This window comes from Klebsiella sp. 7-CIP_Kleb., from assembly GCF_050378655.1.
Classification (GTDB): Bacteria; Pseudomonadota; Gammaproteobacteria; order Enterobacterales; family Enterobacteriaceae; genus Klebsiella; species Klebsiella quasipneumoniae.
This window is the reverse complement of the sequence record NZ_JBNRLJ010000005.1, coordinates 166,761-345,275: the sequence shown is the minus strand read 5'-3', so window position 1 is coordinate 345,275 and position 178,515 is coordinate 166,761. Positions and strand designations below refer to the sequence as shown.

Below are 178,515 nucleotides of genomic sequence, written 5' to 3'. Positions count from 1 at the left end.
GCGCGGTGGTCCCACCTGACCCCATGCCGAACTCAGAAGTGAAACGCCGTAGCGCCGATGGTAGTGTGGGGTCTCCCCATGTGAGAGTAGGGAACTGCCAGGCATCAAATTTAGCGTGCTGATATGGCTCAGTTGGTAGAGCGCACCCTTGGTAAGGGTGAGGTCCCCAGTTCGACTCTGGGTATCAGCACCACTTTTTAGGTTAAAGTTCGGCACGTTGTAAAGAATTTGCCTGGCGACAATAGCGCGGCGGTCCCACCTGACCCCATGCCGAACTCAGAAGTGAAACGTCGTAGCGCCGATGGTAGTGTGGGGTCTCCCCATGTGAGAGTAGGGAATCGCCAGGCATCAAATAAAGCAGAAGGCCCAGTCGAAAGACTGGGCCTTCTGCTTTTGTGTTATCTGTTATCTGTTGATAAACAGTCCTGCCACCAGGGGGAAACCCGTCAAAGTCGATTTGCTCGTAATGCAGCAAGGGACAGAGAGTTTATTTGCCCGGTTGTCATGTGGATGATGCGCAGAAGAACAGATACAGGTTCGACGCTAGCCCCAGTATCTGCTGGTCGGGGGTGAATTAGCGGGTCAGCGCGACGATCCCTAACGTGAGGCCGGCTACCGCGGCGGCTCCCCCGGCGATCGCGCCTGCCGTGTCCCAGTTGTCTTCTGTTGTGCCCTTCATACAGGTATTGGTGTGGACTAAGCGGCCTTGCGAGTCATAAACCGGCACGCAGGGAGAGTCATGGGCACAGCCTGCCAGCAGAGAGGCCAGCAGCGCCACGATTAAATACTTTTTCATGATATTACCTCTGGATAATCCGCAGGGTTGTACTGAGAGCCAGTGCAGAACGGAATGGCTTATTTTATCACCGCGGATTGTCCGGCCCGGATGCCGAAATCATCTCAATATATGAGCCACGTAAATATCGTGAAGATAAGCAGGGGAATATGCAGAAAAGATGGAGAGAAAGATCGTCTCCCCGCGCTGCCGCATGCGATAGAGGTTGTCAGATAGCGGGAAGCTGAGCGGGTTGCTAATATGCCAGGCGAAAAAAAAGCGCCCGCAGGGGGCGCCTTTAAAACCAGGCCGGGTTATTCAGCGTGCCGGGTAAAACGTCGTCTGACGACCACAAAGAAGACCGGAACAAAGAAGATCGCCAGCAGTGTCGCGGTTAGCATCCCGCCCATGACGCCGGTACCTACCGCATTCTGCGCCCCGCTGCCGGCACCATGGCTAATCACCAGCGGCATGACTCCGAGAATAAAAGCCAGAGAGGTCATCAGAATGGGTCGCAGGCGCATCCGCGATGCCTCCAGGGTTGCTTCAATGATCCCTTTCCCCTCTTTCTCCATCAGATCCTTGGCGAATTCGACGATCAGGATCGCGTTCTTCGCCGACAAACCGATCGTGGTCAGAAGGCCTACCTGAAAGTACACGTCATTATTCAGCCCACGCAGCGTGGCGGCTAACAGCGCGCCGATCACCCCCAGCGGAACCACTAACATGACTGAGAATGGAATCGACCAGCTCTCATACAGCGCCGCCAGGCACAGGAAGACGACAATCAGCGAGATGGCATAAAGCGCGGGAGCCTGGTTGCCGGAAAGGCGTTCCTGGTAAGACATCCCGGTCCAGTCGTAACCAATGCCGCTCGGCAGCTTACTGGCCAGCGCTTCCATCAGCGCCATGGCTTCCCCGGTACTTTTACCCGGCGAGGCTTCACCGAGGATTTCCATGGAGGGTAAACCGTTGTAGCGTTCCAGACGCGGCGAGCCATAAATCCAGCGCGAAGTGACGAAGGCGGAGAACGGGACCATTTCGCCATTGGCGCTACGAACATACATATTGTTAATGTCGCTCGGCAGCATACGGAAATGGGCATCAGCCTGGACGTACACTTTCTTGACGCGACCACGGTCAATAAAGTCATTGACGTAGTACCCGCCCAGCGCGGCTGATATCGTTTCATTGATATCGGAGAGCGATACGCCCAGCGCCTGCGCTTTTTCCTGGTCGACATCCAGTTTGAACTGCGGCGTATCTTCCAGCCCATTAGGCCGTACCCGCACCAGCTGATCCGGATGCTGTTTCACCATGCCCAGCAGTTGATTGCGCGCCTGCGTCAGGGCGGTATGACCTAGCCCGCCCTGGTCGATCAGCTCAAAGTCGAAGCCGGTGGCGGTACCCAGCTCAATAATGGCAGGCATGTTGAACGGGAAAACCATGGCGTCCTTGATCTGGCTGAAAGCCACAGTGGCTCGCTTGATGATGGACTCCACGCTGTTTTCATCACCGCTACGCGCCTCCCAGGGTTTCAGGCTGACAAACGCCATGCCGGAGTTTTGCCCCTGGCCGCTGAAGCTGAAGCCGTTCACGGTAAAGACGCTGTCGACGTTAGCCTTCTCGTTATGCAGATAGTAGTCGGTCACGGTATCCAGCACTTTCTGTGTCCGCTCCTGGGTGGCGCCGGAGGGCAGCTGGATCATGGTCAGGAAGACCCCCTGGTCTTCATCGGGTAGAAAGGATGTCGGGAGACGCATAAACAGCACGGCCATTCCCACGACGATCAGCAGATAGATCACCAGGTAACGGCCGGTTCCACGCAAAATACCGCTGACGCTGTTGGTGTAGTGGTTAACGCTCTGGTCAAAGCGGGCGTTAAACCAGCCGAAGAAGCCTTTTTTCTCATGGTGTTCGACCGAGGACGGCTTTAACAACGTGGCGCAGAGCGCTGGCGTCAGGACCAGGGCAACCAGCACGGAGAGCGCCATGGCGGAAACGATGGTGATCGAAAACTGGCGATAAATCGCGCCGGTGGAACCGCCGAAGAAGGCCATCGGCACGAATACCGCAGAGAGCACCATGGCGATACCCACCAGCGCCCCCTGGATCTGCGACATCGACTTTTCCGTCGCTTCTTTTGGCGAGAGTTTTTCCTCAACCATCACGCGCTCAACGTTTTCCACTACTACGATAGCGTCATCGACCAGCAGACCTATCGCCAGCACCATGCCAAACATCGTCAGGGTGTTGATGGAGTAGCCAAACATCGACAGTACGGCGAAGGTGCCCAACAGCACGACGGGCACGGCAATGGTCGGAATGAGCGTTGCGCGCATGTTCTGCAGGAACAGATACATGACAAGGAAGACGAGAATAATCGCTTCAAATAGCGTTTTGACCACTTCGTGAATAGAGATTTTAACGAAAGGGGTCGTATCGTACGGATAGACCACCTTCATTCCCTGGGGGAAGTAAGGCTGCAGTTCGGCCAGCTTCGCTTTAATCGCCGTGGCGGTATCCAGCGCGTTGGCGCCGGTCGCAAGCTTAATACCCAGACCAGAGGCGGGCTTACCGTTAATTCTGGCGACGACGTTGTAGTTCTCTCTGCCCAGCTCAATGCGGGCGACGTCTTTCAAATGGACGACAGAGCCATCGGCATTGACCCGCAGCGTGACCTTGCCAAACTCCTGCGGATCTTTAAGCCGCGTCTGGGCAATGATCGACGCATTGAGCTGCTGGCCTTTTAGCGCTGGCGTACCGCCCAGCTGGCCGGCGGCGATCTGATCGTTCTGAACCTGCAGCGCATTAATGACATCCACTGGCGTCAGGTTGTATTTGTTCAGCAGGTTGCCATCCAGCCAGATGCGCATGGCGTACTGTGCGCCAAACAGCTGGACATCGCCCACACCGTTGAGGCGGCTGATGGGATCTTTAACATTAGAGGCGACATAGTCGGAAATATCGTCCTGGGTAGTGACCGGGTTATCAGAGATAAAGCCGGCCACCAGCAGGAAGCTGCTGCTGGACTTTTCTACGCTAATTCCCTGCTGCTGGACTTCCTGAGGCAGCAGCGGGGTGGCCAGCTGCAGTTTGTTTTGCACCTGCACCTGGGCGATATCCGGATCGGTGCCGGACTTAAAGGTAAGCGTGATGGTTACTGAGCCGGCGGAATCGCTGGTCGACGACATATACATCAGGTTGTCGATACCGTTCATGTTCTGCTCAATAACCTGAGTGACCGTGTCCTGCACGGTCTGGGCATCCGCACCGGGATAGGTAGCGGAGATCGCCACCGCAGGGGGCGCTATCGTCGGATACTGCGCTATCGGCAACTGCAGAATGGCCAGACCTCCGGCAATCATCATGATGATGGCCAGCACCCAGGCAAAGACTGGTCGATGGATAAAAAACTTAGACATGGCTGGGTATCCTTATTGTGCGACCGGTGCCGCATGCTCCGCTTCTGCTTTCACGGTGACGCCTGGACGGACTTTCTGTAAGCCGCTGATAATCACCTTATCGCCCGGCTTCAGCCCGCTGGTGATAAGCCACTTATCGCCCACGGCCTGGGAAGCTACCACCTGACGGGTTTCAACCTGGTTTTTGTCATTCACCAGCATGACGGAGGCATCGCCCCGCGGCGTACGGGTCACCCCCTGCTGCGGCACCAGGATGGCCTGCGGATCGGTGCCTTCATCGATGCGGGCGCGAACGAACATTCCCGGCAGCAGGACATGCTGTGGGTTAGGGAAGATAGCGCGCAGGGTAATTGAGCCTGTACTTTCATCGACAGTCACGTCGGAGAACTGCAGCGAACCCTTAAGCGGATAGGCCTGACCGTTCTCCATCACCAGCTCAACGCTTTTGGTGTCGCCGCCGCGTTGCAGGCTTTCCTGCTTAAGGCGCATGAAGTCATTGCTGGATTCCGTCACGTCGACGTAGATCGGATCGAGCTGCTGGACGGTAGCCAGGGCATCCGACTGACCGTTGGTGACCAACGCTCCCTCGGTGACGCTCGATTTACCGATGCGTCCGCTAATGGGAGAAGTCACTTTGGTGTAGGCCAGGTTGATGCGGGCGCTTTCCACGGAGGCTTTGGTGGCGATGACGTCAGCGTCGGCCTGGCGGGCGGTGGCCACCGCCTGATCGTATTCCTGCTGACTGATATACTTGGTGCCCAGCAGCGGAACGTAGCGTTTCACCGTTAAGTGGGCGATGGCGGCTGCGGCTTCGGCTTTTGCCTCATCGCCCTTGGCGCTGTTCCACGCCGCCTGGTAGGTTGCCGGATCGATCTGATAGAGCGACTGGCCTGCTTCGACATCGCTTCCTTCAACAAAGTTACGCTTCAGGATGATACCGCTTACCTGAGGGCGGACTTCCGCCACGCGAAAAGCTGAAGTTCGGCCTGGCAGTTCGGTGGTGACCGACAGCGGCGCGCTGTTCACGACATGGACCGTCACCTGCGGCGCCTGGGCATGGGGTTGCGGGTTGTCCGAATTATCGCAGCCGGTAAGCAATAAGGCCGAGATAATTAAACCGGATAAAAGTGTCACTCTGGCGTGAGTTGTCATGGCGGTTCCTTATAGATTACGTGCCAAATTCGGCGGCGAATCTGTGAAAGAAAGAGGGAATTAAAAAGCAGTTTGCCATCCTACAAATAAACGCCGCTGGATGTAAGGGATACTTATTTTTGAGCAATCAGCAAGGCACGCAAAAACAAAAAAGCGCGCAGGATTTTTTTGCTATTTACCTCAATTGTAAAACTTAATAAATAGACATCAATTCAGTGAATGGGTTATTTATTAATATTCTTTTGGGTAATTTATTTGGCGACAGCTTCAGAATTAACTTGTCTGCATTTTTGCTAAAAAATATTCCATGACAAATGTTAGGTTAAGCGATCTTCAGAAAATCCTGAATAACCTGTCTGACGGGAAGGGGCTTGTATGGCTAGAAAAACGAAAGAAGAGGCGCTACGCACGCGGCAGCTCCTGATTGAGTCCGCGATCCAGCAGTTCGCCCTGCGGGGAGTGACCAACACAACCCTGACGGATATTGCTGATGCGGCGGGAGTGACCCGCGGCGCCGTATACTGGCATTTTGCCAGTAAGACTGAGCTGTTTAATGAAATGTGGCAGCAGCAGCCACCGCTCAGGGATTTGATTCAGCATAGCCTCGTAACAGAGAATGAACAGGAGCCGTTAAATGCATTGCGCGAGCGGTTTATTACCGGGCTCCGCTATATTGCTGCGAATCCTCGCCAGCGCGCGCTGATGCAAATTCTTTATCAGCGCTGCGAGTTTGCCAATGATATGCTTTCGGAAAACGAAATTCGCCAGCGCATTGGTTTTAATTATTCGCTGATTGGCGGCATGCTTCAGCGCTGTGTGCGTAACAATATATTGCCAGCCGAAACAAATATTGAAGTGATATTAATTGTTTTACACAGCGCCTTTTCCGGGCTGATTAAAAACTGGCTGCTCGATCCGCAACGCTTCGATCTTTATCAGCAGGCGCCTGCGCTGGTGGATAATGTTATGGCGGTAGTCTGTGCTGCTCATGTATCGGAGGCGCCGGTACTGCGGGCGGTGAATCAGTGATGTGTCCCGCTGTCGCAGGTAATAAAAAAGGCGCTTCCCCATGCCGAAGAGCGCCTTTTATATCAAGCAAGCAACTGACTAGTATCAGTTCATGCCGTATTTTTTCAGTTTTTTACGCAGCGTACCGCGGTTGATGCCCATCATCAGGGCAGCGCGGGTCTGGTTACCACGGGTGTATTGCATCACCATGTCCAACAGGGGCTGTTCAACTTCAGCCAGTACCAGCTCATACAGGTCATTCACATCCTGACCGTTCAGTTGAGCAAAATAGTTCTTCAGTGCCTGTTTAACCGAGTCACGCAGGGGCTTTTGAGTTACCTGATCCTGAGAGTTAACGGTAGAAACGGTCAGTACGTCAGAATTTACGCGTTGTTCGAACATAGTTCTGTCAGCTCTTTATTTCTATTACGCAAAATTTTCGAAGTATGCCTCCAACGCCTCCAGCTGTTCGCTGGCATCCTCAATGGCGTTGAATGTGCGCCGAAACTGGTCATCTGGAGCATGTTCCTGAAGATACCAGGAGACGTGTTTACGCGCGATTCGGTACCCTTTTGCCTGACCATAAAAGTCATGCAATTCCCGAACGTGCGCACAAAGCAAGCGCTTGACCTCTGCCAGCGGCAGCGGGGGCAGCAGCTCTCCAGTGTCCAGATAATGCTGGATTTCCCGAAAGATCCAGGGTCTTCCCTGAGCTGCACGGCCTATCATCAGGGCATCAGCCCCTGTATAGTCGAGCACAGCTCTGGCTTTAAGCGGGTCAGTAATGTCGCCATTCGCGATAATCGGAATGGAAACTTTCTGCTTAACTGCCCGAATACTGTCGTACTCAGCGTCTCCGTTAAACAAGCAGGCGCGGGTGCGTCCGTGAATAGTCAGAGCCTGAATGCCACACTCTTCGGCCAGTTGGGCAATCTCTACGCAGTTACGGTGTTCCGGTTCCCAACCGGTGCGAATCTTGAGAGTCACAGGAACGTCCACCGCATTCACGACCGCCGTCAGGATCGACTTCACCTGGTCGGGGTACTGCAAGAGGGCTGAACCTGCAAGCTTGCGATTCACCTTTTTCGCCGGGCATCCCATATTGATATCAATAATCTGGGCGCCGCTTTCCACGTTAATCCGCGCGGCGGCAGCCATCTCTTCCGGCACGCTACCGGCGATTTGCACGGTACGAATACCGGGCTCATCAATATGCACCATCCGTAAACGGGACTTGTCGCTCTCCCACACCTGTGGGTTAGAGGACATCATCTCGGAAACGGTTAAACCCGCTCCCATCTCGTAGCACAGCGTCCGGAATGGTCTGTCAGTAATGCCAGCCATGGGCGCTGCGATCAGGCGATTTCTGAGCTGGTGGTGTCCGATGCGCATGAGTTAAGAAATGACCATACTGTGACTGCAAGGCGGCGTATATTACGCATTTTTTGCACGAGATGAAAGGCCAAACTTTGAGCAATCCTCTGTTGCAGATCAATGAATCCGGGACTAACGTAAAAGGGATGAATAAATACTTATATTAATCATTGATTTAATGGCTGATGGATAATTTGTGTCCATTTATAAAATCATAAAACTTCTCGATTTTTCTTAGACAAACTCGCTACCAGGCGATATAAAACGCTGTTTTTATAGTCAAAAAAGTGCTCTGTAGTGCGATCTGCCTCTCATTTCCTGGCATTATTTGGTGGCTACTGGAAACAAAAATGCGGCCCACAGGCCGCATTGCACTTAGTTTTTCCGGCCGGTGATCCGGCACCACTCCTCTTTCTCGACCACCGGGTCAAGTGTGAAGATATCGGCGTAGGCTTCACAGACGCTCTCCGCCTGGCTGGCAAGGATGCCGGAAAGCCCCAGCAAACCGCCTGAAACAGGCAGGACGCTGATTAACGGCGCCAGCTCACGTAACGGGCCAGCCAGGATATTGGCGACCACGACGTCGGCTTTCATCGACTCGGGCTGGTCCTGAGGAAGATAGAGCTCCAGACGCTCAGAGACGCCGTTACGCTGTGCGTTATCGCGGCTGGCCTGAATAGCCTGCGGGTCGATATCAATGCCGATCGCTTTTGCGGCTCCCAGCTTCAGCGCGGCAATCGCCAGGATGCCGGAACCGCAGCCGAAATCAATGACCGTTTTTCCGTTGAGGTCGAGTCCATCGAGCCACTGCAGGCACAGGGATGTCGTCGGGTGCGTGCCGGTACCGAAGGCCAGACCCGGATCGAGCATCACGTTGACGGCATTTTCATCCGGAACGTCGCGCCAGCTCGGGCAGATCCACAGCCGCTCACCGAAGCGCATCGGATGGAAGTTATCCATCCATTCCCGCTCCCAGTCTTTATCTTCCAGCTGCTCGATCTTATGCGCGAATCCGGCGCCCAGCAGCGGGTGCTGCTCCAGTTGGGCAACGACCGCTTTCATATCGGTTTCGGCATCGAACAGGCCGATCACGTCGGTGTCGCCCCACAGCCGGGTTTCCCCGGGTAACGGCTCAAATACCGGCGTATCGTGCGTATCCTGGAAGGTGATCGAGACCGATCCGGCCTCCATCAGCGCATCGCTAAGATCTTCAGCGTTCGCGCCGGTGGTATTTAGTTTCAGTTGGATCCATGGCATAGCAAAACTCTTTATTTATCAGTAGTCAAAATAGGTGGCTGTGGTGCGGGACGGCCGAAACGATTCCCTGCCACAAACGCCAGTAAACTCAGCAGCAGCGCGGGAACGATCGGATGGAAGCCGAGAAACTGCACTTTCAGCGTGGCAAGTACGGCATACAGTACACCACCCACGATCATCGCGCTCAGCGCGCCAGCCGCGTTGGCACGTTCCCAATACAGGCCCAGCACCAGCGGCCACAGAAAGACGGCTTCCAGGCCGCCGAAGGCCAGCAGGTTCAGCCAGATAATCATCTCTGGCGGTCGCCAGGCCGCGAGCAGCAGCAGGACACCCAACAGGAGCGTAATGCCGGCGGACATGCGTTTTAGCCGCTTTTCGTTAGTCGCCTGATCCGGACGCCAATTCAGATACAGATCCTTGATGATCGTAGCGGAACTTTGCAGAAGTTGGGCATTGATCGTCGACATAATCGCCGCCATCGGCGCGGCCAGAAAGATCCCTGCCGCAAAGGGCGGGAGCACTTTGACCATCAGCGTCGGGATCACCAGATCCGGTACGGTGAGGTCAGGGATCACCGCCCGACCTAACGCGCCGGCCAGGTGCATGCCAAACATCAGGATCGCCACCACGATGGTGCCGATAATGATGCCGCGATGCACGGCTTTGCTGTCTTTGTAGGAGATACAGCGCACGGCGGTATGCGGGAGGCCTATCACGCCGAAGCAGACCAGCACCCAAAACGAGGCCATAAAGGTTGGCGAGAGGATATCTTCCGCCCCCTGAGGGGACACCAGCTTGACATCGATCGACTGCAGGGTCTCTACCGCATGGCCAATCCCGCCGGCGGCGTGGATCACCCCCACCAGCAGCACGATCGTGCCGATCAGCATCACCATGCCCTGCATGGTGTCGTTGAGCACGCTGGCGCGAAAGCCGCCATAAGCGGTATACAGCGCGATGCTGATGCCGAAGATCAGCAGACCGGTATCGTAGGGAATACCCGCAGCCGTCTCCAGCAGGCGGGCGCCGCCGATAAACTGGACGGTCATGGCGCCAACGAAGGCTACCAGCAGACTCAGGCTGGCCAGCCAGACCAGCAGACGACTCTGGTAGCGCGCAAACAGCATGTCATTGAGGGTGACGGCGTTGTAACGGCGCGCAAGAATGGCGAATTTTTTTCCCAGTACGCCCAGCGACAGCCAGATGGCGGGGAGCTGGATCATTGCCAGCAGCACCCAGCCCAGGCCGTATTTATAGGCGGCGCCGGGTCCGCCGATAAATGAGCTGGCGCTGATATAGGTGGCGGTTAGCGTCATGGCCAGCACGAAGCCGCCCATCGAGCGGCTGCCGAGAAAGTACTCATTCAGAAAGCTTCCTGAGGCGCGTTTTCGCATGGCGTAGAGGGATAAGCCGAACACCACCACCAGATAGGCGATCAGGGGAATAATGACCTCAAACTGCATCATCGTCCTCCAGAGGAATGTCGCGAAAAACCAGTTTGACCATCGCCCAGCACAGCAGAATAAACAGCAGCGGAACCAGCAGGCAGGCCATTTCAAACCAGTGGGGCAGGCCGGTAAAACCGATAGCCACCCCCGGCAGATAGGCGGCGGCCAGCCAGGCGGCAAGATAGAGAAGGGTCAGCCACAGCGCCCAGCGCGCTTCTTTGTGGGCCTGAACAAAGCGTTTGTCCATTTTTTGTCCCTTGAGGATGAAGAAAGCGGGGATTGTACCGCATGGTATAGATGAGGAGAGAGAAAAAGAAAAAAGGCCGGAAAATCCGGCCTTTTGCTGAGAGTGCAGAATTATTTTTCCTGCAAGCCGAGTTTTTTCTCCAGATAGTGGATGTTGGTGCCACCATGCTGGAAGTTCTCGTCGCTCATAATGCGCATCTGCAGATCGACGTTGGTCTTGATGCCATCGATGATCAGCTCCTGCAGCGCATTCTTCATGCGGGCAATCGCCACGTCACGGCTTTCGCCGTAGCAGATCAGTTTGCCGATCATGGAGTCATAGTACGGCGGTACGGTGTAACCGGCGTAAATATGGGACTCCCAGCGCACGCCAAAGCCGCCCGGCGCGTGGAAACGGGTAATTTTACCCGGGCTCGGCAGGAAGGTGTTCGGGTCTTCGGCGTTGATACGGCATTCCACCGCATGGCCGCGAACCACCACTTCATCCTGCTTGATGGACAGCGGCTGACCGGCTGCGATACGCAGCTGCTCTTTGATCAGGTCAACGCCGGTGATCATTTCAGTTACCGGATGCTCTACCTGGATACGGGTGTTCATTTCAATGAAGTAGAACTCGCCGTTTTCGAACAGGAACTCAAAGGTACCCGCCCCGCGGTAGCCGATATCGACACAGGCTTTCGCGCAACGCTCGCCGATGTAGCGACGCAGTTCCGGGGTGATGCCCGGCGCCGGCGCTTCTTCGACCACTTTCTGGTGACGGCGCTGCATGGAGCAATCACGTTCAGCCAGATAGATAGCGTTACCCTGACCGTCCGCCAGCACCTGAATTTCGATGTGACGCGGGTTTTCCAGGTATTTCTCCATGTAGACCATGTCGTTGTTGAAAGCCGCTTTGGCTTCCGCTTTGGTCATGGAGATGGACTGGGCCAGTTCAGCATCGCTGCGCACAACGCGCATACCGCGACCGCCGCCGCCGCCGGAGGCCTTGATGATCACCGGATAGCCGATGCGTTTGGCATGGGCGCGGTTAGCGTCCATGTCGTCGGTCAGCGGGCCGTCAGAACCGGGTACGGTCGGGACGCCGGCTTTTTTCATGGCGGTGATCGCGGACACTTTGTCGCCCATCAGGCGGATGGTGTCGGCTTTCGGGCCGATGAAGATAAAGCCGGAGCGCTCAACCTGCTCAGCAAAGTTGGCGTTCTCAGAGAGGAAGCCATACCCCGGGTGAATTGCTACCGCGCCGGTGATCTCAGCGGCGCTGATGATAGCCGGGATGTTCAGATAGCTTTTTACGGACGGAGCCGGACCGATGCAGACCGTCTCATCCGCTAACAATACGTGTTTTAGATCGCGATCCGCGGTGGAATGCACAGCAACGGTCTTGATGCCCAGTTCTTTACAGGCACGCAGGATGCGCAGTGCGATCTCGCCACGGTTAGCGATGACAATTTTATCCAGCATGTTCGCCTCGTTACTCGATAACTACCAGCGGCTCGTCGAATTCTACCGGTTGGCCGCTTTCGATCAGAATGGCTTTCACCACGCCGGCTTTGTCGGCTTCGATCTGGTTCATCATTTTCATCGCTTCGACGATGCACAGGGTGTCGCCCACGTTAACTTTCTGGCCAACTTCCACAAACGCTTTCGCGTCCGGGCTTGGCGTACGATAGAAAGTACCAACCATCGGGGAACGTACGATGTGACCACTGATTTCCGCTTTTGCCGGCGCTTCTGCTGCTGCAGCTGGCGCGGCAGCCGCGGCGGCAGGTGCCTGAGGCTGCATCATCGGCGCAGCATAAGCCTGCTGCATAACCGGATAGCTTGCGGCCGGTGCAGAGCGGCTGATGCGAACAGACTCTTCGCCTTCAGAAATTTCCAGTTCGGAGATACCTGATTCTTCAACCAGCTCGATCAGTTTTTTAATCTTACGAATATCCATGAGTGGGTTCCGTACTCTTTGTTTAGTGTGATTGTGACAGGCGTTTTACCGCCGTCTGTAAAGCGTATGAATAGCCGTCCGCCCCCAGTCCGCAGATAACGCCAGCGGCGATATCTGACAGATACGAATGCTGGCGGAAGGGTTCGCGTGCATGCACATTGCTCAGGTGAATCTCGATAAACGGGATGTTCACGGCAAGCAACGCGTCACGGATTGCTACGCTGGTATGCGTGAACGCGGCCGGATTAATCAGGATATAGTCCACGTTGTCTTTAGCCTGATGAATTCGGTCGATTAACGCATGCTCCGCGTTGGACTGCAGGTGATCCAGGCTCACATTCAGCGCCGCTGCTTCAGATGTTAAATGGTTAACAATCTCAGCCAGCGTGAGAGATCCATACTTCTCTGGCTCGCGGGTACCGAGCATGTTAATGTTTGGACCATTCAAAAGCAAAATGTGAAACTTGTCTGCCATCGTGTGGCCATCTCCTGCCATTTTCGGGTAAAAAACAACATATACCTTCAATGCGCCCTTGTCACCTTTTCAGGGTCAGAAAACCCTGTCAGGAAAGCCAAAGTCGCACATTATAACGATTTCGTAGCAATTGGCAGCTAAATACTGGTCTTATCAGGGAAGATTATCAACCGCTATCTTAAAAAGAGTCGCGGTTGATAAAGGATCTGCGGGAAACTGCACATTACCGGATTCAGCGCCACCACTGGCGAAACTTCTTGTAACGCCATGCCAGGAGCGCGACTGCCAGCAGGGCATAAATGATGGGCTGCGGTGAGAGGATCTTCACTGACCACAGGTAGTGAATCGGCGCGAGGATCGCCACCAGATAGACGAAGTTGTGTAAAAGTTGCCAACGGCGGCCCAGTTTTCGCTGCATCGCCTGCGTCGACGTCGCCGCCAGCGCCAGCAGGATCGCCCAACTGACCATGCCTAACGTCAGATAGGGGCGGTTGATAATCTCCGAGCCCAGCAGCGCCAGATTGTTAATGCCCAGCTCCAGCAGGGTATAGCTGGTCAGGTGCAGGGTCGCCCAGGCGAAACACCATAAACCTAACAGGCGGCGAACGCGAATCAATAATGGCTGTTTCGCGTAGCGCGCCAGCGGGGAGACCAGCAGCGTCGCCAGCAGAAACTTCAGCGCCATCCTGCCGGTAAAATGCTGGATATCCTTGGCCGGATCGGCGCTAAAGTAGCCCTGGTGCCCGGCCCAGAATAACCAGACCAGCGGCAAAAACCCCGCCAGATGAAGTAAAACCTTCAACCAGGCGATCTGTTTGACGGTGAAACGCACTAGAAGTTCTCCCGCAGATTCATGCCGCGATACAGCGACGCCACCTCGTCGGCATAGCCGTTAAACAGCAGCGTCGGTTGACGTTTCACATCGAGCACGCCGCCGGCACCGATAAACCGCTCGCTAGCCTGTGACCAGCGGGGGTGATCGACGTGCGGATTGACGTTGGCGAAGAAGCCGTATTCGTCCGGCGCCGCGAGGTTCCAGGTGGTCGGTGGCCGCTCGCGGGTCAGTTCAATGCTGACGATGGATTTAATGCCTTTGAAACCGTACTTCCACGGCACGGTAAGGCGGACCGGCGCGCCGTTTTGCGGCGGCAGCGCTTTGCCATACACCCCGACGGTGAGCAGCGTCAGCGGGTGCAGCGCTTCATCCAGCCGCAACCCCTCCACGTAAGGGTAAGCGAGCCCGCCGCCGATAAACCGATCTTTCTGCCCGGGCATTTGATCCGGGGCATAGAGGGTTTTGAAGGCCACATAGCGCGCGTTGCTGGTGGGCTCCACCAGCGCCAACAGCTTATGCAGCGGGAAGCCGACCCAGGGGACCACCATCGACCAGGCTTCCACGCAGCGCATACGGTAAATACGCTCTTCCAGCGGGAAGCGTTTGGTCAGATCGTCATGGTCAAGGGTCAGCGGCTTCGCCACCTCACCGCCGATGGTCAACGTCCAGGGATCGGTGCGCAGACTACCCGCGTTCGCCGCCGGATCGGCTTTATCGAGGCCGAATTCATAAAAGTTATTGTAGCCGGAGACTTTATCTTCCGGAGTAAGCGTCAGGTTAGCCTGCCATTCAGCGGGTTTAGCAAAGTCCAGGGCCTTGCCCGCCGGGGCTGGCGGACGGTCGTGGCCTTTAAACCAGTCCAGCAGGTCGGCCTGTGCGGCGGCGGGAAGCGAAAGGGCGGTCGCGCTGATGCCCAGCATTTTCAGCACCTGGCGCCGCTGGAGCATAAAAACGGATTCGGCCGTGACGTCGGCTTCCGTCAGTTTTTTTCTTTTCATGGTGTCCTCCGTCATGCGTTTCCCTAAGCATGACGGAGGCGGCGATGAATCGCGAATATGTCACGAAAAATTGCACATTAGGCGCATTCGCCACCGCCGAAGCTGGGGCGCGGTCGTCCAGGAATCATCGGAAAGTGGCGCAAGACGTTTCCTTTAACGCGCCTGACCCGGCATCTTTAGCAGGGGAAAAAAGCGGGCGGGAGGCTGGCAGGATGGAAAATTAGCAATAATGTGCGCCGCTGGCGCGGGTTTGCCATCCAGCGTCTAAAATTAAAGCGCTTCTGGCGCAGGCCGCAGGCGGGCGGCGTTTGGCAAATTTTTTCTGCCGACTATACTCGCTATCGGCATACTTTCGCCGATAATACGCATTCCATTGCCAGACTCGCCATCTTTGATAGTATGCGTCGCGCTTTAAAAGGTTAATGCTAGCGTCAAGGCGCGCGCCGGCACGGGAGCCTGATGGTTCATCGGGCAGTCATTCACTCGCGGAGTTAACACAGGGATGCGATTAACGACGAAGTTCTCAGCCTTTATCACGCTGCTAACTAGCCTGACCATCTTTGTCACGCTGATTGGCGCTTCGCTGAGTTTTTACAACGGCATTGAGAATAAGGTCGAAAACCGGGTTCAGGCGGTGGCGACCATGCTGGATAACCGGCTCATCACCACCTCTTTTGATAAGCTTGAGCCGCAGCTGGATGAGCTGATGACGCCGATAGAGATCGTGCATATCGATTTCATGCTTAACGGTAAACCGCTCTACAGCCACTCCCGAACCGACAGCTACCGCCCGCTGGGCAGTCATGAGCAATTCCGTGAGATCACGGTCCCGTCGTTGAAACATCCCGGTATCACCCTGCATCTGGTCTACGTTGACCCGATGGTGAACTATTTCCGTTCGCTGTCAATCACCGCCCCGCTGTCGATCTCCATCGGCTTCATGGTGGTGATTATTTTCTTCGCCGTCCGCTGGATACGCCGCCAGCTGGCAGGTCAGGAACTGCTTGAGCTTCGTTCCACGCGCATCCTGAGCGGCGAGCGCGGGCCGCAGGTGCGCGGGTCAGTCTATGAATGGCCTGCCAGCACCAGTAGCGCGCTGGATATGCTGCTGTCGGAGCTGCAATTCGCCAGCGATCAGCGCAGCCGGATGGATACGCTGATTCGCTCCTATGCGGCACAGGATTCCAAAACCGGGCTGAACAATCGCCTGTTTTTTGACAATCAGTTGGCCACGCTGCTCGAAGATCAGGAGAAGGTGGGGGCGTACGGCATCGTGATGATGATCCGTCTGCCGGAGTTTGATCTGCTGCGGGACAACTGGGGACGAGCGGCGGCCGAAGAACATTACTTCACGCTAATCAACCTGCTCTCTACCTTTATTATGCGTTACCCTGGCGCGCTGCTGGCCCGCTATCACCGTAGCGACTTCGCCGTGCTGCTGCCGCACCGCACGTTAAAAGAGGCGGATAGCATCGCTGGACTGTTGCTGAAGGCCATGGACGCGCTGCCTCCGACGCGCATTCTCGATCGTGACGATATGATGCATATCGGCATCTGTTCTTTCCGCAGTGGACAATCGGCGGCGCAAGTGATGGAACATGCTGAAGCAGCAACGCGCAACGCGGTGCTGCAGGGCAGCAACAGCTGGTCGGTCTATGACGATACCCTTCCGGAGAAAGGCCGCGGCAACGTTCGCTGGCGGACGCTGATCGAACAGATGCTGAGCCGCGGCGGGCCGCGGTTGTATCAGAAACCTGCCGTCACTCGCGATGGCCGGGTGCATCACCGTGAACTGATGTCGCGGATGTACGACGGTAAGGAAGAGGTGATCGCCGCCGAGTATATGCCGATGGTGCTGCAGTTTGGCCTGGCGGAGGAGTATGACCGCCTGCAGGTGACGCGCCTGCTGCCATTTTTAGGCTTCTGGCCCGAGGAGAATCTGGCGCTCCAGCTGTCGGTGGAGTCGCTGATCCGTCCGCGATTCCAGCGCTGGCTGCGTGATGCTCTGATGCAGTGCGAAAAATCGCAGCGTCAGCGGATTATTTTTGAACTTGCTGAGGCAGATGTTTGTCAATATATCGGCCGTCTACAGCCGGTTATGCGGTTGGTTAACGCGCTTGGCGTTCGGGTGGCGGTGGTTCAGGCAGGGTTAACCCTGGTGGGAACTAGCTGGATCAAGCAGCTGGATGCGGAGCTGATCAAACTGCATCCGGGGCTGGCGCGCAACATCGAAAAGCGCAGCGAGAACCAGCTGCTGGTGCAAAGCCTGGTGGAAGCCTGTAAAGGCATGCCTATGCAAGTTTTTGCGACGGGCGTACGCAGCCGCAGCGAGTGGCTGGTACTGTCCCAATGCGGTGTCACGGGCGGGCAGGGGGAATTTTTTGCCGCCTCACAGCCACTTGACACAAATGTGAAAAAATATTCGCAAAGATACTCGGTTTGATCTGCCGTTTAGCGTGATTTCACGTAGAATAACGCGCGCCATCGTGAAGGGGGTGTGCTTGTCTACCTGCCGGATCATCGCAATGTAAATGCCAGTGACCCTCCTTTGACAGGTTACAAATTCAGGCGTGGAGCGCTGCTGAAGATTTCAGCAATGAACGGAGTCGGAAAAATTTGTAACAAAGGAAATGAACTGCACTAATTTTCACCGCAGCAGGTGATTTTTGCGCCTTGTCGCTGCTGCGTGTGGTTGGTAAAGTAAGCGGATTTTGTTTTCCGCCCCAGCTTTCAGGATTATCCCTTAGTATGTTAAAAAAATTTCGTGGCATGTTTTCCAATGACCTGTCCATTGACCTGGGTACCGCGAATACCCTTATTTACGTAAAAGGACAAGGCATCGTATTGAATGAGCCTTCCGTGGTGGCCATTCGTCAGGATCGTGCCGGATCGCCGAAAAGCGTCGCCGCCGTGGGTCATGAAGCGAAGCAGATGCTCGGCCGTACCCCGGGTAATATCGCGGCGATTCGCCCGATGAAGGACGGCGTTATCGCTGACTTCTTCGTGACGGAAAAGATGCTGCAGCACTTTATCAAACAAGTGCACAGCAACAGCTTTATGCGCCCGAGCCCGCGCGTACTGGTCTGCGTGCCGGTTGGCGCCACCCAGGTTGAGCGTCGTGCTATCCGTGAATCCGCGCAGGGCGCAGGCGCTCGCGAAGTGTTCCTGATTGAAGAACCGATGGCGGCCGCGATCGGCGCTGGCCTGCCGGTTTCTGAAGCGACCGGTTCCATGGTGGTGGATATCGGCGGCGGTACCACCGAGGTGGCGGTTATCTCCCTGAACGGCGTGGTTTACTCTTCTTCCGTGCGTATCGGCGGCGACCGTTTCGACGAAGCCGTCATCAATTACGTGCGTCGTAACTACGGCTCCCTGATCGGTGAAGCGACCGCTGAGCGTATCAAACATGAAATCGGTTCGGCTTACCCGGGCGATGAAGTGCGTGAAATTGAAGTGCGCGGCCGTAACCTGGCGGAAGGCGTGCCACGCGGTTTCACCCTGAACTCAAACGAAATTCTTGAAGCGCTGCAGGAGCCGCTGACCGGCATCGTGAGCGCGGTCATGGTTGCCCTTGAGCAGTGCCCGCCGGAACTGGCGTCTGATATCTCCGAGCGCGGGATGGTTCTTACCGGCGGTGGTGCGCTGCTGCGCAACCTGGACCGTCTGTTAATGGAAGAAACCGGTATTCCAGTCGTGGTTGCTGAAGATCCGCTGACCTGCGTAGCGCGTGGCGGCGGCAAGGCGCTGGAAATGATCGACATGCACGGCGGCGACCTGTTTAGCGAAGAGTAGTCAGCCTGAAGGTCCGGGGTGGCTTACCCGCTGCCCCAGGTCTTTACTGACACGAGAATACGCATAGCCTATGAAGCCAATTTTTAGCCGTGGCCCCTCGCTACAGATTCGCCTTATTCTGGCGGTGCTGGTGGCGCTTGGCGTGATTATCGCCGACAGCCGCCTGGGTACGTTCAGTCAAATCAGAACGTACATGGATACAGCCGTCAGCCCTTTCTACTTTGTCTCTAATGGTCCCCGGGAACTGCTTGACAGCGTATCGCAGACGCTGGCTACCCGTGACCAGCTCGAACTGGAAAACCGCGCGCTGCGTCAGGAGCTGTTGTTGAAAAACAGCGATCTGCTGATGCTGGGCCAGTACAAGCAGGAGAACGCACGCCTGCGTGAACTGCTTGGCTCGCCGCTGCGCCAGGACGAGCAAAAAATGGTGACCCAGGTCATCTCAACGGTCAACGACCCCTACAGCGATCAGGTGGTTATCGATAAGGGCAGCGTCAACGGCGTCTACGAAGGCCAGCCGGTTATCAGCGATAAAGGCGTGGTGGGGCAGGTCGTGGCGGTAGCGAAAATGACCAGCCGGGTACTGCTGATCTGTGATGCCACCCATGCGTTGCCGATCCAGGTCCTGCGTAACGACATTCGCGTCATTGCCGCCGGTAACGGCTGCACCGACGACCTCCAGCTTGAGCATCTGCCGGCCAATACCGATATTCGCGTCGGCGATGTGCTGGTGACCTCCGGTCTTGGCGGCCGTTTCCCGGAAGGGTATCCGGTTGGGGTTGTCTCTTCAGTGAAACTTGACACCCAGCGCGCCTACACGGTGATCCAGGCGCGTCCGACGGCCGGTCTGCAGCGTTTGCGCTATCTGCTGCTGCTGTGGGGCGCCGATCGCAATGGCGCTAACCCGATGACTCCGGAAGAGGTTCATCGCGTGGCTAACGAACGCCTGATGCAGATGATGCCGCAGGTGTTGCCTGCGCCGGATGCGATGGGGCCGCAGATGCCGGCGCCCGCCACCGGGCTGACGCCGTCTCAGCCGTCGCAGCCTGTAGGGGGGCAATAGTGGCAAGTTACCGTAGCCAGGGACGCTGGGTTATCTGGCTCTCGTTTCTTATCGCGCTATTGCTGCAAATTATGCCCTGGCCGGCGGACATCAGCGTTTTCCGGCCCAACTGGGTATTATTGATCCTGCTGTACTGGATCCTCGCGCTGCCGCACCGGGTGAACGTGGGGACGGGCTTCGTGATGGGGGCTATTCTTGATCTCATCAGCGGCTCGACGCTGGGCGTTCGCGCGCTGTCCTTAAGCATCGTCGCCTATCTGGTGGCGCTGAAGTATCAGCTGTTCCGTAACCTGGCGCTGTGGCAACAGGCGCTGGTGGTCATGCTGTTATCCCTCGCCGTGGATATCATTGTTTTCTGGGCAGAGTTTTTAGTGATCAACGTCTCTTTCCGTCCGGAAGTATTCTGGAGTAGTGTAGTAAACGGTATCCTCTGGCCATGGCTCTTCCTGCTGATGCGTAAAGTGCGTCAGCAATTTGCAGTGCAATAAGGTTGATATGACAACTCTGTATCTTGCTTCTGGTTCCCCGCGTCGGCAGGAACTGCTGACTCAGCTTGGTCTCGCGTTCGAGCGTCTGGTTCCTGGTATCGAGGAGCAGCGCCAGCCGCAGGAGAGCGCACAGCACTATGTCGTCCGTCTGGCGCGTGAAAAGGCGCAGGCCGGAGTGGCGCTGGCATCGCGGGATTTGCCGGTGTTGGGAGCGGATACGATTGTTATTTTGAACGGCGAAGTGCTGGAAAAACCGCGCGACGCCGAACACGCTGCAGCGATGCTGCGCCTGCTTTCCGGCCAAACCCATCAGGTCATGACCGCGGTGGCGCTGGCGGATAAGCAGCAGACGTTGGATTGTCTGGTGGTCACGGAAGTGACCTTCCGAACGCTCAGCGAGCAGGATATCGCCGATTATGTGGCCAGCGGCGAGCCTTTAGATAAAGCAGGTGCATACGGTATTCAAGGGTTGGGTGGCTGCTTCGTCAGGAAGATTAATGGCAGCTATCACGCCGTAGTCGGCTTACCGCTGGTGGAAACGTATGAGTTGCTCAGTAACTTTAACTCACTGCGTAAAGAAAAGGGATAAAGATGACGGCTGAATTATTAGTGAACGTAACGCCATCCGAAACGCGCGTTGCGTATATTGATGGCGGTATTCTGCAGGAAATCCATATTGAGCGTGAAGCGCGACGCGGAATAGTAGGCAATATCTACAAAGGTCGTGTTAGCCGAGTGCTGCCGGGAATGCAGGCGGCTTTTGTAGATATTGGTCTGGATAAGGCGGCGTTCCTCCACGCCTCCGATATCATGCCGCATACCGAATGCGTTGCCGGTGAGGAGCAAAAGCAGTTTACCGTGCGCGATATTTCGGAACTGGTGCGTCAGGGCCAGGACCTGATGGTTCAGGTGGTTAAAGATCCGCTCGGTACCAAAGGCGCACGTCTGACCACCGATATCACCCTGCCTTCCCGCTATCTGGTCTTTATGCCGGGCGCCTCCCACGTGGGGGTCTCTCAGCGCATTGAAAGCGAAGCCGAGCGCGAGCGGCTGAAAAAGGTCGTGGCAGAGTACTGCGACGAGCAGGGCGGGTTTATCATTCGCACCGCCGCGGAAGGGGTCCATGAGCAAGAGATGGCCGCCGATGCCGCCTATCTTAAGCGCGTATGGACCAAAGTGATGGAGCGCAAAAAGCGCAACCAGACCCGCTATCAGCTGTACGGCGAGCTGGCCCTGGCTCAGCGCGTACTGCGTGATTTTGCCGACGCGCATCTCGACCGTATTCGCGTCGACTCGCGGCTGACCTACGAGGCGCTGCTCGAATTTACCGCCGAATATATCCCGGAAATGACCAGCAAGCTGGAACACTACAGCGGCCGTCAGCCGATATTCGATCTCTTTGACGTTGAGAACGAAATTCAGCGCGCGCTGGAGCGTAAAGTCGAGCTCAAGTCCGGGGGGTATCTGATCATCGACCAGACCGAGGCGATGACCACCATCGATATCAACACCGGGGCGTTTGTTGGACACCGCAATCTTGACGATACTATCTTCAATACCAATATCGAAGCCACCCAGGCGATAGCCCGCCAGCTGCGTTTGCGTAACCTCGGCGGCATTATCATCATTGATTTCATCGACATGAACAATGAAGACCATCGCCGGCGGGTGTTGCACTCCCTGGAGCAGGCCCTCAGCAAAGACCGGGTGAAGACCAGCATCAACGGTTTCTCCCAGCTGGGTCTGGTGGAGATGACGCGGAAACGCACCCGCGAAAGCGTGGAGCATGTGCTGTGCAACGAATGCCCGACCTGCCACGGACGCGGAACGGTAAAGTCCGTGGAAACGGTATGCTATGAGATTATGCGTGAGATCGTTCGCGTGCATCATGCTTATGATTCCGATCGCTTCCTGGTCTATGCTTCCCCTGCGGTGGCGGAAACCCTGAAAGGGGAAGAGTCGCATGCGCTGGCTGAAGTGGAGATCTTTGTCGGCAAGCAGGTGAAGGTACAAATTGAGCCGCTCTATAATCAAGAGCAGTTCGATGTGGTTATGATGTAAGACACCGCGTCATTGTGCGGCTGACAAGGAGAGAGGCGTGAGGCGACTGCCCGGGATTTTATTGCTCACCGTGGCAACATTGATTGTTATCGTCGCGCTGCTGGTGAGTGGCTTGCGTCTCGTGTTGCCGCAGCTCGACGCCTGGCGTCCGCAGCTGCTGGAGAAAATCTCCGCCCTCACCGGCACGCCGGTGGATGCCTCGCAGATCGCCGCCAGCTGGCAAACTTTTGGCCCAACATTAGATGTCCGCGATATTCATGTTGGGCTGAAGGATGGCGGGACAATGGCGGTCAAGCGCGTGACCCTGGCGCTGGACGTCTGGCAAAGTCTGCTGCATATGCGCTGGCAGTTTCGCGATCTCACCTTCTGGCAGCTGCAGGTCCATACCAATACCCCGATTCAGACCAATGACGGCGGCGAAAGTCTGAAAACCGACCGCATCAGCGATCTCTTTTTACGTCAGTTCGACCACTTTACTCTGCGCGACAGCCATCTGAGCTTCCTGACCATTTCTGGTCAGCGGGCGGAGCTGGCGGTCCCGCAGCTGACCTGGCTTAACGGCAGGAACCGTCACCGCGCCGAGGGGCAGCTCAGCCTTTCCAGTCTCACCGGCCAGCATGGCGTCATGCAGGTGCGGATGGATCTCCGCGATGAGGATGGCCTGCTGAATAAAGGCCGGGTCTGGCTGCAGGCTGACGATATTGACGTCAAACCCTGGCTAGGCCGCTGGATGCAGGACAATATCGCGCTGAAAAGCGCCCGCTTCAGCCTCGAAGGCTGGATGACTATTGAAAAAGGCGATGTAGCCAGCGGCGACGTATGGCTGAAAAAAGGGGGCGCCAGCTGGCAAGGGGATAGCGAGGTTCATCATCTGTCAGTGGATAACCTGACGGCGCATCTCTCTCACGACAAGCAGAGCTGGGGCTTCTATATTCCCGATACGCGGATCGCGATCGACGATAAACCGTGGCCAAGCGGCGCGCTGGCGATGGCGTGGATCCCGGGGCAGGATGTCGGTGGCGACGGTCATCAGCGTAGCGATGAATTACGTATTCGCGCCAGCAATTTAGCGCTCAGTGGCCTGAGCGGATTGCAGCCGTTTGCCGATAAGCTGGCGCCTTCTTTGGGCGAACTCTGGCGCACCACGCAGCCCAGCGGCAAAATCAATCTGCTGGCTCTCGATATTCCCCTGCAGGCGACGGAGAAAACGCGCTTTCAGGCGCAGTGGAGCGATCTGGCGTGGAAGCAGTGGAAACTCCTGCCGGGAGCGGAACACTTTTCCGGCAGCCTGAATGGCAGCGTGGAGCACGGGGAACTGCGCGCCCGCATGACGAAGGCGCAGATGCCGTATGCCGGAGTTTTCCGGGCCCCGCTGGAGATCGCCGCTGGCGAAGCCACCCTCAGCTGGGTGAAAAATGACAAAGGCTTTATGCTTGATGGCCGCGATATTGACGTGCAGGCGACGGGGGTACGCGCCCGCGGCGGCTTCCGCTATCTGCAACCGCAGGGGGACGATCCGTGGCTGGGCATTCTGGCGGGGATCAGCACCAACGATGGCGGCCAGGCGTGGCGTTACTTCCCGGAAAACCTGATGGGCAAAGCGCTGGTGGACTATCTTAGCGGCGCGATTAAAGCCGGGCAGGCCCGCGATGCGACGCTGGTGTATGGCGGTAACCCACATCTGTTCCCGTATCCGCACAATGAAGGCCAGTTCCAGGTTTACGTCCCGCTGAAGAATGCCACTTTCGCTTTTCAACCGGACTGGCCGGCGCTGACCGGGCTGAATATCGACCTCAATTTTATCAACAGCGGCCTGTGGATGCGGGCGGATAAAGCGATGCTCGGCAATGTGACCGCCAGCAATCTCGATGCCGTGATCCCGGATTATGCGCAGGAAAAACTGCTGATTGATGCTGACATCAAAGGCCCGGGCAAAGAGGTGGGCCCTTATTTCAACACCACGCCATTGAAAGCGTCGCTCGGGGCAGCGCTGGATTCCCTGCAGCTGGATGGGGATGTGAGCGCTCGCTTACATCTGAATATCCCCCTCGATGGCGAGATGACCACCGCGAAAGGCGATGTACGGCTGCAGAATAATAGCTTGTTTATCAAACCATTAGATACTACGTTGCAGAACCTAAGCGGTAATTTCAGCTTTGTGAATGGCGATCTCAATAGTCAAACGTTGAGCGCGACCTGGTTTAATCAGCCGCTGAACCTCAATTTTTCCACCCGCGAAGGCGAAAAAGCGTTTCTGGTGGATGTCGGGATGAACGCCAGCTGGCAGCCGTCGCGCACCGGACTGCTGCCGAAAGCGGTTAATGAGACGCTGAGCGGTAGCGTTCCGTGGGAGGGCAAGGTCGCTATCGAGCTGCCGTACCACGGCAATGCCAGCTATAAGGTTGATATCAATGGCGATCTGAAGAATGTGAGCAGTCACTTACCTTCACCGGTCAACAAGTCCGCTGGCGAACCCCTGCCGGTCAAAATTAACGTCGCCGGCGGTCTGAGCAGCTTCGACCTGACCGGATCCGTTGGCGCGAAGAATCATATTAACAGCCGCTGGTTGCTGAACCGTAAGCTGACGCTGGACAGAGCGATCCTCACGACGGATAGCAAAGGCCTCTCTCCGCTGCCCGACCAGCCCGGCGTTGAACTCAATCTGCCGCCGATGGATGGCGCGCAGTGGCTGGCGCTGTTCCAGAAGGGCGCGGCGAATGAAGTCAGCAGCAGCGTCCTCTTTCCACCGCGCATTGTGCTGCGTACGCCGTCGCTGGCGCTGGCCGGCCAGCAATGGAACAACGTCAGCCTGATGTCGCAGCCGGTCGCCGGCGGCTCGCAGGTTGAGGCGCAGGGGCGTGAGATCAACGCCACCCTGACGATGCGCGACAATGCCCCGTGGCTGGCAAATGTGCGTTATCTCTATTTCAACCCGGCCAGCGCCAGCGGCAAGGGCGGAACGGAGAACGTGACTTCTCAGGCGGAGACGCGGCTGGATTTCCACGGCTGGCCCGATCTGCAACTGCGCTGCGCGGAATGCTGGCTGTGGGGGCAAAAATATGGCCGCATCGACGGCGATGTGACGATCAAGGGCGATACCTTAACGCTCTCCAACGGCCTGGTGGATACCGGGTTTGGCCGGCTGACGACCGACGGCGTGTGGGTTAACGCCCCTTCCGGGGTGCGCACCTCGCTGAAAGGCAGACTGCATGGCAATAAAACGGATGAATTTGCGGATTTCTTTGGCGTTTCCACACCGGTGAAGGATTCGCCGTTTGATATCGACTACGATCTCCACTGGCGCGCGCCGCCCTGGTCACCCGATGTCGCCTCGCTCAATGGGATCATTAAAAGCCACCTCGGCAAGGGGCAGTTTACCGACCTGAGTACCGGGCATGCAGGCCAGCTGCTGCGTTTGCTGAGCGTCGATGCCCTACTGCGCAAACTGCGCTTCGACTTCAGCGATACCTTCAGCGAAGGTTTTTACTTTGACTCGATTAACAGTACGGCATGGATTAAGGATGGCGTACTGCATACCGATGATACGCTGGTGGATGGTCTGGAGGCGGACATTGCCATGAAAGGGTCGGTCGATCTGGTGCGTCGCCAGCTGGATCTGCAGGCGGTGGTCGCGCCGGAGATCTCCGCGACCGTCGGCGTGGCGGCGGCTTTTGCTGTCAACCCGATTGTCGGCGCGGCGGTGTTTGCCGCCAGCAAGGTGCTGGGGCCGCTGTGGAACAAAGTCTCGATACTGCGCTATCGCATCACCGGCCCGATTGACCAGCCGCAGATCAATGAAGTGCTGCGCCAGGCGCGCAGCAACAAAAAGCAATGATTTGACGATTGCCGGGAATTGCCGCAATCTCAATAGATAGCCTTCTGTATTTCCGCCTGTCAGGCGGCAACAAACGAGTAGCATAACGATGAGTCTGAACCTGGTAAGTGAACAATTACTGTCGGCAAATGGCCTGAATCATCAGGACCTGTTTGCCATTCTTGGTCAACTGACCGAGCGCCGCCTCGATTACGGCGATCTTTATTTTCAGTCGAGCTATCACGAATCCTGGGTTCTGGAAGACAGCATCATTAAAGATGGGTCGTACAATATCGACCAGGGCGTAGGCGTGCGCGCCGTCAGCGGCGAAAAAACGGGCTTTGCCTACGCTGACCAGATCAGCAAGCTGGCGCTGGAGCAGAGCGCCCAGGCGGCGCGGACCATTGTGCGCGAGACCGGCAATGGCAAAGTACAGACCCTCGGCGCCGTAGAGCACAGCGCCCTCTATACCAGCATCGACCCGCTGCAGAGTATGAGCCGGGAAGAGAAGCTGGATATTCTCCGCCGGGTCGACAAAGTCGCTCGCGCGGCGGATCAGCGTGTGCAGGAGGTTTCGGCCAGCCTGAGCGGCGTCTATGAACTGATTCTGGTGGCCGCCACCGACGGCACTCTGGCCGCGGACGTTCGTCCGCTGGTGCGCCTCTCGGTCAGCGTACTGGTGGAAGAGGACGGCAAACGCGAGCGCGGCAGCAGCGGCGGTGGCGGGCGTTTTGGCTATGACTATTTCCTCGCCTCTCAGGAGGGCGAAGTGCGGGCCGATGCCTGGGCGAAAGAAGCGGTGCGCATGGCGCTGGTTAACCTCTCGGCGGTCGCCGCCCCGGCGGGAATGCTGCCGGTGGTGCTCGGCGCCGGCTGGCCTGGCGTCCTGCTGCACGAAGCGGTCGGTCATGGCCTGGAAGGCGATTTCAACCGTCGCGGCACCTCGGTCTTCAGCGGCCATATGGGGGAATTAGTCGCGTCTGAACTGTGCACCGTCGTGGACGACGGCACCATCGTCGACCGTCGTGGCTCGGTGGCTATCGATGATGAAGGCACGCCGGGTCAATACAATGTGCTGATCGAAAACGGCATCCTGAAAGGCTACATGCAGGATAAACTCAATGCGCGTCTGATGGGCGTCGCGCCGACCGGCAACGGCCGCCGTGAATCCTATGCCCATCTGCCAATGCCGCGTATGACCAACACCTATATGCTGGCGGGCCAGTCCACGCCGCAGGAGATTATCGAGTCGGTGGACTATGGTATCTTCGCGCCTAACTTCGGCGGCGGGCAGGTGGATATTACCTCCGGTAAGTTTGTCTTCTCCACCTCCGAGGCCTATCTGATCGAAAAAGGCAAGGTCACGAAGGCGGTGAAAGGGGCGACCCTGATCGGCTCCGGGATTGAGACCATGCAGCAGATTTCGATGGTGGGTAACGATCTGCGTCTGGATAACGGCGTCGGCGTCTGTGGCAAAGAGGGCCAGAGCGTGCCGGTGGGCGTTGGCCAGCCGACCCTGAAGGTTGATAATCTTACCGTCGGCGGCACCGCCTGATCCTGACCGGGTTCCCGGCTTCTCCGGGAACCGCTTCAGCGGGCGATCCCTCTCCCGTGCATCCCCTGATAGATCTTCGCCACGTCGACAAAATATTCCGTCAGATAGTTGATACAGACCTGCACTTTCAGCGGCAGTTTATCCTTTTCGGTATACAAGGCGTAAACCGGCCGCGGATCGGACTGGTAGCTCGGCAGCAGGATCTCAAGCTCACCACGATTGATCTCTTCGATCGCCCACATCAACGGCACATAGGCGATACCCACCCCGGCGGTCAGCCAGCGCACCAGCGTCATGGGGTCGTTGGTCACAAAGCGCCCCTGCGGGGTCAGGCGGGTTGAGATCCCTTCCGGCGCGATAATGACAAACTCATTGTCCGGCCGCACGCTATATTCCAGCCAGGCATGCCCGGTAAGATCGGCCGGTTTCTCCGGATTGCCAGCCTGCGCCAGATAGCTTTTCGCGGCGCATAATACCATCGGCATTGATCCCAGGCGGCGGGAAAAAAGGCTGGAATCCTGCAGGGCACCCACGCGGATCACCACGTCAAGACCGTCGGCGATCAGGTCCGGCGCAGGTATGCCGGTGACCAGATTGACGGAGAGCCCGGGGTATTCTTTCAGCATTTTCGCCGTTATGCGCGCCAGAACATTCTGTGCCATAGTTGAAGAGCAGCCGATACGCAGCGTCCCGATGGGGGTGTTGTTAAATGCGTATAATTGCTCATGGACATCCTGCGCTTCAAACAGCATCCTACGGCAGCCCTGATAGTAAATTTTACCCGCTTCCGTTAAGCCAAGGCTGCGGGTGCTGCGGTTGAGCAGCTTCACCTGCAGTTCATCTTCCAGTTTGGCGACGGTCTGACTGATTGAGGAAACGCTCATCTGAAGCTGGCGGGCCGCTGCGGTGAAGGAACCTAATTCGACCACTTTGGCGAAAACGGACATGCGCTTTAATCGTTCCATTATTCACTCTGGCTTAAAAGTGATTTAGATCACACATTGTAGATAATGCGGCAATCGTTACGTTAATATATTGTTAGCTACATAATAAACGCATCTGCTCACTACCTGTACGCTTCTTATTCAAGGTCATCATGAGTCTGTTTCCTGTCATCGTGATTTTCGGCTTATCGTTTCCGCCGATCTTCTTCGAGTTGCTGTTGTCGCTGGCCATCTTCTGGCTGGTGCACCGATTGCTGGTTCCGACCGGCATTTACGATTTTGTCTGGCACCCTGCACTGTTTAATACGGCGCTATATTGCTGCCTTTTTTATTTGATATCGCGCTTGTTCGTTTGAGGTTGATGTGAAAACACTAACAAGAAATATCCTCCGTACTGCTATTACCGTGATACTGGTCATTTTGGCCTTCGTAGCGATTTTCCGCGCCTGGGTTTACTACACCGCCTCGCCGTGGACGCGGGATGCGCGCTTTAGCGCCGACATTGTGGCCATTGCCCCCGACGTCTCCGGGCTGATCTCCCAGGTAAACGTCAAGGATAACCAACTGGTTAAGAAAGACCAGGTATTGTTCGTTATTGACCAGCCTCGTTACCAAAAAGCGCTGGCGCAGGCGGAAGCCGATGTTGCCTACTACCAGACGTTAGCCCAGGAAAAACGTGTCGAAGCCGGTCGGCGTAATAAGCTTGGCGTCCAGGCGATGTCGCGGGAAGAGATTGACCAGGCGAACAATGTGCTGCAGACGGTTGAGCATCAGCTGGCGAAAGCGGTGGCCAGCCGCGACCTGGCCAGACTGGACCTGGAGCGCACGGAGATTCGTGCCCCTGCGGATGGTTGGGTAACCAACCTTAACGTCTATACCGGGGAATTTATCACCCGCGGCTCCACGGCGGTGGCGCTGGTGAAAGAGAATACATTTTACGTCATGGCCTATCTGGAAGAGACCAAACTGGAAGGCGTCCGTCCTGGCTATCGGGCGGAAATTACCCCGCTTGGCAGCAGCAAAACCATTAAAGGCACGGTGGACAGTATCGCTGCGGGGGTAACCAACGCCAGCAGCAGCAGCGACTCGAAAGGGATGGCCTCGGTGGATTCCAACCTTGAATGGGTGCGTCTGGCGCAGCGTGTGCCGGTACGTATTCGTCTTGACCACCAGCAGGGGAATCTGTGGCCATCGGGCACCACGGCGACGGTGGTGATCACCGGTAAAGAAGACCGTGATACCAGCCAGGCCAACTTCTTCCAGAAACTGGCTATGCGCCTGCGCGAATTCGGTTAATCGCTATGGGGACATATACTATTGCTCCCCAGCATCTCCGCTTTGCCATTAAGCTTGCATGCGCGGTGGTGCTGGCGCTGTTCGTCGGCTTCCATTTTCAGCTCGAAACGCCACGCTGGGCGGTGCTGACCGCGGCAATCGTCGCCGCTGGCCCGGCCTTTGCCGCCGGGGGAGAGCCGTACTCCGGCGCGATCCGCTATCGCGGCATGTTGCGTATTGCCGGGACCTTTATCGGCTGTATTGCGGCGCTGGTTATCATCATCCTGATGATCCGCGCCCCTCTGCTGATGATGCTGGTATGCTGCCTGTGGGCAGGGTTTTGTACCTGGGTTTCGTCGCTGGTCAAGGTCGAAAACTCCTATGCCTGGGGGCTGGCCGGCTACACCGCGCTGATTATCATTATTACCATCCACACCGATCCGATGCTGGCGCCGCAGTTTGCCGTTGAGCGCTGCAGCGAAATTGTCATCGGGATTGTCAGCGCCATCGTCGCCGATCTGCTGTTCTCCCCACGTTCGATTAAAAAAGAGATCGACCTTGAGCTGGATAACCTGCTGATTGCACAGTATAAGCTGATGCAGTTATGCGTTGCGCACGGCGAAAAAGAGGAAGTGGATCAGGCCTGGGGTGCGCTGGTGCGTCGCACCACCGCGCTGGAAGGCATGCGCAGTAACCTGATTATGGAATCCTCTCGCTGGGCTAAGGCGAATCAACGCCTGAAGGCGATCAATACCCTCTCGCTAACGCTTATCACCCAGGCTTGCGAAACCTACCTGATTCAGAACTCGCGACCGGAAATGGTGACGGACGACTACCGCGAGCTGTTTGCTGAGCCGGTTGAGACAGTGCAGGATGTTCACCAGCAGCTGAAGCGTATGCGTCGCTTCCTGACCTGGAAAGGCGAGCATAATACGCCGGTCACCATCTACAGCTGGGTAGGCGCAGCCACCCGTTACCTGCTGCTTAAGCGTGGCGTGGTGGGCAATACCAAAATCAGCCGCATCGAAGACGGTGTATTGCGCGGCGAAACGGTGGTTAAAGTGGAGTCCGCCGAGCGTCACCACGCGATGGTGAACTTCTGGCGCACCTCCGTCTCCTGTATCCTCGGGACGCTGTTCTGGCTGTGGACGGGCTGGACCTCAGGCAGCGGGGCGATGGTAATGATTGCCGTGGTTACCGCGCTGGCGATGCGTCTACCTAACCCGAGAATGGTGGCGATAGACTTCCTCTACGGTACTCTGGCGGCGTTACCGCTGGGTACCCTGTACTTTCTGGTGATCATGCCGGCGACGCAGCAGAGTATGCTGCTGCTCTGTATCAGCCTGGCGGCGATGGCGTTTTTTATCGGTATCGAAGTGCAGAAAAGGCGCCTCGGATCGCTGGGGGCGCTGGCGAGCACCATCAACATTTTGGTGCTGGATAACCCGATGCAATTCCAGTTCAGTCAGTTCCTCGACAGCGCGCTGGGGCAGATCGTCGGCTGTTTCCTCGCCCTGATGGTGATTCTGATTGTCAGGGATAACTCCCGGGCAAGAACCGGTCGGGTGCTGCTGAACCAGTTTGTCTCAGCGGCGGTCTCTTCGCTGACCACCAATTCGGCGCGTCGCAAAGAGAATCATCTGCCCGCGCTCTATCAGCAGCTGTTTTTGTTGCTCAACAAATTTCCCGGCGATGTCGCCCGTTTCCGTCTGGCGTTGACGTTAATCATTGCCCACCAGCGCCTGCGCGATGCGCCCGTGCCGGTGAACGAGGATTTGTCGGCGTTCCATCGCCAGCTGCGACGTACTGCGGATCATGTCATCTCCGCCGGGAGCGATGATAAGCGTCGGCGCTACTTTACCCGGCTGCTGGCGGAGCTTGATGTTTATCAGGAGAAGCTGCGGGTCTGGGAGGCTTCGCCGCAGGTGACCGAGCCGGTACGGCGACTGGTTGAGATGTTGCACAAGTACCAGCATGTGCTGACCAGCAGTTAACCCATAAACCGACGCCCAGGCGTCGGTTTTTTTATCGCTATACTTAACGGCGACAGGAAGAGAAGCGGGAGGGGCTGTCATGACCACCTATACGTTTGATTTTGACGAAATCGCCGAGCAACAGGATTTCTACCGGGAGTTCTCCCGGACCTTCGAGCTGGCTCAGGATAAGGTCAACAACCTTGATTCGCTATGGGACGCGGTGACCGGTGGGCTGCTGCCGCTGCCGCTGGACATTGAGTTCATCCATTTAAATGACAAGCAGCGTCGGCGCTTTGGGGCATTAATTTTATTATTTGATGAAGCAGAAGAAGAGCTGGAGGGGGAGTTACGTTTTAACGCCCGGCAGGCATAAAAAAGCCCCCGGCAGGCGGGGGCAAGTCGTCGAAATAAGACGACGAGGGTTTATTTGTACAGCTCAGCGGTGGCGTGCCAGCTATCGCCGGTACGTGCTTCAATAATACGGTAGCTGCTGGCGCCTTCTTTCTCAGCTTTAGCGGCCAGTTCCTGACGCATGTCCATTGGCGCACTACCTACCTGGGAAACCGAGATGGTGCCCATGGACTGCAGGTTTTGTGCTTGTTCAGCGTTCACTTGTTGAACGGCCGCACTTGCGCCGAAAGAGAGAAGGGAAGCCAGGCCAAGGGATGCGATGATCATTGCGCGTTTCATAATCTTTACTCCAGTCTTTGTTTCGCCGCGGCGGGCGATGAATGGGGCCGGGCCGCGGTAGAGAATTTTTGTCGGTTAATCGTTGACGATCTAAAACTTATTTATACAGCTCAGCAGTGGCATGCCAGTGGTCGCCAGTGCGGGCTTCGATAATGCGGTAAGAAGAAGCTCCTTCTTCCTGCGCTTTTTTGTTCAGCATTTCATGCATATCCATCGGGGATGATGCTACCGCGCCGACGGATACTGTGCCGATGGCCTCGCGGCCCTGGGCCTGCTCGCTGTTGATAACGTCAGCGGCGAAAGCGCCAAACGACATGACGGACAGGATGCTGAGAGCTGCTACAGTGGTTTTGATTTTCATGATGTTCACCTCGTCGAATCTTTTTGTTGAGGGTCTTTGTTTCGTGACCCTCATCACAAAAACAAGTATACACTAATCACCAAAAATATTAATACCATGCTAATTGTTTTGTGCGTTAATAGTTACAATGGATTGCGCTTTTTATAACCGATAAGAATTAAAAATGACAAGTCGTAGACGGAGATAAGTTTTATTTCTAATAAAATCATAAAGGTATATGATTTTGATCTTTTGTGCGTTTTAGGCGTTTGCCTTACGTAAAAGAACGTATAGACAGGCTAAATCACACAAAATGTTAAATTTTTGTTGAGTTGAAAGGGGGAAGAGAGAAGAGGAGGTAATCCACCCTCTGACGATTGCCAGAGGGGAATGCTCAGAGTTCCTGTTCGAACAGCACCAGGATAGCGTCGTGCAGATCTTTCACTGTGAAACCACGCGCTGGCGTGGTGAAGATGGTGTCATCCCCGGCGATGCTGCCAAGAATACCTTCCGCCTTGCCCAGCGAGTCGAGAAGACGGGCGATCAGCTGCGCTGCACCGGGGCTGGTATGGATCACCACGACGGCATCGTTATAGTCGATATCCAGCACCAGATTTTTCAGCGGGCTGGAGGTGGTCGGCACGCCAAGCTCGGCAGGCAGGCAATAGACCATTTCCATTTTGGCGTTACGGGTACGAACCGCGCCAAATTTGGTGAGCATGCGGGAAACCTTCGATTGGTTGATATTCTCGAAGCCCTCTTCCTGCAGCGCCTGAACGATCTCTCCCTGCGAGCTGAATTTCTCTTCTTTAAGCAGCGCTTTAAACGCTTTAACCAGTTCTTCTTGTTTTGCCGAACTTCGCATAAGTCACCCAGATTATGGTGGTAAAATCAACATCATTATGCATAACCGTGAATTTTTATGCAAATAATCCGCGAAGGGATAGGTCAATAATGTTATGAAGGGGGCATATTTTAGCAAAAAAACCGTATAAGGAACATGTTCTCATCACAACGCTTAAAGCCATGTAAAAGTAAATGAAATGTTATTGAGTTGGTGTTGTTTTGCGCAACTGGCTGGGTGTATTGTAACCAATAGTCGATCCGGTACTTCGCTTTGCTGGATGGTCAGTCAGGAAGCATAACGTGCGCCGCTGTTCTATTGCTACGCACAATCATGCATTCTTCAGCCATAATCATTGTAATTGTTCATCTTGTGAATTAAGGTCCAGGCGACGGAATAACGAAAGACTAAATTAACCATAATAAGGAGTTTAGGATGAAAGTTGCAGTCCTTGGCGCTGCCGGTGGTATCGGCCAGGCGCTTGCCCTACTACTTAAGACCCAACTGCCTTCAGGTTCAGAGCTCTCGTTGTACGACATCGCTCCGGTTACGCCGGGCGTGGCGGTAGATCTAAGTCATATCCCCACAGATGTAAAAATTAAAGGATTTTCCGGTGAAGATGCTACCCCGGCGCTGGAAGGCGCTGATGTGGTGCTGATCTCCGCGGGCGTAGCGCGTAAGCCCGGCATGGATCGTTCAGACCTGTTTAATGTGAATGCGGGTATCGTTAAGAACCTCGTGCAGCAGATTGCCAAAACCTGCCCGCAGGCCTGCATCGGCATTATCACCAACCCGGTGAATACCACCGTGGCTATCGCCGCCGAAGTGCTGAAAAAAGCTGGCGTGTACGATAAAAACAAACTGTTCGGCGTGACTACGCTGGACATCATCCGCTCCAATACCTTTGTGGCGGAGCTGAAAGGTAAATCGGCAACCGAGGTGGAAGTCCCGGTCATTGGCGGTCACTCCGGGGTCACCATTCTGCCTTTACTGTCGCAGATCCCGGGCGTCAGCTTTAGCGATCAGGAAGTGGCCGATCTGACTAAACGCATTCAAAACGCCGGTACCGAGGTCGTGGAAGCGAAAGCGGGCGGCGGGTCGGCGACTTTGTCGATGGGTCAGGCGGCTGCGCGCTTTGGTCTCTCTCTGGTTCGCGCCATGCAGGGAGAAAAAGGTGTAGTGGAGTGTGCCTACGTGGAAGGCGACGGCGAGTATGCGCGTTTCTTCTCCCAGCCGCTGCTGCTGGGGAAAAACGGCGTGGAAGAGCGTCAGTCTATCGGCAAACTCAGCGCCTTTGAGCAACAGGCGCTGGAAGGCATGCTGGACACCCTGAAGAAAGATATCGCGCTCGGCGAAGACTTCGTTAACAAGTAACCTCGCACGTGCAAAAAAGCCGGAACCGTTGTTCCGGCTTTTTATTGCCTTGCATTCATGGTGACCGGGTTTCTGGTCAGATTCCCGGCCGATCCGGCATCTAGCAAATAACGTAGCCCCCAGCCGGAGAGCCGCTTAGTTGGTGGCCGGGTATTCCTGGACGGCGATATGGAGCGTGATTTTCTTATCATCTCGCATGATGACCACCGGAATTTCCGATCCCGGACGGATCTCGGCCACCTGATCCATCGTTTCCAGTGCAGAGACCGCAGGTTTGTCATTCACGGAGATGATCACGTCGTTGGCGCGGATCCCCGCCTGTGCGGCCGGTCCGTCCGGCGCGACATCGTTAACCACGATCCCCTGGATCTGATCGATCCCGCCGCCCTGCGCGTGTAGCGGGGCGATCTCCCGGCCGCTAATGCCGATATAGCCGCGGATCACCCGGCCATCGCGGATCAGCTTATCCATAATTTTGGTCGCTAACTGGAACGGGATCGCAAAGCCAATGCCTTCCGGCGTTTCGCCGTCGTTGCTCTTATCAAAGGAGAGGGTGTTAATGCCCATCAGCTCGCCGAGGGAGTTCACTAGCGCCCCGCCGGAGTTACCGTGGTTGATCGACGCGTCAGTCTGCAGGAAATTCTGGCGCCCGGTGGGGTTGAGGCCAATGCGCCCTGTGGCGCTGATGATCCCCTGGGTGATGGTCTGTCCCAGGTTATAGGGGTTGCCAATCGCCAGCACCACATCGCCAATATGCGGGGTGCGTTTCGGGTTGATCGGGATCACCGGCAGCCCGCCGGTGGCGTTGATCTTCAGCACCGCGAGGTCGGTCAGGGAATCGGAGCCTACCAGCAGCGCTTCGAAGACCCGGCCGTCCTGCAGCGCGACGATAATCTGGTCGGCATCGTTAATCACATGCTTGTTGGTCAGGATATAGCCGCGCTGGTCCATGATCACCCCGGAGCCAAGCGTCAGCTGATTATGGCTGGTGCTGTTCAGGGCGCGGTTATAGACGTTCACTACGGCGGGCGCCGCGCGGCGTACGGCGGCGTTATAGCTCGCAGGGGAGTCGTCTGCCGTATCGTTCTGAGTGGTCGGCGCCAGCTGCCACTGGCGCAGCGAAGGCATCAAGGCCAACAGCAGGCCCCCGACAAGCAAACCGATGAGTACTGAACGTAATAACTTTCCAGGCATGATGCAGATATCGTTAATGAATGGTCAGGCGCAGCATAGCATGAGTTGTCCGGACATCGCACATGGCGGCGATGTCCGGGGAGACAATCAGCGCAGCAGCAGATAGATGCTTTCGTTGCCGCGGATCACGTTCAGGGCGATGACCGGCGGTTTGCCTTCGAGCACTTTGCGTAGTTCGGCAATCGAATGAATACGCTCCCGGTTAAGGCCAATGATAATGTCATCCTTATGCAGGCCGACCTGGGCGGCGGCGCTGCCTTTATCGACATTATCGATCACCACCCCTTTGGTACCATCTTTCATCTGACCGTCGCTAAACGAGGCACCCTGCAGAGCCGGGATAATCAGCTCAGCGCTGGCGGTGGAGGAGGTGCTCTTATCCAGCGTCACTTCGACATCGACCGGTTTTCCGTCGCGCAGCAGGCCCAGTTTGACTTTGGTCCCCGGCTCGGTAGTGGCAATGCGCGAGCGCAGCTCGGCAAAACTGTTCAGCGGTTTGCCGTTCAGGCTAACGATGACGTCGCCGGATTTGATCCCCGCTTTGGCGGAGCCGGAGTTTGGCAGCACTTCACTGACGAAGGCGCCGCGCTGAACGTTGAGGTTCATCGCCTTGGCGATATCGGCGCTCATTTCCATGCCTTTAATGCCCAGCAGGCCGCGCTTGATTTCGCCAAACTGAATGAGCTGGTCGGCGAGGGTTTTCGCCATGTTGCTCGGGATGGCGAAGCCGATGCCGATGCTGCCGCCGCCCGGCGCCAGGATCGCGGTGTTGATCCCGATAAGCTCGCCGTTGAGGTTCAACAGCGCGCCGCCGGAGTTGCCGCGGTTGATGGAGGCATCGGTCTGGATGAAATTCTCCAGCCCTTCAAGGTTCAGGCCGCTACGGCCAAGGGCAGAGATAATGCCGGAGGTGGCGGTCTGGCCAAGGCCGAACGGGTTGCCGACGGCGACGGCGAAGTCGCCGACGCGCAGTTTATCGGAGTCAGCAATGGCGATTTGCGTCAGGTTTGACGGCTTAATCAGCTGCAGTAGAGCAATATCGCTCTGTTCATCGCTGCCGACCAGTTTGGCATCAAATTCACGGCCATCGTTCAGCTGGACGCTAATCTTCTGCGCCTGATTGATGACGTGATTATTGGTCAGCACGTAGCCTTTCGCTGCGTCGATGATGACGCCGGACCCGAGCCCTTCGAAAGGCTGCGCCTGTTCTTGCGGGGCGTTATCGCCAAAATATTTCTTCAGCTCTTCCGGCATATTGAGCGTCGGCGAGGCAGTGCCTTCCACCTGCACGCTGACTACCGCCGGCAGGACCTTTTCCAGCATCGGCGCCAGGCTTGGTAACGCGCCCTGGCCGGGCACCTGAGTCGGTAAGGATGCTGCTGCCGGAGGCAGAACCGACAACGATAACCCAATGCTTAACGCTAACGCACTCAACAGCAAAGTCTGTTTCTTCATTAGATGCTGGCTCTCGTAACCTGAGGTGTATGGAAAAATGTCCTGAATAACCTGATGTTATTGAATTTTTGCGCAGGTAACAATGTGGGGACTGGTTTAAATTGTAGCCGGGAAGTGGGGGAAGGAGCGGGCGCGATGGGCGCGCCCGGAGAATATTTTAGCAGAGGCGATCGATTAATCTCGTTTTGCGTCACCGCGCAGTAAACCGGATGCGCCTTCGGAGTAGTCGCGCGGCATCTGGACCGGCGCCTGATCGTTGCTGGCTTCAGACTCTGCCAGGCGGTTGCGGAACGGGTTGGCGTCTGCCATGGAGTCCGGCAGCAGGTTGTTAGAGCTTTTCGCCATATGCTGATACAGCTGACGGTAGTCGTGCGCCATGTTATCCAGCAGCTCGGCGCTGCGCGCAAAATGGCTGACCAGCTCTTCACGGTACTCTTCAAGCTCGGCTTTATTCTTTTCCAGTTCGAACTGCAGCGCCTGCTGCTGGCGCAGTTTGCGGTTGCCGAAACGCATGGCGACGGCACCAATGATGATACCGACGACTAACCCAATTAGCGCGTATTCCCAGGTCATGAACATCTCCCGTTGTATTGTGGTTCCGTAGGGTGGCTCTTAGGCTCTCCGCCTGCGCCCGATAGTGCCACTATAACCGCTAATTCCACAGAAGTGGAATCCTGGCGTATCATCGCGTAGTGTAGAACGGCCTTTTTTTCGTCAATCGTGAGCTTCGACATCACGGTTTTCAAGGAATAACAATTAGATCATGCAAAGCCTGTCTCCAACATCGCGTTACCTTTCAGCCCTGAAAGAGGGCAGCCATCAACCCGACGACGTCCAACAAGAAGCGGTGAGCCGCCTTGATACCATTTACCAGGAGCTGCAGACTCAGCCCGCGCCCGTCGCGTCAGGCGGCGGTTTGCGCGCGAAATTCGGCAAACTGCTGGGTAAGCGCGAACCAGCAGCCGAGGCGACGCCTGTCCGCGGCCTGTATATGTGGGGCGGCGTGGGGCGAGGGAAAACCTGGCTGATGGACCTGTTTTACCAGAGCCTGCCGGGCGAGCGTAAGCAGCGCCTGCATTTCCATCGCTTTATGCTGCGGGTGCATGAAGAGCTGACCACCCTGCAGGGCCATAGCGACCCGCTGGAGATTGTCGCCGACCGCTTTAAAGCGGAAACTGACGTGCTCTGTTTCGACGAGTTTTTTGTCTCCGATATTACTGACGCCATGCTGTTGGGCGGTCTGATGAAAGCCCTGTTCGCCCGCGGCATCACGCTGGTGGCGACCTCCAATATTCCGCCGGATGAGCTCTATCGCAATGGTCTACAGCGCGCCCGTTTTCTGCCCGCTATCGACGCCATCAAGCAGCATTGCGATATTATGAACGTTGATGCCGGCATCGATTATCGCTTGCGTACCCTGACCCAAGCGCACCTGTGGTTGTCGCCGCTGAATAACGACACCCGCGAACAGATGGATAAACTGTGGCTGGCGCTGGCCGGCGCGCCGCGCGCTGCCGGGCCGACGCTGGAGATCAACCATCGCGAGCTGCCGACCCTCGGCGTGGAAAACCAGACGCTGGCGGCGTCGTTCGCCACGCTGTGCGTGGATGCCCGCAGCCAGCATGACTATATTGCGCTCTCCCGCCTGTTCCACACCGTGATGCTGTTCGACGTGCCGGTGATGACCGCGCAGCTGGAGAGCGAAGCCCGGCGCTTTATCGCCCTGGTGGATGAGTTCTATGAGCGCCACGTGAAGCTGGTGGTCAGCGCGGCGGTGCCGCTGTACGACATTTATCAGGGAGAGCGGCTGAAGTTTGAGTTCCAGCGCTGTCTGTCGCGCCTGCAGGAGATGCAGAGCGAAGAGTACCTCAAGCGCCCGCATATGCCCTGACAGGACACTTTTCCCGGCGAATTCAGGGCCGCAGGGCCGCCCCGGGAGCTGCCTGAAAAATCTCATAAAGGGGTCGATCTTTGACCCCGACTTCTCTATAATCTTGCGACCCCACGTTACGAGAAGGTTTTTTTCCCGAAACTTTCTATGTGCCGGCATAGGCTATTCGAAGGGGTAGGTTTGCTGGACAATGTCGTGTGAACCTCAACTGACTAAACGTTTGGGTGTTCACCAACGTGTAACTTATTATTTGGGTAAGCTTTTAATGAAAACTTTTACAGCTAAACCAGAAACCGTAAAACGCGACTGGTATGTTGTTGACGCGACCGGTAAAACTCTGGGCCGTCTGGCTACTGAACTGGCTCGTCGCCTGCGCGGTAAGCACAAAGCGGAATACACTCCGCACGTTGATACCGGTGATTACATCATCGTTCTGAACGCAGAAAAAGTTGCTGTTACCGGCAACAAGCGCGAAGACAAAATGTACTACCACCACACCGGCCACATCGGTGGTATCAAAGAAGCGACCTTTGAAGAGATGATTGCCCGCCGTCCTGAGCGTGTGATTGAAATCGCGGTTAAAGGCATGCTGCCAAAAGGCCCGCTGGGTCGTGCTATGTACCGTAAACTGAAAGTTTACGCGGGTAACGAGCACAACCACGCGGCACAGCAACCGCAAGTTCTTGACATCTAATCGGGATTATAGGCAATGGCTGAAAATCAATACTACGGCACTGGTCGCCGCAAAAGTTCCGCAGCTCGCGTTTTCATCAAACCGGGCAACGGCAAAATCGTTATCAACCAGCGTTCTCTGGAACAGTACTTCGGTCGTGAAACTGCCCGCATGGTAGTTCGTCAGCCGCTGGAACTGGTCGACATGGTTGAGAAACTGGATCTGTACATCACTGTTAAAGGTGGTGGTATCTCTGGTCAGGCTGGTGCGATCCGTCACGGTATCACCCGCGCTCTGATGGAGTACGACGAGTCCCTGCGTTCTGAACTGCGTAAAGCTGGCTTCGTCACTCGTGACGCTCGTCAGGTTGAACGTAAGAAAGTCGGTCTGCGTAAAGCACGTCGTCGTCCGCAGTTCTCCAAACGTTAATTGTTTTCTGCTCACGCAGAACAATTTGCGAAAAAACCCGCTTCGGCGGGTTTTTTTATGGATAAAACGACTGTTATCCACAAGCTTACCGCCGGTTCTCGCCACTTTTTCAGCATTTCCAGAATCCCCTCACCACAACGTCTTCAAAATCTGGTAAACTATCATCCAATTTTCTGCCCAAATGCTGGTGATTGTTCATTTTTTGTTTTATTCGTGAACGAAGGTGACATCGCGCTAATGGGGTTTTTACATCTGGCTGGCCATGAGTGGCTGGCAGCAGTACAAAATTCTGAATATACCTGGAGGTTTTCATGGCTGTCGCTGCCAACAAACGTTCGGTAATGACGCTGTTTTCTGGTCCTACTGACATCTATAGCCATCAGGTCCGCATTGTGCTGGCCGAGAAGGGTGTCAGTTTTGAGATAGAGCACGTGGAGAAGGACAACCCGCCTCAGGATCTGATTGACCTCAACCCGAATCAAAGCGTACCGACGCTGGTGGATCGTGAGCTCACTCTGTGGGAATCCCGCATCATTATGGAATACCTGGATGAGCGTTTCCCGCACCCGCCGTTAATGCCGGTTTATCCGGTGGCGCGTGGCGAAAGCCGTCTGTATATGCAACGTATCGAGAAGGACTGGTATTCGCTGATGAACACCATCCAGAGCGGTACCGCAGCGCAAGCTGATGCTGCGCGTAAGCAGCTGCGTGAAGAACTGCTGGCCATCGCGCCGGTCTTCACCCAGAAACCTTACTTCCTGAGCGATGAGTTCAGCCTGGTGGATTGCTACCTGGCGCCGCTGCTGTGGCGTTTGCCGGTTCTCGGTGTGGAGCTGGTTGGCGCAGGCGCGAAAGAGCTCAAAGGCTATATGACTCGCGTATTTGAGCGTGATTCCTTCCTCGCTTCTTTAACTGAAGCCGAGCGTGAAATGCGCCTCGGTCGGGGCTAAATAATGGATGTATCACAGCTGACGCCGCGTCGCCCGTATCTGCTGCGGGCGTTTTATGACTGGCTGCTGGATAACCAGCTGACGCCGCACCTGGTGGTGGATGTCACACTGCCGGGCGTGCTCGTGCCGATGGAGTACGCGCGCGACGGGCAAATCGTTCTCAATATTGCTCCGCGTGCGGTAGGTAATCTTGAGCTGGCGAACGACGAAGTGCGCTTCAACGCGCGCTTTGGCGGCGTGCCGCGCAACGTGTCTGTCCCGCTGGCTGCGGTACTCGCCATCTATGCCCGTGAGAACGGCGCTGGCACGATGTTTGAACCGGAAGCGGCCTATGACGAAGACGTCAGCAGCCTCAACGATGATGACGTCGCGCCTGAGAGTGAAAGCGAAACGGTGATGTCGGTGATTGATGGCGATAAGCCGGACAATCACGACGACGATCCTGACGACACGCCGCCGCCGCGCGGTGGCCGCCCGGCGCTGCGCGTCGTGAAATAATCCTTACCAGGCCCTTCGGGGCCTGTTTTATGCTCTCTGCAAAATTCTTGTGTTAAGATGGAACAGCCGTCACATGCTGTCACAAATCACGCAATGGTCCCTATGAGCGCATTTGATCCACAAGCCGAAGATACCCCGTCCTCCATTGGCAACAGCCTTGGCCGCCGTCCTCTGGCGCGCAAAAAACTGTCTGAAATGGTGGAAGAAGAGCTGGAGCAGATGATCCGGCGCCGGGAGTTTGCGGAGGGTGAACAGCTGCCGTCCGAACGTGAGCTAATGACCTTTTTTAACGTCGGACGTCCTTCGGTTCGTGAAGCGCTGGCGGCGCTGAAGCGTAAGGGACTGGTGCAGATCAGCAACGGCGAACGCGCTCGCGTTTCCCGGCCTTCAGCGGACACCATCATTGGCGAGCTTTCCGGCATGGCGAAAGACTTTTTGTCTCACCCTGGCGGTATCGCGCATTTTGAACAGCTGCGTCTGTTTTTTGAGTCCAGTCTGGTTCGCTATGCCGCAGAACACGCCAGCAATGAGCAGTTGGAAAAGCTGACGCAAGCGCTAAAGATCAACAGTCAATCGCTGGATGACAATGCGCTGTTTATCCGCTCTGACGTTGAATTTCACCGCGTGCTTGCGGAAATCCCCGGTAATCCAATCTTTATGGCTATCCATGTGGCCCTGCTGGACTGGCTAATCGCCGCCCGGCCAACGGTGCCCGAGCGCGAACTGCACGAACATAACAGCGTCAGCTATCAACAGCATATCGCTATTGTTGATGCTATTCGTCGTCGCGATCCTGACGAAGCCGATCGCGCCCTCCAGACCCACCTCAATAGCGTATCCGCCACCTGGCACGCCTTAGGTCAGAAAGCCTGATCTCATAGTTTACCCTCACGATCCTGAGGATCGTTTAGTGAAGTAGATCGCATTATAAGCGTTCTCTATTACTCTGCTGCTTATTTGATCTGGTATAACAGGTATAAAGGTACATAGTTAATCATCAAAAATTCACAAAGAGGTAGATATGGCGGTCAATTTACGTGGGGTTATGGCGGCGTTGCTTACGCCGTTCGATGGGCAGCAAAAACTGGATAAAGAGAGCCTGCGTCGACTGGTGCGATTTAATCTGCGTCAGGGTGTTGATGGACTCTATGTTGGAGGATCTACCGGTGAAGCCTTTGTCCAGAGCGGCACAGAGCGTCAGGAAGTGCTGGAGATCGTAGCGGAAGAGGCGAAAGGCAAAATGACTCTTATCGCCCATGTCGGCTGCGTGAGTACCCTCGAAAGCCAGCAACTGGCAAGGGCTGCGGTAGGTTATGGCTACGATGCTGTCTCCGCCGTCACGCCGTTCTATTATCCGTTTAGTTTCGAAGAACACTGCGCGCATTATCAGGCCATTATTGAGTCGGCTGATGGCTTGCCGATGGTGGTGTACAACATCCCGGCGCTAAGCGGCGTGAAGCTGACCCTCGATCAAATCAATACCCTGGTGACGCTGCCTGGCGTCGGTGCGCTAAAGCAGACTTCAGGCGATCTATTCCAGATGGAACAGATCCGACGGGCTCATCCGGATCTGGTGTTGTACAACGGTTACGATGAGATATTTGCCTCAGGCCTGTTGGCAGGAGCTGATGGCGGTATTGGGAGTACTTACAACATCATGGGCTGGCGTTACCAGGGAATGGTCGCGGCGCTGAAAGTGGGTGATGTTGCCAAAGCACAGCAGCTGCAATGTGAGTGCAATAAGGTAATCGACCTGTTGATTAAAACCGGCGTATTCCGTGGTTTGAAAACCGTATTGCACTATATGGATGTGGTCTCTGTGCCGCTGTGCCGTAAGCCGTTTGCACCGGTAGACGAAAAATTCTTGCCGGAGCTGAAAGCGCTGGCGCAGCAGCTAATGCAGGAACACGGCTGATCGGTAGCCGGGTGGCGACAGTGCTTTACGGCCTGCGGTTGCTCTTTCCTGGCCGGGCAAGCGAAGCCCCCTGGCGCGACAACAAACATCGTCGGGAGAGTAAAATGAGTACACTGCCCCAGAACATCCCGTGGTACCGCCATCTTAGCCGTCCCCAGTGGCGGGCTTTTTCCGCCGCCTGGCTCGGGTATTTGCTTGATGGTTTTGATTTTGTATTAATCGCCCTGGTGCTCACCGAAGTGCAGGGGGATTTTGGCCTGACGACCGTTCAGGCTGCAAGTCTCATCTCAGCGGCTTTCATTTCTCGCTGGTTTGGCGGTCTGATGCTTGGTGCGATGGGCGATCGCTATGGTCGACGCCTGGCGATGGTGACCAGCATTATTCTGTTCTCTCTCGGTACTCTGGCCTGCGGTTTTGCGCCGGGTTACACAACAATGTTTATCGCGCGTCTGGTTATCGGTATGGGAATGGCTGGAGAGTACGGCTCCAGCGCCACTTACGTTATCGAAAGCTGGCCAAGGCATTTACGCAATAAGGCCAGCGGTTTTCTGATTTCCGGGTTTTCCGTTGGCGCAGTTATCGCCGCACAGGTTTATAGCCTGGTGGTACCCGTCTGGGGCTGGCGCGCGCTTTTTTTCATCGGCATTGTTCCCATCGTATTTGCCCTCTGGCTGCGGAAAAATATTCCGGAAGCCGAAGACTGGAAAGAGAATCATGAAGGCAAAGAACCGGTACAGACTATGGTCGATCTGCTTTATCGCGGCAAGCATCGGGTTATTAACATCCTGATGACCATCGTGGCGGCGACTGCCCTATGGTTCTGTTTTGCCGGTGGCTTACAAAATGCAGGTATCGTTCTGCTGCTGGGCGTAATGTGCGCGGTGATATTTATCAGCTTTATGGTGCAGAGCAGCGGTAAACGCTGGCCTACGGGCGTGATGCTGATGGTGGTGGTACTTTTCGCCTTCCTTTATTCATGGCCAATTCAGGCGCTGCTGCCGACTTATCTGAAAACCGAGCTGGCCTATGACCCGACGACGGTGGCAAAGATTTTGTTTTTCAGCGGGTTTGGCGCGGCGGTTGGCTGCTGTGTGGGCGGATTTCTCGGGGACTGGCTGGGCACCCGCAAGGCCTATGTTTACAGCCTGCTGGCTTCACAGTTGTTGATTATTCCGGTCTTTGCAATTGGCGGCACAAACATCTGGGTTCTTGGCCTGCTTCTGTTTTTCCAGCAGATGTTAGGGCAGGGGATCTCCGGGATCTTGCCAAAACTGATTGGCGGCTATTTCGATACCGATCAGCGGGCGGCTGGACTTGGTTTTACCTACAACGTGGGGGCGCTGGGAGGCGCGATTGCGCCGGTGCTGGGTGCCTTAATTGCCCAGCGTTTGGATTTGGGTACCGCGTTGGGATCGCTCTCTTTTGGTCTGACCTTCGTTGTAATCCTGCTGATTGGGCTGGATATGCCGTCCCGCGTACAGCGCTGGATTCGGCCGGAAGCGATACGAACTCATGATGCGATCGATGGTAAACCTCTAATCGGAGCGGTGCCTTTTGGTGGTAACAAAAGCGGCTTAGTTAAGACCAGATAACAACAGCCCGGCTGCGGTGCCGGGTATTCATATTTATCAGGGAGCGAGTATGTCTTTGCTTAAAGAATTGGATTTACGCATTAGCGCTAACGGCGGTCTTATTGTTTCCTGTCAACCGGTACCCGGCAGCCCATTGGATAAGCCGGAGATCGTTGCCGCGATGGCGCTGGCGGCGGAGCAGGCCGGGGCGGTCGCGTTGCGCATTGAAGGCGTAGAGAATCTGCGCGCGGTACGCGCGCAGGTAAAGGTGCCGATTATCGGCATTATTAAACGCGATCTGGATGATTCGCCGGTAAGGATCACGCCCTATCTGGAAGATATCGATGCATTGATGCAGGCTGGCGCCGATATTATCGCCGTTGATGGCACAGAGCGAGCGCGCCCTGTTCCAGTGGCAACGCTACTGGCGCGTATCCACCAGCATAAGCTAGTGGCGATGGCCGACTGCTCCTCTCTTGAGGATGGCCTGGCCTGTCAGGCTCTTGGCGCGGAAATCATCGGCACTACGCTGTCGGGCTATACCATGGCGTATACCCCGGATGAACCAGATCTGGAGCTGGTGAAAGCGCTGGCGGAGGCCGGCTGCAGGGTGAATGCGGAAGGGCGCTACAACACACCGGCTCAGGCAGCGGAAGCCATACGCCACGGTGCGTGGGCGGTGACCGTTGGTTCTGCGATTACCCGCCTGGAACATATTTGCCAGTGGTATAACACGGCGTTAAAAGAGACGAAGTCATGACGACGCTGGCGATAGATATTGGCGGTACGAAGCTTGCTGCGGCGCTGGTAACGGATGACCTGCTGCTCTGCGATCGTCGCGAGCTACCCACTCCTGCCAGCAAAACAGCGGATGCTCTGAACACGGCGCTGGAGGCGCTTGTCAGGCCTCTGTGCATGCGGGCAAAGCGCGTCGCGATAGCCTCGACCGGGATTATTCGTGAAGGAAACCTGATTGCAATTAATCCACAGAATCTTGGCGGACTCATGCACTTCCCGCTGGTAAAAACGTTACGCGAAATAACCGGTCTGCCAACGCTGGCGATAAATGATGCTCAGGCGGCAGCCTGGGCGGAATACCAGGCGATGGCTGATAAGGTCAGCGATATGGCGTTTATTACCGTTTCTACCGGTGTTGGCGGCGGCGTGGTGAGCAACGGTACTTTACTTACCGGGGCCGGAGGCCTGGCCGGACACCTGGGGCACTCGTTAGCCGATCCTGACGGACCGCTTTGCGGCTGCGGTCGCGTCGGCTGCGTAGAGGCTATTGCTTCCGGACGGGGAATCGCCGCGGCGGCAACTGACGATCTCTGCGGACTGGATGCGAAATCTATTTTTACTTTTGCGGCGCAAGGCCACCCGCAGGCGCGTTTACTCATTCAGCACTCGGCACAAACTTTGGCGCGGATGATTGCCGATCTTAAAGCGTTGACCGATTGCCAGTGCGTGGTCGTTGGCGGCAGTATTGGCCTGGCGGATGGGTACTTACCGTTGGTGAAGGACTATCTGGCGCAAGAACCGGCTATTTACCAGGTTCCATTATGCGCAGCACACTATCGCCATGATGCTGGCCTGCTGGGAGCGGCGCTATGGGGCAATGAGAGAAGCCATGATAATCGGTGATGTAAACAACCCATTGTTGGCTGGCGTGTCGTCGGGACTACAACAGGCGATATCCCTCGCCCTGGATCATGATTTATCGAGTCTTTCTCCCGGAAGCGTTGAACTTCAAGGGGATAATGTCTTTATGAATGTGATGCAGTTTATGACGGAGTTACCGGCAGATAAAAAGGCTGAACTACATACGAAGTTTATCGATATCCAGATATTACTGGCGGGCGAAGAGCAGATTTTTTTCGGTGTAGCCGGCTCCGCAATGCAGTGCGAGGAGATGCACGTTGAGGAGGATTATCAGCTGTGCAACGCGATTGATGGCGAACAGTCGGTCATTCTGAGGCCAGGTATGTTCGCGATCTTTATGCCGGGTGAACCGCATAAGCCAGGATGCGTAATAACCGAGCCCGCAGAGATAAAAAAAGTGGTGATTAAAGTAAGCGCAAATTTGTTAAGCGCATAAATAAGCCCGATGGGATTAACCATCGGGCCTGAGTCCCATACCCGGATAAAACCGCTATCCGGGTATTCGCATTACACTTCCAGGTAGTTCAGGATCCCGTCCGCCGCTTTACGTCCTTCGGCAATCGCGGTGACCACCAGGTCGGAACCGCGCACGATATCGCCACCGGCGAAGATTTTCGGGTTGCTGGTCTGGAAGGCGTTCTCGCTGCCTTCCGGGGCAATGATGCGGCCCTGGGAGTCCAGCTCGACGCTGTGCTTCGCCAGCCACTCCATGCTGTGGGGACGGAAGCCAAACGCCATGACGACGGCGTCTGCCGGCACCACGTGCTCAGAGCCGGGAACGATCTCCGCGCGACGGCGGCCTTTGGCATCCGGCTGGCCCATCTCGGTGCGCGCCATCTTCACGCCGCACACTTTGCCGTTGGCATTCACTTCCACACCCAGCGGCTGGACGTTGAACTGGAACTCCACGCCTTCTTCACGCGCGTTTTTCACTTCGCGTTTTGAACCCGGCATGTTCTCTTCGTCACGACGATAGGCGCAGATCACGTGAGCCGCATTCTGACGGACGGAGGTGCGTACGCAGTCCATCGCGGTGTCGCCACCGCCGAGAACCACCACGCGTTTGCCTTCCATGCTGACGTAGGGCTCATCGGCGGTTTCGCCAAAGCCCATGATCTGCTTGGTATTGGCGATCAGGAACGGCAGCGCGTCGTAGACGCCCTGGGCGTCTTCGTTGTCCAGCCCGCCGCGCATTGACTGATAGGTGCCAACGCCGAGGAACACCGCATCGTACTCTTTCAGCAGGTCGTCAAGCTGCACGTCACGGCCCACTTCGGTATTGAGTTTGAACTCAATGCCCATGCCAGTGAAGATCTCCCGGCGGCGGGTCATCACCTCTTTTTCCAGCTTGAACGCCGGGATACCGAAGGTCAGCAGGCCGCCGATTTCCGGATGGCGGTCAAACACCACCGCCTTGACGCCGTTACGGGTCAGGACGTCGGCACAGGCGAGGCCCGCCGGGCCAGCGCCGATGATAGCGACGGTTTTACCGGTCGGTTTCACGCCGGAGAGATCCGGACGCCAGCCCATCTCGAATGCTTTATCGTTGATATAGCGTTCGATGTTGCCGATGGTCACCGCGCCGAACTCATCGTTCAGCGTACAGGAGCCTTCACACAGGCGGTCCTGCGGGCAAACGCGCCCGCAGACTTCCGGCAGGGTGTTGGTCTGGTGCGACAGCTCAGCCGCCTCAAAAATACGTCCCTCGTTGGCCAGCTTCAGCCAGTTCGGGATGTAGTTATGCACCGGGCACTTCCATTCGCAGTACGGGTTGCCGCAGGACAGGCAGCGATCTGCCTGCGCCTTGGCCTGGCCTTCTGAAAACGGCTCGTAAATTTCCACAAATTCAATTTTACGGATCTTCAGCGGTTTCTTTGGCGGATCAACGCGCTGCAGGTCGATAAATTGATAAACGTTCTGACTCATCTTAACCCCTTACTGCGCCTGCACCCGCAGCTCAGCTGCGGAACGACTACGGTGACCCAACAGTGCTTTAACATCGCTGGACTTCGGTTTAACCAGCGCAAACTTCGCGGAGAAGGCCGGCCAGTTGGCGAGGATCTCTTCGCCGCGTTGCGAACCGGTAAGCTGTACGTGCTCGGTGATTAAACCGCGCAGGTGCTCTTCATGGATGGCCAGAGAGTCAACGTCCAGCACTTCCACCAGCTCCGGATTCACGCGCTTGCGGAAGTCGCCATCTTCATCCAGGACATAGGCAAAGCCGCCGGTCATCCCTGCGCCAAAGTTGACGCCGGTTTTACCGAGCACGCAGACGATGCCGCCGGTCATATATTCACAGCCGTTGTCGCCGATGCCTTCCACCACGGTAATGGCGCCGGAGTTACGCACCGCGAAACGCTCACCTGCGCGGCCTGCGGCGTACAGACGACCACCGGTCGCGCCGTACAGGCAGGTGTTGCCGATAATGCTGGCTTCGTGACTGCGGAAAGCGGAGCCCACCGGAGGACGAATGGCCAGCAGACCGCCCGCCATGCCTTTGCCGACATAGTCGTTGGCGTCGCCCGTCAGATGCAGTTCCACGCCGCCGGCGTTCCACACGCCGAAGCTCTGGCCCGCGGTGCCGCTAAAGTGAGCGACGATCGGGTCGCCCGCCAGTCCCTGGTCGCCATGGGTCTGGGCGATATACCCGGACAGCGAGGCCCCCACGGAGCGGTCGGTATTGCGGATATCGAACCAGAACGTTTTGCTCTGCTTTTCATCAACGTACGGTTTCGCCTGCTGCAGCAGCTGGGCGTTGAGCACGCCGTTATCGAACGGCGGGTTATTTTCGGTGCAGTACAGCGCTTTGCCAGGATGCGGCTCTGCGGTCTCCAGCAGTTTACCCAGATCCAGTTTCTGCTGCTTGGCGGTGAACCCATCCAGCTCTTTGAGCAGATCGGTGCGGCCAATCAGATCCACCAGTCGCTTGACGCCCAGCTGGGCCATCAGCTCGCGGGTTTCACGGGCGATAAATTCAAAGTAGTTGGTCACTTTGAACGGCAGACCGTGATAGTGGTTCTTACGCAGTTTGTCATCCTGGGTCGCCACGCCGGTCGCGCAGTTGTTCAGGTGACAAATACGCAGGTATTTACAGCCCAGCGCCACCATCGGGCCGGTGCCGAAGCCGAAGCTTTCCGCGCCAAGGATCGCCGCTTTGATGATATCGAGGCCGGTTTTCAGGCCGCCATCCACCTGCAGACGGATCTTGTGACGCAGACCGTTAGCGACCAGCGCCTGCTGGGTTTCCACCAGACCAAGCTCCCACGGACAGCCGGCATATTTCACTGAAGTGAGCGGGCTTGCTCCGGTGCCGCCGTCGTAGCCGGCGATGGTGATCAGATCGGCATAAGCCTTGGCTACGCCGGTGGCGATGGTGCCCACGCCCGGTTCCGAAACCAGCTTGACCGAGATCATCGCTTTCGGGTTGACCTGCTTGAGGTCGAAAATCAGCTGCGCCAGATCCTCGATAGAGTAGATATCGTGGTGCGGCGGCGGGGAGATCAGCGTCACGCCCGGTACCGAATAGCGTAGTTTGGCGATGTACGGGGTGACTTTATCACCCGGCAGCTGACCGCCTTCACCCGGCTTCGCGCCCTGGGCGACTTTGATCTGGATAACGTCGGCATTGACCAGATAGGCTGGGGTGACGCCGAAGCGGCCGGATGCCACCTGCTTGATGCGCGACACTTTGTTGGTGCCGTAGCGCGCCGGGTCTTCACCGCCTTCACCGGAGTTGGAGAAGCCGCCGATGCTGTTCATCGCTTCCGCCAGCGATTCGTGCGCTTCCGGACTCAGGGCGCCGATCGACATCGCTGCGGTATCGAAGCGTTTAAACAGCTCCTTCGCCGGCTCCACGTCGTCGATGCTGATGGCATCTTCGCCCGGGTTGAGCGCCAGCAGATCGCGCAGCGTGGCCGCCGGGCGTTCGTTAACCAGCTTCGCGTATTGTTGATAATCGCTGTACTCACCGCTCTGCACAGCCTGCTGCAGGGTGCGCACCACGTCCGGGTTGTAGGCGTGATATTCGCCGCCGTGAACGTACTTCAGCAGACCGCCCTGAGCCAGCGGCTTGCGCGCCAGCCATGCGCGTTTCGACAGATTCAGCAGATCCTGCTGGAAATCGTCGAAGCCGGCGCCGCCGATGCGGCTGACCACGCCCTGGAAGCAGAGGTCGGAGACATCGCGATGCAGACCGACCGCTTCGAACAGCTTCGAGCAGCGGTAGGAGGCGATGGTCGAGATCCCCATCTTGGACATGATCTTATACAGACCTTTGTTGATACCGTTGCGATAGTTCAGCATCACCGCACGGTACGGTTTATCGATGGCTTTGCTGTCGACCAGCTTCGCCAGCGTTTCATAGGCGAGGTACGGATAGATAGCTGTCGCGCCGAAGCCCAGCAGCACGGCGAAGTGGTGCGGATCGCGGGCGCTGGCGGTTTCAACGATGATGTTGGCATCGCAGCGCAGACTTTTATCGACCAGACGGGTCTGGATCGCGCCAACGGCCATCGGCGCCGGCACCGGCAGGCGGTCTTTGGCGATGTTACGGTCGGAGAGGACCAGCAGCACGGTACCATCGCGTACCATCTGCTCCGCTTTGTCGCACAGGGCCTTCACCGTCTCGCTGAGGGAAGCCTCTGCCGGGTTGAAGGTGATGTCGAGGACGTCGGCACGATAGTGCTCTTCTTCCATCGTCGTCAGCTGTTTGAAATCGGAATACAGCAGGATCGGCGATTTGAAGCTCAGACGATGCGCCTGGCCTTCCGCTTCGCAGAAGACGTTCATTTCGCGACCGATACTGGTGGCCAGCGACATGACGTGCGCTTCACGCAGCGGATCGATAGGCGGGTTCGTCACCTGGGCGAACTGCTGACGGAAGTAATCGTAGATAATGCGCGGCTGGCTGGAAAGGACGGCAAACGGCGTGTCATCGCCCATAGAGCCGACCGCCTCCTGGCCATTTTCGCCGAGCACGCGCAGAACCGAGTCCAGCTCTTCCGCGCTGTAGTTAAACTGTTTCTGGTAGCTGGCCAGCAGATCGTCGTCCAGCTGGCGGCTGCCAACCTCTTCGTCCGGCAGATCTTCAAACGGCACCAGGCGACGAACGTTTTTCTCCATCCACTCTTTATACGGATGGCGGCTCTTCAGATCGTCATCGGTTTCCGCCGAGTGCAGAATGCGTCCGGCACGGGTATCGATAACCATCAGCTCGCCCGGGCCCACGCGGCCTTTTTCAACCACTTCGTCCGGCTGGTAGTCCCAGATGCCGACTTCAGAGGCGCAGGTGATGAGCTTATCTTTGGTAATGACGTAGCGCGCCGGGCGCAGGCCATTACGGTCGAGGTTACAGGCCGCGTAGCGACCGTCGGACATGACGATGCCCGCCGGGCCGTCCCATGGCTCCATATGCATGGAGTTAAAGTCGAAGAACGAACGCAGCTCCGGATCCATATCCGGGTTGTTCTGCCAGGCTGGCGGCACCAGCAGACGCATGGCGCGCACGATGTCCATCCCGCCGGCCAGCAGCAGCTCCAGCATGTTGTCCATTGAACTGGAGTCGGAGCCGGTTTCGTTAACGAACGGCGCAGCGTCGTGCAGGTCCGGGATCAGCGGGGTCTGGAACTTATAGGTACGGGCGCGAGCCCACTGGCGGTTGCCGGTGATGGTGTTGATTTCACCGTTGTGCGCCAGGTAGCGGAACGGCTGTGCCAGCGGCCAGCGTGGTACGGTGTTGGTGGAGAAGCGCTGGTGGAACAGGCAGATAGCCGACTCCAGGCGCAGGTCCGCGAGGTCCAGGTAGAAGCGCGGCAAATCCGCCGGCATACACAGACCTTTATAGATGTTGACCAGGTTGGACAAGCTACAAACGTAGAAATCTTTATCTTCCTGCAGGCGTTTTTCAATGCGACGACGCGCAATAAACAGACGGCGCTCCATATCGCGCGGGCGCCAGCCGGCCGGGGCGTTAACAAAGATTTGCTCAATACGGGGCAGCGAGGAGAGGGCGATTTCACCGAGCACGCCTTCGTTGGTCGGCACATCGCGCCAGCCGACGATCGACAGGGTCTCAAGCTGAAGTTCTTCTTCAACGATGCGGCGCGCCGCTTTCGCCAGTTCAGGATCTTTATTCAGGAACAGCATCCCAACGGCGTAGTTTTTGGCTAAACGCCAGCCGCGCTCTTCGGCAACGATGCGGAAGAAACGATCGGGTTTTTGCAGCAGCAGACCGCAACCGTCGCCGGTTTTACCATCGGCAAGGATTGCGCCACGGTGCTGCATGCGGGCCAGTGCGTGTATCGCGGTTCGCACTACCTTGTGGCTAGGTTCGCCTTCTATGTGGGCGATCAGGCCGAAACCACAGTTATCCCTCTCAAGGGATTTGTCGTACAACATATCAGTGAACCTCCCCAGGCTCTACGGACCCCCTCCGATACCGATTGCGCACAGGCACAGAAAGAGCATGGCGACGGGGTTTGCACCTCGCATTCGCCCTCTTTAAATCCTTTTCGCATCGGTACACAAGTTTGAGGACTTGCTGTTAAGAGGGAATCTCAATTACTGCATAAATATGATGAGCAGAGTGCTCATCCAGAAAGCTTCCAGCGGATTCCCAACTTATCGGGAATCCACACTTACGTCAAATGGCAATCTTATTAATACAAAAATGTGCTATGCAGGTATTAAGCTGTTGTTTTTAAAATAAATAATGCTATTTTTTATGCTTTGGATACGCCTGCAGAGGGTAAGGCTAGTGTGATCTGTCTCACTGTGCGCGCGGCTTTGCATTACCGATCTACGCTGAAATATATTTCATTATTAGCACATTTGACTGCTATAAATGTGTGTGATGGATATTAATACTGTTTTTTACCATAAAGCAGATTAGGGCCGCGCGATGATGAAATATAAGGAAAACTCATTACCCTGTGGGTGAATGAAATTGCAGTAATCATGATTGTTTATGCAATGGGATGATTCGCCGCGCTGACGATTGATCCAGGTCATCGCCGTCGGTGACGAAAAGTGGCAGGCTTGGCCCCCTTTGTTGAGGCCGGTCTATCAGATTATGCAGTTACAGAAATTAGTCAATATGTTTGGTGGGGATCTTCTGCGCCGCTATGGTGAAAAGGTCCATAAGCTAACGCTGCACGGCGGTTTTAGCTGCCCGAACCGCGACGGTACGCTGGGCCGTGGCGGTTGCACATTCTGTAACGTGGCCTCATTTGCGGATGAAGCGCAGCAGCATCGATCCATCGCCGAACAGCTCGCCCATCAGGCGCAGCTTGTTAACCGGGCAAAGCGTTATCTGGCCTACTTTCAGGCCTATACCAGCACCTTTGCTGAAGTGCAGGTGCTCCGCTCGATGTATCGTCAGGCCGTCAGCGAGGCGAATATCGTTGGCCTCTGCGTTGGCACCCGCCCGGACTGCGTGCCGGAGGCGGTTCTCGACCTGCTCAGTGAATACCACCAGCAGGGGTATGAGGTTTGGCTGGAGCTGGGGCTGCAGACCACCCATGATAAGACCCTGCATCGCATTAACCGCGGGCATGATTTCGCCTGTTACCAGCGCACTGCGCGTCTGGCGCGTGAGCGCGGACTGAAGGTATGCGCGCATCTGATCGTCGGCCTGCCCGGGGAGAGCCAGGAGCATGGCCTCGAGACGGTGGAGCGGGTCGTGACCACCGGCGTGGATGGCATAAAGCTGCATCCGCTGCATATTGTGAAAGGCAGCATTATGGCAAAAGCATGGCAGGCCGGTCGTCTCGATGGCATCGAACTGGAGGCGTATACCGTCACCGCCGGGGAGATGATCCGCCATACCCCGCCGGAGGTGATCTACCATCGCATATCGGCCAGCGCCCGTCGGCCGACGCTGCTCGCGCCGCTGTGGTGCGAAAATCGCTGGACCGGAATGGTTGAACTGGATCGTTATCTGAATGAGCAGGGCGCTCAGGGTTCGGCGCTGGGCCGCAGCTGGGTCGCGCCCCAGTCGGCGAAATAGTCTAAGAGGATGCCCGGCGTGATGGCTGCGCCGGGCATGGCTTTCCTGTCAACTAAGCCTGACTGGCTTTCATCGTCACACGCGGCGTTTTGATCACGAACAGCACCAGCAGGGCGCCGAGCGCGGCGATAGTGCCGGCGAGGACAAAGGCGCTGTCGAATTTATCGGTAGACTGTACGATATAGCCGGTGACAATCGGTCCCACGATGCCGGAGACGCTGCCGATAAGGTGGATAAAGCCGCTGGTGCCGCCAACGCGGGATTTATGCACCACGTCCTGGATAATCGCCCAGTAGATCGCTCCGGTGACATAGAGGAAAAAGATGGAGACCGACATCAGCAGAACGGCAGGAACGACGCTGCTGACGGTACCGGCAAGCCCCACACAGATGGCGGCCATCAGCAGACATACCACCAGCACAATTTTGCGTGACAGCAGCAGGCGTCCGGTGAGTTTAAAAATTTTATCGGAAATATAGCCCCCCAGCGCCAGACCGACAAAGCCGACTATCCATGGGATCATGGTGGTGAGGCTCATCTGTTTAATATCGAGATGGTGCTGCTGAACCAGATAGGACGGAAACCAGCTGAGAAAAAAAAAGAATATAGTTGTAGCAAAAGAAGGCAAAGGCCGTCACCAGTATAATAGGTTGTTTGAGATAATAACCCAGCGAGTGGGCGGTTTGATTTTCAGTTGATTCCAGCGCAGACTCCTCTTGCTTCATATTATTAATGAGCATGAGCTCTTCCCGGCTGACATGTTTATGTTTTTCCGGCGAGTTAGCGGCAATAAAAAACCACACTATCATCCACACAATGCCGATGGCGAAAATAATCATAAACGCCGGGCGCCAGCCGAATGCCAGGGCCAGATAACCGACGATGGGGCCGGCAACCGCGCCGCCCAGCGGAGAGCCGGCGCTGAGCAGCCCCACGGCGGTGGCCGCTTGCTTCTTGGGAAACCAGCCGTTGATCATCTTGTTCGCCGACGCGCAAATCGGGCCCTCAGCCATCCCGAAGAGGACTCGCAGCATCAGCATGGAATAAAAGCCGGTGGCAAAGGCAGTTAAGCCGCAAAACAGCGACCACATCCCCACCGCCAGCCCCAGGACCAGCGTTGCGCCAAACTTATCTACGGCCAGACCGCCAATAAAATTAAATACCGCATAGCCGAAGAAAAAACTGCCGAAAATAATACCAAATTGTTCAGCGTTTAGCGCCAGATCCTTTTCAATCATTGGTACCGTAATGGATAACGCCACCCGGTCCAGATAATTAATCATATATACTAAAAATAATAACAGGACGATAATCCAGCGGATATTTTTTCCCATGATGACACCATGATGATTATATTATTGAGCTCTGGCGCGACGGATATCAATATTCACGTCGCCCGTTATTTAGCATTTAACCCAGCTGCAGCAATACCTTGCAGCAAGTTTTCCGATCGTTGGCGAAAATCTCCATCGCCTCTTTTACCTGCTCCAGCGGCATGCAGTGGGTGATTAACGCCTCAGGCTGGATAAGGCCTTTCTCCATCCAGTCGATAACCAGCGGAAAACGCCCGCTGTTTAGCCGGGAGGAGAAAATGGAGATCTCTTTACTGGTGATGCTTTGCTGGGTCAGGGTGGACGGCTCGCCGGAGAAGCCGAGTATGCCGATGCGTGCGGCGGGAGAGGCGAGGAGAATGGCCTCCTGAAGGATCGCCGGATGGCAGGCGGCATCGATGATCAGCGTGGGGGCTATCTGCCGCTGCGCCAGCTGTTCCGCCAGCGGCTGGTGAGTGTTATCCAGCGTCAAATCGGCGCCGTTGTCCCGCGCCATCTGCAGACGTTCGGCAATGCGGTCCACTACGATCACCTGCTTAACGCCATACACCCCTTTCAGCGCCTGGATCGCCGTCAGACCCATCGGACCTGCGCCGTAGATCAGGGCGATATCCTGCGCCGTGGGCTGCAGCTGGGCGGTAATGTTTGCCGCAATGGTAAAAGGCTCAACCATCGTCGCCTGACGATCGCTGATGGCCTCCGGAATGCGCCAGGCGTTTTTCGCCGGCACGCAGGCGTAGTCGCTGAATCCGCCGTCGCGGTGAACCCCGATGACCTGGAGCTGCGCACAGACATTCGGCCGCCCCACCGAGCAGGGATAACAATGGCCGCAGCTGACGACAGGGTCGACCGCGACGCGCTCGCCGATGCGTGCCGAAGAGACCTGCTCGCCGACGGCATCAATGATGCCGAAGAATTCATGGCCGATAACGCGGGGATATTTCGCGAAGGGGTTATGGCCTTGATAGATATGCACATCGGACCCGCAGATCCCGGCAAAGGCGATTTTCACCCGGACTTCGTGGGCGCCCGGAGCGGGAACCGGACGGGATTCGATGTTCAGTTGGCCTGGCTCTTTGACAACGACGCTTCTCATTTCTGTTCCTTCCCTTGTCTGTTTTCTGAACAAATAGCGTTATTTTTATTACCATACAAGTATGCAATTGATCATAACTAGCTCTGGATCACATTTGGCGAAGGTCGTCAGAAAAAGCCCGGGAATGATTAATCTATTGAAATAAATTGAGAAAAATTATGAATGCCGCGAAAGCGACCTTACCGACGAGCCGGTCAGCAGGAATGTGATCGTCATCACGACAGTTAAGGCTCAATCAATTATGATTACTGGTATGGTAGTAGGGTGAAATTAAACTATGTTGAGCAGGTGATGACGATGCAGATGACAATGCGCTGGTTTGGACCAGAGGAAGATAAGGTTTCATTAGAGCATATACGCCAGGTGCCCGGCGTGGAGGGAGTGGTCGGCGCGCTCTATGACGTCGCGGTCGGCGAGGTATGGCCGGAGGATAAAATTGAGCGTCTGGTCAGCCAGGCCCATGCCGCAGGCCTGAAAATGGAGGTGATAGAGAGCGTCAACATCCATGACGACATCAAAATCGGCCTCCCTTCCCGTGACCGCTATATTGCCAACTATCAGCAGACCATTCGCCACCTTGCCCGCTTCGGCGTCAAAGTCATCTGCTATAACTTCATGCCGGTGTTTGACTGGATGAAGACGGATATGAACTACGTCCTGCCGGATGGCTCGTTAACGATGGCTTTTGAGAAGAAAGATATCGATAAGCGGCTGGAAGACGTGGTGAAGGAGGTCCTGGAGAATTCAAACGGCTTCGCGTTGCCGGGCTGGGAGCCGGAACGGCTGGCGGAGGTGCAGACCCTGTTTGCCAAATATAGCGCGGTGGATGACCACAAGCTGCGGGAGAACCTGGTCTATTTTCTGCAGGCGGTGATCCCGGTTTGCGAAGAGGTGGGCGTGAAAATGGCGATCCATCCTGACGATCCGCCGTACTCGATATTTGGCCTGCCGCGGGTGGTGAAAAACCGCGACGATCTGGACTGGATCTGCCGGGCTGTCGATTCACCCGCCAACGGCATTACCCTCTGCACCGGCTCGATTGCCGAAGATCCGGATAACGACGTATACGCTATTCTGGCTGAGTTTACCCGCCGCAAGCGGATCCATTTTGCCCACGTCCGCAATATTAAACTGATGCAGGATAAAGACTTTTACGAGTGCGCCCATCCGTCAGAATACGGCTCCCTGGATATGTACAAGGTGATGCAAGCGTTGCACGATAACGGCTTCGACGGCTATATACGCCCGGATCATGGCCGCTTTATCTGGGGAGAGACCGGACGCCCGGGCTATGGTTTATACGATCGCGCACTCGGGGTGACCTACCTCAAAGGTCTCTGGGAGGCGCTAAGCAAGCGCTAGCCTCCTCCTGACCATGCCTCTTTTTAGCGGCTGGTTCGCCTTGGCGGCCAGCCGTCATATCGGCTCCTTCCCGCATTTTTTGCACAACTTACAGCGCATTGCTCAGAATTGAGTATTATTGTGCGGAGTTGTCGTGAAGGAATCCCCTATGAAGCAAATTCGTATGCTGGCGCAGTATTATGTCGACCTGATGATGAAGCTGGGTCTGGTCCGCTTTTCAATGCTGTTGGCTCTTGCGCTGGTGGTGCTGGCCATCGTGGTACAGATGGCGGTCACCATGGTGCTGCATGGCCAGGTTGAAAGCATCGACGTTATCCGCTCTATCTTCTTCGGTCTGCTCATCACCCCTTGGGCGGTCTACTTTCTCTCGGTGGTGGTGGAGCAACTCGAAGAGTCCCGCCAGCGTCTTTCGCGGCTGGTGGAGAAGCTGGAGGAGATGCGCGAGCGCGATCTGAAGCTGAATGTGCAGCTGAAAGACAATATCGCGCAGTTGAATCAGGAGATTGGCGAACGTGAAAAGGCGGAAGCCGAGCGTGAGACCACCCTTGAGCAGCTGAAGATCGAGATGAAAGAGCGTGAAGAGACGCAGATCCAGCTCGAACAGCAATCCTCCTTTTTGCGCTCTTTCCTCGACGCCTCCCCGGACCTGGTCTTTTACCGCAATGAGGATAAAGAGTTTTCCGGCTGTAACCGGGCGATGGAGCTGCTGACCGGCAAAAGCGAGAAACAGCTGATCCACCTCAAACCACAGGACGTCTATAGCGAAGAAGCAGCGGAAAAGGTGCTGGAAACCGATGAGAAGGTGTTCCGCCACAATGTATCGCTGACCTATGAGCAGTGGCTGGACTATCCCGATGGCCGTAAAGCGTGCTTCGAAATCCGCAAGGTCCCGTACTACGATCGCGTCGGTAAGCGTCGCGGCCTGATGGGCTTCGGGCGCGATATCACCGAACGAAAACGCTATCAGGACGCACTCGAACGCGCCAGCCGGGATAAAACCACCTTCATCTCCACCATCAGCCATGAGCTGCGTACCCCGCTGAACGGGATCGTCGGGCTGAGCCGAATTTTGCTGGATACCGAACTGACCAGCGAGCAGGAAAAATACCTGAAAACCATCCATGTCTCGGCGGTGACGCTGGGGAATATCTTCAATGATATTATCGACATGGATAAAATGGAGCGCCGTAAGGTACAGCTCGATAACCAGCCGGTGGACTTCACCAGCTTCCTTGCCGACCTTGAAAACCTTTCCGGTCTGCAGGCGCAGCAGAAGGGACTGCGCTTTGAGCTGGAGCCGAGCCTGCCGCTGCCGCACAAGGTGATCACCGACGGCACCCGCCTGCGGCAGATCCTGTGGAATCTTATCAGCAACGCCGTGAAATTTACCCCACAGGGCGGTGGGGTGAACGTCCGCGTGCGCTATGACGAAGGCGATATCCTGCACTTCGAAGTGGAAGACTCCGGGATTGGTATTCCTGAAGCGGAACAGGACAAAATATTCGCCATGTATTACCAGGTCAAAGATAGTCACGGCGGCAAACCAGCCACCGGCACCGGGATTGGCCTCGCCGTATCGCGCCGCCTGGCGCGCAATATGGGCGGCGATATCAGCGTCACCAGCCAGCCGGGTAAAGGGGCGACCTTTACGCTCACCGTCCATGCGCCTGCCATTGCGGAAGAAGTGGAAGATACCCTGGCGGAAGACGACATGCCATTACCGGCGCTCAACGTGCTGCTGGTAGAAGATATTGAGCTCAACGTCATCGTGGCGCGCTCGGTGCTGGAAAAGCTGGGTAACAGCGTGGATGTCGCGATGACCGGTAAAGCCGCGCTGGAGATGTTTGAGCCTGGCGAGTACGACCTGGTGCTGCTGGATATCCAGCTGCCGGATATGACGGGTCTGGATATCTCTCGTCAGCTAAAACAGAATTTTGCCGCGGATGAGCTGCCGCCGCTGGTAGCCCTGACCGCCAACGTGCTGAAGAATAAGAAAGAGTATCTTGATGCCGGCATGGACGATGTGCTGAGCAAGCCGCTATCGGTGCCGGCGCTGACGGCCATGATCAAAAAATTCTGGGATGCGCCGGAAGAGGAGGCGCAGGAAGCGCCGGCGGCCGATCTGCATAAAGCCGACGCGGTGCTGGATACCGATATGCTGGAGCAATACATCGAACTGGTGGGACCGAAGCTTATCAACGATGGTCTCGCGGTGTTTGAGAAGATGATGCCGGGCTATATGTCCGTCCTTGAGTCTAATCTCACCGCCCGCGATCAAAAAGGGATCGTCGAAGAGGGGCATAAGATCAAAGGGGCTGCGGGTTCTATTGGCCTGCGCCACATCCAGCAGCTGGGTCAGCAGATCCAGACGCCGGACCTGCCTGCCTGGTCTGATAATGTCGCTGAATGGGTTGAAGAGATGAAATCCGAGTGGCAAAACGACGTGGCGATTCTGAAGGCATGGGTGGCGAAGGCCGGGAAAAAATGACCCCGGACAGACCGGGGTGCGCGAATACTGCGCCAACACCAGGGAACTGGTGGTTGAGCCAGTGTGATTTGAGTGATGTTTTTACGTGGCGCAACCTGAGAAGTGGATTGCTCGCTCATTAAGATAGCAAAGCTTAACTAATTTGTTACATGAATCAGTAAAATATGTGAAGCATAGCGAGTAAATCGACATTTTTGACTGGTTTCAGTGAGTTGCATGGAGGAGCGAAGGCGATGAAAAAAATTGGTGTGGTACTGAGCGGCTGCGGCGTGTACGACGGCAGTGAAATTCATGAGGCAGTGATTACCCTGCTGGCGATCGCGCGCAACGGCGCGCAGGCGGTCTGCTTTGCGCCCGATAAACCGCAGCGCGACGTCATCAACCATCTGACGGGTGAACCGTTGACGGAGCAGCGCAACGTGCTGGTGGAAGCGGCGCGCATCGCCCGCGGCGACATCCTGCCGCTGGCGCAAGCGCGTGAGGAGACGCTGGACGCGCTGATCGTCCCCGGCGGCTTCGGCGCGGCGAAAAACTTAAGCAGCTTCGCTGCCGAGGGCAGCAAATGCGAGGTGGACCACGATCTGCGGGCCCTGGCGCTGGCGATGCATCAGGCCGGCAAGCCGCTGGGCTTTATGTGCATCGCTCCGGCGCTGCTGCCGAAGATCTTTGCGTTTCCGCTGCGGATGACTATCGGGACCGATCTCGACACTGCCGATGTGGTGGAGGAGATGGGGGCGGAGCATGTGCCTTGCCCGGTCGACGACATCGTGGTGGATGAAGAGAATAAAGTGGTCACCACCCCGGCGTATATGCTGGCGGAGAATATTGTGCAAGCCGCCACTGGGATCGAAAAACTGGTCGCCCGCGTGCTGGCGCTGAGCGCATGAAGCTCCGCATTGCGCCCTTCGCGCTGCTCAAACGACTGGCGCTGCGTCTGCTGCTGATCGCCGCCGTCTTCTGGGGCGGGGGGATCGCGCTGTTTAGCGTGCTGCCGGTGCCCTTTTCGGCAGTCATGCTTGAGCGGCAGATAAGCGCCTGGCTGTCCGGCGATGTCCACTATCTGGCGCACTCCGACTGGGTCGCCATGGATAAGATCTCCCCGTGGATGGGGCTGGCGGTGATTGCCGCCGAAGATCAGAAGTTCCCAGAACACTGGGGGTTTGACGTCTCGGCAATCGAAAAGGCGCTGGCGCACAATGAGCGTCACGATACCCGCATCCGCGGCGCGTCAACGCTGTCGCAGCAGACGGCGAAAAACCTGTTTTTGTGGGATGGTCGTAGCTGGCTGCGCAAGGGGCTGGAGGCCGGATTGACCGTCGGCATGGAAACCGTGTGGAGTAAAAAGCGGATCCTGACCGTCTACCTGAATATTGCCGAATTTGGCGAGGGGATTTTTGGTGTGGAAGCGGCCGCCCAGCGCTATTTTCATAAGCCCGCCAGCCAGTTGACGCCGGGGGAAGCGGCTCTGCTGGCCGCGGTGCTGCCAAACCCGATCCGCTATCGCGCCGACGCGCCTTCGGGCTATGTGCGCAACCGCCAGGCCTGGATCTTACGCCAGATGCGACAGCTGGGTGGGGAAGGGTTCATGCGTGAGCATAAGCTCTATTAGCGGGTAAATCCGGCGCCGGGGCTGGTACCGTCGCCAGTCTCCGTCGCCGGGAAGCGTCACCTTTAGTCTTCGTCAAACCCGGCATTAAACAGGGCAATCACCGCGGCGAGGGCTTCCACTTCCTGCGGACCGCTGGCCTCCACCTCTATCTGCCGTCCTTTCGCCGAGTCCAGCATCAGCAGGGCAATGACGCTGTTGGCTTCCGCCTCCGTGCCTTCATCGTTGCGCAGCAACACCTCGGCATCGAAATTCTGCATCAGTTCGAACAGCTTCATCGCCGGGCGGGCGTGCATGCCCAGCTTATTGGTGATTTCAACGGTCTGCTTTACGGTCATGATTTACGTTTTTCCAGCGTCCGATGACGAGACTGCACGTTTTTGCCGCGCGAGCGGAAGTAGTCAGCCAGTTGTTCAGCAATATAAACCGAACGATGTTTACCGCCGGTGCAGCCAATGGCCACCGTCAGATAGCTGCGATTGTTGGTCTCCAGCATCGGTAACCATAGCTCAAGATAGCTCCGGGTCTGGTAAATAAAGTTGTGCACTTCGGTGTGCCGATCGAGGAAGGCGGCCACCGGCTTATCCAGACCGGTCATGGGACGCAGCTTCGGATCCCAGTGCGGGTTTGGCAGAAAGCGCACGTCAAAGACGTAATCGGCATCGATCGGGATACCGTGCTTAAAGCCGAAGGATTCGAAGACCATGGTCAGTTCGCGTTCTCGTTTACCCAGCAGCCGGGTGCGCAACATTTCCGCCAGCTCGTGAACCGACATCTCCGAGGTATCGACAATCAGATCGGCCCGCGAGCGCAGGGGCTCCAGCAGATCGCTCTCTTCATCGATGGCGCTTTCCAGCGACAAATTCTTGCTCGACAGCGGATGCAGGCGACGGGTGTCGCTGTATCGACGGATCAGCGTGTTGCGATCGGCATCGAGAAACAGCAGCTGCGGCGAAAAGCACTCCGGCAGGTTTTTCATCGCCTGCTCGAAGATCTCCGGTGATTCCGGCATGTTCCGCACGTCGATGCTGACGGCCGCCGAAATATTGCGGTCAGCCAGCGACCGTGCCAGATCGGGCAGCAGCACGACCGGCAGGTTATCCACGCAGTAAAAGCCCATATCTTCCAGCGCTCGCAGAGCGACGGATTTACCCGAGCCCGAGCGGCCGCTGACGATCATCAGTACCATGTACCGTTTCTCCTCAGTACGATAAAGGATAAGGTGCGACTGCCGTTATGCGTCATCGCTGCTTCCTGCTTCGGTGATGATCTCATACAACTCTTCATCGCTCTGCGCCGCGCGCAGGCGACGACAAATCGCTTTGTCGGCCAGCCGTTTGGCCACCAGGGAGAGCGTATGCAGGTGGGTTTTTGTCTGATCGGCCGGCACCAGCAGCGCGAACAGCAGGTCGACAGGCTGATTGTCGATCGCGTCGAAGGCGATGGGGGTTTCCAGCTGGACAAAAACGCCGACAGCACGCAGCGTATCCTCTTCCAGTTTTCCGTGGGGAATGGCGATACCATTGCCAATCCCGGTACTGCCCATTTTTTCGCGGGTGAGGATCGCTTCGAACACCACCTGCGGCGGCAAACTTAACTGTTTGGCGGCCAGTTCGCTAATGATTTCCAGAGCACGCTTCTTGCTCTGGCAGTGAACCTGGCTACGGGTACATTCCTGGTTCAGGACGTTGCTCAGTTGTAGAGCCGAATCGTTGTTCATCATAATTTCACCTGAGCGCCCCCGCGCCCGTCGCCGATGTTACCTGGCGGCTGACGCAGGGGGGCCCGGACAATTAGTGTTGTTTTAGTTTATCTTTATGCTTCGTTAACTGCCTTGCCAGCTTGTCGATAAGACCATCGACAGCTGCATACATATCCTGCCCTTCCGCACTGGCATGGATTTCGCCACCGTTGACATGCAGATTCGCGTCCGCAATTTGCGTCACTTTCTCTACTTTTAACACAATATAGACCTGATTGATCCGGTCGAAAAATTGTTCCAGCTTGCTGAACTTCGCCGTGACGAAGTCGCGCATCGCGGGAGTGATCTCGACGTTGTGTCCTGTAATGTTGAGCTGCATAGTGTCTTCCTTATCGGTTGTGTCAGACCAGTTGTTTACGCTGGTTTGACGGCGGGATGGATAAAGACTCTCTGTACTTCGCGACAGTGCGGCGCGCGACCATGATACCCTGCTCGGACAGCATGGAGGTGAGCTTACTGTCGCTCAACGGCTTCGCGGGATTTTCCGCGGCGATGAGTTTCTTCACCAGCGCGCGAATCGCCGTCGACGAGGCTTCGCCGCCGCCTTCGGTATTGACATGGCTGGAGAAGAAATACTTCAGTTCAAAAATACCGCGCGGACTGTGCAGATATTTTTGCGTGGTGACACGGGAAATCGTCGATTCATGCATCTCGACGGCCTGGGCGATATCGGCCAGCACCATCGGCTTCATATACTCTTCACCCTGTTCGAAAAAAGCCTGCTGTTGTTCTACGATGCAGCGGCTCACGCGCAGCAGGGTATCGTTGCGGCTTTCCAGACTTTTAATCAGCCAGCGGGCTTCCTGCAGATTGCTGCGAATGAACTGGCCGTCGGCGTCATTGCGGGCGCTGTTGCCCATTGCCGCATACTGCTGATTAATTTTCAGCCGTGGAATGCTGTCGGCGTTGAGCTCCACGGTCCAGCGGCCGCTGACCTTGCGCACCAGCACGTCGGGAATGACATATTCCGGTTCGCTGGTTTGAATGGACTGGCCTGGACGGGGATCCAGGGACTGGATCAGGTTCACCGCCTCTTTCAGCACCTCTTCTTTTAGCCGGGTCACCCGCATCAGGGTGCGGAAATCATGGTTGGCCAGAAGATCGAGATGATCGCTGATAATCAGCCGGGCCTCTTCCAGCCACGGCGTCTCTTTGGCGAATTGCGAGAGCTGGATCAGCAGACAGTCGCGCAGATCTTTCGCCGCGACGCCAACCGGATCAAAACGCTGGATGCGCTTCAGGACGGCTTCCACTTCTTCGAGGCCGATCTCCTCATCGCCGATGCTGTCGACGATATCTTCAATCTGAACGGTGAGGTAGCCCGTATCGTCGACGGCGTCGACAATGGAGGTGGCGATGGCGCGGTCGGTATCGGTGAAGGGCGTCAGCTCGACCTGCCACATCAGGTAATCCTGCAGCGTCTGGGTGGTCTCGCCTTGATAAACGGGGAGTTCGTCGTCCTGGTAATCCACGCCGTTGCCTGACGGCGTACCGGCGGTATAGATTTCATCCCAGCTGGCATCGAGAGGAAGCTCGTCGGGCATCTCTTTTTGCTCAAGTGCGTCGACGGTATCGAGAGACTCGCGGTCCTCCACCTCTTTCGCCTCTACCTCGTCGTGAAGATCGGTTTGCTCAAGCAACGGGTTACTTTCCAGCGCTTGCTGGAGCTCTTGCTGGAGTTCTAACGTGGACAACTGCAGCAAACGAATCGCCTGCTGCAGCTGCGGCGTCATGGCAAGCTGTTGGCTAAGCCTTAATTGCAAACCTTGCTTCATGTTCAGGGTAAATATCTCCGGCTAAAACGTCTGTAACCTCTACCCTATCAGAGTCTGAAGTCTTCCCCAAGATACACGCGCTTAACCTGCTCATCTTCGAGGATCTGCTGCGGTGTACCATGAGCGATAAGGTGTCCCTGACTGACAATATACGCGCGTTCGCAGACCGCGAGAGTCTCTCTGACGTTATGGTCGGTAATCAGTACGCCGAGGCCGCTGTCGCGCAAATGCTCAATGATGCGTTTGATGTCGATAACCGAGATCGGATCCACGCCGGCAAAGGGTTCATCCAGAAGTATAAATTTCGGGTTGGCCGCCAGCGCGCGGGCGATTTCGACGCGGCGGCGTTCACCACCGGAGAGCGCCTGACCGAGGCTGTCGCGCAGGTGCTCAATATGAAACTCTTCCATCAGCTCTTTGGCGCGATCTTCCCGCTGCTCGCTGCTCAAATCGTCACGAATCTGCAGGACCGCCATCAGGTTGTCATAAACGCTCAGGCGACGGAAAATCGAGGCTTCCTGCGGCAGATAGCCGATCCCCCGGCGCGCGCGCGCGTGCAGCGGCAGCAGGCTGATGTCTTCGTCATCAATGATAATATTGCCCGCGTCGCGCGGCACAATCCCGACCACCATGTAGAAGGTGGTGGTTTTACCGGCGCCGTTGGGGCCAAGCAAGCCGACAATCTCCCCCGAGTTAACGGTGAGACTGACATCTTCCACCACGCGGCGGCCTTTATACGCTTTAGCGAGATTCTTCGCAGTTAAGGTTGCCATAACGGATTAGTTACTCTTCTTTTGCTGGTTGCCGCTTTTGTCCTGCAGCTCGGACGGCACCAGAACGGTGGTGACGCGTCGACCTTTGTCGCTGAAGGCCTGCATTTTTTGCTCTTTCACCAGATAGGTGATCTTGTCGCCCTTGATGTTGCTGTCGAGCTGTTCAAGGTACGCGTTGCCGGTCAGCACGACGTAATCGTTCTGCAGCTCATAGCGCATTTTCGACGCCCGGCCTTTTACCGGTTTGCCGTTATCCTGCATCTGGTAGAAGGTGGCCGGGTTACCGAAACCTTCGATCACCTCTTTGCCTTTTTCATTGCCCGGACGGGTGACCACCACTTTATCAGCGTTAATTTTGATCGTCCCCTGAGTCACGACCACGTTACCGGTGAAGGTGACGACATTGCCCTGCATATCCAGCGACTGCTGATCGGATTCGATATGGATCGGCTGATCGGTATCGCCCGTCTTGGCGAGGGCCGGCAGGCTGGCGGCCAGTAACGCGCCGGCGAGCGCAATCTTAAGGCTGAGTTTGTTTGTTCTGAATTTCATAAGAGGTTCTCACCTTTTCAATCAGCTCGGCATTTTTGCTGCGAAGGTTTCCACGCATTTTCAGGCCGCTGGAATTAAATGTGGTGCCGTATAACGTCACCATGTCATCAGAGGTAACGTCCTGCGTTACCAGATTTATCTGGGCGTTATCCGTCGTAATTTTGCGCAGTTGAGAGTCAGGCGCGAGCGCATTCACCTCAACGTGCCCGTAAAGATAGAGCATCCGGTCATTTGTCAGCTTCGCTTTATCTGCTCTGACTGACCAGGTCGGCACCTTATTGGTATCAAAGGTGGTCATCACTGGTTTGGTAAACCAGGAGACCTCCTGATCGGAAAAATACTCCACATGCTCGGCAATCAGCCGATAGCTCAGGGCGCCTTCCGGACTGTACACCACGGTGTCAGTGTGTTCGCTTTTATACGTCGGGTCGTTGGGATTGACCTCCTGCTGGGCCGTGTCGTCCGTATTCGCCAAATTCAGGCCGATGAGGATCAGCGCGAGCAGCGACAGTAAAATGATAACCCAACGTCTGGTTTTACTCATATTGATTGCCCTTTGGCCTCATCCAGCTTGCCCTGCGCCAATAGTAACAAATCGCAGACTTCGCGTACCGCGCCGCGTCCGCCATTAATCCGGGTGATGTAATCGGCGCGCGGCAGCAGCAGCGGATGCGCATCCGCGACGGCGACGCTAAGCCCCACTTCGGCCATCACCGGCCAGTCAATCAGATCGTCGCCGATGTAGGCGACTTCCTCTGGCCGCACGCCCAGTTTGTCAGTGAGATCGCGGAACGCCAGCAGCTTGTCCGACTGCCCCTGATACAAATGCGTGATGCCCAGCGTCTGACAGCGATCTTCTACCAGTTTAGCTTTTCGTCCGGTAATAATCGCCACTTCAATGCCAGAGGTCAGCGCGCAGCGGATACCATAGCCATCGCGGACGTTGAACGCTTTCAGCTCCTCGCCGTGATTACCCATATAGATAAGCCCGTCGGATAATACACCGTCGACATCAAGGATCAGTAAACGGATCTTAGCCGCGCGATCGAGAAACGTCTGGCTTACCGGCCCATAGCAGGTCGCTAACTGAGCATCAGCATTATTCATTATTTTTTCCTTACTTACACTACGCCCGCGCGCAGGAGATCGTGCATATGTACCACACCCAGCAGATGGTCGCCATCGGCAACCAGCACGCAGGTGATATGACGGGATTGCATCAGGTTTAGCGCATCCACCGCCAGGGTGCCGGGACGGATACGGATCCCTCCCCGGGTCATGACGTCGGCAATGCTGGCATCGCGCATATCAATGCCGGTGTCGAAGACCCGCCGCAGGTCACCGTCGGTAAAGATACCGATGATGTTCATGTCGTCATCGCAGATAGCGGTCATACCTAAATTTTTACGGGTGATTTCCAGCAGCGCATCGCGCAGGGTGGCCTGCAGGCCGACGTGCGGGATCTCATCACCGGTATGCATAATATCATTGACGCGCAGCAACAGCTTACGACCGAGTGCGCCACCCGGATGCGAGAGGGCGAAATCCTCAGCGGTAAAGCCGCGGGCTTCCAGCAGGGCGACGGCGAGGGCATCGCCCATCACCAGCGCGGCGGTGGTGCTGGAGGTGGGCGCCAGCCCTAACGGACAGGCCTCCTTCGGCACTTTCACGCACAGATGGATATCCGCCGCGCGCGCCATGCTGCTTTCAGGCCGGCTGGTGATGCAGATAAGCTTCACCTGCTGACGTTTCAGTACCGGGATCAGCGCGAGGATTTCGTTCGATTCGCCGGAGTTCGACAACGCAATCACCACGTCCTGCGGCGTAACCATGCCCAAATCGCCGTGCGCGGCTTCGCCTGGGTGGACAAAAAATGCCGACGTGCCGGTACTGGCGAAGGTTGCCGCCATTTTGCGGCCGATATGGCCGGATTTGCCCATCCCCATCACCACGACCTTCCCGCCGCAGCGGAAAATCGTTTCGCAGGCGCGGGTGAAATCGTCATTTATATACTGATCGAGCTGGGCCAGACCTTCACGTTCAATTTCCAGCACCTGACGGCCTGCCTGTTGAAAGTCAAAATCCGTGGGCAAATCTATTTGCGACATGATGTTATCCCGAGTCATTCAACGAAGAGCGGCGCTGTCCAGAACAGCATCGCCAACCAAACCACAAAACCGCCGACCAGCAGCGCGCCAACCAGTCGTCCCGGCTGCTGCTGGCGGCGCCAGCACAGCACGGCGAAGATCAGGCTGACCAGCAACATCACGCCATAGTCGCGGGTAAAGGCTTCCGCCGCAAAGGCTCCCGGCGCGATCAGCGCCGGCAAACCCAGCACCAGCGCAATATTGAGGATATTTGCGCCGATGATATTGCCGATGGCAATGTCATCTTCCCCTTTGCGCGCCCCGGCGATGGCGGTGGCCAGCTCCGGCAGGCTGGTGCCTATCGCCACTACCGTCAGGCCGACGGTCAGTTCACTGATGGCAAAATAGTTTGCCAGCACCGTACTGTTATCTACCACCATGCGGGTGGCCATCGGCATGACGATCATCGCCACCCCTAACCACAGCAGAGCGACCGGCAGCGACCCTTCACGCGGCAGTTCGGCCAGCTGTTCGCGGGTCAGGCTATCGCTTCCCTGGCGTTCCGCCAGACGGGCGATTTTGATGGTGAACAGCAGCCATAGCAGCGCCAGCGCCAGTAAAAACAGGCCGTCGAGACGGGACAGTTGACCATCATAGAGCACCAGCCCTGCCAGTACGCTGACCAGCAACATTAGCGGTAATTCGCGGCGCAGAATATCAGAATGCACGGTAAATGGCCTGAGTAAGGCAGCCAGACCGAGGATCAGGAGAATATTAGTAATGTTGGAGCCGAGCGCGGTGCCCACCGCCAGATCGGTCTGTCCATGCAGCGAGGCCGCGGTGGAAACCATGATCTCTGGCAGGCAAGTGCCAATACTCACCACCGTCATACCGATGATCAGCGGCGGGATCCCCAACATGCGACAGAGGATGGAGGCGGCATAGACCAGACGATCGGCACTGTAGACAACCAGCAATAAACCAATAATTAACAGAGCCGTCGCTAAGAGCATCTAAAGTCCTTTCTTCAGGTATAATCGTCGCCTCGCTGGGTTATCCCTACGCAGCGTAACGAATTCTTAATTTTGACTTTATGCGTGCCAAAAGTAAAACAAATGCCAGCTTTCGCTAACCTGTGCAGGTAAGATTCTGTAAAAATGTTGTGATTGTGGCGTAAGAAAGGGCGATGCTTGCCCATCAGGTGCTTAGTAAGGATGATTTTATGAGCCAAACTCAGGCGAATTTAGTTGAAGTGCGCGGTATCCGCTTTTCTCGCGGCGATCGCGTGATCTTCGACGACATCTCGCTGTCGGTGCCGCGCGGTAAAATTACTGCGATTATGGGACCTTCGGGGATCGGCAAGACTACCCTGTTACGCCTGATCGGCGGACAGATCCCGCCGGACAGGGGAGAGATCCTGTTCGATGGCGAGAACGTGCCGCAGATGACCCGTTCGCGTCTGTACACGGTGCGTAAGCGGATGAGCATGCTGTTCCAGTCCGGGGCGCTGTTCACCGACCTCAATGTCTTTGACAACGTCGCCTACCCGCTGCGCGAACATACGCATCTGCCGCCTGCGCTGCTGCATACGACGGTGATGATGAAGCTGGAGGCGGTAGGGCTGCGCGGTGCGGCGAAGTTAATGCCCTCTGAGCTTTCCGGCGGCATGGCGCGCCGCGCCGCCCTGGCGAGGGCCATTGCCCTGGAGCCGGATCTCATTATGTTCGACGAACCGTTCGTCGGGCAGGATCCCATCACCATGGGCGTGCTGGTGAAGCTGATTTCTGAACTCAACAGCACGCTGGGTGTCACCTGCATCGTGGTTTCGCACGATGTGCCTGAGGTGCTGAGCATTGCGGACTATGCGTATATCGTGGCGGATAAAAAGATTGTCGCCCACGGCAGCGCCCAGTCGCTACGTGAGAATGCTGACCCTCGGGTTCGTCAGTTCATTGATGGTATTGCCGACGGCCCGGTGCCGTTCCGTTATCCGGCTGGCGACTATCACCATGATTTATTAGGCATAGGGAGTTGAGCGACTGATGTTGTTTAATGCGCTGGCCGCGCTAGGCCATCGCGGTATTAAAACCACCGCGACCTTTGGACGCGCCGGATTAATGCTGTTCAACGCCGTTGTCGGCAAGCCAGAGTTTCGCAAGCACGCGCCGCTGCTGGTTCGTCAGCTCTACAACGTCGGCGTTCTGTCGATGCTGATTATCATTGTATCGGGCCTGTTTATCGGTATGGTGCTCGGGCTGCAGGGGTATCTGGTCTTAACCACCTACAGCGCAGAGACCAGTCTTGGCATGCTGGTGGCGCTGTCGCTGCTGCGCGAGCTGGGGCCGGTGGTCGCCGCGCTGCTGTTTGCCGGTCGCGCCGGGTCGGCGCTGACCGCCGAGATTGGCCTGATGCGGGCCACGGAACAGCTCTCCAGTATGGAGATGATGGCGGTGGATCCGCTGCGCCGCGTCATTTCTCCCCGTTTCTGGGCCGGCGTCATTTCGCTGCCGCTGCTGACGATTATCTTCGTTGCGGTGGGGATCTGGGGTGGAGCGCTGGTGGGCGTGAGCTGGAAAGGCATTGATGGTGGTTTTTTCTGGACCGCGATGCAAAATGCCGTCGACTGGCGAATGGATCTGGTGAACTGCCTGATTAAGAGCCTGGTATTCGCCATTACGGTAACCTGGATTGCGTTATTCAATGGTTATGACGCTATCCCCACTTCCGCCGGGATTAGCCGTGCGACTACGCGCACCGTGGTGCATGCGTCGCTGGCGGTTCTGGGGCTGGATTTTGTGCTGACTGCGCTGATGTTTGGGAATTGAGTTCATGCAAACGAAAAAAAATGAAATCTGGGTAGGGGTGTTCTTACTGGTGGCGCTGCTGGCGGCGCTGTTTGTCTGCCTGAAGGCGGCGAACGTCACCTCGCTACGTACTGAGCCGACTTACCGTCTTTACGCGACCTTCGATAATATCGGCGGCCTGAAAGCACGCTCGCCGGTGCGCATCGGCGGTGTGGTTGTTGGCCGCGTGGCGGACATCACCCTCGACCCGAAAACCTATCTGCCGCGCGTGGAGCTCGATATCGATGAGCGCTACAACCATATCCCTGATACCAGTTCGCTGGCGATCCGCACCTCTGGCCTGCTGGGCGAGCAGTATCTGGCGCTGAACGTCGGTTTTGAAGACCCGGACCTCGGGACGACTATTCTTAAAGACGGCGGTACTATCCAGGACACCAAGTCCGCTATGGTGCTGGAAGATCTGATTGGTCAGTTCCTTTATAACAGTAAGGGCGGCGACAATCAGAATTCTGGCAATGATAAGGCCGAGGCAGAAGGTCATACTGACGCGACGCCGGCAGCCGGCACGACGCATTAATTTCAGGAGAAACACGATATGTTTAAACGCTTACTCATGGTCGCCATGCTGGTGATTGCCCCGCTGACCGCCGCCCAGGCGGCAGACCAGTCCAATCCGTATAAGCTGATGAATGAAGCGGCGCAGAAAACCTTCGATCGCCTGAAGAATGAACAGCCGAAGATCAAGGCCAACCCTAACTATCTGCGCGACATCGTCGACCAGGAGCTTCTGCCTTATGTGCAGGTGAAGTATGCCGGCGCGCTGGTGCTGGGCCGCTATTACAAAGAAGCTACCCCGGCGCAGCGTGAAGCTTATTTTGCCGCCTTCCGTGAATACCTGAAGCAGGCCTATGGCCAGGCGTTGGCAATGTACCATGGTCAGACCTACCAGATTGCCCCGGAACAGCCGCTGGGCAGCGCGACCATCATTCCGATCCGCGTCACTATCATCGACCCGAACGGCCGTCCGCCGGTACGTCTCGACTTCCAGTGGCGTAAAAATACCCAGACCGGCAACTGGCAGGCCTACGATATGATTGCGGAAGGGGTCAGCATGATCACCACCAAACAAAACGAGTGGAGCGACCTGCTGCGTACCAAGGGCGTTGATGGCCTGACCGCGCAGCTCAAAGCGATCTCCGCTCAGCCGATCACCCTGGAACAGAAAAAATAATGAGCGGGCAGCTGAGCTGGACTCGTGATGGCGAGACGCTGGCGCTGCACGGAGAGCTGGACCAGGATCTGCTGGTCCCGCTCTGGGAGGCACGCGCCCAGGCGACAGCCGGGACAGCGATCATCGATCTCAGTCAGACCACGCGCGTGGACACGGCGGGCCTGGCGCTGTTAGTACATTTTGTGGCGCTGATTCGCCGCCAGGGCCGGGAAGCGCGGCTGATCGGCAAGAGCGAAAATCTGCAAACGCTGGTCGGTCTTTACAACCTGCCTGTCGATATGATCCCATAATCTTTTCAGTGTCTTAGCGCTGAAGCTATTCCGAAAGCCCCGGCAATCTTTTCGCCGGGGCTTTTTGCTTGTTTAAGACCGCGCCACTTTCCTCTAAGATGTTGGGCTGTTTTCACTATCAGATAAATTTGAGCCCATGGAAAATCATGAAATTCAGACCGTGCTGATGAACGCACTCCCCCTCCAGGAAGTCCACGTCTCTGGCGATGGCAGCCACTTTCAGGTTATTGCTGTGGGTGAGATGTTCGATGGCATGAGTCGGGTTAAAAAGCAGCAGAGCGTCTACGCGCCGCTGATGGAATATATTGCTGACAACCGCATCCATGCGCTGTCGATCAAGGCCTTTACTCCGCAGGAGTGGGCGCGAGACCGCAAACTAAATGGCTTCTAAGCTGTGGGGGATCCCCTGCAGCGTATGTGAATTTTTAATAGAGAACAGAATCAATGGATAAATTCCGTGTTCAGGGGCCGACTCGCCTTCAGGGCGAAGTCACCATCTCCGGTGCAAAAAACGCCGCCCTGCCAATCCTTTTTTCCGCGCTGCTTGCCGAAGAGCCGGTAGAGATCCAGAACGTACCTAAGCTGAAAGACATCGATACCACCATGAAGCTGCTGAGTCAGCTGGGCGCGAAGGTAGAGCGCAATGGTTCGGTGTGGATTGACGCCGGCCCGGTCGATGTATTCTGTGCTCCGTACGATCTGGTGAAAACCATGCGCGCCTCTATCTGGGCGCTGGGGCCGCTGGTGGCGCGTTTCGGTCAGGGACAAGTCTCTCTGCCTGGCGGCTGCGCCATCGGCGCGCGTCCGGTCGATCTGCATATTAGCGGCCTGGAACAGCTGGGCGCCGAGATCAAACTGGAAGAAGGTTATGTAAAAGCTTCGGTCAATGGTCGTCTGAAAGGCGCGCATATCGTGATGGATAAAGTGAGCGTCGGCGCCACCGTCACTATCATGAGCGCAGCGACCCTCGCCGAGGGGACGACGATTATCGAAAACGCCGCTCGCGAGCCGGAGATCGTCGATACCGCGAACTTCCTTAACGCGCTGGGCGCAAAAATCAGCGGCCAGGGTACCGATCGCATCACCATCGAAGGCGTGCAGCGTCTGGGTGGCGGCGTTTACCGTGTGCTGCCGGACCGTATTGAAACCGGGACCTTCCTGGTGGCCGCAGCCATTTCCGGCGGCAAGATCCTCTGCCGTAACGCGCAACCAGATACCCTCGATGCCGTACTGGCGAAGCTGCGCGACGCCGGAGCGGACATCGAAACGGGCGAAGACTGGATCAGCCTTGATATGCATGGCAACCGTCCGAAAGCGGTTAACGTGCGTACCGCGCCGCATCCGGGCTTCCCGACCGATATGCAGGCCCAGTTCACGCTGCTCAACCTGGTCGCGGAAGGGACTGGCGTGATCACCGAAACGATCTTTGAAAACCGCTTTATGCACATTCCGGAACTGATCCGTATGGGTGCTCACGCGGAGATCGAGAGCAATACCGCGATCTGCCACGGCGTGAAGCAGCTTTCGGGCGCGCAGGTGATGGCGACCGATTTGCGTGCTTCGGCGAGCCTCGTGCTGGCAGGTTGTATCGCTGAGGGAACCACCATCGTCGATCGCATCTATCATATCGATCGTGGCTATGAGCGTATCGAAGATAAACTGCAGGCGCTGGGTGCCAATATTCAGCGCGTGAAAGGCGAGTAATCGCGTCCTGACAGGGCCCGGGCGTCTCTCCCGGGTCCTTGTCGCATAATCCCATCACTTGTCCATCTTCTTCTGACGCATCATCTGCGTTCTGTCGATAAACTCATGCGTTACCGGATCATGGTAGCGTGACGGCCAGATGACCCATGGCTGTGTATCCAGCGCCGTGGCGATGATTAATTCGCCTTTCGGCCAGGGGCGGGTCAGGGCGTTCGCCAGCGTTGAAGAACTCAGACCGTGCCGTCGCGATTCTGCCGCCAGCGATGTTCCCCGTTTACGTAATCCAGCAACAATATCTGCGGGATGCCAGTCGATGAACTTATCCATAAATTCTCCTGGTGATAAAGATCCTGAACGGCCCATATGGGCGACGGAGACACTATACCCGCGCACCAGGTAAGGTTCTAACAAGTTCTGTTAAAGCGTCGGAATATTCAGAATGTATCAAGATATCCGGAAATTTACGGTAGGGAATGGGTTTTTACTGGAACTTTCCCGCGCACTGCGCGGGAAGGAGAGGGGATTAATGATCGCGCTGAACCGCGATATGCGCCAGCCCGATCAAGGCTTCACGCCAGGGGGTGTCCGGGAGAATCTGCAGCGCGGCAATCGCTTTGTCAGCTTCTTCTTCAGCACGTTTCTGCGTCCACTCCAGCGAACCGCAGGCAGCCATCGTTTCCAGGACGGCATCCAGCAGATGGCGGCCGTTGCCCTGCTCGATAGCCCCGCGGATCATCGCCGATTGATCGGCGGTACCATGGTGCATGGCGTGCAGCAGCGGTAGCGTCGGTTTACCTTCGTTGAGGTCGTCACCGACGTTTTTACCGAGCCGCTCTCCGTCGGAGCTGTAATCGAGTAAATCGTCGATCAGCTGGAAAGCGGTGCCGAGATAGCGGCCATAATCCTGCAACGCGCGCTCTTCTTCCGCAGTGCAGTCGGCCAACAGTCCCGCACACTGCGAGGCTGCCTCAAACAGACGCGCCGTCTTGCTGTAGATGACGCGCATGTAGTTCTCTTCCGTGATATCCGGGTCATTGACGTTCATCAGCTGCAGCACTTCGCCTTCGGCAATGACGTTCACCGCTTCCGACATGACCTCGAGGATCTTCAGCGAGCCCAGCTGGGTCATCATCTGAAAGGCGCGGGTATAGATAAAATCGCCGACCAGCACGCTGGCGGCATTGCCAAACGCCGCATTTGCCGTGGCTTTGCCGCGACGCATATCAGACTCATCGACGACGTCGTCATGCAGCAGGGTGGCGGTATGAATAAATTCAATCAGCGCAGCAATGGTGACATGCGCGCTCCCCTGATAACCCACCGCGCGCGCGGCGAGCACAGCAATCATCGGGCGAATGCGTTTGCCGCCGCCGCTGACGATGTAATAGCCTAACTGATTGATAAGCTGAACATCGGAGTTGAGTTGCTCAAGAATCGTCGCATTGACACCCGCCATATCTTGCGCGGTTAACTCATTGATTTTTTCTAAATTCATCGCAAAAGCCGGGCCAAATGTCCTGTTACCATGAATCCAGGTGGGATCACAGAAGGATTAAGACAGAATTAAAAGAAGATATGATTGTACTGAAAAATTGCCGTAGATAAACGTTGTCGTGAAAGTTGTGTTTTTTTTCTGCATTGATCGCTAATCGCTCTTGTCAAAGGCTCGCGTTTTGCGTAATATTCGCGCCCTATTGTGAATATTTATAGCGCACTCTGAATCACACGAAGAGGTGCGCGGAAGCGGAGTTTTATATGTACGCGGTTTTCCAAAGTGGTGGTAAACAACACCGAGTAAGCGAAGGTCAGACCGTTCGCCTGGAAAAGCTGGACATCGCAACTGGCGAAGCTGTTGAGTTCGCTGAAGTGCTGATGATCGCAAACGGTGAAGAAATCAAGATCGGCGTTCCTTTCGTTGAGGGCGGCGTAATCAAAGCTGAAGTTGTTGCTCACGGTCGTGGCGAGAAAGTTAAAATCGTTAAGTTTCGTCGTCGTAAACACTATCGTAAGCAGCAGGGCCATCGTCAGTGGTTCACTGATGTGAAAATCACTGGCATCAGCGCCTAAGACCTGAGGAGTAGATTTAAATGGCACATAAAAAGGCTGGCGGCTCGACTCGTAACGGTCGCGATTCAGAAGCTAAACGTCTGGGCGTAAAACGTTTCGGCGGTGAAGCAGTTCTGGCAGGTAGCATCATCGTTCGTCAACGTGGTACCAAATTCCACGCTGGCACCAATGTTGGTTGCGGCCGTGACCACACTCTGTTCGCTTTGACTGACGGTAAAGTCAAGTTCGAAGTTAAAGGCCCGAAAAACCGTAAATTCATCAGCATCGTTGCTGAATAAGTTTTTCGCGTCCCGGTAACGGATGAAAGCCCCGCAACACGTTGCGGGGCTTTTTACATTCGTCTACCGGAAAATTTTTGCAGGGAAACAGGCATGAAGCAGCAGGCTGGGATTGGCATTATTCTGGCGCTTACCACCGCGATGTGTTGGGGAGCGTTGCCGATTGCAATGAAGCAGGTTCTTGAGGTGATGGCGCCGCCAACGGTGGTGTTTTATCGCTTCCTGATGGCCAGTATTGGCCTTGGCGCGATCCTCGCGATCAAAGGCAAACTGCCGCCGCTGCGGATTTTTCGCAAGCCGCGCTGGCTGGTCTTATTAGCGATTGCCACCGGCGGTCTGTTCGGTAACTTCATTCTGTTCAGTTCTTCCCTGCAGTATCTCAGCCCCACGGCTTCTCAGGTCATCGGCCAGCTATCGCCGGTGGGCATGATGGTGGCTAGCGTCGTGATTCTGAAAGAGCGCATGCGCGGCACCCAGGTGGTGGGCGCGTTGATGCTGCTCAGCGGGCTGGTGATGTTCTTCAACACCAGCCTGATTGAAATCTTTACCCGCCTGACGGACTACACGTGGGGGGTAATTTTCGGCGTTGCTGCCGCCACGGTGTGGGTAAGCTACGGCGTCGCGCAAAAGGTGTTATTGCGCCGTCTGGCATCGCAGCAGATACTATTTTTGCTGTACACTTTATGTACGATTGCATTACTGCCGCTCGCTGAGCCTGGGGTGATATCCCGGTTAAGCAGCTGGCAACTGGCATGCCTGATTTTTTGCGGGCTAAATACCCTGGTCGGCTACGGCGCGCTGGCGGAAGCCATGGCGCGCTGGCAGGCGGCGCAGGTCAGCGCGTTAATCACCTTGACGCCACTGTTTACGCTACTGTTTTCTGATTTATTATCAATGGCCTGGCCCGATGTTTTCGCCAGACCGATGTTAAACCTGATTGGTTATCTCGGTGCGTTTGTCGTGGTTGCGGGCGCGATGTATTCCGCCATCGGTCATCGTCTTTGGGGACGTTGGCGTAAGCGAGAGGCGGTAGTACCGCTGCCCCGCTCAGGCGAATGATTTACGGAGAGTAAAATGAAGTTTGTAGATGAAGCAACGATCCTGGTCGTAGCAGGTGACGGCGGCAATGGTTGCGTAAGCTTCCGCCGCGAAAAATATATTCCGAAAGGCGGCCCGGACGGCGGCGATGGCGGTGACGGCGGCGATGTCTGGCTGGAAGCGGACGAGAACCTGAATACCCTGATCGACTACCGTTTTGAAAAATCTTTCCGCGCCGAACGCGGGCAGAATGGCCAGAGCCGCGACTGTACCGGTAAGCGTGGTAAAGACGTGACGGTAAAAGTGCCGGTCGGGACCCGGGTTATCGACCAGGGCACCGGCGAGACCATGGGCGATATGACCAAACACGGTCAGCGTCTGATGGTGGCGAAGGGCGGCTGGCACGGTCTGGGCAACACCCGTTTTAAATCATCCGTTAACCGTACCCCGCGTCAGAAGACCATGGGTACGCCGGGTGATAAGCGCGACCTGCAGCTGGAGCTGATGCTGCTGGCGGACGTCGGAATGCTGGGGATGCCGAACGCCGGTAAATCCACCTTCATCCGTGCGGTCTCCGCCGCCAAGCCAAAAGTGGCTGACTATCCGTTTACCACCCTGGTACCAAGCCTGGGCGTGGTGCGTATGGACAACGAGAAGAGCTTTGTGGTCGCCGATATCCCGGGGCTGATTGAAGGCGCAGCGGAAGGCGCAGGCCTCGGTATCCGCTTCCTCAAGCACCTTGAGCGCTGCCGCGTATTGCTGCACTTGATCGACATCGAGCCTATCGACGGTTCCGATCCGGTTGAGAACGCGCGCATCATCATCGGCGAACTGGAGAAATACAGCGAGAAGCTGGCCTCCAAACCGCGCTGGTTAGTCTTTAACAAGATTGACCTGATGGACAAAGCGGAAGCCGAAGCTAAAGCGAAGGCGATTGCTGAAGCGCTTGGTTGGGAAGAGAAATTCTACCTGATCTCCGCCGCCAGCCAGCAGGGCGTGAAAGATCTGTGCTGGGACGTGATGACCTTCATCATCGAAAACCCCATCGTGCAGGCGGAAGAAGAGCAGAAGCCGGAGAAAGTCGAGTTTATGTGGGACGACTATCACCGTCAGCAGCTTGAAGAGGCCGAAGCCGAAGTGGAAGATGACGAAGACTGGGATGACGACTGGGACGAAGACGACGAAGAAGGCGTCGAATTCATCTACAAACGCTAATCCTGACTTCTCTGGATCAAAAAGGGCCGCATCTGATGCGGCCCTTTTGTTTTTAGTTGTTCTGGTACAGATCCTTATAAAGCCGGCTTTCAAAGCGCACCAACGGTATGCGGCGATTACGCTGATCGGCTGGCTCCACGGCGTAGCCGGAGAGGTATTGCACGAAGGCCACCTTTTGCCCGCTGGCGGTAGTGATGAAGCCCGCAAGGTTATAAACCCCCTGCAGTGACCCAGTTTTCGCCGAGACTTTGCCATCGACGCCCGCCTGATGGAGGCCGGCGCGATACTGCAGCGAGCCGTCATGGCCCGCCAGCGGCAGCATAGAGATGAAGTTGAGCTCGGTGTCGTGCTGGGCGATATACTGCAACACCTGCATCATGGTCGCCGGGGCGATCAGGTTGTGGCGCGACAGGCCAGAGCCGTCGGCGATGATGGTGTTGCCAAGATCAACACCAGCCTGTTGACGCAGGATCTGACGTACGGCATCGGATCCTGCCCGCCAGGTCCCTGGTACGCCGAACCGGGCATGACCGATGGTACGAAAAACGGTATCCGCAATCATGTTGTCGGATTTCTTCAGCATGATCCGCAGCAGATCGTGCAGCGGCGCCGACTGGGTGGTGGCTAATACCGTACCGGGCTCATTGGCCAGTGTCTGACGCAGCAGCGTGCCGCTATAGGCGATCCCCGCCTGCTTCAGCTCCGCTTTAAGGATCGCCCCGGCATAGCTGGCACCATCCTGTATCGCAAAGGCCAGCGGCAGCGGTTCGCTACGCTGCGGCAGGCAGCCGGTGAGGGTATAGCGGTTGAGGTCGCCCGGCACCACGTCCAGTTCGCAATACTGGGCTTCCGATGAGCCGCGCGCCAGGGTGCGAACCTGACTGAACATGGTGACCGGATAATAGGAGGCGACGCGAATGAAGGCGAGATCGCCCGGCTTCTGCGCGCTATACAGCGAGACCGAGAAGCAGTTGCGGTCGACAATCGCCGCCGCAGGCGGAGCGCTGAAGCATTGCGTCATGTCGTTCCACGGCCACCCCGGCGCTTTATCATGGCTGGCGAAGACCGAGGTATCGATAAGCACATTGCCGTCGATACGCTGCACGCCAGCTTTTTTTAGCGTCGCTACCATGTTGCGAATATCCTGCCGCTTCAGCGTTGGGTCGCCGCCGAAGCGGGCGATCAGATCGCCTTTCAGCACGCCGCCGTCCAGTGAGCCTTTGGTTTCCAGCGTGGTGGTGAAGCGAAAATCGGGCCCCAGTTGCAGCAGCGCCGCCAGCGCGGTGATGACCTTTTGCGTACTGGCTGGAAGTGCCATTTGCTGGCTGTGATAGTCGATTTCCGGCGTCGACGCGCCGACCTTTTGCGCCATAAAGGCAAGGTTCGCACCGGCGGGAAGCTGGGTGATGTACTCGTCAATATTCGCCGCCTGAGCGCTAAGCGCTATACCGGCAGTCAATCCGATGATAAATCTGGGAAATCGCATAATCTCGCGCTAACAACCTGAAGCCAGGCCGTCATACTACGGTGCAACGCCCAGTAAAGTAAACGATGACCCATAATGAACTTCGGGGTAAAATACCTATCAAATGAAAAATTGCTGCTGACCTGGGGAGTGTTTCCCGGGTCGGTTTCTTTTTGCTCGTGTCCTGCCCGTGTACAGGACAGGTGGCGGAGCGGGGCTATCCGTTCCCTGAAGGAATGATAAAGAGGTATAACTAATGCAAGCGATTCCGATGACCTTACGTGGCGCTGAAAAACTGCGCGAAGAACTGGATTATCTGAAGTCTGTGCGTCGTCCTGAAATCATTGCCGCTATTGCTGAGGCCCGTGAACACGGCGATCTGAAAGAGAATGCCGAGTATCACGCTGCGCGTGAACAGCAGGGCTTCTGCGAAGGGCGTATCAAGGACATCGAAGCGAAGCTGTCCAACGCGCAGGTTATCGATATCACCAAAATGCCGAACAATGGCCGGGTGATTTTTGGTTCAACCGTCAGTGTGCTGAACCTCGATACTGACGAGGAGCAGACCTACCGTATCGTGGGCGATGACGAAGCTGATTTTAAGCAGAATCTGATCTCCGTGAACTCGCCGATTGCCCGTGGTCTGATCGGTAAAGAGCAGGATGACGTCGTGACTATCCGTACACCGGGTGGGGAAGTGGAATACGAAATTACCAAGGTTGAATACCTGTAAGGCGTATTTCCCGCTACGATGTTTATAGATTGTAAAGAAAGGAAAAAGGCCGCATAGCGGCCTTTTATCAACGTCACGAGCATGGCATTTTGCTCGCCTGGCCACAGAAATCCCTCGTTTTACACAAAGTTGTGTCGGGATTGAGGATATTCTTAGCGTGGCAGCGAGATTTTACGCTCTGGCGTTGGGCGGTACAGAACCAGCGTTTTACCGATGACCTGTACGTTACAGGCGCCGGTTTCGCGCACGATGGCTTCCACGATCAAGGCTTTAGTTTCGCGATCTTCTGAGGCGATCTTCACCTTGATGAGTTCATGGTGCCCTAACGCTTGTTCGATCTCGGCCAGTACCCCTTCGGTCAAACCATTGTTGCCAAGCATAACTACCGGCTTGAGCGGATGTGCCAGACCTTTCAGGTGCTGTTTTTGTTTAGTACTCAGATTCATCGTATTTTTTTGCTTACGTTGGGATTGAAAACGGGTCATTCTACCGCCATCTCCCATATATCGCCAAACTACCGCGTCGATTTTTACGCAGTAAAGTACGATGAACCCGAACGGGAATGTTAAATGACAGGTAAAAAGCGTTCTGCCAGCTCAAGCCGCTGGCTTCAGGAACACTTTAGCGATAAATATGTTCAACAGGCACAGAAAAAGGGGTTACGTTCCCGTGCCTGGTTTAAACTTGATGAAATACAGCAAAGTGACAAAATTTTTAAGCCGGGGATGACGGTAGTCGACCTCGGTGCTGCTCCCGGTGGCTGGTCGCAGTATGCGGTCACGCAGATCGGCAACAGCGGCCGCATCATCGCTTGCGATCTTTTACCAATGGATCCAATTGTTGGTGTGGACTTCCTTCAGGGCGATTTTCGTGATGAATTAGTCCTGAAAGCGTTACTTGAGCGAGTGGGCGACAGTAAAGTACAAGTGGTCATGTCCGATATGGCGCCGAATATGTGCGGAACACCGGCGGTGGATATTCCCCGGGCTATGTATCTGGTAGAACTGGCGCTTGAAATGTCTCGTGATGTATTAGCGCCAGGTGGTAGTTTTGTAGTGAAGGTGTTCCAGGGCGAAGGCTTCGATGAGTATCTTCGAGAAATTCGCTCCCTGTTTACGAAGGTCAAAGTTCGTAAGCCGGACTCTTCCCGCGCTCGTTCGCGTGAAGTGTATATTGTAGCGACCGGGCGTAAACCATAACCGGCAGATTTCAAACGAAAGTTTGAAAGAAACTGGATATAGAGTATCCTGACGCTGTTTTTAACACAGTTGTAATAAGAGGTTAATCCCTTGAGTGACATGGCGAAAAACCTAATACTCTGGCTGGTCATTGCCGTTGTGCTGATGTCAGTATTCCAGAGCTTTGGGCCCAGCGAGTCGAATGGCCGCAAGGTGGATTATTCTACCTTCCTGCAAGAGGTCAATCAGGACCAGGTTCGCGAAGCGCGTATCAACGGACGTGAGATCAACGTTACCAAGAAAGATAGTAACCGTTACACGACTTACATTCCGGTTAACGATCCGAAGCTGCTCGATAACCTGTTGACTAAAAACGTCAAAGTGGTTGGTGAACCACCAGAAGAGCCAAGCCTGCTGGCTTCCATCTTCATCTCCTGGTTCCCTATGCTGCTGTTGATCGGCGTCTGGATCTTTTTTATGCGGCAAATGCAGGGCGGCGGCGGGAAGGGCGCGATGTCCTTCGGCAAAAGCAAAGCCCGTATGCTGACGGAAGATCAGATCAAAACCACTTTTGCTGACGTTGCCGGGTGTGACGAAGCGAAAGAGGAGGTCGGCGAACTGGTGGAATACCTGCGTGAGCCGAGCCGCTTCCAGAAGCTGGGCGGTAAGATCCCGAAAGGCGTCCTGATGGTCGGTCCTCCGGGTACCGGTAAAACGTTGCTGGCGAAAGCGATCGCTGGCGAAGCAAAAGTGCCGTTCTTTACTATTTCCGGTTCTGACTTCGTAGAAATGTTCGTCGGTGTTGGTGCATCTCGTGTGCGTGACATGTTCGAACAGGCTAAGAAAGCAGCGCCTTGCATCATCTTCATCGATGAAATCGACGCCGTCGGCCGCCAGCGTGGCGCCGGTCTTGGCGGTGGCCACGATGAACGTGAGCAGACCCTGAACCAGATGCTGGTTGAGATGGACGGCTTTGAAGGTAACGAAGGCATTATCGTTATCGCGGCGACTAACCGTCCGGACGTTCTTGACCCCGCGCTGTTGCGTCCGGGTCGTTTTGACCGCCAGGTGGTGGTTGGCCTGCCGGATGTTCGCGGTCGTGAGCAGATCCTGAAAGTGCATATGCGTCGCGTTCCGCTGGCGCCGGATATCGATGCGGCAATCATTGCTCGCGGTACCCCTGGCTTCTCCGGTGCCGACCTGGCCAACCTGGTCAACGAAGCGGCCCTGTTTGCTGCCCGCGGCAACAAACGCGTCGTCTCGATGGTTGAGTTCGAAAAAGCGAAAGACAAAATCATGATGGGTGCGGAACGCCGCTCCATGGTGATGACGGAAGCGCAGAAAGAGTCTACCGCTTACCACGAAGCGGGCCACGCGATTATCGGTCGCCTGGTGCCGGAGCACGATCCGGTACACAAAGTGACGATTATCCCGCGCGGTCGTGCGCTGGGTGTGACCTTCTTCCTGCCGGAAGGCGATGCGATCAGCGCCAGCCGTCAGAAACTGGAAAGTCAGATCTCCACCTTGTACGGCGGTCGTCTGGCGGAAGAGATTATCTACGGTCCGGAACATGTTTCTACCGGCGCGTCCAACGACATTAAAGTGGCGACGAACCTGGCGCGTAACATGGTGACCCAGTGGGGCTTCTCCGACAAACTCGGTCCGCTGCTGTATGCGGAAGAAGAGGGTGAAGTGTTCCTCGGCCGCAGCGTCGCGAAAGCGAAGCATATGTCCGATGAAACCGCGCGTATCATCGACCAGGAAGTGAAATCGCTGATTGAGCGTAACTATGGTCGTGCTCGCCAGTTGCTGAACGACAACATGGATATTCTGCACGCGATGAAAGATGCGCTCATGAAGTATGAGACCATCGATGCGCCGCAGATTGACGACCTGATGGCTCGTCGCGATGTTCGTCCGCCAGCGGGTTGGGAAGAACCAGGTTCTTCTAACAACTCTGACAACAATGGCACGCCTCGTGCGCCGCGTCCGGTTGATGAACCGCGTACGCCGAACCCGGGCAATACCATGTCAGAGCAGCTGGGCGACAAATAAGCTGCCGCTGTTGATGTCTTGTTTTAACCTTAAAACCCCGGGGCGCCCGCTCCGGGGTTTTTCTTTTTTAACCTCTTCTGTCTCAGGGATTTTGTGATGAAACTTGTAGCCCAGGGCTCAACCCTCGATCTCTCTCACCCCCACGTGATGGGTATTCTTAATGTGACGCCTGACTCCTTCTCTGATGGCGGCGCCCATAATTCGCTGATTGAGGCGGTGAAGCATGCCAATCTGATGATCAACGCCGGGGCGACCATCATTGATATCGGCGGTGAATCGACGCGGCCAGGGGCGGCTGAGGTTAGCGTGGAAGAGGAGCTTGCGCGGGTGATCCCGGTAGTGGAGGCTATCGCCCAGCGCTTTGAGGTGTGGATCTCAGTGGACACCTCCAAAGCGGAGGTTATCCGCGAATCGGCCCGAGCGGGGGCGCATATCATTAACGATATTCGTTCGCTGACCGAACCCGGCGCGCTGCAGGCTGCGGCGGAAACCGGGTTGCCGGTGTGTCTGATGCATATGCAGGGACAGCCGAAAACCATGCAGGAGGCGCCGAAGTATGAGGATGTCTTCGCCGATGTAGAGCGCTTTTTTAATGAACACATCGTGCGCTGCGAACAGGCGGGGATCGCAAAAGAAAAATTGCTGCTCGACCCGGGATTCGGTTTCGGTAAAAATCTCACCCACAATTATCAGTTGCTGGCCAGGCTGGGAGAGTTTCATCACTTTGGTCTGCCGCTGCTGGTCGGTATGTCGCGTAAGTCGATGGTAGGTCAGTTGCTGAACGTTGGGCCGTCGGAACGGCTGAACGGCAGCCTGGCGTGTGCCGTCATAGCAGCAATGCAGGGCGCGCAGATTATCCGCGTCCATGATGTCAAAGAAACGGTAGAAGCGCTGCGCGTGGTGGAAGCCACCCTCGCCGCTAAGGGAAAAAAACGTTATGAGTAACCGCAAGTATTTTGGCACCGATGGTATTCGTGGCCGCGTCGGCGATGCGCCGATCACTCCGGAATTTGTGCTTAAGCTCGGCTGGGCGGCGGGTAAAGTGTTAGCGCGCCACGGCTCGCGTAAAATTATCATCGGCAAGGATACCCGTATTTCGGGCTATATGCTGGAATCGGCGCTGGAAGCCGGGCTGGCGGCAGCGGGACTCTCTGCATCGTTCACCGGGCCAATGCCGACGCCGGCGATCGCCTACCTGACGCGCGCCTTTCGCGCCGAGGCGGGGATCGTCATCTCCGCTTCACATAACCCTTTCTACGACAACGGCATCAAGTTCTTCTCCATTGAGGGCACCAAGCTGCCTGATGATGTGGAAGAGGCGATTGAAGCCGAAATGGAGAAAGAACTCACCTGTGTGGACTCGGCTGAGCTGGGTAAAGCCAGCCGTATCGTCGATGCCGCGGGGCGCTACATTGAGTTTTGTAAAGGCACCTTTCCCAATGAACTGAGCCTCTCCACGCTGAAAGTGGTGGTGGACTGTGCGCATGGCGCAACCTACCACATCGCTCCCAATGTATTCCGCGAGCTGGGCGCCCAGGTTATCGCGATGGGCTGCGAGCCTGACGGCCTCAACATCAACGAAGAGGTCGGGGCTACCGACGTGCGGGCGCTGCAGGCGCGCGTGCTGGCGGAAAAAGCCGATCTGGGCATTGCCTACGACGGCGATGGCGATCGGGTGATCATGGTTGACCATGAAGGCAATAAAGTCGATGGTGACCAAATCCTCTACATCATCGCCCGGGAAGGGCTGCGTCAGGGACAGCTGCGCGGCGGCGCCGTCGGTACGCTGATGAGCAATATGGGCCTGGAGCTGGCGCTCAAGCAGCTAGGCATCCCGTTTGCCCGCGCGAAGGTGGGCGACCGCTATGTGCTGGAGATGCTGCAGGAAAAAGGCTGGCGCATCGGTGCGGAAAACTCCGGCCATGTGATCCTGCTGGATAAAACCACCACCGGCGATGGCATCGTCGCCAGTCTGCAGGTGGTCGCGGCGATGGTACGCAACCACATGAGCCTGCATGACCTGTGCAGCGGCATGAAGATGTTCCCTCAGCTGCTGGTGAATGTGCGCTTTACCGAGGGCAGCGGCAACCCTCTGGAGAATGAGCATGTCAAAGCGGTGACCGCAGAAGTGGAAGCGGCATTAGGTAAGCGTGGCCGCGTCCTGCTGCGTAAATCGGGTACGGAGCCGCTGATCCGCGTCATGGTGGAAGGCGAGCATGAAGATCAGGTGCACGAGTTTGCGCATCGCATCGCCGAAGCGGTAAAAAGCGTCTAAGCTTGCCGGCTAAGTGGTTAAAAAGGCGGCGCTTGCCGCCTTTTTTATGATCGAATACCGGCTTTTTGCTGTTTTTTTCTGCAGTTGATACAATGTGTCGAAATTGCCCTTGCGAAGGTCATTCGCTTTGGTTAGTATTCACACCCGCTTCAGTGGGAAACGTTAAAACGCCCCGCTTTATTGGTCGAAGCACTTGGTATGCGGCGAATCCGCAAGGAACAGGTTGATTATGTACGAAGCTCTTTTGGTTGTTTTCCTTATTGTAGCGATTGGCCTCGTAGGTCTGGTTATGCTGCAGCAAGGTAAAGGCGCTGATATGGGAGCCTCCTTCGGTGCAGGAGCTTCCGGCACACTGTTTGGGTCCAGCGGTTCTGGTAACTTCATGACCCGTATGACCGGCATCCTGGCTGCGCTGTTCTTCATCATCAGTCTGGCGCTGGGTAATATCAACAGCAACAAGACCAGTAAAGGAAGTGAGTGGGATAACCTGAGCGCGCCGAAAACAGAGCAAACTCAGCCAACTGCGCCGGCTCAGCCGACCAGCGATATCCCGCACTAAGTATTCTGTACCGAGGTGGTGGAATTGGTAGACACGCTACCTTGAGGTGGTAGTGCCCTAACGGGCTTGTGGGTTCGAGTCCCATCCTCGGTACCAATATTCCAGAAGAAAGACGCTGAAAAGCGTCTTTTTTTGTTTTTGTCCCCACCGACCATTTATTATTAAACATCTCTTCGCTGGTCCCCTCCTTTTGCTGTCGTTAAAGTCGCCTCGTCAAATTAACAGAGGTGAAGTGACACAATGAACAAGATCGGGTTGCTTATCGTCGCCGGCGTGCTCGGTTTAGCGGGATGCAGTTCAACATCGCCATCCAAAACGGTGGAGACGATTAATGCGCTAACCGTACCGGTATCATACAGTGAGCCTGGCGTTGCAGCGAATAATCCCCAGGCGGTGACGCGCTATTTCCAGGACAATACGGCACTGATTGGCCGCCTTAACCATTCATTGAAAAGCAATTATCTGCAGGATGTTGAGCGCCGCGATGTGTTCGACAGACACAGCGAGGCGTATCAGGTGTATGGCGCTCTGACCCGCCTGGAGCAGATGGCGTCCATGAATGAGGTTTACCGCAAAGAGAATAATGTTGCTGGCCTGCAGGAGATTAACCGCGTACTGAAAAGCGTGCCGCAGGCCAGTTAAGAATGAAGCAGGGACTGCCGGATGGCAATCCCTGTGCATGGATTAAAAGCGGAAGTTAACCCCGGCGTAGGCCCCGTCGGCGAGGGTGTTGTCGCGATGGCCGTCTTTCCCCGCCATATCGATATATCGATAGCCTGCTTCGATATTCAGCGACGGCAGCACGTTAAGGCGTACCCCGGCATTGGCCTCCACATAATCATCGACGCCGCTGGACATCGAGTCCGGCGAGTAATAGCCCTCACCGAAGAGCGTGAAGTACTGGCCGAGTGGGAGTTCTGCTCTGCCACCTGCGGCGATAGCGTAACCTTCATCACCGTCTTTAGGGTTCAAATAGACCCCTTTACCGCCCAGCGTCATCAGAAAGGGCCCGAGGTTAAAGTTGTAACCCATTCCCAGTCCTACGCTGTCCCCGTCATTGTCGCTGTGGGCCCACTGCGTGTTGAACGTCATGCCAGGTTCCCCGGCACCAAAGCTGGCGGACAGATTGGTAAACTCGGCGCCGGCTTCACCATGCAGGTTAACGGATGCGCAGGCAGCGCTGCTGGCCCCTAAAGCGATCATCACGGCAACCATTTTTGGAGCAATAGACTTCATTGTTGAATTCCTTCAGATAAAAAAAAGCCCGATACGGGCGTTCGGGCAAAATTAACGGGTTCTTGGATCTCATCGTTATGGTCGCTGCAGACGGCAAACAAGAGGGGTCAACTCCCGCTGCCGCTGCTCACGCCTGGCCGATTTCCGGTGGCATATCCTGAGCTGATGCAGGCCCGGCGGTTAACGCCGTGAGTGGCAGTCTGCTGGTTGAGCTCAGGGACATGTTGTCCACCGGTAAATTCAGGAACTCAGCATAAAATTTTTCTTTTTTTACCGTTAGCGTTTATTGATTTAAATTTAAACATTTTCAACAGTAAGGTGAATAACGACAAAAAGATGGTGACGGGCGCGGGTTAGAATTTTTCCGGAAGCGAGGCGATACTTTGCAAATAACCGCCGCGGGCAAAGGCAATATAACCACCTTTCTTTAAGGCTGATAAGACATTGAGAATACTGCTGCGCGACAGATGGGTCCGGTCCTGAATATATTCCAGAATAGACACGCGCTGCCGGGTCTCTTCGGTTAAGAGCATCATTTCCAGCAGATGGTTACGGATCACCGAATAGGTTCGCTGCTGCAGGACCAGATCGTCACGATATACCATATACGAGGTATGATAAGCCAGCAGGCTGGTGACTTCTTCCCACAGGTTGTGCTGACGGAATAGCGCCGACGCCAGGTCATAATCGATACGCAGCAGTTCGGAAGAGACCTCCGCCCGCAGACTATGGCTGCGGCTGGGCTGCAGCATTTCCGCCACGCCGAACAGATGCGGCTCATAGACGGTCACCATCAATAGCTTGTCGGAATTACGAATAATCGACAGCTCGCCTTTTTTAAAAATAAAGAGTTGGGTCTTACCTTTATATTCCCACGTTAGTCTTTTTCTGGCGATCGCGTTAACGGGCGTCGCGTGTGGCTCAAGCACATCGATCAGTCGGTCAATGGCCTTTTGCGGCCTGATCGGCGGTTTAATATTCATGATGTTTATCACCAGATATGAATTAATCAATTGAGGCTATTATAGTCAACAATTTTGCCGGCCGGGTGATAAGGAAAAAATGCCTCTTTTCGATTTTTCTGCTGCTGACTGGTAACAAAAAATAAAAAGCCGGCGGAGAGCCGCCGGCAGAGAGAGTAAACATCGTCAGGCGATTATTTGCCTTTGTTTTCCAGATTTTCAACCTGCGGTAAACCCGTCGCTGAGGAGGCGCTCAGCAGGCCAGACTGCGCGTAGCCGAACAGCTTCTCGCGGGTATCGGTGATATCCAGATTACGCATGGTCAACTGGCCGATACGGTCTTCAGCGGTAAACATGGAATCGCCTTTTTCCATGGTCAGGCGCTCTGCTTTATAGGTCAGGTTGTCTGATACCGTATTGAGGATCGAGTAGTCATTGCCGCGACGCAGCTCAAGGGTGACTTCGCCGGTGATCTGGCTGGCGACCCAGCGCTGCAGCGAATCACGCAGCATCAGCGCCTGGGAATCGAACCAGCGGCCCTGATACAGCAGACGGCCCAGCTGGCGACCGTGAGCGTGATACTGCTCGATAGTATCTTCGTTATGAATACCGGTCAGCAGACGCTCGTAGGCGATATGCAGCAGCGCCATCCCCGGGGCTTCATAAATGCCGCGGCTTTTCGCTTCGATAATGCGGTTTTCGATCTGGTCGCTCATGCCCAGGCCGTGACGACCGCCGATGCGGTTGGCTTCCAGCATCATTTCAACGTCATCGGCGAAGGCTTTGCCATTCAGCGCCACCGGGTGGCCTTGCTCAAAGCGTACGGTGACTTCTTCCGCAGGGATCTTCACGTTTTCGTCCCAGAACTTCACGCCCATAATCGGGTTGACGATCTTGACGCTGGAATTCAGAAACTCCAGATCTTTCGCTTCGTGGGTAGCGCCGAGCATGTTGGAGTCGGTGGAATAGGCTTTCTCGACCGACATCTTGTAGTCAAAGCCGCAGGCGATCATAAATTCGGACATTTCGTGACGGCCGCCGAGTTCATTGATGAAATCGCTGTCCAGCCACGGTTTGTAGATCTGCAGTTCAGCGTTGGTCAGCAGGCCGTAGCGATAGAAACGTTCGATATCGTTGCCTTTATAGGTGCTGCCATCGCCCCAGATGTTAACGCCGTCTTCTTTCATTGCCGCTACCAGCATGGTGCCGGTGACCGCGCGGCCCAGCGGCGTGGTGTTGAAATAGGTCAACCCGCCAGTGGTGTTATGGAAAGCGCCACACTGAATCGCGGCGATCCCTTCTGCGACCAGCTGTTTGCGGCAGTCGATCAGACGGGCACCTTCGGCGCCGTACTCTTTCGCGCGGCGCGGAATAGCATCGTAGTCGTCTTCGTCCGGTTGACCCAGGTTAGCGGTATATGCATAAGGCACGGCGCCTTTTTTGCGCATCCATAACAGCGCGGCGCTGGTATCCAGTCCACCAGAGAAAGCGATACCAATACGTTGACCAACCGGGAGATGCTTGAGAATCGTCGTCATAAAATAAAACCCTGCTCGATAGACTGTGGTGAGTTCGACCCAACAACCTTAACTGCATTTTTATGCATTAATTGTGAGTATTCATTTAACCATCTTTTACTGGCGACAGGAAGGGCTTCATCATCTTTTTGCTAAAAAAGCCTGAAATACCAGCACAAACGGCAATCGGGGGCGCTAAAATGCATGTTGACAAAATATACTAGTTGCCGTTACAATTCATCCCGATTTTATGTCCCGTCTTCGGTACCAAATCCCAGCAGTATTTGCGTCTTTTGCTCAAAAAGAGTAAAATATGCCACGTTTCAGGCGCGGGGTGGAGCAGCCTGGTAGCTCGTCGGGCTCATAACCCGAAGGTCGTCGGTTCAAATCCGGCCCCCGCAACCACTTTCCCATTAAGTACTTTTTCAAATATACTGTGAGGACTAGGTGTCCTTCGTAGCCGAATTTGAAAGAATTCTTGCGGAAGGTGTTCCAGATCGCCATGGCGATCTCAGGGTTCAGTTATCTAAAGCCCCGATTTATCGGGGTTTTTTGTTATCTGACTTCAGAATAACTGGGCTATACGCCCTTTTTTTATGTCTTGGGGGTGGGTTTGTCCACATTAGAGCAAAAATTGACAGAGATGCTCACTGCGCCGGTTGAAGCGCTTGGCTTTGAGCTGGTCGGCATCGAATTTATTCGCGGTCGCACATCCACACTGCGCATCTATATTGATAGTGAAGATGGCATCAACGTTGATGATTGTGCTGATGTGAGCCACCAGGTAAGCGCCGTCATGGATGTCGAAGACCCGATCACTGTCGCTTACAACCTGGAAGTCTCTTCGCCTGGTCTCGACCGTCCGATGTTCACCGCCGAACACTATCAACGTTTCACTGGCGAAGAAGTTGCGCTGGTGCTGCGCATGGCGGTTCAGAACCGTCGCAAATGGCAGGGCATTATCAAAGCGGTAGACGGTGAAATGATCACGGTAACCGTCGAAGGCAAAGATGAAGTGTTCGCGCTGAGTAACATCCAGAAGGCGAACCTGGTTCCCCACTTTTAACAGTCTGGATTGAGGTGAAAGGCCCCGATGAACAAAGAAATTTTGGCTGTTGTTGAAGCCGTTTCCAACGAAAAAGCGCTGCCGCGTGAGAAAATTTTCGAAGCGCTGGAAAGCGCGCTGGCAACGGCCACCAAGAAAAAATACGAACAAGAGATCGACGTTCGCGTTGAAATCGACCGTAAGAGCGGCGATTTCGACACTTTCCGTCGCTGGCTGGTTGTAGAAGAAGTGACCCAGCCGACGCGCGAGATCACGCTGGAAGCCGCGCGTTTCGAAGATGAAAGCATGAACGTCGGTGACTACGTCGAAGATCAGATTGAGTCTGTCACTTTCGACCGCATCACCACCCAGACCGCTAAACAGGTTATCGTGCAGAAAGTTCGCGAAGCCGAGCGCGCAATGGTGGTCGATCAGTTCCGCGAGCACGAAGGTGAGATCATCACCGGCGTGGTGAAAAAAGTGAACCGCGACAACATCACTCTGGATCTGGGCAACAACGCTGAAGCCGTGATCCTGCGTGAAGATATGCTGCCGCGTGAGAACTTCCGCCCGGGCGACCGCATTCGCGGCGTACTGTACGCAGTCCGTCCGGAAGCGCGTGGCGCCCAGCTGTTCGTGACCCGTTCCAAACCTGAGATGCTGATCGAACTGTTCCGCATCGAAGTGCCGGAAATCGGTGAAGAAGTGCTGGAAATCAAAGCGGCGGCTCGCGATCCGGGATCTCGTGCCAAAATCGCGGTGAAAACCAACGACAAGCGTATCGACCCGGTTGGCGCTTGCGTCGGTATGCGCGGCGCGCGCGTGCAGGCGGTTTCCACTGAGCTGGGCGGCGAGCGTATCGATATCGTCCTCTGGGATGATAACCCGGCGCAGTTCGTGATTAACGCTATGGCGCCGGCAGACGTCGCGTCCATCGTGGTGGATGAAGATAAACACACCATGGATATCGCGGTAGAAGCGGGCAACCTGGCGCAGGCGATTGGCCGTAACGGTCAGAACGTCCGCCTGGCCTCGCAGCTTAGCGGCTGGGAACTCAACGTGATGACCGTTGACGATCTGCAGGCTAAGCACCAGGCGGAAGCGCATGCCGCTATCGATACCTTCACCAAATATCTCGATATTGATGAAGATTTCGCGACAGTGCTGGTTGAAGAAGGCTTCTCCTCGCTGGAAGAGCTGGCCTATGTGCCGATGAAAGAACTGCTGGAAATCGACGGTCTGGATGAAGCCACCGTTGAAGCACTTCGTGAGCGTGCGAAAAACGCACTGACTACGCTGGCGCTGGCTCAGGAAGAAAGCCTGGGAGATAACAAACCTGCCGATGATCTGTTGAATCTCGAAGGTCTGGATCGTGCCCTGGCATTCAAACTGGCTGCCCGTGGTGTTTGTACGCTGGAAGATCTCGCTGAGCAGGGCGTTGATGACCTGGCTGATATCGAAGGGATGACCGACGAGAAAGCTGGCGAGCTCATCATGGCCGCTCGCAACATTTGTTGGTTCGGCGACGAAGCGTAATAAACTGTAGCAGGAAGGAACAGCATGACAGATGTGACTATTAAAGCGCTGGCCTCAGAGATTCAGACCTCTGTGGATCGCCTGATACAGCAATTTGCTGACGCAGGCATCCGCAAAACGGCTGATGATTCTGTGACCTCGCAAGAGAAACAAACTTTGTTGACGCACCTGAACCGTGAGCATGGTTCGGCGCCAGACAAGCTGACGTTACAGCGTAAGACGCGCAGTACGTTGAATATTCCAGGTACCGGTGGAAAGAGTAAATCGGTACAAATCGAAGTCCGCAAGAAACGCACCTTTGTGAAACGCGATCCGCAAGAGGCTGAACGCCTGGCCGCGGAAGAGCAGGCGCAGCGTGAAGCGGAAGAGCAGGCCCGTCGTGAAGCTGAAGAAGCAGCGAAACGCGAGGCGCAATTAAAAGCTGAACGTGAGGCCGCAGAACAAGCTAAACGTGAAGTCGCTGATAAAGCGAAACGTGAAGCTGCGGAAAAAGACAAAGTGAGCAATCAACATACCGACGAAATGACCAAAACCGCCCAGGCTGAAAAGATCCGTCGCGAGAACGAAGCCGCGGAACTGAAGCGCAAATCGGAAGAAGAAGCACGCCGCAAACTTGAAGAAGAAGCGCGCCGTGTAGCGGAAGAAGCACGCCGTATGGCAGAAGAAAACGAAAAAAATTGGTCTGAAACTTCAGACAGCCCGGAAGACACCAGCGACTATCACGTCACCACGTCACAGCATGCTCGTCAGGCTGAAGATGATAACGATCGTGAAGTCGAAGGCGGTCGCGGCCGCAGCCGCAGCAGCAAAGCGGCGCGTCCGGCGAAGAAAGGCAACAAACACGCTGAATCGAAAGCCGATCGTGAAGAAGCCCGTGCGGCCGTTCGCGGCGGTAAAGGCGGTAAGCACCGTAAGGGTTCTGCTCTGCAGCAGGGCTTCCAGAAGCCGGCGCAGGCCGTTAACCGTGACGTGGTGATCGGCGAAACCATCACCGTTGGCGAACTGGCTAACAAGATGGCGGTGAAAGGTTCTCAGGTCATCAAAGCGATGATGAAGCTGGGCGCCATGGCGACCATCAACCAGGTCATCGACCAGGAAACCGCACAGCTGGTTGCCGAAGAGATGGGCCACAAAGTTATCCTGCGTCGTGAAAACGAGCTGGAAGAAGCGGTAATGAGCGACCGTGACACCGGCGCGGCGGCTGAACCGCGCGCACCGGTTGTGACCATCATGGGTCACGTTGACCACGGTAAAACCTCGCTGCTGGACTATATTCGTTCTACTAAGGTTGCCTCCGGCGAAGCGGGTGGTATTACCCAGCACATCGGTGCTTACCATGTAGAAACCGACAACGGCATGATCACCTTCCTGGATACCCCGGGCCACGCCGCGTTTACCTCCATGCGTGCTCGTGGTGCGCAGGCGACGGATATCGTGGTTCTGGTGGTGGCGGCAGACGACGGCGTGATGCCGCAGACTATCGAAGCTATCCAGCACGCCAAAGCGGCGCAGGTGCCGGTGGTAGTTGCGGTGAACAAGATCGATAAGCCTGAAGCCGATCCGGACCGCGTGAAGAATGAACTGTCCCAGTACGGCATCCTGCCGGAAGAGTGGGGCGGCGAGAGCCAGTTCGTCCACGTCTCCGCGAAAGCCGGTACCGGTATCGACGACCTGCTGGACGCGATCCTGCTGCAGGCTGAAGTCCTCGAGCTGAAAGCGGTCCGTAACGGGATGGCGAGCGGCGCAGTGATCGAATCCTTCCTTGATAAAGGTCGTGGTCCGGTCGCTACCGTTCTGGTTCGCGAAGGTACTCTGCACAAGGGTGATATCGTTCTGTGCGGCTTCGAATACGGCCGTGTGCGTGCGATGCGTGACGAACTGGGTCGCGAAGTGCTGGAAGCGGGTCCGTCCATTCCGGTGGAAATCCTCGGCCTGTCCGGTGTGCCGGCTGCCGGTGACGAAGTGACCGTGGTTCGTGACGAGAAAAAAGCGCGTGAAGTGGCGCTGTATCGTCAGGGCAAATTCCGTGAAGTTAAGCTGGCGCGTCAGCAGAAATCTAAACTGGAAAACATGTTCGCTAACATGACCGAAGGCGAAGTTCACGAAGTGAACATCGTGCTGAAAGCGGACGTACAGGGTTCTGTCGAAGCGATTTCCGATTCCTTACTGAAACTGTCTACCGACGAAGTGAAAGTGAAGATCATCGGTTCCGGCGTAGGTGGTATCACCGAAACCGACGCCACCCTGGCTGCAGCATCCAACGCGATTCTGGTTGGCTTCAACGTTCGTGCCGATGCCTCTGCGCGTAAAGTTATCGAAGCGGAAAGCCTGGATCTGCGCTACTACTCCGTCATCTATAACCTGATCGACGAAGTGAAAGCGGCGATGAGCGGTATGCTGTCTCCGGAACTGAAACAGCAGATCATCGGTCTGGCTGAAGTGCGCGATGTCTTTAAATCGCCGAAATTCGGCGCCATCGCGGGCTGTATGGTTACCGAAGGGACCATCAAACGTCACAACCCAATCCGCGTGCTGCGTGACAACGTGGTTATCTATGAAGGCGAGCTGGAATCCCTGCGCCGCTTCAAAGATGACGTTAACGAAGTCCGTAACGGCATGGAATGTGGTATCGGTGTGAAGAACTACAACGACGTTCGCGTTGGCGATATGATCGAAGTGTTCGAAATCATCGAAATCCAGCGTAGCATCGATTAATCATCGGATGGCTAAGCCGCCGGGGAAGCGAAGCGCCACCCGGCAATCATTTTAAAAAGGGGCTTTAGGCCCCTTTTTTGTCTTTATTCTGGAGAATTTATTATGGCGAAAGAATTTGGTCGCCCGCAGCGCGTGGCCCAGGAGATGCAAAAAGAGATTGCGATTATCCTGCAGCGTGAAATCAAAGACCCGCGTCTGGGCATGATGACCACCGTTTCCGGTGTGGAAATGTCCCGTGACCTGGCCTATGCCAAGGTGTATGTCACCTTCCTCAACGACAAAGATGAAGCCGCGGTGAAAGCGGGCATCAAAGCGCTGCAGGAAGCCTCTGGCTTTATCCGCTCTCTGCTGGGAAAAGCGATGCGCCTGCGCATCGTGCCGGAGCTGACCTTCTTCTACGACAACTCACTGGTGGAAGGGATGCGCATGTCCAACCTGGTCACCAGCGTGGTGAAACACGACGATGAGCGTCGTGTGAACCCGGACGACAGCAAGGAGGACTGATGAGTCGTCCTCGTCGTCGCGGCCGCGACGTGCACGGCGTATTGCTGCTGGATAAGCCTCAGGGCGCCTCCAGCAACGATGTGCTGCAGAAAGTAAAGCGTATATATAACGCCAACCGCGCCGGACACACCGGCGCGCTGGATCCGCTGGCGACCGGCATGCTGCCGATCTGCCTTGGCGAAGCGACTAAGTTTTCCCAATACCTGCTGGATTCCGATAAGCGCTACCGCGTGATCGCCAAACTTGGCCAGCGCACCGATACCTCCGATGCCGACGGCCAGGTGGTGGAAGAGCGCCCGCTGACCTTTAGCGACGAACAGCTGGCGGCGGCGCTGGACAGCTTCCGCGGCGAAACGCAGCAGGTGCCGTCGATGTACTCGGCGCTGAAATATCAGGGCAAGAAGCTGTACGAGTATGCCCGTCAGGGGATTGACGTCCCGCGGGAATCCCGGCCGATTACCGTCTATGAGCTGCTGTTTATCCGCCACGAAGGCGATGAGCTGGAGCTGGAGATCCACTGCTCGAAAGGCACCTACATCCGGACGATTATCGATGATTTAGGTGAGAAGCTCGGCTGCGGCGCGCACGTGATTTTCCTGCGTCGCCTGGCGGTGAGCAAATACCCGGTTGAGCGGATGGTAACCCTCGAGCAGCTGCAGGCGCTGGTCGATCAGGCGGCGGCGCAGGATATTCCTGCCGCGCAGCTGCTCGATCCGCTGCTGATGCCCATGGACAGCCCGGCCTCGGACTATCCGCTGGTGACCATCCCGGAGACCTCCGCGGTCTATTTTAAAAACGGCAACCCGGTACGTCAGTCAGGCGCGCCGCTTAACGGGCTGGTGCGGGTGATGGAAAGCGAATCCGGCAAGTTTCTCGGCATGGGCGAAATTGACGATGAAGGCCGCGTGGCGCCGCGTCGTCTGGTGGTGGAATACCCGGCGTAAGCGCTTTTCTTGCGATAAAAGCCTGCTACGAGTAGAATATCGCCGCTTAACGTCCGCTAAAGTGTTTTAACATTTTCGGGCGTTGCATCAGGGGTCGCTGAATTAGAGATCGGCACCCTTTCTTTCTTTTAATTTCTGGAGTTCTAAAATGTCTCTAAGCGTTGAAGCTAAAGCAAAAATCGTTTCTGAGTTTGGTCGTGGCGAAAACGACAGCGGTTCTACCGAAGTTCAGGTTGCACTGCTGACTGCACAGATCAACCACCTGCAGGGCCACTTTGCAGAGCACAAAAAAGATCACCACAGCCGTCGTGGTCTGCTGCGCATGGTTTCTCAGCGTCGTAAACTGCTCGACTACCTGAAACGTAAAGATGTTGCACGTTACTCCGCGCTGATCGAGCGTCTGGGTCTGCGTCGCTAATTCTGCGAGTTTCAGAAAAAGGGGCCTGACGGCCCCTTTTTTCGACCGGGCGGCAGCAATTCATTCAAAACTCATGTATTGTTGCTAGTAATGATCTTCATGCAGAGGTTCGCGCGGCTAATGAGAGGCTTCATCCGCAGGGGCGGGTAAAGGTTGTCATTAGTCGCGAGGATGCAGAGGATCGGGTCAATAGACGCTATGTCGTGGATATGGCGTGATTTATAGATAAAAAGGATAGAATTTTGCTTAATCCGATCGTTCGTAAATTCCAGTACGGCCAGCATACCGTGACCCTGGAAACCGGCATGATGGCGCGCCAGGCAACGGCCGCTGTGATGGTTAGCATGGATGACACTGCGGTATTCGTGACCGTTGTGGGCCAGAAAAAAGCGAAGCCAGGCCAGGACTTTTTCCCGCTGACGGTTAACTACCAGGAGCGCACCTACGCTGCCGGTAAAATCCCGGGTGGTTTCTTCCGTCGTGAAGGCCGCCCAAGCGAAGGCGAAACCCTGATCGCGCGTCTGATTGACCGCCCGGTTCGCCCGCTGTTCCCGGAAGGCTTCGTTAACGAAGTACAGGTTATCGCCACCGTTGTTTCCGTTAACCCGCAGGTTAACCCGGATATCGTCGCGATGATCGGCGCTTCCGCAGCGCTGTCCCTGTCTGGTATTCCGTTCAATGGCCCAATCGGCGCCGCGCGCGTGGGTTACATCAACGACCAGTACGTACTGAACCCGACCCAGGAAGAGCTGAAGTCCAGCAAACTGGATCTGGTGGTGGCCGGTACCGAAGCGGCCGTACTGATGGTGGAATCCGAAGCGGAACTGCTGAGCGAAGACCAGATGCTGGGCGCGGTGGTCTTTGGCCACGAGCAGCAGCAGATTGTTATCCAGAACATCAACGACCTGGTGAAAGAAGCCGGTAAACCACGTTGGGACTGGCAGCCGGAAGCCGTCAACGAAGCGCTGAACGCGCGCGTTGCTGCGCTGGCTGAATCCCGCCTGAGCGATGCTTACCGTATCACCGACAAACAAGAGCGTTACGCTCAGGTTGATGTGATCAAATCTGAAACCATCGCTACGCTGGTTGCAGAAGATGAAACCCTGGACGCTAACGAACTGGGTGAAATCCTGCACGCTATCGAGAAAAACGTGGTTCGTAGCCGCGTGCTGGCCGGTGAGCCGCGTATCGATGGTCGCGAAAAAGATATGATCCGTGGTCTGGACGTTCGTACCGGCGTTCTGCCGCGTACTCACGGTTCCGCACTGTTCACCCGTGGCGAAACGCAGGCGCTGGTTACCGCGACGCTGGGTACCGCACGCGATGCGCAGAACATCGATGAACTGATGGGCGAGCGTACCGACTCCTTCCTGTTCCACTACAACTTCCCTCCGTACTCCGTAGGTGAAACTGGCATGGTGGGGTCTCCGAAGCGTCGTGAAATCGGTCACGGTCGTCTGGCTAAGCGCGGCGTTCTGGCCGTGATGCCGACTATCGAAGAATTCCCGTACACCGTACGCGTGGTGTCTGAAATCACCGAATCTAACGGCTCTTCTTCCATGGCTTCCGTCTGCGGTGCCTCTCTGGCGCTGATGGACGCTGGTGTGCCGGTGAAAGCCGCCGTGGCGGGTATCGCCATGGGCCTGGTGAAAGAAGGCGACAACTTCGTCGTGCTGTCTGACATCCTCGGTGACGAAGACCACCTTGGCGATATGGACTTCAAAGTAGCGGGCTCCCGCGACGGTATCTCTGCGCTGCAGATGGATATCAAAATTGAAGGTATCACCAAAGAAATCATGCAGGCTGCATTGAACCAGGCTAAAGGTGCGCGTCTGCACATCCTGGGCGTGATGGAGCAGGCGATTAACGCGCCGCGCGGCGATATCTCTGAATTCGCACCGCGTATCCATACCATCAAGATCAACCCGGACAAGATCAAAGACGTTATCGGTAAAGGCGGTTCTGTTATCCGTGCCCTGACCGAAGAGACCGGTACCACCATCGAAATCGAAGATGACGGTACTGTGAAGATCGCAGCGACTGACGGCGACAAAGCACAGCATGCTATCCGTCGTATCGAAGAGATCACCGCTGAGATCGAAGTTGGCCGTATCTACAATGGTAAAGTGACCCGTATCGTTGACTTTGGCGCGTTCGTTGCCATCGGCGGCGGTAAAGAAGGTCTGGTTCACATCTCGCAGATCGCTGACAAGCGCGTTGAGAAAGTGACTGACTACCTGCAGATGGGTCAGGAAGTGCCGGTTAAGGTTCTGGAAGTTGACCGCCAGGGCCGTGTCCGTCTGAGCATCAAAGAAGCAACTGAACAGACTCCGTCTGCCGCAGCGCCGGAAGTTCCGGCTGCCGAGCAGGGCGAGTAAGGTTGCCGTTAGCCCTCCGCTTTTGCGGAGGGCGTTTTACGGGCAGGACGCCTCGTTTGCAGCCGGGGAACAGGACGTTCATCCAATCGTTGTCTTCGGGAGTGGGAAATGAAGCCTTTTTTGCGCTGGTGTTTCGTGGCGACAGCTCTCACGCTGGCAGGATGCAGTAGCACCGCCTGGCGTAAGGACGCCGTCCTCGCAGTACCATTGCAACCGACTTTACAGCAAGAAGTGATTCTGGCACGTATGGAACAAATTCTTGCCAGTCGGGCTTTATCCGATGACGAACGCGCACAGCTTTTATATGAGCGCGGAGTGTTGTATGATAGTCTCGGTCTGAGGGCATTAGCGCGAAATGATTTTTCACAAGCGCTGGCAATCCGACCCGATATGCCTGAAGTATTCAATTACTTAGGTATTTACTTAACGCAGGCAGGCAATTTTGATGCTGCCTATGAAGCGTTTGATTCTGTACTTGAGCTTGATCCAACTTACAACTACGCGCACTTGAACCGCGGTATCGCCCTGTATTACGGCGGCCGGGCTAAGTTAGCGCAAGATGATCTGCTGGCGTTTTATCAAGACGATCCCAATGATCCTTTCCGTAGCCTGTGGCTTTATATCGCCGAGCGTAAACTCGACGAGAAGCGGGCGCTTGAAGCACTCAGAGAGCGCTTAGACAAGTCGGACAAAGAGCAATGGGGATGGAACATTGTCGAGTTCTACCTTGGCGACATTAGCGAAAAAGAGCTGATGACTCGTCTGAAGGCAGACGCAACGGATAACACCTCGCTCGCTGAGCATCTCAGTGAAACCAACTTCTATTTAGGTAAGTACTACCTAAGTCTGGGGGACAAGGACAGCGCTACGGCACTGTTCAAACTGGCGGTCGCCAACAACGTACATAACTACGTTGAGCACCGATACGCATTGTTGGAATTATCGCTCTTGGGCCAGGAGCAAGATGACCTGGCAGAATCGGACCAGCAATAGCTGACGAACACATCAGCCCATAGTTTTTTGCTTGCCATCACCTTCGCGGGTGAGGGCGTTGTTGTTCGTTAATACACCTACTTTGAGCCGGTTCACACTTTTCAATGAAAATTACCGTAAATTTTCACGATGAGTTATGTAGACTGGCCGCCATTAATTTTGAGGCACACGTACTACATGGCTGAATTCGAAACCACTTTTGCAGATCTGGGCCTGAAGGCTCCTATCCTTGAAGCGCTTAACGATCTGGGTTACGAAAAACCATCTCCGATCCAGGCTGAGTGCATTCCGCATCTGCTGGACGGCCGCGACGTTCTGGGTATGGCCCAGACCGGTAGCGGTAAAACCGCAGCGTTCTCTTTACCGCTGCTGAACAACATCGATCCTGAGCTGAGAGCACCACAGATCCTGGTGCTGGCGCCGACCCGCGAGCTGGCGGTACAGGTTGCTGAAGCAATGACGGAATTCTCTAAACATATGCGCGGCGTAAACGTGGTTGCCCTGTACGGCGGCCAGCGTTATGACGTGCAGCTGCGCGCCCTGCGTCAGGGTCCGCAGATCGTTGTCGGTACCCCGGGTCGTCTGCTGGACCACCTGAAGCGCGGCACCCTGGACCTCTCTAAACTGAGCGGTCTGGTACTGGATGAAGCAGATGAAATGCTGCGCATGGGCTTTATCGAAGACGTAGAAACCATTATGGCGCAGATCCCGGAAGGGCATCAGACCGCGCTGTTCTCCGCCACCATGCCGGAAGCGATCCGTCGCATTACCCGCCGCTTTATGAAAGAGCCGCAGGAAGTGCGTATTCAGTCCAGCGTGACCACTCGTCCGGACATCAGCCAGAGCTACTGGACTGCCTACGGTATGCGTAAAAACGAAGCGCTGGTGCGTTTCCTGGAAGCGGAAGATTTTGATGCGGCGATTATCTTCGTCCGTACCAAAAACGCGACCCTGGAAGTGGCTGAAGCGCTGGAGCGTAACGGCTACAACAGCGCGGCGCTGAACGGCGACATGAACCAGGCGCTGCGTGAGCAGACCCTGGAGCGTCTGAAAGACGGTCGTCTGGATATCCTGATTGCGACTGACGTGGCAGCCCGTGGTCTGGACGTTGAACGTATCAGCCTGGTGGTGAACTACGACATCCCGATGGATTCTGAATCCTACGTTCACCGTATCGGTCGTACCGGTCGTGCGGGCCGCGCGGGCCGCGCGTTGCTGTTCGTTGAGAACCGTGAACGTCGTCTGCTGCGCAACATCGAACGTACGATGAAGCTGACCATCCCGGAAGTGGAGCTGCCGAACGCAGAGCTGCTGAGCAAACGTCGTCTGGAAAAATTCGCCGCGAAAGTCCAGCAGCAGCTGGAAAGCAGCGATCTGGACCAGTACCGTGCGCTGCTGGCGAAAATCCAGCCGACGGCGGAAGGCGAAGAGCTGGACGTGGAAACGCTGGCTGCCGCGCTGCTGAAAATGGCCCAGGGCGAACGCTCGCTGATCGTGCCGCCGGATGCGCCGATGCGTCCGCGTCGTGAGTTCCGTGACCGTGACGATCGCTTCGAGCGTCGTGGCGACCGCAACGATCGCGCTCCGCGTGGCGATCGCGAAGATCGTCCGAAGCGTGAGCGTCGTGACGTAGGCGATATGGAACTGTATCGCATTGAAGTGGGTCGCGATGACGGTGTTGAAGTGCGTCATATCGTTGGCGCGATCGCTAATGAAGGCGATATCAGCAGCCGCTACATCGGTAACATCAAGCTGTTCGCTTCTCACTCCACCATCGAACTGCCGAAAGGGATGCCGGGCGAAGTGCTGCAGCACTTTACTCGTACCCGCATCCTGAACAAGCCGATGAACATGCAGCTGCTGGGCGATGCGCAGCCGCGCACCGAACGTCGTGGCGGTGGTGAACGTCGTGAAGGTGGTCGTAGCTTCGGCGGTGAGCGTCGTGAAGGCGGTCGTGGCTTCGGTGGCGAGCGTCGTGAAGGTGGTCGTGGTGATGGTCGTCGTTTCAGCGGCGAACGTCGTGAAGGCCGTGCGCCGCGTCGTGACGATGCATCCGCGCCGCGCCGCGATGACTCTGCCGGTCGCCGTCGCTTCGGTGGCGATGCATAATTAACGCAGCCCGCTAGCGTAAACTAAATAATACAGCCCCGATCGTCATGATTGGGGCTTTTTTTATTTCTTTTGTACTCGTGTACTGGTACAGTGCGTCACACCCATCGTGGGAAAGTATTTTTGACTGGAGATTTCGGTAAATGGCGACACTAACCACTACGGCAACCCGTCCGTCCCTGTTTGGCGGCGTGGTGATCATCGGCGGCACGATTATCGGCGCGGGTATGTTCTCGCTGCCGGTGGTGATGTCCGGCGCGTGGTTTTTCTGGTCGCTGGCGGCGCTGGTTTTCACCTGGTTCTGCATGCTGCACTCCGGTCTGATGATCCTCGAGGCCAACCTTAACTACCGGATCGGCTCCAGCTTCGACACCATTACCAAAGATCTGCTCGGCAAGGGCTGGAACCTGGTCAACGGCGTGTCGATCGCCTTTGTGCTGTATATCCTGACCTACGCCTATATTTCAGCCAGCGGCTCGATACTGCATCATACGTTTAGCGAGATGTCGCTGAAGGTGCCGGCGCGGGCGGCGGGTTTTGGCTTTGCGCTGCTGGTGGCATTTATCGTCTGGATGAGCACCAGGGCGGTGAGCCGCATGACGGCTGTTGTGCTCGGCGCCAAGGTGATCACTTTCTTCCTGACCTTCGGCAGTCTGCTGGGGCACGTCGAGCCGACGACGCTGTTTAACGTTGCGGAAAAGAACGCCTCCTATGCGCCATATCTGCTGATGACGCTGCCGTTCTGCCTGGCCTCGTTTGGCTACCACGGCAACGTGCCGAGCCTGATGAAATACTACGGCAAAGATCCACGCACCATTATCCGCTGCTTAACCTACGGTACGCTGCTGGCGCTGGGTCTGTACGTGGTCTGGCTGCTGGTGACGATGGGCAATATCCCGCGTCCGCAGTTTATCGACATCGCGCAGAAGGGCGGCAATATTGATGTGCTGGTGCAGGCCCTGAGCGGGGTGCTGAACAGCCGGAGCCTGGATCTGCTGCTGGTGGTATTCTCTAACTTTGCCGTCGCCAGCTCGTTCCTTGGCGTCACGCTGGGGCTGTTCGACTACCTGGCGGATCTGTTTGGTTTTGACGACAGCGCGCTGGGGCGCTTTAAAACTGCGCTGCTGACATTTATTCCGCCGATGATGGGCGGGCTGGTGAAACCCGATGGCTTCCTCTACGCCATCGGCTATGCCGGCCTGGCGGCGACGATCTGGGCGGCGATTGTACCGGCGCTGCTGGCTCGCGCCTCGCGTAAACGCTTCGGCAGCCCACAGTTCCGCGTATGGGGCGGAACACCGATGATTGTGCTGATCCTACTGTTTGGCCTTGGCAATGCGGTTGTACACATTCTGTCGAGCGTTAATCTGCTGCCGGTTTACCAGTAAGAGGCTTACCCGGTGGCGCGACGTCCACCGGGCCTGGATTTTGATTAACCCAACAATTCCTCTTTCACCTGCATCGCTAAATCGAAAGAATGCAGCCGCGCCTGGTGGTCGAAGATCTGGCCATTGACCATGATTTCGTCCGCCTCGGTTTCCCGCAAAATCGACTCTAAGCCGTGGCGGACTTTAGTTTTATCACCCACCAGCGACATGCGCAGCGCCTGCTGCACGCCATACTGCTCGGACGCTGACCACAGCTGATGCATATTTTCCACCGGCGGCGGCAGCTGTCCGGTTTCGCCGCGACGCAGCTTCACAAACGCCTGCTGCATGGAAGTGAAGAGAAACTCCGCATCGCGGTTGCTGTCGGCGGCGATGATATTGATGCACACCATGGCATACGGTTTTTCCAGCCGCGCGGAGGGCGTAAAGTTGCTGCGATACAGGTGCAGGGCCTGGAACAGCATATCCGGCGCGAAGTGCGAGGCGAACGCGAACGGCAAACCGAGCTGCGCCGCCAGCTGGGCGCTGTAGAGGCTTGAACCCAGCAGCCACACCGGAATGCGCTCCCCGTAGCCGGGAACCGGGCGCACGTGCGGGTTCGGATCGCGGGCGTCAAACCAGTCCACCAGTTCCGCCACGTCGCGCGGGAAGTTATCGACATCGCCGCTCATATGGCGACGCAGGGCGCGCATGGTGGGCTGATCGCTGCCCGGCGCGCGGCCAAGGCCGAGGTCGATACGCCCGGGATAGAGGGTGTTCAGGGTGCCGAACTGCTCGGCGATCACCAGCGGCGAATGGTTGGGCAACATCACGCCACCGGAACCCAGATGCAGGGTAGTGGTATTGGCGGCGAGATAGCCAATCAGCACCGAGGTCGCTGCGCTGGCAATGCCGACCATATTGTGGTGCTCCGCCAGCCAGTAGCGGTGATAACCGCGCGATTCGGCCAGCCGGGCGAGATCCAGAGAGTGGGTAAAGGCTTCTTTGGCAGAAGATCCTTGCGGGATCGGCGCCAGATCGAGCACCGAGAACGGAACAGGTTTGTCAGTCATAAAGGCTCACTTTGCTACAGCATCGTCATCAGATTGAAGGTCTTCTTCCAGCCTGGCGCATCCAGGACGCGCCAGCCAGAAAAGCTGCATCTTTAATAATGCATTAAAATCTGAGCACTGCTGTTAACAAAGTGAGCGGTTTATCAGGCCTGCAGCGCCAGCCCGGGCAGCCGTTTCCAGTAGCCGTTGCAATCGCTGTTGCCGGTGAGCGCCAACGGTGCAGCGCCGTTTTCATTGGCGCGGAAGGCGTCGAGCATGGCGAAGGTCTCGTTGCCCATCGGCGACAGGCGTACCATATCCACCAGGCCGTGCATGGACGTCAGCTCATTGCCCAGGTTGTAGACATAGCCGCTCATGGTCTGGATACCGTTGAGCACGAACACCTGCTGGTTCTCCTGGGACAGCATGCTGCGTCCGGTTGGGTATTTGATGCAGCAGGTCTCGCACTCATCCTTTGGCCTATCTTCCGAGCGGGCGGTAAAGCAGCGGGCGGAATAAGCCAGCGGCAGATGGCCGTAGCTCAGCACTTCGACTTCAAACTGATTGCGAATGCCCAGCTCTTCGCACTGGGTCAGTAAATTAGCCAGCCAGTCGCGGGAAAGCTCCACCGGCATGCACCAGCGCACCATGCCCTGTTTTAACAGCAGGCGCAGGGTAACGGCGTTGTAGCAGTTCAGCGCATGCCCGGCGACGAACGGCAGCTTGCGTTCGGCGCAGAGGTTAACCACGCCCAAATCGCTGGCCTCAATCAGGAACTCCCCGTTATCGACATAGCGCTTCAGCTCGCCCAGTTCGGAGGAGGCCTGCACCAGCGCGAGGGTAGACAGCACCACCTGTTTGCCGCTGCTCGCCAGCGCTTTCGCCATCTCAATCCAGTCGCCGACTTTGGTAGCGCGGCGTTTGCTGCACACCGCTTCGCCGAGATAAATGGTGTCGGCGCTGCAGTTGGCTGCCTGCTGGTAAAAATTTTCCAGCGTCTCTTTTGGCCAGTAGTAAAGCACTGGCCCTAATGAATATTTCATGTTTCTCACTGCCATTTACGGTGGTAGGCGCCAAGGGTGGTTTGTGTCCCTTCGGACATGGAGCCAAGGGTTTCCATCCATGCGGATTGCGGCACGAAATTCTGTGGATCGGCTTTGCAGCGATCGATCGCCTGGCGCCAGACTTTCGCTACCTGGGTGACGTAGGCCGGGCTGCGCTGACGGCCTTCGATTTTCACTGAGGCGATATTGGCGGCCATCAACTCCGGCAACAGTTCCAGGGTATTGAGGCTGGTGGGCTCCTCCAGCGCGTGATAGCGCTCGCCATCGACCAGGTAGCGGCCTTTACACAAGGTCGGATAACCGGCGTTTTCCCCATCCTGATAGCGGTCAATCAGCACTTCATTGAGACGCGATTCCAGCCCCTGTGGGGTTTGCTGCCAGCGCACGAAGCGCGCAGGCGAGCAGGCGCCGACGGTGTTGGGCGATTCGCCGGTCAGGTAGGAAGAGAGATAGCAGCGGCCTTCCGCCATGATGCACAGGCTGCCGAAGGCAAAGACTTCCAGCGGCACCGGCGTGGCGCGAGCCAACTGTTTCACCTGGTGAATAGATAACACCCGCGGCAGTACGACGCGCGCCACGTCGAAGTTGCGATGATAGAAGCGAATGGCCTCTTCATTGGTGGCGGAAGCCTGTACCGAGACATGGCGTTCTATATGCGGATAGCGCTCCGCGGCGTACTCCAGCATGGCGATATCGGCCAGAATGAGCGCATCGGCGCCCAGCTGAGCCGCCATATCCACCGCGCGCTGCCAGCGGGCGTAGCCGTCGGGGTGGGCGAAGGTGTTGATGGCGATATGCAGCTTACGACGGTGCTGATGCACAAAGCTGACGGCTTCCTGCAGTTTCTTTTCGGTGAAATTAAGGCCGGCAAAGTGGCGGGCGTTGGTGTCATCTTTCAGCCCGATATAGACGGCATCGGCGCCGTTTTCGATGGCCGCCTTAAGCGCCGGAAGGTTACCGGCTGGGCAGAGCAGCTCCATAATTTTTCCTGAAAAATGCGGCCCGTCAGGGACGCTGAATGGTTAACGAGCAGGGATTTTAGTTAACCTTCTGGTGACAATTTTTGATTTGAGGCAGTTAAAAGTGTATTGGCGGCGCCAATAACGGGCTGCCGTCATCGCGTTTTTGTTGATTTACGCCGCTATGTTGTTTATGTGATATGGCACAATAGCGGCACAATTGCATTCATGGAGTAAAGCTTGTGTTGGATAAACTGCGTTCCCGGCTGGTCCACTTTGGCCCGTCTTTAATGAGCGTGCCGGTTAAGCTGGCACCTTTTGCCCTCAAGCGCCAGGTGCTGGAGCAGGTGCTTAGTTGGCAGTTTCGCCAGGCGCTGGCGGAGGGAGAGCTGGAGTTTCTCGAGGGGCGCTGGTTAAGTATTCATGTGCGTGACATCGGTCTGCTGTGGTATACCTCGGTAGTCGATGGTCGCCTGGTGGTCAGCCAGCAGGCGGACGCCGACGTCAGCTTCAGCGCCGACGCCAGCGATCTGTTAATGATCGCCGCGCGCAAGCAGGATCCGGATACGCTATTCTTCCAGCGTCGTCTGGTTATTGAAGGCGATACGGAGCTGGGGCTGTATGTAAAAAATTTGATGGACGCCATTGAGCTCGAGCAGATGCCCAAAGCGCTGCGCGTGATGTTGCTGCAACTGGCGGATTTTGTCGAAGCTGGACTGAAGAGCCCGCAGAAACCTGAACAGACATCGGTAGGTGAGGCATGCTGATTCGAGTGGAAATTGGGATTGATGCACCGGGAATCGACGCGCTGCTGCGTCGTACCTTCGGCCGCGATGCCGAAGCGCAGCTGGTGCACGATCTGCGTGAAGATGGACTGATCACGCTGGGGGTAGTGGCGACGGATGATGAAGGCCAGGTGATCGGCTACGTTGCCTTCAGCCCGGTTGCGGTGGAAGGTGAAGAGCTACAGTGGGTCGGCCTGGCGCCGCTGGCGGTGGATGAACGCTACCGTGGACAGGGCATTGGCCGGCAGCTGGTCTATGAAGGGCTGGATTCGCTGAATGAGTTTGGCTATGCCGCGGTGGTGACGCTGGGCGACCCGGAGTTATACCGTCGCTTTGGTTTTGAACCGGCCGCGCGCTTCGATCTCCGCTGCCGCTGGCCGGACAGCGCGGAGGCGTTCCAGGTGCACCGCCTGGCGGATGACGCCCTCGAAGGTGTCCACGGCCAGGTCGAATACAGCGACCACTTTAATCGTTTTTGAGCCTTGCCAGCAGGGTTTCGACGGTATCTTCTCCGGCAACGAGGCGCTCTTTTTCGCGCTTCGTTAGCTGCTTAATGCGGTATTCCAGCCGCAAAGCAAGTGAGTGTTCACCAACTTCATGGCTAAAGGCCAGCTGCAGGTCGCCTTTGCCGCGCAACGCCTTCGCGCCTTTCCCTGCCTGATGCTGGCGAAAGCGGCGCGGCACATCGGTGGTGATGCCGGTATAGAGGCGATTATCCGCGGTTCGAATGAGATACAGAAACCAGCACACGGTTATAAAGTCACTATGGTAAGGTGTAGGCACCATAGCATAATGGAGAAGAAAGATGGATACGCTTGCCGCCATTGGCCGCTGGCTGAGTAAACAGCACGTCGTCACCTGGTGCGTCTCCCGCGACGACGAGCTGTGGTGTGCGAACGCCTTTTACGTCTATGACCCGGATAGCGTGGCCTTTTATCTGCTCAGCGATGAGCACACCCGCCACGGCCAGATGACCGGCGAGCGGGCGAAGGTGGCCGGCACGGTCAACGGCCAGCCAAAAACCGTGGCCCTGATCCGCGGCGTGCAGTTCCAGGGCGAGATCCGCCGACTGCGCGGCGACGAAGAGGCGCGTATGCGTCAGCGCTACGTCAAGCGCTTCCCGGTGGCCCGCATGCTGTCGGCGCCGGTTTGGGAGATTCGTCCGGACGAAATCAAGTTTACCGACAACACGCTGGGGTTCGGGAAAAAGCTACACTGGCGGCGCGATGCCGGCGCCGAGCAGGCGTAGCGCTTCGCGATTGAAGGCCGGCAGATCGTCCGGCGTTCTGCTGGTGACCAGCTGTTCGTTATCGACCACCACCTCCTGGTCGTAAAACTCGCCCCCGGCGTTTTTCACATCCACCACGATCGGTTTTACCGCCGTGAGCTTACGCCCGCGGATCACATCGGCGCTGATCAGCAGCTGCGGGCCGTGGCAGATGGCGAAGACCGGCTTCCCGCCGTTGACAAAATCGCGGGTAAAGGTGACAAAGCGTTCATCCCCGCGCAGCTGGTCAGGGGAATAGCCCCCGGGCAGCAACAAGGCATCAAATTCACCCGGTGTGACGTCATCAATGGCCCGATCGATGGCGACCTCTGCTTCTCCCTGTTTACCCTTCACCGTCTTGCCAGCCTGCTTTTCGATGGTCACGACCTGATGCCCGGCGAGCTTAAACGCCTCGGCGGGAGAGGTAAATTCAGAATCTTCAAAGTCGTCGGTAATGAGCACGGCTATCTTTTTACTCATGTTTCCTCCGCTATCTGGATGGTCAATGAGGTAATTCCATGATGATGGTGGATACTTACCTTGTAAGGTATTAAGCCTGGAACATGAGCCCGAAAGTGCAAGGCGGAGAATTCTGTAAAGGAGAATCAATGAGTCAGGTATTATTGACCGGCGCGACCGGGTTAGTTGGCGGTCACTTACTTCGGCTGCTGCAGAATGAGCCGAGCATCAGCGCCATCGCCGCCCCGACGCGTCGTCCACTGGCGCCGGCGGAAGGGGTTTTTAATCCGCACGATCCCCAGTTGACCGATGCCCTGGCGCAGGTGGTTGACCCGGTGGATATCGTTTTCTGCTGTCTGGGAACGACGCGCCGGGAGGCCGGGAGCAAAGAGGCCTTTGTCCATGCTGACTACACGCTGGTGGTTGATACCGCGCTGACCGGCAAACGGCTGGGTGCGCAACATATGCTGGTGGTCAGCGCGATGGGCGCCAACGCCCACTCGCCGTTTTTCTACAATCGGGTGAAGGGGGAAATGGAGGCGGCGCTGATCGAGCAGGGTTGGCCGCGGCTGACCATTGCCCGGCCGTCGATGCTCTCAGGCGAGCGGGAAAAAAAGCGGGCCAATGAGACCTTCCTCGAACCGCTGTTCCGACTCTTACCGGGGAACTGGAAATCCATTGCGGCCCGCGACGTGGCGATTGCCCTGCTGGCGGAGGCGCTGTCGCCTACTCACGAAGGGGTGCAAATTCTCTCATCGTCCGAGCTGCGGGAGCGTGCCGCGCGGCAGGCGGAATAGCGGTTTGCAAACGCAGGCTTCCGGCGTAGTATTCACGGCTTCAATTCATATCCACATTTCTTGCTGGGGAATGCTATGGCTGGTCAGTCTTCATCTCAGGCGGCGTCACCATTTCAATGGTGGAAGCCCGCGCTTTTCTTTCTCGTCGTGATTGTCGGCCTGTGGTTCGTCAAATGGCAGCCATACTACGGGAAAGCCTTCACCGCTGCGGAAACCCACAGTATCGGTAAATCCATTCTCGCCCAGGCCGACGCTAACCCGCTGAAGGCGGCGTGGGACTACGCGGTGGTTTACTTCCTTGCCGTCTGGAAAGCGGCGGTGCTCGGCGTGCTGCTCGGGTCGCTGATTCAGGTGCTGATCCCGCGCGACTGGCTGCTGCGCACCCTGGGACAATCGCGTTTTCAGGGGACGCTGCTGGGGACGATTTTCTCGCTGCCAGGCATGATGTGCACCTGCTGCGCCGCGCCGGTCGCGGCCGGGATGCGCAAACAGCAGGTGTCGATGGGCGGGGCGCTGGCGTTCTGGATGGGCAACCCGCTGCTCAACCCGGCGACGTTGGTGTTTATGGGCTTCGTGCTGGGCTGGCAGTTTGCGTTGGTTCGCCTGGTGGCGGGCCTGGCGACGGTGTTGATTGTCGCGACGCTGGTGCAGAAATGGGTAAAAGAGGCGGCGACGCAGCCTGCCGTGGTGCCTGAAGCGCAAGCGAAAGCGGCCCAGAGCGGCTTCTTTAGCCGCTGGCTGCGGGCGCTGTGGACGCTGTTCTGGAACACCATCCCGGTTTATATCCTCGCGGTACTGGTGCTGGGGGCGGCGCGCGTCTGGCTGTTCCCGCACGCCGATGGCGTGGTGGATAATACCTTGTTCTGGGTCATCGCGATGGCGATTGCCGGCTGTCTGTTTGTGATCCCTACCGCGGCGGAAATTCCGATTGTCCAGACGATGATGCTGGCGGGGATGGGCGTTGCGCCGGCGCTGGCGCTGCTGATTACGTTGCCGGCAGTGAGCGTGCCATCGTTGATTATGCTGCGCAAAGCCTTTCCGGCCAAAGCGCTGTGGCTGACTGGCGGGCTGGTGGCGCTGTGCGGGGCGATTGTCGGTGCGCTGGCGCTGGTGTAGTTTGCCGTAAACGTACGGATAGCCGGATGGAGTGTCGGGCGGCGGCTACGCCTTACCCGGCACACAACGGACAGGGGGCGGTAGCCCGGCTAAGCGTAGCGCCAGCCGGGAAATTGCAGCTTTATTTTATATAGGTAAAGGCGGTGGTCACCCGGGACACGCCGCTCACCCGGCTGGCGATATCCGCCGCCGCGCGGCCTTCACGGTCGGTCACCAGTCCCATCAGGAAGACTTCGCTGTTTTCCGTGGTCACCTTCACGTTCGAGGATTTGACCTGATCGGTGCTCAGCAGCTGCGAACGCACCTTGGTGGTAATCCAGGTATCAGAAGAGGCGGTGCCTAAACCAATCGGCTGGCCCTGGCGCACTTCGTTAAACACTTCCGTGGTTCCTTCCACACCCATGGCGATTTGCTTGGCGCGGGCAGAGAGATCTGGCGTCGGCGACTGACCGGTCAGCAGGACTTTGCCCTGATAAGCGGTAACGTTGATGCGGGCCTGTTTCTTAATCTGTTCATCTTTCGACAAGGCGCTATTAACGCGCAGTTCCAGGGTGCTGTCATCGACCTGGGTTCCCACCGTACGCGGGTCCGTTGCGGCTTTAGTGCCGACTGCTGCCGTTCCGACAACCGCGGCGGCAACGCAGCCCTGCAGCAGTAGTGCTGAAAGCAGGATGGCGAGGGGCGAGAGAGCCTTCATGTGTTCTCCTTAATCGTCCTGGTGTGGAAAAAGAGTGTTATCTATCAAATCGCACAGACAGTTGACGGTCAGCATATGCATCTCCTGGATACGCGCGCTGCGGTGTGAGGGGATGCGGATTTCGACATCCTGCTGACCTAACAGGCCCGCCAGCTCACCGCCGTCATAGCCGGTTAACGCGACGATGGTCATGTCGCGGGTCACGGCGGCTTCCACCGCCTTGACGATGTCCCGACTGTTACCGCGCGTGGAGATTGCCAGCAGCACATCGCCAGCGTGTCCCAGGGCGCGCACCTGCTTGGCGTAAATCTCGTCATGCAGGCGATCGTTAGCGATGGCAGTTAAGACCACATTATCGGTGTTTAGTGCAATGGCGGGTAAACCAGGGCGTTCCGTTTCAAAACGATTAATCATGCTGGCAGCAAAATGCTGTGCGTTGGCGGCGGAAGTGCCATTACCACAACAGAGGATTTTGTTGCCGTTGAGCAGGGACTGCACGAGCGTCATCGCCGCCCGGGAGATGGCGTCCGGGAGTGCTTCTGCTGCGGCAATTTGGGTTTGAATGCTTTCGGTAAAGCAGGCTTTGATTCTGTCGAGCACGGGATCCCTTACTTCTGGTATTACGCTATTCGCCAAAGGCGTTTTTTAGCCATTGGATGTCGTTTCCGGTGAAGGCTACCACATCGAAACGGCAATCCACAGTCTCAAAGCTCCCATTCTGTCGGCAGAGCCACAAACGGGCGGCTTTAAGCAGGCGTTGCTGTTTTTGCGGGGTGACGCTGGCCGCCGCGTCACCGTACAGAGCGCTGCGGCGGTAGCGCACCTCGACAAAGACGGTGACGGCGCCGTCGCGCATAATGAGGTCAATTTCGCCGCCACGCTCGCGAGCATTGGCGGCAATAAAACGCAGGCCCTGGCTTTCAAGCCAGCGGCGAGCACGGTTTTCCCATGCATCGCCGGTCTGTTTGCTTAGCTGGCCGGGACGATTTGTCCCTGCTGGTATTTGAGCCATGACAGTTTCCTGGTAATCACGCAGTCCTGAGTCGCCGTCAGATCGCCGGTATTCCCGTTCAACTCGAAGCCCGTTGTCTGGCGCATTTGCGTGAAGTGGTTTGCCAGCGACCAGGCGTCAGCGCCCATCGCATACAGACGCGCCAGCGAGTAGTCATTGCGCACCGCAGACAGCGCCTGCTGCATCAACGCCGGGTTGCTGCCAGCCAGCATCGGGATTTCGCTATACTGCAGGCCTTCCATCTCCAGACGGAAATCCGGACCTGCGGTGCCCTGTGCGCTGCGCGAGCTGGCGTACAGGGTGACATTGCTCTGGCTGCCGTTGCGCATCGCGATCATGGGTTTGATATAGCCAATCTGTTCCGGGGTGGCGAGGATATAGGCCGCGTCGACGCTGCCGCCGCTGCTAACCGGCATTTCATCCGCCGTGCCGAGGACGCTGTTCTGCGCTGATGGCAGGGTGGAGACCGGGGTGCCGCTCAGCGCAATGCCCCCTCCGCCGTTAACGCCGGCGCGCAGCTCCGCCGTGGAGCCAAAACGCTGCTGCAGGACGCTGGCGCCGCCCAGCTTCAGCCACTCGTCGGCAAACGCGTTGACCACACGATCGCCCAGCGCGCCGCGCGGAACCAGCAACAACGGCGTCTGTTTGCCCTGTTGATGGATGTGTCGGGCGGCGTCACGCGCTTCGTCTTCCGGTGACAGCGCGAAATAGCAGATATTAGCGCGGCCTTCGACCTTCTCCGGCTGGTTGAGCGCCAGCACGTTGAGCGGCGTATTGCTCTTGAGAACATCTTCGACATTCTCTTTTAGCAGCGGCCCGACGACCAGGGTGGCGCCGTCCTGCTGAGCCAGGGCAAGGAGCTGGCCGATCGGCTGGCTGGTGGTATCGTAAATTTTCAGTTCCGCAGAGGGATTGGCGGCGGTGGCGACCACTGGCTGCGGCTGTGCGGCCGGGGCGGTGACCGGCTGGGTGACCGGGGACGCGGTGGTCTGCGGCGTGGTGGTCGCTTCCGGCGCCTGAGCCGCCGGCTCCGCCGCTGGCGTTGCCTGAGTTTGCGCCGGGGCCTGCACCGGTTCAGCGCGACTTCCGGCAGCCGTCAGATCGCTAATTTCCGCCTGCGACGGGCTTACCACGTCATCGTTACCGGACGTGTTCGCCGCCTGAGCAACCTGAGCGGGAACCGCGCTGCCCGTCACCGACGGCGCGCCGTTTTTGGCGGCTTCGAAGCCCTGCTGGATGGTGCGGCCGAAGATCGAGGCCTGGCCGTTCAGCGGCAGGAAAAGCGCAATCTTGTTGATGGAGGCGGGCTTATAGTTTTGCATGTTCACCAGCGCCGTTGGCAGCATTTTGGCGCCAGGGTTTTGCGGGTAGCGCGTCTGCCAGTCTTTGACGCCGGCTTTCAGCAGCGTGGGATCGTTGCGGTTGTCAAACCACATCCGCTGCAGATCCAGCCAGCCCTGGAGGGTGTTTTCATCGGCATTGATCACCAGCTCATTGGCCTGATCCTGGGTCATCGCAGTCAGCGCTTGCCAGGTCGCGTCAATATTTTGCTGGCGCTGTTTGGCATCGCTCAGCAGCGGCTGCTGGGCGATTAAGGCGCGCAGCAGAGTCACCGAGGGTTTGCCCTGGCTGGCATCGATTTGCGCCTGCCAGTAGCGCGCCTGCTGAGGCTGCTCCAGGCTTGCCGGGTCAAGCTTAGCCAGCAGAATACGGGCCCCCTGATAGTCGTTCTGCGCCAGCTTTACTTCTATTGCCAGCAGTGACTGTTCACGGGCCTGGGTGCTGTCCAGGTTGGACGGCAGCTGGTTAAACAGGTCGATGGCCTGCTGCTGCTTTCCTTCCTGCAGCAGTGCACGAATGGCGAGTAATTGCCAGTTGGTCTTGCTATCATTCGTGCTTTGCTGCATCTGCTGCAAGTAGAAACTGGAGTTGGCCTGCGACGTACCCTGCATAAACGCCGTGCTTTGATCCTGCGTGTGGGTGCCGCAGCCAGCAAAAAGAAGAGTCGCCAGCAATACGGGCAGACAGCGCGCGGGCTTAGAGCGAAGAAATGTTGACGGTACCATAAGTGTCCAGTGATATTTTTTTGGCTCAATGCTCAATATTAAATCGGCAATACGGACGAGACAATGAAACAACACGAATCAGCGGATAATTCTCAGGGGCAGCTCTATATTGTGCCCACTCCGATAGGAAATCTGTCTGATATCACGCAGCGCGCACTGGAAGTGTTGCAAGCCGTTGATTTAATTGCTGCGGAGGATACCCGCCACACCGGTTTGCTGCTGCAACATTTTGCGATTAACGCCCGTTTATTTGCGCTTCACGACCATAACGAGCAGCAAAAGGCGGAAACACTTCTCGCTAAACTGAAAGAAGGGCAAAACATCGCGCTGGTCTCCGATGCGGGCACGCCGCTGATTAACGACCCAGGCTATCATCTGGTGCGTACCTGCCGCGAAGCCAATATCCGCGTCGTGCCGCTGCCGGGTCCTTGTGCGGCTATCGCCGCCCTGAGCGCCGCTGGCCTGCCTTCCGACCGTTTCTGTTATGAAGGCTTCCTGCCGGCGAAATCGAAAGGCCGTCGCGATACCCTTAAAGCGCTGGAAGAAGAGCCGCGCACCCTTATCTTCTATGAGTCGACCCACCGGCTGGTGGAGAGTCTGGAAGATATCTGCGCGGTACTGGGAGAATCTCGCTATGTGGTGCTGGCCCGCGAGCTGACCAAAACCTGGGAATCGATCCACGGCGCGCCGATTGGCGAGCTGGTGGCGTGGGTCAAGGAAGACGAAAACCGTCGCAAAGGCGAGATGGTGCTGATCGTCGAAGGCTTTAAGGCGCAGGAAGAGGCGCTGCCGGCGGCCGCGCTGCGGACTCTGGCGCTGCTGCAGGCGGAACTGCCGCTGAAGAAAGCCGCCGCGCTGGCCGCGGAAATCCACGGCGTGAAGAAAAATGCGTTGTATAAGTATGCCCTGGAGCAGCAGGGGGAGTGATCCTGTAGACCCAATTGAAGTCTGGCAAGCAGCCCTTCAGATAGTGAAGAGCTGCTTGAGCGTCCTCCTACATGTCGGAAGAAATGTCGGAAGAAAAGTGCAGATTCACTTGCGATACCAATGCTGAGTTTTCGCATCGCTAAGCGCAATCACACTATCTTCAGTTCCACCTTTTTGCTGCTTAACGCTGCACGGTCATTTTCGCTAATGCCGTCGTCGGTGATCACGCAGTCTATTTTTTCCATCGGCAGTACCTGGTTAAAGCCCCGGCGATTGAATTTGCTGGCGTCGAGCACGGCGATCACCTGATGCGCGGCGGCGGCCATCACGCTGCTGATGGAGTAACCTTCGTTAAAGGTGGTGATACCGTTGGTGGCGTCGATACCGTCGGCGCCGACAAACATCAAATCGGCGCAAATTCCCTGCAGCGAACGTTCGGCAATTGTGCCGTGCATCGAATGCGTTTTGTGCCGCACGGTACCGCCGCATACCACCAGGGTGATGTCTTTATTTTCCGCCAGGGTAAACGCGGCGGGCAGGCTGTTGGTGATCACGGTGATATTGGTCATCCGCACCAGCGCCTCGGCAATCAGCAGGGTTGTGCTGCCGCTATCGAGGATCACCGTCATACCTTCACGGATCATTGCCGCGGCGGCCTGGGCGATGCGCTTTTTGGGATCGCTGGCAAGCTGATAACGATCTTCCAGTACCACTTCCTGATTTTCGGCGTCGGTCAGGTCGCTGCCCGCACGGGCGGCGCCGCCGTGAAAACGGGTTAACAGCCCTTTCTCTTCCAGTAAGCGGAGATCGGCGCGAATCGTTACCTCAGAGATGCCAAAGAGATTCGAAAGGTCTAGAACCAATACGCTACCCTGCGTATTCACCATATCGACGATTTTGTTCCTTCGTTCAAATGAGTTCATCTTGATTTGCCTGATAATTAACTCATCTCAGTGTAATCGAAGGGTAACGAAAGTTGAACGATAATTTTCGAAAGGTTTGATGAGCCAGCGCCGAGGGCTGGCTCGGGCGGTCAGGAGAGTTTGAGCAGGATTTTGCCCTGCATCGGCGCGCCGTTGAGCGCCTGCACTTCACGCGCAAAGCTCTCCGCGTCACCGCGGTGGGCGATCAGCGGCGCCAGCTGCAGGCGTTTTTCTGTCAGCAGGCGGGTGACCGTTTGCCACTCTTCTCCTGGCCACGGGCCAGAGTAGTTCATCCAGCTACCGACAATATTCAACTCCTTGCGCAGGATCTGCCCGAAGGTGGCGGCCGGGAGGGTTAAATCGTAATGGAGCGTGCCGACCAGCGCCAGCTGCGCCCGCGGCCCGGCGGCTTCAATCGCTAATGCGACGGTCTGCGGCGTACCGGCGGTCTCGAGGACTAACTGGTCGAACTGAATGGCTTCCAGCGCCTGCTGAATCGCCTGGCCGCTCATCTCGCGGCTGTTGAACACACGGGTTGCGCCAAGGGTTTTGGCCAGTTCCAGTTTCTGCGGATTGATATCGATCGCCGTGACGCTGTTGGCGCCCAGTTCGCGGGCGCACTGCAGCGCCAGCAGGCCAATGGTGCCGGCACCGATAATAATCACGTTTTTACCTTCGCAGCCCTGCGCCAGATGGAAAGCGTGCAGGCCAACGGTTATCGGTTCGATAAACGCGCCGTCATCAATTGGCATCTGGTCCGGCAGGCGGAACAGGTTGGCGCGCTTTACCACCACATATTCGGCGTTGCCGCCTTCGCTGCGTGAGCCGACGAACTGATACTGTTTACATAAAGAGAAATACTCGCGCTGGCACTGCGGGCACTGGAAGCAGGGCAGCAGCGGCACGCAGGCGACGGCATCGCCGGGCTGCAGGTCGGTTACCGCCGCGCCGTAGGATTCCACATAGCCGCTGAATTCGTGTCCCAGCGTAATAGGGTAGTAATGCGCGCCTTTGGCGAAAATGCGCGGGATATCAGAGCCGCATAATCCGGAACTGACTACTTTGACCAGGACATCGTTTTCCGTTTGCAGCGTAGGGATAGGGCGTTCTTCAACGCAGACGTTCCCCTCAGCATGGATTACCACTGATTTCATAACATTCTCCAGCTATAAGATTGAGGGGAGCGAACGCTCCCCTTTTAGATCAAGACATGCCTGTACTTTGTTGCGGGGCAGCGCTTTTTTCTGCTTTTTCCGCCGCGATGAAGCCGCGAGCGCGACGCCAGGTTAGTAAAACGCCGGCCAGATAAATGATACCGATGACCGCGAAGCCAACCACATTTTGCCAGGTAAAGAGCTGGATCAGCAGCCAGGTAATCGGCGAACCACCCTGGTCCATTGAGGCCACCATGCCGCCGGCTTTCAGGGCCCCGGCGTTTGCCGCCAGCTGGGTGTGCAGGCCAATCGTCTGGGTGGCGATCCACAGGGTGATACCCATAATGATGACCCCGGAAATCAACGTGCGGAACAGGTTACCCTGATGTACCGCCACTGCCATTGCCACGAAGAAGCCGATGGTGGCCAGATCGCCAAACGGCAGAACCTGGTTGCCAGGAACCACGACGGCGATAAGAATGGTCAGCGGGATGAAGATCAGGCTGGCCGAGACCACCGAGGTATGGCCGAGCAGCAGCGCCGGGTCGAGACCAATCAGGAACTCCTGGCCGCCAAATTTGGCCTGCAGACGCTTACGCGCCTGTTTGGCTATCGGCGTAAGGCCATCCATAATCGGCTTGATCACCCGTGGCATCAGCAGCATCACCGCTGCGGTTTTCACCGCCAGCTGAAGAATGCCCTTCAGGTCGTAACCCGCCAGCGCGCCAATCACCAGCCCCATGACGAAGCCAACGGTAACCGGTTCACCGAAGGGACCGAAGCGTTTCTGAATGTCATCGGCGCTAAAGTGAATGCGGTTAAGGCCGGGGATCTTGTCGATGATGGTATCCACGAGGACAGCAACCGGCCCTAAATACGCCGAACTACCGTGGGGTATCGCAATACCCTCAAGGCCGAAGAAATCGCGGGTATCTTTGGCAAACCAGTCGCCCAGCTTATACACAAAGGCGGCATGCACCACCACGCCGAGAATACCTATCCAGTACGACCCGGTAGCGATGTGCAGCATCGCGCCGGTAAAGGTCATATGCCAGATGTTCCAGATATCGACGTTCACCACGCGGGTCATACGGGTAACCAGCATCACGATATTGACCACGATGGCCACCGGGATTGCCACCAGGGCGATTTGCGACGCCCAGGTCATCGGTGATGAACCCGGCCAACCGATATCGATCACATGAAGATTAATCTGGAAATGCTCCGCCATCGCCTTTGCCGCCGGGCCGATGGAGTCGAGCATCAGGCCAATGACCAGCCCGATACCGACGAAACCGATCCCGATATGCAGACCAGATTTAAAACAATCCCCGAGCTTCATCCCCAGTAATTTGGAGAAGATAATGATCACGATCGGCAGCATCACCGTCGGACCAAGATCGAGGATATAACGCATGATTTCGCTAAACATGGCGTTTACTCCGCGAGGATGCCGAGAATTTTCTGTTGTAAGGCTTCAATGCCGACGCCCGAAACGAACGGCATGCCGTGCACCACCGGAATGTCGCCGAAGGTTCGCTCCACGCGTGCGGTGGTGCAGATAAGATCCGCCCCGTCCATGTAGGTTTCGATTTCATTAACCCGGCACTGCACCAAATCCAGTTCAATATTGTGGTCTGCACATAGCTCTTTAATCTCTTCAGCCGCCATCGTGGAGGTGGCGACGGCACCGCCACAGGCGACGATAACTTTACGTTTCATAGGGTACCCCTTTTATTATCAGTATCTTATGAAGCCACGGCGTTAAGCTCGGGCTCAAGGATAAATTGCTGGAACCGCACCGGTAGCTGATCGTCGGAAGCGGCGAGCAGTGCCTCCAGTGTGTGCGGATTTTGTAGCTCACTAAATAACCGGCGCAGCAGCTTCAGCTGTGCCGCCGGGTTTTCAACAATCAGCGCGATGATGAGCGAAACATCGATTTCGCCGTCGTCGTCAGCGCGCTGAAAAGGGACCGGCATGTCCGGACGTATCAGGTAAATGGCCGGCGATTTCGCGTGAACCGCTTCGCAGTGCGGGATAGCGACAGCGTGTTGTTCCAGGGCGATGCCGGTGGGAAAAGTCGCTTCGCGTTCGAGCAGGGCGGCGGGATAGCTATCGTGTACGACGCCTCGCGCCAGCATCTCTGCGCCAATGTGTTCCAGTGCCTGTTGGCTGGAACTGAAATGAATGCCGGTACGAACAAACAGTTGACTCATATATCCTCTTAACTTCAGGCGGTTTCAGAAGAACAGCCGTAGCGATAGGCACGCAGGACATCCTGGATTTTGTCGAGGATCAGCGCGTGCGGCTCGGCGTTCAGTTCATTCAGCGACAGTCGTTCAAACTGCACCGGCATATACTGGCTGATAAGCCCCAGCGGCAGCTTAGCGTCGGTCAGATTAGCGATAAGTTTCTCAACGCTCTGGCGAATACGCGGATGCGGCCAGTAATAACGGATACGGTCGGAAAGGCTGAAGTGGATATCGACCATCGCCTGGCTCCAGGTGGGGCGATAGTATTTTTTCCAGTAGCCCGGCTCGTTAAGCATCACTTCGTCGATCACCTCCATTACGCGGCTGCGAGACTCCGGGGCGATCAGCTCATTTTCCATTTGGGCGAGGGCAAAGATGGCTTCACGCAGGGCAAAGGTGAGCGCCGGGCCGACTTTCAGAATGGCGAAGTGGTCGCGGACCAGCGCACGATAAGCCTGGCGGGTTTGGTAGTCGGTGGAGTGCGCTTCGTAGACCATCGGGGTGCTTTCGATCCAGGCGGAAAGCGCTTTCGCTTCCTGCGGCTGGTAATGAATGATTTGCGTATGGTCAAACTCCACGCCTGGCTGCACGACGATGGCGATCACGCGTTCCAGCGCGGCGTCGAGGCCCAGCTTGCGGAAGGCGGCTTCATGGGTTTCGAGCGTCGCGGCGGCATCCTGCGCCCGGGTGACATGTACGCTGCCGATGGTGCTGGCCTCACCGCCGGGAACCGGAACTTCGGTCCCGATGACGTAGGTCAGGTGGCGCTTTTGCTCAGCGCTGGCGTTCTCTTCGGCAGCCTGACACAGGCGGGCGGCGCGCTCAGCAACCACACCAGGATCCAACGGCACCGGATCGTCAGCACAGGACATTGACGCATCAAGATGGATTTTGCTAAAGCCGGCGGCGACGTAGGCCTTGATCAGGTCGATTGATTTTTCCATCGCCACGGCTGCTGGTTCATCTTGCCAGCAGTTCGGCCCGAGATGATCGCCGCCAAGAATAATGCGCTCAGCCGGGAAACCGACGGTACGCGCGATGTTGTAGACGAAGTCGCGGAAATCGGCCGGCTGCATGCCGGTGTAGCCACCAAACTGATTTACCTGGTTGGACGTCGCTTCGATCAGCACCTTGTTGTTGGTCGGCAGATCGAAACGTAACGCCGCTTCGATAACCAGCGGATGCGCTGAACACACTGAACAGATGCCGATATGTTCGCCGGACTTGTGGCGAGAGATAATTTCTTTCATTTACAACCTCCGTTTTCTTTCGAATATATTCGTTATGTTTTGTTTTGGTCGCAAATGGCTTTGTTTTGAATTGTGATCTGTATCGATAAATAGTGATGTAACGCAGTGAAAGGTGTCGTCTTTCGAGACAAAAACGCCCTGACCAGGAAGGCAGGGCGTTTTTAATTGATTGAAAATTAACTAAATAGTCGGGAGAGCCAGCTGCGTTTCGTTTTGACGGTTTCCTGAGAGACCTGCTGCGGCTGGGCGGCAATTTCGCCGAGACCGGCGTTAAAAGCGTCGCCAATGGCTTTTAACGCCTGCTGCGCATCGTTGCCGCTGGCCATAAAGTGCAGACGATGACCCTGTTTGGCACCCAGCGATACGACGCGCATCAGATTTTTGGCATCAACAATCGCGGAGCGCGTATCCAGGTTTTCGACCTGGATTTGCGATCGCCACTGCTTGACGGCTTTCACCAGCACCGCGCTGGGGCGGGCATGAAGACCGTGCGGATTGCGCAGGGTAAAGGTGGCCTCTTCGTCAAAATGCGGCGCGGGTTGCGGTTCTTCGCCTGCCGGCAGAGGGATATCGCCAGCGAGAATTTCCAGCACCGCCTGAGGGGTATCGGCGCGCGTCAGCGCCTCAGGCACCCGATCGTCGCCCAGGGCATGGGTGAGCTGGCGCAAAATATCGAGATGCTCATTGTCCTGAGCCGCAATACCGACAATCAGATAGGCGGTTTGCTCCTCACCCCAGTCAATCCCCTGCGGACAAGCCAGCACCTTAACGCCCGTTTTGAGCACTGCGTCGCGACTGTGCGGCGTACCGTGGGGAATGGCGATGCCGTTGCCCAGATAGGTGCTGATTTGCTCCTCGCGCTCGCGCATGCCTTGCAGATAGGCTGCTTGCGTATGTCCGGCCTGAGTCAGGGCTGCAACGACACGCTGTAGCGCCTCGTCTTTCGTTTTGACCTGACGATCGAAACAAATATCGGCAGAAGTCAGTTGCATAGCGTGCTCCTTATTTCATGGCGCCAGCAAGAGCTGTCGCTTTGTCAGTGCGTTTTTGCCACAGCCGCCAGCATCCCAGCATAAGTGCGCCGCAGGCGGAACCGGCGAGAATGCACAGCACCCACATCAACGGTTTGCTGACCAGCGGCAGGATTAAGAAGCCGCCGTGCGGTGCCGGAACCTGAATATGCAAGCTGTAGCTGAGTACCGCAGAAATTGAGGAGGCGATCATCATCATCGGGATCACCCGCAGTGGATCCTTGGCGGCGAAGGGAATTGCACCTTCGGTAATGTGCGTGCAGCCGAGGATATAGTTGACCATCCCGGCGGCGCGTTCTTCCTCGCTAAAGCCTTTCGGAAAGAACGTGGTCGCCAGGGCGATGACCAGCGGCGGCGTAATGCAGGCGGCAGACACACCGGCCATAAAGAAATAGTTACCTTGCCCCAGCAGCAGCGTACCGGTGACATAGGCCGCTTTGTTGACCGGCCCGCCGAAATCGAAGGAACACATTGCGCCGACCACGATCCCCAGCAGGATGGGGTTGGCTTCCTGCAGAGAACTGAGCCAGTTCATCATGCCATTGTTGATCGCTGCCACCGGCTGGCCGAGCAGGACCATCATCACGCCAATCACCAGGACGCCGATCAGCGGCATAATGAAGATCGACTTCAGCCCTTCGTACTGCCGCGGCAGACCGTCGAGCAGATGACGGATCAGCAGCATAAAATACCCAGCTGCAAAACCGGCGATGATCCCACCGAGGAACCCGGCGCCGGTGGCGTTCGCCAGCAGGCCGCCGACAAAACCGGCAACCATACCCGGGCGGCCAGATATCGACCAGGCAATGTAGGCGGTAAACACCGGCACCATGATCGAGAACGCCTGCTGACCGACTTTCATCAGGGTGGCGGCAATCACGTTATACTGCGGTGAATTCGGATCGGCGGAGTAGATGCCCCACAGGAAAGAAACGGCGATTAAGATCCCGCCGGCGACAACGAACGGCAGCATGTTGGAAACGCCGCTCATCAGATGTTTGTAAATCTGTCGGCCGAAGGATTCTCGCTCATATTTCTCGGCGGGATCCGTCGTCGCGGAGAGTCCCTGGCGACGCTGCGCCTGACCGTTAACGACTTTATTAATTAATTCCGCCGGATGGTGAATGGCTTCTTTAACCGGCACCTCGATAACGGGTAAGCCATTAAAACGTTCGGCATTAACATCTTTATCGGCAGCGATAATTACGCCATAAATATCCTTCAGGTCTTCCGGCGTAATGGCATTTTCTACGCCGGAAGCGCCATTGGTTTCGACTTTTATTTCAACGTTTAATTTTTTCGCTGCGGTTTTTAAGGCCTCTTCAGCCATAAATGTATGAGCAATACCTGTAGGGCAGCCGGTAACGGCAATAATTTTTTTCATAATCGGACCTTTATAATTGGACGATCTGAAGTTGTTGTAATAATTCTTGTGTACGGTTTAATTTGCCAAGCCCGGCGGAGGCGGCAACATCGGCGCCGGTGGCGCTGGCCAGCGCCAGCGCCTGGGGAATATCGTCTGTGTTAAGCCATTGGCTGAGGAACGCGCCCAGCGCGGCATCGCCAGCGCAGGCCGAGCTGACCAGCTCGATTTTCGGGGCCGAGCAGAACCACAGCTGCTCGCCATTCGAAAAGTAGAGTCCTTGCGCGCCAAGGGTCAGCAGCACGTTACGGGCCCCGAGCTGGTGGAGCGTTTGCATTGCTTCGCGTACCCGCCGTGGGTTGCTGACATCCAGACCAAAGATCTCTTTCAGCTCGTCGTCATTGGGCTTAATCAATAGCGGACGCCACTCTAACAGCTGGCGCAGCACCGGGTGGCTGATATCTAAGATGACTTCACACCCTTTTTGCTGACACAGCACTAGAATCTCGCTATAAAACCGGCTCTCTATTCCCGGTGGCAGACTGCCGCTGATAACTAAATAATCACCAGGCGCGACGCACTGTAAATGATGAAGAATTTGTTCTTTTCCTTCATCGTCAATCCGCGCGCCGGGATTTACCAGTTTGTATTCATCGCTGCCGTCGTTAATAAAGATATTAATACGGGTGGGTTCAGCGACCCATGCCGGCGTGACGTTAATATGCTGTTTGCGTAGTTCCTCAACGATATAGCGGCCGGTAAAACCGCCGAATATGCCCATAACATGGGTTGGCTGCTGGTAATGATGTAATACCAGCGAGACGTTAACCCCTTTACCATTCGGGCAATATTCCGTCTGCCGGGTGCGGTTGACTGCCGCCGGCTGGAGCGGATCGCAAAAGATATTCATATCAATCGCGGTATTCAGTGTCAGGGTGTGGATCACGACAAGGCTCCTTCGATTCGCTGATTACAGTTGTCCTTCGCAGCCACAAACGTGAATCACTTTGCGAACGACCTCTTTCATTGCCGCTTTCGCCGGTTTCATATAGTGGCGAGGATCGTTGGCGCCCGGATTTTCCAGGAAGTAGGCTTTCAGTGCATCCGAGAAAGCAATTTTTAGTTCGGTGGCGACGTTGACTTTGCAGACGCCCAGAGAAATGGCGCGGCGAATATCACTATCCGGCAGGCCGGAAGCGCCATGCAGGACCAGCGGAACGTCAACGCGGTCGCGAATAGCCGCCAGGCGCTCAAAATCAAGCTTCGGTTCGGCGGTGTAAAGGCCATGCGCGGTACCGATGGCAACGGCCAGCGAATCAATACCGGTACGAGCGACAAATTCGCGGGCCTGTTCGGGGTTGGTATAGAGCGCATCTTTTGCATCGACCACCAGATCGTCTTCTACCCCGCCCAGACGGCCCAGCTCGGCTTCTACGCTGGCATCATAGCGGTGGCTCAACTCCACTACGCTTTTTACCAGCGCCACGTTCTCTTCGAACGGCGAGTGAGAGCCATCGATCATGACCGAGCGGATCCCTGCCTGGACTTTGCGTGTGATATCAGCCAGATCCTCATGATGATCGAGGTGCAGAGCGAGCGGGAGATCCCACTTTTTCGCCAGATCGCGGGCGATCGCCACCACGTTGCCGGTGCCGGCATAGCTATAGGTACCGGGCGTGCCGGCAAGGATCAGGGGGGAGTGTAGCTCAGCTGCCGTTTCAACGACGACCTGCATAGTTTCGAGGTTATGGATATTGAAAGCCGGCACGGCATAACCCTGTCGTTGAGCTTTCAACAGCATGTTTTTACTGGAAATGATGTACATTTTAGTCCTCTATTTTCAAGTTGTAAGCTATTTGTCTCTAATAACCTTCAATTTGAAAGTAATGTACCGATCGTCTCGGCTTTTAGGTGTGATCAACCGCACACAATGATGAATTGATTTTTAAAATGAAAGTTAATAATATTTTTAATGTTTCTTTTTTAAAGTTTTCGCCGGGAAGGTGTGTTTTTGTAACTATATGATTATTATTGATTATTTTATTTGTGGCGGAGTGGGTATACAGCCGCGGTTTGACATTGCACCAGGGAAATTTAAAAATGAAAGTTATTCCAGGAGAAAATAATAAGGCATAAACCGTGGCAAAACCGTCAACCAGCCTGCTGAAAAGGCGCTTGGACATCGCAGAGATCGTTCGTAAGAACGGCGAGATCAAAGTCGACGATCTGGCCGAAATGCTGGCTGTTTCCGGGGTGACAATCCGTAACGATCTCAACTACCTCGAGCAGCAGGGCTACTTGAAACGCTCCTTCGGCGGGGCGATTTATACTGCCCAGGCTGGCGCGCCGGTTGCGGTGACCCGGGAAGCACCGGCCGTCAGGGATAAAGCGCTGGAGACGGAAATGGCTCGCCAGGTGGCGGCGCAGATAGAAGATGGCGAAACGCTGTTTTTAGGTCAGGGTTCTATTTTGCGCAAAGTGATCCCCTTTCTGGCCAACAGAGAAGAGCTTTGCCTGCTGTTAAACGATCTGGGCCATGTCGCGCTGGCGCAGGAGTTTTTAAATGGGGAAACCGTTCTGCTTGGCGGGGTGCTGTCAGGCCAGGGGCGGATTGTGGAGGGCGATCTGGCGCTGAAGGCGTTAGGCCATTACCGCCCTTCACGTGCCCTGATAGCGGTGGATCATATTGCCGAAGACGGCACGCTGAGCGTGCGTAACGAGGTCACAGCACATTTACTAAACGAGGCTGTCGCCCAGAGTAAACGAGTCATTGCGATTGTCGCGTCCCGACCAGTCTATGGCGAGAAACGTTATGCTGTGGGTGAATTGCAACAGATCAGCAGCGTCGTGACCCCGCAGGTGGTCGCGGCAGAGTACCATGCCTGCTTCCTCGCTGCGGGTTTGACCAACAGCTATACCAACAATGAATGCCTGACATGGCTCAACACGGCTTTGCATAAGACAAACCAGGAGCGGTGATGAACGTAACCATTTGCACCATCGGCGAGCTGCTGGTGGAGTTTCTCGCCAAGGAAGAGAATCAGGGTTTTTCCCGCCCCGGTGAATTTTGGGGGCCCTATCCGAGCGGGGCGCCGGCAATCTTTGCCGATCAGGTAGCTAAGCTGGGTTTTGGTTCCGTGCTGTTTAGCTGCGTGGGCAGCGACGCCTTTGGTGAGATGAACATTGCGCGGCTGGAGAAAGACGGCGTTAACGTCAACGGTATCGCCATGCTGCAGAAAGCGACCACCGGTAGCGCCTTCGTCAGCTATCGTAGTCAGGCGCAGCGCGATTTTATTTTTAACATGCCCAATAGCGCCTGCGGTTTACTGACCGCCGACCACATTGATGAGGCGCTGCTCAACCGGTGTCAGCATTTTCACATTATGGGATCGTCGTTGTTCTCGTTCCGTATTATCGATGCGATGCGTAAAGCGATTGAAAATATAAAAGGCCGCAACGGGACGGTGTCGTTCGACCCCAATATTCGCAAAGAGATGCTTAACATCCCGGAGATGTCGCAGGCTTTTGAATATATCCTCGACTACACCGATATCTTCCTGCCGAGCGACGGCGAGCTGGATTACTTTGGCCTCAATCCGGAGCGCAATGAGCAGGTCCTGGTTGATAAGCTACTGAAACGCGGCGTGAAGCATGTGGTGATTAAACGCGGGCCGCGTGGCGCCAGCTACTTTAGCGCCAACGAGACACACCATGTCGCCGGCTTCAACGTGCCAGTGGTGGATCCGACAGGCGCCGGGGACTGCTTTGGCGCCACCTTTGTCAGCCTGTTCCTCAATGGCGCCACGCCGCAGGAGGCGCTGAGATGGGCAAATGCCAGCGGCTCGCTGGCGATTAGCCAGCGTGGACCGATGGAAGGTACCTCGACGCAGGCGCAGATCAGCGCTTTTCTTGCCGCACAGCACGCTTAATCAACAAGCCCGGATAAATCCGGGCTGAAGGGGAGTGGGCTGCCAGTGTCGCGATCAGGTTACCGGCGCCGGGTTGAATACCGCCAGTTGGTTATGCAAGCCCCACTGATCGGAGAAGGTTTTCTTGCGTCCGCTGGCGACGTCGAGAATAAATTCGAACAGCTTCAGCCCCACCTCCTCAATCGTCTCTTCGCCGGTGGCGATGGTGCCGGCGTTAATGTCCATTAAGTCATACCAGCGGTTAGCCAGCTCGGTGCGAGTCGCCATTTTTATCACCGGTACCGCCATCAGTCCGTAAGGCGTGCCGCGGCCGGTGGTGAACACCTGCACCGTGATGCCAGAGGCCACCTGCTGGGTGCCGCAGACAAAATCGCTGGCGGGGGTGGCGGCGTAAATCAGGCCACGTTTGGTCGGGCGCTGCCCGGGGGAAAGCACCTCAACGATGGCGCTTTTTCCTGATTTGGCAATCGACCCCAGCGCTTTTTCCACCACGTTGGCCAGGCCGCCTTTCTTGTTACCGGGTGAGGGGTTGGCGCTGCGGTCGGTTTTGCCCATATCGAGATAGTTATCGTACCAGGCCATCTCTTCCAGCAGGCGTTTACCCACCTCTTCGTTGATCGCCCGCGGCGTCAGCAGATGGATAGCGTCGCGGACTTCGGTCACCTCTGAGAACATCACCGTCGCGCCGCAGCGCACCAGCAGATCGGAAGCGTAACCCACCGCCGGGTTGGCGGTCACGCCGGAGAAAGCGTCGCTGCCGCCGCACTGCATACCCACCACCAGTTCAGAAGCCGGGCAGGTTTCCCGCTGACGCTGGTTGAGTTTCGCCAGATGGCGCTCGGCGACCTGCAGAATGTCATCGACCATCGATTTAAAGCCCACGTGCTTTTCATCCTGCAGGCTGACGATACTGGCGCTGTCCACCGGGATGCTTTTGACATCTTCCGTCCCCTGCAGCAGCCGCTCGGGCTGCAGCTTTTCACAGCCAAGGCCAATGACCATCACTTCGCCGCCGAAGTTCGGGTTAAGGGCGATATTGTGGATGGTGCGTATTGGTACCACCGCCGCTGGCGCATTAATCGCTACGCCGCAGCCATAGAGGTGATTCAGACCCACCACGCCGTCGACGTTGGGATATTTCGGCAGCAGGTCGCGTTCAATGAGTTTCACCACGTAATCGACCACGCCCGCAACGCAGTGCACGCTGGTGGTGATACCCAGCAGATTTTTGGTGCCCACGCTGCCGTCGGCATTGCGGTAGCCTGCGAAGGTATAGCCTTCCAGCGGCGGCAGCGGGGCCGGCACTTTGGTGGCCAGCGGCAGGGTGTTCAACGGCGGGGCGGTGGGCAACGCCACTAACGACTCGTCAATCCAGCTTCCTTTGGGGATGTCGCGCATTGCCAAGCCAATGACTTCTCCGTAACGGATAATTTCACCGTGGGCTGGGATATCCACCAGGGCGACTTTATGACCCTGTGGAATGTGCTCGATGAGCGTCAGGCCGTCCGGGAAACGCGTTCCGGCGGTTAATCCCCGATCGTTGACAATAATCGCCACATTATCTGTCGGGTCAACTTTTATATAAAACGCGGTAGGCGATTGTTGTCGAATTGAAATATCAGCCATTGTCCAGTTATCTCCAAACAGGTGCTAAAAATATCATTAAATGGTAATTCTGGCGCTGTTAAGCAGAATAATGAAATAAAGCATGTCAGGTGTGTCGGCGTGAAGATGTGATCTGAATCACTCCTTGTCGCCATGGACGCGCGCGGAGGGTGGGGAATCGTAAGAAGTGTGGATTAGCGCCCATAGCTTAAGGCGATTGCCCAACTAAGGCTTTAAAAAATGTGTTTATATTGTGTTTATGCATAGTGTCTGGCGAGTGGGAGCTGACTATACTGAGTCGTGTTTTTGTGACGTCCGATATGCGCATGGTTTGCCTTTTAATCGCGGGTTAATAATTTAGCAGTCACCTAACGAATATTAAAAGATGGTTAATTTGCGATGGGCTTACATTTTCCGGACTCAAGGGCAGGAAATAAAAAAGGACACCCATTCGCTGGTTTATTCTGCGGATAATATTTGGGGTCAGGCGATACGCTTTTCCAGCCTAATGGGGCTCTCTCGCCGGGCTGGTGATATAACGAATGAATTGCAGAAGTTAGCAACGATTAACGCAAGGTAAAAATCATGGATAACGCAATTTTCCCGAACAAATTTAAGGCCGCGCTGGCGGCTCATCAGGTGCAGATTGGCTGCTGGTGCGCGCTGGCCAATCCGATCAGCACCGAGGTGTTGGGTCTGGCGGGTTTCGACTGGCTGGTACTGGACGCGGAACATGCGCCGAACGACGTCACCACGCTTATCCCACAGCTTATGGCGCTGAAAGGCAGCTCCAGCGCTCAGGTGGTGCGCGTGCCGACCAACGAGCCCATCATCATTAAGCGCATGCTGGATATCGGCTTCTATAACTTCCTGGTGCCATTTGTCGAGACAGCGGAACAGGCGGCGCAGGCGGTGGCTTCTACTCGCTACCCGCCGGAAGGGATCCGCGGAGTCTCCGTTTCCCATCGCGGCAATATGTTCGGCACCGTGCCGGACTACTTCGCCCAGTCCAATAAAAACATTTCCATTCTGGTACAGATTGAGAGCCAGACCGGGGTGGACAACGTCGAGGCGATTGCCGCGACCGAAGGTGTCGACGGCCTGTTCGTCGGCCCGAGCGACCTGGCCGCCGCGTTAGGTCATCTGGGCAATGCCGCCCATCCTGAGGTGCAGCGCGCCATCCAGCATATCTTCGCCAGCGCGAAGAAGCACGGTAAGCCAAGCGGCATTCTGGCGCCGGTAGAGGCCGATGCGCGGCGCTACCTGGAGTGGGGCGCCACTTTTGTCGCCGTCGGCAGCGATCTGGGGGTCTTCCGTTCCGCAACCCAGAAACTTGCTGATGCCTTTAAAAAATAATCACCAGGATGAAGAGAGAGAACAATATGACAATCAAAGTGGGTTTTATCGGTCTTGGCATTATGGGCAAGCCGATGAGCAAAAATTTGCTGAAGGCGGGTTACTCGCTGGTGGTGTCTGACCGTAATCCGGAAGCGATTGCCGACGTAATCGCCGCGGGCGCAGAGACCGCGGCCACGCCGAAGGCGATTGCCGAGCAGTGCGATGTGATCATCACCATGCTGCCGAACTCGCCGCATGTCAAAGAGGTGGCGCTGGGGGAAAACGGCATTATTGAAGGCGCGAAACCGGGCACCGTGGTGATCGACATGAGCTCTATTGCGCCGCTGGCCAGCCGGGAAATTAGCGAAGCGCTGAAGGCCAAAGGTATTGATATGCTGGACGCGCCAGTAAGCGGCGGCGAACCAAAAGCGATCGACGGCACCCTGTCGGTGATGGTCGGCGGCGACAAGGCGATCTTCGACAAATATTACGATCTGATGAAAGCGATGGCCGGCTCCGTGGTGCATACCGGCGACATTGGCGCGGGCAATGTGACCAAACTGGCCAATCAGGTGATCGTCGCCCTGAACATCGCTGCCATGTCCGAAGCGCTGACCCTGGCCACCAAAGCCGGCGTCAATCCGGATCTGGTTTATCAGGCGATCCGCGGCGGTCTGGCGGGGAGTACCGTGCTGGATGCCAAAGCGCCGATGGTGATGGATCGTAACTTCAAGCCGGGCTTCCGGATCGATCTGCATATTAAAGATCTGGCCAATGCGCTGGATACCTCCCATGGCGTGGGCGCTCAACTGCCGCTGACAGCGGCGGTAATGGAGATGATGCAGGCGCTGCGTGCGGACGGTCTGGGCACCGCTGACCATAGCGCGCTGGCATGCTACTACGAAAAGCTGGCGAAAGTGGAAGTGACTCGCTAACAAGAAGAGCCCCTGCGCGGCCTGGTGGTTATGCCTGGTGCAACAGTGCCAGACTGCCACGGCGGGGCTAGCATGGACGCGGTATTGATGCCGTTTCCGCGTGTTAACCTCAGTTGCGACGCAGGAAGCGGCGTTTCGCGGCGCGTTTGATAATATTTATCATGCATCGCGCAATATCGTCGCCACCCTGCTGGTCGGGATGACGACAGAAGGATGACAACGGGCGGTAAACCCACTATACTGCGCGCCGAAGCTGACCAGACAGTCGCCGCTTCGTCGTCGTCCCCCTTCGGGGGGAGACGGGCGGAGGGGAGGAAAGTCCGGGCTCCATAGGGCAAGGTGCCAGGTAACGCCTGGGGGGTGTCACAGCCCACGACCAGTGCAACAGAGAGCAAACCGCCGATGGCCCGCGCAAGCGGGATCAGGTAAGGGTGAAAGGGTGCGGTAAGAGCGCACCGCGCGGCTGGTAACAGTCCGTGGCACGGTAAACTCCACCCGGAGCAAGGCCAAATAGGGGTTCATAAGGTACGGCCCGTACTGAACCCGGGTAGGCTGCTTGAGCCAGTGAGCGATTGCTGGCCTAGATGAATGACTGTCCACGACAGAACCCGGCTTATCGGTCAGTTTCACTCCTTAGAAAACCCCGCTTCGGCGGGGTTTTTGCTATCTGAATACCGGACGCAGAATGAATGACTGTCCACGACGCTATACCAAAAGCACGCGGCTTACCGGTCAGTTTCACCTCTTTATGTCAAAACCCCGCTTCGGCGGGGTTTTTGCTATCTAAATACCGGACGCAGGATGAATGACTGTCCACGACGCTATACCAAAAGCACGCGGCTTACCGGTCAGTTTCACCTCTTTATGTCAAAACCCCGCTCCGGCGGGGTTTTTGCTATCTGAATCCGTGACGCGAATGAATGACTGTCCACGACGCTATACCAAAAACGCGCGGCGTAGCGGTCAGCTAGCGTTATTTAACCACCTTAGGATTCTGTAGCGTCGGTATCCTGGTATCTTGCACCTGATGAACCTGGCCGATAATCGTGGCGATGCTGCCGTTGCTTAAAGACTCGACGTCTGCGCTGTTATGCGATCCAAAATTAAAGGTCAGATGTTTATCCGTTTTATTCTGCTCATCGCGCATGGTCACGGTAAAATAGTAGCTGCCGGCGATGCCGCTCATTCTGCGAATGTCGGCAATCACGCCGCGCACTTTAACCCATTTACCCAGATAATCGCTGCTGGCCTTCGCCGGATTGAGAGTAAACGGCTGCAGAAACTGCGCGACGGAATACGTTTGCATCGAAGCGACGGCGTCATCTCCCGGCTGAAATAATTTATCGCCTGCGGAATAAAAGGCTTTAGAGGCCAGGCCGCAGCCGCTTAACAACAATATGAAAAATACCAACGGTAATACACGAAAGCGTAATAACATACCTATCTCCCTATTTATTTTTTTAATGATATCCCTGATTCACTGGATAACGTGATGTGCGCTGATTAAATTAAAGAAAAAGTCACCACTGTCAACTATTTGATCTGCTTCTTTAATTGAAAGTAATGAGTTAATGTTGTTGTATGGAGTGTACGAATTAACATAGTGACCTCATTCATGTAATCAATGTGTTTGGTGTTTTTATTCTTATCACGAATGAAAATAATCTTTAGGTATTATTTTTTACAATTATTCACTCCCGGCTGTAAAATAATAAACCGCTATTTCTGGCAATTTCACATCAGGATAAGACAATGAAATTAATAACCCGTATTGCGTTCGCCACCCTTCTGACCAGCGGTTTCTCTCTGACGGCACAGGCCGCGGACGTGCAGGCGGCGCCAGCGCCAGCGCAGGATCCTATTGTCCAGCACTTAAAACTCACCAGCGATCAGGTGGCGAAAATTAAAAGCCTGCATCAGCAGCTGGAAAATAATGTGCAGCAGATTTCACAGCAAGACATTAAAGATGGCGCGCTGATTAACGTGATTGATTCCGGTAAATGGAATGAGAAAGCGGTGAAGGATCAGCTGGCGGCTTTCAGTAAAATTGATCAACAGGTACGTTATTATCGCGTGAAGTACTATTTTGATGTGAATCAAGTACTAACACCCGAGCAGCGTACCCAGGTGAAAAAAGATCTTGCCGACGCGCTGAGTGAATAATGCCATCGGCCCCTTTCGGGGCCGATATAAGTGGGAAGTCATCAAGGATAGCCGAATAATCCATACTGCAGGTTCAGGCGAGACTTTCTTCATCCCGCAGGCGAATCTCCGCCTCGGCAACAATGGCTTCCAGTTCGCTAAGCATCTCATCATAACCAAAGCTGACGACGCCGACGGTTTCCGGCGGCGTCGGGGCTAGCGGCGTCGGAGACGCCTTTTTTCTGTTTTTCTTCTTACTCACTGACAGACTCCATCACTTCCGTTGTTACACCGGTAAATCTATCAGCAAAGCGCGCAGCGGCGTATCGGCGACGAGGGTAATGTTAGCTTCGTCACGAATAAATGCCCCATCACCACAGGTGAGAGCCTGTTTTGGTTGTTCCTGCGCGACGGCATGGACCGTGCCGTGGATCGACTGCAGGTAGGCGCGTGGCCCATGCAATTGCACGTTGATCTGCTCACCTTTTTCCAGCGCGATATGATAGACCCAGGCCTGCTGGCGAAGCTGGAGGCTATTATTCCCCCCATCCGGTGAGGCCAGCAGCTGTAGCGGCGCGTTGGCGACCTCGATTTTCTGCTGCAACGGGTTTTCCCGCTGCGGGCAGGCATCGAGCCACAGCTGCATCCGCGTTAACGACTGCTCTTTGTTCAGATTGTGCTCGCTATAGCTCACGCCAGGCTGGGTGGCGATCAGCAGTGCTTCACCGGCTTTGGCCTGCACGTGGTTGCCGTCGCTGTCGCGATACTCCGCTTCGCCTTCCAGAATCAGGTTCAGGATATCGACTTTTGGGTACGTTCTGGCCTGGAAGGAAGCGCCTGGCGCCAGCACTTCCTGATTGAGAACGCGTAAGGACGCGAAGCCCAGTAATTTCGGGTCGAAGTAGTGGCCAAAGGAGAAGGTGTAGCGGGCCTGCAGCCAGCCGAAGTCTGCTTGTCCGCATTGTTTGGCTGTTCGGGTAGTAATCATGTTCTTGACCTCTCTTTACACTAAATCAATGGTAAAGGTATGGACGCTGTATTGTTAGCCAGATATTCTGCCCGGTATGTTCAAATTTCCTGAATGAGAAAGCGATGGCCAAAGAGAGAGCATTAACGCTGGAAGCGTTACGCGTGATGGATGCTATCGACCGTCGCGGGAGCTTCGCTGCCGCGGCTGATGAGCTGGGACGCGTGCCTTCCGCCCTGAGCTACACCATGCAAAAACTGGAGGAGGAGCTGGACGTGGTGCTGTTTGACCGCTCAGGTCATCGCACAAAGTTCACCAATGTCGGACGGATGCTGCTGGAGCGCGGGCGCGTGCTGCTTGAGGCGGCGGACAAGCTCACCACCGACGCCGAAGCCCTGTCACGCGGTTGGGAAACTCACCTGACGATCGTCACTGAAGCGCTGGTGCCCACGCCGGATCTGTTTCCGCTGATTGAGAAACTGGCGACCAAGTCTAACACCCAGCTGTCGATTATCACTGAGGTGCTGGCCGGTGCCTGGGAGCGGCTGGAGCAGGGGCGGGCGGATATCGTTGTCGCGCCGGATATGCATTTTCGTTCCTCCTCGGAGATTAACTCGCGCAAACTCTATTCGGTGCTCAGCGTGTACGTCGCGGCGCCGGACCACCCGATCCACCAGGAGCCTGAACCGCTCTCTGAGGTCACCCGCGTGAAATATCGTGGCGTCGCGGTGGCGGATACCGCGCGCGAGCGGCCCGTTCTCACCGTTCAGCTGCTGGATAAACAGCCGCGCTTAACGGTGAGCACCATTGAAGATAAGCGCCAGGCGCTTCTGGCCGGGTTAGGCGTGGCGACCATGCCCTATCCGCTGGTGGAGAAGGATATTGCCGAAGGACGCTTGCGGGTGGTTAGTCCGGAATATACCAATGAAATTGACATTATCATGGCCTGGCGACGGGACAGCATGGGCGAAGCGAAGTCCTGGTGCCTGCGCGAGATCCCTAAGCTTTTTGCCGGCAGATAGTCGAGAACGCTCCTCCCGCTAGCGGGAGGAGCAGGAAGATTTAGTATGAAAAGGGTTTTGGATCGGGCCCGAATCGGTTGTTGCCTTCCGTTCCGCGCTGGCAGTTAAAGATCAGAATCACCAGCCAGCCGATGACCGGGATCAACAGCAGCAGCAGCCACCATGCCGAGCGGTCGGTGTCGTGCAGACGCCGAAACTGCACCGCCCACCACGGTAAAAAGACCAGTATGCCATAGATGGTCGTCAGAATGCCTTCGCCGCCCGCCCGCTGCCAGCCCAGCATTTTATCGATGATGCTCAATACGCCGGTCAGGATGAGGTTGACCAGAATAAACATCCAGTACTCTTTGCGCCGCGCACGGCCGCCAAATCCTATATAGTTTTTTAATACCTTGAGATACCAGTCCATTTCTACGCCTCAATTAACCGTCAATCACTTGTTTTTTAAGCGATCGCAATAAGAATAGACGTGAATGAATGGTGGGTAAATATCTGTTTTATGAATTATTGGGCGCCATCACTGGCGCCCGACGGATCAACGGAAGCGCTGGTCGCGACCGTGCGGTTCGCTGAGATCCTGCTGCGGCCCAATGGAGATGATGCCGGTAGGGTTAATGGTTTTATGGCTGCGGTAATAGTGGTGACGAATATGCGGAAGACTCACCGTCTCCGCGATACCCGGCATCTGGTAGATGTCGCGCAGGAAACCGTAGAGATTGAGATAATCGCTGATGCGTCGTTTGTCGCATTTAAAATGGGTCACATACACCGGGTCGAAGCGTACCAGCGTCGTCCACAGGCGAATATCCGCTTCCGTCAGCTGATTGCCCGTCAGGTAACGATGCTGACCGAGGATCTGCTCCAGCCGCTCCAGTGAGGTAAACACCGCATCCACCGCTTCGTCGTAAGCCTGCTGACTGGTGGCAAAGCCGGCTTTATACACGCCGTTATTGACGTTGTCGTAGATCCAGCCGTTCAGCTCATCAATTTGTTCCCGCAGCGCCGGCGGGTAGTAATCCCCGGCTCTGGCGCCCAGGCCATCGAAGGCGGTATTAAACATACGGATGATTTCTGCCGACTCATTGCTGACGATGGTCTGCTGTTTTTTATCCCAGAGTACCGGGACGGTGACGCGGCCGGTGTAGTGCGGGTCGGCGTGCAGATACAGCTGATAGAGAAAATCGTGCTGATAAAGGGTGTCACCGGTGGCTTCCGGGAAGCTGTCGTCAAAGGTCCAGCCGTTTTCCAGCATCAGCGGATGGACCACGGAGACAGGAAGAAAGGGCTCCAGTCCTTTCAGCTTACGCATAATTAACGTGCGATGCGCCCACGGGCAGGCGAGAGAGACGTACAGATGATAGCGATCTTTTTCCGCCGCAAATCCCCCTTCGCCACTCGGGCCGGCCGCGCCATCGGCGGTGAGCCAGTTACGGAAGGCGGAAACGGAACGCTTAAAACGCCCACCGGTGGATTTTGTGTCATACCAGGTATCCTGCCAGACGCCGTCGACTAATTGTCCCATCTTTGTTCCTCCTTCAGACTTCAGATAGCAAAAGCGAGGAGTGGTCTCCTCGCTTTTTTCATTCAGTATAGTGCGCTTACCATTTCTTATTCAGTACACGGTCGATGCTGAATGCGCCCGGTCCGGTAATGGCCAGCAGCAGGTAACCGCCAGCGATGGTCAGGTTTTTCATGAACATCAGGGAGTTCACGCCTTCCGCAAAGTTGCTGTGGAACAGGAACGCGGTCAACAGGGTAAAGCCTGCGGTGAACAGCGCGGTGGTCCGGGTCAGGAAACCGAACAGAATCGCCAGTCCGCCGCCGAATTCAAGGAGGATGGTCAGCGGCAGCAGCGCACCCGGTACGCCCATGGCTTCCATATACTGCTGGGTTCCCGCATAACCGGTGATTTTGCCCCATCCTGCAGTGATAAACAGAATCGGCATCAGAATGCGCGCTACCAGTACACCAACATCTTCTAATTTTTTCATTTCTTACTCCAGAAAACCCAAAGGGCGGCGGTTTTGTTTTTTAGCGCAATCCCGCGTAGTTACACGGTGTTGCTGTCGATGGAGAGGATAGTAGCGAGGCGGAGAGGGAATTGTTAGCAAGGAAAACTGTAGATCTAGTTCAAAGTTTCTGAGTAATCGGCAAGAGGGGGGCGAAAGATTCCTGAACGCGATGGATCACTACCGCTCCTGGTATAGGCCTGGCCAGGCGGGTAAGAGGACTGGCTGACCGCGGATGGCGGCCAGGAGGCAAGCTGTTACGAACGGCGTTGCGTATCGGGCGGGGAAGTGGCAGAGCGGGACGCCGGGAAAAGCGCCCGCGCTCCGGGCGGCTAGCGGACTGTCGACTGGCGCAGGATCCCGCGGACCAGCCGCCAGGTACTCCATAAACCCAGTCCGCGTTTGGTCCAGCGCATTAAAAAATGCGGGTGCCGTACGGACCACACGGCCATCAGACCGCTGCCTACCATCAGCCACGAACGTAAACTGAGCAGCGTATGCCAGCCTCGGTCTAAGGGCGCAGTCGCATCCAGCCAGTGGCGGCGACAGGCGCTCAGCTCCAGCCGTTGCTGCTGGATCTGGCGCAGCAGTTGCGCCTTTTGCCGTTCACGCTCCTCTCGGCCATTCATGGTTTATCTTCCTCCAGAAGGGCACGGTCGTTCTCCAGCTCTCTTCGGGTCAGGCGCAGCAGTGTGGAGCGTCGCGCCTTACGTAAGGTAAGGATTCCGACAATCGCGGCGGCGAGTAGCAGCACGACGGTGGTGGCGATCATGACGTGCAGGCGGTACTGAGCGTCAACGGCCCAGATAACCAGCACCAGCAGACTCATGAGGCCAAACGCGGCAAACAGCAGCGTCAGTCCGGTCATGATCAGCAACTGGAAGAGGTTGGCTTTCTCCTCCTCCAGCTCCACGACGACCAGGCGCAGCCTTGTTTCCACCATTTCGACCAGCAGCGTAACGATACGCTGGCCAATGGAGAAGACGCGCTGACCCGGCCCCTGCGTGTGTTGTGTATTCGCCATAATCAGCGACGCGACAGCAGGACACCCAGCACCAGCCCGACGGCGGCGCCAATCCCGACCCCAGTCCACGGATTTTCGCGAACATAATCATCCGCTCGCGCGGCGGTCTCACGAGTTTGACGCAGAATCGCTTCGCTGGTCTCACCCAGGCGGGCGCGGCTCTCTTTCAGCGCGCTCTCCGCTTTACTGCGCAGTTTACCCATCTCTTCTTTCGACTTGTCCGCCGAGGAATTCAGTACTTCCTCCAGGGTGTCCGCCAGCGTTTTCAGTTCTGCACGAAGGTCGTCAGTCACATTCTCTTTAGCCATGTCGTTCTCCTGTAGCGTGGTCCGTATTGCGAAAGTTAATGGTGATTAGTAATCCCGAGACTCCAGCATTTTCAACTCCTGTTGCGCTTCATTGAGTTTATGCTGGCGTTTGTTGATTTTGTCCGCATCGCCTTTCTTCCGGGCTTCCTGCAGATCGCGCTGACGTTCAGCGATCTCTTCCCGCTGTTTGGCAATTTTTTGCTGATGATCGGCTTTGAGTTTACTGTCGCTGCAGTTCTCCCGTACCTGACGTAGCGCGGTATTTAGCCCATCAATGCGACTTTGATTGTGATGCTTTTCGGCATAGCTGATCTCTCGTTGAATATCCTGCTCTTTTTCCTGGCAGGGAGAGGCGGCTATGGCGCTGGCGCTAAGTGAAGACAGGGCCAGAAGCAGAGCGATGCGGTGTTTCATGGATAGTACCTTCCATTGTCTTAGGGTATACCCGGAGGATAAACCCGTTCCCGTTGGTAAACGTGAATGCGTTGATTCACGCAGGTTTAAGCATAGTAACAAATGCGGGAAACCACCAGACTGTGTTGAAAACGCAGTCTGGTGGCCGTTTACCCGAGCCGATGCGGCGCGTCACGCAGGCGGGATAACCAGGCGGTGGGCGAGTTATCGTCCTCCAGCAAGGCGATAATATAACCATGTGGCAGAGCGCGACCGAGAACCTCTTTCGCCGCCGCGCCCTGGGCGGTGGAATCAAACTTAATCAGCAGGCCATCCTTTTGCGGCGTAATGCTCTTGAAGCGGATACCGTTAGCGTCGAGGTGATGCCAGACGGAGAAACCATCCGGCATACTGACGCCCTGGCCAACCGGACGGATCGCCAGCGTGGCCTCCTGCTGCTGCACCGCCAGCCAGAGCCAGAACAGCGCGCAGAGCAAAAGAGAGCCACCCAGCAGCCAGCTGAGCTGGCGCAGGGAAGGGCGTTTTATGACCATCATCAGCCCCGGCTTCTGTATTTTTTCTTCCACAGCACCACCAGCGAGCCGATCAGTCCGAAGACCAACAGCGCAACCGGCAGGAGCATCAGGCAGGACATCAGCTGATCTTCATACTTAAGGAATACCGGGGTTTTGCCCAGCAGATAGCCCAGCGAGGTCAGGATGAGCACCCACAGCAGGCCGCTCATCCAGTTAAAGAACTGAAAGCGGGCGTTATTGAGACCGGAAAGCCCGGCGATGGTCGGCAGCAGCGTGCGCACGAAGGCGATGAAGCGGCCGATCAGCAGCGCGGAGAGGCCATGCTTATGAAACAGGTGATGCGCGCGCTGATGATAGTGAGAGGGCAGATGCGACAGCCAGTTTTGCACGATCCGTGTGTTGCCTAGCCAGCGCCCCTGGATATAGCTCAGCCAGCAGCCGAGGCTGGCGGCGGCGGTGAGCAGCAGCAACGTTTCCGGAAAGCCCATCGCCCCTTTGGCGATCAGCACGCCCACGAGCACAAGCAGGCTGTCCCCCGGCAAAAACGCGGCAGGCAGTAACCCGTTCTCAAGGAACAAAATCATAAACAAGACAAAATACAGCATGCCAATCATGGAGGGATTCGCGAGCGTTTCGTAATCCTGAGCCCACAAGGCATTCAATAACTGGGTTAATAGTTCCATTCACGATTCCTGGTACATCGGTTAACGGCACGTCTGAGCGCGTGGCATGTAGGGCGACAAGATTTTTATGAGATTATGGTCGCTGCTTCGGCGCTCTGAACGCTTCCCTGTATAAAACTGAAGTAAGTCAATACCTACTCCCAGAACGGCAAAATGCATCTAATTGTAACAAATCGCCTGACTTTCCGTCAGAGAAATTGCAAGGTGTTGCTCGTTGATTTTGCTGATTGCGGCGATGTGAGGCGAGAGGATTTACACAGGCTGACACTATATATGTTTTGCTTACCTCAGCCTGCCTGGGGAACAGGCGCGCAGGGGCCGCGCGCCGGGGGGATAAAGGCTTATTTCGCGCCGTTGGCCGCCGTATCGAGATGAACCACCGGGTTTTCGGCAAATAAGTAGCGATCGGCATTAAATTCAAAGTCGTCGCTGGTTTCGTTAAACAGCATTTGCTTGGTATTTTCCAGATGCTGCCACATCGCCAGTTTGGCGGCGTTCGGATCTTTTCGCAGCAGCGCCTTCAGGATCTGATCGTGGTCGTCGCACCAGTTATCGACGGTGCGCAGGTCAATATGCTCATGCAGCTTTTTCCAGTACGGGTTATGCACGCGCTGGGTCCACATTTTTTCCACGATCGCCGCCAGGGCGCTATTCTGCGTGGCCAGCGCCACCTGGACATGAAACTGCAGATCCCACTCGGAGTCGCGGAAACACTTCTCGTTGCGCGCTTTCTCCTGAATCTCCATCAGCTTCATGATGTCCTGCTTGGTCACCTGAGTGGCCGCGAATTCGGCGATATTGCTTTCAATAAGCTGCCGCGCCTGCAGCAGCTCAAAGGGGCCATAGTTGGCGAACTCAAGGCTTTCATCGGCCACTTGCTGGTATTTCGGATGGTTAGAGATAACGTGAATGCCCGACCCTTTGCGTACTTCGACATACCCTTCCACTTCCAGCATGATAATGGCTTCACGAACCACGGTACGGCTAACGTTTTTTTCATCGGCGATAAAGCGCTCGGCGGGCAGCTTATCCCCTACAAGGTAGACACCTTGTTCGATGCGCGTCTTCAGCTCAGCGGCAAGCTGCTGATAAAGACGGCGTGGTTCAATGATTTCCATATTCGCTCCCGCAAGATGGCGACAATATTCGATTTGTTATACCACTTTTACGCGATTTCCACCACTGGCAGGGATGAAAAAGCCGCCTGAGAAGGCGGCTTGGCAGGCGATCACCTCAGCATAAGCGTCTCTAACTCTGGGTGGCCGGTTTGCGGCTGCTAAGCGGCGGCGTGTCATCGTCAGCCGGTTTGTTTTTCAGCACCGTCCAGATGACCAGCGCGCCCAGCAGGTCAAAGACCGCCAGTACGGCAAACAGCGGGCTGAAGCCGATGGTGTCTGCCAGCGCGCCGACGACCAGGGCGAACATGGTGCTCGCCAGCCAGGCGGCCATCCCGGTCAGACCGTTGGCGGTAGCGACTTCGTTACGGCCAAAGACGTCGGAAGAGAGGGTAATCAACGCCCCGGACAGCGCCTGGTGAGCGAACCCGCCGATGCACAGCAGGGCAATCGCCACGTACGGGCTGGTGAACAGGCCGATCATCCCCGGGCCAATCATCAGCAGGGCGCCCATGGTGACCACCATTTTACGCGACACGATCAGATTGACGCCGAACCAGCGCTGGAACAGCGGCGGCAGGTATCCACCGACGATGCAGCCGAGGTCGGCGAACAGCATCGGCATCCAGGCGAACATGGCGATCTCTTTCAGGTTAAAGCCGTAAACCTTAAACATGAACAGCGGGATCCAGGCGTTAAAGGTACCCCAGGCCGGCTCGGCGAGAAAACGCGGCAGGGCGATACCCCAGAACTGACGGTTGCGCAGGATCTGCCACGGCGACATTTTCTTCGCGTTATTGGTCTGGTGTTGAGACTCCTGGCCGCCAATGATGTAGTCGCGTTCTTCGTCAGATAATTTCTTCTGATCGCGCGGGTGTTTGTAGAAGATCAGCCAGGCGATGGCCCAGGCGAAGCTCAGCACCCCGGAGATAATGAACGCCATCTGCCAGCTGTGCATGACAATCGCCCACACCACCAGCGGCGGCGCGATCATGGCGCCGATAGAGGAACCCACGTTGAAGTAGCCCACCGCGATAGAGCGCTCTTTCGCCGGGAACCATTCGGAGCTGGCTTTCAGCCCGGCGGGGATCATCGCTGCTTCCGCCGCGCCCACCGCGCCGCGGGCCAGCGCCAGGCCACCCCAGCTGCCGGCGAGGGCGGTCGAGCCACAGAATATCGCCCAGGCGATAGCGAAGAAGGCATAGCCAACTTTAGTCCCCAGAATATCAAGGACATAGCCTGCGACAGGCTGCATGACGGTATAGGCAGCGGAATAGGCTGCAATGATATAGGAGTACTGTTGGGTCGAGATGTGTAACTCTTCCATCAGCGTCGGCGCGGCCGCCGCCACGGTGTTACGGGTCAGGTAGCCCAGCACGGTGCCCAGCGTCACCAGTGCGATCATGTACCAACGTAACCCTTTAATTTTACGCATGTAAACCTCATCGTCTGTAATTTCTCCGCACCAGGTGCGGCCTCTCCTGACGGCGATACGCGGTCGGGAAAGCGAAACGGAGGGTTCAGGAGGGCGGTCCCCTCTGGCCCGAACCTTACCATCAGTTGTTATGTAAAAAGTCGGTATCCATTCCGTATAAGCCGATGCCATCAACACCGGTAAAGCATTCCGTCGGTTTATATGTTGCGACGGCAGAAAGATAACTTGTCATACAACTTTAAAAGTTGAGTGCTGTCACAAAAGTGGGAAAGTTAGTGTGGTCTTTATGACTGGCGAGGAAAGCCAGATACGGCGCGCCCTGGCGAGACGTTTGCCGTGGAGAGGCGGTTTTTTTTATCAACGTTTATTGATCTAACTCACGAAAAACAGTTCGGTCTGTGGAAATTGGTGTGATAACTTTGTCAGCATTGTAGTCAATCATCTGAAAGGCTCCTGTTCCGGAGCGAAGAGGACACACGAATGACACCGTTTATGACCGAAGATTTTCTACTCGATAGCGAATTTGCCCGCCGCCTGTACCACGATTACGCGAAAGATCAGCCTATTTTCGACTACCATTGCCACCTTCCGCCGCAGCAGGTTGCCGAAAATTATCGTTTCAAAAATCTGTATGACATCTGGCTGAAAGGCGATCACTACAAATGGCGCGCGATGCGCACTAACGGCGTGCCGGAGCGTCTGTGTACCGGGGATGCCTCCGATCGCGAGAAATTTGACGCCTGGGCAGCCACCGTGCCTCACACAATTGGCAACCCGTTATACCACTGGACCCATTTAGAGCTGCGTCGCCCATTTGGTATTACAGGTAAGCTGCTGTCACCTTCCACCGCCGATGAGATCTGGGAACAGTGCAATGCGTTACTGGCGCAGGACGCCTTCTCCGCCCGCGGGATCATGAAGCAGATGAACGTGAAGATGGTCGGCACCACCGACGATCCGATTGATTCCCTGGAACACCATGCGGCTGTCGCCAAAGACACTTCATTTGATATCAAGGTGTTGCCGAGCTGGCGCCCGGATAAAGCGTTCAACATCGAGCAGGCGACCTTCAATGACTATATGGCTAAGCTGGGTGAAGTGTCCGACACTGATATTCGCCGTTTTGCGGACCTGCAAAGCGCGCTGACCAAACGTCTGGACCACTTTGCCGCTCACGGTTGCAAAGTCTCCGACCACGCCCTGGACGTAGTGCTGTTTGCGGAAGCGACCGACGCCGAGCTGGACGCCATTCTGGCGCGTCGCCTGGCTGGTGAAACCCTTAGCGAACGCGAAGTGGCGCAGTTCAAAACCGCGGTGCTGGTGTTCCTCGGCGCAGAGTATGCTCGTCGCGGCTGGGTGCAGCAGTACCACATCGGCGCGCTGCGCAATAACAACCTGCGTCAGTTCAAACTGTTAGGCCCGGACGTGGGCTTTGACTCGATCAACGATCGTCCGATGGCTGAAGAGCTGTCTAAGCTGCTGAGCAAGCAGAACGAAGAGAACCTGCTGCCGAAAACCATTCTCTACTGCCTGAACCCGCGCGATAACGAAGTGCTGGGCACCATGATCGGTAACTTCCAGGGCGAAGGGATGCCGGGCAAGATGCAGTTCGGCTCCGGCTGGTGGTTCAACGATCAGAAAGACGGCATGGAGCGGCAGATGACCCAGCTGGCGCAGCTCGGCCTGCTGAGCCGCTTTGTCGGGATGCTGACCGACAGCCGCAGCTTCCTCTCCTACACGCGCCACGAATACTTCCGCCGCATTCTGTGCCAGATGATCGGCCGTTGGGTGACCGCCGGCGAAGCGCCTGCGGATATCGCGCTGCTGGGCGAGATGGTGAAAAACATTTGCTTTAACAATGCGCGTGACTATTTCGCCATTGAACTGAACTAAGACCAGAGGTCGGTTGATATGCAATACATCAAAATCCATTCGCAGGATAACGTCGCGGTCGCGCTGGCGGATATGACGGCCGGTAGCGTGGTGACGATCGACAATGACCCGGTCACCCTCGGTCAGGATATCGTTCGCGGACACAAGTTTGCACTGCGCGCTATCGCGAAAGGGGAAAACGTCGTTAAGTATGGGCTGCCGATTGGCCATGCGCTGGCGGATATCGCGCCGGGCGAGCATGTCCATGCGCACAATACGCGCACCAATCTCAGCGACCTTGACGCGTATCGCTATCAACCGGAACAGGTTGCCCAACCGCCGCAGCCAGCGGATCGCGAAGTGCAGATTTATCGTCGCGCCAATGGCGACGTCGGCGTGCGCAATGAGCTGTGGATCCTGCCGACCGTCGGCTGCGTCAACGCCATGGCCCGCCAGATGCAGAACCGTTTTCTGAAAGAGGCAAACGGCGCTGAGGACATCGATGGAGTGCATCTCTTCAGCCATACCTATGGCTGCTCGCAGCTCGGGGACGATCACCTCAATACCCGCACCATGCTGCAGAATATGGTTCGCCATCCGAACGCCGGGGCGGTGCTGGTGGTGGGCCTTGGCTGTGAAAACAACCAGGTGGAGGCCTTTCGCGAAACGCTGGGCGAGTATGATCCGCAGCGCGTGCACTTTATGGTTTGTCAGCATCAGGACGATGAAGTGGAGGCGGGAGTGGCGCATCTCCACCAGCTGTATGACGTGATGCGTCAGGATAAACGTCAGCCGGGTAAGCTGAGCGAGCTGAAGTTTGGCCTCGAGTGCGGCGGGTCTGACGGCCTGTCCGGTATTACCGCCAACCCGATGCTGGGGCGCTTCTCAGACTACGTGATCGCCAACGGCGGCACCACCGTGCTGACCGAAGTGCCGGAGATGTTCGGCGCTGAACAGCTGCTGATGAGCCACTGCCGCGACGAAGCGACCTTCGACAAGCTGGTGACTATGGTCAATGACTTTAAGCAGTACTTTATCGCGCACGACCAGCCTATTTACGAAAACCCCTCTCCGGGCAACAAGGCCGGGGGGATCACCACCCTCGAGGATAAGTCGCTGGGCTGTACCCAGAAAGCGGGCTCCAGCCAGGTCGTGGATGTCCTGCGCTACGGCGAACGTCTGAAGGTTCATGGTCTGAACTTGCTGAGCGCGCCAGGCAATGATGCCGTCGCCACCAGCGCGCTGGCCGGCGCCGGCTGCCATATGGTGCTGTTCAGTACCGGCCGCGGCACGCCGTACGGCGGCTTTGTGCCGACGGTGAAGATCGCCACCAACAGCGAGCTGGCGGCAAAGAAAAAGCACTGGATCGACTTCGATGCCGGACAGCTGATCCACGGCAAAGCGATGCCACAGCTGCTGGAGGAGTTCGTGGATACCATTGTGGCTTTCGCCAACGGCAAACCGACCTGTAATGAGCAGAATGACTTCCGCGAGCTGGCCATCTTTAAAAGCGGTGTTACCCTGTAAAGGCGCATTCATATTGGCGCCCGGGCGGCGTTGATCGCGCATTGGCCTGATAGCGCAGCGTCATCGGGTAAGCAGCAGCGGCGTTTCAGCCTGTGAAGCGCCGTTTGTTTTTTCTCTCAGGGAGCTTTCATGACCGCGTATTGGCTGGCTCAGGGCGTCGGCGTCATCGCCTTTCTTATCGGCATTACCACCTTTATCAACCGCGACGAACGTCGCTTCAGGCTTCAGCTGGCGGTCTATAGCGCCGTTATCGGCGTCCATTTTTTCCTGATGGGCGCCGCGCCTGCCGGGATGAGCGCCGGGCTTAATGCGCTCCGCACGGTCATTTCCCTGCGCACCCGCAGCCTGTGGGTGATGACAGTCTTTATCCTGCTGACGTTGATCCTCGGCCTTGGCAAGCTGCAGCATGCTATGGAGCTGCTGCCGATTATTGGCACTGTCGCCAGCACCTGGGCGCTGTTTCGCTGTAAAGGGCTGACCGTCCGCTGCGTGATGTGGTGCTCCACCGCCTGCTGGGTGACGCATAACCTGTGGCTGGGTTCGATTGGCGGGACGCTGATTGAAGGCAGTTTCCTGATCGTCAACGGCCTGAATATCATTCGCTTCCGCCGGATGCAAAAGCGGGGTATCGATCCGTTCAGGGTTGAAAACGCGGTGCAGGAAGAGAGCCCCTCCGCGCGGTAGCGGAGGGGAAAGGCATTAACTGCGCAGGGCGTTTTTCGCCAGCTGGTCGTCTTCCGCCATGCAGGCGGCGGCGGTAAACAGGGCGTCGGTGGAGGAGTTCAGCGCGGTTTCGCAGGAATCCTGCAGCACGCCGATGATAAAGCCGACGGCAACCACCTGCATCGCCACATCGTTCGGAATACCAAACATATTACAGGCCAGCGGGATCAGCAGCAGCGAACCGCCCGCCACGCCGGAGGCGCCGCAGGCGCACAGCGAAGCGACCACGCTCAGCAACAGCGCCGTCGGCAGATCCACCGGAATGTTCAGCGTATGGACCGCCGCCAGCGTCAGCACGGTAATCGTGATTGCCGCGCCCGCCATATTGATGGTCGCCCCCAGCGGAATGGAGACCGAATAGGTATCGCGATCCAGGTTCAGCTTCTCGCATAGCGCCATATTCACCGGAATATTGGCGGCGGAGCTGCGGGTGAAAAACGCGTAGACGCCGCTTTCGCGCAGGCAAGTCAGCACCAGCGGATAGGGGTTACGGCGAATCTTCCAGAACACCAGCAGCGGGTTAATCACCAGCGCCACCAGCAGCATACAGCCCACCAGTACCAGCAGCAGCTGGGCGTAGCCCCACAGCGTTTCAAAACCGGTGGTCGCCAGGGTGGAAGAGACCAGGCCGAAGATCCCCAGCGGCGCAAAGCGGATCACCACTTTAACGATAAAGGTCACCGCGTGGGAGATATCGTTGATCAGGTTTTTCGTGGTGTCGTTACCATGGCGCAGGGCGAAGCCAAGCCCCACCGCCCACACCAGAATACCGATATAGTTGGCGTTCAGCAGGGCGTCGACCGGGTTGGACACCATGCTCATCAGCAGACTACGCAGCACCTCAACAATCCCCGACGGCGGCGTGATGCTGTCGGCGGCGGTGGTTAAGTGCAGAGTCGACGGAAAGAGAAAACTGAACAACACCGCAGTCAGCGCCGCGCTAAAGGTGCCCAGCAGATAGAGAAACAGAATAGGGCGAATACTGGTTTTTTGTCCGTGCTGATGGTTGGCGATCGAGGCCATGACGAGCATCAATACCAGCACCGGCGCTACCGCCTTTAACGCGCCGACGAACAGGGTCCCCAGCAGGCCGACGGCGATAGCCGCTGGCTTAGAGACCAGCGCCAGCAGCACGCCAAGCACCAGGCCGATTAAAATTTGTTTCACCAGGCTGCCTTGCGCCAGGCGGGAGAGCCACCCTGATGGGGGAGTGCGTGTTGTCATAATTCATTCCTTCCAGTGATGTAGCAAGCCATCCCAGCCACGTATTATTTGTTACGTTTATGTCAGGATGTAAATAGATGTTTGCATAGCCGAGTATACGGAAAGAAAGCCTGGCGGGAAGCGTAAAATACTGTGATTTTAATCTGGATCTTATTTTTTAACCACGCAGTAACATAATTGTGACATGAGCAGGCATTCTCGTTATGAGAAGGTCTGCTATAGCCGATTACCGCGCCGCCAGCGGGAGCCGACGGCGCGCCAGGCAGGTTATTCAGGCAGTTTGCGCTGCTTGTCGTGCTGCTTGTTGACCCAGGCGTTAATCAACAGCGTGACGGTCAGGATGCCGCCCACGACCCCCAGCGAGATGGCGACCGGGATATGGTAGAAGTCGACGATCAGCATCTTCACGCCAATAAACACCAGGATCACCGACAGGCCATATTTGAGCATCGAGAAGCGCTCAGCGACCCCCGCCAGCAGGAAGTACATGGCGCGCAGGCCGAGAATGGCAAACAGGTTCGAGGTCAGCACGATAAACGGGTCGGTGGTGACCGCGAAGATCGCCGGGATACTGTCGACGGCGAATATCACATCGCTCAGCTCGACCAGAATCAACACCAGCAGCAGCGGCGTGGCGAACAGCACCCCGTTTTTACGGGTGAAGAAGCGCTCGCTCTCGATTTTATCGGTCATTCGCAGATGGCTGCGGATCCAGCGCACCAGCGGTTTGTCGCCGATGCCGGAATCATCCTCTTTCGCCAGCGCCATCTTCACGCCGGTAAACAGCAGGAAGGCGCCGAAGACGTACAACAGCCAGTCGAACTGGGAGATAAGCCAGCTGCCGGTGAAGATCATAATGGTGCGCAGAACAATCGCCCCGAGGACGCCATACACCAGCACCCGGCGCTGCAGAGCAGGCGGCACGGCGAAGTAGCTGAACAGCATCAGCCAGACGAAGACGTTATCGACCGCCAGCGCTTTTTCAATCAGATAACCGGTGAGGAAGGCCAGGGCCTGCGGATCGGCGACGGCGCGGCCCTGGGTTTGCACCAGATACCACCAGAACGCGGCGTTGAACAACAGAGAAAGTGTGACCCAGAGGATAGACCAGCCAGCGGCCTGCTTCATGGTCATGCTATGCGAACCGCGTCGTCCCTGAAGCAGCAGGTCGATCGCCAACATGATCGCGACGACGACAGCGAATCCACCCCATAGCAACGGCGTGCCGACAGTATTCATTTGATATTCCTTACATAAAAACAAAAACGGCTGACGTCGGAAGACGGCAGCCGCTGCGCTTTTATGCATAGACCTCGCCTTCCGGCAAGGTCTCACTTACAACAACCAAAGTTCATCGCGATGGGCTTTGGTGATTGCCCGGCGACCGGATGCGGTATTACACGCATCGTAATGACGATCGGCCGGCAAGGAAGTTACTCCCCTTTGCTCGTAACAAAATATGTCACGAGGCGGTTTTCGTCAATGGCGGCCAGACGGGCCTTTACACTCTTTTACGCCAGCGGCTGCGTATCGGCCGGGAAGATCACCCCGGTCTGGCGACGAATTTCGCTCGACAGTTTCGCCGTGATACGGCTCACAGCCAGGCCCGGATGGTCGACATCCTCTGTTTCCACCAGCCGCGCGAAGGTCTCCGCCTCATACAGCATAGTATTGATATGCTGCGGCTGCGTCAGGTCCTGGGCTTTGCCGCCGCGCGGCACAAACGCCAGCTTCTGGCACTCGGAGATTTTTTCGATCACCAGTACCCCCTCTTCCCCCTGAATTTCGCTGGGGATCGCCGAGTCGCTCACCTTGGAATGATGCAGCGTCACGTCGAAGTCGCCGTAGCTCAGCACCACGGTGCCCTGGGCGTCCACGCCGCTGTCCAGCAGGCTGGCGGTGGCATGAACGGCCCGCGGTTCGCCCCACAGCGCCACAGCGGACGCCAGGCAATAGAAGCCGATATCCATAATCGAACCGTTGGAGAACGCCGGATTAAAGGTGTTGGGGTTTTCCCCGTCGAGGTAGCGCTGGTAGCGCGAAGAGTACTGGCAGTAGTTAATGAAGGCTTTACGCAGTTTACCCACTTTGCCGAGGGTTTCCTTCAGCAGCAGAAAGTTGGGCAGGCTGGCGGTTTTGAAGGCTTCAAACAGCACCACGTGGTTGGCTTTCGCCACCGCGATGGCCGCCTCGACCTCCTGCAGATTCGACGCCAGCGGTTTTTCGCAAATGACGTGCTTCTTGTGGCTCAGGAACAGCCGCGTCTGCGGGAAGTGCAGGGAGTTCGGGCTGGCGATATACACCGCATCAATGGCGTCGCTTTGCGCCAGCGCCTCCAGCGAGGTATACAGATGCTCGACCGGATAGTCATTGGCGAAGGCTTGCGCCTGTTCGAGGCTGCGGGAGTAGATGGCGGTAAGTTTATATTTGCCGGTTTCATGGGCGGCATCGACAAACTGCTTAGTGATCCAGTTTGTGCCAACAACTGCGAAACGTATCATAAACGGTGACGAACTCCATTAAAGGGAACCTGTCGCCACTCTATCATGCCCCCATGACAAAACCAGTGCGTGACTACGCAGAACGCTTCAACGAAAGGTGCGTCAGCCACAGGCGGGTGTCGAACTCCAGCTGGTGGTATTGCGGCTCCATATGGCAGCACAGCTGGTAGAAGGCTTTGTTGTGCTCCTTCTCTTTCAGATGCGCCAGTTCATGGACCACGATCATCCGCAAAAAGTCCTCCGGCGCGTCGCGAAATACCGTCGCCACGCGGATCTCCGCTTTGGCTTTCAGCTTGCCGCCCTGAACGCGGGAAATGGAGGTATGCAGGCCGAGCGCATTGTTCAGCACGTGGATCTTACTGTCATACATCACTTTGTTGATCGGCGCCGCGCCGCGCAGAAAGCGGTTTTTCAAGTCCTGGGTGTACTGATATAGCGCTTTATCGCTGTTAACGTCGTGCCCTTGCGGATAGCGCTTTTGCAGCACCTCGCCGAGGCGGTCTTGCTCGATTAACGTGGTCACCTGCGCCAGCAGCGATTCAGGATAGCCCTGTAAATAAATGAGTTTTGTCATCGTCTTATCATTATGTCTGTCAGGAGGGCAGTTCAGCCACGGTCATGGTAAAGACCAGCGGCGCAGTACCCTCATTGCGGTAACCGTGCTCTATTTCGGTGCGGGCCACCGCGGATTCTCCGACCGCCACCGTGCGGCAGGTCTCGCCAAGCGTCAGCGTCAGCGCGCCGGCTTCCACGTGCAGCAGCTCGAAGGTCGTCGCCGGGTGGCCGGGCGAGGTAAAGGCTTCGCCGGGCTGCATCTCCCAGCGCCACAGCTCAATCATATTCGGCCCGGCGGTGCCGGCGAGAAGCCTGGCGCTGCCTCCCAGCGGGCCTTGCCAGAGGGTGGGGATCTGCTCGGCGGGAATAATATGCAACGCGGGTTCGCTTGCCACATTGACGATATCCGCCACCGAAACGCCCAGCGCGGCGGCGAGTTTGCAGAGGATCGCAATGCTGGGGTTGGCGGCCTCTTTTTCCATCTCGACCAGCATACCTTTGCTGATGCTGGCCCGGCGCGATAGCTCGTCCAGCGACATTTTTTTCGCTTTACGGTAGGCCTTCAGCCGCGTGGCGACGGCGCGACTTACCTGGTCGACATCAGCTCCTGAATCGGTCGTTATATTGACTTTTACGTTCATTGGTCACTATGATGAAACAAATTGGTCATTACAGGATTATCGAATGCGTAGCGTAACGCCGTCAATCGAATCTGCGGTCAGCCGCCTGGCGCCGGGCTTTCGGGCATTAAGTATTGTGGTGGAGAGCGCGCCGGTGGCCAATCCCGCCGTCGCGGAACAGGCGCTGGCCGAGGCCTGCCTGGCGGTGCAGCAGGATGATGTGCCCTGGGCGCAAGCGCACCTGGCGGCATGGGATGAAGCGTTCAGCGCCTTCGGCGCGAAGGCGAAACGTACCCCCTGTTCGGCGCAGGCGCTGCGCAAGCGGGTGCTGAAAGAGGGGAGCCTGCCGGCCATCGATCCGGTAGTGGATATCTACAACGCGATCAGCATTCGCTATGCCGTCCCGGTCGGTGGGGAAAATCTGGCCGCCTACCATGGCGAACCGCGGCTGGCCATTGCCCGCGGCGATGAGCCATTCGATACGCTAAAATCGGCGGAGCCGGTGGTGGAATATCCGGAGCCGGCCGAAGTCATCTGGCGGGATGATATAGGCGTAACCTGCCGACGCTGGAACTGGCGACAGGGCGTACGTACCCGGCTGGACAGCGGCGCGCAGACGATGTGGTTTATTCTCGAAAGCCTGCCGGCGATGCCGTTGTCGGCCCTGCAAGAGGCGGGAGAGCGGCTGGTAGGCTATCTGCAGCAGCTGATGCCCGGCGCCCGCGCGTCGATAACGCTGCTGCAAGCCGATGACGAGGGCGATCTACGCTGAGCGGCGATGATCAGCGATCTCTCTTCAACTGGACAGGATTTGCGTATAAACTCGCGGGTTTTACTATTCCGGAGGCGGAGAGGCGATGAGCCAGGCAGAGTTAAACGGTGAGTTATTCACATTAGAGCGGTTCCCACCTAACGCTGAAGAAGAAGCGCTTCAGGCGTGGGAAGCGGCGGATGAATATCTGCTGCAACAGGTGAATGACGTCGACGGCCTGACGCTCATCTTCAACGACGGCTTCGGCGCGCTCGCCTGCGCGCTGGCGGAGCGCAACCCCGTCAGCATCAACGATTCCTTTATTTCCGAGCTGGCGACCCGCCACAACCTGCGGATGAACGGCATTGATGAAGAGAGCGTGCGCTTTCAGGATAGCCTGAGCCCGCTGCCGGCCGCGCCGGCGCTGGTGCTGATTAAGGTGCCAAAGCAGCTGGCGCTGCTGGAACAGCAGCTGCGCGCCCTGCGCCAAGTGGTGACGCCGGAAACCCGTATTATCGCCGCGGCGAAAGCCCGCGATGTCCATAACTCGACGCTGGCGCTGTTTGAAAAAATTCTCGGTACCACCACCACCTCGCTGGCATGGAAAAAAGCGCGTCTGATCCACTGCGTTTTCACCGACCCTGAGCTGGCGGATGCGCCGCAAACCTACAGCTGGAAGCTGGACGGCACGCCGTGGACCATCCACAACCATGCCAACGTTTTTGCCCGCAGCGGTCTGGATATCGGCGCGCGCTTCTTCCTGCAGCATTTACCGTCTAATTTAGAAGGCGAGATCGCCGATCTCGGCTGCGGCAACGGGGTGATTGGCCTGCAGGCGCTGGCGCAGAACCCGAACGCGCGGGTCATGTTCACCGATGAGTCGCACATGGCGGTGGCTTCCAGCCGGTTGAACGTCGAGCACAACCTGCCGGACGATATCGACCGCTGTGAATTTATGGTCAACAACTCGCTCTCCGGCATTGAGCCGGACCGCTTTACGGCGATCCTGTGCAATCCGCCGTTCCATCAGCAGCACGCCATTACCGACCATATTGCCTGGCAGATGTTTAACGACGCCCGCCGCAGCCTGAAATACGGCGGCGAGCTGTACGTCGTCGGCAACCGCCACCTCGATTACTTCCGTAAGCTGAAGCGCGCGTTTGGTAATTGCACGACGATTGCGACGAACAATAAGTTTGTCATTTTGAAAGCGACCAAGGTGCGTAAGCAGCGCTGATTCGTGTTGCTATTTCCCCGGCTTGCGGCTGTCGCCTTAGCCGGGCTACCGACTGTCGCCTTAGCCGGGCTACCGGCTGACGCCTTCGCCGGGCTAGCGTGCGGGATTATCGTGGTAGCCCGGGGAAGGCGCATCGCGCCGCCCCCGGGACACGGCTAAATCGTCAGCGCCAGCTTCGTGCCCTGGGCAATCGCCCGGCGCGCATCCAGCTCCGCCGCCACGTCGCAGCCGCCGATCAAATGCACCGTTTTCCCTGCCGCGCGCAGCGGTTCCGCCAGATCGCGGCGCGGCTCCTGACCGGCGCAGACAATCACATGATCCACCGCCAGCAGCTGGCGTTCACCGCCGATAGTCACATGTAACCCCTCATCATCGATCTTCTCATAGCTGACCCCCGGGATCATTTTCACGCCGCGCGCCAGCAGCGTCGCGCGATGGATCCAGCCGGTGGTTTTGCCGAGCCCTTCGCCCGGTTTGCTCGCTTTGCGCTGCAGCATCACAATTTGTCGCGGGCTTTGACTCAGTTGCGGGCCCTCAGGACTCAGCCCTCCCGCCGTTTGCAGGCTGGTATCGATACCCCATTCGCGACAGAACTCGCCGATATCCTGGCTGGTGGCCACGCCCGACTGGCTTAGGTACATCGCGGTGTCGAAGCCGATGCCGCCGCAGCCGATGATCGCCACCTTCGCGCCAACCGGCGCTTTGTCGCGCAAGACATCCAGGTAGCTGAGCACCTTGGGATGATCGATCCCGGCGATCGCCGGCAGGCGCGGGGCGATACCGGTGGCGAGGATCGTCTCATCGAAAGCCAGCAGATCATCTGCCGTAACGCGGGTGTTCAGGCGCAGATCGACGCCGTTAAGATCGAGCATGGTGCGGTAGTAACGCAGCGTCTCGTGGAACTCCTCTTTGCCAGGGATCTGTTTGGCGATATTAAACTGGCCGCCGATCTCCGGCAGCGCATCGAACAACGTGACCTGATGGCCGCGGGCGGCGGCGTTAACGGCAAAGGCCAGACCGGCCGGCCCGGCGCCGACCACCGCCAGCCGTTTAGGCGCGTTGGCAGGCAGGACCGGCATCAGGGTTTCATGACAGGCGCGCGGGTTGACCAGACAGGAGGTGACTTTGCCGACGAAGATCCGATCGAGACACGCCTGGTTGCAGCCGATGCAGGTGTTGATCTGATCGGCACGATCGTTCTGCGCTTTTGACATAAATTCGGCGTCGGCGAGGAACGGGCGGGCCATTGATACCATATCGGCATCGCCGCGGGCGAGAATATCCTCCGCGACCTGCGGATCGTTGATGCGGTTGGTGGTGATCAGCGGGATCGACACCGCGCCTTTCAGCTTGCGGGTGACCCAGCTAAAGGCGCCGCGCGGTACCGGCGTGGCGATGGTTGGAATGCGCGCTTCGTGCCAGCCGATCCCGGTGTTGATGATGGTCGCCCCCGCCGCCTCGATGGCTTTGGCCAGCTCGGTGACTTCCGTCAGCGTGCTGCCGTCGTTGACCAGATCGAGCATCGACAGACGGTAGATGATAATGAAATCGTGGCCGGCGCGCTGGCGCACGGCCTTGACCACTTCAACGGCGAAACGCATACGGCGCGCGTAATCGCCGCCCCATTGATCGCTGCGCTGGTTGGTGCGCGCGGCGAGGAATTCGTTAATCAGATAGCCCTCAGAGCCCATCACCTCGACGCCGTCATAGCCCGCTTCCCGCGCGAGCTGGGCGCAGTGGGCAAAATCATCGATCAGCGTGAGGATCTCGTTGTGGCTCAGCTCATGAGGGGTGAACCGGTTAATCGGCGCCTGCAGAGGCGAGGGGGCGACCAGCGCGGGCTGGTAGCTGTAGCGCCCGGTGTGCAGGATCTGCAGAGCGATTTTGCCGCCTTCCTGATGTACCGCGTCGGTGATCTGGCGATGATGCGCCAGATGGCTGGCATCGTTGAGCACCGCGCCGCCAGCCATGGTCACCCCGGACGGGGCGGGAGCGATGCCGCCGGTGACGATCAGTGCCACACCGTGACGCGCACGCTCGGCGTAAAAGGCCGCTAACCGCCGCGCGCCGTCGGGCAGCTCTTCCAGACCGGTATGCATGGAGCCCATCAACACGCGGTTTTTAAGGGTGGTGAAGCCCAGCTCAAGCGGGGCGAAAAGCGACGGATAGCGGCTCATAATGGCTTCCAATGTAAAATTATTGTTATGTGGTCGGATGAGTTACTAATTTAGCCGTCGTGGAGAAAAAGGGAAAAGGGGAGTGCGGTGATTGTGATGGGATTCAAAGAACGGCGAAGCGTTGCCCCTCACCCCGGCCCTCTCCCAAAGGGAGAGGGAGAAAGGCGGATCGGTACCGGTGGTTAGGGTGACGGGGAAGACGCAACGTGCTGGCGGCGTTCCAGACCCGGCGCCTGCCACATCGATGTTGTCAGCCCGCTATCGACAAGACCAAGCTGATCGGCATACACCGACTGCCATTTACTCATCATCTCCTGATAAAGCTCGCGATGTTGCGGATTAGGGCTGAATTCGCGGTGCCAGCTCACTAACTTTTCTCCAGCGCTGGCCATATCGCCGTACAGCCCGGCGCCAGCGCCGGCGGCAATGGCGCAGCCGAGGGCAGTGGCTTCGCGGACCACCGGTACCCGCACCGGCAGGCCGGTGACGTCGCTGAGGATCTGGCTCCACAGCGCGCCTTTAGAGCCGCCGCCGGCAAACACCAGGCTGTCGAAAGTCACCCCGGAAAACTGCGAAATCTGCGCCAGGTTGCAGGCGGAGACAATCGCCGCGTTCTCCTCCAGGGCCCGGAACAGGGTGGCTTTATTGCACTTCTCCGGATCGATGGAGAGGTTAATAAACGATGGCGCAGCGTGGTACCACTGCTTAAAGTGCATGGCGTCGGAAAAAATAGGCATCACGCCGTGGGAACCGGCGGGTACGCGGCTGGCCATCTCCTCCAGCAGCGAATAGGCATCGACGCCGAGACGCTCGGCAATCAGCTTTTCTTCAGCGCAGAAGGCGTCGCGGAACCAGCGCATGGTCAGTCCGGTAAAGAAACTGATCGATTCCGCCTGCGCCATGCCGGGGATCACGTGAGGATTGACGCGGATATTCATCTGCGGGTCGGTGCGCACCTGCGGCAGATTGACCACCTGCTGCCAGAAAGTGCCGCCGAGTACCGCGCTTTGCCCGGCGCGTACCACCCCGAGCCCGAGGCAGCCGAGCTGCACGTCGCCGCCGCCCATCACCACCGGCGTCCCGACGCGCAGGCCGCTCTGCTGGGCTGCTGCTTCGGTGACGGCGCCCAGCAGCGTGCCGGTCTCTTTCACCGGCGAGAGCATATCGGCGCGTAGCCCGGCCATATCCAGCAGCGCCGGACGCCAGTCGCGGCTGAACAGATCGAGCATGCCGGTGGTGCCTGCGTTTGACGGGTCGACCGCCAGCTCGCCGGAAAGCTTCGCCGCCAGCCAGTCGCTGATCATGGTGATAGTCGCCGCCTTGCGGTAGATATCGGGACGATGGTGCACCAGCCACAGCAGGCGTGGCATGGCGCTGAGCGCCAGCGTTTGCCCGGAGACCTCGTACACCTCGGATTCAAAACGATAGTCGTGGATCTCCTTAAGCTCCGCCACTTCGCGGCTGGCGCGGGCATCAACGTTGGCGCAGGCCCAGATGGCCTCGCCGTTGCGGTCATAGAGGACGATCCCTTCGCGCATCGAACAGCAGGCGACGGACTGAATATCGGCGGCAGAGAGCCGGGCGGCGTCGAGCGCCTGGCGAATGCACTGGCAGGCCAGCTGCCAGTTGGTGGTAAGGTCGAACTCCATCGAGCCGGGGACGTTATCGACGCTCAGGTGTTTCCATTCGGCCTGGCCCACCGCCAGCTGGCGGCCATTAAGATCGAAAATGACCGCCCGTATGCTGCCGGTCCCGGCATCTAACGCTAACAGGTAACTCATGACATGCGCCTCACTGTTGTCGCGCGGCGCCGGGCCGTCAGGAGGCCAGTGCGAGCACCGCGCGTGCTGTTGTCTCTTCCGTTACCAGGCCATTAATGCGCTTGCCAATCAGAGCGGCATGAATCGCCTGCGCTTTTTGTTCTCCCCCGGCGACGCCGACGATGGTCGGCAGCTGCGCCAGCTCATCAAGGGTCACGCCGAGCAGTTCCCGATGGATCTCCAGTCCTTCTACCGGCCGGCCGTCGGCCTGCAGGAAATAACCTAAAATGTCGCCGACCGCCCCTTTGCGGGCGTACATCAGCTGTTCGCCCTCGCTGATATAGCCGGAGCGGAGAATGGTCGCGTCGCGCCGCTGATCGATAGCGCCAATGCCAACCACCGCCGCGTCCGCCGCCGTCGCCGCCAGCATCACATCGCGCACGCTGGATTCGCGGCGCAGGATCTCAGCGACCTCCGCCGACGAGACCCGCAGCGGCGCCGGAATAATACTGACGCTGCAGGCGGCATCCAGTTGGCCGATGCCGGTCATATAGGGGCCGACGCCGCCGGAGAGAGTGACCAGTCGCACCTGCTGTGAGCCGATAAAGCCGCTGAGATGCTGCAGGCAGCTCATGGTGGCTTCGCCGAAGCCGACCGCCAGCAGCTGTCCCGGTTGCAGAATGCCCATCAGCGACTGCGCGGCACCGATCCCCAGCCGGGTATTCATCGGCGGGGTGTTGAGCGCCGGCAGCACACGGGCAATCTTGAGGCCAAAGCGCTGCTGGAGTTCACTTTCCAGCGCCAGACAGCCCTCATAGCGCGAGTTGATCTGCACGCGAATCACCCCGGACTGGCGGCCTTTCTCCAGCAGGCGGGAAATCTTCAGCCGCGGCAGCCCCAAACGCTCGCCGATGTCGTTTTGCGTCAGGCCGTCGTGGTAGTAACACCACGCCACCCGCGCCACCAGCTCTTCCTCGGCTAACGCCAGCCCGGCGTAGCGATGGTCTTCCGTAATGCGTTTTTCGCTCATAAATTGAACTCTTATAAAAATTTAGATCATATGTTCGCTATTGCGCGGCCGGAAAGTGTGAGCCGACTGGCAAAACGGATCTTTCATCTCTGGCCGCTTTTTTCCGGACGATCTAAAGCGCCAAACTGTGATCTTCGCACGGTTGTAAATATAGTTCACCGTCTACGCTTTTGAACATTATTAAATTTAAAAATCATTTGTTCAAACGAGGCGCGACGATGAAGCCACTGCTTGAAGCTCGCCAGATCCGCAAACAGTTCTCCGGCGTTGCCGTGCTGAAGGGCATCGACTTTACGCTATGCGCGGGCCAGGTGCATGCGCTGATGGGGGGCAACGGCGCGGGTAAATCGACGCTGATGAAGATCATCGCCGGCGTCGAAACCCCGGATAGCGGTGAACTGACGATCGGCGAACGCGCGTTTGCGCGCCTTAACCCGGCGCTGGCCCACCAGCTGGGCATCTATCTGGTGCCGCAGGAGCCAATGCTGTTTCCCAACCTCAGCGTGCGCGAGAACATTCTCTTTCGTCTGCCGAAGCGGGCGGATACCACCGCGCGGCTGCAGGAAAAACTGCAGCAGCTGAACTGCCAGATCAACCTCGATGCCAGCGCCAGCACGTTGGAAGTGGCCGATCAACAGATGGTCGAGATCCTGCGCGGCCTGATGCGCGAGGCGCGGATCCTGATCCTGGATGAACCCACCGCCTCTTTAACGCCGGGTGAAACCGAGAGACTGTTTAGCCAGATCCGCGCGTTACAGGCGCTGGACGTTGGGATCGTCTTTATCTCGCACAAACTGCCGGAAATCCGCCAGCTGGCCAGCCATGTGTCGGTGATGCGCGACGGGGCAGTGGTGCTCAGTGGCGAAACGGCGGGCTACGGCGACCAACAGCTTATCAGCGCCATGACGCCGGCCAGCCGCGACCATGCGCTGAGCGACACGCAAAAGCTGTGGCTGGCGCTACCGGGCAATCGCCGTACCCAGGCGCAGGATTTTCCCGTGCTGCGGGTGGAGGATCTAACTGGCGAAGGTTTTATCGATCTCAGTCTGGAGATCCGCGCCGGGGAGATCGTCGGCCTTGCCGGGCTGGTGGGATCCGGGCGCACCGAATTTGCCGAAACCTTATACGGCCTGCGTCCGCCGCGCGCCGGGAGGATCTGGCTGGAGAACCGCGAGATTAGTCAGGAGAGCACCCGCGCCAGGTTGGCCAGCGGGCTGGTCTATCTGCCGGAAGACCGCCAGGTCTCCGGGCTGTTTCTCGATGCGCCGGTGCGCTGGAACACGGTGATGTTCAATCAGCCGTCGTGGTGGCAGCAGGGGAAACGGGAGGCAGCGGTGGTCGAGCGCTATCACCGGGCGCTGGGGATCAAGCTGGCCGATGGCGACCAGCCGGTACGCACTCTCTCCGGCGGCAACCAGCAGAAGGTGCTGCTGGCGCGCTGTCTGGAAGCTAATCCGTTGCTGCTGATTGTCGATGAGCCGACGCGCGGCGTGGATGTCTCCGCCCGCGCCGATATCTATCAGCTGCTGAAAAGCGTCGCCGCGCAAAATGTGGCGGTGCTGATGATCTCTTCCGATGTGGAGGAGTTCGTCGGTCTGGCCGACCGGGTGCTGGTGATGCATCAGGGCCGCCACAGCGGCGAGCTGGCGCGGCAGGCGGTGACCGTCGATCGCATGATGACCCTGGCCTTCGGAGGGCAGGCATGAAAACGTTATTCAAGAATCGCGAACTGAGCGCCTTTTTTGCCATCGTGGCGCTGTTTGCCGTGCTGGTGGCGCTCAATCCGGCCTATTTCAGCCTGCAGACGCTGGCGATGATTTTCGCCAGCTCACAAATCCTGTGCCTGCTGGCGCTGGGGGCGACGCTGGTGATGCTGACCCGCAATATCGACGTGTCGGTGGGCTCCACCGTTGGCCTGAGCGCCATCGCCGTTGGGGTAGCGCTGAACAACGGCTACGGGCTGGCGACGGCGATCGCCTTCGCGCTGGCGATAGGCGCGCTGGCCGGGGCTTTTAACGGCCTGCTGGTGGTGGGGCTGCGCATTCCGGCGATCGTCGCGACGCTCGGCACGCTGGGGTTGTATCGCGGGGTGATGCTGCTGTGGACCGGAGGGAAATGGATCGAAGGCTTGCCCGACAGCCTGAAATCGCTCTCGGAGCCCGCGTTTATCGGCGTGTCGCCGCTGGGCTGGCTGGTGCTGGCGTTGCTGCTGGCGGGCGGCTGGCTGCTGTCGCGCACCGCCTTTGGTCGTGATTTTTACGCCGTTGGCGATAACCTCGCCGCTGCCCGCCAGCTGGGCGTGGCGGTCAATCGCACACGGATGCTGGCTTTTACCCTCAACGGTATGCTGGCGGCCTGCGCCGGGATCGTCTTCGCCGCGCAGATTGGCTTTGTGCCCAATCAGACCGGCAGCGGCCTGGAGATGAAAGCCATCGCCGCCTGCGTGCTGGGCGGAATATCGCTGCTCGGCGGCACCGGTACGCTGCTCGGCGCGTTTCTCGGCGCCTTTTTCCTCACCCAAATCGACACCGTGCTGGTGCTGTTCCGCCTTCCTGCCTGGTGGAATGACTTTATCGCCGGCCTGGTGCTGCTCGGGGTGCTGGTGCTTGATGGACGCCTGCGCCAGGCGCTGGCCCGCCATCAGCGGGCGCTGAAGTACAGTCGTTTCCAGCCCGGCAACAAAGGGGGCAAACAGGTTGCCCGCTTTCCCGAACGCAAAAGCAAAGAGGTGGCTTAAATGAAGCTGAAGCTTAACTGGGAAAGCGCGCTGCTGGCGTTATTAGTCGTGGAAATCCTGCTGTTCGGCGCGCTGAATCCGCGCATGCTGGATCTCAATATGCTGCTCTTTAGCACCAGCGACTTTATCTGCATCGGCATCGTCGCGCTGCCGCTGACGCTGGTGATTATCAGCGGCGGGATCGATATTTCGCTGGGCTCGACCATCGGACTGTGCGCCATCGCCCTCGGGGTGATGACCCAGGCGGGCTGGCCGCTGTGGCTGGCGGTGTCGCTGACGTTGCTGCTGGGGCTGCTGTGCGGGCTAATCAACGCCGCGCTGATCCACTACACCGGCATCAGCCCGTTGGTGATTACCCTCGGGACGCTGTATCTGTACGGCGGCGGCGCGCTGCTGCTTTCCGGCATGGCCGGCGCCACCGGTTATGAGGGGATCGGCGGCTTTCCCGACAGCTTCACCGCCTTCGCCAATTTAACTCTGGGCGGGCTGCCGCTGCCGCTGGTGCTGTTCGCGGGTATCACCTTTCTCTTCTGGCTGCTGGCCCATCGCGGGCGCTTTGGCCGCCACCTCTTTTTACTCGGGCAAAACCCGCGCGCCGCGCGCTATGCGGCGCTGTCGGTGAACGGCATCCCGTATGTGCTGTATGGCCTGGTCGGTATTGCCTCGGCGGTCGCGGCGCTGGTGATGGTCTCCTATTTCGGCTCGGCGCGTTCGGATTTAGGCCGTGACCTGCTGATGCCGGCGCTGACCGCGGCGGTGCTCGGTGGGGCCAATATTTACGGCGGCTCGGGATCGATACTGGGTACCGCGCTGGCGGCATTGCTGGTGGGGTATCTGCAACAGGGTTTACAGATGGTCGGCATCCCCAACCAGGTGTCGAGCGCGCTGTCAGGGGCGCTGTTGGTTGTGGTGGTGATGGGGCGTTCGCTGAGCCTGCACCGTGAATGGGTGCGCGCGACCTGGCGGCGTCTTTTCTCGCGTAAAACAATCGGAGCACAACAATGAAAACAAAACGTATCCTGCAGGTCAGCGCGCTGGCGCTGGCGATGAGCGTGGCAACCGCGCAAGCGGCGGACCGCATCGCCTTTATTCCTAAGCTAGTCGGCGTCGGCTTCTTTACCAGCGGCGGCAACGGCGCGAAAGAGGCGGGGAAAGCGCTGGGCGTGGATGTCACCTATGACGGCCCAACCGAGCCCAGCGTCTCCGGCCAGGTGCAGCTTATCAACAACTTCGTCAACCAGGGCTACAACGCGATTATCGTCTCAGCCGTCTCACCGGACGGCCTGTGTCCGGCGCTGAAGCGGGCGATGCAGCGCGGGGTGAAAGTCCTGACCTGGGATTCCGATACCAAGCCGGAGTGCCGCAGCATCTATATCAATCAGGGCACGCCGCAGCAGCTCGGCGGCCTGCTGGTGGAGATGGCGGAAAAGCAGGTGACGAAGCCCGCTGCCAAAGTGGCGTTTTTCTACTCCAGCCCGACGGTGACCGACCAGAACCAGTGGGTGAAGGAAGCCAAAGCCAAAATCGAAAAAGAACATCCGCAGTGGCAAATCGTCACCACCCAGTTTGGCTATAACGATGCCACCAAATCGCTGCAAACTGCCGAGGGGATCTTAAAAGCGTATCCGGATCTCGACGCCATTATCGCGCCGGATGCCAATGCCCTGCCGGCGGCGGCGCAGGCGGCGGAGAACCTCAAGCGTCAGGGCGTGGCGATCGTCGGCTTTAGTACACCCAATGTGATGCGCCCCTACGTGGAGCGCGGCACGGTGAAAGCCTTTGGTCTGTGGGATGTGGTTCAGCAGGGCAAAATTGCGGTTAACGTCGCCGATCGATTACTGAAAAAGGGCGATCTTAACGTCGGCGATAGCGTTGAGGTGAAAGATATCGGCTCGCTGAAGGTCGAACCGAACAGCGTGCAGGGCTACCAGTATGAGGCGAAGGGCAACGGTATCGTGTTGCTGCCGGAGCGCGTGGTGTTCAGCAAAGAGAACATCAATAACTACGACTTCTGACGGAGGATGAGATGGCTGATTTAGATGATATCAAAGAGGGCAAGGACTTCGGCCTCGACCGCCCGCAGCAGAACACGCTGTACACCCTGAAAGGCTGCGGCTCGCTGGACTGGGGCATGCAGTCGCGGCTGGCGCGCATTTTTAATCCGCACAGCAACCGCACGGTCATGCTGGCCTTCGACCACGGTTACTTCCAGGGGCCAACCACCGGGCTGGAGCGTATCGACCTGTCGATTGCGCCGCTGTTCGAGGAGACCGACGTGCTGATGTGCACCCGCGGCGTTTTGCGCAGCCAGGTACCGGCGGCGACCAATAAACCGGTGGTGCTGCGCGCCTCCGGCGGTAACTCGATTTTAAGCGAACTCTCCAACGAATGCGTGGCGGTGGCGATGGAGGACGCCCTGCGTCTCAACGTTTGCGCGGTGGCGGCGCAGGTCTATATCGGCAGCGAATACGAACATCAGTCGATCAATAACATCATCAAACTGGTGGACGCCGGCAACCGCTACGGTATGCCGGTCCTGGCGGTCACTGGCGTCGGCAAAGAGATGGCCCGCGACGCCCGCTACTTCTCGCTGGCCAGCCGGATTGCCGCCGAAATGGGGGCGCAGTTTGTGAAGACTTATTTTGTTGAGGACGGTTTTGAGAAAGTGACCGCCAGCTGCCCGGTACCGATCGTCATCGCCGGGGGCAAAAAGCTGCCGGAGCATGAGGCGCTGGAGATGTGCTGGCGGGCGATCGACCAGGGGGCGTCCGGGGTGGATATGGGACGCAATATCTTCCAGTCCAGCGCCCCACGGGCGATGCTGAAGGCGGTGAAAAAGGTGGTGCATGAGAATCTGAACGCGCGCGAAGCGTACCAGTTCTGGCAGGAAGAGAAACAGGGAGAGCGGAAATGAACGTGACGCTGGTGGAGATCAATATCAAACCGGAGCGGGTCGACGAGTTTCTCGAGGTATTTCGCGCCAACCACGAAGGCGCGCTGCGGGAGCCGGGCAACCTGCGCTTTGATGTCCTGCAGGATCCGGAAGTGAAGACCCGCTTTTTTATCTACGAAGCCTATAAAGACGATGAGGCGGTGCTGGCGCACAAGAAAACCCCGCACTATTTAGCCTGCGTCGAAAAGCTGGAGGAGATGATGTCGCAGCCGCGGCAGAAGCGCAGCTTTATCGGCCTGCTGCCGCAGGTGTGAGAGAAAACCAGAGGAGAAGGTAACCCCGGCCCTCTCCCATGGAGAGAGGGTCGGGGGGAGGGGCAGTGTATTACGCCTCTGCAACCGAGACGCGCAGGGCCGCCAGCGCCTTACGCGCCGCCTTCAGCACCTGCTCGCACTGCTCAAGGGTGAGCGTCAGCGGCGGTTCAACGCGGATCGTCTTGGCGTTGTTTAACGTCCCGGCGACCAGCACCCGCTGTCTGAACATCTCGCTGGCAAAGTCGTAGCCAATCTCGTTATCGACAAACTCGATGGCCATCAGCATGCCTTTCCCGCGCACTTCATTCACCAGGTCCGGATACTCCTGCGCCAGCAGGCGGAAACCGTCCAGCAGCATATCGCCTTTCTGCGCCGCCTGCGCCGGCAGGTTTTGCGTCAACAGCACGTTGATGGTCGCCAGCGCCGCCGCACAGGCCAGCGGGTTGCCGCCGAAGGTGGTGGTGTGCAGGAACGGGTTGTCGAACAGCACCGAGAAGACCTCCTCCGTCGCCACCGTCGCGCCGATCGGCATCACGCCGCCGCCGAGCGCTTTCGCCAGACACAGGATGTCGGGCTGAACGTTCTCATGCTCGCAGGCGAACATCTTGCCGGTGCGGCCCATACCGGTCTGCACTTCGTCGAGGATCAGCAGGGCGCCAAACTCGTCGCACAGTTTGCGCACCGCCGGCAAATACCCCGTCGGCGGCAGGATCACCCCCCCTTCGCCCTGAATCGGCTCAAGGATCACCGCTGCGACGTCGTCACCGGTTTTCTTGCACTCGCTCAGCATGGTGCGCATGGCGTTGATATCGCCGAACGGCACATGGCGGAAGCCCGGCAGCAGCGGCATAAACGGTTTGCGGAAAGTCGACTTGGCGGTGGCCGACAGCGCCCCCAGCGATTTGCCGTGGAAGGCGCCGCTGGTGGCGATGAAGGTGAATTTACCTCGCGGCGACTGATAGGCTTTCGCCAGCTTGATGGCCGCCTCTACCGATTCGGTACCGCTGTTGCAGAAGAAGCTGTACTTCAGTTTGCCGGGCGTTAAGGCCGCCAGGGTTTTCGCCAGCATCGCGCGTAGCGGGTCCAGCAGTTCCTGACTGTGAAGCGGTTGTTTCGCGAGTTGATTCTCGACGGCGGATACCACAACTGGATTACGGTGCCCTACATTGAAGATGCCAAACCCGCCAAGGCAGTCGATAAACTCCTGTCCCTGGGTGTCGACAAGCGTATTTAACCCTCCCGCTTGCCACTCTACGGCTCCGTAATCCCCGCCGGCTGTGACCGATTTTCGATACTCTAAAAACCCCGGATTCACATGCTCTTTAAAGTATTCTCTAACCTCCTGGTTAAGTGCTTTCATTTCCTCATGGTCAAGCGTGCGCTTTTCAATGAGATTCAGTGCGTGTGCGCTGCAGGCCAGAGCCGATGCGCTGGAAGGTAACCTGTTCAAAATGTGCTCCTGGGGCGGACGTATCACACGATACTGGATTAAGTATTGCAGGGATTACGCCAGTTCGGCAGAAGCGGTGAAAATCGGGATAAATGCAAAGTAAAAGACGAAATGTGTAAAATTTAATCTCATGGCGCCATTATTGGCACGTTTTATTCCTGAGCTGGCGAGATTTTCTGCCTTGTGGACTTTAGCGGGACGATCCGTCGTGGTGCGGGCTGCCCCAGCGCGGGGCAACCGATGGTGAGAAAAGAGGCTTAGTCTAGCTGGGAGATCTCCATCGCCGCTCGGTCGATAATGCCAATGATCTGCTTGAGCTGGGCGGCGCTGCTGGCCTGCTGGTTCACTTTCAGGTCGAGGACCGCTTTGAAATTCTCCAGCGCGCGCTTCATCTGCGGATCTCTGCGCAGCTCGCAGCCGACCATCCGCGCCTGCAAACGCTCCTGGATATGGGCCAGGTGCTCCTGGTTCTCCGCGTGCAGCTGTTTCCCCTCTTCGCTGATGACGATTTTTTTGCGTCCGTTGTCGTCTTCCACGCTGATAAGGCCCTGGTCCTGGAGCAGATCCAGCGTCGGGTAGATCACCCCCGGGCTGGGGCTGTAGTTCCCCTGGGTGAGGGTTTCGATCTCTTTGATCAGCTCATAGCCGTGGCTGGCGCTGCGACTGAGGATGTCCAGAATAATCAGCCGCAGTTCGCCGTGGCCAAAGAAACGCTGGCGACGTCCGCCGCCGCGGCGGCCATGTTCGCCGTGTTCGCTGGGATCGCTGTGGCGCCCGCGTGGCCCACGCCCCTCTTCATGATGATGTCGCATGGTTACCTCTCGTTGTTTTTTTTTGATATATCTAATTTATATCTAAAAAGTGAATATTCGCAATGCAACTTACGATTTATTTTTTAATGCTTTGATATTTATATATTTATTTTTGATATGCGTATTTTAATGCGGTTTGTTTTGACTATATCAAAAAAAGACTTGCATTCTTTTTAGTTGGCAATCATTATCATTTGCATCGAGTTTAGATATATCTATTTACTGTTCACGAAGGCGATCGATGATGACAAAAACCAAAGCAGACAAGTACCCGCAGCGTGTCCGCAATGAGCTGCGTTTCCGTGAGCTGACGGTGCTGCGCGTGGAGCGCGCAGGCGCGGCCTTCCAGCGCATCGTGCTGGGAGGCGAGGCGCTGGAAGGTTTCGTTTCCCGCGGCTTTGACGACCACACCAAGCTTTTCTTCCCGGAGCCGGGCGCGGCGTTTGCGCCGCCGCAGGTGACCGAGGAGGGGATCGACTGGGGTGAGGGCGTGCGGCCTGCTACCCGCGACTATACGCCGCTGTACGATGCCGAACGCCATGAGCTGGCGTATGACTTCTTTATCCACGATGGCGGAATTGCCAGCCGCTGGGCGCTGGAGGCAAAAGTGGGCGATAAGCTGGTGATCGGCGGTCCGCGCGGCTCGCTGGTGGTGCCGGAGGATTACGCCTGGCAGTTATATGTCTGCGATGAGTCCGGTATGCCGGCGCTGCGTCGTCGCCTGCTGGGATTGCGTCAGCTGGCGGTGACGCCGCAGGTGACGGCCATCGTCACTATCGCTGATGCGTCATATAAAGATTATTTGGCGGATCTCGACGGCTTTAACATCGAGTGGGTGGTGGGCCACAATCCGGCGTTCGTCGCCGAGCGTCTGGCCCAGGTGAAGGTGCCGGCGGAGGATTATTTCATCTGGCTGACCGGTGAAGGCGCGGTGGTGAAATCGCTGCTGGCGCGCTTTGAAGATGAGAGCATCGATCAGCAGCTGGTGCGTTCGCAGGCGTACTGGCACAGCAAGTAAAAAGCCATCGTGGTAAAACCCGGATAGCGGCGCGTAGTGCCTTATCCGGGCTAACCGCGATGCCGTTTTTTGTCGGGTGTCGGCTAACGCCTTACCCGACCTACCCTTCGGCGCTGTGACGTTGCCCCGGTAAGCGCAGCGCCACCGGGGAGGCTTATCGTTCCGCCAGCGCCTTAAACACCATCGCCACCGCGTGGGCGCCTGGGTCCATGTTGCCGAGCAGGCTGTCGCTGTTGAGATAGGACGCTCGTCCGGCGCCGGCTTTGCTCGACTGGCAGGTGCGATCCGCGCCGGCCTGCGCCGCGGCAAAAGCGGCCTGCAGGTTCTCCGGTTCGGCCAGCAGCGCCGTCAGCGCCGGCTGCAGAGCATCGATCATTGTCCGGTCGCCTTCCTCGGCGCCGCCGTAAAATTTCATCTGCTCCAGACCAGCGTTCAGCGCCTCGGCCACGCTGGCGCCTTGCTCCAGCTTCTGCCCGGCAGCGGTGTAGAAGATCGACATCAATACCCCGCTGGAGCCGCCCATCACCACCGTCAGGCGTTCGCCCGTCAGCGCAAACAGCGTGGGCAGGTCGTTGAGCGGCAGCTGCTGGCGCTGCAGCAGGTCGGCAATCTCACGCGCCCCGGCGGCGAAGGTGGAGCCGGTATCGCCATCGCCCACTTTGGCATCCAGCGCGTTGAGATGATCTTCAAGCCCGACGAGGGTGCTGGTCACCTGCGCGACGTAATCGCCCACCTGCGGGTTGGCAGAGGGCGTAAAGTCGACGCGTGCGCTGGCGAGAGTGGAGGGCATGATGTTAACTGTCCGCGGCTGCACCGGCCGTGGCCAGCCGGCGGTTTCCACATCCGCCAGCAGCGCTTTCTCAATACTCTCTTCCAGCACGATGGCGCTCAGCGAGAAACCCTTCATATCCAGGGCCGTCACCAGCGAGGCCGGGCCAATCAGCCAGTCAACGCGCGCCTGCAGCGGCGTGTTAGCCAGTTCGCGGGTCAGGATCGCCATTTCGGCCACCGACACGCCGCCGAGGTTATTGAGCATCACCGCCAGACGGCCGGTTTCCGGTAGGGCGGCGGTCAGTTTTTCCACCATCAGGTTGATGATGTCCGCACTGTTTTGCGTGGCGATGGTGGAGGCGCCAGGCTCGCCGTGGATGCCCATTCCCAGCTCGGCGTGACCGGCCTGATGGCGCGGCGCGCTGTCGGCCTCCTGTGGCAGATGGCAGCTGGCCAGCGCCACCCCGATGCTGGCGGTGTGGTTGGCGGCGTACCGCGCTTCGCGCAGAACGGTGGCGAGGTTGTAGCCGCGTTCGGCAAAATAGCCCGCCACCTTATGGACGAATAGCGTACCGGCGATGCCCCGCGGCTGTTTATTATCCGGCAGCGAAATGTCGTCGCCAACGATCAGCATTTCCACGTTGTAGCCAAGACGGCGCGCTTTCTCCGCCGCCAGGCCAAAGTTCAGCCGGTCGCCGGTATAGTTTTTTACGATCAGCAGGCAGCCCGCCTCGCCGGTCACCGCCTGAATGGCGGTAAGCACCGCGTCGACGCTCGGCGAGGCGAACAGATCGCCACAGACTGCGGCGGTCAGCATGCCTTTACCAATAAAGCCGACGTGCGCCGGTTCGTGGCCGGCGCCGCCGCCGGAGATCACCGCCACGTTGTTTTTATTCAGGTCGCGACGGACCACCACCCGGATCGCCGGGTCGCTCTCCAGCCGGGCGAGGTTATTCCACGGACTGGCGATGATGGTTCCCTCAATCACGTCGTTGACGAGGCTGGCGCGCTGGTTAAAAAAGAATTGAGACATAGTGGTTCCTGAAGAGTAAGCGAAAACTCACCCTCCGGAGGCAGACCTCCGGAGCGGTAACGGTCAAAGTGGATTTAGTGGCGGATAAGGCGCTGGTGGCGCATATCGAGCGTGATGGGCTCGCCGGGCTGCACGCTGTTCAGCGCCTCGCCCTGCTGGCACAGCCAGGCGATCCCCGCCGCGCGGGCGATAATCGCGCCGTGGGCCTGTTCGCTGCCGTCGCGCAGGCACAGGCCTTTGACGCGACTGGCATCCAGTTGCAGGACGGTCGACGGGAACATGTTGTCGGCGATAATAATGGTCGGCTCGCCGGGCGTCGGCAGCGTCTCCTGAACGTCCTGCAGATGGCGCAGGGTGCGCTGCAGAATATCTTCGATATCGATATAGCGCGCCTGCAGATAGGGGTCATCCAGCTGGCGATACTGCTGGCTGAGCTCCATCAGCACCTGATGCCACGCCCATTCCGCCGAGCACGGCTCGGTGAGCAGACGATCGTTGGCAGCATCAAACAGATCCTCATCGTCGAGCAGGGTGTGGTGCCCGGCGAAAATCGCCGCGATGTCGGCGTTAAATTTATTCTCCGCCAGCCCGGTCAGGGCGGTGAGCTCCGCCAGCGTCTGGTCGATGGCCCGGCGCAGTCGCTGCTGCTCGCGGGCGACATCGGCGGCGGCTGGACGCACCGGTTGGATCAGGGCCAGCGAATAGCGCAGCGCGATGCCTTCGACGCGCCCGGAGGTGGCCGGGGCCGCTGCCGGTTGCGCCGCAGGCGATTCGCCGAAGTTATCGGCGGCCAGCGCCTGAAACGCCGCCAGCGCCGCATCGGCCTCTGGCCCACGGGCCAGCAGGCGCAGCTTGTCGTTGCGTCGCACCTGCAACAGGGCGATTTGGTTGAGGCTGTCCGGTTTGACGCACTTCCCGTTTTTCTCCAGCAGCAGATCGGCGTTAAAGCCTGCCAGCGCGGCGACCAGCTTCGACGCCGGACGCACGTGCAGGCCGTTGTGGTTCTGTATGACCACCGCAAGCGATTTGCTGTCGCCATCGTCGGCAAGCGTCGGCGTCGGGGCGGCGTCAGGGGTTGGCGAAGGTAAACCCAGCTGGATCCGTTTGGCCTCCAGGGCGTTCATGGCGTCGGCGATCACTTTGTCGATCCCGGCGCCGGAGGCGGCGCTGACGGTGGCCGCCAGCGTCCCCTCCACCAGCGGCGCGGCGCACAGCCGCACCTTCGCGGCAATCGCCGGATCGAGCAGATCGAGAGCGGTCTCGGCGCTGAGCAACGCGCTGCCGATATCCATCATCACCAGCACGTGGTCGGTGTCGGCGACGGATTCGATCGCTTCCATGACCTTGATCGGGTCGGTGCCGATCGGGCTGTCGGGGTCGTCGATCCCGGCGGCGATCGCCAGCTTGCAGCCGTCGTTGATTAACATCTGCCGGGCCAGTTCTCCGACACCTTCGCCCAGCCGGGCGCTATGAGAAACAATAACCAGGTTTACCATCGCGATTTCCTTACTCTTTGGCCGCGGCGGCCAACATCTGCATCATAAACATCACTGACGTGGCGCCCGGATCCTGATGGCCGATGCTGCGTTCGCCAAGGTAGCTGGCGCGGCCTTTGCGCGCCTGCATGGTGATGGTACTGTGGGCGCCGGCTTCCGCTGCTTTGCAGGCGGCATCCAGCGCGGCGGCGATCGACAGGTGCTGCTCGCTGGACTGGCGCAGGGAGTCCACCACCGGCAGCCAGACGTCGCACATGGTTTTATCCCCCGGCTCCGCTTTGCCGCGGTTGACGACGCCGTCCGCGCCTTCGCGGATCATCAGGTACAGTTCGTCGAGCGTCAGGCTCTGGTGAGCCTGAGTGACCTGCGCGGCGCGAATGAAGAAGGTGCCGAACAGCGGGCCGCTGGCGCCGCCGACGTTGGAGAGCAGCGTCATGCCGGTGTTTTTGAGGATAAAGCCAATATCTTTATCGGCAATCGACGGCAGCTTTTCCACCACCTTGCTGAAGCCGCGGTGCATGTTCAGGCCGTGATCGGCATCGCCGATCTCTTTATCGAGGCCGGTGAGAAAATCGCTCTCTTTGGTGAAGATATCGCCGCAGCGGTACAGCCAGTCGACGATTTGCGTTCTGTTCAGTGACATGTCGTGCTCCTTAGTTTCCCCAGTTCAGCGCCGGGGTATGAACCGGGGCGTCCCATAGCGCCAGCGTCTCATCATCCACTTTCAGCAGAGTGATGGAGAAGCCCGCCATATCCAGCGAGGTGCAGTAGCTACCGACGAGGTTGCGTTCGATGATGATGCCGGACGCTTCGCAGCGCTGGGCGAGACGGTGATACACGCCGTACAGTTCGGACAGCGGGGTGGCGCCGAGGTTATTGACCAGCGCGATGACCCGGTCGCCGTTTTGCAGCGCGGTTTTGCTCTGCTTCACTTCCTGCCACGCGCCCTTGACGGTATCCCACTGGCGCAGCGTGCGGCTGTAGGCGCCATTCTCCAGCAGGGTATCGAACATCTCATCGACGGTTTGGTCCAGCGAGCTGAAGCGACGGCGGTCGATGCCCGGCTCGCCGTGAATGCCGACGCCGAACTCCATTTCATCGTCCTGCAGGGTAAAGGAAGGTTGTCCGGCGGCCGGTACGGTGCAGGCGCCGAGGGCGATGCCAATGGAGTGGCCGAGATTATTCAGGCGGCGCCCCAGTTCAGCGCAGGCCTCCAGCGAATCGCCGCGCTCGGCGGCGGCGCCGACCAGTTTTTCGATCAGTACGGTATTGGCGACGCCGCGGCGGCCTGCGGTATAGAGACTGTCCTTCACCGCCACGTCGTCGTCGACCACCACGGTGGTGACTTTAATGCCGCTCTCATGCAGCAGCTCGGTGGCGGTTTCGAAGTTCAGGATGTCGCCGGTGTAGTTTTTGATAATCAGCAGGACGCCTTCGCCGCCGTCAATCTGCATCGCGCATTCGAACATTTTATCCGGCGTCGGCGAGGTGAAGATTTCCCCCGGGCAGGCGCCAGAAAGCATCCCCTGGCCGATATAGCCACAGTGCATTGGCTCATGGCCGCTGCCGCCGCCGGAGAGGAGGGCGACCTTGCCGGCCACCGGCGCATCGGCGCGGGTGACGTACAGCGGGTCCTGATGCAGGGTCAGCTGCGGGTGGGCTTTAGCCAGCCCCTGTAATTGTTCATTCAGTACATCTTCAACACGGTTAATCAGCTTTTTCATTATTCAGTGCTCCGTTGGAGAAGGTTCGATGCGGCCTCTCTGCTGGCGGAGGCGGTCATCGCGTAGGGGTATCGTCTGACGGTGCAGCATGCCTGGCGATATGATGATTCTGGCTGAGCGGACGAAAAAAAGAATGCCCCGGCGATCGGGTTTCATTACGAAACATCGCCTGCTTATTTTGTTTCTTTATGGAACGTTTTTGCTGAGAAAACGGTGAAAATGCGAGCTGGCGCGCTTTTTTTCACCTGCTTTAAGCCCCGGTCATCGCAGCCGGCACAGTAGGCGGAAAAAATTTTTCGCTGATTTTCACGCAGCTGCGCGGGAAAAGCCTGCCGCTAAAGGGGGATGGTAGGGGAATTATGCGGCAGAGGAGCGGATCGGGATCGCAATCCTGACGGAGAACAGGGCTTTTTGTTCCAATATGGAACGTAAAAATTTAACCTGTGTTTCATATCAGAACAAAAAGGCGAAAGATTTTTTTGTTCCCTGCCGGCCCTACAGTGATCGCACTGCTCCGGTACATTCCGTTGAGGCCGCGCTTTACCGGCCGGCGCGGATAACGCCAGGGCTCATCATGTCTACATGCGCACTTATTTGAGGGTGAAAGGAATGCTAAAAGTTATTCAATCTCCAGCCAAATATCTTCAGGGTCCTGATGCTGCTGTTCTGTTCGGTCAATATGCTAAAAACCTGGCGGAGAGCTTCTTCGTCATCGCTGACGACTTCGTGATGAAGCTGGCGGGGGAGAAAGTGGTGAATGGCCTGCAGAGTCACGATATTCGCTGCCATGCGGAACGGTTTAACGGCGAATGCAGCCATGCGGAAATTAACCGCCTGATGGCGATTTTGCAAAAACAGGGCTGCCGCGGCGTGGTCGGCATCGGCGGCGGTAAGACCCTCGATACCGCGAAGGCGATCGGGTACTACCAGAAGCTGCCGGTGGTGGTGATCCCGACCATCGCTTCGACCGATGCGCCGACCAGCGCGCTGTCGGTGATCTACACCGAAGCGGGCGAGTTTGAAGAGTATCTGATCTATCCGAAAAACCCGGATATGGTGGTGATGGACACGGCGATTATCGCCAAAGCGCCGGTACGCCTGCTGGTCTCCGGCATGGGCGATGCGCTCTCCACCTGGTTCGAGGCTAAAGCCTGCTACGATGCGCGCGCCACCAGCATGGCCGGGGGGCAGTCCACCGAGGCGGCGCTGAGCCTGGCCCGCCTGTGCTATGATACGCTGCTGGCGGAGGGCGAAAAGGCCCGTCTGGCGGCGCAGGCCGGGGTGGTGACCGAAGCGCTGGAGCGCATCATCGAGGCAAACACCTACCTCAGCGGCATTGGCTTTGAAAGTAGCGGCCTGGCTGCCGCCCACGCGATCCACAACGGTTTCACCATTCTGGAAGAGTGTCACCACCTGTATCACGGCGAGAAAGTGGCCTTCGGCACCCTGGCGCAGCTGGTGCTGCAGAACAGCCCGATGGACGAGATTGAAACCGTGCTGGGCTTCTGCCAGCGCGTCGGCCTGCCGGTGACCCTCGCGCAGATGGGCGTCAAAGAGGGGATCGACGCGAAAATCGCCGCGGTGGCGAAAGCCACCTGCGCGGAAGGGGAGACCATCCACAATATGCCGTTCGCGGTGACCCCGGAAAGCGTGCACGCCGCTATCCTCACCGCCGATCTGTTAGGCCAGCAGTGGCTGGCGCGTTAATTCGCGGTGGCTAAACCGCTGGCGCCGGTCAGCGGTTTTTCTTTCTCCCCTCTGGCAGTGGCTGCCGGAGGGGTTCTCTATGGTAAAACGCGGAAAACAGTATGACTGTTCAGACTCAGGATACCGGGAAGG

The 178,515-nt window shown here is 57.0% G+C and carries 176 protein-coding genes, 3 tRNA genes, 2 rRNA genes, 1 other RNA gene and 3 pseudogenes (1 of these 185 cut by a window edge); 94 read left to right on the top strand and 91 right to left on the bottom strand.

The annotated features are described in order from the left end of the window. The 3 genes from rrf (ACQUTI_RS18990) to rrf (ACQUTI_RS18980) all read left to right on the top strand — a co-directional run. Window positions 1-103: ribosomal RNA gene (gene rrf, locus ACQUTI_RS18990) — 5S ribosomal RNA — on the top strand; the annotation flags it as partial. Between the two features lie 14 nt (window positions 104-117). Continuing rightward, window positions 118-193, top strand: a tRNA-Thr gene (locus ACQUTI_RS18985). Between the two features lie 38 nt (window positions 194-231). Continuing rightward, window positions 232-347: ribosomal RNA gene (rrf, locus tag ACQUTI_RS18980) — 5S ribosomal RNA — on the top strand. A 227-nt stretch (window positions 348-574) separates the two neighbouring features. Here the strand turns inward: rrf (ACQUTI_RS18980) and ACQUTI_RS18975 are convergent. The 3 genes from ACQUTI_RS18975 to ACQUTI_RS18965 all read right to left on the bottom strand — a co-directional run bounded on the left by ACQUTI_RS18975 (window position 575) and on the right by ACQUTI_RS18965 (window position 5,352). Continuing rightward, the gene (locus tag ACQUTI_RS18975) at window positions 575-796 is read right to left on the bottom strand and encodes a membrane protein (protein ID WP_004206262.1); all 222 of its coding nucleotides are present in this window, start codon (window positions 794-796) and stop codon (window positions 575-577) included. A 293-nt stretch (window positions 797-1,089) separates the two neighbouring features. Then, complete coding sequence (locus ACQUTI_RS18970; RefSeq protein ID WP_428923340.1) at window positions 1,090-4,200, bottom strand: efflux RND transporter permease subunit; 3,111 nt, start codon at window positions 4,198-4,200, stop codon at window positions 1,090-1,092. A 12-nt stretch (window positions 4,201-4,212) separates the two neighbouring features. Then, the gene (locus ACQUTI_RS18965) at window positions 4,213-5,352 is read right to left on the bottom strand and encodes an efflux RND transporter periplasmic adaptor subunit (protein WP_049093701.1); all 1,140 of its coding nucleotides are present in this window, start codon (window positions 5,350-5,352) and stop codon (window positions 4,213-4,215) included. 375 nt (window positions 5,353-5,727) lie between these two features. Here ACQUTI_RS18965 and envR point away from each other — a divergent pair, with 375 nt between their 5' ends. Further along, the gene (gene envR, locus ACQUTI_RS18960) at window positions 5,728-6,381 is read left to right on the top strand and encodes an acrEF/envCD operon transcriptional regulator (RefSeq protein ID WP_004206257.1); all 654 of its coding nucleotides are present in this window, start codon (window positions 5,728-5,730) and stop codon (window positions 6,379-6,381) included. An 84-nt stretch (window positions 6,382-6,465) separates the two neighbouring features. Here envR and fis read toward each other — a convergent pair whose 3' ends face one another. The 10 genes from fis to msrP form a co-directional block, all read right to left on the bottom strand. Next, window positions 6,466-6,762, bottom strand: coding sequence for a DNA-binding transcriptional regulator Fis (gene fis / locus ACQUTI_RS18955; RefSeq protein WP_000462905.1), 297 nt, complete (start codon window positions 6,760-6,762; stop codon window positions 6,466-6,468). A gap of 24 nt (window positions 6,763-6,786) precedes the next feature. Continuing rightward, window positions 6,787-7,752 carry a tRNA dihydrouridine synthase DusB gene (gene dusB, locus ACQUTI_RS18950; RefSeq protein WP_004144972.1) on the bottom strand — a complete coding sequence of 322 codons (966 nt, stop codon included), beginning with the start codon at window positions 7,750-7,752 and terminating at the stop codon, window positions 6,787-6,789. 357 nt (window positions 7,753-8,109) lie between these two features. Further along, a complete protein-coding gene (prmA, locus tag ACQUTI_RS18945) occupies window positions 8,110-8,991 on the bottom strand; it encodes a 50S ribosomal protein L11 methyltransferase (protein WP_064178170.1) in 882 nt (293 codons plus the stop codon). A gap of 11 nt (window positions 8,992-9,002) precedes the next feature. After that, window positions 9,003-10,454, bottom strand: a complete 1,452-nt coding sequence (gene panF / locus ACQUTI_RS18940) for a sodium/pantothenate symporter (protein ID WP_004206255.1) — start codon at window positions 10,452-10,454, stop codon at window positions 9,003-9,005. Further along, on the bottom strand, window positions 10,444-10,686 hold the full coding sequence (locus ACQUTI_RS18935; RefSeq protein WP_004206253.1) for a DUF997 family protein: 243 nt from the start codon (window positions 10,684-10,686) through the stop codon (window positions 10,444-10,446). The genes panF and ACQUTI_RS18935 overlap by 11 nt, the downstream gene beginning before the upstream one ends. Window positions 10,687-10,796: 110 nt before the next feature. Further along, complete coding sequence (gene accC / locus ACQUTI_RS18930; protein WP_004174096.1) at window positions 10,797-12,146, bottom strand: acetyl-CoA carboxylase biotin carboxylase subunit; 1,350 nt, start codon at window positions 12,144-12,146, stop codon at window positions 10,797-10,799. 10 nt (window positions 12,147-12,156) lie between these two features. Then, window positions 12,157-12,624: an acetyl-CoA carboxylase biotin carboxyl carrier protein gene (accB, locus tag ACQUTI_RS18925; protein WP_004206250.1), complete on the bottom strand. Its 468-nt coding sequence runs from the start codon at window positions 12,622-12,624 to the stop codon at window positions 12,157-12,159. A 22-nt stretch (window positions 12,625-12,646) separates the two neighbouring features. Beyond that, window positions 12,647-13,099 carry a type II 3-dehydroquinate dehydratase gene (gene aroQ, locus ACQUTI_RS18920; protein ID WP_004206246.1) on the bottom strand — a complete coding sequence of 151 codons (453 nt, stop codon included), beginning with the start codon at window positions 13,097-13,099 and terminating at the stop codon, window positions 12,647-12,649. Between the two features lie 232 nt (window positions 13,100-13,331). Next, window positions 13,332-13,931, bottom strand: coding sequence for a protein-methionine-sulfoxide reductase heme-binding subunit MsrQ (gene msrQ, locus ACQUTI_RS18915; protein WP_004206245.1), 600 nt, complete (start codon window positions 13,929-13,931; stop codon window positions 13,332-13,334). Then, a complete protein-coding gene (gene msrP, locus ACQUTI_RS18910) occupies window positions 13,931-14,932 on the bottom strand; it encodes a protein-methionine-sulfoxide reductase catalytic subunit MsrP (RefSeq protein WP_017899937.1) in 1,002 nt (333 codons plus the stop codon). The genes msrQ and msrP overlap by 1 nt, the downstream gene beginning before the upstream one ends. A 231-nt stretch (window positions 14,933-15,163) precedes the next feature. Here msrP and ACQUTI_RS18905 point away from each other — a divergent pair, with 231 nt between their 5' ends. From ACQUTI_RS18905 to tldD, 9 genes are all read left to right on the top strand, one after another. Continuing rightward, window positions 15,164-15,355 carry a hypothetical protein gene (locus ACQUTI_RS18905; RefSeq protein WP_017899936.1) on the top strand — a complete coding sequence of 64 codons (192 nt, stop codon included), beginning with the start codon at window positions 15,164-15,166 and terminating at the stop codon, window positions 15,353-15,355. Between the two features lie 79 nt (window positions 15,356-15,434). Next, the gene (gene csrD, locus ACQUTI_RS18900) at window positions 15,435-17,375 is read left to right on the top strand and encodes an RNase E specificity factor CsrD (RefSeq protein WP_004206243.1); all 1,941 of its coding nucleotides are present in this window, start codon (window positions 15,435-15,437) and stop codon (window positions 17,373-17,375) included. 305 nt (window positions 17,376-17,680) lie between these two features. Continuing rightward, window positions 17,681-18,724, top strand: a complete 1,044-nt coding sequence (gene mreB, locus ACQUTI_RS18895) for a rod shape-determining protein MreB (RefSeq protein WP_002918653.1) — start codon at window positions 17,681-17,683, stop codon at window positions 18,722-18,724. Between the two features lie 70 nt (window positions 18,725-18,794). Continuing rightward, window positions 18,795-19,787, top strand: coding sequence for a rod shape-determining protein MreC (gene mreC / locus ACQUTI_RS18890; RefSeq protein ID WP_048295643.1), 993 nt, complete (start codon window positions 18,795-18,797; stop codon window positions 19,785-19,787). Then, a complete protein-coding gene (gene mreD / locus ACQUTI_RS18885) occupies window positions 19,787-20,275 on the top strand; it encodes a rod shape-determining protein MreD (protein WP_002918648.1) in 489 nt (162 codons plus the stop codon). Before mreC ends, mreD begins: the two co-directional genes overlap by 1 nt. A 7-nt stretch (window positions 20,276-20,282) precedes the next feature. After that, window positions 20,283-20,864 carry a Maf family protein gene (locus ACQUTI_RS18880; RefSeq protein WP_004206240.1) on the top strand — a complete coding sequence of 194 codons (582 nt, stop codon included), beginning with the start codon at window positions 20,283-20,285 and terminating at the stop codon, window positions 20,862-20,864. Window positions 20,865-20,866: 2 nt separating this feature from the next. Beyond that, entirely contained in the window at window positions 20,867-22,336 is a 1,470-nt protein-coding gene (gene rng / locus ACQUTI_RS18875; protein ID WP_004206239.1) for a ribonuclease G, read from the top strand. A gap of 37 nt (window positions 22,337-22,373) precedes the next feature. Beyond that, complete coding sequence (gene yhdP, locus ACQUTI_RS18870) at window positions 22,374-26,171, top strand: AsmA2 domain-containing protein YhdP (RefSeq protein ID WP_094333687.1); 3,798 nt, start codon at window positions 22,374-22,376, stop codon at window positions 26,169-26,171. Between the two features lie 88 nt (window positions 26,172-26,259). After that, on the top strand, window positions 26,260-27,705 hold the full coding sequence (gene tldD, locus ACQUTI_RS18865) for a metalloprotease TldD (protein WP_004206236.1): 1,446 nt from the start codon (window positions 26,260-26,262) through the stop codon (window positions 27,703-27,705). A 35-nt stretch (window positions 27,706-27,740) separates the two neighbouring features. Here tldD and aaeR read toward each other — a convergent pair whose 3' ends face one another. Further along, a complete protein-coding gene (gene aaeR / locus ACQUTI_RS18860; protein WP_004206235.1) occupies window positions 27,741-28,670 on the bottom strand; it encodes an HTH-type transcriptional activator AaeR in 930 nt (309 codons plus the stop codon). A 131-nt stretch (window positions 28,671-28,801) separates the two neighbouring features. Here aaeR and aaeX point away from each other — a divergent pair, with 131 nt between their 5' ends. The 4 genes from aaeX to ACQUTI_RS18840 all read left to right on the top strand — a co-directional run bounded on the left by aaeX (window position 28,802) and on the right by ACQUTI_RS18840 (window position 32,273). Beyond that, a complete protein-coding gene (gene aaeX / locus ACQUTI_RS18855; RefSeq protein ID WP_002918640.1) occupies window positions 28,802-29,005 on the top strand; it encodes a p-hydroxybenzoic acid efflux pump operon protein AaeX in 204 nt (67 codons plus the stop codon). Window positions 29,006-29,012: 7 nt separating this feature from the next. Further along, entirely contained in the window at window positions 29,013-29,945 is a 933-nt protein-coding gene (gene aaeA / locus ACQUTI_RS18850) for a p-hydroxybenzoic acid efflux pump subunit AaeA (protein WP_004206234.1), read from the top strand. Window positions 29,946-29,950: 5 nt separating this feature from the next. Further along, window positions 29,951-31,918: a p-hydroxybenzoic acid efflux pump subunit AaeB gene (aaeB, locus tag ACQUTI_RS18845; RefSeq protein WP_004206233.1), complete on the top strand. Its 1,968-nt coding sequence runs from the start codon at window positions 29,951-29,953 to the stop codon at window positions 31,916-31,918. A gap of 79 nt (window positions 31,919-31,997) precedes the next feature. Then, window positions 31,998-32,273, top strand: coding sequence for a barstar family protein (locus tag ACQUTI_RS18840; protein WP_002918629.1), 276 nt, complete (start codon window positions 31,998-32,000; stop codon window positions 32,271-32,273). A gap of 50 nt (window positions 32,274-32,323) precedes the next feature. Here ACQUTI_RS18840 and yhcN-B read toward each other — a convergent pair whose 3' ends face one another. The 3 genes from yhcN-B to argR all read right to left on the bottom strand — a co-directional run bounded on the left by yhcN-B (window position 32,324) and on the right by argR (window position 33,795). After that, a complete protein-coding gene (gene yhcN-B / locus ACQUTI_RS18835; protein ID WP_002918627.1) occupies window positions 32,324-32,590 on the bottom strand; it encodes a DUF1471 family stress response protein YhcN-B in 267 nt (88 codons plus the stop codon). 97 nt (window positions 32,591-32,687) lie between these two features. Next, on the bottom strand, window positions 32,688-32,951 hold the full coding sequence (yhcN, locus tag ACQUTI_RS18830; RefSeq protein WP_017899932.1) for a peroxide/acid stress response protein YhcN: 264 nt from the start codon (window positions 32,949-32,951) through the stop codon (window positions 32,688-32,690). Window positions 32,952-33,324: 373 nt separating this feature from the next. Then, complete coding sequence (gene argR, locus ACQUTI_RS18825; RefSeq protein WP_002918625.1) at window positions 33,325-33,795, bottom strand: transcriptional regulator ArgR; 471 nt, start codon at window positions 33,793-33,795, stop codon at window positions 33,325-33,327. 414 nt (window positions 33,796-34,209) lie between these two features. Here argR and mdh point away from each other — a divergent pair, with 414 nt between their 5' ends. Continuing rightward, a complete protein-coding gene (gene mdh / locus ACQUTI_RS18820) occupies window positions 34,210-35,148 on the top strand; it encodes a malate dehydrogenase (RefSeq protein ID WP_004206230.1) in 939 nt (312 codons plus the stop codon). A 135-nt stretch (window positions 35,149-35,283) separates the two neighbouring features. Here the strand turns inward: mdh and degS are convergent, their stop codons facing one another. The 3 genes from degS to zapG all read right to left on the bottom strand — a co-directional run bounded on the left by degS (window position 35,284) and on the right by zapG (window position 38,370). Beyond that, window positions 35,284-36,342: an outer membrane-stress sensor serine endopeptidase DegS gene (gene degS, locus ACQUTI_RS18815; protein ID WP_002918568.1), complete on the bottom strand. Its 1,059-nt coding sequence runs from the start codon at window positions 36,340-36,342 to the stop codon at window positions 35,284-35,286. A gap of 87 nt (window positions 36,343-36,429) precedes the next feature. Further along, a complete protein-coding gene (degQ, locus tag ACQUTI_RS18810; RefSeq protein ID WP_017899931.1) occupies window positions 36,430-37,797 on the bottom strand; it encodes a serine endoprotease DegQ in 1,368 nt (455 codons plus the stop codon). A 174-nt stretch (window positions 37,798-37,971) separates the two neighbouring features. Continuing rightward, window positions 37,972-38,370, bottom strand: coding sequence for a Z-ring associated protein ZapG (gene zapG / locus ACQUTI_RS18805; RefSeq protein ID WP_186602158.1), 399 nt, complete (start codon window positions 38,368-38,370; stop codon window positions 37,972-37,974). 190 nt (window positions 38,371-38,560) lie between these two features. Between zapG and zapE the strand changes: the two genes are divergently transcribed. From zapE to nanQ, 12 genes are all read left to right on the top strand, one after another. Beyond that, window positions 38,561-39,688, top strand: coding sequence for a cell division protein ZapE (gene zapE / locus ACQUTI_RS18800; RefSeq protein WP_004206226.1), 1,128 nt, complete (start codon window positions 38,561-38,563; stop codon window positions 39,686-39,688). A gap of 265 nt (window positions 39,689-39,953) precedes the next feature. Next, window positions 39,954-40,382 (top strand): 50S ribosomal protein L13, encoded by a 429-nt coding sequence (rplM, locus tag ACQUTI_RS18795; RefSeq protein ID WP_002918559.1) that lies wholly within the window; start codon window positions 39,954-39,956, stop codon window positions 40,380-40,382. Window positions 40,383-40,397: 15 nt separating this feature from the next. Further along, window positions 40,398-40,790 carry a 30S ribosomal protein S9 gene (rpsI, locus tag ACQUTI_RS18790; RefSeq protein WP_000829818.1) on the top strand — a complete coding sequence of 131 codons (393 nt, stop codon included), beginning with the start codon at window positions 40,398-40,400 and terminating at the stop codon, window positions 40,788-40,790. A 57-nt stretch (window positions 40,791-40,847) separates the two neighbouring features. Next, window positions 40,848-41,132: a hypothetical protein gene (locus ACQUTI_RS18785; RefSeq protein ID WP_136023330.1), complete on the top strand. Its 285-nt coding sequence runs from the start codon at window positions 40,848-40,850 to the stop codon at window positions 41,130-41,132. Then, window positions 41,102-41,740 (top strand): stringent starvation protein SspA, encoded by a 639-nt coding sequence (gene sspA / locus ACQUTI_RS18780; protein WP_002918467.1) that lies wholly within the window; start codon window positions 41,102-41,104, stop codon window positions 41,738-41,740. Before ACQUTI_RS18785 ends, sspA begins: the two co-directional genes overlap by 31 nt. 3 nt (window positions 41,741-41,743) lie before the next feature. Next, entirely contained in the window at window positions 41,744-42,238 is a 495-nt protein-coding gene (gene sspB / locus ACQUTI_RS18775) for a ClpXP protease specificity-enhancing factor (protein WP_002918465.1), read from the top strand. Between the two features lie 93 nt (window positions 42,239-42,331). Beyond that, window positions 42,332-43,111: a transcriptional regulator NanR gene (gene nanR / locus ACQUTI_RS18770; RefSeq protein ID WP_004206225.1), complete on the top strand. Its 780-nt coding sequence runs from the start codon at window positions 42,332-42,334 to the stop codon at window positions 43,109-43,111. A 148-nt stretch (window positions 43,112-43,259) separates the two neighbouring features. After that, window positions 43,260-44,153 (top strand): N-acetylneuraminate lyase, encoded by an 894-nt coding sequence (gene nanA, locus ACQUTI_RS18765; RefSeq protein ID WP_004206223.1) that lies wholly within the window; start codon window positions 43,260-43,262, stop codon window positions 44,151-44,153. Between the two features lie 104 nt (window positions 44,154-44,257). After that, window positions 44,258-45,745, top strand: a complete 1,488-nt coding sequence (locus ACQUTI_RS18760) for an MFS transporter (RefSeq protein WP_004206222.1) — start codon at window positions 44,258-44,260, stop codon at window positions 45,743-45,745. Between the two features lie 49 nt (window positions 45,746-45,794). Then, window positions 45,795-46,484, top strand: coding sequence for an N-acetylmannosamine-6-phosphate 2-epimerase (locus tag ACQUTI_RS18755; RefSeq protein ID WP_004206221.1), 690 nt, complete (start codon window positions 45,795-45,797; stop codon window positions 46,482-46,484). Next, a complete protein-coding gene (gene nanK / locus ACQUTI_RS18750; protein WP_428923339.1) occupies window positions 46,481-47,365 on the top strand; it encodes an N-acetylmannosamine kinase in 885 nt (294 codons plus the stop codon). The genes ACQUTI_RS18755 and nanK overlap by 4 nt, the downstream gene beginning before the upstream one ends. After that, complete coding sequence (gene nanQ, locus ACQUTI_RS18745) at window positions 47,352-47,819, top strand: N-acetylneuraminate anomerase (RefSeq protein ID WP_032431149.1); 468 nt, start codon at window positions 47,352-47,354, stop codon at window positions 47,817-47,819. Before nanK ends, nanQ begins: the two co-directional genes overlap by 14 nt. A 71-nt stretch (window positions 47,820-47,890) precedes the next feature. Here nanQ and gltD read toward each other — a convergent pair whose 3' ends face one another. After that, a complete protein-coding gene (gene gltD, locus ACQUTI_RS18740) occupies window positions 47,891-49,309 on the bottom strand; it encodes a glutamate synthase subunit GltD (protein WP_004206218.1) in 1,419 nt (472 codons plus the stop codon). Window positions 49,310-49,318: 9 nt separating this feature from the next. Beyond that, on the bottom strand, window positions 49,319-53,779 hold the full coding sequence (gltB, locus tag ACQUTI_RS18735) for a glutamate synthase large subunit (protein WP_017899925.1): 4,461 nt from the start codon (window positions 53,777-53,779) through the stop codon (window positions 49,319-49,321). 673 nt (window positions 53,780-54,452) lie between these two features. Between gltB and ACQUTI_RS18730 the strand changes: the two genes are divergently transcribed. Then, window positions 54,453-55,388: a TIGR01212 family radical SAM protein gene (locus ACQUTI_RS18730; RefSeq protein ID WP_114508474.1), complete on the top strand. Its 936-nt coding sequence runs from the start codon at window positions 54,453-54,455 to the stop codon at window positions 55,386-55,388. Window positions 55,389-55,440: 52 nt separating this feature from the next. On the opposite strand, the pseudogene ACQUTI_RS18725 reads toward ACQUTI_RS18730, so the two are convergent. Next, a pseudogene (locus ACQUTI_RS18725) lies at window positions 55,441-56,722 on the bottom strand (MFS transporter). 76 nt (window positions 56,723-56,798) lie between these two features. Then, entirely contained in the window at window positions 56,799-57,815 is a 1,017-nt protein-coding gene (locus ACQUTI_RS18720) for a Zn-dependent oxidoreductase (protein WP_004206214.1), read from the bottom strand. A 297-nt stretch (window positions 57,816-58,112) separates the two neighbouring features. Between ACQUTI_RS18720 and uxuA the strand changes: the two genes are divergently transcribed. The 4 genes from uxuA (at window position 58,113) to mtgA (ending at window position 63,274) form a co-directional block, all read left to right on the top strand. Continuing rightward, complete coding sequence (gene uxuA / locus ACQUTI_RS18715) at window positions 58,113-59,177, top strand: mannonate dehydratase (protein ID WP_025999212.1); 1,065 nt, start codon at window positions 58,113-58,115, stop codon at window positions 59,175-59,177. A 148-nt stretch (window positions 59,178-59,325) separates the two neighbouring features. Then, window positions 59,326-61,665: an aerobic respiration two-component sensor histidine kinase ArcB gene (gene arcB, locus ACQUTI_RS18710; protein ID WP_048325849.1), complete on the top strand. Its 2,340-nt coding sequence runs from the start codon at window positions 59,326-59,328 to the stop codon at window positions 61,663-61,665. Window positions 61,666-61,898: 233 nt separating this feature from the next. Beyond that, the gene (gene elbB / locus ACQUTI_RS18705) at window positions 61,899-62,552 is read left to right on the top strand and encodes an isoprenoid biosynthesis glyoxalase ElbB (RefSeq protein ID WP_004206211.1); all 654 of its coding nucleotides are present in this window, start codon (window positions 61,899-61,901) and stop codon (window positions 62,550-62,552) included. After that, window positions 62,549-63,274 (top strand): monofunctional biosynthetic peptidoglycan transglycosylase, encoded by a 726-nt coding sequence (gene mtgA / locus ACQUTI_RS18700; RefSeq protein ID WP_017899919.1) that lies wholly within the window; start codon window positions 62,549-62,551, stop codon window positions 63,272-63,274. The genes elbB and mtgA overlap by 4 nt, the downstream gene beginning before the upstream one ends. Window positions 63,275-63,336: 62 nt before the next feature. Here the strand turns inward: mtgA and npr are convergent, their stop codons facing one another. From npr to ACQUTI_RS18645, 11 genes are all read right to left on the bottom strand, one after another. After that, complete coding sequence (gene npr, locus ACQUTI_RS18695; RefSeq protein WP_002918431.1) at window positions 63,337-63,609, bottom strand: PTS phosphocarrier protein NPr; 273 nt, start codon at window positions 63,607-63,609, stop codon at window positions 63,337-63,339. Continuing rightward, window positions 63,606-64,460 carry an RNase adapter RapZ gene (rapZ, locus tag ACQUTI_RS18690; protein ID WP_004206208.1) on the bottom strand — a complete coding sequence of 285 codons (855 nt, stop codon included), beginning with the start codon at window positions 64,458-64,460 and terminating at the stop codon, window positions 63,606-63,608. The genes npr and rapZ overlap by 4 nt, the downstream gene beginning before the upstream one ends. A 45-nt stretch (window positions 64,461-64,505) precedes the next feature. Further along, window positions 64,506-64,994: a PTS IIA-like nitrogen regulatory protein PtsN gene (ptsN, locus tag ACQUTI_RS18685; protein WP_004144926.1), complete on the bottom strand. Its 489-nt coding sequence runs from the start codon at window positions 64,992-64,994 to the stop codon at window positions 64,506-64,508. Window positions 64,995-65,064: 70 nt separating this feature from the next. After that, entirely contained in the window at window positions 65,065-65,352 is a 288-nt protein-coding gene (gene hpf / locus ACQUTI_RS18680; protein ID WP_004206206.1) for a ribosome hibernation promoting factor, read from the bottom strand. A gap of 22 nt (window positions 65,353-65,374) precedes the next feature. After that, window positions 65,375-66,808, bottom strand: a complete 1,434-nt coding sequence (rpoN, locus tag ACQUTI_RS18675) for an RNA polymerase factor sigma-54 (protein ID WP_004206204.1) — start codon at window positions 66,806-66,808, stop codon at window positions 65,375-65,377. A 47-nt stretch (window positions 66,809-66,855) separates the two neighbouring features. Next, a complete protein-coding gene (lptB, locus tag ACQUTI_RS18670; RefSeq protein WP_004206203.1) occupies window positions 66,856-67,581 on the bottom strand; it encodes an LPS export ABC transporter ATP-binding protein in 726 nt (241 codons plus the stop codon). A 6-nt stretch (window positions 67,582-67,587) separates the two neighbouring features. Next, a complete protein-coding gene (gene lptA, locus ACQUTI_RS18665; RefSeq protein WP_002918415.1) occupies window positions 67,588-68,133 on the bottom strand; it encodes a lipopolysaccharide ABC transporter substrate-binding protein LptA in 546 nt (181 codons plus the stop codon). After that, window positions 68,102-68,677, bottom strand: coding sequence for an LPS export ABC transporter periplasmic protein LptC (lptC, locus tag ACQUTI_RS18660; protein WP_004206202.1), 576 nt, complete (start codon window positions 68,675-68,677; stop codon window positions 68,102-68,104). The genes lptA and lptC overlap by 32 nt, the downstream gene beginning before the upstream one ends. Next, window positions 68,674-69,240 (bottom strand): 3-deoxy-manno-octulosonate-8-phosphatase KdsC, encoded by a 567-nt coding sequence (kdsC, locus tag ACQUTI_RS18655; RefSeq protein ID WP_023319211.1) that lies wholly within the window; start codon window positions 69,238-69,240, stop codon window positions 68,674-68,676. Before kdsC ends, lptC begins: the two co-directional genes overlap by 4 nt. Before the next feature lie 14 nt (window positions 69,241-69,254). Next, complete coding sequence (gene kdsD, locus ACQUTI_RS18650; protein ID WP_369707407.1) at window positions 69,255-70,259, bottom strand: arabinose-5-phosphate isomerase KdsD; 1,005 nt, start codon at window positions 70,257-70,259, stop codon at window positions 69,255-69,257. Then, window positions 70,256-71,233: a calcium/sodium antiporter gene (locus tag ACQUTI_RS18645; protein ID WP_004206198.1), complete on the bottom strand. Its 978-nt coding sequence runs from the start codon at window positions 71,231-71,233 to the stop codon at window positions 70,256-70,258. The genes kdsD and ACQUTI_RS18645 overlap by 4 nt, the downstream gene beginning before the upstream one ends. Before the next feature lie 209 nt (window positions 71,234-71,442). Here ACQUTI_RS18645 and mlaF point away from each other — a divergent pair, with 209 nt between their 5' ends. The 7 genes from mlaF (at window position 71,443) to murA (ending at window position 76,249) form a co-directional block, all read left to right on the top strand. Further along, window positions 71,443-72,255, top strand: a complete 813-nt coding sequence (mlaF, locus tag ACQUTI_RS18640) for a phospholipid ABC transporter ATP-binding protein MlaF (protein WP_004206196.1) — start codon at window positions 71,443-71,445, stop codon at window positions 72,253-72,255. Window positions 72,256-72,262: 7 nt separating this feature from the next. Beyond that, window positions 72,263-73,045 carry a lipid asymmetry maintenance ABC transporter permease subunit MlaE gene (mlaE, locus tag ACQUTI_RS18635; protein ID WP_004150949.1) on the top strand — a complete coding sequence of 261 codons (783 nt, stop codon included), beginning with the start codon at window positions 72,263-72,265 and terminating at the stop codon, window positions 73,043-73,045. A gap of 4 nt (window positions 73,046-73,049) precedes the next feature. After that, window positions 73,050-73,601, top strand: coding sequence for an outer membrane lipid asymmetry maintenance protein MlaD (gene mlaD, locus ACQUTI_RS18630; RefSeq protein WP_004206195.1), 552 nt, complete (start codon window positions 73,050-73,052; stop codon window positions 73,599-73,601). Window positions 73,602-73,619: 18 nt separating this feature from the next. Then, the gene (gene mlaC / locus ACQUTI_RS18625) at window positions 73,620-74,255 is read left to right on the top strand and encodes a phospholipid-binding protein MlaC (RefSeq protein WP_004206194.1); all 636 of its coding nucleotides are present in this window, start codon (window positions 73,620-73,622) and stop codon (window positions 74,253-74,255) included. After that, window positions 74,255-74,545, top strand: a complete 291-nt coding sequence (mlaB, locus tag ACQUTI_RS18620) for a lipid asymmetry maintenance protein MlaB (protein WP_069603434.1) — start codon at window positions 74,255-74,257, stop codon at window positions 74,543-74,545. Before mlaC ends, mlaB begins: the two co-directional genes overlap by 1 nt. A 136-nt stretch (window positions 74,546-74,681) precedes the next feature. Continuing rightward, window positions 74,682-74,936, top strand: a complete 255-nt coding sequence (ibaG, locus tag ACQUTI_RS18615) for a BolA family iron metabolism protein IbaG (protein ID WP_004144910.1) — start codon at window positions 74,682-74,684, stop codon at window positions 74,934-74,936. A 53-nt stretch (window positions 74,937-74,989) separates the two neighbouring features. Next, the gene (gene murA, locus ACQUTI_RS18610) at window positions 74,990-76,249 is read left to right on the top strand and encodes a UDP-N-acetylglucosamine 1-carboxyvinyltransferase (RefSeq protein ID WP_004206190.1); all 1,260 of its coding nucleotides are present in this window, start codon (window positions 74,990-74,992) and stop codon (window positions 76,247-76,249) included. Between the two features lie 54 nt (window positions 76,250-76,303). Here the strand turns inward: murA and sfsB are convergent, their stop codons facing one another. Continuing rightward, a complete protein-coding gene (gene sfsB / locus ACQUTI_RS18605; protein ID WP_004206189.1) occupies window positions 76,304-76,576 on the bottom strand; it encodes a DNA-binding transcriptional regulator SfsB in 273 nt (90 codons plus the stop codon). Window positions 76,577-76,772: 196 nt separating this feature from the next. Then, window positions 76,773-77,744 (bottom strand): octaprenyl diphosphate synthase, encoded by a 972-nt coding sequence (ispB, locus tag ACQUTI_RS18600; RefSeq protein WP_004206188.1) that lies wholly within the window; start codon window positions 77,742-77,744, stop codon window positions 76,773-76,775. A gap of 260 nt (window positions 77,745-78,004) precedes the next feature. Here ispB and rplU point away from each other — a divergent pair, with 260 nt between their 5' ends. From rplU to cgtA, 4 genes are all read left to right on the top strand, one after another. After that, window positions 78,005-78,316: a 50S ribosomal protein L21 gene (gene rplU / locus ACQUTI_RS18595; protein ID WP_002918379.1), complete on the top strand. Its 312-nt coding sequence runs from the start codon at window positions 78,005-78,007 to the stop codon at window positions 78,314-78,316. Window positions 78,317-78,336: 20 nt separating this feature from the next. Further along, window positions 78,337-78,594, top strand: a complete 258-nt coding sequence (rpmA, locus tag ACQUTI_RS18590) for a 50S ribosomal protein L27 (protein ID WP_002434222.1) — start codon at window positions 78,337-78,339, stop codon at window positions 78,592-78,594. 93 nt (window positions 78,595-78,687) lie between these two features. Further along, entirely contained in the window at window positions 78,688-79,653 is a 966-nt protein-coding gene (locus ACQUTI_RS18585) for a DMT family transporter (RefSeq protein ID WP_004206187.1), read from the top strand. 15 nt (window positions 79,654-79,668) lie between these two features. Continuing rightward, on the top strand, window positions 79,669-80,847 hold the full coding sequence (cgtA, locus tag ACQUTI_RS18580; RefSeq protein WP_004206186.1) for an Obg family GTPase CgtA: 1,179 nt from the start codon (window positions 79,669-79,671) through the stop codon (window positions 80,845-80,847). 52 nt (window positions 80,848-80,899) lie between these two features. On the opposite strand, the gene dacB is transcribed toward cgtA, so the two are convergent. Then, complete coding sequence (dacB, locus tag ACQUTI_RS18575) at window positions 80,900-82,333, bottom strand: serine-type D-Ala-D-Ala carboxypeptidase (protein ID WP_004206185.1); 1,434 nt, start codon at window positions 82,331-82,333, stop codon at window positions 80,900-80,902. A gap of 235 nt (window positions 82,334-82,568) precedes the next feature. Here dacB and greA point away from each other — a divergent pair, with 235 nt between their 5' ends. Next, the gene (gene greA / locus ACQUTI_RS18570) at window positions 82,569-83,045 is read left to right on the top strand and encodes a transcription elongation factor GreA (RefSeq protein ID WP_002918375.1); all 477 of its coding nucleotides are present in this window, start codon (window positions 82,569-82,571) and stop codon (window positions 83,043-83,045) included. Window positions 83,046-83,197: 152 nt separating this feature from the next. Here greA and yhbY read toward each other — a convergent pair whose 3' ends face one another. Next, complete coding sequence (gene yhbY / locus ACQUTI_RS18565; protein ID WP_002918374.1) at window positions 83,198-83,491, bottom strand: ribosome assembly RNA-binding protein YhbY; 294 nt, start codon at window positions 83,489-83,491, stop codon at window positions 83,198-83,200. Between the two features lie 123 nt (window positions 83,492-83,614). Here yhbY and rlmE point away from each other — a divergent pair, with 123 nt between their 5' ends. From rlmE to ACQUTI_RS18530, 7 genes are all read left to right on the top strand, one after another. After that, the gene (gene rlmE, locus ACQUTI_RS18560) at window positions 83,615-84,244 is read left to right on the top strand and encodes a 23S rRNA (uridine(2552)-2'-O)-methyltransferase RlmE (protein ID WP_002918373.1); all 630 of its coding nucleotides are present in this window, start codon (window positions 83,615-83,617) and stop codon (window positions 84,242-84,244) included. Window positions 84,245-84,343: 99 nt separating this feature from the next. Next, the gene (gene ftsH / locus ACQUTI_RS18555; protein WP_004206183.1) at window positions 84,344-86,278 is read left to right on the top strand and encodes an ATP-dependent zinc metalloprotease FtsH; all 1,935 of its coding nucleotides are present in this window, start codon (window positions 84,344-84,346) and stop codon (window positions 86,276-86,278) included. A 96-nt stretch (window positions 86,279-86,374) separates the two neighbouring features. Continuing rightward, a complete protein-coding gene (folP, locus tag ACQUTI_RS18550; protein WP_004206182.1) occupies window positions 86,375-87,223 on the top strand; it encodes a dihydropteroate synthase in 849 nt (282 codons plus the stop codon). Next, a complete protein-coding gene (gene glmM, locus ACQUTI_RS18545) occupies window positions 87,216-88,553 on the top strand; it encodes a phosphoglucosamine mutase (RefSeq protein ID WP_004206179.1) in 1,338 nt (445 codons plus the stop codon). Before folP ends, glmM begins: the two co-directional genes overlap by 8 nt. Before the next feature lie 229 nt (window positions 88,554-88,782). After that, window positions 88,783-89,112 (top strand): preprotein translocase subunit SecG, encoded by a 330-nt coding sequence (gene secG, locus ACQUTI_RS18540; protein WP_002918369.1) that lies wholly within the window; start codon window positions 88,783-88,785, stop codon window positions 89,110-89,112. A gap of 9 nt (window positions 89,113-89,121) precedes the next feature. Then, window positions 89,122-89,208: transfer RNA gene (locus ACQUTI_RS18535), tRNA-Leu, on the top strand. Between the two features lie 297 nt (window positions 89,209-89,505). After that, window positions 89,506-89,754, top strand: a complete 249-nt coding sequence (locus tag ACQUTI_RS18530) for a hypothetical protein (protein WP_072096600.1) — start codon at window positions 89,506-89,508, stop codon at window positions 89,752-89,754. A gap of 42 nt (window positions 89,755-89,796) precedes the next feature. Here the strand turns inward: ACQUTI_RS18530 and ACQUTI_RS18525 are convergent, their stop codons facing one another. The 3 genes from ACQUTI_RS18525 to argG all read right to left on the bottom strand — a co-directional run bounded on the left by ACQUTI_RS18525 (window position 89,797) and on the right by argG (window position 92,848). Further along, complete coding sequence (locus tag ACQUTI_RS18525; protein WP_186602156.1) at window positions 89,797-90,348, bottom strand: YfaZ family outer membrane protein; 552 nt, start codon at window positions 90,346-90,348, stop codon at window positions 89,797-89,799. A 353-nt stretch (window positions 90,349-90,701) separates the two neighbouring features. Then, window positions 90,702-91,331 (bottom strand): winged helix-turn-helix transcriptional regulator, encoded by a 630-nt coding sequence (locus ACQUTI_RS18520; protein ID WP_004206175.1) that lies wholly within the window; start codon window positions 91,329-91,331, stop codon window positions 90,702-90,704. 173 nt (window positions 91,332-91,504) lie between these two features. Next, the gene (argG, locus tag ACQUTI_RS18515; RefSeq protein WP_064183243.1) at window positions 91,505-92,848 is read right to left on the bottom strand and encodes an argininosuccinate synthase; all 1,344 of its coding nucleotides are present in this window, start codon (window positions 92,846-92,848) and stop codon (window positions 91,505-91,507) included. A 307-nt stretch (window positions 92,849-93,155) separates the two neighbouring features. On the opposite strand from argG, the gene ACQUTI_RS18510 reads away from it, so the two are divergent. The 12 genes from ACQUTI_RS18510 (at window position 93,156) to mtr (ending at window position 106,857) form a co-directional block, all read left to right on the top strand. Further along, window positions 93,156-93,232, top strand: a tRNA-Met gene (locus tag ACQUTI_RS18510). Between the two features lie 208 nt (window positions 93,233-93,440). Next, the gene (rimP, locus tag ACQUTI_RS18505; protein WP_002918364.1) at window positions 93,441-93,893 is read left to right on the top strand and encodes a ribosome maturation factor RimP; all 453 of its coding nucleotides are present in this window, start codon (window positions 93,441-93,443) and stop codon (window positions 93,891-93,893) included. 27 nt (window positions 93,894-93,920) lie between these two features. Next, on the top strand, window positions 93,921-95,408 hold the full coding sequence (gene nusA, locus ACQUTI_RS18500) for a transcription termination factor NusA (protein WP_002918252.1): 1,488 nt from the start codon (window positions 93,921-93,923) through the stop codon (window positions 95,406-95,408). A gap of 24 nt (window positions 95,409-95,432) precedes the next feature. Further along, window positions 95,433-98,123: a translation initiation factor IF-2 gene (gene infB, locus ACQUTI_RS18495; protein ID WP_004206173.1), complete on the top strand. Its 2,691-nt coding sequence runs from the start codon at window positions 95,433-95,435 to the stop codon at window positions 98,121-98,123. Between the two features lie 102 nt (window positions 98,124-98,225). Beyond that, entirely contained in the window at window positions 98,226-98,627 is a 402-nt protein-coding gene (gene rbfA, locus ACQUTI_RS18490) for a 30S ribosome-binding factor RbfA (RefSeq protein WP_002918248.1), read from the top strand. Next, a complete protein-coding gene (gene truB, locus ACQUTI_RS18485) occupies window positions 98,627-99,571 on the top strand; it encodes a tRNA pseudouridine(55) synthase TruB (RefSeq protein ID WP_017899913.1) in 945 nt (314 codons plus the stop codon). The genes rbfA and truB overlap by 1 nt, the downstream gene beginning before the upstream one ends. A 148-nt stretch (window positions 99,572-99,719) precedes the next feature. Further along, window positions 99,720-99,989, top strand: coding sequence for a 30S ribosomal protein S15 (rpsO, locus tag ACQUTI_RS18480; protein ID WP_002918244.1), 270 nt, complete (start codon window positions 99,720-99,722; stop codon window positions 99,987-99,989). A gap of 242 nt (window positions 99,990-100,231) precedes the next feature. After that, window positions 100,232-102,367, top strand: a complete 2,136-nt coding sequence (pnp, locus tag ACQUTI_RS18475; protein ID WP_254465689.1) for a polyribonucleotide nucleotidyltransferase — start codon at window positions 100,232-100,234, stop codon at window positions 102,365-102,367. Between the two features lie 108 nt (window positions 102,368-102,475). Next, entirely contained in the window at window positions 102,476-103,360 is an 885-nt protein-coding gene (gene nlpI, locus ACQUTI_RS18470) for a lipoprotein NlpI (RefSeq protein ID WP_004206169.1), read from the top strand. Between the two features lie 104 nt (window positions 103,361-103,464). Then, entirely contained in the window at window positions 103,465-103,545 is an 81-nt protein-coding gene (gene yrbN / locus ACQUTI_RS18465) for a protein YrbN (RefSeq protein WP_085903200.1), read from the top strand. Further along, entirely contained in the window at window positions 103,538-105,469 is a 1,932-nt protein-coding gene (gene deaD, locus ACQUTI_RS18460; RefSeq protein WP_004206168.1) for an ATP-dependent RNA helicase DeaD, read from the top strand. The genes yrbN and deaD overlap by 8 nt, the downstream gene beginning before the upstream one ends. A gap of 143 nt (window positions 105,470-105,612) precedes the next feature. Continuing rightward, entirely contained in the window at window positions 105,613-106,857 is a 1,245-nt protein-coding gene (mtr, locus tag ACQUTI_RS18455) for a tryptophan permease (protein WP_043520983.1), read from the top strand. A 44-nt stretch (window positions 106,858-106,901) separates the two neighbouring features. On the opposite strand, the gene ACQUTI_RS18450 is transcribed toward mtr, so the two are convergent. The 3 genes from ACQUTI_RS18450 to ubiU all read right to left on the bottom strand — a co-directional run bounded on the left by ACQUTI_RS18450 (window position 106,902) and on the right by ubiU (window position 109,932). Then, complete coding sequence (locus tag ACQUTI_RS18450; protein ID WP_064178179.1) at window positions 106,902-107,909, bottom strand: luciferase-like monooxygenase; 1,008 nt, start codon at window positions 107,907-107,909, stop codon at window positions 106,902-106,904. A gap of 143 nt (window positions 107,910-108,052) precedes the next feature. Next, complete coding sequence (locus tag ACQUTI_RS18445) at window positions 108,053-108,931, bottom strand: U32 family peptidase (protein ID WP_017899897.1); 879 nt, start codon at window positions 108,929-108,931, stop codon at window positions 108,053-108,055. 5 nt (window positions 108,932-108,936) lie between these two features. Further along, window positions 108,937-109,932 carry a ubiquinone anaerobic biosynthesis protein UbiU gene (gene ubiU, locus ACQUTI_RS18440; protein WP_004206164.1) on the bottom strand — a complete coding sequence of 332 codons (996 nt, stop codon included), beginning with the start codon at window positions 109,930-109,932 and terminating at the stop codon, window positions 108,937-108,939. Window positions 109,933-110,153: 221 nt separating this feature from the next. On the opposite strand from ubiU, the gene ubiT reads away from it, so the two are divergent. Continuing rightward, window positions 110,154-110,678, top strand: coding sequence for a ubiquinone anaerobic biosynthesis accessory factor UbiT (ubiT, locus tag ACQUTI_RS18435; protein WP_002918231.1), 525 nt, complete (start codon window positions 110,154-110,156; stop codon window positions 110,676-110,678). Then, window positions 110,672-111,175, top strand: coding sequence for a GNAT family N-acetyltransferase (locus ACQUTI_RS18430; RefSeq protein ID WP_004206163.1), 504 nt, complete (start codon window positions 110,672-110,674; stop codon window positions 111,173-111,175). The genes ubiT and ACQUTI_RS18430 overlap by 7 nt, the downstream gene beginning before the upstream one ends. Here the strand turns inward: ACQUTI_RS18430 and ACQUTI_RS18425 are convergent. Then, the gene (locus tag ACQUTI_RS18425; protein ID WP_025999208.1) at window positions 111,162-111,452 is read right to left on the bottom strand and encodes a GIY-YIG nuclease family protein; all 291 of its coding nucleotides are present in this window, start codon (window positions 111,450-111,452) and stop codon (window positions 111,162-111,164) included. The genes ACQUTI_RS18430 and ACQUTI_RS18425 overlap by 14 nt on opposite strands. A 49-nt stretch (window positions 111,453-111,501) precedes the next feature. Here ACQUTI_RS18425 and ACQUTI_RS18420 point away from each other — a divergent pair, with 49 nt between their 5' ends. Then, a complete protein-coding gene (locus tag ACQUTI_RS18420) occupies window positions 111,502-111,945 on the top strand; it encodes a YhbP family protein (RefSeq protein WP_004206161.1) in 444 nt (147 codons plus the stop codon). Here the strand turns inward: ACQUTI_RS18420 and ACQUTI_RS18415 are convergent. Next, a complete protein-coding gene (locus ACQUTI_RS18415; RefSeq protein ID WP_004206160.1) occupies window positions 111,907-112,443 on the bottom strand; it encodes a type 1 glutamine amidotransferase domain-containing protein in 537 nt (178 codons plus the stop codon). The genes ACQUTI_RS18420 and ACQUTI_RS18415 overlap by 39 nt on opposite strands. 128 nt (window positions 112,444-112,571) lie before the next feature. Here ACQUTI_RS18415 and ACQUTI_RS18410 point away from each other — a divergent pair, with 128 nt between their 5' ends. Then, a complete protein-coding gene (locus ACQUTI_RS18410) occupies window positions 112,572-113,219 on the top strand; it encodes an NAD(P)H-binding protein (RefSeq protein WP_004206158.1) in 648 nt (215 codons plus the stop codon). Between the two features lie 75 nt (window positions 113,220-113,294). Then, entirely contained in the window at window positions 113,295-114,335 is a 1,041-nt protein-coding gene (locus ACQUTI_RS18405) for a permease (RefSeq protein ID WP_135716120.1), read from the top strand. Window positions 114,336-114,456: 121 nt separating this feature from the next. Here ACQUTI_RS18405 and dolP read toward each other — a convergent pair whose 3' ends face one another. The 4 genes from dolP to ACQUTI_RS18385 are packed head-to-tail and all read right to left on the bottom strand — an operon-like array spanning window position 114,457 to window position 118,110. After that, window positions 114,457-115,032, bottom strand: a complete 576-nt coding sequence (gene dolP / locus ACQUTI_RS18400; protein ID WP_002918214.1) for a division/outer membrane stress-associated lipid-binding lipoprotein — start codon at window positions 115,030-115,032, stop codon at window positions 114,457-114,459. Window positions 115,033-115,041: 9 nt separating this feature from the next. After that, the gene (gene diaA, locus ACQUTI_RS18395; RefSeq protein WP_002918211.1) at window positions 115,042-115,632 is read right to left on the bottom strand and encodes a DnaA initiator-associating protein DiaA; all 591 of its coding nucleotides are present in this window, start codon (window positions 115,630-115,632) and stop codon (window positions 115,042-115,044) included. A 25-nt stretch (window positions 115,633-115,657) separates the two neighbouring features. Continuing rightward, window positions 115,658-116,044, bottom strand: a complete 387-nt coding sequence (locus tag ACQUTI_RS18390) for a YraN family protein (RefSeq protein ID WP_004206155.1) — start codon at window positions 116,042-116,044, stop codon at window positions 115,658-115,660. Continuing rightward, window positions 116,002-118,110, bottom strand: coding sequence for a penicillin-binding protein activator (locus ACQUTI_RS18385; RefSeq protein WP_153650076.1), 2,109 nt, complete (start codon window positions 118,108-118,110; stop codon window positions 116,002-116,004). Before ACQUTI_RS18385 ends, ACQUTI_RS18390 begins: the two co-directional genes overlap by 43 nt. Before the next feature lie 63 nt (window positions 118,111-118,173). Between ACQUTI_RS18385 and rsmI the strand changes: the two genes are divergently transcribed. Continuing rightward, entirely contained in the window at window positions 118,174-119,037 is an 864-nt protein-coding gene (rsmI, locus tag ACQUTI_RS18380) for a 16S rRNA (cytidine(1402)-2'-O)-methyltransferase (protein WP_004144878.1), read from the top strand. Window positions 119,038-119,186: 149 nt separating this feature from the next. Here the strand turns inward: rsmI and ACQUTI_RS18375 are convergent, their stop codons facing one another. The 10 genes from ACQUTI_RS18375 to ACQUTI_RS18330 form a co-directional block, all read right to left on the bottom strand. After that, window positions 119,187-119,960 carry a DeoR/GlpR family DNA-binding transcription regulator gene (locus tag ACQUTI_RS18375; protein ID WP_004206153.1) on the bottom strand — a complete coding sequence of 258 codons (774 nt, stop codon included), beginning with the start codon at window positions 119,958-119,960 and terminating at the stop codon, window positions 119,187-119,189. Window positions 119,961-120,070: 110 nt separating this feature from the next. Beyond that, window positions 120,071-121,114, bottom strand: a complete 1,044-nt coding sequence (gene gatD, locus ACQUTI_RS18370; RefSeq protein ID WP_428923338.1) for a galactitol-1-phosphate 5-dehydrogenase — start codon at window positions 121,112-121,114, stop codon at window positions 120,071-120,073. A 49-nt stretch (window positions 121,115-121,163) separates the two neighbouring features. Beyond that, complete coding sequence (locus tag ACQUTI_RS18365; protein ID WP_004206150.1) at window positions 121,164-122,546, bottom strand: galactitol-specific PTS transporter subunit IIC; 1,383 nt, start codon at window positions 122,544-122,546, stop codon at window positions 121,164-121,166. Between the two features lie 5 nt (window positions 122,547-122,551). Beyond that, window positions 122,552-122,836, bottom strand: coding sequence for a PTS galactitol transporter subunit IIB (gene gatB, locus ACQUTI_RS18360; protein WP_002918119.1), 285 nt, complete (start codon window positions 122,834-122,836; stop codon window positions 122,552-122,554). A gap of 26 nt (window positions 122,837-122,862) precedes the next feature. Next, window positions 122,863-123,330 (bottom strand): PTS galactitol transporter subunit IIA, encoded by a 468-nt coding sequence (gene gatA / locus ACQUTI_RS18355; protein WP_004206149.1) that lies wholly within the window; start codon window positions 123,328-123,330, stop codon window positions 122,863-122,865. 14 nt (window positions 123,331-123,344) lie between these two features. Next, entirely contained in the window at window positions 123,345-124,616 is a 1,272-nt protein-coding gene (gene gatZ / locus ACQUTI_RS18350; RefSeq protein ID WP_049092418.1) for a tagatose-bisphosphate aldolase subunit GatZ, read from the bottom strand. 176 nt (window positions 124,617-124,792) lie between these two features. Continuing rightward, window positions 124,793-125,608 carry an HPr family phosphocarrier protein gene (locus ACQUTI_RS18345; protein ID WP_032456650.1) on the bottom strand — a complete coding sequence of 272 codons (816 nt, stop codon included), beginning with the start codon at window positions 125,606-125,608 and terminating at the stop codon, window positions 124,793-124,795. A 10-nt stretch (window positions 125,609-125,618) separates the two neighbouring features. Then, window positions 125,619-127,031: a PTS fructose transporter subunit IIC gene (locus ACQUTI_RS18340; protein ID WP_004206144.1), complete on the bottom strand. Its 1,413-nt coding sequence runs from the start codon at window positions 127,029-127,031 to the stop codon at window positions 125,619-125,621. A 10-nt stretch (window positions 127,032-127,041) separates the two neighbouring features. Beyond that, a complete protein-coding gene (gene pfkB, locus ACQUTI_RS18335) occupies window positions 127,042-127,956 on the bottom strand; it encodes a 1-phosphofructokinase (RefSeq protein WP_004206143.1) in 915 nt (304 codons plus the stop codon). A gap of 24 nt (window positions 127,957-127,980) precedes the next feature. Beyond that, window positions 127,981-128,835, bottom strand: coding sequence for a tagatose bisphosphate family class II aldolase (locus ACQUTI_RS18330; RefSeq protein WP_004206142.1), 855 nt, complete (start codon window positions 128,833-128,835; stop codon window positions 127,981-127,983). A gap of 350 nt (window positions 128,836-129,185) precedes the next feature. Between ACQUTI_RS18330 and ACQUTI_RS18325 the strand changes: the two genes are divergently transcribed. Continuing rightward, window positions 129,186-129,989 carry a DeoR/GlpR family DNA-binding transcription regulator gene (locus ACQUTI_RS18325; RefSeq protein ID WP_072140524.1) on the top strand — a complete coding sequence of 268 codons (804 nt, stop codon included), beginning with the start codon at window positions 129,186-129,188 and terminating at the stop codon, window positions 129,987-129,989. Next, on the top strand, window positions 129,989-130,939 hold the full coding sequence (locus tag ACQUTI_RS18320) for a sugar kinase (protein ID WP_004206140.1): 951 nt from the start codon (window positions 129,989-129,991) through the stop codon (window positions 130,937-130,939). Before ACQUTI_RS18325 ends, ACQUTI_RS18320 begins: the two co-directional genes overlap by 1 nt. A gap of 54 nt (window positions 130,940-130,993) precedes the next feature. On the opposite strand, the gene garD is transcribed toward ACQUTI_RS18320, so the two are convergent. Beyond that, window positions 130,994-132,565, bottom strand: coding sequence for a galactarate dehydratase (gene garD, locus ACQUTI_RS18315; RefSeq protein ID WP_017901471.1), 1,572 nt, complete (start codon window positions 132,563-132,565; stop codon window positions 130,994-130,996). 564 nt (window positions 132,566-133,129) lie between these two features. Here garD and garL point away from each other — a divergent pair. The 4 genes and pseudogenes from garL to rnpB all read left to right on the top strand — a co-directional run bounded on the left by garL (window position 133,130) and on the right by rnpB (window position 135,449). Beyond that, on the top strand, window positions 133,130-133,900 hold the full coding sequence (garL, locus tag ACQUTI_RS18310; RefSeq protein WP_004206138.1) for a 2-dehydro-3-deoxyglucarate aldolase: 771 nt from the start codon (window positions 133,130-133,132) through the stop codon (window positions 133,898-133,900). A 26-nt stretch (window positions 133,901-133,926) separates the two neighbouring features. Continuing rightward, window positions 133,927-134,817: a 2-hydroxy-3-oxopropionate reductase gene (gene garR / locus ACQUTI_RS18305; protein ID WP_004206137.1), complete on the top strand. Its 891-nt coding sequence runs from the start codon at window positions 133,927-133,929 to the stop codon at window positions 134,815-134,817. 71 nt (window positions 134,818-134,888) lie between these two features. After that, window positions 134,889-135,034, top strand: a pseudogene (locus tag ACQUTI_RS18300) (glycerate 2-kinase); the annotation flags it as partial. 32 nt (window positions 135,035-135,066) lie between these two features. After that, an RNA gene (rnpB, locus tag ACQUTI_RS18295) (RNase P RNA component class A) lies at window positions 135,067-135,449 on the top strand. A gap of 341 nt (window positions 135,450-135,790) precedes the next feature. On the opposite strand, the gene ACQUTI_RS18290 is transcribed toward rnpB, so the two are convergent. Further along, a complete protein-coding gene (locus ACQUTI_RS18290; protein WP_122542551.1) occupies window positions 135,791-136,255 on the bottom strand; it encodes an OB-fold putative lipoprotein in 465 nt (154 codons plus the stop codon). 314 nt (window positions 136,256-136,569) lie between these two features. Here ACQUTI_RS18290 and ACQUTI_RS18285 point away from each other — a divergent pair, with 314 nt between their 5' ends. Further along, the gene (locus ACQUTI_RS18285) at window positions 136,570-136,980 is read left to right on the top strand and encodes a Spy/CpxP family protein refolding chaperone (RefSeq protein WP_004206135.1); all 411 of its coding nucleotides are present in this window, start codon (window positions 136,570-136,572) and stop codon (window positions 136,978-136,980) included. Window positions 136,981-137,053: 73 nt separating this feature from the next. On the opposite strand, the gene ACQUTI_RS18280 is transcribed toward ACQUTI_RS18285, so the two are convergent. Further along, entirely contained in the window at window positions 137,054-137,221 is a 168-nt protein-coding gene (locus ACQUTI_RS18280; RefSeq protein WP_004206134.1) for a hypothetical protein, read from the bottom strand. A 24-nt stretch (window positions 137,222-137,245) separates the two neighbouring features. Then, window positions 137,246-137,947, bottom strand: coding sequence for a pirin family protein (locus tag ACQUTI_RS18275; protein ID WP_080838303.1), 702 nt, complete (start codon window positions 137,945-137,947; stop codon window positions 137,246-137,248). Window positions 137,948-138,051: 104 nt separating this feature from the next. Here ACQUTI_RS18275 and ACQUTI_RS18270 point away from each other — a divergent pair, with 104 nt between their 5' ends. Beyond that, complete coding sequence (locus ACQUTI_RS18270; protein WP_004144865.1) at window positions 138,052-138,948, top strand: LysR family transcriptional regulator; 897 nt, start codon at window positions 138,052-138,054, stop codon at window positions 138,946-138,948. Window positions 138,949-138,988: 40 nt separating this feature from the next. On the opposite strand, the gene ACQUTI_RS18265 is transcribed toward ACQUTI_RS18270, so the two are convergent. The 11 genes from ACQUTI_RS18265 to ACQUTI_RS18215 form a co-directional block, all read right to left on the bottom strand. Further along, on the bottom strand, window positions 138,989-139,357 hold the full coding sequence (locus tag ACQUTI_RS18265) for a DUF805 domain-containing protein (RefSeq protein WP_017900662.1): 369 nt from the start codon (window positions 139,355-139,357) through the stop codon (window positions 138,989-138,991). Window positions 139,358-139,483: 126 nt separating this feature from the next. Next, complete coding sequence (locus ACQUTI_RS18260; RefSeq protein WP_004206129.1) at window positions 139,484-140,470, bottom strand: glutathione S-transferase family protein; 987 nt, start codon at window positions 140,468-140,470, stop codon at window positions 139,484-139,486. 76 nt (window positions 140,471-140,546) lie between these two features. Then, window positions 140,547-140,939: a DoxX family protein gene (locus ACQUTI_RS18255; RefSeq protein ID WP_002917920.1), complete on the bottom strand. Its 393-nt coding sequence runs from the start codon at window positions 140,937-140,939 to the stop codon at window positions 140,547-140,549. A 350-nt stretch (window positions 140,940-141,289) separates the two neighbouring features. After that, window positions 141,290-141,586 (bottom strand): YqjK-like family protein, encoded by a 297-nt coding sequence (locus ACQUTI_RS18250; RefSeq protein WP_254465687.1) that lies wholly within the window; start codon window positions 141,584-141,586, stop codon window positions 141,290-141,292. Next, window positions 141,583-141,981 (bottom strand): phage holin family protein, encoded by a 399-nt coding sequence (locus ACQUTI_RS18245; RefSeq protein WP_023291093.1) that lies wholly within the window; start codon window positions 141,979-141,981, stop codon window positions 141,583-141,585. The genes ACQUTI_RS18250 and ACQUTI_RS18245 overlap by 4 nt, the downstream gene beginning before the upstream one ends. Window positions 141,982-141,983: 2 nt before the next feature. Next, the gene (locus ACQUTI_RS18240) at window positions 141,984-142,289 is read right to left on the bottom strand and encodes a DUF883 family protein (protein WP_002917916.1); all 306 of its coding nucleotides are present in this window, start codon (window positions 142,287-142,289) and stop codon (window positions 141,984-141,986) included. Window positions 142,290-142,334: 45 nt separating this feature from the next. After that, the gene (locus tag ACQUTI_RS18235; RefSeq protein WP_080838300.1) at window positions 142,335-142,703 is read right to left on the bottom strand and encodes a DUF1090 domain-containing protein; all 369 of its coding nucleotides are present in this window, start codon (window positions 142,701-142,703) and stop codon (window positions 142,335-142,337) included. A 149-nt stretch (window positions 142,704-142,852) separates the two neighbouring features. Next, window positions 142,853-143,230, bottom strand: coding sequence for an EnvZ/OmpR regulon moderator MzrA (mzrA, locus tag ACQUTI_RS18230; RefSeq protein WP_072096611.1), 378 nt, complete (start codon window positions 143,228-143,230; stop codon window positions 142,853-142,855). Window positions 143,231-143,238: 8 nt separating this feature from the next. Beyond that, complete coding sequence (gene yqjA / locus ACQUTI_RS18225; RefSeq protein ID WP_004206121.1) at window positions 143,239-143,901, bottom strand: DedA family general envelope maintenance protein YqjA; 663 nt, start codon at window positions 143,899-143,901, stop codon at window positions 143,239-143,241. 341 nt (window positions 143,902-144,242) lie between these two features. Then, window positions 144,243-145,019 carry a transcriptional regulator ExuR gene (exuR, locus tag ACQUTI_RS18220; RefSeq protein ID WP_004206120.1) on the bottom strand — a complete coding sequence of 259 codons (777 nt, stop codon included), beginning with the start codon at window positions 145,017-145,019 and terminating at the stop codon, window positions 144,243-144,245. Between the two features lie 130 nt (window positions 145,020-145,149). Then, complete coding sequence (locus tag ACQUTI_RS18215; RefSeq protein WP_004206119.1) at window positions 145,150-146,451, bottom strand: MFS transporter; 1,302 nt, start codon at window positions 146,449-146,451, stop codon at window positions 145,150-145,152. Window positions 146,452-146,931: 480 nt separating this feature from the next. Between ACQUTI_RS18215 and uxaC the strand changes: the two genes are divergently transcribed. The 3 genes from uxaC to ACQUTI_RS18200 all read left to right on the top strand — a co-directional run bounded on the left by uxaC (window position 146,932) and on the right by ACQUTI_RS18200 (window position 150,534). After that, the gene (uxaC, locus tag ACQUTI_RS18210; protein ID WP_254465686.1) at window positions 146,932-148,344 is read left to right on the top strand and encodes a glucuronate isomerase; all 1,413 of its coding nucleotides are present in this window, start codon (window positions 146,932-146,934) and stop codon (window positions 148,342-148,344) included. Between the two features lie 18 nt (window positions 148,345-148,362). After that, window positions 148,363-149,850, top strand: coding sequence for a UxaA family hydrolase (locus ACQUTI_RS18205; protein ID WP_017900666.1), 1,488 nt, complete (start codon window positions 148,363-148,365; stop codon window positions 149,848-149,850). A gap of 129 nt (window positions 149,851-149,979) precedes the next feature. Continuing rightward, window positions 149,980-150,534 carry a YgjV family protein gene (locus ACQUTI_RS18200; RefSeq protein WP_004206116.1) on the top strand — a complete coding sequence of 185 codons (555 nt, stop codon included), beginning with the start codon at window positions 149,980-149,982 and terminating at the stop codon, window positions 150,532-150,534. 15 nt (window positions 150,535-150,549) lie between these two features. On the opposite strand, the gene sstT is transcribed toward ACQUTI_RS18200, so the two are convergent. The 5 genes from sstT to ACQUTI_RS18175 form a co-directional block, all read right to left on the bottom strand. Further along, a complete protein-coding gene (sstT, locus tag ACQUTI_RS18195) occupies window positions 150,550-151,797 on the bottom strand; it encodes a serine/threonine transporter SstT (RefSeq protein WP_004206115.1) in 1,248 nt (415 codons plus the stop codon). Between the two features lie 267 nt (window positions 151,798-152,064). Beyond that, window positions 152,065-153,036, bottom strand: coding sequence for a TerC family protein (locus ACQUTI_RS18190; protein WP_428923337.1), 972 nt, complete (start codon window positions 153,034-153,036; stop codon window positions 152,065-152,067). A 272-nt stretch (window positions 153,037-153,308) separates the two neighbouring features. Next, the gene (locus ACQUTI_RS18185) at window positions 153,309-154,298 is read right to left on the bottom strand and encodes a Gfo/Idh/MocA family protein (protein WP_049093396.1); all 990 of its coding nucleotides are present in this window, start codon (window positions 154,296-154,298) and stop codon (window positions 153,309-153,311) included. Between the two features lie 73 nt (window positions 154,299-154,371). Further along, window positions 154,372-154,872, bottom strand: a complete 501-nt coding sequence (locus ACQUTI_RS18180; protein ID WP_254465685.1) for a M48 metallopeptidase family protein — start codon at window positions 154,870-154,872, stop codon at window positions 154,372-154,374. Between the two features lie 19 nt (window positions 154,873-154,891). Beyond that, window positions 154,892-155,494: a helix-turn-helix domain-containing protein gene (locus ACQUTI_RS18175; protein ID WP_004206112.1), complete on the bottom strand. Its 603-nt coding sequence runs from the start codon at window positions 155,492-155,494 to the stop codon at window positions 154,892-154,894. Between the two features lie 43 nt (window positions 155,495-155,537). Between ACQUTI_RS18175 and ACQUTI_RS18170 the strand changes: the two genes are divergently transcribed. After that, a complete protein-coding gene (locus tag ACQUTI_RS18170; RefSeq protein WP_428923336.1) occupies window positions 155,538-156,245 on the top strand; it encodes a B3/B4 domain-containing protein in 708 nt (235 codons plus the stop codon). Window positions 156,246-156,330: 85 nt separating this feature from the next. Further along, window positions 156,331-157,461: a 23S rRNA (guanine(1835)-N(2))-methyltransferase RlmG gene (rlmG, locus tag ACQUTI_RS18165; protein WP_254465683.1), complete on the top strand. Its 1,131-nt coding sequence runs from the start codon at window positions 156,331-156,333 to the stop codon at window positions 157,459-157,461. Window positions 157,462-157,616: 155 nt separating this feature from the next. Here rlmG and ACQUTI_RS18160 read toward each other — a convergent pair whose 3' ends face one another. The 3 genes from ACQUTI_RS18160 to lsrR form a co-directional block, all read right to left on the bottom strand. Next, window positions 157,617-159,638: an NADPH-dependent 2,4-dienoyl-CoA reductase gene (locus tag ACQUTI_RS18160; protein ID WP_254465682.1), complete on the bottom strand. Its 2,022-nt coding sequence runs from the start codon at window positions 159,636-159,638 to the stop codon at window positions 157,617-157,619. Window positions 159,639-159,820: 182 nt separating this feature from the next. Next, window positions 159,821-161,419: an autoinducer-2 kinase gene (gene lsrK, locus ACQUTI_RS18155; RefSeq protein WP_122542557.1), complete on the bottom strand. Its 1,599-nt coding sequence runs from the start codon at window positions 161,417-161,419 to the stop codon at window positions 159,821-159,823. Between the two features lie 37 nt (window positions 161,420-161,456). Continuing rightward, window positions 161,457-162,428: a transcriptional regulator LsrR gene (gene lsrR, locus ACQUTI_RS18150; protein WP_004206105.1), complete on the bottom strand. Its 972-nt coding sequence runs from the start codon at window positions 162,426-162,428 to the stop codon at window positions 161,457-161,459. A 218-nt stretch (window positions 162,429-162,646) separates the two neighbouring features. Between lsrR and lsrA the strand changes: the two genes are divergently transcribed. The 6 genes from lsrA to lsrG are packed head-to-tail and all read left to right on the top strand — an operon-like array spanning window position 162,647 to window position 168,372. Beyond that, entirely contained in the window at window positions 162,647-164,134 is a 1,488-nt protein-coding gene (gene lsrA, locus ACQUTI_RS18145) for an autoinducer 2 ABC transporter ATP-binding protein LsrA (protein ID WP_017900672.1), read from the top strand. Further along, window positions 164,131-165,165: an autoinducer 2 ABC transporter permease LsrC gene (lsrC, locus tag ACQUTI_RS18140; RefSeq protein ID WP_057212898.1), complete on the top strand. Its 1,035-nt coding sequence runs from the start codon at window positions 164,131-164,133 to the stop codon at window positions 165,163-165,165. Before lsrA ends, lsrC begins: the two co-directional genes overlap by 4 nt. Further along, a complete protein-coding gene (gene lsrD / locus ACQUTI_RS18135; RefSeq protein ID WP_004206102.1) occupies window positions 165,166-166,170 on the top strand; it encodes an autoinducer 2 ABC transporter permease LsrD in 1,005 nt (334 codons plus the stop codon). It abuts the gene before it with no gap. After that, window positions 166,167-167,180 (top strand): autoinducer 2 ABC transporter substrate-binding protein LsrB, encoded by a 1,014-nt coding sequence (lsrB, locus tag ACQUTI_RS18130; RefSeq protein ID WP_004206101.1) that lies wholly within the window; start codon window positions 166,167-166,169, stop codon window positions 167,178-167,180. The genes lsrD and lsrB overlap by 4 nt, the downstream gene beginning before the upstream one ends. Window positions 167,181-167,191: 11 nt before the next feature. Further along, a complete protein-coding gene (gene lsrF, locus ACQUTI_RS18125) occupies window positions 167,192-168,079 on the top strand; it encodes a 3-hydroxy-5-phosphonooxypentane-2,4-dione thiolase (protein ID WP_004206100.1) in 888 nt (295 codons plus the stop codon). After that, window positions 168,076-168,372: a (4S)-4-hydroxy-5-phosphonooxypentane-2,3-dione isomerase gene (lsrG, locus tag ACQUTI_RS18120; protein WP_004181386.1), complete on the top strand. Its 297-nt coding sequence runs from the start codon at window positions 168,076-168,078 to the stop codon at window positions 168,370-168,372. The genes lsrF and lsrG overlap by 4 nt, the downstream gene beginning before the upstream one ends. A 70-nt stretch (window positions 168,373-168,442) precedes the next feature. Here lsrG and ygjG read toward each other — a convergent pair whose 3' ends face one another. Then, entirely contained in the window at window positions 168,443-169,822 is a 1,380-nt protein-coding gene (gene ygjG / locus ACQUTI_RS18115; protein WP_023319182.1) for a putrescine aminotransferase, read from the bottom strand. A 257-nt stretch (window positions 169,823-170,079) separates the two neighbouring features. Further along, entirely contained in the window at window positions 170,080-170,634 is a 555-nt protein-coding gene (locus tag ACQUTI_RS18110) for a PadR family transcriptional regulator (protein ID WP_043520961.1), read from the bottom strand. A gap of 241 nt (window positions 170,635-170,875) precedes the next feature. Between ACQUTI_RS18110 and ACQUTI_RS18105 the strand changes: the two genes are divergently transcribed. Further along, window positions 170,876-171,652, top strand: a complete 777-nt coding sequence (locus tag ACQUTI_RS18105) for a siderophore-interacting protein (RefSeq protein ID WP_072140370.1) — start codon at window positions 170,876-170,878, stop codon at window positions 171,650-171,652. Window positions 171,653-171,806: 154 nt separating this feature from the next. Here ACQUTI_RS18105 and ACQUTI_RS18100 read toward each other — a convergent pair whose 3' ends face one another. The 5 genes and pseudogenes from ACQUTI_RS18100 to ACQUTI_RS18080 all read right to left on the bottom strand — a co-directional run bounded on the left by ACQUTI_RS18100 (window position 171,807) and on the right by ACQUTI_RS18080 (window position 177,034). Next, entirely contained in the window at window positions 171,807-173,456 is a 1,650-nt protein-coding gene (locus ACQUTI_RS18100) for a glycerone kinase (RefSeq protein ID WP_428923335.1), read from the bottom strand. Between the two features lie 74 nt (window positions 173,457-173,530). Then, entirely contained in the window at window positions 173,531-174,952 is a 1,422-nt protein-coding gene (dhaM, locus tag ACQUTI_RS18095; protein WP_254465680.1) for a dihydroxyacetone kinase phosphoryl donor subunit DhaM, read from the bottom strand. Between the two features lie 10 nt (window positions 174,953-174,962). After that, a complete protein-coding gene (gene dhaL / locus ACQUTI_RS18090) occupies window positions 174,963-175,595 on the bottom strand; it encodes a dihydroxyacetone kinase subunit DhaL (RefSeq protein ID WP_017899726.1) in 633 nt (210 codons plus the stop codon). Window positions 175,596-175,605: 10 nt separating this feature from the next. Further along, a complete protein-coding gene (gene dhaK / locus ACQUTI_RS18085; protein WP_004206091.1) occupies window positions 175,606-176,676 on the bottom strand; it encodes a dihydroxyacetone kinase subunit DhaK in 1,071 nt (356 codons plus the stop codon). Window positions 176,677-176,849: 173 nt separating this feature from the next. Then, window positions 176,850-177,034: pseudogene (locus tag ACQUTI_RS18080) on the bottom strand (hypothetical protein). Between the two features lie 251 nt (window positions 177,035-177,285). Here ACQUTI_RS18080 and ACQUTI_RS18075 point away from each other — a divergent pair. Further along, entirely contained in the window at window positions 177,286-178,383 is a 1,098-nt protein-coding gene (locus ACQUTI_RS18075; protein WP_008806556.1) for a glycerol dehydrogenase, read from the top strand. A 101-nt stretch (window positions 178,384-178,484) separates the two neighbouring features. Next, window positions 178,485-178,515: the 5' portion of a dihydroxyacetone kinase operon transcriptional regulator DhaR gene (dhaR, locus tag ACQUTI_RS18070; RefSeq protein WP_348878286.1), read on the top strand. It continues 1,895 nt past the right edge of the window; only the first 31 of its 1,926 coding nucleotides appear in the window; its start codon is at window positions 178,485-178,487; the stop codon falls past the right edge of the window.

Bases quoted from the DNA above. Each gene is read 5' to 3' on its own strand.
- ACQUTI_RS18100 (WP_428923335.1), bottom strand. From the start codon at position 173,456: ATGTCTCAATTCTTTTTTAACCAGCGCGCCAGCCTCGTCAACGACGTG.
- aroQ (WP_004206246.1), bottom strand. From the start codon at position 13,099: ATGGCAGACAAGTTTCACATTTTGCTTTTGAATGGTCCAAACATTAAC.
- rbfA (WP_002918248.1), top strand. From the start codon at position 98,226: ATGGCGAAAGAATTTGGTCGCCCGCAGCGCGTGGCCCAGGAGATGCAA.
- ACQUTI_RS18645 (WP_004206198.1), bottom strand. From the start codon at position 71,233: ATGCTCTTAGCGACGGCTCTGTTAATTATTGGTTTATTGCTGGTTGTC.
- nanA (WP_004206223.1), top strand. From the start codon at position 43,260: ATGGCGGTCAATTTACGTGGGGTTATGGCGGCGTTGCTTACGCCGTTC.
- ACQUTI_RS18190 (WP_428923337.1), bottom strand. From the start codon at position 153,036: ATGAATACTGTCGGCACGCCGTTGCTATGGGGTGGATTCGCTGTCGTC.
- ubiU (WP_004206164.1), bottom strand. From the start codon at position 109,932: ATGGAGCTGCTCTGCCCAGCCGGTAACCTTCCGGCGCTTAAGGCGGCC.
- lsrA (WP_017900672.1), top strand. From the start codon at position 162,647: ATGAAGCCACTGCTTGAAGCTCGCCAGATCCGCAAACAGTTCTCCGGC.
- ACQUTI_RS18730 (WP_114508474.1), top strand. From the start codon at position 54,453: ATGCAGTTACAGAAATTAGTCAATATGTTTGGTGGGGATCTTCTGCGC.
- mlaE (WP_004150949.1), top strand. From the start codon at position 72,263: ATGTTGTTTAATGCGCTGGCCGCGCTAGGCCATCGCGGTATTAAAACC.
- envR (WP_004206257.1), top strand. From the start codon at position 5,728: ATGGCTAGAAAAACGAAAGAAGAGGCGCTACGCACGCGGCAGCTCCTG.
- rplU (WP_002918379.1), top strand. From the start codon at position 78,005: ATGTACGCGGTTTTCCAAAGTGGTGGTAAACAACACCGAGTAAGCGAA.
- ACQUTI_RS18260 (WP_004206129.1), bottom strand. From the start codon at position 140,470: ATGGGACAATTAGTCGACGGCGTCTGGCAGGATACCTGGTATGACACA.
- yrbN (WP_085903200.1), top strand. From the start codon at position 103,465: ATGAAAATTACCGTAAATTTTCACGATGAGTTATGTAGACTGGCCGCC.
- ACQUTI_RS18520 (WP_004206175.1), bottom strand. From the start codon at position 91,331: ATGAATATTAAACCGCCGATCAGGCCGCAAAAGGCCATTGACCGACTG.
- kdsC (WP_023319211.1), bottom strand. From the start codon at position 69,240: ATGAATAATGCTGATGCTCAGTTAGCGACCTGCTATGGGCCGGTAAGC.
- ACQUTI_RS18200 (WP_004206116.1), top strand. From the start codon at position 149,980: ATGACCGCGTATTGGCTGGCTCAGGGCGTCGGCGTCATCGCCTTTCTT.
- ACQUTI_RS18405 (WP_135716120.1), top strand. From the start codon at position 113,295: ATGGCTGGTCAGTCTTCATCTCAGGCGGCGTCACCATTTCAATGGTGG.
- accB (WP_004206250.1), bottom strand. From the start codon at position 12,624: ATGGATATTCGTAAGATTAAAAAACTGATCGAGCTGGTTGAAGAATCA.
- murA (WP_004206190.1), top strand. From the start codon at position 74,990: ATGGATAAATTCCGTGTTCAGGGGCCGACTCGCCTTCAGGGCGAAGTC.
- infB (WP_004206173.1), top strand. From the start codon at position 95,433: ATGACAGATGTGACTATTAAAGCGCTGGCCTCAGAGATTCAGACCTCT.
- zapE (WP_004206226.1), top strand. From the start codon at position 38,561: ATGCAAAGCCTGTCTCCAACATCGCGTTACCTTTCAGCCCTGAAAGAG.
- hpf (WP_004206206.1), bottom strand. From the start codon at position 65,352: ATGCAGCTCAACATTACAGGACACAACGTCGAGATCACTCCCGCGATG.
- lsrD (WP_004206102.1), top strand. From the start codon at position 165,166: ATGAAGCTGAAGCTTAACTGGGAAAGCGCGCTGCTGGCGTTATTAGTC.
- accC (WP_004174096.1), bottom strand. From the start codon at position 12,146: ATGCTGGATAAAATTGTCATCGCTAACCGTGGCGAGATCGCACTGCGC.
- sspB (WP_002918465.1), top strand. From the start codon at position 41,744: ATGGATGTATCACAGCTGACGCCGCGTCGCCCGTATCTGCTGCGGGCG.
- nusA (WP_002918252.1), top strand. From the start codon at position 93,921: ATGAACAAAGAAATTTTGGCTGTTGTTGAAGCCGTTTCCAACGAAAAA.
- kdsD (WP_369707407.1), bottom strand. From the start codon at position 70,259: ATGACTCGGGATAACATCATGTCGCAAATAGATTTGCCCACGGATTTT.
- arcB (WP_048325849.1), top strand. From the start codon at position 59,326: ATGAAGCAAATTCGTATGCTGGCGCAGTATTATGTCGACCTGATGATG.
- ACQUTI_RS18180 (WP_254465685.1), bottom strand. From the start codon at position 154,872: ATGACAAAACTCATTTATTTACAGGGCTATCCTGAATCGCTGCTGGCG.
- mreB (WP_002918653.1), top strand. From the start codon at position 17,681: ATGTTAAAAAAATTTCGTGGCATGTTTTCCAATGACCTGTCCATTGAC.
- ACQUTI_RS18415 (WP_004206160.1), bottom strand. From the start codon at position 112,443: ATGAGTAAAAAGATAGCCGTGCTCATTACCGACGACTTTGAAGATTCT.
- mlaB (WP_069603434.1), top strand. From the start codon at position 74,255: ATGAGCGGGCAGCTGAGCTGGACTCGTGATGGCGAGACGCTGGCGCTG.
- yhcN-B (WP_002918627.1), bottom strand. From the start codon at position 32,590: ATGAAACGCGCAATGATCATCGCATCCCTTGGCCTGGCTTCCCTTCTC.
- zapG (WP_186602158.1), bottom strand. From the start codon at position 38,370: ATGACCTGGGAATACGCGCTAATTGGGTTAGTCGTCGGTATCATCATT.
- ACQUTI_RS18215 (WP_004206119.1), bottom strand. From the start codon at position 146,451: ATGCGTAAAATTAAAGGGTTACGTTGGTACATGATCGCACTGGTGACG.
- aaeX (WP_002918640.1), top strand. From the start codon at position 28,802: ATGAGTCTGTTTCCTGTCATCGTGATTTTCGGCTTATCGTTTCCGCCG.
- ACQUTI_RS18175 (WP_004206112.1), bottom strand. From the start codon at position 155,494: ATGAACGTAAAAGTCAATATAACGACCGATTCAGGAGCTGATGTCGAC.
- rng (WP_004206239.1), top strand. From the start codon at position 20,867: ATGACGGCTGAATTATTAGTGAACGTAACGCCATCCGAAACGCGCGTT.
- ACQUTI_RS18235 (WP_080838300.1), bottom strand. From the start codon at position 142,703: ATGAAACACCGCATCGCTCTGCTTCTGGCCCTGTCTTCACTTAGCGCC.
- ispB (WP_004206188.1), bottom strand. From the start codon at position 77,744: ATGAATTTAGAAAAAATCAATGAGTTAACCGCGCAAGATATGGCGGGT.
- ACQUTI_RS18420 (WP_004206161.1), top strand. From the start codon at position 111,502: ATGGATACGCTTGCCGCCATTGGCCGCTGGCTGAGTAAACAGCACGTC.
- gatB (WP_002918119.1), bottom strand. From the start codon at position 122,836: ATGAAACGTAAAGTTATCGTCGCCTGTGGCGGTGCCGTCGCCACCTCC.
- nanR (WP_004206225.1), top strand. From the start codon at position 42,332: ATGGTCCCTATGAGCGCATTTGATCCACAAGCCGAAGATACCCCGTCC.
- ACQUTI_RS18245 (WP_023291093.1), bottom strand. From the start codon at position 141,981: ATGGCGAATACACAACACACGCAGGGGCCGGGTCAGCGCGTCTTCTCC.
- ACQUTI_RS18450 (WP_064178179.1), bottom strand. From the start codon at position 107,909: ATGACTGACAAACCTGTTCCGTTCTCGGTGCTCGATCTGGCGCCGATC.
- exuR (WP_004206120.1), bottom strand. From the start codon at position 145,019: ATGGAAATCATTGAACCACGCCGTCTTTATCAGCAGCTTGCCGCTGAG.
- ACQUTI_RS18525 (WP_186602156.1), bottom strand. From the start codon at position 90,348: ATGAAGTCTATTGCTCCAAAAATGGTTGCCGTGATGATCGCTTTAGGG.
- argG (WP_064183243.1), bottom strand. From the start codon at position 92,848: ATGACGACGATTCTCAAGCATCTCCCGGTTGGTCAACGTATTGGTATC.
- aaeR (WP_004206235.1), bottom strand. From the start codon at position 28,670: ATGGAACGATTAAAGCGCATGTCCGTTTTCGCCAAAGTGGTCGAATTA.
- ACQUTI_RS18205 (WP_017900666.1), top strand. From the start codon at position 148,363: ATGCAATACATCAAAATCCATTCGCAGGATAACGTCGCGGTCGCGCTG.
- ACQUTI_RS18720 (WP_004206214.1), bottom strand. From the start codon at position 57,815: ATGAGAAGCGTCGTTGTCAAAGAGCCAGGCCAACTGAACATCGAATCC.
- ibaG (WP_004144910.1), top strand. From the start codon at position 74,682: ATGGAAAATCATGAAATTCAGACCGTGCTGATGAACGCACTCCCCCTC.
- dacB (WP_004206185.1), bottom strand. From the start codon at position 82,333: ATGCGATTTCCCAGATTTATCATCGGATTGACTGCCGGTATAGCGCTT.
- mlaD (WP_004206195.1), top strand. From the start codon at position 73,050: ATGCAAACGAAAAAAAATGAAATCTGGGTAGGGGTGTTCTTACTGGTG.
- nanQ (WP_032431149.1), top strand. From the start codon at position 47,352: ATGATAATCGGTGATGTAAACAACCCATTGTTGGCTGGCGTGTCGTCG.
- panF (WP_004206255.1), bottom strand. From the start codon at position 10,454: ATGCAGTTTGAGGTCATTATTCCCCTGATCGCCTATCTGGTGGTGGTG.
- lsrR (WP_004206105.1), bottom strand. From the start codon at position 162,428: ATGAGCGAAAAACGCATTACGGAAGACCATCGCTACGCCGGGCTGGCG.
- ACQUTI_RS18365 (WP_004206150.1), bottom strand. From the start codon at position 122,546: ATGTTTAGCGAAATCATGCGTTATATCCTCGATCTTGGTCCGACGGTG.
- argR (WP_002918625.1), bottom strand. From the start codon at position 33,795: ATGCGAAGTTCGGCAAAACAAGAAGAACTGGTTAAAGCGTTTAAAGCG.
- ACQUTI_RS18110 (WP_043520961.1), bottom strand. From the start codon at position 170,634: ATGCGACATCATCATGAAGAGGGGCGTGGGCCACGCGGGCGCCACAGC.
- lsrC (WP_057212898.1), top strand. From the start codon at position 164,131: ATGAAAACGTTATTCAAGAATCGCGAACTGAGCGCCTTTTTTGCCATC.
- garL (WP_004206138.1), top strand. From the start codon at position 133,130: ATGGATAACGCAATTTTCCCGAACAAATTTAAGGCCGCGCTGGCGGCT.
- secG (WP_002918369.1), top strand. From the start codon at position 88,783: ATGTACGAAGCTCTTTTGGTTGTTTTCCTTATTGTAGCGATTGGCCTC.
- yhbY (WP_002918374.1), bottom strand. From the start codon at position 83,491: ATGAATCTGAGTACTAAACAAAAACAGCACCTGAAAGGTCTGGCACAT.
- lptA (WP_002918415.1), bottom strand. From the start codon at position 68,133: ATGAAATTCAGAACAAACAAACTCAGCCTTAAGATTGCGCTCGCCGGC.
- ACQUTI_RS18185 (WP_049093396.1), bottom strand. From the start codon at position 154,298: ATGATACGTTTCGCAGTTGTTGGCACAAACTGGATCACTAAGCAGTTT.
- lptB (WP_004206203.1), bottom strand. From the start codon at position 67,581: ATGGCAACCTTAACTGCGAAGAATCTCGCTAAAGCGTATAAAGGCCGC.
- gatZ (WP_049092418.1), bottom strand. From the start codon at position 124,616: ATGAAAGAAATTATCTCTCGCCACAAGTCCGGCGAACATATCGGCATC.
- ACQUTI_RS18975 (WP_004206262.1), bottom strand. From the start codon at position 796: ATGAAAAAGTATTTAATCGTGGCGCTGCTGGCCTCTCTGCTGGCAGGC.
- gltB (WP_017899925.1), bottom strand. From the start codon at position 53,779: ATGTTGTACGACAAATCCCTTGAGAGGGATAACTGTGGTTTCGGCCTG.
- ACQUTI_RS18285 (WP_004206135.1), top strand. From the start codon at position 136,570: ATGAAATTAATAACCCGTATTGCGTTCGCCACCCTTCTGACCAGCGGT.
- gatD (WP_428923338.1), bottom strand. From the start codon at position 121,114: ATGAAATCAGTGGTAATCCATGCTGAGGGGAACGTCTGCGTTGAAGAA.
- ACQUTI_RS18320 (WP_004206140.1), top strand. From the start codon at position 129,989: ATGAACGTAACCATTTGCACCATCGGCGAGCTGCTGGTGGAGTTTCTC.
- mlaF (WP_004206196.1), top strand. From the start codon at position 71,443: ATGAGCCAAACTCAGGCGAATTTAGTTGAAGTGCGCGGTATCCGCTTT.
- rlmE (WP_002918373.1), top strand. From the start codon at position 83,615: ATGACAGGTAAAAAGCGTTCTGCCAGCTCAAGCCGCTGGCTTCAGGAA.
- nanK (WP_428923339.1), top strand. From the start codon at position 46,481: ATGACGACGCTGGCGATAGATATTGGCGGTACGAAGCTTGCTGCGGCG.
- lsrF (WP_004206100.1), top strand. From the start codon at position 167,192: ATGGCTGATTTAGATGATATCAAAGAGGGCAAGGACTTCGGCCTCGAC.
- gltD (WP_004206218.1), bottom strand. From the start codon at position 49,309: ATGAGTCAGAACGTTTATCAATTTATCGACCTGCAGCGCGTTGATCCG.
- deaD (WP_004206168.1), top strand. From the start codon at position 103,538: ATGGCTGAATTCGAAACCACTTTTGCAGATCTGGGCCTGAAGGCTCCT.
- lsrG (WP_004181386.1), top strand. From the start codon at position 168,076: ATGAACGTGACGCTGGTGGAGATCAATATCAAACCGGAGCGGGTCGAC.
- rpmA (WP_002434222.1), top strand. From the start codon at position 78,337: ATGGCACATAAAAAGGCTGGCGGCTCGACTCGTAACGGTCGCGATTCA.
- greA (WP_002918375.1), top strand. From the start codon at position 82,569: ATGCAAGCGATTCCGATGACCTTACGTGGCGCTGAAAAACTGCGCGAA.
- cgtA (WP_004206186.1), top strand. From the start codon at position 79,669: ATGAAGTTTGTAGATGAAGCAACGATCCTGGTCGTAGCAGGTGACGGC.
- mreC (WP_048295643.1), top strand. From the start codon at position 18,795: ATGAAGCCAATTTTTAGCCGTGGCCCCTCGCTACAGATTCGCCTTATT.
- ACQUTI_RS18760 (WP_004206222.1), top strand. From the start codon at position 44,258: ATGAGTACACTGCCCCAGAACATCCCGTGGTACCGCCATCTTAGCCGT.
- ACQUTI_RS18935 (WP_004206253.1), bottom strand. From the start codon at position 10,686: ATGGACAAACGCTTTGTTCAGGCCCACAAAGAAGCGCGCTGGGCGCTG.
- ACQUTI_RS18965 (WP_049093701.1), bottom strand. From the start codon at position 5,352: ATGACAACTCACGCCAGAGTGACACTTTTATCCGGTTTAATTATCTCG.
- ACQUTI_RS18390 (WP_004206155.1), bottom strand. From the start codon at position 116,044: ATGGCTCAAATACCAGCAGGGACAAATCGTCCCGGCCAGCTAAGCAAA.
- ACQUTI_RS18340 (WP_004206144.1), bottom strand. From the start codon at position 127,031: ATGAAAAAAATTATTGCCGTTACCGGCTGCCCTACAGGTATTGCTCAT.
- sfsB (WP_004206189.1), bottom strand. From the start codon at position 76,576: ATGGATAAGTTCATCGACTGGCATCCCGCAGATATTGTTGCTGGATTA.
- ACQUTI_RS18445 (WP_017899897.1), bottom strand. From the start codon at position 108,931: ATGAAATATTCATTAGGGCCAGTGCTTTACTACTGGCCAAAAGAGACG.
- ACQUTI_RS18840 (WP_002918629.1), top strand. From the start codon at position 31,998: ATGACCACCTATACGTTTGATTTTGACGAAATCGCCGAGCAACAGGAT.
- ACQUTI_RS18255 (WP_002917920.1), bottom strand. From the start codon at position 140,939: ATGAAAAAATTAGAAGATGTTGGTGTACTGGTAGCGCGCATTCTGATG.
- ACQUTI_RS18270 (WP_004144865.1), top strand. From the start codon at position 138,052: ATGGCCAAAGAGAGAGCATTAACGCTGGAAGCGTTACGCGTGATGGAT.
- ACQUTI_RS18240 (WP_002917916.1), bottom strand. From the start codon at position 142,289: ATGGCTAAAGAGAATGTGACTGACGACCTTCGTGCAGAACTGAAAACG.
- fis (WP_000462905.1), bottom strand. From the start codon at position 6,762: ATGTTCGAACAACGCGTAAATTCTGACGTACTGACCGTTTCTACCGTT.
- ACQUTI_RS18345 (WP_032456650.1), bottom strand. From the start codon at position 125,608: ATGCAACTGACTTCTGCCGATATTTGTTTCGATCGTCAGGTCAAAACG.
- ACQUTI_RS18075 (WP_008806556.1), top strand. From the start codon at position 177,286: ATGCTAAAAGTTATTCAATCTCCAGCCAAATATCTTCAGGGTCCTGAT.
- degS (WP_002918568.1), bottom strand. From the start codon at position 36,342: ATGCCTGGAAAGTTATTACGTTCAGTACTCATCGGTTTGCTTGTCGGG.
- mdh (WP_004206230.1), top strand. From the start codon at position 34,210: ATGAAAGTTGCAGTCCTTGGCGCTGCCGGTGGTATCGGCCAGGCGCTT.
- rpsO (WP_002918244.1), top strand. From the start codon at position 99,720: ATGTCTCTAAGCGTTGAAGCTAAAGCAAAAATCGTTTCTGAGTTTGGT.
- garD (WP_017901471.1), bottom strand. From the start codon at position 132,565: ATGGCTGATATTTCAATTCGACAACAATCGCCTACCGCGTTTTATATA.
- elbB (WP_004206211.1), top strand. From the start codon at position 61,899: ATGAAAAAAATTGGTGTGGTACTGAGCGGCTGCGGCGTGTACGACGGC.
- dhaM (WP_254465680.1), bottom strand. From the start codon at position 174,952: ATGGTAAACCTGGTTATTGTTTCTCATAGCGCCCGGCTGGGCGAAGGT.
- glmM (WP_004206179.1), top strand. From the start codon at position 87,216: ATGAGTAACCGCAAGTATTTTGGCACCGATGGTATTCGTGGCCGCGTC.
- ptsN (WP_004144926.1), bottom strand. From the start codon at position 64,994: ATGATGAACAACGATTCGGCTCTACAACTGAGCAACGTCCTGAACCAG.
- ACQUTI_RS18105 (WP_072140370.1), top strand. From the start codon at position 170,876: ATGATGACAAAAACCAAAGCAGACAAGTACCCGCAGCGTGTCCGCAAT.
- gatA (WP_004206149.1), bottom strand. From the start codon at position 123,330: ATGAGTCAACTGTTTGTTCGTACCGGCATTCATTTCAGTTCCAGCCAA.
- folP (WP_004206182.1), top strand. From the start codon at position 86,375: ATGAAACTTGTAGCCCAGGGCTCAACCCTCGATCTCTCTCACCCCCAC.
- ACQUTI_RS18410 (WP_004206158.1), top strand. From the start codon at position 112,572: ATGAGTCAGGTATTATTGACCGGCGCGACCGGGTTAGTTGGCGGTCAC.
- sspA (WP_002918467.1), top strand. From the start codon at position 41,102: ATGGCTGTCGCTGCCAACAAACGTTCGGTAATGACGCTGTTTTCTGGT.
- rapZ (WP_004206208.1), bottom strand. From the start codon at position 64,460: ATGGTACTGATGATCGTCAGCGGCCGCTCGGGCTCGGGTAAATCCGTC.
- sstT (WP_004206115.1), bottom strand. From the start codon at position 151,797: ATGACAACACGCACTCCCCCATCAGGGTGGCTCTCCCGCCTGGCGCAA.
- mlaC (WP_004206194.1), top strand. From the start codon at position 73,620: ATGTTTAAACGCTTACTCATGGTCGCCATGCTGGTGATTGCCCCGCTG.
- ACQUTI_RS18290 (WP_122542551.1), bottom strand. From the start codon at position 136,255: ATGTTATTACGCTTTCGTGTATTACCGTTGGTATTTTTCATATTGTTG.
- ftsH (WP_004206183.1), top strand. From the start codon at position 84,344: ATGGCGAAAAACCTAATACTCTGGCTGGTCATTGCCGTTGTGCTGATG.
- ACQUTI_RS18330 (WP_004206142.1), bottom strand. From the start codon at position 128,835: ATGTACATCATTTCCAGTAAAAACATGCTGTTGAAAGCTCAACGACAG.
- lptC (WP_004206202.1), bottom strand. From the start codon at position 68,677: ATGAGTAAAACCAGACGTTGGGTTATCATTTTACTGTCGCTGCTCGCG.
- rplM (WP_002918559.1), top strand. From the start codon at position 39,954: ATGAAAACTTTTACAGCTAAACCAGAAACCGTAAAACGCGACTGGTAT.
- ACQUTI_RS18755 (WP_004206221.1), top strand. From the start codon at position 45,795: ATGTCTTTGCTTAAAGAATTGGATTTACGCATTAGCGCTAACGGCGGT.
- uxaC (WP_254465686.1), top strand. From the start codon at position 146,932: ATGACACCGTTTATGACCGAAGATTTTCTACTCGATAGCGAATTTGCC.
- ACQUTI_RS18880 (WP_004206240.1), top strand. From the start codon at position 20,283: ATGACAACTCTGTATCTTGCTTCTGGTTCCCCGCGTCGGCAGGAACTG.
- ACQUTI_RS18170 (WP_428923336.1), top strand. From the start codon at position 155,538: ATGCGTAGCGTAACGCCGTCAATCGAATCTGCGGTCAGCCGCCTGGCG.
- rpoN (WP_004206204.1), bottom strand. From the start codon at position 66,808: ATGAAGCAAGGTTTGCAATTAAGGCTTAGCCAACAGCTTGCCATGACG.
- ACQUTI_RS18430 (WP_004206163.1), top strand. From the start codon at position 110,672: ATGCTGATTCGAGTGGAAATTGGGATTGATGCACCGGGAATCGACGCG.
- ACQUTI_RS18385 (WP_153650076.1), bottom strand. From the start codon at position 118,110: ATGGTACCGTCAACATTTCTTCGCTCTAAGCCCGCGCGCTGTCTGCCC.
- dusB (WP_004144972.1), bottom strand. From the start codon at position 7,752: ATGCGCATCGGACACCACCAGCTCAGAAATCGCCTGATCGCAGCGCCC.
- rsmI (WP_004144878.1), top strand. From the start codon at position 118,174: ATGAAACAACACGAATCAGCGGATAATTCTCAGGGGCAGCTCTATATT.
- degQ (WP_017899931.1), bottom strand. From the start codon at position 37,797: ATGAAGAAACAGACTTTGCTGTTGAGTGCGTTAGCGTTAAGCATTGGG.
- rpsI (WP_000829818.1), top strand. From the start codon at position 40,398: ATGGCTGAAAATCAATACTACGGCACTGGTCGCCGCAAAAGTTCCGCA.
- ACQUTI_RS18250 (WP_254465687.1), bottom strand. From the start codon at position 141,586: ATGAATGGCCGAGAGGAGCGTGAACGGCAAAAGGCGCAACTGCTGCGC.
- ACQUTI_RS18785 (WP_136023330.1), top strand. From the start codon at position 40,848: ATGGATAAAACGACTGTTATCCACAAGCTTACCGCCGGTTCTCGCCAC.
- mtgA (WP_017899919.1), top strand. From the start codon at position 62,549: ATGAAGCTCCGCATTGCGCCCTTCGCGCTGCTCAAACGACTGGCGCTG.
- dolP (WP_002918214.1), bottom strand. From the start codon at position 115,032: ATGAAGGCTCTCTCGCCCCTCGCCATCCTGCTTTCAGCACTACTGCTG.
- ACQUTI_RS18275 (WP_080838303.1), bottom strand. From the start codon at position 137,947: ATGATTACTACCCGAACAGCCAAACAATGCGGACAAGCAGACTTCGGC.
- nlpI (WP_004206169.1), top strand. From the start codon at position 102,476: ATGAAGCCTTTTTTGCGCTGGTGTTTCGTGGCGACAGCTCTCACGCTG.
- ACQUTI_RS18265 (WP_017900662.1), bottom strand. From the start codon at position 139,357: ATGGACTGGTATCTCAAGGTATTAAAAAACTATATAGGATTTGGCGGC.
- ACQUTI_RS18970 (WP_428923340.1), bottom strand. From the start codon at position 4,200: ATGTCTAAGTTTTTTATCCATCGACCAGTCTTTGCCTGGGTGCTGGCC.
- dhaL (WP_017899726.1), bottom strand. From the start codon at position 175,595: ATGTCACTGAACAGAACGCAAATCGTCGACTGGCTGTACCGCTGCGGC.
- prmA (WP_064178170.1), bottom strand. From the start codon at position 8,991: ATGCCATGGATCCAACTGAAACTAAATACCACCGGCGCGAACGCTGAA.
- rlmG (WP_254465683.1), top strand. From the start codon at position 156,331: ATGAGCCAGGCAGAGTTAAACGGTGAGTTATTCACATTAGAGCGGTTC.
- yqjA (WP_004206121.1), bottom strand. From the start codon at position 143,901: ATGGAACTATTAACCCAGTTATTGAATGCCTTGTGGGCTCAGGATTAC.
- lsrK (WP_122542557.1), bottom strand. From the start codon at position 161,419: ATGAGTTACCTGTTAGCGTTAGATGCCGGGACCGGCAGCATACGGGCG.
- lsrB (WP_004206101.1), top strand. From the start codon at position 166,167: ATGAAAACAAAACGTATCCTGCAGGTCAGCGCGCTGGCGCTGGCGATG.
- ACQUTI_RS18585 (WP_004206187.1), top strand. From the start codon at position 78,688: ATGAAGCAGCAGGCTGGGATTGGCATTATTCTGGCGCTTACCACCGCG.
- msrP (WP_017899937.1), bottom strand. From the start codon at position 14,932: ATGAAAAGAAAAAAACTGACGGAAGCCGACGTCACGGCCGAATCCGTT.
- ACQUTI_RS18375 (WP_004206153.1), bottom strand. From the start codon at position 119,960: ATGAACTCATTTGAACGAAGGAACAAAATCGTCGATATGGTGAATACG.
- yhcN (WP_017899932.1), bottom strand. From the start codon at position 32,951: ATGAAAATCAAAACCACTGTAGCAGCTCTCAGCATCCTGTCCGTCATG.
- dhaK (WP_004206091.1), bottom strand. From the start codon at position 176,676: ATGAAAAAGCTGATTAACCGTGTTGAAGATGTACTGAATGAACAATTA.
- garR (WP_004206137.1), top strand. From the start codon at position 133,927: ATGACAATCAAAGTGGGTTTTATCGGTCTTGGCATTATGGGCAAGCCG.
- npr (WP_002918431.1), bottom strand. From the start codon at position 63,609: ATGACCGTAAAGCAGACCGTTGAAATCACCAATAAGCTGGGCATGCAC.
- truB (WP_017899913.1), top strand. From the start codon at position 98,627: ATGAGTCGTCCTCGTCGTCGCGGCCGCGACGTGCACGGCGTATTGCTG.
- aaeB (WP_004206233.1), top strand. From the start codon at position 29,951: ATGGGGACATATACTATTGCTCCCCAGCATCTCCGCTTTGCCATTAAG.
- mtr (WP_043520983.1), top strand. From the start codon at position 105,613: ATGGCGACACTAACCACTACGGCAACCCGTCCGTCCCTGTTTGGCGGC.
- uxuA (WP_025999212.1), top strand. From the start codon at position 58,113: ATGCAGATGACAATGCGCTGGTTTGGACCAGAGGAAGATAAGGTTTCA.
- tldD (WP_004206236.1), top strand. From the start codon at position 26,260: ATGAGTCTGAACCTGGTAAGTGAACAATTACTGTCGGCAAATGGCCTG.
- ACQUTI_RS18160 (WP_254465682.1), bottom strand. From the start codon at position 159,638: ATGAGCCGCTATCCGTCGCTTTTCGCCCCGCTTGAGCTGGGCTTCACC.
- csrD (WP_004206243.1), top strand. From the start codon at position 15,435: ATGCGATTAACGACGAAGTTCTCAGCCTTTATCACGCTGCTAACTAGC.